Raw genomic sequence first — 230686 nt, forward strand, 5'->3', positions numbered from 1 at the left:
GAAACCCAGGTCGCGCCGCTCGCGGTATTGAGCAGAGCGTTGAGCAGTGGCCAGTCGGACACGGCATCGGAACCGTCCTGCATGGATTCGGTTTCGCGGTTCGGGCTGGCGACCGAACCGGAGTCCAGGTGGTCGCGACCGATCACGATTGGCGCGGACAATTCACCGCTGCGAACCATTTCGTTGAACGCCAGACCAAGCTTGGCGCGCAGGCCCAGGCCAACCCAGCAGATACGTGCCGGCAGACCCTGGAAGCTGATGCGCTCGCGGGCCATGTCCAGCCAGTTGTGCAGGTGCGCGTCGTCCGGGATCAGTTCTTTGACCTTGGCGTCGGTTTTGTAGATGTCTTGCGGATCGCCCGACAGTGCAGCCCAACGGAACGGGCCGATACCGCGGCAGAACAGCGGACGGATGTAAGCGGGTACGAAACCCGGGAAGTCGAACGCGTTTTCTACGCCTTCTTCCTGGGCCATCTGACGGATGTTGTTGCCGTAGTCGAAGGTCGGAATGCCCATTTTCTGGAATTCGAGCATCGCTTTAACGTGCACGGCCATGGATTGCTTGGCAGCTTTGACGACAGCGGCTGGCTCGGTCTTGGCGCGAGCGCGGTACTCTTCCCAGGTCCAGCCGGCCGGCAGGTAACCGTTGAGCGGGTCGTGGGCGCTGGTCTGGTCGGTGACCATGTCCGGGCGCACACCGCGCTTGACCAGTTCTGGCAGGATTTCGGCCGCGTTACCCAACAGGGCGATGGAAATCGCTTTGCCTTCCTTGGTGTATTTGGCGATGCGGGCCAGAGCGTCGTCGAGGTCGGTGGCTTGCTCATCGACATAACGGCTGTTCAAACGGAAATCGATGCTGACCTGCTGGCATTCGATGTTCAGCGAGCAAGCGCCGGCCAGGGTCGCGGCCAGAGGCTGAGCGCCGCCCATGCCGCCCAGGCCTGCGGTCAGAACCCAACGACCTTTCAGGTCATCGTTGTAGTGTTGGCGACCGGCTTCGACGAAGGTTTCGTAGGTGCCTTGAACGATGCCCTGGCTGCCGATGTAGATCCAGCTGCCGGCGGTCATCTGGCCGTACATGGCCAGGCCTTTGGCGTCGAGTTCGTTGAAGTGTTCCCAGCTCGCCCAGTGTGGCACCAGGTTGGAGTTGGCGATCAGTACGCGCGGGGCGTTGGTGTGGGTCTTGAATACGCCGACCGGCTTGCCGGATTGCACCAGCAGGGTCTCGTCGTCATTCAGGTTGGTCAGGCTTTCGACGATCTTGTCGTAGCATTCCCAGTTACGTGCTGCACGGCCGATACCACCGTAAACCACCAGTTCTTTAGGGTTCTCGGCGACTTCCGGGTCGAGGTTATTCATCAGCATGCGCAGCGGCGCTTCAGTCAGCCAGCTTTTGGCGGTCAGCTTGTTACCGCGAGCGGCACGAATTTCAACGTCACGATACTTCGTAGGTTTCTGGGTATTGTCAGTCACGAAAAAGACTCCTCAGCGATCAATCCAAACCAACCCTGGCGGTGGGTAAGCCAGCCTGTGCGCGTCAAAGCGACACAAGCGAATCAGTGGACGTTGCGAGGAGTCTCGATCGACTCATACGCATACGTCTTTACTTGTACATACAAGCATATGCAATCAAGCGGCCAACTTGCTGGATGAGTGTTCAAGAAAAATTTTTAAAGGGCTGGAAAGCGCCTGGATCAAGGGTTCTGGCAAAGATGAAATTTTTCGGGGGGATTTTGCGAGGAGGGTTACAGCTGTTACTTGAGCGGGGTTTTGCGCCACGCTGGGGCGTTCGGTAACAAGTTGGTGCGCATTCGGGAACGTTGAAAAGCAAAAGATCGCAGCCTCGTTTCACTCGACAGCTCCTACAGGGATGGTGTTCATCTTGTAGGAGCTGTCGAGTGAAACGAGGCTGCGATCTTTTAGGTATTTTGAATCAGCGTGCAGTCAGCTCGATCACGCAGCATGGGCCATTGCTGGAGACTTCCAGCAGGCCGGCGTTACCGTCGAGTTGCAGGCAATCATGGCGACCGAGTTGTGCGGCACTGTTACCAACCTTCACTTCAAGCTCGTCGGTGACACTGAACACGAGCACCGTGCCTGCCGAGCTGAAAAACCGTTGCTCGCCGTCCAGCCACTGCAATCGCGCGCTATAACGCTGCGGCGCATAAATCAGGTTGAAATCGCGAATCGGCCCGCCGAGTAATGTGCAGGAAACCTGGCTCTCGCCGCTGAAGGCAAACGGGTCCAGCGGTAACAATGGCCGCGTGTCCTGACCATCAACCCGCAAGGTCATGCCGTCGCCTTGCAGCACAGTGATCACTCGCTCATAGCCCGCGAATGTCGAGAAACCGCCCGACTCGCCGATATCGGCAATCGACAGGCGCCAGCCGAAACCCTCAAGGCCGGCACCTCCATCACGGGTGATTTCTTCAGTGCTGCCGCCGCCGTTTTTCCATGGCATGCGTGGGTAATCTATTGCACGTAGAACCTTGAACTGACTCATTTATGCTCTCTATTTATGAAACCGACCTTCCAGACGATGACGGGAACCGGGGTGGATCAAACGGGCGGCTGTCACCGGCTGACGGCCGGACCAGGTGCGGCGACGAATCAGCAGGCACGGCTCGCCCTTTTCAATCTGCAGCAACTTGCACTCGCTGGCCTCGGCCAGAATCGCCTCGACCACGTGCTCGCCTTCAGTCAGCGGCGCGACCTGGTTCAGATAGGCGTATGGCGTTTGCAGAGTGAAGTCCTGCTTGAGGTAGTCCGGCGCCACCAGTGCGTTGACGAAACGGTCTTCGATTTGCACCGGAATATCGTTTTCGAAATGCACGATCAGCGAGTGAAAGACTTTCTGGCCTTCGCGCATGTCCAGTGCCAGCGCCCGCTCGGAACCTGCAGCCTCTTCTTCGAGGGTGATGACCTTGCAGGTGTGGCGATGGCCACGGGAGGCGATTTCGTCGGCGATGTTGTGGACTTCAAACAGCGCGGACTGACTTTTCGGTTCGGCGACGAACGTGCCGACACCCTGCATGCGCACCAGCAGACCGTCGGCGGTCATCTCGCGCAGGGCGCGGTTGATGGTCATGCGGCTGAAACCCAGCTGGTTGACCAACTCGCTTTCCGACGGAACGCGGTAGTGCGGCGGCCAGTTTCCACTGTCGATTTGCTGGGTGATCATCTGTTTGACGCGGGCGTACAAGGGCGCCGGACTGTCGCCCATGTGTGCGGCCAACGGAGAGACTGCAGGCGGAGTCGGCACGGTTAATCCTTGGTCGTTTGGTTGAAGTTGCTAGCTTGCCGGAGTTTACCGAGCAGGCAAACGTCTGTATATGTATATACAAATAACACACGATGGGGTGCTGAACCATGTCCGCCTTCTTTGCCGAACGCGCGCTGCTGCCTAGTGGATGGGCCAACAATGTACGTCTTGAGGTCAGCGCCGACGGCGTGTTGACCCATATCCAGGCCGATTCCAACGCAGATGGCGCCGAACGGCTGAGCGGTCCGCTGCTGCCGGGTATGCCGAATTTACACTCCCACGCCTTCCAGCGGGCCATGGCCGGGCTGGCGGAAGTGGCGGGTAATCCGAATGACAGTTTCTGGACCTGGCGCGATTTGATGTATCGCCTCGTCGGAAAAATCAGCCCGGATCAACTCGGCGTCATCGCCCGTCAGCTGTACATCGAAATGCTCAAGGCCGGTTACACTTCGGTCGCGGAATTTCACTACGTACACCACGACACCAACGGCCAGCCTTACGCGGACCCGGCCGAACTGGCGCTACGCATCAGCCAGGCCGCCAGTTCCGCCGGTATCGGCTTGACCCTACTTCCGGTGCTCTACAGCCATTCCGGTTTCGGCGGCCAGGTCCCGAACGAAGGCCAGCGCCGCTTTATCAACAGCACCGAAAACTACCTCAAGCTTCAGTCACGCTTGCAGCCGATCCTGGCGCAGCAACCGGCGCAGTCGCTGGGTTTGTGTTTCCACTCGTTGCGCGCGGTAACACCGCAGCAGATCAGCGAAGTGCTGGCGGCCAGCGACCAGCAGTGCCCTGTGCACATTCACATCGCCGAACAGCAGAAAGAAGTCGATGACTGCCTGAGCTGGAGCGGCCGCCGTCCGCTGCAATGGCTGTACGAAAACACCGAAGTCGATCAGCGCTGGTGCCTGGTTCACGCGACCCACGCCAACCCGGAAGAAGTCACGCTGATGGCCAAGAGTCGCGCCATCGCCGGCTTGTGCCTGACCACCGAAGCCAACCTCGGCGACGGTATCTTCCCGGCGGTGGATTTCCTCGCTCAGGGCGGGCGCATGGGCATCGGTTCCGACAGCCATGTGTCATTGAGCGTGGTGGAAGAGTTGCGTTGGCTGGAGTACGGCCAGCGTCTGCGCGACCAACGCCGTAATCGTTTGTATGGCGCGGATCAGCCGATGGTTGGCCGCACGCTGTACGACGCGGCGCTGGATGGCGGCGCTCAGGCGTTGGGTCAACCGATTGGTGCGCTGGAAGTTGGCAAACGTGCGGATTGGCTGGTGCTGGATGGCAACGATCCGTACCTGGCGACAGCCAGTGGCGATGGGATTCTCAATCGTTGGTTGTTTGCCGGCGGTGATCGCCAGGTGCGGGATGTGCTGGTCAATGGCCAGTGGGTTGTGCGCGACGGGCGTCATGCGGGCGAAGAAGAGAGTAACCGCGCTTTCACCCAAGTCCTGCGCGACCTGTTGGGCTAACACCGGAAACAAAAGTGGGAGCGAGCTTGCTCGCGATGGGGCCGTCAGATTCAACATCAATGTTGACTGACAGTCCGCTATCGCGAGCAAGCTCGCTCCCACATTTGGTTACTGGTAACCCGTTAGTTCGAGGTCTTGGCCATCTGCGTATCGGTCGCGCGCCAGATCAGCCGCGTAGTGTCGTAACCCTGCTGACGTGCCTTGCTCAGCAGTTCTTCACGCACTACACCATTGACCGTCGGGGTCCGTGACAGCAGCCACAGATACTTGCGGCTCGGATCGCCAACAATGGCGGTTTTGTAGTCATCGCTGACGTACAACACCCAGTACTCTCCCTTCGCCGCACCCGGTATCAGCCGCGAAAACCAGGTATCGAACTCGACCCACAGCTTGTCGGGCTTGCCCGGCTCCTGTGGCCAGGCCACGCCTTTGGCCTCTTCCCATTGCCAGTCTGCCGTCAGGCAGCGATTCAGCACCAACACTTTGCCGTCAGGCTTGAGCGTGTAATGGGCTTCGGATTGCGCGCAGTTGCGCTGGAAATACATCGGCAGACGGGCCAATTCGTACCAGGTCCCTTGGTACTTCTTGAGATTGACGCTGTTGACAGTTTTCGGTGCCAACGGATCTACGCCGGAAGTGGCGCAGCCGGCCAATACCAGGCCGGCTAAAAGGACTATCAGTAACCGTTTCATTGTTTTTCTCCCGTGGGCGCATAGCCCCGGATTACTTCAGGCCTTGGCCGGAAAACATCAGCACTTTGTCACCGGCGTACTGCACGCTGATAAAGCTGTTCTTGTCGCCCCAGGTACAGCTGGACATGCCGAGCGCGCCCGAGCAATCGGAGGGTTTACCCAGCAAGGTTTCTACCTCGGCTTTGGGCATGCCTGACGACAACTTCGAGTAGTTTTCCTGATTGATCTTGCTGCAAGCGGCCAACAACACGCAGAACGAAAGCAGGGCGATAGAACGCAGCGACATGGTGTAGCTCCTGGGGCGAAGGGGAATGGCATGGCTGCCAAGCTGAAGCTTAGAAGAGAAAACCCCTGTCTGGTTCCGTGGCCGGCCGGCTATTTTTGGGCCGGTCGTCCGCCTTTCGTGAAATATAAGGAACTTTTGTTTGCTGTTGACCATTTCGTCGGTATTCGCAAAAGCCGCCTAATCTTTGGCGCCGCTCAGTCGACATAAAAGCAGCGCAAAGCCCACGACTGTGGCAAATTGACGCCCCTTTGTTGACCAGCCTCTTCGCGGTAGCTCATTTAATGACCAGAAACATGAAGTTCAGCCACAAGATCTTGTTGGCTGCCGCCCTCGTGGTGGCCGTTGCATTCGCTTGTTTCATCCTCTTCAACGACTACCGCCAGCGGCAAACCCTGCGCAGCAGTACCGAATCCTCGATGCAGGAACTCGGCAGCCTGACCACCAGCAACATCCAGACCTGGCTGGAAAGCCGCATCCAGTTGCTACAATCGCTGTCCCAGCAGATCGCGGTGGACGGCAGCGCCCAGGCCAACCTCAAGCGCGCCATCGACCTGCCCGCCTACACCAGTAATTTTCAGCTGAGCTACTTCGGTGGCACCGACGGCGTGATGTTCTCGGTCCCGGCCGGCAATCGAGCGGCGGATTACGACCCCCGCGCCCGCGGCTGGTACAAGGCGGCCAACAGCGCGCAACAGACCATCGTCACCGAACCTTATATCGCCGCGTCGTCGGGCAAATTGGTAATCACCGTCGCCACGCCGGTGAAATATCAGAATCAAATGATCGGCGTCGCCGGGGCAGACATCGACCTGTCCAGCGTCAGCGCGATCATCAACTCGCTGAACTTCGGCGGCCACGGCCATGCGTTCATCGTCAGTGCCGACGGCAAGATCCTGATTCACCCGGACAGCAAACTCGTACTCAAAAGCCTGACCGACGCCTACCCGAACGGCGCGCCGAAAGTCAGCCCGGGCATGAAAGAAGTCGCGATCGACGGCAAGACCCAATTCATCTCCTTTACCCACGTCAACGGTGTGCCTTCGGCAGACTGGTACGTGGCACTGGTGCTGGATCAGGACACCGCGTTCTCGATGCTCAGCGAGTTCCGCACCTCGGCGATCATCGCCATGGTCATTGCCGTGGTGATCATCATCGCGTTGCTGGGCATGCTGATCAGCTTCCTGATGCAGCCGCTGCTGACCATGGGCCGCGCCATGCATGACATCGCCGAAGGCGAAGGTGACCTGACCAAACGCCTGACCATTCACGGCCAGGACGAATTCGGTGCCCTGGGCACCTCGTTCAACCGTTTTGTGGAGCGTATTCATACGTCGATTCGCGAAGTGTCCTCGGCCACCGGCCAGGTCAACGAAGTCGCCTTGCGTGTGGTTGCCGCGTCGAACTCGTCGATGTTCAACTCCGACCAACAAGCCTCGCGCACCAGTAGCGTGGCCGCCGCCATCAACGAGCTGGGCGCCGCCGCTCAGGAAATCGCCCAGAACGCCGCCCTCGCCTCTCAGCATTCGAGCGATGCTCGCGCATTGGCCGAAGACGGTCAGCAAGTCGTCGATAAAACCATCGCGGCGATGCAGCAGCTCTCGGCGAAGATCAGCGATTCGTGCGGCAACATCGAAACGCTCAACAGCAACACCGTAAACATCGGGCAGATTCTGGAAGTGATCACCAGCATCTCCCAGCAGACCAACTTGCTGGCACTCAACGCCGCCATCGAAGCGGCCCGTGCCGGTGAAGCCGGTCGCGGTTTTGCCGTGGTGGCAGACGAAGTGCGTAACCTCGCGCACCGTACTCAGGATTCGGCGCAGCAAGTGCAGAAGATGATCGAGGAACTGCAAGTCGGCGCTCGGGAAGCCGTGAGCACCATGACCGACAGCCAGCGCCAGAGCGAAAGCAGCGTCGGCATCGCCAACCTGGCGGGCGAACGTCTGGGCAGCGTGACCCAGCGTATCGGTGAGATCGACGGGATGAACCAGTCGGTGGCCACTGCGACGGAAGAGCAGACGGCGGTGGTGGAGTCGATCAACGTCGACATTACCGAGATCAACACGCTGAATCAGGAAGGCGTGGAGAACTTGCAGTCGACCTTGCGTGCGTGTTCAGACCTTGAACAGCAGGCGGCGCGGCTTAAACAGTTGGTGGGTAGTTTCAGGATTTAAGCCATTCTTGCGGGCCCCTTCGCGAGCAAGCCCGCACACACATTGGATTTGCGTCGATCACAAATCCCCTGTGGGAGCGGGCTTGCTCGCGAAGACGGCATCTGCAACAACGAAGATTTAGAAACGAGACCCGGGCTTCGAAAGAAACGCCAACTCCTCAGCCGTAGATTCCCTTCCCAACACCGCATTGCGATGCGGAAACCGCCCAAACCGTGCAATCACTCTCTGATGCCGCTCGGCATAATCCAGGTTATCGGCAAACACCGCCCGATCAGCCTCAGGCTGCTGCGCCACCAGCTCGATAAACCGCGAAACCGCTTCGTTCTGCACCGCCAGATTCTCGCAATGTTCAAACACCAGATAGATGAATACCCGTTGTATGGGGCGCAACTGCCGATCAAAATCCGCAGCAATGCCTTGCGCCACCAGTGCCTGAGCCCTGAGATCGCCTGAAAAGGATTTGGGAGTGTCGCGATAGATCATGCGCGGGAGTTGATCGAGCAGCAGCACCAGGGCCAGCCAACCTTCGGGGCGTTGCGCCCACTCGGTCAATCCGCCGGCCAGTGCCTGCTCGACCCAGTCCCCGAAACGCGTGCGCGCTTCGAGGTCCTGGCTGTCGCGCTTGCCGAACCATAACTTGCCCTTGTCAGCCGCTATTTCGTGGGGGGATTCGAGGGTTCCGAACCACCATTCGAGCAACGGCTGCCAGGGCGCGGTCATGGGTTTATTCCTTGTGGTAAGCCGTGACGCGTTCGACTTCTTCTTTCGAACCGAGGAACACCGCGACACGCTGGTGCAAGCCGTCAGGCTTGATGTCGAGGATGCGCTGATGGCCATCGGTGGACGCGCCGCCAGCCTGTTCAACCAGGAACGACATCGGGTTGGCTTCGTACATCAGACGCAGCTTGCCCGGCTTGGACGGCTCGCGACTGTCGCGTGGGTACATGAACAGACCACCTCGGGTCAGGATGCGGTGCACGTCCGCGACCATCGCGGCGACCCAGCGCATGTTGTAGTTCTTTTTCAGCGGGCCTTCTTCGCCAGCCAGCAATTCGCCGACGTAGCGTTGTACCGGCGCTTCCCAGTGACGCTGATTGGACGCGTTGATCGCGAACTCCTGAGTGGAGGTCGGGATCTTGATGTCTTCATGGGTCAGCACGAAGCTGCCCATTTCGCGGTCCAGGGTGAAGCCTTTTACGCCGTCACCCAGGGTCAGGATCAACATGGTCTGTGGACCGTAGATCGCGTAACCGGCAGCCACTTGCTCGGTGCCTGGCTGCAGGAAAGCCTTTTCGTTCAAGGGCTCGTTTTGGCTCAGGTATTCGTTCGGGCAACGCAGCACCGAGAAGATCGTACCGACCGGCGCGTTGATATCGATGTTCGACGAGCCGTCCAGCGGGTCGAATACCAACAGGTACGCGCCTTTCGGGTATTTGCCCGGGATCTGGTAGGCATTGTCCATTTCTTCGGACGCCATGCCGGCCAGGTGACCGCCCCATTCGTTGGCTTCGAGCAGGATCTCATTGGAGATCACGTCGAGTTTTTTCTGCACTTCACCTTGGACGTTTTCAGTGCCCATGCTGCCCAGAACACCACCGAGGGCGCCTTTGGACACGGCGTGGTTGATCTCTTTGCAAGCACGCGCCACCACTTCGATCAGGAAACGCAGATCGGCAGGGGTGTTATTGCTACGGGTCTGCTCAATCAAATAGCGACTCAGGGTAACGCGGGACATGGAAGGCTCCGGTGGAATGGGGGGCTAAAAACCCGCGCAGTTTAACGCGAGTCGGGGCGCATTTCCTCCTATCAGACGTGTTACACCCAATAGAGTTCATGCGCCCGATTGAGCGTAGTTCGAAACGCAGGAGATGTGAGCGGAGGATGAGTGGCAGTTTCGTGACTTTCTTTGCCTGACATTCCGTCTTCGCGAGCAAGTCGGATCGCCGCACCGCCGCTCCCACATTTGATCTTCAGCAAACACAAATTATGTGTACGACAGAAATTCAGTGTGGGAGCGGGCTTGCTCGCGAATGGTGCGTAGCACCAGCCATCCTCAGGATTTGGTAGCAGGCTTGCGCAACAGACTGAACGCCATCGCGCCCAGAAACAAAACACTGAGCAGCAACACCGCCCACAACCCGAACTTCTTCCAGTTTGTGTCCATCGTCGCAGCCGTTGTCACGGTCGACGCTGGCGTGGCCACCGCCGCGCCTTCGACCGTAGCCTTGCCCAATGTCGCCAACTTTGCAGCGCTGTAATCCGGAATCAACGTCGACAGTGGCAGGTTCGCCGCCTTCACCGTGGCACTTCCCAGCGCGAGCGTATAAGGCCCCGCCCCGCGCGCCAGGAACACCAATTGAATGGAGCGCACGGCGAATCGCACAGTCGGTGCCACGGCACCCAGACCACCGCCGCGCTCGTCCACCGTCAGTTTCAACTGCTGCACGGTTTGCCCCGACAGCTGCAATTCGTTCTGCACCACATCCTGGCCACTCTGGGTCAGGCGATAAAGCAAACCGCTGCTCAGCGGCTGCCACGGCAGGCTACTTTCCCGACGACCGGACAAGGTTACGGGTGCCAAACTGTTGGGCTGACTCAACTCGACCTGCAAGCGTTCGACATTCAGCCCCATGGGTAATTGCCAGGTGTATTCACCGGGCTTCACGCTGCTGCCGGCCAGCGGTTGCGACCAGACAAGTGGTAGCGGCAGGCTGCGGGTCTTGGCGCTTTGCAGTTGCGCCGAGGTCAACGTCGGTGCCGATTGCGGCGTGCTCCATAGCAATCGCAGATAACGGGTCGTCTGACCCGGCAGAGCGACTTGATGTTGCTCGACCCGCTCGTCGGCAAACGTCAGGCGTGCCACCTGCCCTTCGCCCCACGACTGCCAATGCTGCAGGTCGTCGCTGGCCTCGATGGTGAAACGCTGGAAACCGTCGCGCTCGCTGGTCCAGTCGAGGATCAACTGCTGCAACGGTGCTTTGATGCTGCTGGCGTCGAGCAACCAACCGCGCAGCATTTCTTCGCCCGCCTCCAGCTGACTGGACGGCTGCACTTCGACCAGCGTGCCATTGGCGCTCGATTGCACCCGTACGCTCGGAGCGTGCTCAGTGGAGTCCGCCGAGTTGTACAGCGGGAACCATTTCACGTCGGTCAGGGTGCGGTTGTCGCTGGTCTGCGCCGGCGCGCGCGCCAAGGCATACGCCTGAGCCTCACCGGCGGCATTGAACACGCGCACATCGCTGAGATCGGTTTGCCGCGCATTCAATTGCACGCTCAACGGCAATTCGAGGCGATACCACGGACCTTCACCACTGACCGACAACGGCACCTGCGTGGCGAAGTCCGCCAGTTTTTCCTGAGCACTGGCCGACAGCGCCACGCCCAACGCAACAACGCCCAACCAGACAAGGTTCAGCTTCTGACTCAAGACGACACTCCTTCGGTTTGCGGGGTCGGTTTTTCAGCCTCCGGCACAGCCTCGACGCGCTTGGGCGGCAACGGGGCGAAATAGCCCACCACCAGCAGCAACACGCCAACGCCGATAAACGAGACGATTCGGGCGAGTCCGCCGCGGTTACTCAATTCGACAAAGAACAGTTTGGCCACCACCACACCGATCAGCCCCGCACCGATCAGCCAGACTTCGCGGCGATGACGCAGATGGCCGCCGATCATCAGACTCAGGGCCATCAAGGTCCAGACGATGGACAGACCGGCCTGCACCAGCATGGACTCGAGCAACGCATCCAGTTCGAACGGCACACCGCCCCAATGATGGGCCGTGCGCATCACCAGCGCAGTAAAGAACACAAACAGCGAGGCGCCAGCGATCAGTTGCGTGGCGTGATCCAGGTAGTCCTTGCGGATCGACAGTTGCGTCACGGCGCTGCGGGACCACACGTAGACGCCGAACAGCGCAAACAGCAGACCCAACTCCAGCGGGTTGATCAGCGGCACGTACGGCAACGGTTCGGCGGTGCCGTCGCTGACGACGTTCGCCAGCCAGAACCAGCCGAGCATTAGCAACGCCAGCGGTGCCGCCGCGTACATGCGGTATTCGCGCGAATAAGCTGACACCGGCCATGGCCAGGCACGGGGTGCCGCCATCAGCACCAGATACAGGCTCGGCAGAATCGCCCAACCCAACCAGCGCCAGGCGTTGTACTGCTCGGACAACAGCAGCAAGCCGTAACGCAGTTCCAGGGCCAACACGCCGATCAACAGCCAGCAGCCGAGCACGTGCGCGGCACTGAGGGCGCGCGCCGGCAACATCGGCGCCAATCGCCGCAGGGAGATGAAATGCACAACAAACACGGCCGCCCATGCCAGCCAACCGACGTTGGCCGCCGGGTGATAACGCGAGTGCCACGCAGCCAGCAACACCAAACCGGCCGCAGGCATCAGCAAGGTGCAGAGCAATCCCAGCGACGACCATTTCAGGCGTAGCGCCAACACTGTCCACAGCGCAACGCTCAGCGCAGCAACGGCCAGCAACAACGTCGCTTGCAGATTCAACGGCGCGAAGCGCAGCACTTCACTGATCCACGCCAGCGCCCACCAACCCCCACCCCACACCAGCAGCACTTCGGATAAACGCTGCAAACTCAGCCCATCGAAGGCCGAAGCATGATTGCCGAGCTGCAAGCGCCAGGCGCCAACCATCGCAGCCAAACCCAACACCAGCGGCGCCCAGAAACCGCTATGAGCCAGAGGCGTCAATCCTTCGCTCGCAAGCGGTCCGAGCAAATCAGGCCCGGCCATCAGGAACGCCGCGCCGCCGATGACCTGCAACAGCAAACCGAAGACAAAACTCACGCGCTGCTTGAGGTACAGACTCAGCCAGATGATGAGCAGACCGCTGGCCGCCCATACCGCACTCGCCGTTTGCCAAGGCAGAACGAACAGCACCGCCAGATTGATCAACACCAGACCGGCCAGCAGCACCACCGACAAGCCGCGCAGCAATCGCACATCGCTTCGGACCATCTCGTCGCGCGCCGCCAGCAACATGCCAGCGATCAGCGCCAGGCCGATCAACGACGCGCTCAGCAGGCCGCTCCAACCCGCGTTGAACACAGCGCCAGACTCACCGCTCGAACCCTGTAGCCGCATCAGGAACAACGCACCGCCGAGCAACTGCACGGCGAACGCAGTGAACAGGAACGTGCGCGATTGCAGACGCAAGCCAACAAACAACGTCGCCAACCCCGCCAGCGCCCAACTGATCGCCGTGCCGTGAGTGAAGAAGAACAACGGCGCCAGCAGATAGAGGAAGGTCAGACCGAGGCAGGCCAATACCGGCAGCCCTTTGCGCTCCCATTCCGACGTCTGCTCGGGCAAAGCTTTACGCAACTGGTAGAAGCTGAACAACAACGCCACGCCGAGCATCAGCGCACCGAGCGGCGCACCGTCGAGCAGGCTGCTTTCACCGATCCGCAGCTCACTGATAAACGCCAGCGCCGAGCCCAGTTGCAGCAGCAAGGCAAAGGCTCGGGCCAGCGGTCGTTGCTGACGCAGGCCGAGCCAGAAGATGCCGGCGCCTTCGACGGCCCAGGCAGCAGCAGTCCAGCGTGCATCGAGCCCCAACGGAATCGCCAGGCTGGCGAAGATCACCCCCAGCGCCAGACAGGTTTCCGCCAGCAGCAACGCTCGTCCGCCCATCAACAACCGCGCCAGGCCCATGTAAATCATGCCCAACGCCAACGCGCTGAAGGCTGCGGCAAACTCGAGATGCTGAACCAGCGCGAACTGCAAGCCGAAGCCCACCAACGGAGGACCGAACAGCATTGTGCCGTCGACGTAATCGCCCTTGCGCGCTGACCAGTGCAGCAGCGCTTCACGACTGCCGTCCTCGGGTGCGTCGCTCATTTCCAGCAACTTGCGCCGGGCGAACAGCAGACCGATGGCCAGGTACATCAGGAAAAACACAATCAGGAACGGCTCGGTGCTCCACAACAACTCCGGCATGTAGGAACGCAGGCCCCAGGCGAAACCGATGCCGAAGGTGCCGACGAAGCCGATCAGGTTGAGCAGCCGCCAGGCCTTGAACCAGGCGATGGCGAGGATTCCGGCGTTGAGCAAGGCGAAATAGCTGAACAGCGCAATATGGTTGCCAGCGCCGGTGGAGGTCAGGATCGGCGCGGCAAAACCGCCCAACGCTGCAGCGGCAGCCAGGCCCAAGGCATCCTGGGTGATGGCGAGAATCGCCGAGAACACCGTCACCGCGACCAGCAGGCCTAACGCCGCCGTAGGATCGAGCAGCGGATGCAGGCGCATTGCGGCAAACACGGTCAGGTACAACACCGCGATCCCGGTGCCCTGCATCATCAACGCGTAATTGCTGTTGCGTGTTCTAAGCCACCAACCCAGCCCCAGAAGCCCCAATGCCGCCGCCGCAACTCCGGCGTAACGCAACTCGATCGGCACCACCATGCCTTCGGTGGCGTAACGCAGCAGGAAGGCCAGACCGAGAAACAACAGCACCACACCGACCCGCAGCACGGTGTTGCCGCCGAACAGCCAGTTGCGGGCGCCACTGATGGCGCGGTCGATGAAGTTCGGGGCGCGTGGGGTAGCGGGTTGTTGCGGCTCGCGGGCGACCGGCTCGGGTTTCCAGGCATCGACGGGCACTGGACGGCTGCTTTCGGCGGCTGCCGCGGTGATCGGCTCCAGTTCGGGAGGGAGTTCCCAGATCAGCTCCGGGGTCTCGGCAGGGATTTCGTCGAGAATGAATTCAGGAGGTGCAGCGGCTTCGCTGACAACTGGCTCGCTGGTTTGCGGCGCCTTGACGCCTGACACCTCCAGCAATGCCAGACGTTGCTCGACCGCCTTCAGCGCCACCTGCGCCTGTTCAAGCAGCCGGCGCTGCTCGACAGCCTGTGAACCCAAGCGACCGATGCGAATGGCCTGGCCAATACCCAACCCGAGCAGCGCGCCCAACAGCGCATCACTGAACGACTCGTCGAGTACCCAACCCAGCACCAAGCCAATCAGCATGAACATCCATTGCATGGTCGATATCCCTAAGCGCAGTGGCCAATCCAAGAAGATTAGCGCAGCCCGTACAGCAAAGATCGCAGCCTTCGCCAGCTCCTACACCGCCCACGTTTACCCAATGTTAGGTGAACGCTGACTGTAGGAGCTGCCGAAGGCTGCGATCTTTCCCGGGGCGCCAGTATATCGATCCGAGCGAAGGCTTACTCCAACGCTTTCCAGATATCCGTGGCGTACTCGCGAATGGTCCGGTCAGAGGAGAACCAGCCCATCCTGGAGGTGCTCAACACCGCCGAACGCCACCATTCCTTCGAATCGTGCCAATGGGCTTCTACCCGCATCTGCGCGTCCCAGTAAGAGTCGAAATCGGCGCAGACCAGGAAGCGATCGTAGTCGATCAGCGAATCGATCAATCCTGTGTAACGAGAAGGATCATCCGGCGAGAACACCCCGCCGCGAATCGCTTGAAGCACGTCATTAAGCCGATGGGATGCGGCAATATCAGGCGTCGCGTTGAACTCATGGTTCTGCTTGCGCGCTTCAACCTGCTGAGCGCTGAGGCCGAAGATGAACATGTGCTCGACTCCGATGCGCTCGCACATTTCCACGTTCGCCCCGTCCAGGGTGCCGATGGTCAGCGCGCCGTTGAGGCCGAACTTCATGTTGCTGGTGCCCGAAGCTTCGAAGCCTGCGGTGGAAATCTGCTCCGACAAATCCGCTGCCGGAATGATGCTCTCCGCCAGACTGACGTTGTAGTTGGGCAGGAACACCACTTTCAGCAAACCGCGCACCGTCGGATCGTTGTTCACCACCCGGGCGATGTCGTTGGTCAGTTTGATGATCAGCTTGGCCTGGTGATAACTGGCCGCCGCCTTGCCGGCGAAGATCTTCACCCGCGGCACCCAATCGATTTCCGGTTCGGCGCGAATCGCCTGATACAGCGCAACGGTGTGCAACAGGTTGAGCAACTGACGTTTGTATTCGTGGATCCGTTTGACCTGCACGTCGAACATCGCGGCCGGGTTGACCGCAACGCCAAGCCGCTCATGAATGATGTACGCCAGGGCTTTCTTGCTGTGCAGCCGCTGCTCGGCGAACGCCTTGCGGAACGCGGCTTTCTCGGCGAACGGTTCCAGGCCGAGCAAACGTTCTTCCGGGTTGTCCAGCAGATCGGGGCCAAGCGCGTCGACCATCATCGAGGTCAGCTCCGGGTTGGCCTGGTAGAGCCAGCGGCGGAAGGTGATGCCGTTGGTCTTGTTGTTGATCCGGTCCGGGTAGAGGTTGTGCAGTTCGGAAAACACCGTTTTGCGCATCAACTGCGTGTGCAGTGCGGACACGCCGTTGACGCTGTGGGAGCCAAGGAACGCGAGGTTGCCCATGCGCACGCGGCGACCGTTGTCTTCCTCGATCAGCGACACCGCGCGCAGGACCTCGAAGTCATGGATACCCTTGGCCCGCAGCGAATCGATGTGCTGGGCGTTGATCAAATAAATGATCTGCATGTGCCGCGGCAGCATCCGCTCCATCAAACCGACCGGCCAGGTTTCCAGCGCTTCCGGCAGCAGCGTGTGGTTGGTGTAGGACAGCGTGTCGACCGTGACTTGCCATGCCGCATCCCACGCGACGTCATAGACATCGACCAGTTGCCGCATCAGTTCGGCCACGGCTATCGAAGGGTGGGTGTCGTTGAGCTGGATCGCTGCATGATCGCCCAGGGTCAGGACTGAGGTGTGCATGTTGCGATGACGACGCAGCAAGTCCTGCAAGGACGCGGCGACGAAGAAATACTCCTGACGCAGGCGCAGTTCCTGGCCCGCTTCGGTGCTGTCCGCCGGGTAGAGCACCCGGGAAATACTTTCGGCCCGGGCGACTTCTGCCACGGCGCCCAAGTGGTCGCCGGCGTTGAAGCGTTCCAGGTGCAAATCTTCCATGGCCCGGGCGCGCCACAGGCGTAGCGTGTTAACGCTCGCCCCGCGCCAGCCGACGACCGGCGTGTCATACGCAATCGCGCGAACGGTTTCTGCTGGCGTCCAGACTTGCTTGGACTTGCCCGCTTCGTCGGTGACGGTTTCGACACTGCCACCGAAACCGATCGGGTAAACGACCTCTGGCCGTTCAAACTCCCAAGGGTTACCGAAATCCAGCCAGTGTTCGGTCTGTTCCTGCTGCCAGCCGTCGACGATGGCCTGGCGGAACAAGCCATGTTCATAACGAATGCCGTAACCGTGGCCGGCAATGCCGAGGGTCGACATGCTTTCCATGAAGCACGCGGCCAGACGACCGAGGCCGCCGTTGCCCAGCGCTGCGTCGGGCTCCAGCAGGCGGATGCGTTCAAGGTCGACGCCGAGCTCAGTCAGGGCCTCGCGGGCAACGTCCAGCAGGCCGAGGTTGCTCAGGCTGTCGTAGAGCAGACGGCCGATCAGAAATTCGAGGGAGAGGTAATAAACCCGCTTTTGACCTTTGCGGTAGATCTGCCGGGTGTGGTCCATCCAGTGCTCGACCATGTGATCGCGCGCCGCCAAGGCAATGGCTTCGAACCAGTCGTGGTCGAAGGCGTGATCCGGGTCTTTGCCCACCGCGTAGGTGAGTTTGGTCAAGACGGCGTCGCGGAATGCGGCCACCTCTGCTTCGCGAACAAGTGGTTCTTGAGTCATCGATAGGACCTCGAGCGAGCGTGGAGTTGTTGAGCCTAGACGGTCTGACAGGCCGTTGGAACTCTGGTTCGGCAGTTTTTCCCGTTAGTGTGAGATAGATCGACATTACCTTGTCGCGCACCGGAAAGAATGCAGGTGCCGTGCCGGGTTACAGGTGTTATTGGGCGGAATACGAAAAAAATCTGGCGAAAGGTTGTTCAAAAATCCACCAGTCCCGGTATGATCGCGCGCCCTGATGCACGCTGGTAACAACCGATGATGAAGTCCAACCTGATCGCCGCCGCGGAGATCGATCGCCTCGATACCTGGGCCAAGTACTCCGCCCCGATGTGTGGTTCGTGCGTTTCCAGCTGCTGCACCCTGCCGGTCGAGGTCAAGATCAAGGATCTGATCCGTATCGGCATCGTCGATGAGTTCGAGCGCGGCGAGCCGCCGAAGAACATCGCCAAGCGTTTGCAGAAGGAAGGGATCGTCGAGCGTTACAACCAGAAGTCCGAGATCTTCACCCTTCAGCGCATGAGCAACAACGATTGCCTGTACCTGGATCGTAAGAGCCGTCTGTGCACTATTTATGAAAAGCGCCCGGATACTTGCCGCAACCACCCGAAAATCGGGCCGCGGCCGGGGTATTGCGCGTATAAGCCGAAAGAAATGGCGCGTGAGACCAGCGAGAGCCGTCGGACCCTCGAAAAGTTCTGATCGTCGCTGAGTTCTTCGGCGGCTGACCGTCCGCCTTCGCGAGCAAGCCCGCTCCCACATTGGTTCTGTGAACGACGCAGATCCAATGTGTGCGGGCTTGCTCGCGAAGGGGCCGGAACAAACACCGCACAACCCCCAGACAAACAAAAACGCCCCCGACCTTGCGGTCGGGGGCGTTTTTTTAGCAGCTAACTAAGTCGAAACTCAGTTACCGGCTTTCTTGGCAGCGCGGGTACGCTCGCTTTCGCCCAGGATCTTCTTACGAAGACGGATGGACTTAGGAGTGACTTCGCACAGTTCGTCTTCTTGCACGAACTCAAGAGCTTGTTCCAGGGTGAAACGGATAGGCGGAACCAGAGCGATGGTTTCGTCTTTACCCGAGGCACGCATGTTGTCGAGCTTCTTGCCTTTGGTTGGGTTGACGCCCAAGTCGTTGTCGCGGCTGTTGATGCCGACGATTTGACCTTCGTACACGTCTTCACCGTGACCCAGGAACAGTTTGCCGCGAGCTTGCAGGGTTTCCAGCGAGTAAGTCAGAGCCTTACCGGTAGCAACCGAAACCAGCACGCCGTTTTGACGGCCGGACATGTCGCCGGACTTCATCACGTCGTAACGGTCGAAGATCGAGGTCAGGATGCCTGCACCGGAGGTCAGGGTCAGGAACTCGTTACGGAAACCGATCAAGCCACGAGCCGGGATGTTGTACTCAAGGCGCACACGGCCCTTGCCATCCGGAACCATGTTGGTCAGGTCGCCTTTACGGATACCGATCTGTTCCATGATCGAACCTTGCGATTCTTCTGGCAGGTCGATGGTCACGTTTTCGTACGGTTCGTGCTTGACGCCGTCAACCATGCGGATGATCACTTCCGGACGACCAACACCCATTTCGAAGCCTTCGCGACGCATGGTTTCGATCAGTACCGAGAGGTGCAACTCACCACGGCCGGAGACTTTGAACTTGTCGGCGGTGTCGCCTTCTTCAACGCGCAGGGCAACGTTGTAGAGCAGTTCTTTGTCCAGACGCTCTTTGATGTTACGGCTGGTGACGAACTTGCCTTCACGACCGCAGAACGGCGAGTCGTTAACCTGGAAGGTCATGGAAACGGTTGGTTCGTCAACGGTCAGCGGCTTCATCGCTTCGACGTTCAGTGGGTCGCACAGAGTGTCGGAGATGAACAGCTGGTCGAAGCCGCTGACGCAGACGATGTCGCCGGCAGCTGCTTCGTCAACGTCGATACGGTGCAGACCGTGGTGACCCATCAGCTTCAGGATACGACCGTTACGGCGCTTGCCGTCGGCGTCGATAGCCACAACTTGAGTGTTCGGCTTGACGCGACCACGGGCGATACGGCCAACGCCGATAACACCCAGGAAGCTGTTGTAGTCCAGTGCCGAGATTTGCATCTGGAACGGACCGTCACGGTCAACTTGTGGAGCCGGTACGTGGTCAATGATCGCCTGGTACAGCGGGGTCATGTCTTCAGCCATGTCGGTGTGTTCCAGACCGGCAATGCCGTTCAGGGCCGAGGCGTAGACGACTTTGAAGTCCAGCTGTTCTTCGGTAGCACCGAGGTTGTCGAACAGGTCGAAGATCTGGTCCAGAACCCAGTCCGGACGCGCGCCTGGACGGTCAACCTTGTTGATGACCACGATTGGACGCAGGCCGGCTTCGAAAGCCTTCTTGGTCACGAAACGGGTTTGCGGCATAGGGCCGTCTTGAGCGTCAACCAGCAGCAGAACGGAGTCAACCATCGACATTACGCGTTCAACTTCGCCGCCGAAGTCGGCGTGGCCCGGGGTGTCCACGATGTTGATGTGGTGGCCGTTCCAGTTGATGGCGGTGTTTTTCGCCAGAATGGTAATACCGCGTTCTTTCTCCTGGTCGTTGGAGTCCATCACGCGCTCGTCGTTGAGCTCGTTGCGCTCCAGGGTGCCGGATTGACGCAAGAGTTTGTCTACCAGGGTGGTCTTACCATGGTCAACGTGAGCAATGATGGCGATGTTGCGTAGATTTTCGATCACTTGTGTATCTCGATCAGAGGATTCGGTGTGCTGACAAGTCTTGGCAGCGATTTACAGTAGAGTCAGGCCTTGCCGTTACAGCTTGACGGCAGAGTCGGGGGGCCGGTGACGCAGGCCACAGGCATACAGCCCCGGGCTCTTAGCTCGGTCGATAAACGCGCACATTGGCATGCCCCTCACTGAGCAAATGGTGGGCATGCAGGCGACTCATCACGCCTTTGTCGCAATACAGCAGGTACTGGCGAGTAGGGTCCAGTTCCTTGAAACGAGCGTTCAATGCATAAAACGGCATCGTTTGTACCTCAATGCCAACGAGGCCCAGCGGGTCGTCTTCAGCGGCATCCGGATGACGGATGTCAATGACGATCTGACCAGCCAGCGCTTCGCTGACTTCTTCGATCTGCAAATCCTGGCCCAATTCGTCGATCACGCGATCGATCGGCACCAGTTTGGCGTTCTCGAGCGCACGCTCAAGTACTGCCATGTCGAACTGTTGTTCTTCGTACTCCACGCGTGGACGCTTGGCGTGGGTCTTGGGGTTCACCGAGATGACCCCGCAGTATTCCGGCATGTGCTTGGCGAAGTCGGCAGTACCGATTTCGTTGGCCAGGTCGATGATGTCCTGCTTGTGACTGGCGATCAGCGGACGCAAGACCAGCTTGTCGGTCACGCAGTCGATCACGGACAGGTTCGGCAGCGTCTGGCTCGACACCTGGGAAATCGCTTCGCCGGTGACCAGCGCATCGATCTCCAGCCGATCGGCAATACGGGAAGCAGCGCGCAACATCATACGCTTCAAAACTACGCCCATATGACTGTTATCGACTTTACCGAGAATTTCTCCCAGTACTTCTTCGAACGGCACACTCACAAATAACACGCGTTGGGAGCTGCCGTACTTCTTCCAGATGAAGTGCGCGACTTCCATAACGCCCAGTTCATGAGCTCGTCCGCCCAGATTGAAGAAGCAGAAATGGCTCATCAGCCCGCGGCGCATGATCTGGTAAGCGGCGACGGTGGAATCGAAGCCGCCGGACATCAGCACAAGCGTCTGTTCCAGGGCACCCAGCGGATAACCGCCGATGCTGTTGTGCTGGCTGTGGATCACGAACAACCGTTTGTCGCGAATTTCGAGGCGAACTTCGATTGCAGGCGTTTTCAGCGAGATTCCGGCGGCGCCGCACTGACGACGCAGTTGGCTGCCGACGTATTTCTCGACGTCCATCGAGCTGAATTCATGCTTGCCGGCACGCTTGCAGCGCACCGAAAAGATCTTCCCGGCCAATGCATCACCGAAGTGCTGCTTGCACTTGGCGACGATGTCGTCGAAGTCACCCAGCGGGTATTCGTCGACTTGCAGGAAATGCGCGATGCCCGGCATGCAGCTCAGGCGCTCGGTCATCTCCTTCAGGGCTTTGGGCTCGCTGACGCGGGTTTCCAGCTCGAGATTGTCCCACACACCGTTCACCACCACAGCCGGGTCCAGGTCGCGGAGCACGGTACGGATGTTTTTGGCCAACTGGCGGATGAAACGCATCCGTACCGGGCGGCTCTTGATGGTGATCTCGGGGAAGACTTTTACGATTAGTTTCATGAAAACAGCGCGCGCTGGGCCAGCCGAAAAAGGGGGGCGCGGATTATAGCGGAAATTGCTCAAGGTTTAACCAGTTAATGTGCAGAAGGTTTTGCGCGCACCAAAACAGGTCATTTGTTGAATTTAACGCTACATTACGGGGCGCTATTTCCAGCTTTGCTCCCCTTTGCACCTTTATAAGCGTGAAATTGGGGCAAAAAACCCATGGTGGGGCACTGGCATGCAATTTGCTCCCTTGTGAGGCAGGTTGCCTTGGCAGAGTATTCGCGCCGGCATCACCCACATTCTAAGGGCATCCACTACTAAGCCCGAAGCCACCCGGAGGACACTATGTCGAAGTCGGTTCAACTCATCAAAGATCATGACGTCAAGTGGATTGATCTGCGCTTCACGGACACCAAAGGCACTCAGCACCACGTGACCATGCCGGCTCGCGACGCGCTGGATGAAGCTTTCTTCGAAGAAGGCAAAATGTTCGACGGTTCCTCCATCGCTGGTTGGAAAGGCATCGAAGCCTCCGACATGATCCTGATGCCGGACGACAGCACTGCCGTTCTCGACCCGTTCACCGAAGAGCCAACCCTGATCCTGGTTTGCGACGTGATCGAGCCTTCGACCATGCAAGGCTACGACCGTGACCCACGTGCGATCGCCAAGCGTGCCGAGGAATACCTGAAGTCGACCGGTATCGGCGACACCGTATTTGTTGGTCCAGAGCCTGAATTCTTCATCTTCGACGAAGTGAAGTTCAAGTCCGACATCTCCGGCTCCATGTTCAAGATCTACTCCGAACAAGGTTCGTGGATGTCCGACCAGGACGTGGAAGGCGGCAACAAAGGCCACCGTCCAGGCGTCAAAGGCGGCTACTTCCCGGTTCCGCCGTTCGACCACGACCACGAAATCCGTACCTCCATGTGCAACGCCATGGAAGAAATGGGCCTGGTCATCGAAGTTCACCACCACGAAGTGGCAACTGCCGGCCAGAACGAAATCGGTGTGAAGTTCAACACCCTGGTGGCCAAGGCTGACGAAGTTCAGACCCTGAAGTACTGCGTACACAACGTTGCTGATGCATACGGCCGCACCGCGACCTTCATGCCTAAGCCACTGTACGGCGACAACGGTTCGGGTATGCACGTTCACCTGTCCATCGCCAAAGATGGCAAGAACACCTTCGCTGGCGAAGGCTATGCCGGCCTGTCCGACACCGCTCTGTACTTCATCGGCGGCATCATCAAGCACGGTAAAGCGCTGAACGGTTTCACCAACCCGTCGACCAACTCCTACAAGCGTCTGGTCCCAGGTTTCGAAGCTCCAGTGATGCTGGCCTACTCGGCTCGCAACCGTTCCGCTTCGATCCGTATTCCTTACGTGTCCAGCCCTCGTGCTCGCCGTATCGAAGCCCGCTTCCCGGATCCGGCAGCCAACCCGTACCTGGCCTTCGCTGCCCTGGTAATGGCCGGCCTGGACGGTATCCAGAACAAGATCCACCCTGGCGATGCTGCTGACAAAAACCTGTACGACCTGCCGCCTGAAGAGGCGAAAGAGATCCCACAAGTTTGCGGCAGCCTGAAAGAAGCCCTGGAAGAGCTGGACAAAGGTCGTGCGTTCCTGACCAAAGGCGGCGTTTTCAGCGACGACTTCATCGACGCTTACATCGCTCTGAAAAGCGAAGAAGAAATCAAAGTACGTACGTTCGTACACCCACTGGAATACGAGCTGTACTACAGCTGCTGATCCAGTAGCGCCTGCGCAAGCGGCGTGACAAAAAAGAGGCCTCCTTCGTTCGGGAGGCCTTTTTTTGTGGGCGCGATTCAACGGGAGCGAGCTTGCTCGCGATGGCGGCGGATCAGCCAACATCAATGTTGAATGAGAAACCGCTATCGCGAGCAAGCTCGCTCCCACAGGTATTTACGGTGCTTGATGGACCTCGTTAAACCATGCCCAAATGTTTACAACTTGGGACAATCGCCGCACCTGACCTATGCTGCACCTCAACGCTTTTGTTTCTGGTCGATTTTATGGGTCGTGGTTTTCTACTGATGTTGCTGCTGATCGCCCTGCCCGCCGCAGCGCAGATCTACAAGTACACCGACGCCGACGGCAACACCGCCTACAGCAATCAACCGCCCGATGGCGTGAAGGCTCAGCCGGTCGAGTTGCCGCCGCTCAACAGTGTCGAGCCCCAAGTCCCTTCTGCGCCAGCGGTCGAAGCCACCAGCCGCGAACAGCCACGCAGCGCTTACGAGGTGCTGGAGCTGACCAACTTACCCACCACCGAAGCACTGCGTGCCAACAACGGCACCTTCACCGTCAACGTGCTGATCAAACCCCGCCTGCAAGGCCCTCATCTGCTCAGGCTGTTGCTGGACGATCAACCTTATGGCCAGCCGAGTAACGTACCGATCCTGCAACTGGTCAATATTCACCGCGGCACACACAGCCTTGCTGTACAGGTGACCGACGGGGAAAACATCGTTCAACAAAGCCCCTCCGTGACGTTCACCGTACAACGGGTGCATAAGCCGTGAGGCTGTGGCTGCTGATCACCTGCTTGATCGCCCTGCCGGTGACGGCCGAGGTGTTCACCTACATCGACGCCCAGGGCAATCGGGTCTACACCGACCAGCCAGGCTCCGGCAACGCCAAGCGCGTGCCACTGGCGACGAGTAACCGCATGTCCGCCAACCCTGGCGGCGCAGCACCGGTGATGGCTGGAAAGAAGGCCGAAACAAAACCACTGTTCCACTACGACATGCTGAGAGTATTGGTACCGGAGCCAGACGCCACGGTGCGCAGCAGTGCTGGCGAGATTGTCGTCAGCGTCACCAGCGAACCCAGCCTGCAACGAGGCCATCGCTACCAACTGCTGCTCGACGGCCAACCCACCGCAGCGCCCGGCCTGAGCCCGGTATTCGCCCTGAGCAACATCGATCGCGGCAGCCATAATCTCTCAGTGGAAATCCTCGACGAGCAGGGCCGCACGGTCGAGCGCACCGCCAACCAGCCGTTCCACATGCTGCGCATCTCCCTCGCACAGAAGCGTCAGGTCAAACCCTGCGCCCTCGACGACTACGGCCAACGGCCGGAATGCCCGCTCAAAGACAAACCCGTAGAAGAAAAAAATCCCTTCCTGCGCTTCTTCTAACGCCGCTCAAGTTTGCGCACTATATTGGTGCAATTGGTTGCACCATACTCACATCCCATCCCATTTTGGTTCGAAAGTACCCGCCAAAGCTGGCAGAACGCCACGCAAACGAGCGTCAAACGCCCGTTTCAGGCCTTAAACGCTTCTTTTCGGAGCCTTGGTTTGGTTTTTGCATTTTCCTCGTAAAGCGCTTTATTCATGCGCGCGCCCTGCTCCAAAAGAGGTCCTGATGACCATTAGCGACGCACTGCATCGATTGCTACTCGACAACCTGACCACCGCCACCATTCTGCTCGACGCCGAACTGCGCCTTGAGTACATGAACCCGGCGGCGGAGATGCTTCTGGCCATCAGCGGCCAGCGTAGCCATGGGCAGTTCATCAGCGAGTTGTTCACCGAATCTCCCGAGGCGCTGAACTCCCTGCGCCAGGCGGTCGAGCAGGCACACCCGTTCACCAAGCGCGAAGCGATGCTCACCGCCCTCACCGGCCAGACGCTGACCGTCGACTACGCGGTAACACCGATCCTCGCCAACGGCGCCACGATGCTGTTGCTGGAAGTCCACCCCCGTGACCGCTTGCTGCGAATCACCAAGGAAGAGGCGCAGTTGTCGAAGCAGGAAACCAGCAAGATGCTGGTGCGCGGCCTCGCTCACGAAATAAAGAATCCTCTCGGCGGGATTCGCGGCGCGGCGCAATTGCTCGCCCGCGAACTGCCGGAAGAAAGCCTGCGCGACTACACCAACGTGATCATTGAAGAGGCCGACCGCCTGCGCAATCTGGTCGATCGCATGCTCGGCTCCAACAAGCTGCCGTCACTGGCGATGTGCAACGTCCATGAAGTTCTGGAACGCGTTTGTCATCTGGTGGAAGCCGAAAGCCAGGGCTGCATCACGTTGGTGCGCGACTACGACCCAAGCATTCCCGACGTGTTGATCGACCGCGAACAGATGATTCAGGCCGTGCTGAACATCGTGCGCAATGCGATGCAGGCCATCAGCAGCCAGAACGAGCTACGCCTTGGCCGCATCAGCCTGCGTACCCGCGCCATGCGCCAGTTCACCATCGGCCACGTGCGTCATCGCCTGGTGACCAAGATTGAAATCATCGACAACGGCCCGGGGATTCCCGCGGAGTTGCAGGAAACCATCTTCTTTCCCATGGTCAGCGGCCGTCCGGACGGTACCGGGCTGGGTCTGGCCATTACCCAGAACATCATCAGCCAGCACCAGGGCCTGATCGAATGTGACAGCCATCCAGGCCACACCACCTTCTCGATCTTTCTGCCACTGGAACAAGGAGCCACATCGACATGAGCCGTAGTGAAACCGTGTGGATCGTCGATGACGACCGTTCTATCCGTTGGGTCCTGGAAAAAGCCTTGCAGCAAGAAGGCATGACCACGCAAAGCTTCGACAGCGCCGATGGCGTGATGAGCCGCCTGGCGCGCCAGCAGCCGGACGTGATCATCTCCGACATCCGTATGCCGGGTGCCAGCGGTCTGGACCTTCTGGCGCGGATTCGCGAACAACACCCACGGCTGCCGGTCATCATCATGACCGCTCACTCCGATCTGGACAGCGCTGTCGCGTCCTATCAGGGCGGCGCGTTTGAATACCTGCCCAAGCCGTTCGACGTCGACGAAGCGGTGTCGCTGGTCAAACGCGCGAACCAGCACGCCCAGGAACAGCAAGGCCTGGAAGTCCCGGTCGCCTTGACCCGCACCCCGGAAATCATCGGTGAAGCACCGGCGATGCAGGAAGTGTTTCGCGCCATCGGGCGCTTGAGCCACTCCAACATCACTGTACTGATCAACGGTGAATCCGGTACCGGTAAAGAACTGGTGGCGCATGCCCTGCACCGTCACAGTCCGCGGGCGGCTTCGCCGTTCATTGCGCTGAACATGGCGGCAATCCCGAAAGACCTGATGGAATCCGAGCTGTTCGGCCATGAGAAAGGCGCGTTCACCGGCGCGGCCAACCTGCGACGCGGGCGTTTTGAACAGGCTGACGGCGGCACGCTGTTCCTCGATGAAATCGGCGACATGCCGGCAGACACCCAGACCCGCTTGCTGCGGGTGTTGGCGGACGGCGAGTTCTATCGCGTCGGCGGTCATGTGCCGGTGAAGGTCGATGTGCGAATCATCGCCGCGACTCACCAGAATCTGGAAACCCTGGTGCACGCCGGGAAATTCCGTGAGGACTTGTTCCACCGCCTCAACGTGATCCGCATCCACATTCCACGGTTGTCGGACCGTCGCGAAGACATCCCGACCCTGGCCAAGCACTTCCTCAGCCGCGCCGCGCAAGAACTGGCGGTGGAGCCAAAGCTGCTGAAAAGCGAAACCGAGGAATACCTGAAGAACCTGCCGTGGGGCGGCAACGTGCGTCAGCTGGAGAACACCTGCCGCTGGATCACGGTGATGGCTTCGGGTCGCGAAGTGCACATCAGCGACCTGCCGCCGGAGCTGCTGAACCTGCCGCAGGATTCGGCGCCAGTGACCAACTGGGAGCAAGCGCTGCGCCAGTGGGCCGATCAGGCGTTGGCCCGTGGCCAGTCGAGCCTGCTGGACAGCGCTGTACCGGCGTTCGAGCGGATCATGATCGAAACTGCCCTCAAGCACACCGCCGGCCGCCGCCGCGATGCCGCCGTTTTGCTGGGCTGGGGGCGTAATACCCTGACTCGCAAGATCAAGGAATTGGGGATGAAGGTTGATGGTGGGGATGATGATGAAGGGGAAGAAGGCTAAGCAGCCTTTAGCTCTTCGCTGACAGTTACATCCAATCGCGAGCAAGCTCGCTCCCACAGTGGATTTCAGTGTTTTCACGATTGAGTGAACCCCCTGAACCCTGTGGGAGCGAGCTTGCTCGCGATGCTTTTGGGGCCATCGTGCACCGACTGAATGCACCGTGAACCGCAATCGCGCACGGCAACAGATCCGAAATCCCGCCGGCTTTCGCAATCGAACCCCTATCGAAAAAACACGAAAGCCCCGGAATACGGGGCTTTCGACGTTTCTGCGCGACATTCTGTTTCAACTTGTTAAAACCTGGCACGCCCCCTGCAATAGTCCATTCAGTGATTCAGTTCACTACCCGGTTTCGGGGACCTTGGTACAGGCAGGCCGGGGATTCCCCTCTTTACATCGGGCTCACACCGCACTTGCGACGAGCCCAAGCAGTTTTGGGGCCCTTGATACAGGCAGGTCAGGGGTTCCTTCTTTACACCGGGCTCACGACGCAATGCGCGAGCCCTCCCGTTTTGGGGACCTTGGTACAGGCAGGCCGGGGATTCCCTCTTTTATTGCTCTCGGAGATGGATCTCCAGCCGCCAGCGGTCATCGACCTCGCTACCGGCCCACTCGCCCTGCAGTGGCCGAGCCGCCACCACCGTCAGCAACAACCCCCCATCACTCAAACGCACGCGCCAGTTCACGCTCTTGTCGTTGATTTTGAGCTGACCTTTCTGCGCCTTGCCTTCAGCCTCGAACAGCAACGCGAGGCTACCGTCGACGAACTCGCCGTGAGCCTTGGGTTCGTTGTTGAACCACACCACCAACCCGTCGTTCGTCACCTCGACCTGCTGCAATTCGCTGGGGTCGGGCGTGGTCAGGCGACCGATCATCAGCCCTACCATCACCCCGACAATCGCCAGCGAAGCCATCACTCGCGGGAATAGCTTCGAACGCGGGTCCGCTTCAGGCGTAGAATGCCGCTCATCTTTACCTTCGGAGCCGTGCATGTTTCACGTCATCCTTTTCCAACCAGAAATTCCGCCGAATACCGGCAACGTTATCAGGCTGTGCGCCAACAGTGGCTGCCACCTGCATTTGATCGAACCGCTGGGCTTCGAGATGGACGACAAGCGCCTGCGCCGGGCCGGCCTCGATTACCACGAGTATGCCACCCTGCAACGCCACGCAGACCTCGCCAGCTGTCTGGAAAGCCTCGGTCATCCTCGGCTGTTCGCCTTCACCACCAAGGGCTCGCGGCCGTTCCACGATGCCAGCTTCGCCGAAGGCGATGCATTCCTGTTCGGCCCGGAAAGCCGTGGTTTGCCGGCGGAAGTACTCGATGCCCTGCCCGGCGAACAGCGCCTGCGCCTGCCGATGCGTGAAGGCTGCCGCAGCCTGAACCTGTCGAACACCGTGGCGGTCGCCGTCTACGAAGGCTGGCGCCAGCTCGGTTTTAAATAACACCGCATAACAAATGTGGGAGCGGGCTTGCTCGCGAAGGCGTCGTGTCAGTCAACATCAATGTTGAATGATCAACCGCTTTCGCGAGCAAGCCCGCTCCCACATTGGACTTGCTTCGACGCTCAGACCGCTTATTGCACGGTTGGGGTTTCGCCCGCAGCCTGCATGCGTTGCAGTTCTTGTGCGTACAGCGCGTCGAAGTTCACCGGGGCCAGCATCAGGGCCGGGAAGGAGCCACGGGTGACCAGGCTGTCCAGGGTCTCGCGAGCGTACGGGAACAGGATGTTCGGGCAGAACGCGCCGAGGGTGTGGCTCATCGAGGCGTCGTCGAGGTTCTTGATCAGGAAGATCCCGGCCTGTTGCACTTCAGCGATGAACGCCACTTCGCCGTTTTCACCGTTTTTCACGGTCACGGACAAGGTCAGCACGACTTCGTGGAAGTCGCCTTCCAGAGCCTTTTGACGGGTGTTCAGATCCAGACCGACGCTCGGTTCCCACTGCTGGCGGAAGATGGCCGGGCTTTTCGGGGCTTCGAAGGACAAGTCACGTACGTAGATGCGCTGCAAGGAAAATTGCGGTGCGGTTTCTTCTTCGCTAGCTGCAGTGTTCTGTTGGTCAGTCATCTCAGATCCTTTCTGATCTTGGGGTCTTATAGGGAAGGCATTCAGGCCTTGAGCATGGCGTCGAGCTTGCCGGCGCGCTCAAGGGCGAACAAATCATCACAACCACCCACGTGGGTGCTGCCGATCCAGATCTGCGGCACGGACGTACGTCCGGCCTTCTGAGCCATGGCGGCACGCACCTGCGGCTTGCCATCGACCTTGATCTCTTCGAAGGCCACGCCTTTGTTCTCGAGCAGGTACTTGGCTCGTGAGCAGTAAGGGCAGTAATCGCTGGAATAGACGACGACGTTGCTCATTTCACTTCACCAGCGGCAGGTTGTCGCCTTTCCAGCTGGAAATACCGCCGGAGAGCTTGGCGGCGGTGAAGCCGGACTTCATCAGTTCGCGGGCATGCGTGCCGGCAGTCTGGCCCATGGCATCGACCAGGATGATGGTCTTGGCCTTGTGCTTTTCCAGCTCGCCGACGCGAGCGGTCAGTTTGTCGTGAGGAATGTTCACCGCGCCAACAATGTGACCGGCGGCGAAGTCCTTGGTCGAACGAATGTCGATCACAACGCCCGCGTCCTTGTTGACCAGCCCGGTCAGTTCACCGGTGCTCAGGCTGCGACCGCCGCCTTGCATCTGATAAGCGATCAGCAACGCCAGCAGTACGACGAAGATACCGACGAGCAGATAGTGGTTAGTGGCAAATTCAATCAGGTGAGCAACCATCGAAGGAGGTTCCAGGGCGTTAAAATGTCGGCCAGTATACACAGCCACTATGGTGGGCCAAACCCCGTCCGGCGGTGACGCCGTCGGAACTTAGCTTTAAACTGCCACTCCCTTTTCCATCGCCCTCTTTTAACTCAGCCACGAGTGGAATCCATGACTACCACGCCTAAACCTTTGGTCCTGATTATTCTCGACGGCTTCGGTCACAGTGAGAGCCCTGAATCCAACGCCATCTTTGCGGCGAAGAAGCCCGTACTGGACCGTCTGTGGGCCACCGTGCCGAACGGCCTGATCTCGGGCAGCGGCATGGACGTCGGCCTGCCGGACGGCCAGATGGGCAACTCCGAAGTCGGCCACATGAACCTCGGCGCCGGCCGCGTGGTGTATCAAGACTTCACACGCGTGACCAAATCGATCCGCGACGGCGAGTTCTTCGAGAACCCGACCATCTGCGCCGCTGTCGATAAAGCCGTCGCTGCCGGCAAAGCCGTGCACTTCATGGGCCTGCTGTCCGATGGCGGCGTTCACAGCCACCAGGATCACCTGGTTGCCATGGCTGAACTGGCTTTCAAGCGCGGCGCCGAAAAAATCTATCTGCACGCCTTCCTTGATGGTCGCGACACACCGCCGAAAAGCGCCCAGTCGTCCATCGAACTGCTGGATGCGGCCTTCCAGGCCCTCGGCAAAGGCCGGATCGCCAGCATTGTTGGCCGTTACTTCGCCATGGACCGCGACAACCGTTGGGACCGCGTGTCCCAGGCTTACAACCTGATTGTCGACGGCAACGGCGAATTCAACGCTGCCACCGCACAGGAAGGCCTGCAAGCCGCGTATGAACGTGGCGAGAGCGACGAATTCGTCAAAGCCACTTCCATCGGCGAGCCGGTTAAAGTCGAAGACGGCGACGCCGTGGTGTTCATGAACTTCCGCGCTGACCGCGCCCGCGAACTGACCCGCGTGTTCGTCGAAGACGATTTCAAGGAATTCGAACGTGCCCGCCAGCCAAAACTGGCCGGCTTCGTCATGCTGACCCAGTACGCCGCCAGCATTCCCGCGCCATCGGCCTTCGCCGCGGGCAGCCTGGACAACGTGCTGGGCGACTACCTGGCAAAAAACGGCAAGACCCAGCTGCGCATCGCCGAAACCGAGAAGTATGCCCACGTGACCTTCTTCTTCTCCGGCGGCCGTGAAGAACCGTTCCCGGGCGAAGAACGCATCCTGATCCCGTCGCCAAAAGTCGCCACCTATGACTTGCAGCCCGAGATGAGCGCCCCGGAAGTCACCGACCGCATCGTCGATGCCATCGAAAACCAGCGTTACGACGTGATCGTGGTCAACTACGCCAACGGCGACATGGTCGGCCACAGCGGCGTGTTCGACGCAGCCGTTAAGGCCGTTGAATGCCTCGACCTGTGTGTTGGCCGCATCGTCGATGCCCTGGAAAAAGTCGCCGGTGAAGCGCTGATTACTGCCGACCACGGCAACGTCGAGCAAATGGCCGACGAATCCACCGGCCAGGCACATACCGCCCACACCACCGAACCGGTGCCGTTCATCTATGTTGGCAAGCGTGACTTCAAGGTTCGCGACGGCGGCGTGCTGGCGGATGTGGCACCGACCATGCTGATGTTGATGGATCTTGAGAAACCAGCTGAGATGACCGGCACGTCGATTCTGGTGTAATCCGGCCTAACAAACGCCGCTAAACCCTGTGGGAGCAGCCGGTCGACGCTCGATTGCTCCGATAGCAATCTGACAGTCAACATCTACGTTGAATGTTATGGCGCCATCGCGAGCAAGCTCGCTCCCACATTGGTTTTGGGGTGTTTTCAGAGGTAACTCTGCTCCGGTTATCACACAGCCCCAATTGGGCGTTTTTTTTGCAGCGCTTGGCGGGCATACTAGGCCGTCCCTTTCCCTGGTGTCGCCCGCCTCTATGCTTCGCGTCCTGATAGCCCTTGCTCTGACATGCCTGCTCCAACCGGCCTTTGCTGACGAGCGCGCGCAAACCCAACAACAGTTGGACGCCACGCGTCAGGACATTGCCGAGCTGAAAAAACTGCTGGGCAAGCTCCAGGAAGAAAAATCCGGTGTGCAAAAAGACCTCAAAGGCACCGAGACCGAGATGGGCAAGCTCGAGAAGCAGGTCGACGCCCTGCAAAAAGAGCTGAAGAAAAGCGAATCCGAGCTGCAGCGACTCGATGCCGAGAAAAAAAAACTCCAGAGCGCGCGGATTGAACAGCAGCGACTGATCGCCATTCAGGCCCGCGCGGCCTATCAGAACGGCCGTCAGGAGTACTTGAAGCTGCTGCTCAACCAGCAGAACCCGGAAAAATTCGCCCGCACCCTCACCTATTACGACTACCTGAGCCAGGCCCGCCTGGAGCAGCTGAAGAATTTCAACGAAACCCTGCGCCAGCTGGCTAATGTCGAAAAAGACATCGCCATGCAACAGGCGCAATTGCTGGTGCAGAAAAGCAGCCTCGACAGCCAGCGCGACGAACTCGACAAAGTCCGCAAGGAGCGCCAGCAAGTCCTGGCCAAACTCAGCGACGACGTGAAGGCCCGCGATCAGAAGCTGGCAGCCCGCGAGCAGGATCAGGCAGACCTGTCTAAAGTCCTTAAAACCATTGAAGAAACCCTGGCCCGTCAGGCCCGTGAGGCAGAAGAAGCGCGGCAAAAAGCGCTGATCGCCCAGCAGGAAGCCGAAAAAAAGCGTTTACGTGAGGCTCAGGCTGCAGCAGATGCAGACGCCACTGACGCCCCACGCAAACTCGTTAAATCGACACCCGGCGCACTGGTTTCAAGTTCAGGCGAGACCTTTGGTGGCCCCTTTGCTTCAAGCCGGGGAAAACTTCCGTGGCCCGTTGATGGTCGACTGCTGGCACGCTTTGGCGAAACCCGTGGCGACGACGCCCGCACCAAGTGGGACGGCGTGATGATCAGCGCCTCCGCCGGCAGCCAGGTGCACGCCGTGCATGGCGGTCGCGTGGTGTTCGCCGACTGGTTGCGAGGCGCCGGGCTGCTGGTGATTCTCGACCACGGCAACGGTTTTTTGAGTCTTTATGGTCACAACCAGACGCTGCTCAAGTCTGCGGGTGACGTGGTAAAAGCCGGTGAGTCCATCTCCACTGTGGGTAGCAGTGGCGGGCAAGACACACCAGCGCTGTATTTCGCTATTCGTCAGCAGGGTCACCCGAGTGATCCAGCGCAATGGTGTCGTGCGCAAGGATAAGTACGCCATCTACTTCAGGAGTTCGTTCGACATGCTGCATTTGTCCCGCCTTACCTCGCTGGCCCTGACGATCGCCCTGGTGATCGGCGCGCCTCTGGCGTTCGCCGCTCAACCGGCCCCGGCGGTCGCGCCTGCGGGCACTGCTGCGACCACCAAGGCGCCATTGCCGCTGGAAGAGTTGCGCACCTTTGCCGAGGTCATGGATCGGATCAAGGCTGCCTATGTCGAACCAGTGGACGACAAGACCCTGCTGGAAAACGCCATCAAAGGCATGCTCAGCAACCTCGACCCGCACTCCGCCTACCTGGGCCCGGAAGACTTCGCTGAGTTGCAGGAAAGCACCAGCGGCGAATTCGGCGGCCTGGGCATCGAAGTTGGCGCCGAAGACGGTTTCATCAAGGTCGTTTCACCGATCGATGACACCCCGGCCTCCAAGGCTGGCATTCAGGCCGGCGACTTCATCGTCAAGATCAACGGCCAGCCGACCCGCGGCCAGAGCATGACCGAAGCCGTGGACAAGATGCGCGGCAAGATCGGCCAGAAAATCACCCTGACCCTGGTGCGCGACGGCGGTACACCGTTTGACGTGACCCTGGCCCGCGCCATCATTCAAGTGAAGAGCGTGAAGAGCCAGCTGCTGGAGTCCGGCTACGGCTACATCCGCATCACCCAGTTTCAGGTCAAGACCGGCGAAGAGGTCTCCAAGGCCCTGGCCAAGCTGCGCAAGGACAACGGCAAGAAGCTCAAAGGCATCATCCTCGACCTGCGTAACAACCCGGGCGGCGTGCTGCAAGCGGCAGTGGAAGTGGTCGACCACTTCATCACCAAGGGCCTGATCGTTTACACCAAGGGCCGTATCGCCAACTCCGAACTGCGTTTCTCCGCCACCGGCAAGGACGAAAGCGAAGCCGTGCCAATGGTCGCGCTGATCAACGGCGGCAGCGCCTCGGCCTCGGAAATTGTCGCCGGCGCCTTGCAGGATCAGAAACGCGCGGTGGTCATGGGCACCACCAGTTTCGGCAAAGGCTCGGTACAAACCGTGCTGCCGCTGAACAACGACCGCGCACTGAAGATCACCACGGCGCTGTATTACACGCCGAACGGCCGCTCGATCCAGGCTCAGGGCATCGTCCCGGACATCGAAGTGCGCAAGGCCAAGATCACCAACGAGCAGGACGGCGAGTACTTCAAGGAAGCCGATCTGCAAGGTCACCTGGGCAATGGCAACGGCGGCGCCGACAAACCGACCAGCTCCAGTGGCAAAGCCAAGGCGATGCCGCAGGATGACGACTACCAGTTGGCCCAGGCCCTGAGCCTGCTCAAAGGGTTGAGCATCACCTCCGGCCGCTGAGATGCGCCTGCGGTTCATCCTCGGCTTGCTGTGCTGTCTGGCGGGTGTTGCTCATGCAGCGCCCGTCGCGACGACGCCTCAAAAGGCCTATCTAAGCCTGATCATCGATGACCTGGGGCAGAACCTGCCCCGGGATCGCCGCGTGTTGGCCCTGCCCGGCCCCGTCACCACGGCGATCATGCCCGATACACCCCACGCCACCGAATTCGCCCGCGAGGCCCATCGCGCCGGCAAGACTGTCATCCTGCACATGCCGATGGACCCGGCCACCGGGCCGTTTGCCTGGCATCCCGAGTTGCCCATCGAAGAACTCGAAAAGCGCCTGAACGCGGCGTTCCAGGCTGTGCCGTATACCGCTGGCATCAACAACCACATGGGCAGCCGCATGACCGTTCAGCAACCGGCCATGGCCTGGCTGATGGCGGACTTGCAGCGCCGACACAAGTTCTTCGTCGACAGCCGCACCAGTGCACAAACCGTGGCGGCCGCCGAGGCGCAGAAGATCGGTTTGGCGAGCGTTTCGCGGGATGTGTTCCTGGATGACGAGCCCACTGAAGCCGCGATCTTTACTCAGCTACAGACGGCTATCAGCCTGGCGCGCAAACAGGGTTCTGCGGTGATGATCGGGCATCCGTATCCGCAGACATTAGCGGTACTTGAACGTGAATTACCCAAGCTCAAAGCTCAGGGTATTGACTGGATCGACATCAAACAGATGATCAGCGTGCGCGGCAATCGTGCAACGGCAGCGCACGGCAAGGATGGCCAGTACCGCCTCCCGACTGCCCGATAATTCCTCGCAGCCCGCCCACCCCATTTCGCGATAACTATTTATACCTGCCGGTACACAGCCGCGTGCCACGATAGCGCTCACCCTGAATTTCATCACCAAGGAATGGACATGAAATACCTTAGCTTCTTTTGCTTCGCAGGCCTGATTGGCCTGCTGGCTATTTCCGCAGTGCAGGCCCGCGATCTGGGCGAAGGCGCCGTCAACGACTCACCGTCAAGGGCACTGCAAAACAGCGAACATCTTTATGAACTCTGGAGCGGCGTGGGACGACTCAATCTCCAATCGGGCTTGACCTGCAGCGCCGTTCTACTGGATACGCGAAACAGGCAAGGCCGAGCCACCGGCCCTGCTTACCTGCTCACCAGCGGTCATTGCGTGTTGTTTCAGTACGGTTCGGCGCGGACCAATCTGCCTTTTAAAGCCAGCGTCACCTTCCACTACTTTCATGACATGCCACAGCGTAAGCGCCGATACGCCATCCGGACTGCCCGATGGAGCAGTCTGGTCGGGACCGATCTTGCAGTACTGGAGGTCGACGCAACATTGGCGTCGCTGATACAGGCCGGGGTCAACCCGCTCAAGCTGGCGTCCCATCAAACCAACGAGAGTCATGATGCGCTTAACATTGGCGCGCCGGGCGGCTTTACCGAACAAGGGCTTCGACTGAGTGCCTGCGCTGAACAAACCGCCGGAACGTTCATCGATCACCCCGGGGTGTTCCCTTTGGCCATGAAAAACAACTGCGACCTTCACGGTGGCAGCTCCGGCAGCCCGATGCTGAACCGCCGCACCAATGAAATCACCGGCATCGTCAGTAAAGTCGTGATCTCGCGCAATACCCCAGCGCCGCCAGATTGTGAGCACTCGACGTCTTGCAAGGCCGCCCGTTTCAACTACAGCTACTCTGCCAACTTTCTACACAACTGCTTTATTGACGGTGTCTTCACCAGCGATGGGGCGAACTGTTCGTTGGAGCCGGTCGAGCTGACTGTCACGGAGCCCTGGAAGCTGAAGTCATACGTTCATAGAACGCAAAACGCGAATGAGCAGATCGTATTGCCTACGTGGGACTTCAGGTTCTCCCTCGAGGCGCCCTTCTATCGCTACAAAACGGTCCATAACGCCAGGGACTGCAAAGTTTCCGACAATTACAGCGCCGCCATCAGCGCTGAAGATGCTTACATCAATACTGAAATCGGGCCACAAAGCGGCGCACATGCACTGTGCATTATCGGCGTCGCCTCAGGGGAACTGCAGCTGACAAGGGCGATGTTGAATAACGTGTTTACAAGTGCCGTGTACTTGAGCGCGACGCCGGCTCCATCTCAGGTTGTATCGAAGTGATGGTTACAGATACTTCGCCATGATGTCGTCCACCACGCCTTCCTTGCGCAGCTGATCCAGCGCTGCCTGAAGCTTGGCGACGACGTCATCCGGCACGTCCTTGTTCAATGCCAGGTACAACTCGGCGCTGTTAAATCGCAGCACGGTCTTGAGCCCGGTCACACCGTCCTGGCGAGCCAGGTAACGTCCGGCCGGATCACCCGTGGCCCACAGATCAATCTGGCCATTGACCAGCTTCTTCGCGTTGTCCTGATCCCGCAGCACGACTATCGGCTTCAATCCCTGCTTGGCCAACGTCTCGGCAATCGCATCGCCTTTATACGCACCAATCTTGTATTTGCGCGCCTGCTCCAACGACTCAAGGCTGATCTTGCTATCGGCCTTGGCCAGCATGATCCAGTCATCCGGCCCGATCGGGCCAACCCACTTGAACAGGTTCTCGCGGTCCGGCAACCGCGCCATCACAAATACGCCGTAACCGGGCTTCTCCAGGGCGAGTTTGTAGATTCGCTCCCAAGGGAAGCGCAGCGTCAGGCTGTAAGTGACTTCGGCACGTTTGAACATCTCGCGGACGATGTCCACGGCGATGCCGTTGATGTTCTCGTCCTGAGCGAAGTTCTTGCCGTTCTTCGCCATGTTGTACGGGGGGAAATTTTCAGTCAGCAACACCAGGCCGGTGTCGGGATTTTCTGCGGCATGTGCCCCATTGACGAGCAATAGAGAAGCACCGGCGAGGGCAAGAAGAAGGCGTCTAAGCATGTCTGGCTACCGAAATCCATGGCGTACCCAAGAGTGCCCTGAGCCCGCCATGATGTCCACTGGCCTGTATCGGTTTGTTTAGCGCATCACGATGCCGCGATGAGCCATGTAGGCCTTGGCTTCCTGCACGGTGTATTCGCCGAAGTGGAAAATACTCGCCGCCAATACGGCGCTGGCGTGGCCTTCGATAATGCCGTCGGCCAAATGCTGCAGGTTGCCGACGCCGCCGGACGCGATTACCGGAATCCCCAGCGCATCGCTGATGGCGCGGGTGACGCCCAGGTCGAAGCCGTTTTTCATGCCGTCCTGGTCCATGCTGGTCAGCAGGATCTCACCGGCACCGAGGCCTTCCATCTTCTTCGCCCATTCAACGGCGTCGAGACCGGTAGGCTTGCGACCGCCGTGGGTGAAGATTTCCCAGCGCGGGGTTTCGCCCGGCAGTGAAACCTTCTTCGCGTCGATGGCAACGACGATGCACTGCGAACCGAAATGCTGAGCCGCTTCACCAACAAACTCAGGGTTGAATACCGCAGCAGTGTTGATCGAAACCTTGTCCGCGCCAGCATTCAGCAGATTGCGAATGTCCTGCACGGTACGCACACCGCCACCCACGGTCAGCGGGATGAACACCTGGCTGGCCATGCGCTCGACGGTATGCAGCGTGGTGTCGCGGCCATCGACGCTGGCGGTGATGTCGAGAAAAGTAATCTCGTCGGCACCCTGCTCGTCGTAGCGACGGGCGATTTCCACCGGGTCACCAGCATCGCGGATGTTCTCGAACTTGACGCCCTTGACCACCCGGCCGTTATCCACGTCCAGGCAAGGGATGATGCGTTTGGCCAGCGCCATGGTCAGTCCTCAGCCTTTGTACGAATCGCAGAAAGCTTGCGCTTCAGCGACGTCGAGGGTGCCTTCGTAGATCGCCCGGCCAGTGATGGCGCCGATGATGCCTGGCGCCCTGGCGTCGAGCAGCGACTTGATGTCACCCAGATTGTGGATACCGCCCGAAGCGATGACCGGAATCTTCGTCGCAGCGGCCAGCGCAGCGGTGAACGGTACGTTGCAGCCCTGCATCATGCCGTCTTTGGCGATGTCGGTATAAACGATCGCGGACACGCCGTCGGCTTCGAATTGCTTGGCCAGGTCGATCACCTGAATGGTGCTGATTTCAGCCCAGCCGTCAGTGGCGACAAAACCGTCTTTGGCATCCAGACCGACGATCACTTTGCCCGGGAACGCGCGGCAAGCTTCAGCAACGAAAGCCGGATCTTTCACGGCTTTGGTGCCGATGATCACGTAGCTCACGCCCGCTTTCACGTAGTGTTCGATGGTTTCCAGAGAGCGGATACCGCCGCCGATCTGGATCGGCAGGTTCGGGTAGCGCTTGGCGATGGCGGTGACCACTTCGCCGTTGACCGGCTGGCCTTCGAAGGCGCCGTTCAGGTCGACCAGATGCAGACGACGGCAACCGCCCTCCACCCACTTGGCAGCCATGCTCACCGGGTCATCGGAGAACACCGTGGAATCTTCCATGCGGCCCTGGCGCAGACGAACACAGGCACCGTCCTTGAGATCGATAGCGGGAATAATCAGCATCTGGCAAACCTTCAAATTCGAGTGTTCAGCTTCGCTCGGAAATCAGTTTTTCTCGAGCGCCCACAAGTCGCTTTCGATGCTTTCGAACCTCTCTTTGAGGTGCGTCTGCACATCGAAAATCGCCCTGTTGTAATAGTGCGGCGCAATTTCACGGGTAAACAGCTCAAGGATTTCAGCCGCTTCGAACGAACCCAGGTCCAGCTCGAAGCGATCTTCCATAAAGCGCTTGATCTTGTGATTGGCCTCGTTCTCCTGTTCAGGAGTGAGGGTCAGGATCGGCGGTTTGGATTTCTTGACGGCCATTTACCAGCGACCATCCCACGCGGCGAAGTTCTGCAGCAATTGCAGGCCATGGGTATGGCTCTTCTCCGGGTGGAACTGCACGGCGAAACGCGAGCCATCGGCCAGCGCCGCGGCGAAATCGACACCGTAGTGACCGCCACCCACCACTTGCCGCGGGTTGCCGGCAGCGATGTAGTAGCTGTGCACGAAGTAGAAACGCGCCAGGTCCGGAATGTTGTGCCACAGCGGATGTGTGACCGTCTGCTTCACTTCGTTCCAGCCCATGTGCGGGACTTTCAGGTGTTCGCCATCTTCGTGCAGGTCTTTGCCAAAGAACTTCACCGCGCCCGGAAACAGGCCGATGCAGTCGACGCCGTCGTTCTCTTCACTGCTGTCGAGCAAGGCTTGCATGCCGACGCAGATGCCGAGGAACGGGCGGTCCTGGCTGACTTCGCGCACCAGCGAATCGAAGCCCAGGCGACGGATCTCCGCCATGCAATCGCGAATCGCGCCGACACCGGGAAATACCACCCGGTCGGCTTCGCGAATCACGTCGGCATCACTGGTGATCAAGACCTTGCCGGCACCGACGTGCTCGAGGGCCTTGGCCACCGAGTGCAGGTTGCCCATGCCGTAATCGATAACCGCGACCGTCTGCATTACAGAACGCCTTTGGTCGACGGCATCTGACCGGCCATGCGGTCATCGAGCTCTACGGCCATGCGCAGTGCGCGGCCGAAAGCCTTGAACACGGTCTCGATCTGGTGGTGGGTGTTGTGCCCACGCAGATTGTCGATGTGCAGGCTGACGTTGGCGTGGTTGACGAAGCCCTGGAAGAATTCCTGGAACAGGTCAACGTCGAAACCGCCGACGGTGGCGCGGGTATAAGGAACATGCATCTGCAGGCCAGGACGGCCGGAGAAGTCGATCACCACGCGCGACAGCGCTTCATCGAGCGGCACGTAGGCATGGCCGTAGCGACGGATGCCTTTTTTGTCGCCGATGGCTTTGGTGAAGGCCTGACCCAGGGTGATACCGACGTCTTCCACCGTGTGGTGGTCGTCGATATGCAGGTCGCCCTTGCTGACAATATCCAGGTCGATCAGCCCGTGACGGGCGATCTGGTCCAGCATGTGCTCAAGAAAAGGAACACCGATATCAAATCGAGCCTTTCCGGTGCCATCCAGGTTGATCGAGGCTTTGATCTGGGTTTCCAGAGTGTCGCGCTCAACTGACGCCTTACGTTCGGCCATCACCAGCTCCGCAAAATCATTGGGCGAAAAAGGCAGCCATTATAGGGGCGCGGGCGCCAAACAGAAACACGGGAGGTGATTTCACTGACGGAGTGAATCCCGTGTTGTCGGGGATAGACATGTCAGTACAAGCCAGCAAACCCAGATTCTGTACCTTGAGGAGATCAAATGTGGGAGCGGGCTTGCTCGCGAAAGCGGTGTGTCAGCCAACATCAATGTCGACTGACACACCGCTTTCGCGAGCAAGCCCGCTCCCACAGGGGTTTTGCGTTAGTGGAACAGTACTGCGGTTTTCTGCAGGGTCACCCAAACACCCCACGCCAACGGAATACCCACCACCAGCCACGCAGCCACTGCCAAAGGCTTGGTGCCCGCATTCGCTTTCCACTCCAATACGGTGCTGCTGTCAGCCCCCTTGTCGTGGCCCAGCGCCTGTTCGGCAGCCAGCTCAGCGTCGGTCATGAAGTACTTGTCAGCCACCGGACGCACCAGCAGGTTGCAGATGAAACCCAGCACCAGCAGGCCCGCAAGGATGTACAGGGTGATGTCGTAAGCCGCGGCGCGTTCAACGCCGATGCTCAACTGATACTCACGCAGGTAGTTCACCAACACCGGACCCAACACACCCGCCGCCGCCCAGGCAGTCAGCAGACGACCGTGGATCGCGCCGACCATTTGCGTACCGAACAGGTCCGCGAGATACGCAGGGACAGTCGCAAAACCACCGCCGTACATCGACAGGATGATGCAGAAGGCCGCTACGAACAGCGCAACGTTGCCCAGGTGACCGAGGTTCGGGATCAACGCGTACAGCGCGAAACCGAGGGCGAAGAACACGAAATAGGTGTTTTTGCGGCCCAGGTAATCCGAGAACGAGGCCCAGAAGAACCGGCCACCGATGTTGAACAGACTCAGCAAACCAGTAAATCCGGCAGCAATCGCAGCGATCGAGGCCAGTTGCCCAGCGTCCAGTTGACCAAACGTCTGGTCAGTGCCCAGCAATTTACCGGCGAATACTTCCTGCAACAGCGGCGAAGCCATGCCGAGGATGCCGATACCCGCCGAAACGTTCAGGCACAGCACCAGCCACACCAGACGGAATTGCGGGGTTTTCCACGCCACGTTCACGTGGACGTGACGGTGGGTGATCATCGCGTTGGAAGCTTTCTTCGCCGGAGCCGTCCAGCCTTCAGGCTTCCAGCCGGTTGGCGGAACGCGGTAGGACAGTGCGCCACCGATCATGAACACGAAGTAGATCGCGGCCATCACCAGGAAGCTCTGCCATACGCCGACGCTGGTTGGCGAAGCGAAGTGACCCATCAGCGCTGCGGCCAGCGGAGCACCGACCATCGCGCCACCGCCGAAACCCATGATCGCCATGCCGGTCGCCATGCCGCGCTTGTCCGGGAACCACTTGATCAGGGTCGAGACCGGCGAGATGTAACCCAGGCCCAGGCCGATACCGCCGATGACCCCGGAGCCGATCCACATCAGCCATATCTGGTGGGTATAGACCCCCAGCGCTGAAATCAGCAGACCGCCACACCAACACAGTGCCGACACAACGCCAGCCTTACGTGGCCCGGCGTGTTCCAGCCAGCCGCCCCAGATGGCGGCCGAGCAACCGAGGAAGATGAAGAACAGGGTGTAGATCCAGCCGAGCATCGAGATCGGCCAGTCACATTGGGACGAGAAGACTTGCGAGATGAAGCTCATGTCCGGCGCGCAGGTCACTGCCTTGGTCACGCCCAGGGCTTTGGACAGTGGCAACCAGAACACCGAAAAGCCGTAGGCCATGCCGATGCACAGGTGGATGGCCAGAGCGGCCGGTGGTACCAGCCAACGGTTGAAACCGGGCTTGGCGATGATGCGTTCCTTGGACAGGAACGCGGGCTGGTCGGCTTTGAGGCCGTCCGCCGTGATGCTCGTGGTCATGGTGTATCCCCCAATTATTAGAATGGTTCGTCAGCGCTCCTCACCCCCAGCCTTTATGCGCACGCATGACTGTTTTTGAGGTGAAGTTCCATTTTGGTGCGATATCACGTCGCAGAAGGACGGACGAACCGGCAAAGGTTACCATCTGTACGTGACAGAAAAATCAAAGTGACATCACCTTTTGTATGTCATCAGTTCTCGTACCTGAAGGAGCCCTCATGCCGATCATTGTCGAGCCGCTAAACGAAGCCACTTATCAGGATCAGCAAGATCTGCAGAAGATCTACCGCGATGCGCCGGACTGGCTGTTTGCCCCGTTTGCCGGAGATTTGCAGTTGATCGAAAGCTGCCTGCTGGACGGTTCGCTGATCGCCGGCCGCTTCAACGATAGGCTTTTGGGCGCGGCACGCCTGCAACGGCACTCGGATGCCTGGCGTCTGTCCCAACTATGTATACGAAAAATCACCCGTCGTCGTGGCGTGGCCGAGCGCCTGGTGAATGAAGCGCAGAAAATGGCGTCGCAATCGGGCGCGACATTGCGCTTGCTGGCGCCTGCCGGGCATCTGGAGGCGCAAGCGCTGGCGGCCAAACTGAAAATACCGCTGGATGTATTGCCGACGTGATCGCTGACCGGTCGTCCGCTACGGAGCGCTATACTCCCCGGCTAAATTTCGAATTCGACTAACTACAAGGACTCGCCCATGAAAGCGTTCGGCAAAATCCTGGGTCTGGTACTTCTCGGGCTGTTGCTGATCATTGTGGCGCTGGGCTTTGCCCTGACCCACCTCTTTGATCCCAACGACTATAAAGACGAGATTCGCCAGATAGCCCGCGACAAGGCCCACATCGAGCTGACGCTCAATGGCGATATCGGTTGGAGCCTGTTCCCGTGGCTGGGCCTGGAATTGCACGAAGCCACCGTCGCGACCCTGGCCAAACCCACCGAGCCGTTCGCTGACTTGCAGATGCTTGGCTTGTCGGTCCGTGTGCTGCCGCTGCTGCGCCGTGAAGTGCAGATGAGCGATGTGCGCGTCGAAGGCCTGAACCTGCGCCTGACCCGCGACAAGGACGGTCACGGCAACTGGCAAGACATCGGCAAGGTACCGGCGCCGGCCACTCCGCCCGCGACCACTGGCGAACCAGCGACCGAGACCACCGCCCAAGCGGAAAAACCGGCGCAGCCGATTCGCCTGGACATCGACAGCCTGACCGTCAACAACGCCCGCGTTGAATACAGCGACGAAAAAACCGGCAAGCAATTCAGCGCCGAAAGCATCCAGCTGAGTACCGGCCCGGTGCATGACTCCACGAACATCCCGGTCAAGCTCACCGCGTTCCTGGGCACCAACCAGCCGGTCTTGCGTGTCCGTACCGAGCTCAACGGCGAGCTGCGTTTCGAGCGCGCACTGCAGCGCTACAAACTCGAAGACATGAAACTCTCTGGCGAAGTGGCTGGCGATCCGCTGCAAGGCAAAACCATGACCTTCGCCGCCCAGGGCCAGTTACTGCTCGATAAAGCCGCGAACGTCGCCGAATGGACTGGCATCAAGATCTCTGCCAACCAACTGCGCGCATTGGGTGAACTAAAGGTCAACGACCTCGACAAAACCCCGCAAATCAGCGGCGGCCTGTCGATCGCCCAGTTCGATCTGGCGAAATTCGTCGACAGCATCGGCCAGAAGCTTCCGGCGATGGCTGACGGTAGCCTGAGCAAAGTCGAGTTAGTCAGCCGTCTGGCTGGCACGCCGACCAGCGTGGTGCTCGACAACATCAACCTGAAAGTCGATGACAGCACCTTCAGTGGCCGCATCGCCGTCGAGGACTTCGCCAAACAATCGCTGCGGGCGACCCTCAAGGCCGACACCTTCAACGTCGACCGTTACCTGCCGCCAAAATCCGCCGAAGCCAGTAGCGCGACGCAGGTGCGTCAGGCCGAAGTGGCCAGCACCGAAGCCGATGCCTTGGCTGGTCCGGGCAGCACGCCGCTACCGCAAGCACCGACCAAAGACGCGTGGAGCAACGAGCGCCTGCTGCCGGTGGAACGCCTGAGCAAACTCGACGTAGACGCTGACCTGACCTTCGGCCAACTGACCCTCGATAAATTGCCGATCCAGAACGCTGCGCTCAAAGCCACAGGCCAAGGCGGTCTGCTAACACTGGAAAGCCTTCGCGGCGACCTGTACGACGGCAACTTCGACGCCAAAGGTACGCTCGACGTGCACCAACAGGTGCCAGCGCTGAACATGCAGACGAGCATCAGCAAAGTACCGGTGGAAAAAATCCTTGAAAGCCAAGGTAAAAATCCACCGGTCAAAGGTCTGGTGACGCTCAACAGCAACCTGACCGGCAACGGCAACAGCCAGAAAGCGCTGATCGAAACCCTCAACGGCAACGCCAGTTTCGTCATCAACAACGGCGTGCTGCTCAATGCCAACCTCGAACAACAGCTGTGCAAAGGCATCGCCACCCTGAACCGTAAATCCCTTAGCGGCGAACCTCGGGGCAAGGACACACCGTTCCAGGAGCTCAAGGGCAACCTGACCTTCCGTAACGGCGTGGCCAGCAACCCGGACCTGAAAGTGCGCATCCCGGGCATGACCGTCAACGGCGACGGCGATGTCGATCTTCGGGTGTTGGGCATGGACTATCGCGTGGGCGTTATCGTCGAAGGCGACAAGAGCGACATGCCGGACCCTGCCTGCCAGGTCGGCGAGAAGTTCGTCGGCATCGAGTGGCCGCTGCGCTGCCGTGGTCCGCTGGAACTGGGCGCCAAGGCTTGCCGCCTCGATAACGAACGCATGGGCGAGGTCGCGAGCAAACTGGCCGGCGAACGGATCAGCGAAAAAATCGACGAGAAGCTTGGCGACAAGGTCAGCCCTGAACTGAAAAAAGCGTTGAAGGGGCTGTTCAAGCGATGAGAGCCGAGCAGTTTTCATCGGCGGTGCTGGACTGGTACGACCGCCACGGCCGCCACGACTTGCCCTGGCAACAAGGCATCACCCCCTATCGGGTGTGGGTCTCGGAAATCATGTTGCAGCAGACCCAGGTCAGCACCGTGCTGAACTACTTCGACCGCTTCATGGCCTCGCTGCCGACGGTCGAAGCCCTGGCCGCCGCGCCGGAAGACGAAGTTCTGCACCTGTGGACCGGCCTCGGTTACTACACCCGTGCGCGCAATTTGCAGAAGACCGCGAAGATTGTCGTCGAGCAGTACGGTGGCGAGTTTCCCCGCGATGTGGAAAAACTCACGGATCTACCGGGCATCGGCCTGTCCACAGCCGGCGCCATCGCCAGCCTGAGCATGGGCTTGCGGGCGCCGATCCTCGACGGCAACGTCAAACGGGTGCTGGCGCGCTTTACCGCGCAAGAAGGTTATCCGGGCGAGCCAAAGGTCGCCAAACAGCTGTGGGCCAACGCTGAGCGCTTTACGCCGCATGATCGGGTCAACGCCTATACCCAGGCGATGATGGATCTGGGCGCCACACTTTGCACCCGCAGCAAGCCGAGCTGCCTGCTCTGCCCGCTCGAAAAGGGCTGCGAAGCGCACATGCTTGGCCTGGAGACGCGCTACCCGATCCCCAAACCGCGTAAAACCGTGCCACAGAAACGCACGCTGATGCCGATGCTCGCCAACGGCGACGGCGCGATTCTGCTTTACCGGCGCCCTTCCACGGGCTTGTGGGGCGGTCTATGGAGCCTGCCGGAACTCGATGACCTCGACGACCTGCAACATCTGGCTTCGCAGCATTCGCTGGAGCTTGGCAGCCAACAGGCGCTGCCGAGCCTGGTACACACCTTCAGTCATTTTCAGTTGTCCATCGAACCCTGGCTGGTTCAGGTCCAGGAGGCCGGCAATCACGTGGCCGAGGCCGACTGGCTCTGGTATAACCTCGCCACCCCGCCGCGCCTGGGCCTTGCCGCCCCGGTCAAAACCTTGCTCGAACGCGCGGCCGCCGTATTGAACGCAGGAGAGTCGTCATGACCCGCACCATCATGTGCCGCAAGTACAAAGAAGAATTGCCCGCCCTGGAGCGCGCTCCATTTCCAGGCGCAAAAGGTCAGGACATTTTTGACCACGTCTCGGCCAAAGCCTGGGCAGACTGGCAAAAGCACCAGACCCTGCTGATCAACGAAAAACGCCTGAACATGATGAACGCCGAAGACCGCAAATATCTTCAGGGCGAGATGGACAAGTTCTTTTCCGGCGAGGAATACGCCAAGGCTGACGGCTACGTTCCGCCGGCTGAATAATCCCGCTTTTTCGAGGGTCGGAACGTAAGCGACGGTAATAATTAAAATTTTTTTGAAAACTTTCTTGACGACCCCCTGAAAAACCAGTTTAATGCGCCCCGTTGCCCAGATAGCTCAGTCGGTAGAGCAGGGGATTGAAAATCCCCGTGTCGGCGGTTCGATTCCGTCTCTGGGCACCAAATACCGAAAACCCTGAATCGCAAGATTCAGGGTTTTTTTATGTCTGGGATTTGATGAGGCACTGTTCCAGCCACTATCGAAGCGCCGGACGAAGCATCAATTCCCCACCCCCTGTCGACGCAAGCACGCGCCTGTAACGCTTGCCGAGGCCGAGTCCCGACAAGCGTCAGGCATTGGTGATCGGCCCTTCTTGATAGTCTCTCGGGCCTGTCGGAACGCTCCATATGCTTTAGCGGAAATGGATGACATACGCTGATCATCGGATTGGGCAGAATCGGAACAGGAGCTGCCGCATAACCGGGAGCAGATACACAACAGGGATGTAGACAATGATTGACGCTATTAAACCGGACGTCGAAACCGCTGAGCTTACTGAACAAGAAATCAGGACTTTCAGCTTTGATACTCGGCAGTCAACATTGCTTCACAAATTCGCCGAAGAACTGGCCGCCATCGGCGGGCCACAGGCATCAGGAGCCAAGTCCAAAGCCTCTCTGGCAACCACCGAATTAAAGTCCTCGTTTTCGAAAGACCAATGCGAACTGCTGGGTGCCTACTCCGACGGTCTTGTTTCCGTGTTGATCTTTGAAGGCCTGCAAAAAATCACCGATGTCAGCCCTCCAAATGAACTGCCAGACCTGACATCCCTGGAAAATCGATACGACGTCCTTTGCCTGGCCGCCCGTAATCAGATCTTGTTGAAACTGGTGGATAACAGTGCCTTTGCCTATGACATGGACAACGAAGGAAAACTGGTTCGATTGGTGGCCAACTTCAAGGGTGGCGGGCTCATCAAAATCAATGCCGAGACGGAAATCAAAGAACTGAGTTCCCATTCCGGCCTCGCACTTGGTCCGCATACCGAGGCGCCTTACTGGTGCGCCGTGAACGCGAAAGACGGGCACTCGCCCTCTCCGTCGTCGCTCATACTTTCCGCCTTGTGGAACCCGAGCCTGGAACCTACTCGGATCATTCCACTACCTCCCATACTCGAAAAAATTGGCGTCACCAACTGCCTCGCACTGACCACGGATAACTTCCAGTTCACTCGTAGTGACTCCTTTGTCAGTGGCAAAGGGGAAGATGGCCGCAACGTTTCGATTCTGGAGTTCGACGACAAGGTCGGGTTCGCAGCCCGCTTTAACTCGTATCGCTTTTCGGTCAATGACAACGTCTCGACCTTTGTCAAAACGGCTTACACCGCCCTTTGCCGGGGTGTGGGCGAGGCAACCCCGGTTGAATACACACTGACCCAGGAGTCGGCCATGGCCATCAATAACATCCGGGCTTTGCACTGTCGCGATGTCATCAAAGACAACAGACGAGTCCTGGTTCGCATTTTCGGACTTTCAAAATTTTCTTCCCCTCTCGTTATTTCAGAGGACCCGTTACTGCTGCAGGGCTGATTTTTCAAGTATTCAGGCCGTTGAACGACCCGTCATTTGATGACTGGCCAATAACGATAAAGAGGGAATGTAATGTCTTGGGATGTCATTGGCATGTTGGCGCTCGTCGCTTTTTGCGCCGGTTTTTTTGATGCGATTGCCGGTGGTGGCGGCTTGATCACCTTGCCTGCTTTGTTTCTGGCAGGCTTAGATCCGGTCAGTGCAATTGCAACGAACAAGTTCCAGGCCGCGTCGGCAACTATTTCGGCCACTGCAACCTTTGCACGCAAAGGAATGATCGAGTGGCGCGAGGGCCGTTTCCTGGTTATCTGCGGATTTATTGGCGGCGCCAGTGGTGCCTTGCTGGTCAGCTCAGTGGATAAGCGCTATCTGGAAGTTTGCGTGCCTATTATGCTGATTCTGGTGGCGATCTATTTTGCGCTCTCTCCAAAGCTGGCCAATGAAGATCGACGCAAGAGAATCGGAATTCTGCTTTTTTCGTTTACCGTGGCGCCGATCCTGGGCTTTTACGACGGTATATTTGGCCCCGGTGTAGGCTCTTTCTTTATTGTCGGGTTTGTACTTCTTTGCGGCTTGGGCATGATGCGGGCCATGAGTTTTACCAAACTTGCCAACGCCTCATGCAACCTGGGTTCTCTGTCGGTCTTCATTACCAAAGGTGTGATTATCTGGCCGATTGCCATAGCCATGGCTTTGGCGGCCTTTATCGGCGCTCAACTGGGCGCACGGGCTGCTGTTCGGGTCGGACCACGGTTGATTAAACCCATGTTGATCGTTGTCTGCTGCGCATTGGCCATCAAGCTGCTAAGCGTAGAAACCAATCCTTTGCGCGTCGCGGTCCTCAATTCATTAGCTTCGTTATGATTACCGGTGCGGCGCCGACCAGTTCTTGCTTTCAACTTTGATCGCAGCCGACCCGCCCTGCGCATTACTTTTTATAGACTTTAGAGGGCTATCAACTTGAAGGTCGCGCGCTGTCAAATCCCCGTGCCGGTGGTTCGATTTCGTCTCTGGAACCAAATACCGAAAACCCTGAATCTCAAGATTCAGGTTTTTTTATGACTGCAATTTGATCAGGCGCTTTTTCTCTGCCTTGCTCGCGACACTTCTCTCTCGCCCATCCTTAGCTATTCGTCACCATTCCAATGGAAGACCAGATTGCGAGCAGTGCCGCTTCCGACATCGGTTGTTTCACGTCGCTCCTCACCATTGCGGGTCGCGACAACGGTGTACTTGCCAGCAGGCAGCTGAACGTAAACCAACGGGCCAGCCTGGCTGAGCGTCAGCACGGTCTGCCCCGGGGTTTTCTGCACAACCACATCAACATCTGGAACGTACTTGTTCTCCGGCCCTATGGAGAATGTCATGTGCAGGTTGTAGCCCGTGGCTTGCTGAATGGCCTTCGACTCATCCTCGCCAATCCCCCCGGACAGGTAACTAATCCCGCCTTGCTGTTGCGGCTGGACTTGCACGCCCGAGCTGTCGACGGGCTCAAGGCTGGCAGCGCTCAACATGACGGGAAACATCAATACGCCGACAGCGGCGATGGGCAACAGGAGTGAATGGAGGTACTTCATGGTGGCGGCTCCCGGGCTCCGCAGAACCCAATCGTTTCCCCTGTTAGATTTCCTGCTGATTGGCCAAGTTTTAGATTAATTAGTACTTGGGTTCACTGCGAATCGGCCTACACGTTGTATTCCTCAAGCGCGGATTGCCGTCGGCGTGATCCCGCAAAACCAGTCGGATTTTCCTTCCGGTTTACCAGCCGCGCCCGGCATCGCTGACCAACCTCCCCCTGCAATCCTCTTCTGCCTGTTCATCCAGCAGCGGAAGACCTCATGAGCGCACTCAAGCCCGATAACACCCAAGACCCACAACTCACCTCACTGCTTGGCAATCTTGGCGAACTGATCCGTCAGGCGCGGCAGAAGGTGCTACGTGCGGTCGATACCGTCCAGGTGCAAACCTGCTGGCAGATCGGGCGGCATATTGTGGAGTTCGAGCAGGAGGGGGCCCGGCGAGCGGGTTATGGCAAGCAGTTGCTGTCGACGCTGGCGAAAAGGCTTACAGCAGAGTTCGGAAAGGGCTTTGACGAACGCAATCTGCGACACATGCGTGATTTTTATCAGACCTTTCCAATTTGGAACGCAGTGCGTTCCGAATTGAGCTGGACCCACTATCGCAGGCTGCTGCGCGTCGATAACGACCACGCTCGCCATTGGTACATGAACGAATCAGCCCTGCAGAACTGGTCAAGTCGCGCCCTCGAGCGCCAGATCAATACCCTCTATTACGAACGCTTGCTGGCGAGCCGCGACCGGGCTGCCGTCAAACAGGAAGCCGCCACCAACATCCAGCAAATGAACGCCAGCCCTCGGGATTTCATCCGGGACCCAGTGCTACTGGAGTTTCTCGGCCTGCCCAATGCAGGCTTGATCCAGGAAAGTGAACTTGAACAAGCATTGATCAATCAACTCCAGGGCTTCCTGCTCGAATTGGGCAAAGGCTTCGCCTTCATCGCTCGCCAGCAACGCATCAGTACCGAAAGCAAAGACTTCTACATCGATCTGGTGTTCTACAACTACCTGCTCAAGTGCTTCGTCATCTTCGACCTCAAGCGCGGCGTACTGACCCACCAGGATGTCGGCCAGATGGACATGTACGTGCGCATTTACGACGACCTCAAGCGCGGACCGGCGGATGGCCCCACCGTCGGCCTCATTCTCTGCGCGCAAAAAGATGAATCGGTGGTGCGCTATTCAGTACTGCAAGGCAACGAACAACTGTTCGCCAGTACATACAGACTGATACTGCCGAGCGAGGAGGAACTTCGCACAGAACTGGATCGGGAGTGGGCGGTGCTTGAGGAGCGGTTACTCAAGCAAAGGCCCGATAAGCACGGGTGGATTGTTCATAAACGGCGTGAAGACTATGGTGACTGGCTAACCGCAAAGGTTCAAAGCCGATGAATTTACAGGACATGCCCTCACTGGCCCCGACGCAACTTGAATTGCCGTTACCCACCGGCACACCTGGTGACTCTTTCAAGGAACCCGCCGCCGACGGTTTCATCCTTGGCGGCTTCACCTGGCGGCATGCGCATCAAGACTCGACCCGTCCTGTGGTGATCATTAACGCCGCCACCTCAGTCCGCTGTCGCCACTACTCGCGCTTCGCCGATTACCTGTTCGCCAACGGCTTCGACGTGATCACTTACGACTACCGTGGCATCGGCGAATCACGGCCGGCGTCGCTGAAAGGGCTTCGGGCTTCATGGTCAGATTGGGGCACGCTGGACTTTGAGGCGATGCTCAAGCGCGCTCAACGTGAATTTCCCGGGCAACCCATCGACGTCGTCGGTCACAGCTTTGGAGGCTGTGCAGCGGGCCTGGGAGCTTCCGGGCATATAATTCGACGTCTGGTGACCGTCGGTGCGCAATTCGCTTACTGGCGCGATTACGCGCCCTCCCATCGCTGGCGGATGTTCGGCAAGTGGCATCTGGTGATGCCGTTGATGACATTGCTTTGCGGCTACTTCCCCGGCAAACGTCTCGGCTGGCTAGAGGACACCCCCGCCGGCGTGGTTCGCGACTGGAGCATGCCCACCGCGCACTACGAGAAACGCCCCAGCGGTCGCGTCCTTCACGCAAAAACCGGGCGACTGCCCTTCTCATCCGTCACCGCACAAAACCTGGCCATCAGCCTCAGCGACGATCCTTACGGCACGATTCCGGCCATCGAACGGCTGCTCGGTTACTTCACCAACAGCACGAACGCCCACTTGCGAATCGCCCCCGAAGACATCGGCGAAAAAGAAGTCGGACATTTCGCCTTTTTTCGTAGCGCATACCAAGCCACACTATGGCCCATTGCACTGTCCTGGCTGCAGACCGGCGAACTGACCCCCAACACACCCGGGCGGCTAGTGCCACGCAACTGACTGATGCGCCCACTCAACGGAATACGGAACGACGCCCATGGCATCCGCCAACAAGCAGAACAAACGCGCCACACGCGCCAAAGCCAAGGCCAAGCAGAACCGCACCCAACGGGCCGCCGCGCCGGTCGAGCTGGACCCGAACGATGATCGTATCGACTTCGAATCGGTGGATTTGACCGAGCTGTTCAAAGAGATGATCGACGCGCAAAAGATCAGCCAACAAGCTATGTGCGCGGCCTTTCTTGAACACCCGCTGCTCGCGTTGGTGCTGGAGCAGGAAGGCGAAGAAACAGCGACAGACTTCATCATCGCTGCGCTGATCGAATACCGCCAATGGTCCACCGAAGCGGACGAAGCCAGTGCCCTGGCCTGGATCGAATCCCCGGCCTTCCAGATTGATTACGTGGCAGCTTCCGAAGCTATCGCGGCCCAAAACCAACAGAAACCGAACTGAGTTCCCATGGCCTCCCTGAACAAGCAACAGAAACGCGCCAAACGCGCCAAGATCAAAGCCAAGCAAATCAATATTCACGGCAGAAAACCCGCCGCACTGGACGATGATCTGGGGGAAATCGGCGAGCCGATCCCGGAATACACCCTGGCGATGTTCAGCAAAATGCGCGACGCAGAAGCCACCAGCCGTAACGATATGCTGCTGTCCCTGCTGTCGAACCTCGCCGACATCATCAGCGACCATCCAGAACTGCTGGACATGGAAAACGCCGACAACGAAGCCATGGCCGCCACTCACCTGGCCGCCGACATGCTGATCGACTACCGCATGTGGGCCGACGGCATGGACCGCGACACCGCCCAGGCCTGGCTGACAGATCCGCAGTTCATCACCGACTTTGGCACGGCGCTCGACAGCTATCGCGAGTCGCTGGATGCGCTGGAAGAAAAGGCTGAGTAAACACCGGTCAAGCCATAACGCAATCTGTAGCAGCTGGCGAAGCCTGCGTTCGGCTGCGAAGCAGTCGTAAAACCTGCGCACGAGGTAATTCTGAAGGACCGCATTGTCTGACTTCACGACTGCTTCGCAGCCGAACGCAGGCTTCGCCAGCTGCTACATGGTGTGCGCTACCAGGAAGAAACAAAAACGGCCGCTTGTCATCACTGACAGCGGCCGTTTTGCGTTATGCGGTACGAATCAGCTCAGCACCACCGCACCCATCTTCTGCAGCTTGCGACGGCGAGCCACAAACAAACCGGCAGCCACCACCAGCAAACTCAGCAGACCGGTCGCGAGGATCTCCACGCGATGCGCTTCCTGGAAAAGCATGATGGTCAGGGCCGCAACGATGAATATGATCACCGCGTAGGTCAGGGCCGGGAACAGCCACATGCTAAAAGCGATTTTCTCGCCACGTGCCATACGCTGCTTGCGCATACGCAGTTGCGAAATCGCGATCACCAAGTACACCAGCAGAGCGATAGCGCCGGAGCTGGCCAGCAGGAACTCGAACACGGCGGCCGGGGCCACGTAGTTGGCGAAAACCGCGATGAACGCAGCACCGGTGGACAACATGACGGCCCAGTACGGCGTGCCGCTCTTGTTGGTGCGCTGGGAAACGGCCGGTGCATCACCGCGCTTGCCCAGGGAGAACATCATGCGCGATGCAGTGTAGAGCGCCGAGTTCAGGCAGCTGGTCACAGCAACCAGCACCACGATGTCGACGATCAGCTTGGCATTCGGGATGCCCATGCGTTCCAGTACAGTCTGGTAGGAACCGACGCTGGCCAGAATCGGGTCGTTCCATGGCACCAGGGCCACAACAATGAAGATCGACACGAGGTAGAACAAGCCAATCCGCCAGATCACCGAGTTGGTGGCCTTGGAGATTTGCTGGCCAGGGTTCTTCGATTCCGCGGCCGCAATGGTCACGATCTCAGTGCCCATGAAGGAAAACATGGTGGTCAGGATCGCGCCCAGCACTGCGCCCATGCCGTTTGGCAGGAAGCCTTGGGTGTCGAACAGATGCGAAACGCCGCTGACCTGGCTGTTCGGCAGGAAGCCGAAGATCGCCAGAATGCCGAGGCCAATGAAACCGATGATCGCCACGACTTTGACCAGGGCGAACCAGAATTCGAATTCACCGTAGTTCTTCACGCTGAACAGGTTTGTCACCGTCAGCAGCAAAGTGATGATCAACGTGAAGGCCCAGATCGCCACATTCGGGAACCAGGCGTGCAGGATGGTCGCGGCGGCGTTGGCTTCCAGCGGAATCACCAACACCCAGAACCACCAGTAGAGCCAGCCGATGGTGAAACCGGCCCAGTGACCGATCGCGCGATCGGCATACGTCGAGAAGGAGCCTGTGTCCGGCGAAGCCACAGCCATTTCGCCGAGCATGCGCATCACCAGCACCACCAGCATACCGGCGGCGGCGTAGGCCAACAGCACGGCCGGGCCTGCGGCTGCGATGGCGTGACCCGAGCCTACGAACAAGCCGGCGCCGATTACCCCGGCAATCGACAGCATGGTCACATGACGCGGTTTGAGCCCCTGTTCGAGGCCATTGGAGCTTGGGGTACTGCTCATTGAAACTACCTTTGTAAGGAAAAGCGAATGCGTGCATCCCGCCTGAATTCTTTCTCGTAAAAAGAAACCAACGGGGCGTTCTGGATTCTGTACGCAATAATTGCGCCAAAATGTTTCAAAGCCGTCTACCACGGCGATCTCATCCAGACCGGACAGTCATCGCAACCCATTGAAATTAATGGCACTTTGCCAGAGCGTTACCCTGCGACTCACTTTGAGAACGAATTCGCACACCGAAAACACACCCGGAAAATGCCCGACGCACAATAAAAGTGCAGATCAGGAACGTTTGGCCGGTTAGCGCTTCCAACCCCCCGCCAAAGCTGGCAACATCGCGCCCTTTTTTGGAACAGCCCCAGCCTTTTTATCGACAGGCAGGGTTCAAACGGCTGTTCGGTTGATAGCAGCGCGACAGTCTGCTGTGCCGATGCGACAACCTGCCACAGGCAACCCGTTTACCGCCCGTAGCGCTGTTGGCTGCCATTCAGACGCTATGCTAGCTTGGCCGCCTCGCCAGGAAGGCCGCCAATAGCAGGAGCGAAATACTTATGAGGAACGCACATGGCTGAGGCCACGCCCGCGCTTGAAATCCGCAACTTGCACAAACGCTACGGACAGCTTGAGGTGCTCAAAGGCATCTCGCTGACCGCCCGCGACGGCGACGTGATCTCGATCCTGGGTTCTTCCGGTTCCGGCAAGTCCACCTTCCTTCGTTGCATCAACCTGTTGGAAAACCCTCATCAGGGCCAGATCCTGGTGGCCGGCGAAGAACTCAAGCTCAAAGCCGCCAAGAACGGCGAACTGGTCGCAGCCGATGGCAAGCAGATCAATCGCCTGCGCAGCGAGATCGGTTTTGTGTTTCAAAACTTTAATCTCTGGCCGCACATGAGCGTGCTCGACAACATCATCGAAGCGCCGCGCCGCGTACTCGGTCAGAGCAAAGCCGAAGCCATCGAAGTCGCCGAAGCCTTGCTGGCCAAGGTCGGCATTGCTGACAAGCGCCACGCCTACCCCGCGCAACTCTCCGGCGGTCAGCAACAACGCGCGGCCATTGCCCGCACGTTGGCGATGCAACCCAAGGTGATCCTGTTCGACGAGCCAACCTCCGCCCTTGACCCGGAAATGGTCCAGGAAGTACTTAATGTCATCCGCGCATTGGCCGAAGAAGGCCGCACCATGCTGCTGGTCACCCACGAAATGGGCTTCGCCCGTCAGGTGTCCAGCGAGGTGGTGTTCCTCCACCAGGGCCTGGTAGAAGAGCAAGGATCGCCACAGCAGGTGTTCGAAAACCCGCTTTCGGCGCGCTGCAAACAATTCATGTCCAGCAACCGCTAACGGAGCTACCCACATGCAGAACTACAAAAAAATCTTCCTGGCGGCTGCCGTCACCCTCGCCTTCAGCGCCGGTGCTGCCGCCGAGACCTTGAAGATGGGCATCGAAGCGGCCTACCCGCCGTTCAACAACAAAGATGCCAGTGGCAATGTCGTCGGCTTCGACAAAGAAATCGGCGACGCCCTGTGCGCCAAGATGAAAGTCGAATGCACCGTGGTCACGTCCGACTGGGACGGCATCATCCCGGCCCTGAACGCCAAGAAATTCGATTTCCTGATCTCCTCGATGTCGATCACCGACGAGCGCAAGCAAGCGGTGGACTTCACCGACCCGTACTACTCCAACAAGCTGCAATTCATCGCCAAGAAAGACGTCGACTTCAAAACCGACAAGGATTCCCTGCAAGGCAAAGTGATCGGTGCACAACGTGCGACCCTCGCTGGTACCTGGCTGGAAGACAACATGGAAGGCGTTGAAGTCAAACTCTACGACACCCAGGAAAACGCCTACCTCGACCTGACTTCCGGTCGTCTGGACGGCATCCTGGCGGACAAGTACGTCAACTACGAGTGGCTGAAAAGCGACGCCGGCCGTTCTTATGAGTTCAAAGGCGACCCGGTGGAAGAAAGCGACAAGATCGGTATCGCTGTACGTAAAGGCGATGAGATTCGTACGAAGCTGAACACCGCACTGAAAGAAATCGTCGCTGATGGCACCTACAAAAAGATCAACGACAAGTACTTCCCGTTCAGCATCTATTGATTCTGACTTGCCTGACTGGCGCCGCTTTTTGACGGCGCCAGTCCCTGGCATTGCCTGCCGCGATTTGAAAAGAAATCCATGACTATAGATCTCTACGGATTCGGCCCGGCGCTCGCCGCTGGCGCGCTGATGACTGTGAAACTGGCACTCTCGGCCTTGTGCCTGGGGCTGGTGCTCGGTTTGCTCGGCGCCTTGGCCAAGACTTCCCCGTACAAGCCGTTGCAATGGCTTGGCGGCACTTATTCGACACTGGTTCGCGGCATCCCTGAATTGCTCTGGGTGCTGTTGATCTACTTCGGCACGGTCAACTTGATGCGTGCCTTGGGCGAGTTCTTCGGCAACCCCGACCTCGAACTCAATGCTTTCGCCGCCGGCGTAATTGCACTGGGACTGTGCTTCGGCGCCTACGCCACGGAAGTGTTCCGTGGTGCAATTTTGGCCATCCCCAAAGGTCACCGCGAAGCGGGTGTGGCGTTGGGTCTGTCGAAATTCCGTATCTTCACCAAACTGATCATGCCGCAGATGTGGCGCATCGCCCTGCCCGGTCTGGGTAACTTGTTCATGATCCTGATGAAAGACACCGCGCTGGTATCGGTCATCGGCCTGGAAGAAATCATGCGTCACGCGCAAATCGGCGTGACCGTGTCCAAGCAGCCGTTCACCTTTTATATGGTGGCCGCATTCATGTACCTGGGCCTGACGATTCTCGCCATGACCGGCATGCACTTCATGGAAAAACGCGCCGCTCGCGGCTTCGCGAGGAGCACCCAATGAACTGGGACGTCATCATCAAGTGGCTGCCGAAACTGGCTCAGGGCGCGACGCTGACCCTGGAACTGGTGGCCATCGCCGTGATCGCCGGTTTGCTGCTGGCAATTCCACTGGGCATCGCACGCTCGTCGCGACTCTGGTACGTGCGGGCATTTCCCTACGGCTACATCTTCTTTTTCCGTGGCACGCCGTTGCTGGTTCAACTGTTCCTGGTCTACTACGGCCTGGCGCAGTTCGATGCGATCCGTAACAGCTCGATGTGGCCGTACCTGCGCAATCCGTTCTGGTGCGCTACCGCAACCATGACCTTACACACCGCGGCCTACATCGCCGAAATCCTGCGCGGCTCGATTCAGGCGATTCCAAAGGGCGAGATTGAAGCTGCCCGGGCGCTGGGCATGTCCCGAGCCAAAGCGATGTTCTACATTATCCTGCCCCGCGCAGCGCGCATCGGGCTGCCGGCCTACAGCAACGAAGTCATCCTGATGCTCAAGGCCAGCGCCCTGGCCAGCACCGTGACCCTGCTGGAACTGACCGGCATGGCCCGCACCATCATTGCCCGGACCTACCTGCCGGTGGAGATCTTCTTCGCGGCGGGCATGTTCTATCTGTTGATGGCTTACGTGCTGGTTCGCGGCTTCAAGCTGCTGGAGCGCTGGCTGCGCGTCGATGCCTGCCAGGGGCGTTGATTTCTGCGTGCTGACGGGTGAGGCCTTACTCACCCGTTTCACGGCGCTGGATGCTTTTCTGATCGAGCATCAGGCGCTGTGGAAGCCTCGGCCGTTTACACATCAGCAGCTTCCCTGGGAAGCGTCCTACCCCGAGTTGGCAACCTGGCTACGAGGGCGATCGCTGGAGGACGCGGAACACGCTCATAACAACCCAGCTCTTTTGGACGCACCGGAGCCGTTTGCCTCATTGGCGGCGATGTCCCTTGAGTTGATCGCTGTGGAGGAGTTGCCAGCGCATACGCTTGAAACGGCGGGTCATCGACTGAATGTCGATGTGCCGGGGCGCAAGTGGCAGCAAATCGAAGCCTTCGCCAGTCGCTTGCAGTTTGCTGATGCACCGAGCCATTGGCTGGACTGGTGCTCGGGCAAAGGCCACTTGGGACGACGGTTGCTGACAGCCGAGCAACAGCTGACCTGCCTGGAATACGACCCGGCGCTGGTCGCCAGCGGTCAGGCACTCAGCCAGCGTCATCAATTGCATGCGTTGCATGTCGAGCAAGATGTACTCGCTGCGGATGCCGCCTCTTTCTTGAAGGCTGACCACACGCCGGTAGCGCTGCATGCCTGCGGTGATCTGCATGTGCGGCTGATGCAGCTCGCCAGCGCCACCGGTTGCAAGCAACTGGCCATTGCCCCTTGCTGCTACAGCCGGATCAGTGTGAGCGAGTACCAGACGCTTTCCTCGTCAGCCAAGCGCTCCGACCTACAGCTGTCCCTCGATGATCTTTCGCTACCGATGAGCGAAACCGTCACCGCTGGTGCTCGCGTCCGACGTCAACGTGACACCTCCATGGCCCGACGCCTGGCCTTCGACCTGCTGCAGCGGCAACTGCGTGGCATAGACGAATACCTGCCCACCCCTTCCCTGCCCAGTGCCTGGCTGGATAAATCCTTCGCTGATTACTGCCATCATTTGGCCGCGCTTAAAGAGTTATCCACAATCGGCCCGCAGGATTGGTCAGCACTTGAAGCCGTCGGTTGGCAGCGATTGGCCGAAGTGCGCAATCTCGAGCTACTGCGCGGACTTTTCCGACGCCCGTTGGAGCTTTGGCTGGTACTCGATCGGGCACTTTTCCTCTCCGAGCAGGGTTATGCCGTTCGCCTCGGCACCTTCTGCGAAACCCCACTTACACCGCGTAATTTCCTGATCCTGGCTGAGCGCCCTTAAAGCGCCTCAGCCTGTGGATAACTCTGGGGATGAAATTATCGTGGATCCAATATATACGGCTGTTTCGGGGCTGAAACACAACTGTTCAATTTTCGTACACCTGTAAAAAAATCGGAAAAACAGGCATTTGCGATCAAATGAGAACGGCTCCACAAATTTGCCTCTAAGCAGGTGCGGTACAGATCCCGTTGTGCATAAGCGTTCATCCAAAACAACATAAACGACCTGCGAAACCTGAACTATCTTTGCCAAACGCCAGAATTGCCTGGCGTTCAAACAGCAAGGAGCTGGGAAAAAACATGAGCACATTGAACAGTGCACAGGAAGCCGTCGATACCGTCGCCAACCAAGCCATTGATGCTGCGCTGCAGCAAACCTTCGCGGTGGGTGGCGCCATCATCAACAACGCAACGGGCGAGGTCATCGCCGCGCTGCACAACAACGTGCTGATGCCTTTCCCCGGCAGTGGCACCACGTACTTTCTACCTCATGATCCGACCGCCCACGGCGAGCGGCAATTGGTGGACTGGTACTACGAAAACGTCGCGCCATTGAACTTGCCACCGCCCAATCAGTTGACCGTCGTCACCACCCTGGACCCATGCGCCATGTGCGCCGGTTCGCTGCTGACTGCAGGATTTAACGTCGCCGTCAGTGCGATCGATGACTATGCAGGCATCAACTACAACAGTCAGTTCACCTTTCCGTCGCTGCCACCGCAGATCCGCCAACAGGCGCAGGACACCTGGGGTTATTACGCGATTGCGGCGCCTGTCAGCCGGGCCTATCAGGGTTCGACCAGCCCGGTGTTCGGCGGCCAGACCATCGACTCGGCGGCTTACTTCCTCACCAGCTCGATCTTCTCCGCCAGCGTCAACACCGTACGCGAGGCCAGCAACAACAGCGGTTTGCCACCGGATCAACTGCAAAACCCGGCAAACCTTCCGGCCAACAGCAAAGTCCGCCAGGCACTGACTGCGCTCAGCCCGTTTGCGCTGACCGTGCAATCGGCCAACCCACGCGACCCCGGCGCAGAACTCGCCCCGCCACTGTTACAAACCGCACAGCACAGCCCGGTGTTCAACTCGGTGGCCCTCATCGATCCATTCGGCAACCTGCTGGTGTGCCTGGGAGGCGTCGAGAACCAGTCGCCGATTCGTACAGCGTTCATGGAAACCACCCGCAACTACGCGGTCATGCGCTGGACCCTGATGAACGACCCCGACCCGACGGTTCGCGCCCAGGCCGAGCAATACCTGACGCATCCGAAGTACGGCACCTTCGTCTTCCTCTACGCACCCGACCCCACCACCCCGCAGGCCGTGATGACCTTCGGCGCGTACGGTTCGACCATGGAAGGCCCCGTGCCCCAGAGCTATCCGTCCAACCTCCAATACGTGCTGCTGCCGGGCAACACCACCGCACAAGCGCTGTCGACACTGGCCCAAAACCTGCCGCCGTTCTACACGCAAAGCGTGCAAGTGGCTCCCGCGCAGGTGCTGAGTCAGGACTTGATTCAAGCGGTTAAAAACGGCGTGTAATGCTTTAAAGCAATCGCCTTGGCCGGCCCCGCAGAAGCGTCCCCGGGGCCGGCCTGACGCCTGCGCAAAAATAGTCTGAATTCAGGGGTTTACAGAACCAACCCAATCGCTATAATCGTCGCCCAACACGCCGGTATAGCTCAGTTGGTAGAGCAACTGACTTGTAATCAGTAGGTCCCGGGTTCGACTCCTGGTGCCGGCACCATCCAAGGTTCCAGAGAAGGCTTTCAAAATCTCTGAAACCCCCGAAAAACCCGCCTTATGGCGGGTTTTTTCGTTTTGGCGTTCCGTCGGATTCCGCCAAAATCTTATGGATACCAGCCGTTTTAAGGATAAAGATAGGGGTAAGGTCATTCGATAAAGGGAGGAGTACCCTTATGTCGCGCACCACTGCCCCACTCTCCGATTCGGCTTGCCGTTCAGCCAAGCCCACCGACCGCGTCTACAAGCTTTTCGACGGCGACGGCCTCTACCTTTTGGTCCAACCCAATGGCCGCAAAGGCTGGCGTTTCAGGTATGTAAAACCTGATGGTCGTGAAGGACTGACCTCGTTCGGCAACTACCCCATGATCGGCCTCGCCGATGCGCGCAAGAAGCGCCTGGAGGTCAAGCGGATGCTGGCGGAAGGGATCGCCCATCGAGTCCAAACACCAGGCCAAGACGCAAGCCACAATCCGAGGCCGAACCTTTGAGAGCGCAGCCTTGGACTGGCACAAAGCGATGTCTGCCAAATGGGCTCCGGGCCATGCCAAGACTGTCCTCAGCCGTCTCAAAACCCATGTTTTTCCACTAATCGGTGATCGCGCTATTGTCGACCTAGACACTCATGACTTGATGCAACCTCTGGAAGCGATCCAGAAACGCGGCACGATTGACGTCGCATTAAGGGTACAAAACTACCTGCAAAGCATCATGCGCGAGGCGAAACGTGCTCGGCAGATCGCGGCAAACCCTGCCTCCGACCTTGAAGGTTTGATCAAAGCGCCGAGGGTAGTTCACCGCCCAGCTTTACCCTTATCGCGCCTGCCTGAATTGCAGGAGCGCATCGACACCTACAAAGGACGAACGCTGACTCGGCTGACAGTCATGCTCTCGCTACATGTGTTTGTCCGCTCCAGCGAACTGCGCTTCGCCCGCTGGAGCGAGTTCGACCTCAAGCGCGGCACCTGGGAGATACCGGACACTCGACCCGCGCTGGACGGAGTACCCTTTTCAACAAGAGGTACTAAGATGGCCGGGGACATCCACCTTGTACCCTTATCGCCGCAAGCCGTAACCCTGCTTGAACAGATCCGCACCCTCACCGGCGAATTCGACCTGGTATTTGCAGGCGATGCCAACCCGTCGAAACCGATGTCTGAAAACACGGTGAACAGCGCGCTTCGAAATATGGGTTACGACACCAAAACCGAAATCTGTGGCCATGGCTTCCGCTCGATGGCCTGCAGCGCACTGATCGAGTCAGGATTGTGGTCGGAGACAGCCATTGAACGGCAGATGAGCCACAAAGAACGCAACAACGTCCGCGCTGCTTACATCCACAAGGCCGAATTCATTGAGGAGCGCAGATTGATCATGAACTGGTGGAGCCGGTACCTTGAGACGAATCGACAGGAGCATGTCACCCCCCACGAATTCGCGAACCAGACCGGACTAAACGTCACTCGCTTAAAAGCAAAACGTGGCGCAACTGAGTAAGCGCTCGGTCTTTTATATCTCAGTGATCCGCTTGTCCACGCGGGTCCATCCAAACAGGGCTGCAAAGCCGCCCTGTTTGGATGGACCTCACTTAAAAAATCTAAAGCCCACGCAACTGTCTGTGGAAAACCACTGATTTCCACCGGTGGATAATTTCATCCACAGCCGCAGAACTCCCGAAAATTCGAGCCTTGACCCGAATTATCCACAGGCGTAGAAAAGATCAGGCAAAGCGCTGTCGTTGACAGCAACCCAGGTAGCCAGAACCTTTAAGGCTACGCCACACCGTGGTGGTTCTCCCAAAGTGCGATTAGCGTCCGGCGGCTCGCACGGTCACAGTGATGTGATGGATGCCTACTTTTATCAGTGTGCCCACTGCGGCAACTCATCCCCTTTCATAGCTGCCCTGCAGCAACCTATTCGCTTGGCCATTTCCTTGCGCCAACCTACGCCCGTCTCTTTCTCCCGGAAAGAGACGGGCGCTCCTACCGCTGCTGCAGCCCAACTCGTACAAGGCGTTGCGGCATTCTCCTTCGTGACAATCGGCGTGACAAACACCAACGTCACCAGCAACAGCGATGCAGAAGACGGTGCCGCAGCCCACGGAATGGGCTGCACCTGACTGACAGTCAGGTATGCCCCGATCATCGCATCACTGCCTTCATCCGACTCAGGATCTCGCGGCGCTAGTCTCGTCAGCCAGTGCAGCCTTCACCCGCCCACTTCCTCGGAAGTGCTCAGGAGGCCAGATCATGAGATGCCCAAGCTCCTGATCGTAAAGAGCCGTCAGTCCCGCGTTAGTGGACAACCCTCACAGGTCGCAGGGGCCTTGATCCCTGATAACACTCAGCATTCTTGGCGGGATGACGTGGGGATGGTTTCAAAGGTTTAGCTTTGAGAGGAGTTTAATCATGACACTGGTAGGTAGACGCAACGGACGCAATTTTGGCTATGGCCGACAACTGAGTTATGCCGGCCCGCAGGCGCTCCGCGACTTGTTTGGCGGTGGGCATTACGGCACGGTCAAAGCGCACAGTGATCGCTGGCTGGCATTTGTGCAGTGGTGTCGGTCGGAGGATGGGCCAGGGTTCAACGATGCGCGGCAGATTGATCGGCAGACCTTGTTGGACTATGTCGAACATCTGCGTCAGCAAGTTGAACAAGGTGAGCTCGCCATAGCCACTGCGCAAAACCGATTGTGCAGCGTGAACCGAACCATGGCCGCGCTTCGCGGTGATCAGTATGTGAAGGTGCCGAGTCCGAGCAAGGCTTTAGGACTGCAGCGCACAACCGTCCGCACAGCAGCCGCGCAAGGCCAGGATCGTGAACAAGTTAAGCGGATCCTCGAGGCGCTTTACGAACACCAACTGCCGCGTGCGGCTGCCATCGTGCAGTTGGCCCGAGCTACCGGCATGCGCTTACGCGAGGCCATCTTAGCCGACCTTCCGCGCCTAAAACGCGAAGCCGAACACTACGGCAAGATCAACATCCAGGATGGCACCAAAGGGGGCCGATCCGGCGCGTCGGCACCTCGCTGGATCACGGTAGATGATCATATTCGCGAAGCGCTGAGATTCGCCAAACAGGTCTCGCCCGACGGCAGCCACAACCTGCTTGCGCCGAACGAAAGCTACCTCGATTTCCAACGGGATATCGTCCGCGCCGCACGGGACCTCCTCCATCAGCAGAACCTCAAAGGCTTTCATGAATTACGGGCGGCCTTTGCATGCGAACGCTATGAGCAAATCACACAGCATCCCGCGCCTATCAACGATGGCCATTGCTACCAACTTGACCGATACCTCGATCAGGAGGCCCGAGTGAAAATCAGCTATGAGTTGGGGCACGGTCGCATAGAAGTAGTATCAGCTTATATTGGTGGTCGAGCATGAGGGAGCCTTTCGATATGGAGCTTTTTTTGGCGGGCATAATGTCAGGGGCGAACGCAACGAAGAAGCGTCATGTTCGTCAAGCAGCGATTATCCAGCAAGAAATAAACAAACACTGGACAGAGTGCAACCCATGGAGATGGAAGAAAAAACACTTAACTTGGTTTATAAACGAAAAACTAAAAAACCATAGCAATTATACCCGCTACCACTATGGGCTAACAATGAAGCTAATTATCAAACGACTTGAAAGAAATTGGCGCATAAAATTAAAAACAATATCTCCGAGCAATACGCAAAAAAATCCAGCCCCCTAGAAGCTGGATCTACTAAAGAAAACCTATCAAACATCCATTAAAAATCGCCTAGATCAACAGCCTCAGGATGGACAGTTCTGTATAGCGCATAACCGTGAATAACTGCCGTAGTTGGAACAAGTCCAACCGCTCGTATAAATGTTGCCATCGCATCTATATGCGATCCGGAAGTCACAACATCGTCAACAATAACAACGTGATTAACATCGTCAATTGAATCCGTACCGTTGAATATTCCGAGAGTATCAAAATGATCGTCCATGTCCCTTCTGCCGCCGGTCAAGTGCGAAGGCGATCTCGGCCAAAAACGTTCGAAAGAGCTACACACCTCGATATTCAACCCGGCTTCGTTTCCGTTAATCCAAAGTTTCCACCAATCACAAATCAAGTCCATAGTGTATGTAAGATTGCATTCCCTTGGTACTGATGAAGGCACCGGCACAAGTAAAATCTTCCCTTGTATATTCCTCGAACGGCACCACTCGACGAAACTTCTTTTATAATGTCCTGCCTTACTCATTAACGGCGCTGTTTGATAAAGACCATTAACACCAAATGACGGAACTCCACGCTTGGCGTTATGGTGGCTGATAGGCAAATCTTTTGCGCGCTTGACGATAGATCGAAGATCTAATGACGCATATCTATCGGTATTATTACGGTACTGTGTTCTGTCTGGAACATATTCCTGGCCGTGTCCAATATTTTCGGGGGGCACGTGGATTCGTTCAACAACATTTATATCTATAGTATGGTAGTCAGAATCAAATGCATAAGTCGCATGGGACATATGGCCATTTAAAAAATTCGTTATATGACTCTGAAGCTCTTCAAACGTCCGGGCAACAACCGTAGGCCTTGACCATCGAGTTACCACATCAATATCATGTCGAGAACCCCATGCAGCCAAGATTGAAGGTACGCCTAAAGCGTGAGCCATATATATGTCTTTAGGACTGTCCCCAACAACTAATAACTCAATATCCGCAAAGGCAAAAAGTGCCGAGATTTGCGTTCTAAGGTCAAGTATATTGGTGATGGGCTTCGATTGTGATCCGAAAATCAACCGATTATCAATATTGTAGCCCGTTTGTCGTAACACATGAGCGCAATATTCAGCAGGAGAATCGGAGACGATTGCCACTGCGAGGTTCGGAGTCTCAGCAAGCGCATTAATATACGCAGGAAGCCGGGTATCATAAACTGGCAAGCTAATTCTGCCACTTGCTATTTCTTCTAAAACCGCCTGCCTCCCAGCACTTGACCGCATATAAGCCTGGCAGTCACTGGTATTTACAAGTGTAAGATCCAAATCAAGAAGTAGTACCCGCATCAAAATTCTCCCTTATAACCTTAATTCTATCCTTATATTTTAAAACCCAACTGTATGTGCTTTCGTGAATGTTATTCTCAAGCACATAAAGTTGCTTATTTTGCTCTAAACAAATTCTAATAGCATATTGGGTGCCGCTTTTATCACCGGCGCGAGCGACAACAACTCCGTCAGTAGATAAAGCGACAGTAGTTCTATTTCGATTCGCAAAATATGATCCAAATGAACCTACGCCTATAGGGTATTCACTAACCAATAGATCGCTTTCTGCAATTTGCGATTGAAGCTCTCGATTTTCTTTCGGGTAAAACATATCGAGTGGCGTACCTAATACCGCGATAGTTCGGCCTCCAAAGCGAATCGCTGCTTTATGTCCCAGAGTATCTGAGCCGGAAGCCAAGCCACTAACTATCGCGTCAATTCCGGAGCTCAATAATCTTTTAATCACACGTGTTCCGTGATCAATATGATTAGAATTTACTAACTCCCTAGTCCCTACAAAAGCTATTGACTTTTCGACATCAAGGAGAGAAATATCGCCCAACGTGTAAACTATAGGTGGAGTACCTGGATGCGCGCCAAGTTTAATTGGATATATAGAATCAAAAATAGTTACAGCTTTAAAAACCCCAGAAAACTTAATAAGCTTCGCATACACTTTCTTTGCTATATCTTCATCTACTGCAACAAGAGCAAATATATCATTATATAAATTTTCAACCGAGCCCGCTTGCTCAAGCATTTTACGAAAATCATCATTTCCCTTCGCACTGCCAATGGTGATTTTTTTTGAAAGTGCGAGCACCGCATGAATCCATGCCGTTCTCAAGTCAGAGGAGTCGAGATTTTCGAGATACACAGTAAAATCCTTAACAAACCAATGATCACCGGACAATCCGGGTTTTGCTCCAATCGAAAGACCAATGGTGCAGCTCCATAGATGATGGCACATTAACACCATTATAGGCACGATAGGAAGTTATACGTTGGTATAACATGGCGTCAGCCGTGCAGCCACTCTGAACCGCGCTCAGCAACTCGTCGCTGAACGGTGAGCGGCTTGTAATCGCGGTCGCCCAACAGGCCATCACTCCGCAGCTCAAAGGTTTTCATAGATCAAAACCTTTCCTTTAAACCGCGGCATAAGCTCGCAAAAAGGGCGATTATGGGTTAGCCCATAGCATTAGGTTCGGTACCCACTACGCTTCAGATACCTAGAAAACAATAGAGGTAATCCACGAAGTGGCGCTCTTTTCACCCACTCCTCAAGGTCAACGACCTCACTAGGAATCATTTTTCGCAACCTGAGCGCAATACTCCTGTTAATACCAAGCGACATGAGCTCAAGAACCTTAGGATCAAAACTGCCAAGTTCAATCATCGCAGGTAAGCTTAAGGAGTATGCGTTTTCCTCTTTTTGCTCTTCCGTAAGCGTGTGACTAACAATATCAGACCACAAAGAAAAATACTTAACCATAATAAATGTAATATTTCTGCTTATATGATCAGTAACAAATCGCGCAGCACTATCCACCTTTGAATCTTCTTGTTCATCTTCTCCGACCGCCTCATTTAAAATTCTTTCGATAAAATACCTATGAGACTTACCGGCCATCCAATAATAAGCATCATAGACTAAACGCCTAATCGATATATATGATCCCCACCGATTCGAATTAATCTCGTGTTCAATATTAAAAACATCATTCAGCTTCTGCGCTATAGATTCAAACTGTGAATAAAATGTTGGCTCGTCAGAACTGTCAACTCCCCCCTTAGATTTACGACTGACGGCAAATTTTTTGGTAATCCAATCTTCCAGTGGCTCAGCAACAATTAGCTTATAAAGCTTATCTTGCAACAATGGATCAATGTATGGATTCCTTTGCAACAGCTCAGAAGGAATTGATAGAGACAAACTAACGGGCGCTAGTTTTTTAGCGATAGCATCTCTGTATTTATCGGGAATCTGTGCACTTTCAAGTATGCGCTGATAATGCGCTGAATCAGCAGCATGGAGTTGGCGTATGTAAGAAACTGTAGGATAAAGCTTTTCTCCATTCTCAACCTCCACAATATGAGAGCGTTCCTTATCAACAAGCTGATAAATTCTTTCAAAGTTATCTTCTAATGCAGACACTACCGAAGGACGTATTGTTTTCTGCTTATTGTCGGTTATACGTCCAGAAGCCCACTCTTCATCGATAATATCTAAACAATAAACCTCACCATAAAGATTAGTACTAGCTCGCCCGGCACGCCCAATGAGGTTCATGAACTCAAATTGAGTAAGTGCCGTAGCTCCCACCTTAGGATTTATAACTATCAATTTATCTGCAGGAAGATTGACTCCCTGAATCAACGTGGAGGTACAAACCAAATTCTTGATGTGATTATTTGTATATAACTCCTCGATTTCCATTCGAGCGATGTCAGGGAGTCCCGCATGGTGAAACCCGACACCAAGACGTAAAGTTTTTATTAGACAATAATCAGGATGAATTTCGTCAGCCAAATACTCGAGCAAGTCTTTTATATCCTGTGATGCTCCCTCGGTAATCGACGCATTAGACATACCAACTATAGGAGCAATTTTATTAGCCCACTTCTCTGCGGAGCTTTTACTAGGTGAAAACACAATACAACTATCATTCTTGTCAATATTATCCATGAACGCGGCAATTGCTTCGCCGTGGTTGTTTTTTGCTTTAGAGTATATAGACTTTTTAAGCTTCAACTCCCCTCCAATCACCTTACCGGTCTGGCTAAACAATCTGTAGCTGGCTATTTTTTCCCTCGGCTTAAATGTAATTGAAGCCTTGATCTGAAATACAGGACTAGAAATTGTTGCTGCCTCAACAAGTTTAATCTTAGCAACCTTTTTTATAGGGTCTGCCACATTATGAATGAAAGGTCCTGCAAACATAAACTGAGTATTGCGCCACTTCGTAACCATTCGGTAAAGCGCATTCTCGAACACGATACCTCGGCTGGCATCTTCTAAATTGTGAATCTCATCAAAAAACACAATTTTTGGAGGCTTAGACATTTCATCTTGAAGGGTCTTAATACAGCGTTCCGGAGTAAGTACAAACACCACTGATTTATCGAATTTTTCCAGTTCTCTATATGTAGTATAGATGTGAGCCGACTCACCCAGCGCGATCTTAAGTTCGGAGCTAGCCTGGTTAATCAACGCTTTAGTAGGAACTATATAAAAAGCAACGGACGGCTTCTGCAGAAGCATCTCCACTATATACTTCTGAATAATAAACGACTTTCCCGCTGAGGTCGGCGCCGATATAGCTGTATTATGTCCAGCTATCAATGTATCCCACAGTTTCCGCTGGAAATCAGTAAATGTTGCAGTGGTGCTATCAAAAAACTCCTGCGTCAAATAACTCCGCTTAGCCGACAGCTCAAAATCAAGCACCGTGCTGAAATTACTTTGATATTGTCCGTTGCTAAATATATTCGGAACATGCTTGCTGGATAATAAATTTCCAGTTCGAGATTGAAGTATGTAGCAAGCTTTACGGTAGACTTCGTTACTTGGGTCATTTAGAAATAGAAGTGCCCCGTAAGAATTAGCTAAATTTTTAAGTGCCTCTGAGCTTCCTGTTGCGACTATTGATGCCAACCACGTCGCTTTTCGTAACTGCTCTACCGATAACGAAAGGTGCTCAGGAATGCTGATACCTTTCTTTTTCAAAAATAGGCTTTCTAAAAGCGCATCATATACTGAACAGAAACCCGGGTGCTTAGAGGCATCCTCCGATAGCTTTGTACTCTGGCTCATATTATTTCTCTTCCTTGAACTCTATATTATGAATTGCCTTGTACAAGGACTTCTTAAAACCTCCAACATCTGACATCGGAATAAGAAAAAAATCTAAATGAACTTTTTTTAGCTTCTTATAGCCGTCCACCTTTCCATTAATAGACTCAGACAGCTTCAACCCATTCTTAGAAATCCATTTCTCCACAAGTTTTTCCGCGTGGCTTTTACTTGTGCATTCATCTTCAATTTTTGATATTCCTGCATCATCGTACACAAGAAGAACCGGGTGAGTTTTGATACAGCTTTGATATTCATCCGTCCCTGGCAAAAATGCATTGTAAATTGTCTCTAACTGATCCAACGAGAAATTTTCAGATATATTTGAACGCGCGATAAACAATTCATGCGACAGGGCGCTAGAGGAGTAATTTTGGTGAAACCTATCTAGGGACTCCAAGGAACTATCTGTGGCCTTACTAAAACTCTGATGAATTTTTGACTCTCCGATGAAGATTGACATTTCATCACCATACTTGCCAAAAAATACACCATCACCGCCTTTTACTTGATCATTGACATTGGTCAGAAGCCTCAATTTATGAGAGACCATCGGAGCTTTAAGAACAGCCTCTACCAACATGTAGAGCATCAATTCCCCGTACTTCCCATCCATCACAGGATTAGTACTACCAAAATGGGCCGCCGCTCGTCTAAATGGTTCAACGCCCTCAAGTTGAAATTTCTGAATTTCCGAACGCCCAAAGATAAAGTGCTTGATAGAGTCAGCCAAATACTCGACAAGAGCTAAAGTTTCTTGTTCAGTACCAGAGAACTTAACTGAAAGGACTCTAACTTTCGTCTTTATTTTCTCTTGAGATGGATGCTGGATAAAAAACTTATCAACCCATTTTAGGTCCGTTGATATGTATTTTTCCCATTTTTCGGACTTCAGATCTTCCATTTTTCCTTCCCTGAACAAACGCGACAAATCAAACCGCAAAGAGTGGTCTAGCTCGTGACGCCATTATGCCACCACTCTTGAGAAGGTAGGCACTGGTAGTTTGGGTAAGGCTGAGAAAGCTCTTTAGGGTAAATGAAGAGGTAGAATTGAAAACAAACTTAAATAACATATTGATTATAAAGAACTTTATTTCAGATTCGACTCCTGGTGCCGCACCATACAAAACAAAGCCCTCGTAGAAATACGAGGGCTTTGTTGTTTCCGGGGTTTGAGTTTCTATGCCCCGACGGTTTCGATCAGTCGAACTCCGTCGACTCCGAAAGGTGCTCCCAAGCGTCGATTTCCGCCTGAAGGTGCGCAATCTTTTCGCGCACCAGCCTCACAGCATCCTTACCCAGTAACAGATGAACCGGCGGCTTTTGCGCAGCCACCAGGGTCAACAATGCCTGCGCCGCTTTGTGCGGATCGCCGGCCTGCTTGCCACTTTTTTCTTCACGCGCCTTGCGGACCGGATCGAACACCGCGTCGTACTCACTCAATGTACGACCCGAACGGATCATCGAGCGGCCTGCCCATTCGGTACGAAACGAGCCCGGCGCCATGGCGGTCACGTGGATGCCCAGACTTTCCACTTCTTTGGCCAGCGCTTCACTCACGCCTTCGAGGGCGAATTTGCTGCCGCTGTAGTAGGCGATGCCCGGCAACGTGATGAAGCCGGCCATGGACGTGATGTTGACGATATGCCCCCTGCGCCGCTCACGCATACCGGGCAAAACCGCCTTGATCATTGCCACCGCGCCAAACACATTAACGTCGAACTGACGCTGCAGTTCAGTCAGCGGCGACTCCTCTAGAATGCCCTCATGACCATAACCGGCGTTGTTCACCAACACGTCGATCTGGCCCACCTCGCGCAGAATATCGGCCACCAGCGGCTCAATCGCCGGAAAATCGGTGACATCGAGTACGAACGCTTTGGCGCGATGAGCATCCAGCGCTTCGAACGCAGCACGCTCGGATTCGCGCCGCACCGTACCCACCACCGTGTGCCCCGCCGCCAGCGCTGCTTGCGAAAAAGCCAGGCCGAAGCCTGAACTGACTCCGGTGATCAGGAAAATCTTATGAACATGGATGGTCATGGTGCGCTCTCCAATGAAAACGCCGTCGACATTGATCGACGGCGTTGGGACAGGTCGGGCCTTAGTGACCGGCGCTCTGACCACCATCGACGTGCAGGATCTCGCCAGTGACGAAGTTGGCACTGTCCAAATAAACAACTGCCTGCGCAATATCACTGATCTCACCCATGTGCCCAACCGGGTGCAGGTTCCCCAGCGCTTCATGAGTTTCCTCGCCGTGCATCGGCGTCTTGATGATACCTGGGGAAACCGCATTCACCCGAATCCCACGCTTGGCGTACTCAATGGCCAGGGATTTGGTTGCCGCATTCAGGCCACCTTTGGTCAACGACGCCAGTACCGATGGCACACCATCGATGGCGTGATCTACCAGGCTGGTGGTGATGTTGACGACGTGGCCGCTGCCTTGTTTTTCCATTTCGGTGATCGCGAGTTGGGTGATGTAGAAGAAGCCGTTCAGGTTCACCGACAGCACGTTGGCGTAGTCTTCCGCGGTGTACGCGGTGAACGGCTTGGCGATGAAGATACCGGCGTTGTTGACCAGGGTGTCGATGCGGCCAAAACGTGCGATGGCTTCACGGATGACTTGCTGGGCGACTTCCGGCTTGCCGATGTCGCCCGCCACGGTGAGGATGTCCGGGTCGGTGGACGGTTTGATCGAACGCGAAGTGGCGACAACCTTGTAATCCAGATCACGGAAGGCCTTGACCATGCCTGCGCCGAGACCTTGGGAAGCACCAGTAATAACGATGACTTTTTTCGAATTGCTCATGATGAACCTCAACTAATAAATGATGGTTTGAAAAAGTAAGTAATCAGGCTTCGGCGGGGGCCTTCGCCATTTGTCTCAACATCTGTTCGTAGTACTCGACCGACTGCGAACCGGACACCAGGTGACGACCGTTGAGCACCATGGCCGGTACCGAATTGATGCCGCGCTGGCGGTAAAAGGCTTCAAGCTCACGCACTTCCTCAGCGAACGCTCCGGACGCCAACACCTCTTGAGCCGCCGCCGCATCCAGTCCCGCTTCAGCAGCCAGACCCACCAGCGTCTCGCGATCGCTCGGGTTCCGGCCGTCGGTGAAATAAGCGCGCAGCAGGATTTTCTTCAGTGCGACCTGCCGCCCTTCCTGCAACGCCCACATCAACAACCAGTGAGCATCAAACGTGTTGTAGAAGTGGCTGCGCTTCTCCAAATCGAACTTGAAACCAATGGCCGCACCACGTTCGATCTGCATCGCTTTGCCGGCGGCGACGTCTTCGGCGGTTCGTCAATATTTGCGCATCAAGTGCTCAACCGCTTTTTCGCCGACTGCCGGCATGTCCGGGTTCAACTCGAAGGGCTTGTAAGTCAGCTCCACCGAGACTTCACCCGCCACGTTCTCGATCGCCTGCTCCAGCGCCGTCGCACCCAACGCGCACCACGGGCACACAACGTCGGAGATGAAATCGATGGAGACGGTCGCGGTCATGACTGCCCCTCCGCCTCAGCCAGTTGCTTGCGGTACTGGGTGGTGGTGATGCCGGCGTAGCCCCAGTTATCGGTGTCGACTTCTTCGATCACGATGTGGGTCAGGTGCGGATCCTTGTTGAGGACGCGTTCCAGGGTTTCAGTGATTTCGGCGATCACCTGAGCTTTCTGCTCAGAGGTAACGCCATCGCGGGTGATGCGAACGCTTACGAAAGGCATGAGGAATCTCCAAGTGACCTTCCCTTCGGAATGAATGGGTCGGCGTTGGAGCTCAATGTATGGAGTTAGCTGGAGGGGATAAAGGTGGGGACGGGAACATCATTAGTTACATGATGTAATTAGCTAGACGCGAAATTTTTGTACCTGACAACGATCTCTTTGGTTCGAACGTGTCGCTATTTTTCAATTTCTGCGACACGTCTTGATGTTATGTCGCTGCCAACGACATGCGGTAAAACTTCCTTTTCGCTCTGGAAATGGCGATTGGAGCGCCCTCAGGCCAGCTCCCAGTCTTTATGCTAAATTATGGCTGGCCAATAATTATGGCGTATCCATAAAAAGAGGTAATTGCATGAGCAGCATTTTTCAGCGTCCTGAATTGGCCGAAGAAATGGCGAACCAGCTTCTCAATCCGGGCGTTCTCGATGAAGGTTTGCGCTCAGGTCTGTTTTTATCCGGCCTGCGAAGGACCGGAAAAACGACATTCCTGAGGAGCGACCTCATCCCTGCGCTGGAAGAAGCGGGTGCTCTGGTCATTTACGTCGACCTATGGAGCGACACACTGGCCAATCCAGCGACACTGGTGCATGACGCCATCCGTAAAACCCTGCAAGAGCTGCAAACGCCGGGTTCCGGTTTGCTCGAAATGCTCAAGCGTGTCAGCGCTGCGGATATAGGCGCTGCAGGATTCAAATTTGGTTTCAAACTCGACAGCATCGGGAACTCAGGTGGGCCAACGCTGGCGCAGGCGCTGACAGAGGTTGTTGATCAAGCGAAAACCGACTTGGTGCTGATCATCGACGAAGTACAGCACGCCATTTCATCCGACGATGGTAATCAGCTGCTTCTGGCACTCAAAGCTGCTCGTGATGCGATCAATCCTCGACCAGATACACCGGGTTACTTTCTGTTTATTGGAACGGGATCGCACAGGGCGCAAGTCAGCGAACTCACGGCAAAGAGGAACCAGGCGTTTTCTGGCGCGACATCGACAGCGTATCCAGTACTGAAAGGGGATTACGTTGAATACTTGCTTAACCGGCTCGCTGCGACGGTGAAGAAAGAAAAGCTACCTTCACTCGAAGTCGCCATCGAAGCATTCAATACCTTGGGGAACCGGCCTGAGGAAATGCTCAAAGCCTTGCGACAGCTCATGCAGCAAGAAGGTGATCCCGATCTTTTCCTGCCTGTTATTGCCAGCACTTTGCGCTCGGCGGCGGCCAGCATCGAACTAGAAAAAGTGGAGCTGTTAGGTAGTTTGGCTCAGGCTATTTTCAACAAAATCGCGTCTACGGAAGGCGATGCTCGGGGTATTTTCTCCATCGATGCTGCAGCTGAGTATTCGAAGATCGTGGGTCGTGAGGTGCGCGTTGAAGAAATTCAGCCAGTGGTAATTGCACTGGTTGCCGAGAACATCATCATGCGGCGCGGGCATGGAATTTATGCGATTACGGACCAGTTTGTTCAAGAGATTTGGTTGGAAGAACGAGCGCTGATTGAAGCTAGCTAGCGATCTCTACGCTGCTGCCGTTGCTTGTCGAACAATCCATTTCACACCGACGCCACCACCTAGCCACGATTGCGCATCCTTCCCCCTCAAGCTACCTTCAGACCGTCGCTGCCAATTCAGCGACCGGGCCTGATAACCCGAGTAAGATACAGGCGCACAAGCGCCCATAATCACGATTGTTGGCGTTTTTTTTGTGCCTGCATTTCCGTGTAATGGCGGCTGTGCGTGGGAGACCTTCGGGTCTGCCGGGTTCCTGTATCTCCGGTTTATCAGCCCGCGCATAGCTGCCACCCATTCGCCTGATAACGAACGTGGTAGCTCTAACTTTGATTCAGGAGTTTTTGCTAATGCCCGCTACCGATCCGGCCAAAATTTGCGTTCCCGCTTCACTGGTTATCTCCCACCACCGCCCAAAAACCGGAGGTGCCCAATGACCAACCCCCAAGACCTGAAAACCATCGGCCTCACCCCTTTCTCCTACCAAGCCAACCAACCACTGTTCCGCATCAACGCCGGTGTCCCGATCATCCAGGCCCTCTCCCACGCCTCCGACCTGCTCCACATCGCCAAACTTCTCGCATCAGACGCCGCGATGATTCGCGACACCGACCGGCATGCCTGGGCGTCGCATTTTTTGCAGGATATGAGCAAGGCGATCATCGATGACGTAGCGAAGGTGCTCGATGCACCGGGTAACAATCGCAACCAGTGACGTCGTCACATAGACCCAAGCCGCACGCGTAAAAAAGCCCCGAACCAGTCGTAATGCTGTTCACTTAAGCATTTGAGTCCTCGCTGGGCTTATCCGAAAAACCGATGCCTGATCTCTGGCATCGGATTTTTTATGTCTGTTCAACAGGACCTGCTCGACCTCGGCAACCCTTTCAACTTCTGCGATCTGAGCACCTTTACCCAAAACATCCCCATTGAGTGGGTCGCGTCTGCGCTGAATCTTTCCAGTCAGGCCACCATTCGCCGACGTCGCTTGCCTGCTGACCAGGTGCTTTGGCTGGTGCTCGGCATGGCGCTGTTTCGGGACGAACCCGTTCACGAGGTGGCCGGACGTTTGAACATTTGCGCCCAAGGCCTGGCCTCCGACCACCTGTTGGCCCGTGGCGGTGTAACCGAAGCCCGTAAGAGGCTCGGCGCCGATCCCGTTGAGTGGTTGTTCCGCAAGACGGGTACCCAATGGGGTGCAGAGCGCTATAGCGGTGACGCCCGGCACGATCTGCAGGTGTTCGCGGTAGACGGTGCGCTCTTGCGCACGGCGGATACGCCCGAGCTTCGGGATCACTTTGGGTCGGGAAATACCGCGACCGACCGCCAGACACCGTTTCCCATGATGTGGCTGGTGGTGTTGATGAATGTGCGTTCGCACTTGATCCTGGATGCTCAATTGAGCCCTTACCGACGCAGTGAAATGCGCTTGGCCGACGAGTTTTTGCAGCAGATCCCCGACCACTCGGTGACGTTATTCAACAAGGGGTTCTGGGGGGCTGAACTGCTGTCGAGCCTGAGCAACGCCGGCACCAACCGTCATTGGTTGATCCCGGCCAAAAAAGGCATGGTCTGTGAGGAAGTGGCCCGTTACAACGAGCATGATCGCCTGTTGCGCATGAAAGTCTCGCCACAGGTCAGGAAACGAAACCCCAGCCTTCCAACCCATTGGGAGGCCCGAGAAGTCAGCTATGAAATTCAAGGCAAGCCAAAGACCGTCATGACGTCATTACCGGCCAACACCTACAACACCAAGGCCGTTTCCAAGCTTTATCAGGAACGCTGGGAGATCGAATTGGGCTTCAGGGACATCAAGAGCTCGATGCAACAGACCGCAGTGACCTTGCGCAGCAAAAAAGTCGACCTGGTCTATCAGGAGGTATGGGGACTTTTGCTGGCTTACAACGTAATTCGTCGGGAAGCCAGTCAGGCGGCGGTGGCGTTTGGTCGAGCGCCATCGGACATCCGTTTCAAACCGGCCTGCCAGTACATCGCCGTCCAACTGATCGTCATGGCAGCGGCTAACCCGGTTTCAGCGACAGGGAGGCGATTGGCAGAGCTAAGGGTAGGTATTGGAGGATTATTTCTGGATCACCGCCCCAGGCCTTCGAGGCCAAGGACGGTGAAGATCTCAAAGACCCGGTTTCCAGTGGACCGTAAGGCTGCTCCGCTTAAGTGAACAGCATTACGAATCAATCGGGGCTTTTCCTTTCTCAGCCTTGCATCAAGCCTCGATAGCGCAACCGATCATCAGAATATGTTGATCGGGTAATCCACGAACACACGCACTTCATTACCGCTGGAGTTGTACTCACTCGATTTCTGCGAGACACGCAGGATGGAGCTGCGCAGTTTCACGCTCAGGTCTTTGGCCGGGCCGCTTTGCACGACGTATTTGAACTGGTTGAAGATTTCGCGCTCGGTACCGCCTTCGCTGGTGGAGGTGGTGATGTTGTCGCCGCGCACGTAGGCGAAGTTGTAGCTCAGGCCTGGAATTCCGAAGGTGCTGAAGTCGAGGCCGTAGCCCAGCTGCCAGCTGCGTTCGTCTTCGGCGTTGAAGTCGGACCAGTAGGAGTTCGCCAGGTAGATGGTGTTGCCACCGTCGCCGACGCGACCTTGATCCTTCTGGTAGCCGCCGTAGGGGTAGCCCAGGTTGCTGTCGCCGGTGCTGCGCTGGTGGGCTAGCGTGAACGAGTGCGCGCCGGTGGCGAATGTGGCGGCCAGGCTCCAGATCTTGTTGTCGTCGCCAGTGGCACCGCTGTCGCGGACGTAGGAATCGTCCAGCTTGGTGCGGTAGCCGTTGAAGTCCAGGGTCAGGGACTGATCCTTGTCGATCGGGAACATGTAGTTGGCGTTTACGTATTGCTTCTTCAACACGTCTTCGACGTCGGAGGCGTACAGCGCAGCCTTGAACTGTTCGGTGAACTGGTAGCTACCGCCCAACACGTTGATCGACTTCAGGCCACCGCTGTCACGGCCTTCAGCACTTTTGCGCGATTCGGCGGTGAAGCGACCGGCGTTCAGCTCCAGGCCTTTGATCTCCTTGGAGGTGATCAGCGTGCCGGTATAGCTTTCTGGCAGCAGGCGGGAGTTGTCGTAGTTCAGCACCGGCAGGACCGGCATCTGGTCGCCGTAAGTCAGAACGGTGCTGGATACGCGGAATTTTACTGCGCCACCGGCTTTGGCCAGGTCGCCGGCCGGGTTACCGCTGTCGCCTTCCTTGAAGAAGTCGATGCCTTGGCCGCCGCTGTGGCTACCACGGTCCAGACGCAAGCCGTACAGACCGAAGGCATCAACGCCTACGCCGACAGTTCCTTGGGTGAAGCCCGAGGTGTAGGTGCCGATGGCAGCCTGACCCCATTCACGCTGGTCGTCGTTGCCGTCTTTTTTGTCGCGATTGATGTAGGCATTGCGCAGCAGCACTTTGAGGCTGCTGTCTTCAACAAAACCCTTGGATTCGGCCTGGTCGTTAGCCATGACCTGTGTAGCACTCAACATCCCCAGAGCGATCAGGCTGATTCGCTTGTTCAACATTTTGTTCTTTTCCTTATGATCGGTTGATACGCGCTGTGTCGAACGGCTGAAACGGCGCTATCGCACTCTTTTTTCACCCCAAACAAAAAGGCCCGCGCACGAAGAGATCGTGGCGGGCCTTTTTGTTATTTTATGAGTCATGGCGGTTAGCTACAGGCGTGGGGCGAATCCTAGCCGCGCCCTTAACGATGTGTCAATTTCATGAATCGTCTGTAAATATGTGAAAACGTCTAAGAAATCACTTGTCGACGTCAATGGGCGCAGCCGTTCAGGTCACAGGTTTGGAGCTCCGATGATGATGCTTGTCCGGGAAGCGACTGACTCAGCCATGCCGCGAAGGCTTGCGGCTTGCCGAGCCACGGGCTGATATCGATCAGGTTGAATTGGCCGTTGTGTTCCAGGGCGAAGGTCGGGAAACCCTGACCGCCCACCTCGGCCAGGAATGCTCGACTGTCCTTGATGTGGCGATCGGTTTCAGCTTCTTTGAAAGCAACCTGGAACGCTTGAGGTTCCAGACCGATGTCTTTCGCAAGTTCTAACAACACAGCTTCATCGGCAATGCGTCGACCTTCCTCGTAGTGAGCACTCTGCAAACGCCCCAGCAACGCCAGTCCGCGGCCGGCGATCTGCTCGGCTGCCAGCACCGCGGCAATCGGCGGTGCGGAATCGAACACCGCTGTCTCATCGCGCAGCAAACCCTCGAAATACGCCTCGCCGAACGGCTGGCCGGTGTACTCGGCAATGCGCCGGTCGTGGGGCATCACGTAGTTGCGCAGTTGTGGCGAGACTGTCTGGCGGTTGGCACCGGTCATCATCCCGCCGCCGTGGGCGATCACTGGCAACACAGCCTGAGCAGCTTGCACCAGCGGTTTTGCGCCGTAGCACCAGCCGCATAACGGGTCGTAAATGTAGTGAAGGATCATGGGAAGACTCCGGCAAAAGCGTAGGAAAACTAGATGCCGGCAGATTAGTCCTCCGCCCGTTTCTGAAAAACGCTGCAATGGCTTTCAGTCTGTTTCAGGAATCGGTCGAATGGCCTCACGGCCCCACTGTAGCCATCTCGACACAATTCGAAATAATCAAACAGCGAAACCATTCAAGAATAATTAACGGAAGTAAATAGCAAGCATTACCATTCGCACCCTCGAATTTCTCCACCCTTTCGGATGCGCTTCAGATGCCTGCCCCCTTTCGCCTCACGCCCGTTACCCTTGGGCTTTCTGCATTTCTCTCTGCCGGTTTTGCCTGCGCCGCCACCACTGTTTTACCCGAGACGTCGATCAGCGCCGAAGTTGAGGCCGATGACCCGCGCGTGAAGGAAACCAGTACCGCGACCCGCACCGCCACGCCGGTGCGCTACGTTCCACAAGCCATCGACTCGATCAAAACCGCGAACGTCGTGGATTACGGCACCAACGATCTGGGCACTGCGCTGAGCGGCATCCCCAACGTCAGCAGCGGCGCCGACACTCGCTTCGACAGCCTGCGCATCCGCGGTTTCGACGCCAGCAACGACTTCTACCTCGACGGCATCCGCGACGACAGCCAATACGTGCGCGATTTGCACAACATCGAACGCATCGAAGTCCTCAAAGGCCCGGCCGCTGTTTTGTATGGCCGTGGCAGTCAGGGCGGGATCGTCAATCGGGTCAGCAAATTGCCTGAATTCGGTCGCCGCTCGACCCTCGAGGCCTAGGGCGGCAGCGATGATTTGCGCAGCCTCTACGCCGACCTCAGCACCGACCCGAGCGAGAACATCAGCCTGCGCCTGAACATGGGCAACATGGATCAAAACAGCTTCCGCGATGGCGTGAGCGGCAATCGCCAACTGTTCGCTCCGTCGATGAGCTGGGAACTGACGCCGGACCTGAACTGGCTGGTGCAGTACGAATACAGCCGCTACAACCGTACGCCGGATCGCGGCATCCCCGGTGTAAACGGACGCCCGGCGGACGTAGGGCGGGATACGACCTACGGCAGCGAGCACGATTTCATCGACGACAAGTCGCAATCCCTGCGCTCGAAACTCAGTTATGAGCTCAGCGACAACTGGCAGCTGCGCCAGACCCTGGGCGTGTTCAAGCTCAACAGCGATTTCGACAACACCTACCTGACGGGTTATACCCCGGCGACCAACAAGGTCACGCGCCAGCACTGGCAACAGGACCTGACCACCCGCAACGTCTACAACAACGTCGAACTGGAAGGCGGTTTCGACACGTTCGGCCTTGAACATCGTTTGCTGACCGGCATCGAAATCGGCAGCCAGCGGCGCGACCCTACGTTGTACAACGCGGCCACCGGGCGCGGGACTCAGCCGGTGCCGGCACTGGACCTGTACAATCCCGACCGCAATTTGCGCCATACCGGGCGGATGCAAGTGTCCAGCAGCACTCACACCGAAGTCGAAAGCCGTGCGGTGTACGTGCAGGATCAACTGCGCCTGAACGATCAATGGCAACTGCTGGCCGGCTTGCGTTACGACACCTTCGACATCGAGTCGACCAACAAGCTGCGGGACATTTCCGAAGATCGCGACAGCCATAGCACCAGCCCGCGTGTAGGACTGGTGTGGACGCCGCTGCAGAATCATTCCTTCTACGCATCCTGGACCAAGACTTTTTCCCCGGTCGGCGGTGGTCTGATCGGTATTACCCCAGGCGCCGCCGGCAACAGCAACGACCTGAGTCCCGAACTGACCAAGCAAAAGGAAATCGGCGTGAAGAGCGACTGGCTCGATGATCGCCTGAGTACCACGTTGGCGATCTATGAACTGGAACTCTACAACCGCCGTACCCGCGATCCCAACGATCCGACCGTCACCTTGATGACCGGCGTGCAACGTTCCCGCGGGGTCGAGTTTACTGGCACCGGCAAAATTGCTGGTAACTGGTACGTGCGCGGTGGCGTGGGTGTGCAGGACGCGACGGTCGTAAAGGACAACAACGGCTTTGAAGGCAAACGCATCAGCAACGTGGCCAAGCATAACGGCAGCCTGTTCCTGACCTGGAAACCGGAAATGGGCTGGTATGCCGAAACAGGTCTAACCCTGGTGGGTCAGCGTTTTGCCGACAACCTCAACACCACCGTCCTACCGGGTTATGGCCGTTGGGATGCATTGGCCGGGTTCCGGCAGAAGGATTGGGATTTGCGCGCGGCGCTGAACAACATCAGCGACAAGACCTATTACTCGTCGGCCACCAGTGCGGCACAGATTCAGCCGGGTGAACCGCGCAGCCTGGTCGTGACCGGGACCTACAGTTTCTAAATTCACTGCGATCCAGTGTGGGAGCGGGCTTGCTCGCGAAGGCGATCGATCATTCAACATTAATGTCGACTGACACACCGCCTTCGCGAGCAAGCCCGCTCCCACATTTGATCTCCAGTGATCATGAAAAAACCTTCGCCCATAAAAAAGCGCCGCCATCCCGGCAGCGCTTTTACCAATCCGTTGTTTTTTCTTCTTATCCTTCCATCACATCCCACAACGCTTCCAGCTCCGCTTCGCTGAATAAACCAGCGGGGTAGCGTTCGATCATCGTCCGGCGCGGATCAGGTTCTCTGATCTGACGCGTTCCATTGGACTTCAACCAGTGCGCCAGGACCTGGAGCGATTCGCTGTTTACTGCCAGGGGATGCAACGCCCGCTCGCTCACCACATTCATTTCGGCGTTCATTTCCGCGCTCTCTCCTGGTTTGTGAGCGGCTAACTTATCCAAGGTTTATGACAGAACATCGCAGTTCTCCCCCTCCCTGTTTTGCACCATGAGAGATACAAGAGCTGTGCCAAGGTTTCGTAACTGTCGACAAGCGGATACAAAAAAGCCCGCAGTCCTGTAGGGCTGCGGGCTTTCTGCCAGACCGTGAGCGAAAACGTTTGCCTGAATTATTTTGCAATCAACTCAAGCTGTTACAACTGCACTCACTCTTTGTGCGGTGCTGGCTGTTGTTGGGTAAGGCAGTGGATGTTACCGCCTCCCAGTAACAGTTCGCGGCCGGGCACCATCACCACTTCGTGCTGCGGGAACAGTGCCTGCAAAATCTCTTTTGCCGGGCCATCCAACGGGTCGTCAAAGCTCGGCGCGATGATGCCGCCGTTAACGATCAGAAAGTTCACGTAGGAACCGGCCAGACGCACAGTCGGATTACGTTCCTGAGTCCCGTCCACCGGATCCACACCAGCGCACTCTTCTTCGGTCGCATACAGCGGCCCCGGAATCGGCATCTTGTGCACCGTGAATGGGCGACCCTTGGCGTCGGTGCTGCTTTCCAGCACTTTCATCGCCGCCTGGCAGCGCGGGTAGTTCGGGTCCTGCGGATCATCGGTCCAGGCCAGCAACACTTCGCCCGGACGCACGTAGCAGCAGAAGTTATCCACATGGCCGTCGGTTTCGTCGTTGAACAAACCGTCCGGCAGCCAGATGATTTTATCCACAGCCAGATTCGCACTGAGCACCGCTTCGATCGCTGCACGGTTCAGGTGCGGATTGCGATTGCGGTTGAGCAGGCATTCTTCGGTGGTGATCAGCGTGCCTTCGCCATCGACGTGGATCGAACCGCCTTCGAGCACAAAGCCCTCGGTACGATAGCGCTGGCTGCGCTCGATCTCGAGGATCTTGCCGCCCACCTGGGAATCGCGATTCCACGGCGCGTACAGCCCCCCGTCGAAACCGCCCCACGAGTTGAAGTCCCAATTCACACCACGGACTTCGCCACTGTTATTGATGACAAATGTCGGGCCAGTGTCGCGAACCCAGGCGTCGTCGCTGGACATTTCCACTACACGAATATTCGGCACGTCCAGACGGGCACGGGCGTTTTCGTATTGGCCGGCGGACACCGCCACGGTCACCGGTTCGAAACGGGCAATGGCTTTGGCTACTGCGACGTGTGCGGCTTGCGCCGGTTTGCCACCCAGGCGCCAGTTGTCCGGGCGCTCGGGCCAGATCATCCAGGTCTGGGTTTGTGGCGCCCATTCGGCGGGCATGTAAAAGCCGTCGGCGCGAGGCGTGCTGTGCAAAGTGGTCATGGCGATCAGGACTCCAGGGAACCGTCGAGGGTTTTCAGTGTGCCATACAGGTTCGGGCGACGATCACGGAACGAGCCCCAGGCGCTGCGGATGTGTTCCAGTTCGTCCAGGTCGAAGCTCTGAACCAGTACACCTTCTTCGGTTTCGTTGAGTTCTTGAACCTTCTCGCCGAACTGGTTGGCGATGAACGACGAGCCGTAGAACGTAATGTCGTAGCCGTCCTGCTCTTCGTTGCCGATGCGGTTGCTGGCGATCAGCGGCATCAGGTTGGCGCCGGCATGGCCTTGTTGCACGCGCTGCCAGTGATCACGGGACGAAATGGTCTTGTCGTGTGGCTCGCTGCCGATTGCGGTCGGGTAAAACAGGATTTCCGCGCCCAGCAACGCCATGCTGCGGGCGCATTCCGGGAACCACTGGTCCCAGCAGATGCCCACGCCGATTTTCGCGTAACGGGTGTTCCAGACTTTGAAACCGGTATCGCCCGGATTGAAGTAGTACTTTTCGTGGTAGCCAGGGCCGTCCGGGATATGGCTTTTACGATAAATCCCGAGGTTGCTGCCGTCGGCATCGATTATCGCGATGCTGTTGAAACGCGCACGGCCCGCCAGTTCGTAGAAGCTGATCGGCAAAACGACTTGCAGTTCTTTGGCGACTTTCTGGAAGTGCTTGATGGCGACGTTGTCTTCAACGGTCGTGGCCAGCTGCAGGTAATCCGGGTTCGGCTTTTGGCAGAAGTACGGAGCCTCGAACAGTTCCTGGATCAGGATGATCTGCGCGCCTTTCGCCGCGGCCTCACGGACCAGCCGCTCAGCGGTCTCGATGTTGGCTTCAAGGTCCCAGGAACAGGCCATCTGGGTGGCGGCGACGGTAACGATACGGCTCATGAATCATCTCCGGGGCAATTGCTTGAGGTCGAAGGTGGCATCGACCGATGACAGAAAGAAGAATGACGACTTTATAGCCGATAAAAATCGGCTTTAAAAGCGATAAGTATGCCTTCTGTCTAAAACAACGCACTAACACTCGATAATAATCGGACTTAGCGCGATCCCCTGTGGGAGCGGGCCTGCTCGCGAAGGCGGTTGATCACTCAACATTGATGTCGACTGATACGACGCTTTCGCGAGCAAGCCCGCTCCCACATTAGTCCGTGTATCGAGAAATACCGTTTACAACCCTTCATCCAAAACCTGCGACAGCATGTCCACGAAGAAATCCACGCTCTGACGCGAGGTCACCATCGGCGGTTTGATCTTGAGGATGTTCAGGTAATCGCCGGTCGGCTGCATGAAGATCCCCAGTTCGCGCAACCGATCACACAGCGCCGTGGTTTCTTCGGTTGCCGGTTCCAGGGTTTCGCGATTGCGGATCAACTCGACGCCCAGATAGAAGCCGGAACCATGCACCGCGCCCACCAACGGATGAATATCGATCAGCGCTTCAAGCCGCTCCTTGAAATACCCGCCCACGACCTGAGCGTTTTCCCAGAGCTTTTCTTCCTCCATCACATCCAGCACTGCCATGCCGATCTGGCAACTGACCGGGCTGCCGCCGGCCGACGAGAAGAAGTAACCCTCGGCCTCCAGCGCTTCGGCGATTTCTCGACGGGTGATCACCGCCCCCAGTGGCTGACCGTTGCCCATGCCTTTGGCCATGGTGATGATGTCCGGCACTACGCCTTGCTCTTCGAAACCCCAGAAAAAATGGCCCATGCGGCCGTAACCGACCTGCACTTCGTCGGCAATACACACACCGCCCTGAGCGCGAACCAGCGCATAAACCTGCTTCAAATACCCCGGCGGCAACGAGATACCGCCAGCATTGCCGTACACCGGTTCGCAGATGAAACCGGCCAGCTGACGCTTCTGCTCGGCAATTTTCGCCAGGTTGTGTTCGACGCTGCGCACGTAGTCCGGCGCACTATCCGGTCCACGGAACTCGCCGCGATAGGTGTTCGGCGCGGTAACCGGATGCACCCAGTCCGGACGGCTGCTCAAAGCCTTCGGGTTGTCGGCAATCGAGGTCGAGACCGCGTCCGCGCCCACTGTCCAGCCGTGATAGGCCTCCAGCACGCTGAGCATGTCGCGACCGCCGCTGTAGGCCCAGGCCAGGCGGATTGCCAGGTCATTGGCCTCGCTGCCGCTGTTGACCAGGAACACCCGATCCATGGAATCCGGCGACAACTTCAGCAGGCGCTCGGAAAACTCGGCAACCGCTGCGTAGTTAAAACGCGAGTTGGTGTTGAGTAGCGACCACTGACGACTGGCGACCGCGGCCATGCGCGGATGACCGTGGCCAAGCACCGCAACGTTGTTGAGCATGTCGAGGTAGGAGCGACCCTGCATGTCGATCAGGTGATTGCGCCAGCCGCGTTCGATGCGCGGCGGGTCGACGTAATAGTGCTTCTGGGTACGGGCGAAGCTGGCGTCACGGCGTGCCAGCAACGTCTGCGAATCGAGTTCCACTTCGGCGTCACAGGCCAGCCCCAGCAGCACCGCCGGTGACGGGCACAACGCTTGCCAGGCCGCGGCACGAGACGGCGTACAAAACAAGGGCGCATTGAACGAGGCGCCTCGGCACAACTGCACCACCAATGGCCCGTTGACCGAACCCAACACCTGACCTTTGACCAGCGCTGCGCCCGTGTGCAGCGACGGCGTCACGCCCCACAACCGCACGCTCAGTTGCGGGCCATCCAATTGCAGCACGCCTGCCACCGGCTGATGCACCACCCCGGCAAACGGTGACTCGACCGCCGTGCCGTGGGGCACTCGCAATTCGACGTGCAATGGGCACGTGTCCGGCTCCGTGGCGCTGTCCGGCCGGGTACGGGACAAGCGATATTGCCCATAACGACTGGCTGCCAAACCGTGAGCCGCGGCGGCTTCGGTCAACAGACGTTGATCGATCCCCTCCTGCTCCCAGTTGCCGGCCTCAAAATGCGGACTGAGCACGCCCAAATCGATCAACGCAAACTCACGCCCCACCAAGCTCGGCAGCAGCGGCGCGAAACCTTCGCTACCGATGCTCGGCAGGTTCTGGCCGACCGAGGTCAGGATCGCCGCTTCCATCAACGCCAACGGCACTGATGTAGCGACGCGGAAAATCTCCCACTCGTGGGTGAGATTGTCGCGGCTGTACGCGTTGCCAGGATCGATGCTGACCTGCTGTTCACCGCTGAGCACCAACACCGCCGCACGGGCGACGATCAGCGGCCAGAGCGCCAGTAACTCTTCATGCGTGAGCGGATTGACAGCGTGATAGGCCTGAACCGCCGGCAAAATGTAGAACGGATCGCCATTGGCGTGGTGCAGCAGCGCCGCGCAGGTCACCGACAGATCAGTGATGCGCCAGGTACGCACCAGGTCGCCGAAATCGATCACGCCCTGCAATTGCCACTGGCGTTGCGAATCTCGCTGCCACACCACGTTGTCGTCGGTGATATCCATGTGAATGGCCTGCACCGGCAGCTTATCCACAAGCGGCTGCAAATGACGCTCGGCCCGTTCAGCCGCTTCGGCGATCAGCCGGCGTTGCTGGTCGTCGTTGATGACCGGCAGCAAATGCGCGATCAGCGCGTTGGCGTGACGGGCGTCCCATTGAAGGGTGCGCTCGAGGCCCGGATGGTCGAAACCGGCCAGCGCCAGGTCCATTTCACCGCAGAGCCGACCGAAACCGGCCACCACTGAACCGGGCAGATGATCCAGGTGTGTGAGCGACTGGCCTTCGATGTAATCGAGCAGGCGCACATGCACCGGTTGGCCCCCGACTTCCAGGGAAAGTAGGTCTGCACCGTTTTTGGCGGGAATCACTCGTGGCACATGCACATCGGGGTGTTCACCCAAATGCTTGAGCCCGGCGTGCTGGGCGTGCAGCTCCTGCGCCGAGTAGTCGCCACGGCAGATTTTCAGGACAAAACGCCCTTGGTCACTGTCGACCCGATAGTTAAGATCCTGCTGGCTGCCGAGGGCCTGCAACCTTCCACTCAGGCCGTAATGTCCCTTCAACAGCTCAAGCGCTTGCTCCGCAGACACTTGCGGGGTGGGCAAACTGGCGCGATGAATCAACGTGGCGAGTGGCATACAACGACCCCTGAAATTTTATTAGGCGCTTATATCGCCACTGCTTTGGACGATACGCAACCCCTTCCTCCTCCCTGTCACCCACCTGATGTTCCACGGCGTCAGTGAACGGATCAGGAAAAAACACGCGCCACTCGCTCCGGCCGCCAGTTTGCGCAAGAATGTCCCGATCAAGCCTATTACTGGAGAAAGACCATGAAAGTAGTCACCACCGACCTTCCCGGTGTTCTGATCATCGAACCCAAGGTATTTGGTGACGAGCGTGGTTTCTTCTATGAAAGCTTCAATGCCAAGGCTTTCAAAGAAGCGACTGGCCTGGAGACGAATTTCGTTCAAGACAACCATTCCCGCTCGCAAAAAGGCGTATTGCGCGGCCTGCATTACCAACTGGAAAACACTCAGGGCAAACTGGTTCGCGTCACAGTGGGTGAAGTACTCGACGTGACTGTGGACATTCGCCGCAGCTCGCCACATTTCGGCAAATGGGTGGCTGTGCGTCTGTCCGCCGAGAATCATCGCCAACTCTGGGTCCCGGAGGGGTTCGCCCACGGTTTTGTGGTGTTGAGCGAGTTCGCCGAATTCCTCTACAAAACCACCGACTACTACACCCCGTCCGCCGAGCGCAGCATTCGCTGGGACGACCCGGACCTGGCCATTGATTGGCAACTGGATGAAGCACCGCAACTGTCCGGTAAAGATCAGGCCGCCGCGTTCTTCAAGGACGCTGACGTCTTTTCCTGAAACACCGTCTGAATCTTCACCGCACATGCGTGCCAGACCCACGGGTGCGCAGACTGCGCCCGCAAGCCTAGGCATAATGCGCCTGTACCCACAGGCGCTCGATGCTCATGACTCCAACCCTCCCCCGCTGGCGCAGCCTGGCCCTGCTCGCACTGTGCCTGGCGCCATTGCTATGGCCGCTGGAGCATCTGGCCGAGCGTTACTACCGCAGCGAACTGGCCGGGCAGAACCGTCAGACGCTCGACCTTTACGTCGCCAACCTGCTGGGTACCCTGCACCGTTATGAAGTGTTGCCGCAAATCCTCGGCGATCTGCCGGCCCTGCGAGCCGTCCTCGGTGCGCCCGACGATGGCGTCACCCAAGGCAACGCCAATCGCTTGTTGAAAAATATCAGTGCCCAGACTGGCGCCGAAGTCATGTACCTGATGGACACCACGGGCAAGACCCTGGCCGCGTCCAATTGGGACAAACACGACAGTTTCGTCGGGCGTAATTTTTCCTTCCGGCCGTATTTCAGCGAAGCCATGGCCGGGCGGCTTGGGCGCTTTTTCGGTTTGGGCACAACCTCGGCCAAGCGTGGCTATTTCTTCGCCGCCGCCGTGCGTAACGGCGAAAAGATCATCGGCGTGCTGGTGGTCAAGGTCGACCTGGACCACACCGAAAGCCTCTGGGGCAAAACCCCGGAACAACTGCTGCTGACCGACCATAACGGCGTGGTCATTCTCACGTCGCGGCCCGAGTGGCGATTTCGCTCGACCCGCCCGTTGGGCGAAGAGGAAAGAAAGGCAATCACCGCGATTCAACCTTATCCGACCCGTGATCCCAAACCATTGCGGCTCAACCCCAACGCCTGGCTGACACAAACCCAGCCAATCGCAGAAACCGGTTGGAACGTCAGCATCCTCGCCCCCCGCACCCTGATCGATCGCCCGGTACGCACGGTCGTCGCCATCGGCGGCGCGACATTGTTGGTCTTGATGTTGCTGCTGGGTCTGATGATGCAGCGACGCCGTCATTACCTCGAACGAATCGCCTTCGAAGCCAAGGCCCGTCGCGAGCTGGAAGGCCGGGTAGCCGAGCGGACCAGCGACCTCGAAGGCCTCAACCGTCGACTGAAACAGGAAGTGCTGGAACGCGAACAAGCCCAGCAAGAGCTGGTTCGCGCTCAGGATGATCTGGTGCAGGCCGGAAAACTGTCGGCCCTTGGCACCATGTCCGCGAGCATCAGCCACGAATTGAATCAACCGCTGGCGGCGATCCGCAGCTACGCAGAAAACGCCGAAGTGCTGCTCGATCATCAGCGCACCGACGATGCGCGCGGCAACCTCAAGTTGATCAGCGAACTGACCGGGCGCATGGCGTCGATCATCGCCCACCTGCGCGCCTTCGCCCGGCGCGATCGCCACGCCCCGGAAAGCGTCGCCCTGCAACCGGCGCTGGACGATGCGCTGGCGCTGCTGGCCAAGCGTCGACGCAGCATGGAAGTCGAGCTGATCCGCGACTTGCCGGCCGCCACCCTGTGGGTCGAGGCCGGGGAAACCCGTCTGCGTCAGGTGCTCGGCAATCTGCTGGCCAACGCCTTGGACGCCCTGACGGAAAAAGGCCCGCCGCGTAAGCTCTGGTTGAGTGCCCAATCCACTGCCGACGGCGTCAATCTGTACATTCGCGACAATGGCCCCGGGTTCTGCCTGGAGGCACTTGGCCGCGCCAGTGAGCCCTTCTACACCACCAAGACCCGCACTCAGGGGCTTGGGTTGGGGCTGGCGATTTGCGAAACCCTGATGCGTGCCTTCGGTGGTGAACTGTCGTTCGCCAACCACAAGGAAGGTGGCGCCCTGATTACCCTGAAGCTGCGTGCAGGCGCACCGGGTGTGAGCCTGCAACCGTCCGAGGACCGAAGTGCATGACCATCGACAACCGCATCCAGGTCGTGCTGATCGACGACGATCCGCACCTGCGTCAAGCCCTGAGCCAGACCCTGGACCTCGCCGGCCTGAAAATTCTGCCACTGGCCGAAGCCAAGGGCCTGGCCGCGCAACTGGAACGCGACTGGCCCGGCGTGGTGGTCAGTGACATCCGCATGCCGGGCATGGACGGTCTCGAATTGCTGACTGAACTGCATGCCCAGGATCCGGAACTGCCAGTGCTGCTGATCACTGGTCACGGCGATGTGCCGCTGGCCGTGCAAGCCATGCGCGCCGGGGCTTATGACTTTCTGGAAAAACCCTTTGCCAGCGACGCCTTGCTCGACAGCGTGCGCCGCGCCCTGGCCCTGCGCCGGCTGGTGCTGGACAACCGCAGCCTGCGTCTGGCCCTGAGCGATCGCAATGAGCTGAGCACCCGACTGGTCGGGCAATCGGCGCCGATGCTGCGCCTGCGCGAGCAGATCGGTGCATTGGCAGCGACCAAGGCCGATGTGCTGATCCTTGGCGAAACCGGCGCCGGCAAAGAAGTCGTGGCCCGAGCGCTGCACGATTTGTCGAACCGTCGTAACGGCCCGTTCGTGGCAATCAATGCCGGCGCCCTGGCCGAGTCGGTAGTAGAAAGCGAGCTGTTCGGTCACGAGCCAGGCGCCTTTACCGGCGCGCAAAAGCGTCGCATCGGCAAGTTCGAGTTCGCCAATGGCGGCACATTATTCCTCGATGAAATCGAAAGCATGAGCCTGGATGTGCAGGTGAAATTGCTGCGTTTGCTGCAAGAGCGGGTGGTCGAGCGCCTGGGCGGCAATCAGCTGATCCCGCTGGACATCCGCATCATCGCCGCGACCAAGGAAGACCTGCGTCAATCCGCCGATCAGGGCCGCTTCCGTGCCGACTTGTATTACCGCCTGAACGTCGCACCGCTGCGTATTCCACCGCTGCGCGAGCGTGGCGAAGATGCGCTGATGCTGTTCCAGCATTTCGCCGATGAAGCCAGCGCTCGCCACGGCCTACCACCCCACGAGTTGCAACCGGGACAACGCGCCCTCCTGCTGCGCCACACCTGGCCGGGTAACGTGCGGGAATTGCAGAACGCCGCCGAACGCTTTGCCCTGGGTCTGGAACTGGCCCTGGACAATAACGCAGCGGATGGCGCTGTCGGCATGACGGTCGACGTGGTCAGCGGCGGTCTCAGCGAACAAGTGGAAAACTTCGAGAAGAGCTTGATCGCCGCCGAACTGGCGCGTTCTCACAGCTCGGTGCGCAGCCTCGCCGAAGCCCTTGGCATCCCACGCAAGACCTTGCACGACAAACTGCGCAAACACGGGCTGAACTTCGCCGACGGTGGCAGCAGCCACACCGACGACCCCGATTGAGCTACCGTCAAATCATCATCTTCAAACAAGAGATCCGTGCATGAGCCGCGACAGCCGTCATCTGGAATCAGTCCTCCATCGCGACATTCCCCTTACCCGGGACATGGGCCTCAAAGTGCTCGACTGGCACGACCAGCAACTGCGCCTGCACTTGCCGCTGGAGGCCAACGTCAATCATAAAAGCACCATGTTCGGCGGCAGCCTGTATTGCGGCGCGGTGCTGGCCGGTTGGGGTTGGTTGCATCTGCGTTTGCGTGAAGAAGGGGTTGAAGGCGGGCACATCGTGATTCAGGAAGGACAGATCAGCTATCCGCTGCCGGTGACCATGGACGCGACAGCGATTTGCCATGCGCCGAGTGCGGCGGTGTGGAAGAAGTTTTTGGCGATGTATGTGCGATATGGGAGGGCGCGGTTGACGTTGCATTCGCGGATCGTCAATGCCGACAGTGATGACGATGCGGTGACGTTTACCGGGCAGTACGTCCTTCACCGCTAAAGCAAAAGATCGCAGCCTCGTTTCACTCGACAGCTCCTACAGGGGGGACGCGTTTCTCTGTAGGAGCTGTCGAGTGAAACGAGGCTGCGATCCTTTGATCTTCAGGCCCGAGCCAACGCCAACAACTTCTCGCGCCAGGCAGCCTTCGCCGGCAGCGCCAGGAAAAATGCATTCAACAACGACTCCCGCGCCGGATAACTAAACGGCGCACCGCTCAAATCCAGCACCTCACCGCCCGCCCCTTCCAGCACGCCTTGTGCCGCCGCCGTGTCCCACTGCGAAGTCGGCGCCAACCGCGGATAACAATCCGCCGCCCCCTCCGCCAACAAACAGAACTTCAGCGAACTGCCGATATTGGCCAATTGCAGCTCACCCAGACTGTCGCTCAACCCGGCCAGCAAGCGCTCCTGCTCAGGACTCGAATGCCGACGACTGGCAACCACGGTAAACGCTTCACCCTCAGCAGGAACCTCGCGAACCTGAATCGGCAAAGGCTCCGCGTCTTTATCGCCACGCCACGCGCCCAGACCCGCACCACCGACGTAGAAGCGTCCGTTGGTCGGCATCGACACCACGCCAAACACCACACGCCCCTGCTCGATCAGCGCGATGTTGACGGTAAATTCTTCGCTACCGGAAATGAACTCCTTGGTTCCGTCCAGCGGGTCCACCAGCCACCAACGCTGCCACCCGGCGCGCACGCTCTGGGGAATGTTGGCATCTTCTTCGGACAGCACCGGGATGTTCGGGTCCAGCGCCGTCAGCCCGGCCAGGATCACATGGTGAGCGGCCATGTCGGCGGCCGTCACCGGAGAATCATCGGATTTTGCAGTCACGGCGACGTTGGCACGCCAAAACGGCAGAATCGCTTCACCGGCTTTCAGCGCCAGTTCAACAACAGGCGCCATCAACGGATGGGGGAAAATCATGGCTGGAACACTCCACGCTGAGTCAGTAGATCACGGGCCAGATACAGTGCTGCCAATGCGCGGCCCTCAGTGAATCGCGGGTTCTGGGCCAGGGCCGACAACTCACGCAGGTTGATTTTGTCCACGCCCATCGGCTCGGGCTCATCGCCTTCAAGGCTTTCTTCGTACAGATCAGTGGCCAACACCACCTGGATCTTCTGGCTCATGTAACCGGGCGACAACGACAACTCAGTCAAATGCTCCAGTTGCCGCGCGCCGTACCCGGCCTCTTCCTTGAGCTCCCGCTCGGCTGCCGCCAGCACGTCCTCGCCCGGCTCGATCAAGCCTTTGGGCAAGGACAGCTCGTATTCATCGGTGCCGCCGCAATACTCTTCAACCAGCACCGCGTGGTCCGCATCCAGCATCGCCACGATCATCACCGCGCCATAACCGGCGCCCTTGCCCACCAGTCGCTCATACGTACGCTCCACGCCATTGGAAAAGCGCAACTTCAGCTCTTCGACGCAGAACAAACGGCTGGTGGCGACGATCTCGCGGGCGAGGATGGTGGGTTTCTGGCGCATAAGAAGCTCCTTGGCGTGAACGCGTTACTATACAGGCTGATTGAAAGCTGCTGCGCTCGGGATTGCTGCGTCAAAAACAGGCTCGGACGGGTCATTTACAACTCGTAAACTCCCCGTCCTCGCCTGTTTTTTCCTTGCACTCCCTTCGCTCGCGACGCTTTCAAACCAGCCTTTACCCGGCCTATCCTGATTGTTTACGTCGGATATCTTTTTTACCGCTGGAGAAGTTTTTTATGTCCCTGCTGCCCTGGCGCGACATCGACACCGTTCTGCTGGATATGGACGGCACGCTGCTGGACCTGCATTACGACAACCATTTCTGGATGGAACACCTGCCCCAGCGTTACGCCGAATTGCACGGGGTGAGTCGGGCCATGGCCGAGATGGAATTGCAGCCGTTGTTCGAACGCAACGCCGGCCAGTTGCAGTGGTATTGCCTGGATTTCTGGAGCGCCGAGCTCAAACTGCCGGTGCGCGAACTGAAACTGGAAACCGCGCACCTGATCGCCTTGCGACCGGACGCGGACACCTTTCTGGCCGCCATCAAACAGGCCGGCAAGCGCGTGGTGCTAATCACCAATGCACACCGCGATTCGCTGTCATTGAAACTGGAAAGAATCGAACTGGCGCCGTACTTCGAGCGGTTGATCAGCTCGCATGATTACGGTTTTGCCAAGGAAAACCCGCAGTTCTGGGATGCCCTGCAGGCGGACATCGGCTTCGACCCGGCGCGCAGTCTGTTTATCGACGACACCTTGCCGATTCTGCGTAGCGCCCGCGACTTTGGGGTTGCGCATCTATTGGCCGTGAGCGAACCGGACAGCCGCAAAGGGCCCAAAGACACCGCAGAGTTTGCGGCGGTGGGGGATTATCGAGAATTGATCGAAGGCCTTTAGAACTGTCTGTAAACGAAAAAAGCCGCCGCGCTGACCGCCAAAGGCCAGCCCGCAGGCTCCCGCCTATGCAAAAAGCTCACTAGCTTAACCCTACTCCCGCGCTCGATACATGTCCTGAACGCTAACTATAAACTGCACATAAAAGCATTTTCGAACGCCTATTAAGGATCAAGAATCGTCACGGTAAATAAGTTACTGCGTCAGGGGCACGTATGCGCTGCCGTAGCTTGGTAGCTTCCACGCAGGGGAGTCGCGCGCGCCTAAAAGGAGCAAATCCTCCAGAGGCAGCACTCGGCGTCAGTCCCAGCGGTCCCAATGGCAGTAACTCAGATACAGGGAAAATAGACAGACTCTGGAGTTATCCGTGAAGCACATCCAACATCCTCGTAAGGCCCCCACCCAGACTCGTTCGAAAATGATGGTCGAGGCCATCCTCGAAACCACTGCCAACGTGGTGGTCAAACATGGCTATGCCGGGACCAATACCAACCTGGTCGCGCAGCTGGCCGGCGTCAGCGTCGGATCGGTCTATCAGTATTTCCCCAACAAAGACTCACTGATAGCCGCCCTGCACTATCGCAAGGTCAAGGCCACTCACGAAGCCATCCAAGGCCTTCTGACCCGCTCAGACATCTCCAGCCTGCAAGGGCATATCGAGCACTTGGTACGAGCCTTCCTGACCCCACATACGAAGGAGCCGGAGCTGCATCGACTGCTGGAGCAAGAGTTCTCGTTCTTGAATGATCAGACGACCGAGGATGCGTATAAAGCGGAAATCCCGCTAATGGTGCAGGACCTGCTGGGGCGCTGGGCCGACCAACTGGTGCAAAACGATATCCAGCTGGCCGCCTGGCTAGTGACCCGGATGATCAGGTCACTGATACATGCCTATGTGATCGAATGCCCCGATTTTTGCCCCAAGGCTATCGAAAAAGCCATCTGCGACTCAGTCATGGGCTATCTGTGCGGGACAGCCAACAACACTTCGCTACTGGTTTCCCGCGCGCGACGGATTGCAAAAAACCGCACCAACGCCCGCATGGCGCACTCATGCGCCCCCGCGGCGTGACGCCTGCAGCGCGCACAATTGCTCATAACGATTGAGCAGTCGCCTGGATTGTAGATAGCTTGGCACCTCAACAATTAGCCCATCCACTTCTGCCCGCACCTTACCGCCACTGGCAGCCTGTTCGAAGGCCTCGATCTGGCGAACTGACAACTCGGCATCGGCACTTGTCGGTGTCAGATAGCGATTGGCAACGGCCACGTGATCCGGATTGACCACACCTTTTGCCTGATAACCGATAGAGCGCGCAACGCGCATGTCCGCTTCGGCGCCCTCGTCATCAGCAAAGGTATAGGGCGAATCAATCGCCAGGACTCCGGCAGCAGCGCATTCAAGGAGAAAACGGGATCGGGGATAGAACAGCTCGGTCCCTTCTCTACTGCGCCCGGCACCGAGGTCAGCGACCATATCTTCAGTCGCTACCAGCATTCCCTTGATTCGCGGGCTCGAATGCGCGATATCGATCGCTCGCACCACACCCAGGGCGGTTTCGATGTTCGGGACAATCAGCGTTGAGCCCTGCTTGATCGAAAGCATCGACTCCAGCCGGGTAATTTGCTGATCCAACTCGATCATCTGTTCAGTGGATTCGACTTTCGACATCATGATGATTGCCGGCCGGCCGACCATAACCGCACTTAGATCATCATGGCCGCACGTTTCGAAGGGATTGATGCGCACCGAAGTGATACGCCCGCACTCGCGCCAATGGTCCATGACTCTCGCCGATAATGCGCGGGCCTCTGCGCGCCTGGCCGGCGGCGTGAAATCTTCCAGCTCCTGTACCAGGACATCGGCACCCGTTTGCAGTGCCGCATGCAGCGCGACCTCTTCTGCGCCTGGTACAAACAAGAACGTACGGCATAGCGCCAACGGGTTTTCGGGGGACATAGCCATAGCATCTTCCTGATGATCTGTTGGGTTGAGAGAGGAAAAAATACGAGGTACTTCTAGAGCATGGTCAGGCCGCCATCCACCGGAATAGTCACACCACTGACAAATGAGGCCTTGCCGGACAACAACCACGCGATAACCTCGGCGGCTTCGTTCGCCGAGCCTTCACGACGCAATGCGGTCATCTCATGCAAACGCTGCAACTGGCCATCCTGACGAGTGGTGTCATCGAGCATCGGGGTACGAATCACGGCGGGGGCGACACAATTGACGTTAATACCTCGAGGGCCCAATTCGCGGGCAAGGCCCTTGGTCATGGTCACCACCGCGCCCTTGCTGGCGGCATAGGCCAGAGTCCCGGCCAAGCCACCACCGCGCAGCCCGGCGACACTGGCCACAGTGCAGATGCGAGCACCCGGGCTCATTCGCGGCACAGCCAATTGCACGACACTGAAGGTGCCGATCAGGTTGATATCCATCAGTGTTCGGAAACGCGCAGCCGTGAGCGAATCAAAAGGTGAGGTATCGACTACCCCGGCACAGGTTGCCAGGGCGTCTATCCGACCCTGCCAATCATCGATCTGCTGGAACACCCGAGCCAGCGCCTGCTCGTTACAGACATCGGCAACAAACCCGCGGTGCTGGCTACCCAGCCCACCGATCGCTTCCTCCAGCCCCTGCGCATTCATGTCCAGGCCTGCGACCAAAAATCCCAACTGGTGCAAGTGTCGTGCAGTGGCTGCGCCAATGCCGCTGGCGGCGCCAGTCACTACGGCCACGGGTTGTGATGAAGACATCTGAGCGGGACTCCTTGAGCATTCCGTTGCGGGTCGGCGTGAGCCTTGATCAGGTACCCACCCACTCGACTGGACGAGCCAGAACGAGCGCTTATGCTAAAAGAACCCGGACAGCCTCACTACTCGCATGCCAAACAGACAGCCCATGGTTAATACAGCAGTCTAAAGCGACTTATTACTCGCATTTATTTTCTACTCGGTCGTTAATGTGTATTGTCCGACAATAGGAATACAACAGCGTTTCTGAAAATGCGAGTACGCCAGCCTTATACGGACTGAAGTTGCTCTTCTGTTTACGCGCCCCTCAGATGAAATAAGACCGAGCACAGCGACTCTGCGCTACCTATCGATAGGTCCGCGCTCGCCAAGTTGGAAGTTTCGTCAGTCTTTTCGAGCGCAACGGAATGCGAGTAGCCACACTAATACCTGTGCCGTAGCATGAGTAACAAGTTGTGACAAGCGCTGAGAGCGCCTAGAACTATTAGTCATCAAAGCGTCATAAAGTTCAATGCTTTGATGAACACACCAACGCTTCTCGCCAGCACAACTCAGATATCTCACTAAGCCAAGAGGGTACTGCAATGGGCAACAATGGATTTGATACCGTCATCGAAGTTAAATATCGCGACACCGACTCGATGGGTCATGTAAGCAGCCCTGTTTACTACGACTACTTGCAGCACGCTTACCTGAGCTACATGCACAACCTGCTGAACCTGCCGAAGGATCAAAAGCTTCCGCACATCATGGTCAAGACCTCCTGCGAATATGTTAAGCCAGCGGTCTATGGCAACATCGTGACTGTCACCAGCCGTGTTATCGAGTTCGGCAACAAGAGCTTCGAGATGGAGCACATCATGCACCTTAGCGATGCAGGGAAAACCACTGTCGCTAAAGGCCTGTCCAAACATGTGATGTTCGACTACGCGGGCAATCGCACCATCACCGTCCCCGACGAATTCAAAAACCAGGTTCTGGCCTTCCAGGAGTAGTGATCGAAACCCGACCACGACTCGAACAATGATCGCTGGCCGATGCCACCAGGCCGGCGTCTAGGGTGTATTGATAGGTAACGCAAATATGCTGCTGTCCTGGACTACCGAACAACGAAGCCTGCTCGAGAAATACCGTGAAATCGGCGGGCAACTGGCAAGTGCAAACAAAGGCACACCGGTTGGGTTTGACCATGCCGGTTGGAGCCGCCTCTGCGAGGAGGGACTATGGAAACTGGTAATTCCATCCAGTCACGGCGGCACGGGAGAAGACTGGTGGGGCTTCACTGCAGCGCTTGAAGGGCTGGCCTCTTCGATCCGCACACCAGAGCTGCTGCTCTCGGTCATCGCTCAGGCCGGTATGGTTCGGGCGTTGATGCTGTATGGCAGCGAAAGCCAGAAGGACCGATACCTTCAGGCGATTCTCAACGGCGCAATCAGCGCCACCGGGATCGCCGAACCTGGCACCGGTACCGACGTCAGAAGCATCGACAGCACGCTCAGCCCTACCGCCGACGGCTACAGCCTGACCGGCAGCAAATACAATATCGCTCACGCACCCATCGCCGACTTCATGCTGATCGTGACCAAACTGGCCGATATGCCAAAGCAGAACATCGCGCTGGTCCTGCTCGACGGCGACATGCAAGGCCTGAGCAGAGGCGAGCCGGATGACAAGCTCGGCAACAAGAATCTACCTACCGGCCCGCTGTACTTCGACAACGTTCAGGTACAGGCTTGCCAAGTACTGGGGAAAGCCGGTCGCGGCCTGCAACAACTGATCGACATTATTTCTTTGGGCCGACTTTATTACGGTCTGGTGGCAGTCAACCTGCCAACGCCTTATGTTGCCGAGGCCGTGCGCTACGCCGCCGAGCGACAAAGCTTCAATAGTTCAATCGACAGCCACCAATATGTTCAAAAGCGCCTGATCAATATGACCATTGGCATGGAGCGCAATCGCTGGATGGTCTATGCCGCGCTGTACCAACTTCTTAATGGTCATCCCCAGGCGTTGATGAGTTGTTCCATCGCTAAACTTACCAGTGCCCAAGACTTGATAGAAACCGCACTAAGTCTGGTAAAACTGTATGGCAGTATCGGCTATCACGAAGGTGGCATCGCTACCTTTGTTAAAGATGCTCTGGGCTTTGCCAGTGTCGGCGGCACAGAAGAAATGCATCAAAAAAATATATTCAATCAAATGCTTCGACTGGCATCCCATACAGAATAACAAAACAGCAATGCAGCCAACTTAATAGCCGGTTGATCCTGCGCACTCTAAACAGTGTGCTGTCGGCTTTAGGTTGAGCTGTGACGCCTTATCGAATGCACAACACTGCGTGCGACGTTGTGTCAGCCTCACTGCGTGGTTAACGGCCGTGTGCCGGTACAACCAATTGCATCAATGATGAGTGGCTTGAGATGAATAGCGAGAACATTCTTTTCTCTGTGGATCAAGGTGTTGCTGTCGTGGTTCTGAATCGTCCGGACCAATTCAACAGCTTTACCGCAGACATGCACGAGCAACTGCGCCAAGCGTTGGCTCTGGTTCGGCAAGATCCAGGTATTCGCGCCCTGTTGCTGACCGGCAAAGGCCGGGCGTTTTGCGCCGGGCAGGATCTGGCGTCGTTGCAGATAAATCCTGACGGAACACCAGCAAACCTGGGCGACCTGCTCGAGCATGACTACAACCCGCTGATCAGAGCCTTGCGTGACCTGCCAATTCCGGTGATCTGCGCCGTCAACGGCGTAGCCGCCGGAGCTGGAGCCAGTATCGCTCTTACCGCCGACCTGGTCATCGCGGCCCGCAGCGCCAGTTTTATTCAGGCCTTCGGCAAGGTTGGCCTGATACCCGATTCAGGCGTCAGCTGGGTACTTCCACGCCTGATCGGCAGCGCTCGAGCCAAAGCGCTGTTTATGTTGGGCGAGCGCATCAGCGCCGAGCAAGCACAACAGTGGGGAATGATCTGGCGTTGCGTAGATGACAGTGAGCTTGCAGACGAAGCGCTGCTGCTGGCTAGGCACCTTGCCACGCAACCGACCTACGCTCTCGGTCTGCTCAAGCGCTGCATGGATTTAAGCCAGCAACACAGCCTGGATCAGCAGCTTGAAACGGAACGCGAGTTGCAGACGCTGGCAGGGCAAAGCGAGGACTTCAGTGAAGGCCTCAACGCTTTTATCGAGAAGCGCAGCACTCACTTCAAGGGTCGTTGAAAATGGACGCAATCGCACGTTTGGACACTGCGGTCAGACCGCTGCTCAATACTCACGATGACGCACTTGAACACGCGTCGATCGACCAACTGCGGCACCACCAGTTGCAACGTTTGCGATGGAGCCTGTCACACGCCTACACCAACGTCCCGTGGCATCGCCAGCAGTTCCATGATTTGGGGGTTCACCCTTACGACCTGAACAACCTGGAAGATCTGGCACGCTTCCCGTTAACCAGCAAAGCCGAGCTGCGCGAGCACTACCCTTTCGGGCTGTTCGCCGTGCCCATGGAGCAAGTGGTTCGTCTGCACGCCTCCAGTGGCACCACCGGCAAACCGACAGTGGTCGGTTACACCCGCAACGACATCGATGTCTGGGCCTCACTGGTGGCCCGCTCGATTCGCGTGGCGGGCGGGCACAGCGGCGACCGTATTCACATTGCCTACGGTTACGGCCTGTTCACCGGTGGCCTGGGCGCACATTACGGTGCGGAGAAACTCGGCTGCACGGTTATCCCGATGTCTGGCGGGCAGACCGCTCGACAAGTCCAACTGATCCAGGATTTCCGTCCCGACATCATCATGGTCACGCCGTCTTACATGCTCAACATCGCCGAAGAAATCGAGCGTCAGGGTATCGCCACCGAAGATCTGTCACTGCGGGTCGGCATCTTTGGTGCAGAGCCGTGGAGCGCGCAGATGCGTAGCGAGCTGGAACAACGGCTCGGCATTCAGGCACTGGATATCTATGGATTGTCCGAGCTGATGGGACCGGGCGTTGCCATGGAATGCCTGGACACCAAAGACGGCCCGACACTTTGGGAAGACCATTTCTACCCTGAAATCATCGACCCCGACACCGGCGCGGTATTGCCCGACGGGCAGTTCGGTGAGCTGGTGCTGACCTCGCTCAGCCGCGAGGCACTGCCGATGATTCGTTATCGCACCCGTGACCTGACCCGACTGTTGCCAGGCACCGGTCGAGCCATGCGTCGCCTGGACAAAATCACCGGTCGTAGCGACGACATGCTGATCATCCGCGGGGTCAACGTGTTCCCGACGCAGATCGAGGAACAACTGCTCAAGCAGGCGCCGCTGAGCCCGATCTATGAGCTGCACATCTATCGCAGCGGCAACCTCGACAGCCTTGAAGTGCATGTCGAACTGCGCCCGGAGCACGCCGCGCTGAGCGAGCCTGAGCGGGATGCGCTGTGTCGCGAATTCGGCCATCAGATCAAGGTCCATGTCGGCATCAGCACGCAGATCAAGTTACAGCCCCACCACACGCTCAAGCGCTCGGAAGGAAAGGCTTGCCACGTCTTCGATCGACGCGGCGAGTACTGATTGCGCACCTCACACGTCTTCGACTCACACGAGGAACCGCTCATGCAATCTTCATCGCAAAAGGATTTCGGCTCGACCCACGAGTCTGACGAAGAAGCCGCCTTTATGGAAAAAATCCAGGCTGAAGTGAAAATAGAGCCCGACAACTGGATGCCCGCCGGCTACCGAAAATCACTGATCCGTCAGATATCCCAACATGCCCACTCGGAAATCGTCGGCATGCTCCCGGAAGGCAATTGGGTCACCCGCGCGCCAACGTTCAAACGCAAGCTGCAACTCATGGCGAAAATCCAGGATGAAGCCGGTCATGGCCTGTACCTGTATTGCGCCGCAGAAACACTCGGCGCCGACCGCGACCAGGAGATCACCCGCTTGCATGCCGGGCAAGCCAAGTACTCGAGCATTTTCAACTACCCAACGCCGAGCTGGGCCGATGTCGGCACCATCGGCTGGCTGGTCGACGGCGCCGCGATCGTCAATCAGGTAGTCCTGCAACGGACCTCCTACGGCCCCTATGCACGGGCCATGGTGCGGATCTGCAAAGAAGAAAGTTTCCATCAGCGCCAAGGCTACGAGCTGCTGTTGGTGATGATGAAACAAGGCACAGAGGCACAGAAGGCAATGGTTCAGGATTCAATCAATCGCTTCTGGTGGCCGGTGCTGATGATGTTCGGGCCAAGTGACGCGCACTCGCCCAACAGCGCGCAATCGATGGCCTGGAAGATCAAACGCAACAGTAACGACGAGCTGCGTCAGCGATTCATTGACCAGACCATCGCGCAACTGGAATTCCTCGGTTGCACAGTCCCGGACCCGGACCTTAAGTGGAACGCCGGACGCGGTCACTACGACTTCGGTGAGATCCAGTGGGATGAGTTCTACCACGTACTCGAAGGTAATGGTCCCTGCAATCAAGAGCGCCTGGATACCCGCCGCCAAGCCTTCGAAGAAGGTAGCTGGGTACGCCAGGCGGCAGCCGCCCACGCTCGCAAACAGCAAGAAAAAAACCGAGAGGCCGTGCATGTCTGAATGGTCGCTGTATGAGGTCTTCGTGCGCAGCAAGCACGGCCTCAACCACAAACATGTTGGCAGCGTGCACGCCACCGATGCGCGCATGGCCATCGAAAACGCTCGCGAGCTCTACACCCGGCGCAATGAGGGAATCAGCCTGTGGGTGGTCGCGGCGGACCAGATCACCGCCTCCAACCCGCAAGACAAGGAGATGCTGTTCGAACCGTCTCAGGACAAGGTTTATCGGCACGCCAGTTTTTATGAGCTGCCCGACGAAGTGGGGCATATGTGAGCCAGATAATGAATCAAACCGACGAGCTAATCGACTATCTGCTGCAAATGGGTGACAGCGCATTGATCACCGGCCAGCGCCTGTGCGAGCTGTGCGGGCATGCCCCGGCCATTGAGGAAGAACTGGCGCTGATGAATGTCGGCCTCGACCTGGTCGGCCAGGCTCGCAACTGGCTGGAGTACGCTGCCGAGCTGCTCAATGACGGGCGCAATGCCGACCGCTTGGCGTTCCTGCGCGGTGAACATCTGTATCGCAATCTGCTGTTGGTCGAACAGCCCAACGGAGACTATGCGCAAACCTGCGTGCGCCAATTTCTGTATGACGCCTGGCACTTTCATCGGCTGCAGGGTTTGCAGAACTCCAGCGACAAGATGGTCGCCGCTATCGCCAACAAAGCCCTGAAAGAAGTTACCTACCACCTGCGCCGCTCCAGCGAGTGGATGCTGCGCTTGGGCGACGGCACCGACTACAGCCATCAACGGATGCAGAGCGCGCTGGATCAGCTGTGGCGCTTCACTCATGAACTGTGCACGGTCAGCGACCGCGAGCAGCGTCAGTATCAAGTCGGTTTGAGCAGCGATCCCCAACTGCAGGTGAACGCCTGGCGCGAGACCGTAGAGGGCATCCTCGCCCGCGCAACCCTGAAGCTGCCGCCGCCTGCGCGCTACTTCTACTTGAGTGGCATCGAGGGACGGCACACGGAAAACCTCGGCCCGCTTTTGGCGACCATGCAGTCTCTACCACGAGCTTACCCAGATGCACGCTGGTGAGCTGATCGCGTCCGACTGGTGTGGTCGTCGGGCGAAGGCCGAGGACCTGCCAAACGCCTGGTCGCTCATGGCACAGGTGATGGACCCGGAAGTGCCGGTGGTCAGCCTGGTCGACCTGGGCATCGTGCGCGACATTCTGTTCCAGGACGGCCGGCTGAAGGTGGTGCTGACACCCACCTATTCCGGCTGTCCAGCGACCGAAATGATCGAGCAACGTGTGCGCCAGGCGCTGGAATGCGCAGGCTATGCCACGCCCTATCTGGAACAGCGACTGGCGCCAGCCTGGAGCTCGCAATGGATCACCAACCAGGGCCGGCAACGCCTGCTGGACTACGGCATCGCCCCGCCACAGGAGAAATCCGGCCCGGTGCCCTGCCCGCAATGTGCGAGTCTCGATACCGAAACCGTCAGCGAGTTTGGCTCGACCGCCTGCAAGGCGTTGTACCGGTGCCGCCGTTGCAAAGAGCCCTTCGACTACTTCAAGTGCATTTGAGTCTGTAGCTGACTCAGGAGAAATCCATGAACACCTTTCACCCACTGGAGGTCCGGGACATTCGGCGCGAAACCCGCGATGCGGTTTCGATTCTCTTCAATGTGCCCGGGGCATTGCGCGACACCTTCCAGTTTCAGCAGGGCCAGTACCTCGTACTGCGCACGCAACTGGATGGCGAAGAAATCCGCCGCTCCTACTCGATTTGCAGCGCTCCACATGAAAACGAGCTGCGGGTGGCGGTCAAGCAAGTCAGCGGCGGGCGCTTCTCCGAGTTCGCCAATCAAACGCTGGTCGTCGGCGATTATCTGGACGTCATGGCGCCAAGCGGCAATTTTTTTGTCGAGCTGGACGCGCAACGTCACGGCCGCTATCTGGGCATCGCCGCCGGCAGTGGCATCACGCCTTTGCTGTCGATCATCAAGACCACGCTCGAGCAGGAACCGCATAGTCAGTTCACCTTGCTCTATGGCAATCGCTCCAGTTCCGGGACGCTGTTTCGCGAACAACTGGGAGACCTGAAAGACCGCTATCTGGAACGCCTGAAGCTGATCTTCGTGATGAGCCGCGAGCGCCAGGATGTCGACCTCTATAACGGTCGCCTGGATGGGCAAAAATGCCGGCAATTCTTCACTCGCTGGATCGATGTCGCAGCGTTGGATCATGCGTTTATCTGCGGCCCGCATGCGATGACCATTGAGGTTCAACAAGCGTTGATCGAGCACCAGCTTGACCCCGCACGAGTGCACTGCGAACTGTTCGCCAGCCCATCAGCCGGCCGCAAACAGGCCGTTCGCGAGGCCGCCCCGACAGACACCGTCAGAACCAGCCTGATCACCGTGATCAGCGATGGCAACAGCCTGGCCTTCGAGCTCCCGCGCAACACCCTGAGCATTCTCGACGCCGGCAACCAGAACGGCGCAGAACTACCCTACGCCTGTAAGGCCGGGGTCTGTTCGACCTGCAAGGCCAGGTTGGTCGAAGGTGAAGTGGAGATGGACAGCAACTTCGCCCTTGAAGATTACGAGATCGAAGCAGGCTTCGTTCTCTCATGCCAATGCTTTCCCCTTTCTGATCGAGTAGTGCTGGATTTCGATCAACTTTGAAACCCCACAACAAGAAAACTGTTCCGCTGCTGCAGCACTTTTAGCACCGCCCTTTTCTGGTACCTGCGTGACTAAGCCGCCTTTGAACTGCCTTTAGCGCAGAGAAGACTCGACTCATCAAGGAACTCTGAGGAAAAACGAATCATGGACATGACTATTGGTGATTTTTTATTGCGACGCTTGCGCGAATTCGGCATTCGTCATCTGTTCGGCGTACCCGGGGATTACAACCTGGCATTCCTCGAACAGGTCGAGTACTCGAACGAAATAGAGTTCATCGGCAATTGCAATGAACTCAACGCTGCCTATGCCGCGGACGGCTATGCCCGGACCCAGGGCTTTGGCAGCGTATTGACCACCTATGGCGTCGGCGATCTGAGTGCGCTAAATGGCATCGCCGGCGCCTACGCCGAACGCGTACCGGTGATTCTGATCTCCGGCATGCCGCCCCTGCATGCGATTCTCGACCGCGCGTTGTTGCACCACACGCTGGTCGACGGCAACTACGACAACGTGATGATCACCCTGCGCGAGTTCACAGTGGCGCAAGCCCGCATCACGGTGGAAAACGCTGCAGCGGAAATCGACCGGGTGTTGCTGACCTGTTATCGAGAGCGACGACCGGTTTATCTACAGCTACCGTCGGACCTCGCCACGCTGCAAATCGAAGTGCCTGAGCATCCATTGCAGTTGACCGAAACCCGCAGTGATCCGAACCAACTAAAGGAAGTGGTTGAGCAGATCGTCCAGCGCCTTTCACACGCCAGCACGCCGACGCTATTGGTGGATGCAGATGTCTCGCGTTTTGGTCTGACCGGCCTGGTGCAGAGCCTGGCTGAAACGCTGAATGTGCCATTTGCAACCATGGCACCAGCCAAGGCCATGCTGCCAGAATCGCATCGTCTGTTTCTCGGGACCTACGTCGGCGCTGGTTCGGCTCCGAGCGTACGTGAAGCGATTGAAAACTCAGACTGCGTGATCAGCATCGGCGCTCGATTTACCGACACGAGCACGGGTCTGTTTTCGCAAAAATTCAGAGCCGGCTCGTTGATTCAGCTGCACCCCTATGCCGTATCCCTCAACCGTGTCCACTACACCGCCGTATCGGTGCGCCAAGTGCTGGCGGGCGTCCTTCAGCTGGCCACGAAGCGCCTCCAGGCCTGGCCGATGCGCGAGTTGCGCGAGCAACGTTCAGTCACGCCGTTCGAGCCACAACCGGATGCCAAGCTGAGCCAACTGCGCTTCTGGCAACGCATCAGTCACTTCATAAAACCGGGCGATCTGATCATCGCTGAAAGTGGCACTTCTTCAGCCGGCCTCAACGGTTTGAGCCTGCCGGAAGATGTCACCTTCATTTCCCAGCCGATCTGGGGCGCTATCGGTTTCACTCTGCCGGCCCTGCTCGGCTCGCTAGTGGCCCAACCGCAACGCCGGCAGATGCTGTTCATCGGCGACGGTTCGATCCAGATGACCGTGCAGGAGCTGTCATCGATTCTGCGTCGCGACCTCAAGCCGATTATTTTCCTGATCAACAACGACGGCTATACCATCGAGCGCCTGATACTCGGCGAGAACTCCAGCTACAACGACGTCAACCGCTGGCGTTACGCCGAGCTGCCGTATGTACTGGACACGCGCAATCGCTCTCGACGGCTGATCGTTCACACCGAAGATCAATTGGAGGCCGCTGTCGAACAGGCAGCGACAGCCAACGAGCTGGTGTTTATCGAAGTGATGATGGAGCGGATGGATGCCCCTGAGTCGCTCAAGCGTTTCGCGAAGATGTTTGCCGACTTCGATTTCGGTCCCATTCCCAAAGCGACCGAAACGTTGTCGATGGCAGTCTGAGCCAAAGGCATCGGCGGTGGTCACCGCCCATGCCTTCTTGCCTCCAGTGACCTTCAACGGTCACCCTCTGCATCAGGCGATGGAACGAACCACGCCACCATCGACACGCATCGCCGCACCGGTGGTTGCACTGGCTTGAAGCGACGCCAGATAGACCACCAGATTCGCCACTTCTTCAGTCGTCGCCAAACGCTTGATCAGCGAGCTTGCGCGATGTTGCGCGATGAAACTCTTCTCCAACTGCTCAGACGGCACGCCTTGTTCTTCGGCCATCTGCGCGAAGAAACCGCCGACACCTTCAGAGCGCGTTGGCCCCGGCAGTACCGCGTTGACCGTCACACCGGTGCCGGCCAGCGTTTCCGCCAGGCCACGAGAGATTGCCAGCAGCGCGGTTTTGGTGGTGCCGTAATGGACCATTTCAGCCGGAATCTGCAACGCCGATTCACTGGACAGGAACAACACCCGACCCCAGCCACGTTCAGCCATGACCGGCGCATAGTGACGTGACAGACGCACTGCGCTCATTACGTTGACGTCGAAAAAACGCTGCCAGTCGGCATCGGTAATATCAAAGAAACCCTTGGGCTCGAAGATCCCCAGGTTGTTCACCAGGATGTCGACATTCGATACTTTGGAGAACAGTTCCTGCGCGCCTTCCACGTTTCCCAGATCGGCTGCAAGACCGATCAGCCGAGCACCCGGCAGTCGGCTCAGAATGTGCTCGATAGCCTTGCGCACCCTCTCCTCGCTACGCCCGTTGATGACCACTTCAGCACCCGCCTCGGCCAGACCGAAAGCAATAGCCAGACCAATACCGGCCGTGGAACCACTGACGATCGCGCGCTTTCCGTGCAACGATATGTTCATGCTTACTTCCTCCGATGGATGATGTAACGACACAAAAGGCGGACTCAAGGTCCGCCGTAATTGATTCGAAAAGCCTGGCGCCTCAATCAGTGGTACCGGCATCAGCCGTTGCCAGCGGGATAAATCGACTGCCAGCCGCCACCTAGTGATTTATATAGCCCAACCATGGCCAACGAGACCGTAGTCGAGCTTTCCACCAGTTGTTCCTGATTCGCCAACAAGGCGCTCTGAACCGTCAGCACGTTGAGGAAATCCACCACCCCTTCGACGTACTGGCTTTGCGCAGTTTCCAGCGCAATCCGATTCTGCCGCACCGCTTCGGCCAGTCGGTCACGTCGCAGTTGGCTGGCGTTGTACAAGGTCAGCACATCATCAATTTCATGCCAGGCCCGCAGCACCACCTGTTGGTAATCGAGCGCCGCTTCCTGTTGTTGCGCCTCGCGCAACTTGACCATCCCACGCAAACGTCCACCCTCGAAAATCGGCAGACTCAACTGTGGGCCGATAGCAAATTGGCGCGAGCCCCAGGACCCGAAATCCGATAGCTGCATAGACTGGAAACCAACGTTGCCGGACAGACGAATGCGCGGATAGAAATCACCTTTGGCCACTCCGATCCCAGCCGTCGCGGCATGCAGACGGGCTTCGGCTTGACGAATATCCGGACGACGCTCGGCCAGCTCCGAAGGCAAGCCAATTGCGAAGTTTTGTGGGGTTTGCGGTACTTGCGCCGGTCGCTCCAGTTCGGCCTGCAAGGCTCTTGGTGGCTCGGCCAACAGCAGGCTCAAAGCATTGATCAACTGTGCCTGACGCTGTTCGAGCGACGGTAAGCGCGCTTCGACTGCGGCGACCTGCGCAGCGGCTTCAGCCACATCCAGATTGGTCGCGATGCCATCAGCCAAACGCGTTTGCGACAGCTTCAGGCTGTGCCGGGAAACAGCTAGGTTCTCGCGAGTGACCGCGAGGGTGCTCTGCACGCCGCGCAGCTGAATGTAATCGCCAGCGGTCTCGGCCAGAATCGACAGCAGGACCATGCGCCGGTCGTTCTCAGCCACCTCGACCGATGCATCGGCCGCTTCCACTTCGCGTTTGACCCGGCCCCACAAGTCTAGCTCCCAGGCAGCGGTGAAATCGCCCTCCCAGAGATTGAAGGCAGACTTGCCGCCCTTGCCCGAAGGGTCACTCAGGCCCTTGCTGCTGTTGCGTGCCCGCTCATAGCCGACACCGGCATCAAGGCTCGGATATTGATCGGCGGCGATGGTCTGGCGCGCCGCTCGACTCTGCTGCAGACGAGCACTGGCGATTTTTACATCGAGGCTGCTGGTGACAGCACGGCGAGCCAGGGCAGACAACTGCGTATCGTGAAAGATGTCCCACCAGCGTTCTTCAACCGGCGAAGCCTCTGGGCGACTGACGGCAGCCTGGCCTTGCAGCAAGGGCCACTTTGCGTTATCTGGCCCCTGAGGCTTCTGAAAGTCCGGACCGACGCTGCAAGCCGAGAGCATCAACACGCTCGACAACAATAATGGTTGAACAGGGAAAGTCCGACTCATCGAAGGGTGACCTCTTTACGTGCGTCGTTGCCCTGCGGGTCCTGCGTCTCGATACTGGCTTCCACCGACATGCCCACACGCAGGCGGTTCGCCAACGGTTGATCGGCATCCAGCGCAATCTTCACCGGTATCCGCTGCACGACTTTGGTGAAGTTGCCCGTCGCATTGTCCGGTTTGACCGAAGCAAAGGTCACCCCGGTCGCCGGCGCAATACTTTCGACCCGACCGGTGAGGCTCTCGCCACTAAAGGTGTCGACGCGGATCTTCACTGGCTGCCCTGGCTGCACATGTGTCAACTGGGTTTCCTGGAAGTTGCCAACCACATAGGCCCGCTCCAGAGGAACAATCGCCATGATCTTCGCGCCTGGATTGACATAGGCCCCGACACGCGCAGCACGTTCACCGACTACACCATCCAGCGGTGCCACAAGACGAGTGTAGGACAGATCAAAACGGGCCCGCTCCAAGGATGCCAACGCATGTTTGTGGCCTCCGTCGGCACTGTCGAGCTGGGCCTTGAGGATATCCACCTGTTTGCGCGAAGCGGCCAAGGCAGCGGTCGAATTGGCCAAGCGGGCGCTGGCTTGATCCACCCGGCTGCGGGCCTGCTGAGCATTTTGCACGGTGCCGGCGCCCTGGCCTGCGAGATGGTTGTAGCGCGTCAGTTCGTGCTCCGCGAAAGCTTGCTCAGCCTTGTCGGCAGCCATCATGGCCTGCGCCTGAGCGATCAATGACGACTGGCGTTCCAGCGTAGCTTTCGCGTTTTGAAACTGCGCCTGCGACACCAGTGACTGTGCCTCGGCCGCCTGGAGCGCAGCCTGGTAGTCACGATCATCGATGACCACCAGCAATTGACCGGCCTTCACCGGCTGGTTGTCCTCGACCAGCACCTGACTGATAAAACCCGAAACCTTCGGCGCCACCAACGTGTAGTCCGCCGTGATAAACGCATCGTTAGTGGTTTGCAGCGAGCCGGAACCAAACAGGCGCGGCGCTGCCAGGTAGATGACCCCGCCAAGAGCAACCAAGGCAACTGTGTACAAGGCAATTTTCTGATTTTTACTCGTAGTCATAACGACTTTCTCTCTGAATGGAACGCTATGCCACCGCACGAGGTGGATAGATCCGGGAAGGCATCAACGGGATCAACAGAATCAAGGCCAGTGCCAGCAACGCCATGCAGTAGTACAAGTCCGAAGACGTCAGTACGACCGCCTGTTCGTGGATGCGATGGGCAAGCCCTGCAGCGTCGCTGTCTGCCAAAGGCGAGTTGCCCAGGCGATCGACCAGCATGGTTGAGTGGAAATGCAGCCGCGCCGTGGTCAACGCCTCCAGCACGCCGGTAGCAAGGACCGCCGAAAAACCTTTGACGGTGTTGAACCAGGCGGAAGCGAACGGGCCGTCTTGCGGCGCCAGGCCGCCGGTAGCGAGCATCAGCAACGGGATCACCGCCATCGGCTGACCAAACACCTGGAACAGCTGCAAGATGTAGAAGTTGTCACGAATCCACTCGGAAGTGATTTGCGTGCCGCCAGCACAGGCCAGCGCCAGCAATCCAAGACCGATTGCCAGAACCCATCGGCAGTCGACCCGACGGATGTTGCACAAGGCCGCCACCAGCGGTAACGCCAGCAACTGCGGCAAGGCCACCATCAGCAATACCGGCGCAGTTTGTACCGGGCGATAACCCTGCACCTGAGCCAGGTAGCTGGAAGGGATGATGATCACCGCCAGCAATACGATCAGCACCCCGCCGAGGGTTAGCAACGAGTGGGACAGGTTCAGGTTGGTCAGCATCTGCAATTTGAAGAACGGCAGCGGGTGCGACCATTCATTAATAAAGAACAACACCAACAGCACCAGACCGCCGCCAAGCAGCCAGCAGATCAGCGTGGACTCGAACCAGTCCAGACGATTGCCCTGGGACAGACCGATCACCAGCGCACAAATCGCCGGCAAACCGAGCAACAGGCCACGCCAGTCAAACTGTTTGAAACGCTCAAAGCGCATCGGGTCCTGCGGCAAGCCATATGCAACCGCGACCATCGCCAACAAGCAGGGCGGGACGATCTGCCAGAACGCCCATTGCCAACCGACGTATTCGGTCCACAACGCGGCCAGCGGAGTCCCCAGGCTCGGGCCGAAGGTGGCAGTCAACGCATAACTTGCCAGCCCGTAAAGCTTGACGCCGGGCGGGAGGAAACGCAGCGCGACGGTCATCAGCATCGGCGGCAGACTGCCCCCGGCCAGCCCCTGCAAAGTTCGTAACACCATCAGGCTTTCGAGGTTCGGAGCGAACGGGCAGAGAATCCCAAGCACGGTAAACGCACCGATGGCGCTGAGAGTGAAGCGACGCAGGGAGAAGGTGACCGAACACCAGGGCGCAAACGCCATGGCCGATACTGAGGTGGCAGCGTAAGTGGCGATCAACCAGGTACCTTCATCCGCACCGATATACAGCGCGCCACGAATGTCAGGCATGGCCACTTTGGTGACCATCTCGTTGAGACCGGCCACTAATACGGCAATCAGCACCCCGATCAGCCCGATCACAATACGCAGGCCAAACACTGGCGCAGCGGCCGGTGCGGGTTTCGTCACCTCCAGCGTCGGGGCCATAACAGCAGGGGCTGCGAGCGAACTCACGGGTTCACCCGTCGGCCAGCGCCCCGAAAGATAGAAAACAACACAAGGCACATTGCGTCATGACTCCAGGTAAAGGGTTACCTGGATAGTTTATGAAGACGCAATAGTTCCGAAAACTGACATATGGGAAGCTTTAAGCTGCACCCAACGCACGTATCAATCCACAGGCTGCGATAAGCCGGGGTCGTGCTCGGCCCGAAGGGGCTTGCGGCGATCCTGGAAGCGCAAGCTGCTTCAAACCCGTGGCGAGGAGTACTTGGCACAGCTCTCTTTCAACGTCTGACGCAGCCAGCGATGGGCCGAGTCGTTATCAAAGCGTGGATGCCAGGCCTGCATGACCACCACCGTCTCCAGCGCCATAGGGATCCGGAACGAACGCAACGGCAAGCCCAGCCGCGAGACGCTCCACAACACATGCTCCGGCAGCGGCAGCAACAGGTCGGAATCGGGCAAGGCGAACATCGCCGAGTGAAAGCTAGGAGTGATCAACGCGACACGCCGCTGCAAGCCCATCCCGGCCAAAGCGGTATCGATCGGCCCGGTTGCACGACCGCGTCGCGACACGCTGACCTGCGCATAGGAGGCGAAACGTTTTGGCGTGATTTCTTCCTGAAAGATTGGGTGATCCACCCGGGCCAGGCCGACAAAGGTCGTGGTGAACAGGCTCTGAACTTTGATTTCCGGCCCAAGATTTCGCGTCGCACTGATATAAAGATCGATCCGCCCTTCGCGCAACGCGTCATCCTCGCCCTCGCCTTCCGGCACGAAGCGCAGCACGGTACGTGGGGCCTTTTTGCGCATGATTTCCAGCAGCTGCGCACCAAAGGCCGCGACAAATACGTCATTCGCCCGCAAGTTGTAGCAGCGTTCCAGCGTCGTCAGATCGACCTCGTCACCCGAAAGGAACACCTGCGCCGCTTGTTCGACCAAGCTGCGCACCTGAGCCCGTAATGCCAGCGCCTTGGGTGTCGGCACCAGGCCACGTCCGGCGCGCACCAGAATCGGGTCACCCACTGCGCTACGTATCCGGGTCAAGGTCCGGCTCATCGCCGCGGGGCTCAAGCTCATGCGCCGGGCGGCACCGACCACACTGCCCTCGTCCAGCAGCGCATCCAGGGCCACCAGCAGATTCATATCTGGAAGATGCACAACAAACACTCCTTGTGAAAATCAATTAATCCTGGCGCAATCCTAGCAGTTTCTGACCAAACCCCAATGCGCGCGAAGCCTGCGCCGTATGCAACTATTAAATGCGCGACGAACCATTTACCTAAACGTACGATTTTCCAAGAATACCTGCTTTCCGTTAACTCCCGGTTGGAACAGCCATGCTTCGCTCCTTACTCGTTGCTATTGATGGTTCGCCCCAGAGCCGATCGGTCCTGGACTTGGCCGCACAGTATTCCAAGCTGGATGCCTCTCGACTCTATGTCCTGCTTTCCGTCGACAGTGCGTACACCCTGCCTTCGGAAAATGGGCACATCAAGCCTGCAGATGAGCAGGAATATCCCGCGGCCAGCAGTGAGCAACATATAGCCAATAACGCCATGCAAGAGGCCCTGGACTATTTACGGTCACTCGGGCTTGACGCAGAAGGCGTGGTCATTGACGGAGAGCCGGCCTCTTCGATCGTTTCGCAAGCCGACCGGCTGAAGGTCGACTTGATCATCGTCGGCCACCGCCATCTTTCGCGGATCAACCGTATCTTCGACCCTTCAGTCAGCGCCCGAGTCATCGAAGTCGCCCGCTGCCCGGTGCTGGTCGATGTCCTGAATTTCGCAGGTGATATATGAAACTGGAATACCTTTTATTGGAAAAGCATGGTCATGTGGCGATGATCACCCTTAACCGCCCCGAGGTGCTGAATGCGCTTTCAGCCGGACTGAATGCCGAATTGGCGCGTCTGCTCGATCATCTGGAAACAGATGACGAAACTCACGTAGTGGTGATTACCGGCAATGAAAAGGCCTTCGCCGCCGGTGCCGATATCAAGCTAATGAAGGATTGGAGCTACATGGATGTGTACAAGGCTGACTTCGTCAGCCTTGACTGGGAACGCCTGAGCACCTTTCGCAAGCCGAGCATCGCTGCGGTTGCTGGCTATGCGCTGGGCGGAGGCTGCGAGCTGGCGATGATGTGCGATTTCATTATCGCAGCGGAAAATGCCCGCTTTGGCCAGCCAGAGATCACCCTCGGTACCATCCCCGGCGCCGGTGGCAGCCAACGACTGGCAAGGTTTGTCGGCAAATCCAAGGCCATGGACATGGTTCTGACCGGGCGCACCATGGATGCCGTCGAAGCCGAACGCTGTGGTCTGGTTAGCCGTTTAGTGCCGACTGCCTCGCTGCTCGACGAGGCACTGAAGATAGCCTCACGCATCGCTGGCTTCTCATCCCCGGTAACACTACTGGCCAAGGAAGCGGTAAACCGCGCCTTCGAAACCAGCCTGGCAGAGGGCGTACGCTTTGAACGCCGGCTGTTCCATTCGACCTTTGCTATCGAAGATCAGAAAGAAGGCATGAACGCGTTCAGTGAAAAACGCCCGCCGCAGTTCAAACATCGCTAAGCAGGCAAGCAGGAATCGGGATTCAGCCAGGCTCGAAAGCCTGGCCGAAAAGCATCACTCAGGAATACGCAATACCTGGCCGGTATAGATCTTGTCCGGGTGCGACAGCAGCGGTTTGTTGGCTTCGAAGATTTTCTGATACTTGTTGGCGTCTTTGTACTCAGCCTTGGCAATCGCGCTGAGGGTGTCGCCTTTTTTCACGGTGACGAAACGCGCCGCCTGAGCGACCGGGCCGGTCACGGTGATCTGGTCGTCAACGCTGCCGATACCGGCAATGTTGCCCACGGCCAGCAGAATTTTCTCTTTTTCTTCCTGGCTGGCGACTTCACCGGTCACCGTGACCGTATCGCCATTCACTGTTGCCTGAACATTCGGGTTGCCCAGGCCGACCTTGGCGATGTGCTCCTTCAACTGCTCGCTCGCATTGGCATTACCCGGCGTTAACAGGTCAATAAGCTTTTCGCCCGCTTCTTTCACAAAGCTAAAAATACTCATGATGCACTCTCCTTGGGTTTATGAGGTCCAGACGCGAAAGACTAGACCAACGGCAAAGAACGAGGTTGCGATCCGACCAATGACTCAAGTGCTCTGCAAGCGCGTTAGAATCTCGAGCCTGACCGCGCTCTGGAGCGAAGATGGACATCAAGCAACTTAAATTCCTCATCGCCCTCGACGAAACCCGGCATTTCGGCCAGGCCGCTGCGCGTTGTCACATCACCCAGCCGACCCTGTCCATGCGCCTGCGCAGCCTCGAAGAAGAACTCGAGTTGCCGCTGGTCAATCGCGGGCAGCGCTTCGAAGGATTCACCGCACCGGGTGAACGGGTACTGGCGTGGGCGCGCACCGTGCTGGCGGCCTACGACGGTTTGCAGGCCGAAGCGGCTGCCTGTCGCGGCAATCTGGTCGGTACGTTGCGTCTGGGCGTGGTGCCGCTGTCGAGCTTCGATCCGCTGCCGCTGATGCAACGCCTGCACGCCGAACACCCGAACCTGCGCTTCGAACTCTCAGCCCTGAGTTCTGAACAAATCCTGGAACAACTGGCGAACAATCGCCTGGACCTCGGCGTTTCGTACCTGGAGCGACTGGACGGCGAACGCTTCAATTCCCTGGCGTTCAGCGAAACCCGCATGGGCCTGCTCTACGATCAGCGCTTCTTCAGTTTCGGCGAGGCGCCGCTGAGTTGGGAATCGCTGATCGAACTCCCGCTGGGCATGCTCACCAGCGGCATGCATTTTCGGCAGTCCATCGACCACAACTTCCACAGTCGCGGCCTCACCCCGCAGCCGTTGCTGCAAACCGATGCCGTCCACCAATTGTTACAAGCGGTGCACGGCGGATTCTGCTGCGCCGTGATGCCGCTGGACGGAGGCCTGGAAAAACTCACCGACCATTTGCGCCTGCAACCCATCGAAAATGCTCAAACCCTCGCCCGGCTGGGGCTGATCATGCGTCGCAGCGCCCCGCGTTCGGCGCTCGCGGAAGCCTGTTTCGCAATTCTTCAGAAATCGCTGCCAAGCTCTTGATCGACGCCATCTATCGGTAGATCAGTATTAGCGATTAGACGCGACAAGTTGACGCGCCTAGGCTTAAAGCAGCCTAAACCGTCGGTGATGCCTAATGAACGCCAAGCACCCTGTCTGCGCGGCGCCAGCCCTCGAAACGCCAGCGCCCGCCGCAAGCCAGACGTACAGTTACTGCGACCTTCAAGACACCGAATCAGCCAGCACCGCGCTGGCCGAAGAAGTCGCGTTGGCGATCGCTTATAACGGCATCAGTCAGGCGGTCATGTTGGTGACGCCGACGGACCTTGAAGACTTCATCGTCGGCTTCAGTCTCGGCAGCGGCATCATCGAAGACGCCTGCGATATCTATGACCTGCAACTCAGCGGCTCGGGTTCAGCGCAATACGCGCAAGTGACCATCGCCAACCGCGCCTTCTGGAACCTCAAGCAACAGCGTCGGCAAATGGCTGGCACCAGCGGTTGCGGACTCTGCGGTGTGGAAGCGGTGGAGCAGGCATTGCCAGACCTCAAGATCCTGCCCGGCGCACCCTTGCCGCCCGCCGAATGGCTCGATGGTTTGCGTCAACGCATCGGTGCGTTTCAGCCTCTTGGCCAGTACTCCGGCGCGGTGCACGCCGCCGTGTTTATGAACAGTCAGGGCCAATTGCTGCTGGGCCGCGAAGACATCGGCCGACACAACGCCCTCGATAAGCTGATAGGCGGACTGATCCGTCAGAAAATCCCGACCACCGGCGGGCTGGTGATTGTCACCAGCCGTTGCAGCCTCGAATTGATCCAGAAAGTATTGCGCGCAGGTATCCAGACCCTGGTCAGCCTGTCGTCGCCCACGGGCCTTGCCGTGCAATGGGCCCGTCGCCACAACCTTAATCTCATCCACCTGCCGCAGAAAAGTGCGCCGCGGGTCTACAGCCCTGCGACGGAGAACCAAGCGTGAGTCAACATCGTCAAGCCGACCAGAAACCCGTCCCTCGCTACAAGCCCTACAAAGGCCCAGCCGGTGGCTGGGGCGCGCTGGCCAGCGTTGCCCGGGCCTGGTTGACCAGCGACAACGCGCTGAAAAACCTGCGCATGATGCTCAAGACCAACAAGAACGGCGGGTTCGACTGCCCCGGTTGCGCCTGGGGCGACTCCAACGAAGCCGGCATGGTGGCGTTCTGCGAGAACGGCGCCAAAGCAGTGAACTGGGAAGCGACCAAACGCCGTGTCGACGGTGCGTTCTTTGCCAAACACAGCGTCAGTTCGTTGCTGGAACAAAGTGACTATTGGCTGGAATATCAGGGGCGTCTGACCGAGCCACTGCGCTACGACGCCGAGACCGATCGCTACAAACCCATCAGCTGGGAAGCGGCCTTCGCGCTGATCGGCAAACACCTGCAAGGGCTGTCGAGCCCGGATCAGGCCGAGTTCTACACCTCGGGCCGCGCCAGCAACGAAGCGGCGTACCTGTATCAATTGTTCGTGCGTGCCTACGGCACCAATAACTTCCCCGATTGCTCGAACATGTGCCACGAGGCCAGCGGTGTGGCCATGTCGCAAAGTGTCGGCGTCGGCAAAGGCACCGTCACCTTCGACGACTTCGAACACGCCGACGCGATTTTTGTCTGGGGTCAGAACCCTGGCACCAACCACCCACGGATGCTCGAACTGTTGCGCGAAGCGGTGAAACGCGGCGCTCAGGTGGTATGCATCAACCCTTTGAAGGAGCGCGGCCTGGAACGCTTCCAGCACCCGCAACACCCGATCGAAATGCTCACCAACGGCGACAAGCCGACCAACACCGCGTACTTCCGTCCGGCATTGGGCGGCGACATGGCGATCATGCGCGGCATGGCCAAGTTCCTGCTGCAGTGGGAGCGTGACGCACAGAAGGCGGGTGAGCCTGCCGTATTCGACCACGACTTCCTCAATGAACACAGTGTCAACGTGCTGGAATACCTGGGCATCGTCGACGACACCTCGTGGGAGCAGATCGTCGAACAATCCGGACTGACGCTGGTTGAAATCGAGCAAGCGGCGCGGATGTACGCCAAAGGCAAGAACGTGATCATGTGCTGGGCGATGGGCATCACACAGCATCGCCATTCGGTGGCGACCATCCAGGAAATCGCCAACCTGATGTTGCTGCGCGGCAACATCGGCCGCCCCGGCGCCGGTCTGTGCCCGGTGCGCGGCCACAGTAACGTGCAGGGCGACCGGACCATGGGCATCAACGAGCGTCCGCCGGGGGCGTTCCTCGACTCCCTGGAGCGTCGCTTCAAGTTCAAGGTGCCGCGTGAAAACGGTCACAACGTGGTCGAGGCGATCCATGCCATGGCTGACGGCCGCGCGAAAGTCTTTATCGGGCTGGGCGGTAACTTCGCCCAAGCCACCCCGGACAGCTCACGGACCTTCCAAGCCCTGAGCAACTGCGACCTGACCGTGCAAATCAGCACCAAGCTCAACCGCAGCCATTTGGCGCACGGTAAAGACGCGTTGATCCTGCCGTGCCTGGGTCGCACCGACATCGACATCCAGACCGAAGGCCCGCAAGCGGTGACCGTCGAAGACTCGTTCAGCATGGTTCACGCCTCCAACGGCCAGTTGCAGCCGCTGTCGAACCAGATGCGCTCCGAGCCGTCGATCATTGCCGGCATCGCCGCCGCGACCCTGGGCAGCAAACCGGTGGACTGGAACTGGCTGGTGGCCGATTACCGGCGCATCCGCGACCTGATCGCCGACACCATTGTTGGTTTCAAGGACTTCAACGAGAAGATCCAGAACCCGGGCGGGTTCTACCTCGGCAACAGCGCCGGTGCTCGCCGCTGGAATACCGCGTCGGGGCGCGCCAATTTCCGTCCGAACATCCTGCCTAAAGATCTGGTGCACGAGCGCACTCGCGCCACCGGCGTATTGCCAGACCTGATCATGCAGTCGATGCGCTCTCACGATCAGTACAACACCACGATTTATGGACTTGATGACCGATATCGCGGCGTGAAAGGTCAGCGTGATGTGTTGTTCGTCAACGAAGCCGACATCATTCGCCTGGGGTTCAAGCCAGGGCAAAAGGCTGACATCGTTTCGATCTGGGATGATGGACGTGAGCGTCGGGTGAAGGGCTTTACGCTGCTGGCGTTTGATATCCCTGCCGGGCAAGCGGCGGCTTACTACCCGGAAGTGAATCCGCTGGTGCCGCTGGAAAGCATCGGGGATGGCAGCCATACGCCGACATCGAAGTTTGTGGCAATCCGGCTGGAAGCGGCGAGTGCGACTGGGTTGATTATGGCGAAGTCGGCGTAACGCGGCAGCAGGTCTGGCCCCTTCGCGAGCAAGCTCGCTCCCACAGTGGATCCTGGTTGAACACAAATACTATGCCCACTGAAGATCTAATGTGGGAGCGAGCTTGCTCGCGATAGCGGTGGAACATTCAACGAATTTCCGAATTGACTGCTTTTCCTTTCGCCCACAAAAAAGGCCGTTTTGCATGAAAACGGCCTATCCGAAGTAGCTAAAGACAGGCGAAAAATACTTAAGTTCCGGCTAAAAAACAGTAACTTATAGAAATGTGCTCAAGTCGTGCTACTCGTCGGATTTCGATTGTCACGACCATGACACAGCCTCAGGATCGCGCCGTCATCCCCTTGAGGTTCCTCTATGAAGTTCTCCTCGATTCTCTTGTTGTCCCTTAGCCTGGCTAGTGGCATCGCTTCTGCTGGCGGCACCGCTGAAGCAGGTGTGGGCGGCGCATTGGGCGGGGTTCTGGGCTCAGTCGTCGGTCAGTCACTAGGCGGCAATACAGGTTCCACCATCGGCGCGGCCCTGGGCGGCGCGGGTGGTAGCGCCGTTGGCGCAGACAGACGCAGCCGTGGCGAAGCCGCCATTGGCGGTGCGTTGGGCGCGGCAGGCGGTAACGTGGTCGGTCGCAGCATGGGCGGCACCTCCGGCAGTCTGATCGGCTCCGCAGCAGGCGGCGGCGCCGGTGGCGCGCTGGGTAACTACATGGGCAACAAGAGCGATGACGACGATGATCGTCGCTCCTATCGTCGTGGTTATGATGATGATCGTCGCTACTACCGTGACGGCCACCCGGGGCGCGGTCATGCCTATGGCCACCGCAAGCATCACCATCGCTATCGCGACTGAGGCTTGAATCGCCTCGCTTGCCGATGCATCAAAAAATCGCAGCCCAAGGGCTGCGATTTTTTTTGTCCGTCAAACCACCAACCGCTCCAGCGCCCCGCGCAACCCGGCAGGAATCGCCACCGGCTGATTAGAAGCCCGATCCACAAACACATGCACAAAGCGCCCTGCTGCGCAGGCTTCGTCTTCCCCGGCCTTGAACACTGCCAGCTCGTATTGCACCGAACTGTTGCCCAACTTGCCCACCCGCAAACCAATCTCGATCCGATCGGGGAAGGCAATGGAAGCAAAGTAATCGCAGGCCGAACTCACGACAAAACCCACCACCTCGCCGTCATGGATATCCAGGCCGCCGACTTCGATCAGGTAGGTGTTCACTGCAGTATCGAAGAAGCTGTAGTAGGTGACGTTGTTGACGTGACCATAGGCGTCGTTGTCGTGCCAGCGGGTGGTGATGGGCTGGAAGTGGGGGTAGTCGGTGCGTTGGGGCATCGGGTTGGACATCAGCGTCGATTCCTGGAGTTGGATTGCCAGTCTAAGGCGAAAACCGCGTCGTACTCATCGCGAGCAAGCTCGCTCCCACAGTGAATCTCAGTCGTACACAAAATCTGTGCTCACTGAAGATCAAACTAATGTGGGAGCGAGCTTGCTCGCGATGAGGCCATCAGAGGCACTACTTCAATCAGCGCTCAGAAAACCCCTTGCCCACCGCCGCCAACTCCCCAATCAACCGTGCCGGATTCCACTGATCACCCTGCTTCGTCTCCAGCGCCAGCAACCGTTGGTGAATATCCGCCAGCCCTTGCTGATCCGCCCAAGCCATCGGCCCACCCTTGTCCGCCGGGAAGCCGTAGCCATTGAGGTACACCAGATCGATGTCGTGCGCCGATCCGGCAATCCCTTCCTGAAGGATCTTCGCACCCTCGTTGACCAGTGCCAGCAAGCAGCGCTCAAGAATCTCCTCGGGGCTTATCTCGCGACGCTGGAACCCCAGCTCTTCGCTGACCTTCAACACCAGCGCATCGACTTCAACATCGTGCTCAGCCTGGCGACTGCCCGGCTCATAGTGGTAATAGCCATTGCCACTTTTCTGGCCGAAACGACCCAATTCGCACAGACGATTGTCCACCTGAACCTCAGGCGCATCCTGCCCTTTGCCGGCCAACTGCCGGGCGCGCCACTCCAGATCAATGCCGACCACGTCGTACATGCGGAACGGCCCCATGGCGAAACCAAAACCTTGCAGTGCCGCATCGACCTGATGTGGATAAGCGCCTTCGAGCAGCATCTTGCGCGCTTCTAGCACATACGGATGCAGCATGCGGTTACCGATGAAACCATGGCAGTTGCCCGACACCACGCTGACTTTGTCCATGCGCTTGCCCAGTGCCAGAGCAGCCTCAAGCACCACCGGTAAAGTCTGCGCACCGCGAACGACTTCCAGCAACTTCATGATGTGCGCCGGGCTGAAGAAGTGCAGGCCCAGGACCTGTTGCGGACGGCGAGTGGCCGCGGCGATGGCATCAATATCCAGCGCCGAGGTATTGCTGGCCAGAATCGCTTCAGGTTTGAGCAGATCGTCCAGCTCACGGAAGATTTTCTGCTTGAGCTCAAGGTTTTCGTACACCGCTTCGATGACCAGATCGACATCGCAGATCGCCGCGTAGTCAGCAGCCGCCGTTACCCGTGCTATGCGAGCGTCCGCTTCGGCCTGATCGATCCGTCCCTGACGCACGTTGTGGGCGTAGGTGTCCGCCACGGTAGCCAGCGCCTGTTCAAGCATCTGTGGATTGTTATCGACCCACTGCACCGGGACGCCGGCGTTGGCCAGACACATGACAATGCCACGGCCCATGGTGCCCGCGCCAATGACGGCGGCGCGCTGAATAGTGAACGGTGTCTGGCTCATAGTTGTTCTCTTGTTGGCGATCCAAAGACAGCCTTCACCATAGTCAGGCGGCGCGCATTTTTGAAATTTATTCCTGTGATGAGCAACATTCAGCGGATGGATCTACGCCGGCAAATGTGCCTCGGCCCACGTCCGGACTTCGGCATACGGATAATCCTCCAGCGCCGCAAACCCGGGAATCGACCGTGCCTTGAGCTTGGTGAACAGCGGCACGCCGATGCCGCATAAAAACCGCGTAACGCGTTCCGCCGATGGAGTGTTGCCGGTGTACTGCTCGTGCCTGTGGATAAAGTCACCGCACAACGCCTCGAAGTTTTTATCCACAAGCGCCGGTAATTCCGGTGGCGTCGGCAATCGCGCCACATCCCCGTGACACACCGAACAATGCCCGCACTGCTGCGGTGCGTTTTCATCGCCGAAGTACTCGGCCAGGCGATAACCCAGGCAATGGTCGGTGGCGAACAGTTCCAGCATGGCGTGAATCCGCGCGACCTCGGTGCGCTCGTGCCGGGTGAAATAGGCGTGTAACTCGGCGCTCAGGGCCTGGCTGTTGAAATCCGTTTGCAACAGGCTGTAGACCTCGGTCATCTGTTTGCTTTCGAGCTCGACCCAGCCCTTTTCCTGGAAATAATCCAGCGCCTTGACCACTCGATTGCGTTCGGCCTGATGCTGTTCATACAGCGCATCGAAATTCACCGTGGCCCAGGTCCGTGCGCGACTGGAGGTCTGGATAATCGCCGCGACGAAGTCCTTGCGCTCACCCTCGAAACGGGCGAGTAAAGCTTCCGGCTCCTGCAAATACTTGAAACGGTATTCGGCGTAATAGGCGTAACGCGGCGCAATGATTCCACGCAGTTCCAACTGCACCAGCAAAGTCTTGAGCGGCAGCTGACGGATGTTGCTCTGATCGGCCAGCGGCCCCAACAGAAACTCCCACTGCCCCTCGGGCGCGGCGGCTTGCAACTCGTCGAGCACATAGCGGATGCCATCCAGCTCAGGCGTATCGCCGTAGACGAAGTTTTCCAGCACGTTGAGGCTGTCGCGGTTGGCCAATACCAGGCAGTCGGACGGCTGCCCGTCACGCCCGGCACGGCCGATTTCCTGGCTGTAGTTTTCGATGGATTTGGGCAGGTCGAAATGCACCACGTTGCGGATGTCGCTCTTGTCGATGCCCATGCCGAACGCGATGGTGGCAACGATGCAATTGGACTGCCCGCCCATGAACCGGCGCTGGATTGCTTCGCGCTGTTCGTGGGGCAGACCAGCGTGATAGGCCTCGGCCTGAATGCCGTTGCGGGTCAGATGTTCGGCAATGTGCTCGGCGGTTTTCTGCAGGGTGACGTAGACAATGCTCGGCTGGTCGGGACGCTGGCTCATCCATTCGACAAGGCGTCGTCGCTTGTCCTGACCGCGCACCGGCTCCACCAACAGATTGAGGTTCGGCCGGTAGAAACCGGTGGTCACCACGTCCTCAGGGGCGATGGCGAATTTTGCCTCCATGTCCGCGATCACTTTGGGGGTCGCAGTGGCGGTCAGCAGCAAGGCCTGAGGGATGTTGAACTGGCGCTGATAGTCGGGGAGCTTGAGGTAGTCGGGGCGAAAGTTGTGGCCCCATTCCGAGATGCAGTGCGCCTCGTCCACCACCAGCAACGAGATCGGCACCTGCTGCAAGAAATTGCGGAAACGCTCGTTCTTCAGGCGCTCCACGGAGATCATCAAAATTTTCAGCTCGCCAGACTTGGCCCGAGCCATCACGTCGCTGGCGTCATCGCGGCTCTGGGCCGAATCGATACTGCCCGCCGCAATGCCATGGCGCTGCAGGAACGCCAACTGATCCTGCATCAACGCCAGCAGTGGCGAGACCACCAGCGTCAGGTGCGGCAGTAGCAAGGCCGGCAATTGATAACAAAGGGACTTACCCGAGCCGGTGGGGAAAATCGCCGCCGCCGAGCGCCCGGCCAACACCGCGCTGACCGCCGCTTCCTGGCCGGGCCGAAACTGTGGATAACCGAAAACCTGTTCCAGGGTGTTGTGCATAAGCTGTCACTCCGTTGACCGCTGCGAAGCCCAAAGCCTAGCCGGCAAACGCAGCGAGTCGAGAAAAGGTCGGGGACCAAAACGATACGGGATGATACAGCGTGTTGTCGGCGATCGTTCCCATGCGCCGCAAAGGAATGCAGCCCGTGACGCTTCGCGTTACTGGACGCGGAGCGTCCCTTGAGGCATTCCCACTCGGGTGCGTGGGAAGATCAGTCAGGAGAGGAGGCTAAGGCGCCAACACCGCCACGCGCAGCTGTTCATTCAATGCCTGCTCGTGAAACACCTGGCTCTTGCTCGCCCAAATGGCATGGGCCGGACTGATTTCGCCGGTGAACGCCGCCGCCAACTGACGCAAATCAGCGCGCAAAGCGGTGTCCATGCTCGCCTGACTGGTCAGCGCATCCGGCCAACCAGTGCGGTCCATATTGGCCAGGACCATCGAGCTACCTGCATCAGCAGCACCCGCCGCGCGACAAAACCCGCCCCACAGCAACAAAATCGAGGCCATACGTAGCCATTGCATACTTAATTCCCTTTAAGCGTTGGACGGACGTTTCGAAACGTCCTACTGATTCTGGCGCGCACCATACAGAGGCTTGATGCGTTACGCCTGACAAACCCGTAGGAAATTTGCCATCTAAGGGTTTAGGCGTAAAAAACCTCGGGAAACGCGTAGGTTTGGTCCGAAAAGGCAGGAAAAACCCCTACAAACCCTGTCCATTGCGGCCGTATTGCCGCGCTGCGTCGCCACCTTCATAGTTTGCGGCGCGGCTGAAAACAGGGTGTCGACCTGCCGGCGAGACTGCCCGACTTCCTACAGGACTGACCTAAATGCAAGACCGCTACCGTCCACTCAAAACCAGCTACAGCGAAACACCCGTCCTCGTCATCGACACCACGGCCAGCACCGGTGCCGTCCTCGACGCAGCGCACCAACGCCTGCGCGCAGCCAGCGATTTGCTCGAAACGCTTTATTGCCTGTGCTTCAAACAGGCCGACGTTAAAGACATCCCTCATATAGTGAATGCGCTTTACTTACTAACGCAGGATGGTTGCGAGCTACTAGAAGTTGCCAAACAAAGAATAGAACACTAAAACTTCAAACACACACTACAACCCCGGCAACAACTAACCACTTCATTATTTAAATAACTCAAACTAGTCTGCACGCTCTTAAACCAAACAAGAGCACAACAATGACTACATTAACTATTTTCTTTTGCGGTACCGGCTCGACTAAATTTGACAACCAAAACCCAACTTACTGGAATGGCGAACTGGTTTCGGCACTGGCCTCCCATCATGCTGGCCGAGAGTTTGCCGAATGGATCGTCATTGACGGCCCTGGCACCAGCAACCTGCAAGCTGATGAGCTGTTCACTAAATCCAAGGACTACGGCCTGAGCGGCACGCTGTTCGGCAAGGGCTGGGAGGAGAACGTAAAGCACGCCATCAACATCATCAAAGGTCAGTGTGACTGGCAGCGTGAAAAACTGACCGAGACCGAATACAACCGCCTGAAGGCTGCTGGCATTCCAATCGAAGACGTGATCGTCGAAGGCTCCTGGCTGTGGCGTAAATATAACTACGGCGACCGCAGTGTGACCCAGCAGAAGTTACAAGAACAAATCATTAAAACGTTTCGCAAGGACGGCATTATTCCTACCAAGGTAAACTTGGTAGGCTGGAGCCGCGGCGGTATTAGTTGTCATATGCTGGCCAATGCCATGTTCAAGGACAGCACACTGAAGAACATCCCGGTAAATATCTTTGCGATTGATCCGGTACCGGGCATCGGCAACTTTCAGGAAGACAAAGTAAAACTGAATGCCAATGTAAAAGAATACGTCGGCTTCTACGCACGGGACGAGCGCTCCAAAGGCTTCAGCTGCGTCATCCCGCAAACGGCCACCGGCACCCGAACCCACATCTACCCGATGCCCGGCCGCCATGGCACGCTGGTTGGCAACGCCGCAGCAGACGGTGTCAGCGGCCCTAAAGCACTGGCCGAACCCGGTCTGATCGTCCGCCACTTTGCCGAAGTGTGCCTGAAGCGCTGGGGCGTGCCGCTGAACAAAACCCTCAACCTGACCCCGGCCGCCCTGCAGAACCACCACAACACCATGGTCAGTACCGCCGCGAAATACAAAGCGATGGAAAAGTGCTCATACACCTACTTCACCGAGCTGGACCAGGGTGAGCGTTACGTTTCGCTGGGTAGTAATGGGGTCAAGTTCTCGGCAGTGAAAGGCACGATCTACGCGCCGGCGACCGGGCTGACTACTGGCCTGCTGGATGTGGCGGCGTATCAGCATATTCGTTGAGGTGGTAGGACGCGGCGTGGCGGAAAAGCACGAGAAAATCCTCGCGAAAACTCCTATAGAAACGGCCTAGCCAAGGTTCATCCCGTTCCTACATGCGGGGACTCTTTGTCGTCTATCGCTGCCCGGCTGCTCACACCTATAGTCGGGCTGTCGCTGCCAAATCAGCGTCTCGGGCTTGGTCACTCGATGGAATACATAAACGCGTCCGTTGTATGCTGCCGGCACCTCAAGTGTCTGCACGCTATATGGTGGCTGTGTTTGGGACGCCTTATGGCGTGCCGGTCTTATGTATTCCTCCGGTTGACCAACCCGAACACAGTCCGCCTCCATCGCTTGGTCACGATGGTGGTGGTTTCATCTGATGCATTTGAGAATACATAAAATGAACAAATTGAACCCGTTCCCCGATCGCTACCGCCCCCTCCAAACAAACCTCACCGATTCCCCACCCCTGATCATCGACACAGAGGCCAACCCCCAGGACATTCTCGAAGCTGCCCTCCAGCGAATCAGAGCCTCCGGCGACCTACTCAAAACCCTACATTGCCAATGCTTCAAAAACGGTGACGTGGAAGACATCCCGCATATCACCCACGCCCTCTACCTGTTGACTCAGGACGGCTGCGACCTGCTGAAAGTCGCGCAACAACGCATGATGGGCTGGAAAGCACCAACCTGACGCCGAGCGAAGATCGTTCCCACGCTCTGCGTGGGAATGCCTCAAGTTAGTCGGTCCTTCCCCCAGGGCCCGACGATCAATAAGCTCCACCCAAGCCCAATCGGACACTCCGCAATGAACTTCGCCCCCGACTTCCCCGACGACCAAACCATGCATCTGCTCATGCAGCTGCTGCACGAAGAGCTCGGTCTGCCAGAACGCAAAACCATCAGCCTCACCACCTCGATTAACTTCGACTTTGGCTGCAACGGCACCGATGCGCGCCACCTGATGGAGACGCTGGAAGAACAGTTCGCCATCGACTTCATCGATTACGACGCCTATCGCTACTTCCAGCCCGAAGGCTTTGACGTATTCCTCAAGCGCCGGGCCAAGGGGCGTGGCGACAAGATCCCTCTGACTATCGGAATGATTTACCAAGCGATCAAGTTGCAACGGTGGGACACACAGGAATTGGAAGGAATCTAGCTGAACGCGTAAGTGCCATTATTCTGGTCGTTTAGCGCCTTTTCGGCTGGAATAATGGCACTTAAGGTGTCCCTGACGGCCTGAATTGCACGCACAAAAAAGCCGCCCTCAAAGGGCGGCTTTTTCATTCGCTAAATCCAAGCCTTACAGCTTCGGCCCAGCAGCCTTGATCGCGTCGCTCACTTCAAACTTCTTGAAGTTCTCAACAAACAACCCAGCCAGTGCTTTAGCGGCTTCATCATAAGCAGCCTTGTCAGCCCAGGTATTACGTGGGTTCAACAGTCCAGTCTCAACGCCCGGCACAGCCAACGGCACGTCGAGGTTGATGGTGTCGAGGTGTTCGGTTTCAGCACCGATCAACGCGCCGCTCTGGATCGCTGCGATCACGCCGCGAGTGGTCGGGATGTTGAAGCGTTTACCGACGCCGTAGCCGCCGCCGGTCCAGCCGGTGTTGACCAGGTAGACCTTGGAGCCGAAGCCGCGGATGCGCTTGATCAGCAGTTCTGCGTATTCGCCAGCCGGACGCGGGAAGAACGGTGCGCCGAAACAGGTGGAGAAGGTCGACTTGATGCCGCTGCCGGAACCCATTTCGGTCGAGCCCACCAGTGCGGTGTAGCCGGACAGGAAGTGGTAGGCCGCTTGTTCTTCGCTGAGGATCGACACTGGCGGCAGTACGCCGGTCAGGTCGCAGGTCAGGAAGATCACAGCGTTTGGCTCGCCACCGAGGTTTTTCTCGGAACGCTTGGCGACGTGCTCCAGCGGGTAGGCGGCGCGGCTGTTCTGGGTCAGGCTGACATCGGTGTAGTCGGCGTGCTTGGCGTCATCGATAACGACGTTTTCCAGGACTGCGCCGTGCTTGATGGCTTTCCAGATGACCGGCTCGTTCTTCTCGGACAGGTCGATGCACTTGGCGTAGCAGCCGCCTTCGATGTTGAAGACAACGCCTTCACCCCAGCCGTGCTCGTCGTCACCGATCAGGTAACGGCTTTCATCGGCGGACAGGGTGGTTTTGCCGGTGCCGGACAGACCGAAGAACAGGGTCACGTCGCCCGCTTCGCCGATGTTGGCGGCGCAGTGCATTGGCAGTACGTCGGCAGCCGGCAGCAGGTAGTTCTGCACCGAGAACATGGCTTTCTTCATTTCACCGGCGTAACGCATGCCGGCGATCAGCACTTTCTTCTGAGCGAAGTTGAGGATCACGCAACCGTCGGAGTTGGTGCCGTCACGCTCTGGCACGCACTCGAAGTTGGCAACGTTGAGCACTTGCCACTCATCACGGCCAGCCGGGTTGTATTTTTCCGGGTTGATGAACAGGCAACGGCCGAACAGGTTCTGCCAGGCAGTTTGGGTGGTCATCTTCACGGCCAGGTAGTGGTCTTCAGACGCACCTACATGCACGTGGGAAACGAAATGCTCTTGTGCGTTGTTGAACGCTTCAACGCGGTCCCACAGGGCATCGAACTTGTCGGCCGGGAACTTGCGGTTGATCGGGCCCCAGGCGATGGAAGCCGAAGTGGACGGCTCGTCAACGATGAAACGATCGACTGGTGAGCGGCCGGTGCGGTGACCGGTGCGAACAGTCAGCGCGCCGGTATCGGCAAGCTCGCCCTCACCGCGACTCAGAGCTTCTTTTACCAGATCATCAACACTCAGATCGGTGTACACGGCGTTATTGGCTTGCGTCATGAGATTCCCCGTCGGCCAGTGGCCGAGTGTGCTCCAAACGTTTTGTAGTAGAAAGTCGTGCACTACTACCGCGACAAAAAGTGGGCCGGATTATGCCAGAAAAGCCCAAAAATAGTAGGGCCCTCCCGTCGTAACGGCGTTATTCCGGCGTTAAGCAGTGAATTTACCTGCGCTGAACCGTTTTAGTGCCGGGTATCTGACGGCGTATCAACACCCGCACCTGCGAATAATTGAGCGATATCGGCGGCGTCGAACAGGTAGCGCTCATTGCAAAACTGGCAATCAATCTCAATGTTGCCGCCATGTTCGATCACGAGCGACTGGGCATCTTCCAGACCCAAACTGACCAGCGCATTGGCAGAACGTTCGCGCGAGCAGCTGCAACGGAAGCGCAGTTTCTGCACATCGAACAGTCGAACCTGCTCTTCGTGGTAGAGGCGATGGAGAATGGTTTCGTTATCCAGGCTCAGCAATTCATCGGCGGTCAGGGTGCTGCCCAGCGCGGTGATGTGCTGCCAGCTGGCGGCGCGTTCTTCTTCATCTTTCAATCGATCAGCAGGCAGCTGCTGCAACAACAGGCCACGGGCGCGACGACCATCGGCGTACAACCAGAAACGCGTACCGACTTGTTGGGACATCACGAAGTAGTTAGTGAAGCACTCCGACAGGGTTTCGCCATCGAGGTCGACGATGCCCTGGTAACGCTGGCCCTGAGTCGGGTCGACGGTCAGCGCCAATACGCCGTTGGGCATCAGGTCGGCGAGGGTCGCATCCGGCGCGATCTGGTCGGCCTCGTATCGGGCCAGGCCACGGATTTCGCGCTCGCTGGAGCACTCGATCATCAGCAGCGGGATCGGACCTTCGGAACGGGCCTGGAGAATCAGCAAGCCATCGAACTTCAAGGTGCCGACCAACAACGACGCCGCCGCCATCAGCTCGCCGAGCAGTTGTGCAACCGGCTCCGGGTACGGGTGTTTAGCGAGGACTTCGGCGTAGCTACGCTCCAACGCAACCAGCTCGCCGCGGGTGTCGCTGTCATCGAAGATGAAGCGTTGGGTGTAGTCGGTATCCGGTAAATCGGTCATAGGTCTGGGTATCTGAAGTAATGACAAAATGATTTCAAACAGCGAGAAATTGCGCCTCTTCGGCACCATTTTGGTGCGCAATGTTCAGCCATGGGAGGCATTTTATGAACAATCCGGGTTTGTTCCAAGCAAGGTGGAACCTTCGCCGGATGGCTTTATGCAATTCCTTACCTCTGGCGCTGCTGGCCTTCTGGTTATGGCCTACGGGTCAGAGGCTGCGTGTGGTTTGCGACGAGTGGCGCTTTCACCCATCCAACGCGCTGCTGGCGATTAACCCGATATGGCTACACGTTTAAGCAATTGCAAGTCTGCGTTCCGTCGATGCGGTGGTGGGTGGTGCGTAGCGCCTGATAGTCAGGCACGCCTGGCGAGTGCTTCGCACTCGATCGCGAGCAAGCTCGCTCCCACAAGGACTGCGCAATACCTGTGGGAGCGGGCTTGCTCCGGGCGGCGATCCGACGAAGGCTGCCTCACAGGCAACACAGAAACAATTGTCTTACTCGTCGTTACTGCTTCCACGGAACTTGAACAAATCCCGTCGCTGCTTCTTGCTCGGTTTGCCATCGGTGCTCACACCCAGCGAACCGGCCTTACGCATGGCCGCAGCCGCCTCGCGCTTGGCGATGCTGGCGTCGGTTTCAGCGTAGAGCGCCTGAGCCTCTGGCGCGCCACGGCGTACGATCGACAGCGCCTGAACCACCACCGTGCGTTCCTCGAACCCTGCGCGAATCTGAAACTCATCGCCGATCCTCGGTTCCTTGCCCGGTTTGCAGCGCTCGCCCCGGCAATGCACCTTGCCGCTTTCAATCGCCGCCTTGGCCAAGGCACGTGTTTTATAAAAACGCGCGGCCCACAACCATTTATCGAGACGGACTTTGTCGTCCTCTTCCTGTTTTTGTGCCACTGGAATTCCTCTCTCGGTGAATACTCGGAACTGTACTACCGTTTCTGTCGGGCGCAAGAACTCGGCCCTCCAGATAGAATGTGGTCTTGGCCGGCTCACCGGCATGGAGTGATCGAGTGACAATATTTCCGTCTTCATTGACCTCGCCCCAGGGCGGTTGCCAGGGTTGCCAGCAAAGCGAGCCGCTGGGCTTCGATTTTGCCTTTGCTTACCAACCGATCGTCGATTTGCGAGATCAGTCGATTTTCGCCCATGAGGCACTCGTGCGCGGCGTAAAGGGTGAGGGTGCGCTGTCGATTCTCGATCAGATCACCGAGGACAACCGCTACCGCTTCGATCAGCTCTGCCGGACCCGAGCCATTGAAGGCGCAGCGAATCTGGGGATGCAGACGCATCTGTCGATCAACTTCATGCCCAACGCCGTGTACCGCCCGGAACTGTGTATTCGCAGCACGCTGGAAGCCGCGAAAAAACACAACTTCCCCATCGACCGGTTGATTTTCGAAACCCTGGAAAGCCAGCACGTAGATAACTATCGCCATTTGACCAATATTCTGCGTGAATACCGCGAATTCGGCTTCAAGACCGCCATCGACGATTTCGGCGCGGGCTACTCGGGGCTCAATCTGCTCGCTGATTTCCAACCGGACCTGATCAAACTCGACATGGCACTGATCCGCGATGTCGACCGTGATCGTGCTCGTCAGGCTATCGTTCGAGGGATTGTCACAATCTGTGCGGAGCTGAACGTTACAGTCATTGCCGAAGGGATCGAAAGCGCCGGAGAACGGGATTTCCTGGCGGACTGTGGAATTTTTCTGATGCAGGGTTACTGGTTCGCCAAGCCCGCATTCAAAGCGTTGGCCCAGGTAACACCTGGGACCTGGACGCGTTAATCGCCGGTTTTTCCTATTGAAGACATTTGACCATTTGACCGTTGTCGGTCTGCGCGAGTGGGTAGCGCTCCCGGATTTGGGAGTCGCGGGCCTGCGCGCAAAAATCGACACCGGCGCCAGCACCTCCAGCCTGCATGCCACCGATATCGAACCGTTCGAGCGCGACGGGGAACAGTGGGTGCGCTTTACTGCTCACTTGGGCACGGTGGTGCAACTGCGTCACCGGCGCTGCGAAGCCCCCCTGGTGACGATGAAGACCATCAAAAGCTCCAACGGCCACGCGCAGATGCGTTACGTGGTCAGCACCACTCTGGCCCTCGGTGATCGGGTCTGGCGGGTCGAGTTCACTCTCGCCTGCCGCAAGTCCATGCGTTATCGCCTGTTACTCGGTTCAAAAGCCTTGATCGACGGCCAGTTGGTGGTCAATCCAGGCATTAAGTACGTACAAGACAAGCCGGTGTTCCCGGTATCTACCTCCTCCACAGGTGTTGCATGAAGATCGCTGTGCTGTCGCGGAACCCGCGTCTGTATTCCACTCGTCGTCTGGTCGAAGCCGGTACCGAACGTGGCCATGAAATGGTGGTGATCGACACCCTGCGCGCCTACATGAACATCGCCAGCCACAAGCCGCAGATCCACTACCGCGGCAAGCCGTTGGAGGGTTTCGATGCGGTGATCCCGCGGATTGGCGCGTCGGTGACGTTTTATGGCTGCGCGGTGTTGCGCCAGTTCGAAATGATGGGCGTGTTCCCGCTCAATGAATCGGTGGCCATCGCCCGCTCGCGGGACAAACTGCGGTCCCTGCAATTGCTGTCACGCAGAGGGATCGGTTTGCCGGTCACTGGTTTTGCGCACTCCCCGGACGACATTCCCGACTTGATCGAGATGGTCAACGGCGCGCCGCTGGTGATCAAGGTGCTGGAAGGCACTCAGGGCATCGGCGTGGTGATGTGTGAAACGGCGACGGCGGCGGAGTCGGTGATCGAGGCGTTCATGGGCCTGAAGCAGAACATCATGGTTCAGGAATACATCAAGGAAGCCGGCGGGGCGGACATTCGCTGCTTCGTGGTGGGCGACAAAGTGATCGCGGCGATGAAGCGTCAGGCCAAGCCTGGGGAGTTTCGCTCCAACCTGCATCGGGGTGGCACTGCCAGCCTGATCAAGATCACGCCGGAAGAACGCATGACAGCATTGCGTGCGGCGAAGGTGATGGGTTTGGCGGTGGCGGGTGTGGACATCCTTCGTTCCAATCACGGCCCGCTGGTGATGGAAGTGAATTCGTCGCCGGGGTTGGAAGGGATTGAAACCACCACCAACAAGAATGTGGCGGGGATCATCATTGAGCATCTGGAGAAGAATGGTGGGCCGAATATGACGCGCACCAAAGGCAAGGGTTAAGGGTACAAAAGCCGGCTTTTGTGGTGACGGGCAGGCCGCCTTCGCGAGCAAGCCCGCACACACATTTGATCTGTGGCGAACACAATATCAGTGTCTGACACGATCTACTGTGGGAGCGGGCTTGCTCGCGAAGAGGCCTTGAGCCCCAACGACAATGCTGATCTCTTAAACCGCATCCCGCGGCAGCATCAACCCAAGCGGCAATCGCACCCGCGCTTCCAGCCCGCCACCAGACCGATTGCGCAGCTCTACATTCCCGCCATGCATCGAAGCAATCCGCTTCACGATCGCCAACCCCAACCCGGTGCCTTTACCACCTCGGGCACGGTCGCCACGGGTGAACGGGTTAAAGATCGCCTCCAGCTCCGACGGATCAATCCCCGCCCCCCGGTCCATGACACTCAGCACCACATACGGCGCGCTGGTATCGCCGGACACATAAGCCGCCACCTCAACCCCGCTGCCCGCGTGATGCAAGGCGTTGCCAATCAGGTTGTTCAGCAGCCGCTTCATTGACACCCGACGCAACGGAAACGGCTGAATCGGCTCCAGGCGCAGGCGCACTTTCTCTTCGTTCTGGTTGTAGGGCGCTGCGACTTCGCGCACCAGATCGCTCAGGTCCACCTCTTCCACCGACTCGTCGCGACCATCGCGAATGAACGCCAGGAACTGATCGAGAATCGCGTCCATGTCTTCGATGTCGCGGACCATGTCGTCGCTCAGGTCGCTGTGGTCACCCATGAGTTCCAGAGATAGCCGTAACCGGGTCAACGGTGTGCGCAGGTCGTGGGATACCCCCGCCAGCATCAATTCGCGCTCACGCCCCGCCTGTTCGACGTCTTCGGCCATCTGGTTGAAGGCGCGATAGACCTCGGTCATTTCACTCGGCGTGTCGCTGATCGGCAGGCGCACACTGCGACCCTGGCCGAGTTGCCTCGCGGCATAGACCAGACGTTTCAATGGTTGATTGAGCTGGCTGACGAAGATCCACGCCGAGGCAGTGGACAGCAGACCGATAGCGAGGAACCAGCCGAGCACGTTCCAGATTTTCTGGCCGCGCAATGGATGCGGGTAAAGCGGCACTTTCAGCCAGCCGTCACCCAGGCTTGGCGCCCGAACCCACAGGGCTGGCGGCGAATGCATTCGCAATCGGACTTCAGTGTCGGCACCCAGCTCCGCTTGCATCTGCCGCTGATAGATCTCGCTGTAAGGCCAGTGTTGCTCACCTTCCGGCACGCCAGCGCCCACTACCCGGATCAGGGTCGCGGCATCGGCAATCTTCGTACGGTTTTCTTCATCGGCCGCCCAATAGGCGCGTAGCGTCAGGGCGACGCCGTGGCTGTATTGGCGGTCCACCAGCACGTCTTCGTTCATCAACAGATAAACCAGGGTCAGCGCCTTGGAAAACAGCACGACGATCAGCACCAGCCAAAGGGTGCGGGAGAAGAAACTCTGGGGGAACCAAACGGGGGTTTTCATGGATAACCGCTACACACTTGCAGGAGCGAGCGATGCTCGCATATTGCGGATCGCGAGTCTGCGAGCAAGGTCATCTGACCCGTTGCCCGCAAGACCCGCTCCTACAAATCACCGATCACTTGGTGGCGGCGCCATCCGGAACGAACACGTAACCCACGCCCCAGACTGTCTGGATGTAACGCGGTTTGGACGGATCGGGCTCGATCATCCGGCGCAGACGAGAAATCTGTACGTCGATGGAGCGCTCCAGCGCGTCCCACTCGCGGCCACGGGCCAGATTCATCAGCTTGTCGCGGGTCAGTGGCTGACGGGCGTTCATGACCAACGCCTTGAGCACCGCAAACTCACCGGTGGTGAGCATGTGCACTTCGTCGCCGCGTTTGAGCTCGCGGGTGGCCAGGGACAGTTCGTAGTCACCGAAGGTCACGCTTTCGTCTTCGCTGCCCGGTGCGCCCGGCACAGGAGTTGATTGACGACGCAGGACCGCTTTGACACGAGCCATGAGCTCGTCCGGGTTGAATGGCTTGGCCAGGTAATCGTCGGCGCCCAGCTCCAGGCCCTTGATGCGGCTCAGCTCATCGCCCTTGGCGGTCAGCATGATGATGGGGATCTGGTTGTTCGAGGTGCGCAGGCGACGGCAAGCGGTCAAGCCGTCTTCGCCGGGCAGCATCAGGTCGAGGACGACCAGGTTGAACACTTCACGCGCCAGCAGGCGATCCATTTGTTCAGTGTTCGGTACGGCGCGGGCGCGGTAGCCCTTGCTGACGAAAAAACGTTCCAGCAGGCTGCTCAGCCCTGGATCGTCGTCAACAATAAGAATTTTTTCGCCTTCAGCAATGTTTGCAGTGCTGCTCATTAGATGCTCCTTTGATCTCGGCGCGCATTATGGCGTAGCTGCCGTTATACGCACCGTGTGCATTGTTAGCAGATTTTTCCTTCATCGCCAGAAATCCGGTCTTTATGCCTACAGCCTGCGATGCCCCCGAATGACAGAACGCTGGTTATAATGCGCGGCCTTTTGTGTCAGGCAACGTCTGATCATTACTGTAGGTGGCCGTTTTTTATTTTCATGGCACGGGCAGTAATTGTTCGATTTCACGGGTCAACGGGATACCTGTTGATCCAGGTAGCGGCGCAGGCCAGGCCGCTCAACCAGACTCGCCGAGCCTTTATCTCTGCGCCTGCGAGCCTGCTTTCACAATTTGTCAGGTGGTTTTATGGACAGCATCAACAGCCGCATCGCCCAGGAACTCGGTGTACGCCCACAACAGGTCGAAGCGGCCGTCGCGCTACTCGATGAAGGCTCCACGGTGCCCTTCATCGCCCGCTACCGGAAAGAAGTGACCGGCAGCCTCGATGACATCCAGTTGCGTCATCTGGAAGAGCGCCTGCGCTACCTGCGAGAACTCGACGAACGGCGTATCAGCATCCTTGCCAGCATCCACGAACAAGGCAAGCTGACCCCGCAACTTGAACGCGACATTAAACTCGCCGACACCAAAACCCGCCTCGAAGACTTGTACCTGCCGTACAAGCAGAAGCGCCGCACCAAGGGCCAGATCGCCCTGGAAGCCGGCCTCGGCGAGCTGGCCGACGGCCTGTTCAACGACCCGACCCTGACGCCAGACGCTGAAGCCGCGCGCTTCATCGATACCGAAAAAGGCGTCGCCGATGTGAAGGCGGCCCTCGAAGGCGCCAAATACATCCTGATGGAACGTTTCGCCGAAGACGCCGGCCTGCTGGACAAGCTGCGCAGCTACCTCAAGCAGGAAGCCACCCTCAGCGCCCGCGTCATCGCCGGCAAAGAAGAGGAAGGCGCCAAGTTCCGCGACTACTTCGAACACGATGAACCGCTGAAAAGCATGCCGTCGCACCGCGCGCTCGCCATTTTCCGTGGCCGCAACGAAGGCATTCTGAGTTCGGCGCTGAAAGTCGGCGACGAACTGCCGGGCACCATGCACCCGTGCGAAGGCATGATCGGTCAGCAATTCGGCATTCAGAACCAGAACCGCGCCGCCGACAAATGGCTGGGCGAAGTGGTGCGCTGGACCTGGAAGGTCAAGCTCTACACCCACCTGGAAACCGACTTGCTGGGCGAACTGCGCGATGGCGCGGAAACCGAAGCGATCAACGTGTTCGCTCACAACCTGCACGACTTGCTGCTGTCGGCGCCGGCTGGCCCGCGTGCCACGCTAGGCCTCGACCCGGGCCTGCGCACTGGTTGCAAGGTGGCCGTGGTCGATTCCACCGGCAAGCTGCTGGATCACGCCACGGTTTACCCGCACGTGCCGCACAACAAGTGGGATCAGACCATCGCCGTGCTGGCTGCCCTGTGCGCCAAGCATGCAGTGGACCTGATCGCCATCGGCAACGGCACCGCCAGCCGTGAAACCGACAAGCTGGCCGCTGAGCTGATCAAAAAATACCCAGCCATGAAGATGACCAAAGTCATGGTCTCCGAGGCCGGCGCATCGGTTTACTCGGCGTCGGAACTGGCTTCCAAGGAATTCCCGGACCTCGACGTGTCGATCCGTGGCGCGGTGTCGATTGCCCGTCGCCTGCAGGATCCACTGGCTGAGCTGGTGAAGATCGACCCGAAATCCATCGGCGTCGGCCAGTACCAGCACGACGTGTCGCAGCTGAAACTGGCGCGCGGCCTGGACGCCGTGGTCGAAGACTGCGTGAACGCCGTGGGCGTCGACGTGAACACCGCCTCCGTGGCGCTGCTGGCCCGCATCTCCGGCCTCAACGCGACCCTGGCGCAAAACATCGTCAGCCACCGCGACGAACACGGCGCGTTCAAAACCCGTGCGGCGTTGAAGAAAGTCGCTCGTCTGGGCGAGAAAACCTTTGAACAGGCCGCTGGCTTCCTGCGCGTCATGAACGGCGACAACCCGCTGGATTCGTCTGCGGTTCACCCGGAAGCCTATCCGCTGGTCCAGCGCATCGCCGCTGAGACCGACCGCGACATTCGCTCACTGATCGGCGACGCCAGCTTCCTCAAGCGTCTTGATCCGAAAAAGTACACCGACGAAACCTTCGGTCTGCCAACAGTCACCGACATTCTGCAAGAACTGGAAAAACCTGGCCGCGATCCACGTCCCGAATTCAAGACCGCCGAGTTCCAGGAAGGCGTCGAAGACCTCAAGGACCTGCAGCTGGGCATGATCCTCGAAGGCGTGGTGACCAACGTGACCAACTTCGGTGCTTTCGTCGACATCGGCGTGCATCAGGACGGTTTGGTGCACATCTCTGCGCTTTCGGAGAAGTTCATCAAGGATCCGCGTGAAGCGGTGAAGGCCGGTGACGTGGTGAAAGTGAAGGTCATGGAAGTCGACATCCCGCGTAAACGCGTTGGCCTGTCGATGCGCATGAGCGACACGCCGGGCGAGAAAATCGACGGTGCCCGTGGTGCACGTCCGGGTTCGGCGCCACGCCAGTCCCAGAACACCGCACCGCGTAAGGAAACCACGGCGGCGGCTCCGGCCAACAACGCCATGGCTTCGCTGTTCGCCAACGCCAAGCAGTTGAAGAAACGCTGATGGACATCCCGGCCGGGCTGACCGAAAGCGCTTTTTTCAAGTTGCTGGGGTGTCGCTTGCACAGTCTGGAGACCGGGGTGGCGCAAGTCGCCCTCGGGCTTGCACCAGAACTGCGCAATCGCGGTGGCAAGCTGCACGGCGGGGCCTTGTTCAGTCTGGTGGACATTGCCATGGGGCTGGCCTGTTCCAGCACCCATGGTTTTGACCAGCAGAGCGCGACCATCGAGTGCAAGATCAATTACATTCGCGCCGTCGCAGACGGTGAAGTGATGTGCACCGCGCGGGTGATCCACCCGGGCCGCCGCACGCTGGTGGTCGAAGCTGACGTGATGCAAGGCGACAAACTCGTCGCAAAAGCACAAGGCACGTTCGCTGTCCTGTAGATGAATGCCATCAATTTGAGTTAATTTCGGCGCTGTGACCGCAGCGTCGGAGTTTCCTGTGGGAGCGGGCTTGCTCGCGAAGGCGGTGTGCCAGACGACTTAAGTGCCGACTGACACGCCCTCTTCGCGAGCAAGCCCGCTCCCACAGGGATTGTGGCGATCCAAAACCAGGCGACAACGCCAGTTTCAACTTCACCCTTGTAGACCGTCTTGCCCACCCCCATATTGGGGCGACTGACGCGTGAAGGAATCCAACTTGAGCGAACTTCTCAACCGCCGCCTGGCTCTGCTCGGCGAGCGCGCTAACCTCTCTCTGCTCGAACAGTGCCTTCACGGCATCGAACGTGAATGCCTGCGCGTGACCGGCGAAGGTCGCCTGGCGCAAACGCCGCACCCGGAAGAATTGGGTTCCGCGCTGACCAACGAACAAATCACCACCGACTATTCCGAGTCGCTGCTGGAGTTCATCACGCCCGCCCTGCCCGACCCGGCGGAGACGCTGGCGAGCCTGGACAAGATCCACCGTTTTGCCTACAGCAAGCTCGGCAACGAGTACCTGTGGAGTCCATCGATGCCGTGCCCGTTGCCGGCCGAGGAAGACATCCCGATTGCCTATTACGGCACCTCCAACATCGGTCAGCTCAAGTACGTCTACCGCAAGGGCCTGGCCCTGCGGTACGGCAAGACCATGCAGTGCATCGCCGGGATCCACTACAACTTTTCCTTGCCGGAAAAGCTCTGGCCGCTGCTCAAGGAAGCTGAAGGCTTTGTCGGCACCGACCGTGACTATCAGTCGTCGGCCTACATCGCGCTGATCCGTAACTTCCGTCGCTACAGCTGGCTGCTGATGTACCTGTTCGGTGCTTCGCCAGCGCTGGACGCCGGTTTCCTGCGTGGCCGCTCGCATCAGTTGGAACAACTGGACCCGGACACCTTGTACTTGCCGTACGCCACCAGCCTGCGCATGAGTGACCTGGGTTACCAGAGCAACGCCCAGGCCGGTTTGACGCCGTGCTACAACGACTTGGCGAGCTACACCGACAGCCTGCGCAAAGCGGTCGCCACACCGTATTCGCCGTACGTCGAAATCGGCACGCATCAGGACGGTGAGTGGGTTCAGCTCAACACCAACATCCTGCAGATCGAAAACGAGTACTACTCCAACATTCGCCCGAAACGCGTGACGTACACCGGCGAACGGCCGATTCAGGCGCTGGTGGCCCGTGGCATTCAGTACGTTGAAGTGCGTTGCCTGGACATCAACCCGTTCCTGCCGATGGGCATCGACCTGCCGGAGTCGCGGTTCCTCGATGCGTTCCTGCTGTATTGCGCGCTGAACGACAGCCCGCTGCTGACCAACACCTCGTGCGGCAACGCGACCTCGAACTTCCTCAGCGTGGTCAAGGAAGGTCGCCGCCCGGGCCTGCAACTGCAACGCGACGGTCATCCGGTGGACCTGAAAGAGTGGGCCGGCGAGTTGCTGGAGAAGATTGCACCACTGGCGGCGATGCTGGATCAGAGTCATGGCGGCGATGCGCATAGCAAGGCGCTGGACGTGCAATTGGAGAAGATCAAGGATCCGTCCCGCACACCGTCGGCCCAAGTATTGGCGGCGATGGCTGAGCATAAGGAAAGCTTTGCTCAGTTCTCCCTGCGTCAGAGCCGCGCGCATGCGGAGTTTTTCCGCAGCGAGCCGCTTTCAAGCGAAGACCAGGCGAAATTTGAAGACCGGGCAGGTTCGTCGCTGGCTGAACAGGTCGAGCTGGAGCAGAACGAGGTGGGCGATTTCGATGTGTTTGTCGGGTCGTATCAGGCGAGTATTTTGGCAATCAGCAACTAAGCGGCGCCTGTCAAAAGATCGCAGCCTTCGGCAGCTCCTACGGGACGGTGCCAGGGTTGCGATTTTTTTTTGCCCGCACCACGCAATTTTGAATTCGCACGCTACCTTTGTAGGAGCTGCCGCAGGCTGCGATCTTTTGATCCTTTAGAATTTTCCGCTCATAAGCTCATTCGAAAAAGTTATTTATTTTCCGATTCTTATATCATTTAGTCTCCTTTTCACGCCGACTCTCGGTCGCCTGACAAGGAGCTTCTCAATGAAACTGACTTTCCCCCTTCGCCTGCTGGCGGCCGCGTCTCTGGCTGCGGTGAGTTTCTTTGCCCAGGCGGCTGACGTCACCGTCGCCTACCAGACCACCGTAGACCCGGCGAAAGTCGCCCAGGCCGACGGCGCGTACGAGAAAGCCACCAACGCCAAGATCGACTGGCGCAAATTCGACAACGGCGCCGACATCATCGCCGCCATCGCTTCCGGCGACGTGCAGATCGGTTACCTCGGTTCCAGCCCCCTGACGGCGGCGATCACCCGTAAAGTCCCGGTAGAAACCTTCCTCATCGCCACGCAGATCGGCGCCGCTGAAGCCCTGGTTGCCCGCGACGGTTCCGGGATCAACACCCCGCAGGATCTGATCGGCAAGAAAATCGCCGTGCCGTTCGTTTCCACCGGCCACTACAGCCTGCTGGCCGCCCTGAAGCACTGGAACATCGACCCGTCGAAAGTCACCGTCCTCAACCTCGCACCACCGGCGATCGTCGCCGCCTGGAAACGCGGTGACATCGACGCCACTTACGTGTGGGACCCAGCCCTCGGCGTGGCCAAGGAAAATGGCAAAGTGCTGATCACCTCCGGTGAACTGGCCAAGTTCGGCGCACCAACCTTTGATGCCTGGATCGTGCGTAAAGACTTCGCCGAGAAGCACCCGGAAATCGTCACCGCGTTCGCCAAAGTGACCCTCGATGCCTACGCCGACTACCGCAAAGACCCGAAAGCCTGGCTCGCCAACCAATCCAATGTCGACAAGCTGGTGAAACTCTCCGGCGCCAAGGCCAGCGACATTCCGTTGCTGCTGCAAGGCAACGTCTTCCCGCTGGCGGCTGATCAGGTGATCACCCTCGGCGCGCCGACCACCAAGGCCATCACCGACACCGCCGCGTTCCTGAAAGAACAAGGCAAGGTTGAAGCCGTGCTACCGGACTACGCCCCCTACGTCAGCGCCAAATACATCACCAACTGATCGGAGTTAACCGCGATGGCTTTGCTTCAGCTGGAGCGCATCAGCGCACAGTACCCAGGCAGCCCCGAACCGGTACTGGCGGATATTTCCCTGAGTCTTGGGCCCCAGCAGTTGCTGGTCGCCCTCGGCCCGTCCGGCAGTGGCAAGACCTCGCTGTTGAACCTGATTGCCGGTTTCGTCGAGCCCAGCGCCGGGCGCATCACCCTCGATGGCGTGCCGGTCAAAGGCCCGAGCGCCGAGCGCGGCGTGGTGTTCCAGGACGATGCCCTGCTGCCCTGGCAGGACGTGCTGGCCAACGTCGGTTTCGGCCTGGAACTGGCTGGCATTGCGCGGGAAAAACGTGAACTGCGCGCTCGGGAAATGCTCGCCTTGGTGGACCTTTCCGGTTTCGAAAACCGTCGAATCTGGCAACTCTCGGGCGGCCAGAAGCAACGTGTCGGTCTGGCCCGTGCCCTTGCTGCTGATCCGCGCGTTTTGCTGATGGACGAACCCTTCGGCGCCCTCGATGCCTTCACCCGCGAACAGATGCAGGAGTTGCTGCTGCAAGTCTGGCAGCGCACCGCAAAACCGGTCTTTCTGATTACTCATGACATCGAAGAAGCGGTGTTTCTCGCCACGGATCTGATTCTGCTGGCGCCGAATCCTGGGCAAATCGTTGAGCGCCTGAGCCTGGATTTCGGTCAGCGTTATGCCGCTGGGGAGTCGGCTCGATCGATCAAGTCAGATCCGCGCTTTATCGAAACCCGCGAACACGTGCTTGCCAAAGTGTTCTCCCAACGCAGCGCCGCCCAGCGGCAGGAGACCGTATGAGCAGCTATGAGATTCCGGCCGTCACGGTCAAACCGCACTCTACGGTGATTCCTGTTCGACGCAGCCTCAGTACTCGCTGGATCAGTCTGCTGACACTCGTCGCGCTCGTGGTCATTTGGTGGGCCGTCACCGCCACAGGAATGATCGAACCACTGTTCCTGCCGCCACCCTCCGCCGTACTGCAAAAAGGCTGGCTGCTGGTGACCACCGGCTACATGGATTCAACGTTGTGGCAGCACCTTGGCGCGAGTCTCAGCCGAATCGGTCTGGGCCTGGGCTTCGCGGTGCTGACCGCCGTGCCCGTTGGAATCGCCATCGGCCACAACCGCATTGCCCGCGGCATTCTCGATCCGCTGATCGAGTTCTACCGCCCTATCCCACCGCTGGCTTATCTGCCGCTGATCGTGATCTGGTGCGGCATCGGTGAGCTGTCGAAAGTCTTGCTGATCTACCTCGCGATCTTCGCCCCGATCGCCATCGCTACGGCGACCGGCGTGCGTACCGTCGACCCGGCCAAATTGCGCGCCGCGCAATCGTTGGGCGCGACTCGGGCACAATTGATTCGCCATGTGATTCTGCCGAGCGCGTTGCCGGACATTTTGACCGGTGTGCGGATTGGCCTGGGTGTGGGTTGGTCGACACTGGTCGCCGCCGAATTGATCGCCGCCACTAGCGGTTTGGGCTTCATGGTGCAGTCGGCCGCGCAGTTCCTGGTCACCGATGTGGTGGTGCTGGGGATTCTGGTGATCGCGCTGATCGCCTTCGCCATGGAGATGGGCTTGCGCGCCCTGCAACGCAAACTGGTGCCGTGGCATGGCCAGGCACACTGAAGCATTTGAATGTAGGAGCAACTGCCTTGATACCCCCTTTTTTTGGATCAACCCTGTAGGAGCTGTCGAGTGAAACGAGGTTGCGATCTTTTGATCTTGCTCTCTAAAAACAACATCAAAAGATCGCAGCCTTCGGCAACTCCTACAGGTGCGGTGTCGTTCACAAAATTCATGTACGGCCTCCAGAATTGAAGAGAACACCATGAGCAACCTGACCATCGTCCCCTTAAGCTACGCCCTCGGCGCACACATCAGCGGCGTCGACATCAGCCAGCCGCTGAACCTGGAACAGCGCGACGCCATCGAGCAGGCGCTGCTCAAACATCAAGTGTTGTTCTTCCGCGATCAGCCGATCACACCGCAGCAACAGGCGCGTTTCGCCGCCAATTTCGGCGACCTGCACATTCACCCGATTTACCCAAATGTGCCGGAACAGCCCGAAGTGCTGATCCTCGATACAGCCGTCACCGACGTGCGTGACAACGCGATCTGGCACACCGACGTGACCTTCCTGCCGACCCCGGCCCTGGGCGCGGTGCTCAGCGCCAAGTTGTTGCCGGAGTTTGGTGGCGACACGTTGTGGGCCAGCGGTATTGCGGCGTATGAAGCGTTGTCCGCGCCGATGAAAACCTTGCTCGAAGGGCTGACGGCTACCCACGATTTCACCCGCTCGTTCCCGCTGGAGCGCTATGGCAACACGCCGCAAGCCTTGGCCCAGTGGGAGGAAGCGCGCAGAAAAAATCCGCCGCTGTCACACCCGGTGATTCGCACTCATCCGGTGAGCGGACGCCGGTCGTTGTTCGTCAATGAAGGCTTCACGTCGAAGATCAATGAGCTGTCGGAGACCGAAAGCGAGGTGATTCTGAAGTTTCTGTTTGCCCACGCGACACGGCCGGAATTTACAATCCGCTGGCGCTGGCAGAAGGACGACGTGGCGTTTTGGGATAACCGCGTCACACAGCATTACGCCGTGGATGATTACCGGCCGGCTCGGCGGGTGATGCAGCGGGCGACGGTGTTGGGGGATGTGCCGTTTTTTCGGTAATCCAGGGAGTTTTTTTACTAACTTTGATGGCCCCTTCGCGAGCAAGCCCGCTCCCACATTAGACCGCGTTCTTACTGAACAACTCGGTCTAATGTGGGAGCGGGCTTGCTCGCGAAAGCGGTCTGTCAGGCGCCAAAGGATCCAGCGCCGAACACTTACTCAGCCGTCGACGGCTTCTCCCAAAGATTGACCCCGCCCTCTTGGGCAAACCGGTCAATTTCCGCCAGCTCTTCGGCACTAAAGCTCAAATTTTTCAACGCCCCGACGTTCTCGATAATCTGCTCGGGCCGGCTCGCACCGATCAGCGCCGACGTCACGCGAGGATCGCGTAGCGTCCACGCCAATGCCAGCTGCGCCAGGCTCTGACCGCGACGCTTGGCGATCTCATTCAGCGCACGCACATGAGCGATGTTGGCTTCGGACAGGTGCGCCGTCTGCAACGAACCACCCCCCGGACGATTGACCCGCGCATCAGCCGGCACACCATTCAGGTACTTGTCGGTCAACAACCCCTGAGCCAGCGGCGTAAACGCAATCACGCCCGTCCCGAGTTCGTCCGTCGTATCCAGCAGGTCTTTTTCCACCCATCGATTGAGCAGGTTGTAAGCCGGTTGGTGAATCAGCAACGGGACTTTCCACTCTTTCAGCAGCGCGGCCATTTCACGGGTTTTAACCCCCGAGTACGAGGAGATACCGATGTACAACGCCTTGCCCTGTTGTACCGCGGTGGCCAGTGCGCTGGCGGTTTCTTCCAGCGGCGTGTCCGGGTCGAAGCGGTGGGAATAGAAGATGTCCACGTAGTCCAGGCCCAGGCGCTGCAGGCTCTGATCAAGGCTGGCCAGCACGTATTTGCGCGAACCGCCGCCCTGACCATAAGGGCCGGCCCACATGTCCCAACCGGCCTTGCTGGAGATAATCAGCTCGTCGCGATACTGCTTGAAGTCTTCACGCAGCAAACGACCGAAATTGATCTCGGCGCTGCCATACGGAGGGCCGTAGTTGTTGGCCAGGTCAAAATGGTTGATGCCAAGATCAAACGCGGTACGCAGCAACGATCGCTGAGTGTCGATCGGCGTGCTGTCGCCGAAGTTGTGCCACAGGCCCAGAGACAGTGCCGGCAGCACCAGCCCGCTGCGACCGACGCGGCGGTAAGGGATGGAGTCGTAGCGGTTTTCGGCAGCGGTGTAGGTCATCGAATCCTCTCTTGTCTGTCTTGAAGTTGGTATCGACTGCTTCGCAAGTTGCCCAGCATACGCCCAGACAAACGCCGATGGACCTTGGACTCGAGAAAATGCTGAAACGTTTCACAACATTTACGCCGACAACTCACGCAGGGCGGCGGCAGCCAAAAAGCCAGACCTTGAGCTGTACCGCTGATCCCGCCTGACTGTTTGATCGATACGTTCAAGCAACTGCTCAGGCAGTGTGGCATTGAAGCGCACCGACTTTCCGAAGTAAGGCGTGATATCAAATTCGACCACCCCCCACACGCCGCCCGCGAAATCAGGGTTATCAAGATGAGCGTCAATCTCACGCACCTGCGGCAGTGGATCGCCATCGGCCACCAAGCCTTCGTAGTGCAACGACAGCGCTTCCTTCACGTTTTCAAATGCCTGCGCCACAGTACCGCCTGCGGAGAAGCAACCCGGCACGTCCGGGATAATTACTCCGTATTCTGAGTCGGCATCCTTGTGCAGAACGACCGGGAATTTCATTTCGGTAAGTCCTTCCTGTGATGTGGCCCGCTTGGGGCTTTCGTATTCGGTGTCGGGTCTCATTTCAGACCCGCCTGTTTCAATATGCTGTTGATCGTTCCTTTCGGAAGATCCGAGTCCGGGTGCTTTATCGTCACCCTGCCTGGCTTGCACGGATGCTTGTACTGATGATGGCTGCCTTTCACGGCCACCAGATACCAACCATCCTCCTCGATCATCCTGATCATTTCCCGACTTCGCATCACCTTCGTCCTTGTGGGCAGCATCTGCTGCGCACACTACGCGACGAAGCTTCATGTCAATACACACCATACACACCCTGATAAATATTAGCCTATCGTGCATCGGCCTGATTTCCCTATAGACCAGCGGCTACTGTGCCCCCGCAAACACGTCCCCCAACCAATCCACAAACACCCGAACCCGTGGCGACATGTGTCGGTTGTGCGGATACAACACCGAAACCGGCATCGGCGGTGGCGGCGTGTCGATCAAGACTTCCTGCACCAAGCCCTGGGAAATCTGCGTTTCCATTCGGTAATACGGACATTGGATCAGCCCCAACCCGGCAATCGCCGACGCCGCATAAATTTCCGCGCCGAATACTGAAAGCGCCCCATCGATGGCGACTTCCTTCAGCTCGCCATCAACCATGAATTCGAAAGGAAATAACTTGGCAGTCGTGCGCGAAACGTAGTTAACGGCACGATGATGTTTCAGGTCGTCGAGGCTTTTCGGTTCGCCGTATTTGCGCAGGTACGCGGGACTGGCGCAGGTGATTTGGCGCAGGTTGGCGACGCGGCGGCCGATCAGCGCAGAGTCGCCCAAGGTGCCGGCCCGCAGCACGCAGTCGACACCTTCGGCGATCAGGTCGACAAAGCGGTCGGCCTCGCTGATGGACAGTTCGATGTCCGGGTAGCGCGCCATGAACTGTGGCAATGCCGGGATGACGAAGTGCTTGGCCAGCGTGCCGTGCAGATCGACGCGTAACCGCCCTTTCGGCGCCACCCCGCGAAACGCCAGTTCAGCTTCTTCCAACTCTGCCAGCAATTGCACACAACGCAGGTAATACGCCTCGCCATCCAGCGTAGGACGCACCTTACGAGTGCTTCGCTCCAGTAAACGCGTACCGAGCCAGGCTTCGAATTGATTCAGCGTGTGGGTCAGCGTCGCCCGCGGCCCTGCGTGAAGCCGCCACCCGTCTGAACGCTGGCGGGCGGATCATCAACGTCTCCAGCAGCACCGTCGGCATGAACCTGCCGGGCTATGCGGTGTACATCGCCAGCAAAGCGGCAGTGGAGTCCTTGACCCAGGTGTTCGCCAAGGAAATGCGCGGTCGCAGTATCACCGTCAATGCCGTGGCCCCCGGTCCGGTGGCTACCGACCTGTTCCTGCACGGCAAGAGCGAAGAGCAGATCCAGACCTTCGCCAAGATGCCTCCGCTGGAACGTTTGGCTCAGCCGGAAGATATCTCCCGTGTTGTGTCCTTCCTGGTGGGCCCGGAATCGGGCTGGGTCAACGGGCAAATCCTGCGGGTCAATGGCGGGTTGGTTTAACTATGCTCAACCTGATACCGAGGTGACCCCAATCGCGAGCAGGCTCGCTCCCACAAAGATCACCGAGAACCCTGTGGGAGCGAGCCTGCTCGCGAAGGCGGCTATACAGGCAGCACACATCTAAAGGACGGATACACCATGCACACCACGATCATCATCACCTTCGGCCTGGTCCTCCTGGCGCTGATGCTGTTCATCGGCGAGAAAATCGGCTTCAGCCGCCAGACCCTGACCTACAGCTTTGTCGTGCTGTGGCTGGCACTGACGTTGATCAACGGCGCGGTCGGCATGGTCAATGCCGGTCAGCCGTTGAGCACCGAACTGGTGGTCGGCAGCGCCGTGTTCGGTGTGCCGGTGGCGGCGCTGGTGCTGTTCATGGTGTTGAGCGCCGAGACCTGAAAAAGGCTCGGCGCCACCGGTTCTCGATCAACGCACCAAATGCAAAAACTGCATGTGCCGTTCGTACTGATCGAGGATGTCGTTGATGATCTGCTCCTTGGTGTAACCCACCAGATCGTAGTCCTGACTGCCCTCTGCAAGATGCACTTCAGCCCGGTAATAACGACGGTTGTTGAGTTCCTTGGAACCCATGCCGCCACGGGCAAACGACGGCGTGAAATAGCCACGCATCTGCACTTGATAGATAAACGGATGCTCCTCGCCGTGACCGATTTCCAGGCTGACGTTGTCGTTGGTCGGGTCCGGCTGAGTGACCACGTTCAAGCCCTTCTCGACGAACACCGCCGAGACTTCTTCAATCGCCGGACGCACCGTCGTATCGAGGAAGCGATAGACCTCATCCCGTGACGGGAAATGCACGGCCTGACTCAGGCGTTGACGCCAGCCGCCACGCCGCGATCCGGATACCGGTGCCAGCGAATGCAGTTGCGCGATCTGCTTCTGCGACTCCAGGTAGAACGCCTTGTGCAGCCCCCACATCATCAGCAGCAAGATCATCGAGAACGGCAACGAGGTCAGCACCACCGCGGACTTCAGCGCATCGATGCTGCCGGAAAACAGCAGCGCGCTGGTCACCAGCGCCGTCATTGCGCCCCAGAACACCCGAAGCCATTTCGGCCCGTCTTCATCGGGATTGCCGCCCTTGGCAGACAGCGTCGACAGCACCACGGTGCCGGAGTCGGCAGACGTCACGAAGAACACGAAACTGATGAACACCGTGACCGCGATGACGGTTTTGCTCCACGGGTAGGTTTCCAGCAGCAAGTAGAGGGTCATCGACGGGTTATCGATGGCCGACATGCCGAGGGCGCTCATGCCGTGATTGAGGACTTGATCGATGGCGCTGTTGCCGAAGATCGACATCCACGCGAGGGTGAAGCCGAGCGGAATCAACAGCACGCCGAAGACGAATTCGCGGATGGTCCGGCCACGGGAAATCCGTGCGATGAACAGGCCCACGAACGGCGACCATGCGATCCACCAAGCCCAGTAGAACACCGTCCAACCGCCCAGCCAGTCGCTCGGTTTGTCGTAGGCGTACAGGTCGAAACTCTTCATCGGCAAGGCGCCGAGGTAGTCACCGATGTTCTGGATCAGAGTGTTGAGCAGGTGCTGGGTCGGGCCGGCGAACAATACGAACAGCAGCAGCGCGCAGGCCAGCAGCATATTGATGTCGGACATCACCCGCACGCCTTTATCGACACCGGACACCGCAACGATGATCGCCGCGCCCATCATCAGCGTGATCAGGCCGACCTGAATCCACTGGGTGTGAGCGATGCCGAACAGGTAGTCCAGACCCGAGTTGAGGTGCAACACACCAAAGCCCATGTCAGCACCGAGGCCGAACACTGTGGCGATGATGCCGAAGCCGTCCACCGCGTAACCGATGGGGCCGTTGATGCGCTTGCCGATCAGCGGATAGAGCGCCGAACGCAGGGCCAGCGGCAGGTTGTGACGGTAGGCAAAATAAGCCAGCGCCATGCCGACGAAAGCGAACACACCCCAGCCGTGCAGGCCCCAGTGCAGAAACAGAATCTGCATTGCCTGACGCGCCGCATCCGCCGTGCCCGCTTCGCCTTGCGGGGGTTGCGCCAAGTGGGTCAGCGGTTCGGATACGCAAAAGAAAAACAGCGTGATGCTGATGCCGGCAGCGAACAGCATGCCGGCCCAGGACAGATAACTGAATTCGGGTTCGTCGTGGTCGGCACCGAGCTTGATCTTGCCGTAGCCGGACAAGGCGGTGACCACCACGAAGACCAGATACAGGGTCATCGCGAGCATGTAGTACCAGCCGACCGTATTGGCCGCCCAGTTTTGCGCTTCCAGAAGCCAGGCGCCGGCCTGTTCAGGCATGGCGATGACGATGATGCCGAACAGCAAAATGAACGTCGCCGAAAAGTAAAACACCGGCGGATTCATGCGGACCTGACCGCTAGCGGGGGTGGGCGATGCACTCATGAAAGATGCACCTCAAGGGGGTGAAACAGGGCAATCAGTAACGGACTCGGCATAGGCAAGCCTCCTGTTGTGAGCGGGCAGCAAACCGGCGGTTTAACTTGAATGAGCGTTCAAGTTAAACATGAATAGGGTGCTAAGGACTAATCGCAAGGCTCGGCGGTACTGTTCGTACGCTAGCTCAAGGAAGGGTATGACGTGGGGTTTGGAGGATTTTGTAGGAGCTGTCGAGTGAAACGAGGCTGCGATCTTTTGATCTTGATCTTAAAAAAGCAAAGTCAAAAGATCGCAGCCTCGTTTCACTCGACAGCTCCTACACAGCTCCTACAGCCAACGAAGACTGTTTATCAGTCACCAAAAAGCCGGGGGCTTACTTCTGCGTCCCGTCATCATGCTGCAGATTCGCCTGAGTCAGGTTGCTCCCCGCCGGCACGCTGCGGGTCAGCCAGACATTGCCGCCAATGGTCGAGCCCTTGCCGATGGTGATCCGCCCCAGAATCGTCGCACCGGCATAGATCACCACGTCATCCTCGACAATCGGATGTCGCGGTTGCCCCTTCTGCAACTGACCGTCTTCATCCGCCGGGAAGCGCTTGGCGCCCAACGTCACGGCCTGATAAATCCGCACACGCTCGCCGATGATGGCGGTCTCGCCGATCACCACACCCGTCCCGTGATCGATGAAGAAGCTGCGACCAATCTGCGCGCCAGGGTGAATGTCGATGCCGGTGGCCGAGTGCGCGATTTCCGCGCTGATCCGTGCCAGCAGCGGCAATCCGGCGCGGTATAAGTGATGGGCCAGGCGATGGTGAATCACCGCCAGAATCCCCGGATAGCACAGCAACACTTCATCGACACTGCGAGCCGCCGGATCGCCGTGATAGGCCGCCAGCACGTCGGTGTCGAGCAGACTGCGCAGCCCCGGCAATGCGAGGGCGAAGTCCTGAATGATCTGAATGGTCTTGGCCTCGACTTCAGTGTCGGCCTGGGCACTGTGGCGAGCGGCGTAGCGCAGTTCGAGTCGCGCCTGAGCCAGCAACGCGTTCAACGCAACGTCCAGCGTGTGGCCGACGTAGAAGTCTTCACTCTCCTCGCGCAAATCCACCGGCCCCAGGCGCATCGGGAACAACGCGCCACAGAGGGCTTCGAGAATCTCTGCCATGGCCGCTCGGGAAGGCAACTCGCGACCGCCCTGCTCGGTGCTGGCGCGGCCATTTTGTAAGCGCCACTGGTCACGCGCCGTACGCAGTTGGCTGACGATGGTCTGCAGTTGCCAATGACTGGAACGCTCGCTCACGGTAAAAACTCCTCACGGGCGGCCGGACTGTCTGGCCGCGTTAACCGCGATTACTTTACGGCATGGTCTGGAAGCCGAATTAAGAACCGATTGTGCTGTGCTCAGCACTTTTTGGCATAAGGCGATTGGCAGTTGCCCCGCAAAATAGGCGTGCCTATAGTCCTGTCATCTCCCTCCGCCAGTACGGACCCCATGATCAAACAACAGCTTGCCCGCTTTAACCGCCTCGACCTGCTCGGTCATCCTACCGCCCTGGAAAAACTCGAACGCCTGTCGGCCTGGTTGGGCCGCGATGTATACGTCAAGCGTGATGACCTGACGCCGCTGGCGATGGGCGGCAACAAGCTGCGCAAGCTCGAATACCTGGCGGCCGATGCACTGGCACAAGGCGCCGACACCTTGATTACCGCTGGTGCGCTTCAGTCCAACCACGTGCGCCAGACTGCCGCCATTGCGGCCAAGCTTGGCCTGGGCTGCGTAGCCCTGCTGGAAAATCCCTTGGGTACCGACGACGCTAACTATGTCGGTAACGGCAATCGACTGTTGCTGGACCTGTTCGATGCCAAGGTCGAGCTGGTGGAAAACCTCGACAACGCCGACGAGCAATTGCAGGCTCTGGCCGACCGTCTACGCAACAACGGCAAGAAGCCGTATCTGGTGCCGATTGGTGGCTCCAACGCATTGGGCGCTTTGGGTTATGTGCGCGCCGGGCTGGAATTGGCCGAGCAGATCAAGGACACCGGGCTGACATTCGCGGCCTTGGTTCTGGCTTCGGGCAGCGCCGGGACCCATAGCGGTCTGGCGTTGGGGTTGAGTGAAGCACTGCCGGATTTGCCAGTGATTGGTGTCACGGTTTCTCGCAGCGATGAAGATCAGCGACCGAAAGTCCAGGGGCTCGCCGAGCGCACTGCCGAGCTGTTGGGTGTGAGCCTGCCAGAGAATTTCAAGGTCGAGTTGTGGGACGAGTATTTCGGCCCGCGCTACGGCGAACCGAATGCCGGGACGTTGGCAGCCGTGAAGCTGGTGGCGAGTCAGGAAGGGCTGTTGCTGGACCCGGTCTACACTGGCAAGGCCATGGCCGGGTTGCTCGATGGCATCGGCCGCCAGCGCTTCAATGACGGCCCGATCATCTTCCTGCACACCGGCGGGGCGCCGGCGTTGTTTGCCTATACAAGTTTTTTGTAAGGATCGAAGATTAAAAGATCGCAGCCTGCGGCAGCTCCTACATTGATCGGCGTTAATCCGGAATTTGCGCCGGGCATGATCCATGTAGGAGCTGCCGCAGGCTGCGATCTTTTCGAAGGCTACTTATATTCTAAAAAAGAATAACAAACTTGATATTTATTATTTTCCAATCTAAAAGCACCGTCATATAGTCGCGCCGCAGGCGAATTTGCAGCGAGACGCATACGCTGCTTTAGGGCAGGATATCGCAGTCGTCCAAATCCCGATTTTGCCAACATTCCTAAAAGCGTCTTCATAAGAAAACACAGGGGCTTGTCATGAATTTTTCCGCACTACGACGAAATCTGCTGGTAGGTTCGCTGGGCCTGGCGCTGAGCGCCGGTCTGCTGGGGCAAGCGGTTGCCGGTGAGCAGCTGCAAAAAATCAAAGACGCTGGCGTGATCAACGTTGGCCTGGAAGGCACTTACCCACCGTTCAGTTTCGTCGACGCCGACGGCAAGCTGGCCGGCTTCGAAGTCGAGTTCTCCGAAGCCCTGGCCAAAGAGCTGGGCGTGAAGGTCAAACTGCAACCAACCAAATGGGACGGCATCCTCGCAGCCCTGGAATCCAAACGTCTGGACGCCGTGATCAACCAGGTGACCATCTCCGAAGAGCGCAAGAAGAAGTATGACTTCTCCGAGCCGTACACCGTTTCCGGGATTCAGGCGCTGGTGCTGACCAAGAAGGCTGCGGAGCTGAACATCAAGTCTGCCGCCGATCTGGCCGGCAAAAAAGTCGGTGTAGGCCTGGGCACCAACTACGAGCAGTGGCTCAAGGACAATCAGCCAAAAGCCATCATCAAGACCTATGACGATGATCCGACCAAGTTCCAGGATCTGCGCGTCGGCCGCATCGACGCCATTCTGATCGACCGCCTCGCCGCGCTGGAATACGCCAAGAAGGCCAAGGACACCACCGCCGCCGGCGAAGCGTTCTCCCGCCAGGAAGCCGGCATCGCCCTGCGCAAAGGCGAGCCTGAGCTGCTGGCCGCGGTGAACAAGGCCATCGACAAGCTGCGTGCCGACGGTACGCTGAAAAAGCTTTCGGAAAAATACTTCAGCGCTGACGTCACTAAATAATGGAAGAAGCTTTCCAACTCGCGCTGGATTCCGCGCCCTTTCTGCTGAAGGGCGCGTACTACACAGTCATCTTGAGCCTGGGCGGGATGTTCTTCGGCCTGGTGATGGGGTTTGGTCTGGCGTTGATGCGCCTGTCGCGCTTCAAACTGGTGAGCTGGATCGCCCGCATCTACGTGTCGTTTTTTCGCGGCACGCCGTTGTTGGTGCAACTGTTCGTGATCTATTACGGCTTGCCGCAATTGGGCATCGAACTTGATCCGCTACCGGCAGCTCTGATCGGCTTCTCACTGAACATGGCGGCCTATGCCTGCGAAATCCTGCGTGCCGCGATCAGTTCCATCGAGCGCGGTCAGTGGGAAGCCGCCGCGAGTATCGGCATGACCCGTGCGCAGACCCTGCGCCGGGCCATCCTGCCGCAAGCGATGCGCACGGCTCTGCCACCGCTGGGCAACAGCTTCATTTCGCTTGTGAAGGACACCGCGCTGGCAGCCACTATTCAGGTGCCGGAACTGTTCCGTCAGGCGCAGCTGATTACCGCCCGAACCTTTGAAATTTTCACCATGTACCTTGCCGCCGCGCTGATCTACTGGGTTCTGGCCACGGTGCTTTCGCACCTGCAGAACCAGTTGGAAGCACGGGTCAATCGGCACGACCTGGAGTCCTGACCCAATGATTGTCGTGGAAAAACTGACAAAGCAGTTCAAGGGTCAAGTGGTGCTCAACGGCATCGATCTGCAAGTGAAGGAAGGCGAGGTGGTGGCAATCATCGGGCCTAGCGGCTCGGGTAAAACCACGTTCCTGCGTTGCCTGAATTTCCTGGAAGAACCCACCAGCGGCCGGATCAAGGTCGGTGACATCGAGATCGATGGCAGCCGTCCGCTGAACCAGCAGCAAGGCCTGGTGCGACGTTTGCGCCAGCACGTGGGTTTCGTGTTCCAGAACTTCAACCTGTTCCCTCATCGCACCGCCCTGGAAAACGTTATCGAAGGCCCGATCATCGTAAAGAAGATCCCGCACGCCGAAGCCGTTGCCCTGGGTAAAAAGCTGATGGCCAGGGTCGGCCTGGCGGGCAAGGAAGACGCTTACCCGCGACGCCTGTCCGGTGGTCAGCAACAGCGTGTGGCGATTGCCCGCGCGCTGGCGATGGAGCCGGAAGTGATTCTGTTCGACGAACCCACCTCAGCCCTCGACCCGGAGCTGGTGGGTGAAGTGCTGGCGACCATCCGCAGCCTCGCCGAAGAGCGACGCACCATGGTCATCGTCACCCACGAAATGGGCTTTGCCCGGGACGTGGCGAACCGCGTGGTGTTTTTCGACAAAGGTGTGATCGTCGAACAAGGCGAAGCCAAGGCGCTGTTTGCCAATCCGAAAGAAGAGCGGACGAAGCAGTTTCTCAGCAAGTTCCTGAATAACGCTCACCACTGAAACATCGCTTCACTACTTGTCAACTTCCATGGACGGAAGTGACAATCACCCCTACTAACAAAACCTCTCGATATATTCTCTTCTCTTATTCATCCATCCGAACAATAGATAATTTTTTATTGCTGCGTGCGGTACATATATATGTCCTGCAACAGAATAACCTCGCCTAAAATTCGCCAAACCCAGCGCCCTCACCAAGCCGGTCTTCGCCGTCAGCAACGCACTAGAAGCCCGTAAAATAACGTCAAGTTCGACAGAGCGGTGCAGCTTATTAACTTCAACGCGTAGGATTTTTCTGAATAACACTAGATCCAATACTTAACTAGCCAGCTCTATTGACACCTATTCAAGCGCACTCTTATCTAGTCTCCAACAGGCGTTTAACCTCGCACTCATTCACTATTTAATTTCACACACAGTGAACAGTTTTGTTGCTCGGTAATTCACGCCTTTCGAACTTTCAGAAACGGACTTTCGCTGCAAGGCTTCAAGGAGAAACCCCATGACAAGCACTTCGAACAAACCCGAACTTGCCGCCCCGACCCTGGCGCAATCTCACAAGACCTGCATCAACATCACCTCGGCGGCGCACTTGCTGATCGATGTGGCGCCCTACTCCGGCATGGACGAAGGCGACCTGATCGAATTGTTCTGGGACAACTGCTACGTGGCCTCCAGAGTGCTGACGGCCGACGATGTCGGTCAACCGGTCCAACTGCGTGTACCCGAGAGCTTCATCGCCAATGGCACCTCACGCATCCGCTACCGGATCATGCAGATCGGGCAAGGACCAACCCTTTCAGCCACCAGACGAGTGCAAATCAAACTCGACTGCCCCGGCGGCCAACCGTCGGCGCTGTGCGGCGATGAAAACCAGAGTCTGGAGCCCGTGAATATCCCCGAGACCATTCGCCGTCAGGGGGTCAATCCGAACCAGATCAAGCGCGGCGTTCCGCTGACCATCGAGCCTTACCTGAACATGGCCGCCGACGACGAAATCACCCTGCGCTGGGGCGATGCGCGCATGGATCTGCCACGACTCAAGGCCAGCGATGTCGGCCAGCCGATCCAGGTCTGGGTGCCGCCGGCGATCATTCTCGAAGCCGGCGAAGACCTGCGGCTGGAAGTGACTTACTGCATCCTCGACCGGGTGGGTAACAACTCCCGCTGGGCACCACCGCGCCGGCTGAAGATTGGTTGCGCCAATCCCTATTTGAAGGCCCGGCCGAAGGAAATGCTCATGGCCGCCGAACCCCGCAAACGCTGAGATCCCTTGTAGCAGCTGGCGAAGCCTGCGTTCGGCTGCGCAGCAGTCGTGAAATCAGACACTGCGGTCATTCAGTTAAACCGCGAACTCAGGTTTTGACGACTGCTACGCAGCCGAACGCAGCCGAACGCAGGCTTCGCCAGCTGCTACATGAATCTGTGGCACCGCCTTCTATGCATATTCCTAAAAGTTAGTTTATTAATTTTTTATACACGCTTAGGGTATATGCACCGGACCACCGGACATTCTTGTTTTCGTTCGTCGCAACCCTCGCGACGTTTCCATGAGATGTGAGGTAGGTATGGTCCGGAACACAATCACCCCAGTGCAGATCGCCAGGGCATTGCGTGCAGCCAAGGAGCGGCACTGATGTCCAGTCTGGCAGATGCAATCGTTCAGAGTGATCTGGACATCGCCCCCCTGTTGTTGCCCGCGCAGGTCTTGCGCAACGACGCACAAGCCATCAAGGCCGCCCATGAGCTGGCGCAAGTCGCCCGCCTGCAAGCGGCCAAACGCGACCAGCAGCGCAAGCTGCCGTGGTCGGAAATCGAACAATTCACCCGCAGTGGTTTGGGCAGCATTGCTATCCCGCGTGAGTACGGTGGCCCGCAGGTTTCGTTCGTCACTTTGGCCGAAGTCTTCGCGATCATTTCCGCGGCCGACCCGGCACTGGGACAGATCCCGCAGAACCAGTTCGGCATTCTCAACCTGGTGCTCGGCAGCGCCACTGAATCGCAAAAAAAGCAGCTGTTCAAAAGCGTGCTCGACGGCTGGCGGATCGGTAACGCGGGCCCTGAGCGCGGCACCAAAAACACCCTTGAACTCAAGGCGCGAATCACCGCCAGCGGCGACGGCTTCGTCCTCAACGGGCAGAAGTTCTATTCCACCGGCGCCCTGTTCGCCCACTGGGTCGCCGTCAAGGCGCTGAACGACGACGGCAAACAAGTGCTGGCCTTCGTCCGCCGCGGTACACCGGGCCTGCGCATCGTTGATGACTGGTCGGGGTTCGGTCAACGCACCACCGCCAGCGGCACCCTTTTGCTCAACAACGTGCAAGTCGACGCCGAGCTGGTGGTGGATAACTGGAAGATCAACGACAGCCCGAACATTCAGGGTGCCGTGTCGCAGCTGATTCAAGCAGCCATTGACGCCGGCATCGCCCGGGGCGCCATCGACGACGCCATCGATTTCGTGAAAACCCGTGCACGGCCGTGGATCGACGCCAAGGTCGAACGGGCCAGCGACGACCTGTATGTGATCGCCGACATCGGCAAGCTGAAGATCGAACTGCACGCCGCCGAAGCGCTGTTGCGCAAGGCCGGGCAAGTGCTCGATCAGGTCAACGCCGCGCCGCTTACCGCCGAGTCCGCCGCCCGTGCGTCGATTGCCGTGGCCGAAGCCAAAGTGCTGACCACCGAGATCTCGCTGCTGGCCAGCGAAAAGCTTTTCGAACTGGCCGGCAGCCGCGCCACCCTCGCCGAATTCAACCTTGATCGCCATTGGCGCAACGCCCGCGTGCACACGCTGCACGATCCGGTGCGCTGGAAATACCACGCCGTCGGGACTTATCACCTGAACGGCACGCTGCCCGCTCGCCACTCCTGGATTTAACGACCAGATCTCTGGAGAAACACATGACTCTTTCTCACCACGTCGCGGTCATAACCAGCGATGAGCAAGCCCTGATCGTCGCCAGTGACTTGGCCGAAGATTTCAAACGCGACAGCGCCCTGCGCGACCGCGAACGCCGTTTGCCACACCCGGAACTGGAAGTGTTTTCCCGCTCGGGTCTTTGGGGCATCAGCGTGCCAAAAGAATACGGCGGCGCCGGGGTTTCCAACGTCACCCTGGCCAAGGTGATCGCGCTGATCGCCCAGGCTGATGGCTCGCTCGGCCAGATCCCGCAGAACCATTTCTACGCGCTCGAAGTGCTGCGTGTGAACGGCAGCGAAGAGCAGAAAAAACGCCTGTACGCGGAAGTGCTGGCCGGCCAACGCTTCGGCAATGCCCTCGCGGAACTCGGCACCAAAACTGCCCATGACCGCGTCACCAGCCTGACCCGCAACGGTGACGGTTACCGCATCAACGGCCGCAAGTTTTACGCCACGGGCGCGATTTATGCCCAACGCATTCCGACGTCGGTCGTGGACGAAAACGGTGTTCAGCAACTCGCTTTCGTCCCTCGTAACGCCAAGGGTCTGACAGTGATCGACGACTGGAGCGGCTTCGGCCAGCGCACCACCGGCAGCGGTTCGGTGGTGTTTGAAGATGTCTACGTCGCCGCCGAAGACGTGATCCCGTTTCAGAGCGCGTTCGAGCGCCCGACCACCGTCGGCCCGTTGGCGCAGATTCTTCACGCCGCCATCGACACCGGTATCGCCCGCGCCGCCTATGAAGATGCCCTGCATTTCGTGCGCACCAAGACCCGGCCGTGGATCGATTCCGGCAACGACAAAGCCACCGAGGACCCGCTGACCATCAAGAGCTTCGGCCACTTGAGCATTCGTCTGCACGCCACCGAAGCCTTGCTGGAACGCTCGGGCGAACTCCTCGACAAGGCGCAGGTCGACACCAACGCCGAGACCGTCGCCGCCGCGTCGATTGCCGTCGCCGAAGCCCGCGCCATCAGCACCGAGATTTCTCTCGCCGCTGGCAGCACGCTGTTTGAACTGGCCGGCAGCCAGGCAACCCTGATCGAACATGGTCTGGATCGCCACTGGCGCAACGCTCGGGTACACACGCTGCACGACCCTGTGCGCTGGAAGTATCACGCGGTCGGCAATTACTACCTCAACGATGAAAACCCGCCACTGCGGGGGACCATCTGATGGCCGATGCCAAAAAGAAGATCCTGCTCAACGCGTTCAACATGAACTGCATCGGGCACATCAACCATGGCCTGTGGACGCATCCACGGGACACTTCAACCCAATACAAGACGATCGAATACTGGACCGAACTGGCACAACTTTTAGAGCGAGGCCTGTTCGACGGTTTGTTCATCGCCGACATCGTCGGCGTGTACGACGTCTACCAAAACTCGGTGGACGTGCCGCTCAAAGAGTCGATCCAACTTCCGGTCAACGACCCGCTGCTGCTGGTCTCGGCCATGGCCGCAGTCACAAAAAACCTTGGCTTCGGCCTCACCGCCAACCTGACGTACGAGCCGCCCTATCTGTTCGCCCGACGCATGTCCACGCTCGATCACCTGAGCCGTGGCCGGGTCGGCTGGAATATCGTCACCGGCTACCTCGACAGCGCCGCCAAGGCCATGGGTTTGAGTGAACAGGTGGAACACGACTGTCGTTACGACCAGGCCGATGAATACCTGCAAGTGCTCTACAAACTCTGGGAAGGCAGCTGGGAAAACGGCGCGGTGCTTAACGATCCGCAGCAGCGGATCTACGCGCAGCCCGAGAAAGTGCACAAGGTCGAGCACAAGGGCGAGTTCTATCAGGTCGAGGGTTATCACCTCTGCGAACCGTCGCCGCAGCGCACACCGGTGCTGTTCCAGGCCGGCAGTTCGGATCGCGGTTTGCTGTTCGCCGGGCGACATGCCGAGTGCGTGTTCATCAGCGGCCAGAACAAACCGTCGACCAAGGTTCAAGTGGACAAGGTGCGCGCCAGTGCCGTCGAGGCCGGGCGCAACCCCGAGGACATCAAGGTGTTCATGGGGCTGAACGTGATTGTCGGCGAAACCGAAGAGCTGGCCTGGGCCAAGCACGCCGAGTACTTGAGCTACGCCAGTGCCGAGGCCGGCGTGGCGCATTTCTCGGCCTCCACCGGGATCGATTTCTCCGAATACGAAATCGACGAACCGATCCAGTACGTGAAGAGCAACGCGATCCAGTCCGCCACCAAGAACTTGCAAAACAACGACTGGACCCGCCGCAAATTACTCGAGCAACACGCGCTTGGTGGTCGCTACATCACCGTGGTGGGTTCGCCTGAGCAAGTGGCTGATGAGCTGGAATCGTGGATCACGGAAACCGGTCTGGATGGCTTCAACCTGACTCGGATTGTCACGCCGGAAAGCTATTTGGATTTCATCGATTTGGTAATTCCGGAGTTGCAACGCCGAGGGTCGTACAAGACCGCTTACGACCCTGGCAGCCTGCGGGAAAAACTGTTTCACGGGGAGGCGCATTTGCCTGAGCAACATACCGGGTCCGCGTTCCGCCGCTAAAAGCATCGCGAGCAAGCTCGCTCCCACATTGGATCTCGGGTGTTCACACAATCCCTGTGGGAGCGAGCTTGTTCCGGGCGGCGTTCCGACGATGAGGCCCGACCAAGCACCACACAACTATGCACTGACTGGAAAACCCATCATGAAAAAGACCTACCTCTCTCACCCAGTCAAAGCACTGGCCCTGGCCCTCGGCCTTTTCAGCTCCATCACCTTCGCCGCCGACGCGCCGCTGAAGGTCGGCACCACCGCCGCTTTCGCCATTCCCCTGGAAGCTGCCGTCGAAGAAGCCAAGAAACAGGGCCTGCAAGTCGACCTGGTGGAGTTCAGCGACTGGATCGCCCCCAACGTCAGCCTCGCTGCCGGTGACATTGACGTGAACTACTTCCAGCACGTCCCGTTCCTGGAAAACGCCAAGGCCGCCGCCGGTTTTGACCTGGTGCCGTTCGCGCCGGGGATCATCAACAACGTCGGCCTCTACTCGAAGAAATACAAAAGCTTCGACGAGTTCCCAGAAGGCGCCAGCGTGGCGATCGCCAATGACCCGATCAACAGCGGTCGTGGTTTGCAACTGTTGGCCAAGGCCGGACTGATCACGCTCAAACCGGGTGTCGGCTACAAAGCCACCGAAGAAGACATCATCGCCAACCCGAAGAAGATCAAAATCCTTCAGGTCGAAGCCGTGCAACTGGTGCGCGCCTATGACGACGCCGATCTGGTCCAGGGTTACCCAGCCTACATTCGCCTGTCGAAGACCTTCGATGCCGGCTCCGCCCTGCTGTTCGACGGTCTCGATCACAAGGAATACGTGATCCAGTTCGTGATCCAGCCGAAAAGCAAAACCGACCCGCGCCTGATCAAATTCGTCGACATCTACCAGCATTCACCGGCCGTTCGTGCAGCGCTGGATAAAGCCCATGGCAAGCTCTATCAAGCTGGCTGGGAAAGCTGAATATGACGGCAGCCACCCAACTGCGACTGGAAACTCCAGAGCCCCACAAAGTCGAACAGACCGAACTGCATCCAGCGCTCAACCGCGCTCACGTGCGCTTCATCGGCCTGGGCAAAACCTACAACGGCCAGCTAGGTCCGGTGGCGGCCCTGCACGGCATCGACCTGGCGATCCAGCGCGGCGAGGTGTTCGGCATCATCGGCCGTAGCGGCGCCGGCAAGTCGTCGCTGATTCGCACGATCAACCGTCTGGAACAACCGAGCACGGGGCGCGTGCTGATCGATCAGGTCGACATCGGCGAGTTCGATGAAGACCGCTTGGTGGCGCTGCGTCGGCGCATCGGCATGATCTTCCAGCACTTCAACCTGATGTCGGCCAAGACGGTTTGGCAGAACGTCGAATTGCCGTTGAAAGTCGCCGGTGTGCCGAAGGAAAAACGCGAGCAGAAAGTCCGCGAATTGCTGGAACTGGTGGGCCTGCAAGAGAAACACAAGGCCTATCCGGCGCAGCTGTCCGGCGGGCAGAAACAGCGCGTCGGCATCGCCCGCGCCTTGGTGCATGACCCGGCGATTCTGCTGTGCGACGAAGCCACCTCGGCGCTGGACCCGGAAACCACGCAATCAATCCTCGGCCTGCTGCGCGAGATCAATCAGCGCCTGGGCCTGACCATCGTGCTGATCACCCACGAGATGGCGGTGATCCGCGATATCTGCGACCGAGTCGTGGTGCTGGAGCACGGGCGAATCGTCGAACAAGGGCCGGTCTGGGAAGTCTTTGGCAACCCGCAGCACGAGGTCAGCAAAACCTTGCTGGCGCCGTTGCAACATGGTTTGCCGGAAGAATTGCAAAGCCGCTTGCAGGCACATCCACAGTCCTCGGACGCCGCTGTTGTGCTGCGTTTGCAGTTCACCGGCAGTGCGAGCGACGAGCCAGACTTGGCCGCGTTGTTCAGTGCCCTCGGCGGTCGCGTGCGCTTGCTGCAAGGTGGCGTGGAACGGATTCAGGGCCATGCCCTCGGGCAATTGCTGCTGGCGGTGACCGGTTCCTCCCTCGGCGCAGAGGACTTGCGTCAACGCGCCGGCCACTGGGCGCAACAGGTGGAGGTGCTGGGTTATGTGGTTTGATCGCTTGCTGCAAGGCTTCATCGACACCTTCCTGATGGTCGGCGTGTCGTCATTGATCGCGCTGCTGGCGGGCATTCCGCTGGCGGTGATTCTGGTCACCAGCTCCAAGGGCGGGATCTATGAAGCGCCGGCGCTGAACCGTGCGTTGGGCGCGTTCGTGAACCTGTTCCGCTCGATTCCGTTTCTGATTTTGATGGTGGCGCTGATTCCGTTTACGCGGTTGATCGTCGGCACCACGTACGGCGTTTGGGCCGCTGTGGTACCGCTGACCATTGCCGCCACGCCGTTCTTTGCGCGCATTGCCGAAGTCAGTTTGCGTGAGGTTGATCACGGGTTGATCGAAGCGGCGCAGGCGATGGGTTGCCGGCGCTGGCATATCGTTTGGCATGTGTTGTTGCCCGAGTCGCTGCCGGGGATTGTCGGCGGTTTCACGATTACGTTGGTGACGATGATCAACTCGTCGGCCATGGCGGGGGCGATTGGTGCCGGCGGGTTGGGCGACATCGCTTATCGGTACGGGTATCAGCGATTTGATAGCCAGATCATGTTGACGGTGATTGTATTGCTGGTGGTGTTGGTGGCGGCGATTCAATTGGGCGGGGATCGGTTGGCGCGGGGTCTCAATAAGCGTTGAGCCTGGCTGAAGTCATTGGTTGTCAGTGATACCGCTTTCGCGAGCAAGCCCGCTCCCACATTCGACCGCGTTGCCCGGGTGGACGCGATCAAATGTGGGAGCGGGCTTGCTCGCGAATGGCTGCGCAGCAGCCTTCTGCCTCATGGCGTATATTCGGCGAACTCACATTGCCTGCGCAGCCGACCATGAAACAGACTCCCACCGACCTCGAGCAGATCACCTCCACCACCCTGGGCCATTACAACTCGGTGGCTGAAAGTTTTCGCGAAGGGACTCGCGATCATGATGTCAGCCAGAACATTGATGCGCTGCTGCGGCATATTCAGGGGGAGGCACCGTTCGACATTCTCGACTTTGGCTGTGGGCCGGGTCGTGATTTGCAAACCTTCACGCGCATGGGCCACACCGCTGTCGGGCTTGATGGCTCGGAGAAGTTTGCGCAGATGGCGCGCGAAGACAGTGGTTGTGAGGTCTGGCAGCAGGATTTTCTGAAGCTGGATTTGCCGGCTGAGCGCTTTGACGGGATCTTCGCCAATGCGGTGCTGTTTCATATTCCGCGTCAGGAATTGCCTCGGGTGTTGAAGGAGTTGCGCGGGGCTTTGAAGCCGGGCGGGGTGTTATTCAGTTCCAATCCGCGTGGCGAGAATCAGGAAGGGTGGAATGGGCCGCGTTATGGGGCGTATCACGATCTTGAGACGTGGCAGCAATTGCTGACGGCGGCGGGGTTTGTAGAGTTGGAGCATTACTACCGGCCGGCGGGGTTGCCGCGCGAGCAGCAGGCTTGGTTGGCGAGTGTTTGGCGCAAGGTGTAAAGCCTTAAGACTTGCGGTATCTGTACTGGTGCCTTCGCGAGCAAGCCCGCTCCCACAGTTGACCGAGTTGTCCAGACTGACGCGACCGAATGTGGGAGCGGGCTTGCTCGCGAATAGAGCGCGAAGCGCTCGCCGTTACTGCACTTCTTTCTTCGGTTCGCGAATCTTGTACCAGGCCACATAAAGCGCCGGCAAAAACAGCAACGTCAGCAACGTCGCAATAATAATCCCGCCAATCATCGCGTAAGCCATCGGCCCCCAGAACACCTCTCGGGCGATCGGGATCATCCCCAGGCTCGCCGCCGCTGCCGTCAGCAGAATCGGCCGGCGACGATGCTCTGTGGCTTGCACCACCGCATCCCACGGTGCATGACCGTCCTTCTCCAGGGCGTCAATCTGCGTCACCAGAATCACCGAGTTGCGGATGATGATGCCGATCAGCGCCAGAATCCCCAGAATCGCAACAAAGCCCATCGGCGTGCCCGTCGGGATCAGCGCTATCACCACGCCGATCAAGCCGAGCGGCGCGACGCTGGCCACCAGGAACAGCTTCTGCACGCTGTGCAACTGGATCATCAGAAAGGTCGCCATCAAAAACAGCATCAACGGCACAACCTTGGCAATTGGCCCCTGGGCCTTGCCGCTTTCCTCGACGGTGCCGCCAGTGGCGACCTTGTAGCCCACCGGCAAACTGGCGGCGAATTTGTCGATGTCGGGTTGGAGTTGTTTCACCAGGTCGGTCGGCTGAATTTCGTCGCGCACCGCAGCCTTGATGGTGATGGTCGGTTTGCGGTCGCGGCGCCAGACCAGCGGTTGCTCAAGTTCATAGCGCACGGAGGCGAACGCCAGCAGCGGAATCGACGTGCCGCCCGGCGTGACGATCTGCAAGTTCTGCAGGGTTTCCGGGGTGCCGCGTTCGGCGTCTTCGGCACGACCCACCACGTTGATCAGGTAGATATCGTCATCGACCTGTGTCACCGGCGCACCGACCACAATGCTGTTCATCAGGTTGGCCACGTCTTCCGACGACAGCCCCAATTGCCGTGCCTTGTCCTGCGCGATGTCGATGCGCAGGACTTTGCCCGGTTCGTTCCAGTCGTAAATGATCTCGCCGATGTGCGAGTTTTTATCCAGTTCGGTGGCCAGGGCGATGGCGTGTTTGCGCACCTGATCGATGTCCTTGCCGCTGACCCGGTACTGAATCGGCCGCCCTACCGGCGGGCCCATTTCCAACGCCTGGACGTAGCTGCCGATACCGACAAAATCCTTACGCAGTCGCTCGCGCAAGCGTTGGCTAAGCGCGTTACGCGATTCCAGCCCTTTGCTGACGATCACCAGTTGCGCGTAATACGGGTTCTGCAATTGCTGGTCGAGGGGCAGGTAGAAACGGATCGCCCCTTCGCCGATGTAGGTGCTCCAGCGCACGATGTCCGGATCGCCCTTGAAGGTCGCTTCGAGCTTGTCCACAGCCTTGCGGGTTTCGGCGATCGAAGCGTTTTGTGGCAGGTTCAGGTCGACGAGGATTTCCGGGCGGTCCGAAGACGGGAAGAACTGGTTCTGCACGAACTGCATGGAAAACACCGACGCCACAAACAGTGCGATGGTGATGCCGATCGCCCACCAGCGATTGCGCATGGACCAGAACATGCCGTAATTGAACGCCCGACCGATGCGTCCCGGTTCTGCGTCGTGAGGTTTCACGTTGGCGCTGAGGATGTGCACGCCGATCACCGGGGCGAACAGCACCGCGACAATCCACGACACGATCATGGCCACCGCGATCACCGCGAACAGCGTGAAGGTGTACTCGCCGGCCGAGCTGGCGTTCAGGCCGATGGGCACGAAACCGGCCACCGTCACCAGCGTACCAGTGAGCATCGGGAACGCCGTCGAGGTGTAGGCGAACGTGGCCGCTTGCTCCTTGGTCTCGCCCATTTCCAGGCGCGTGACCATCATTTCGACGGTGATCATCGCGTCATCCACCAGCAGCCCGAGCGCAATGATCAGCGCACCGAGGGAAATCCGCTGCATGGTGATGCCGCTGTATTCCATGAAGACGAAGACCATCGCCAGCACCAGCGGAATCGAGCACGCCACCACCAGACCGGCACGTACGCCGAGGCTGATGAAGCTGACGATCAGCACGATCACCACCGCTTCGAACAGTGCGCTGGTAAAGCCGCCGACGGCTTTTTCCACCACTTCGGCCTGGTCGGAAACGTTGTGCACGCCGACGCCCACCGGCAGGTCGGCAGTCAGGTCGGTCATGCGCTGGTGCAACGCCTTGCCGAACACCTGAATGTTGCCGCCCTTCTTCATCGCAATGGCGAGGCCGATGGCAGGGTGGCCGTTAAAGCGGAACTCCGGTGTCGCCGGGTCGACATAGCCACGGCTGATGTCGGCAATATCGGCCAGGCGGTAGAAGCGGTCGTTGAGGCGCAGATTGACGTTTTCCAGGTCCTTCTCAGAGGCAAACTGCCCCGACGTACGCACGGAAATCCGCTCGGGACCGGCCTCGATCACACCGGCCGGCGTCACCGCGTTCTGCGATTGCAGGCTCTGCACTACCTGGCGCTGATCGATGCCCAGCGCCGCCAGTTTGCGAGTGGAGAAGTTCAGGTAGAGGACTTCATCCTGCTCGCCGACCATCTCGACCTTGCCCAGCCCCGGTACTTCGCGGATCTCGGCGCGGACCTGCTCGACGTAATCGCGCAATTGGCGCATCGACAAACCGTCGGCGGTAAAGGCGTACACCGAGCCGAACACGTCACCGAATTCATCGTTGAACCCCGGCCCTTGCAGGCCTTGGGGGAAGTCGCCGCGAATGTCGTTGATCTTCTTGCGCACCTGATACCAGATTTCCGGAATGTCCTTGGCGCTGGTGGTATCACGCAAGTTTACGAAAACCGTCGACTCGCCGGGGCGCGTATAGCTTTTCACGTAGTCGAGCGAGTCGAGCTCTTCGAGTTTTTTCTCGATCCGGTCAGTGACCTGCTTGAGGGTTTCTTCCTGGGTCGCGCCCGGCCAGCGGGTCTGGATCACCATGGTTTTGATGGTGAACGACGGGTCTTCCTCGCGGCCCAGGTTCAGGTACGAGAACACGCCCATCAGCAGCGCGATGAACATCAAATACCAGACAAACGACTGATGCTTGAGGGCCCATTCGGATAAGTTGAAACTCCCTTTCATTGCGGGCTGTCCTCATCGATTTTTACTTTTTGCCCCGGTTTCAGGCTATTCACGCCGGCACTGACCACCCGCTCGCCAGACTTCACGCCGCTCGCCAGGACCATCGTTGAGTCAGTGCGGCTGACCAGGCTGACGTCTCGCGGGGAAACGGTTTGAGTCTGCGGGTCGATGACCCAGATCCGCGATTTGCCATCGACCTCCTGTAGCGCGGTCAGGGGCAGTTCGATACGCGGTTTGATCGCGGAGCTGAGGGTCACGCTGATCGCCGTACCCAGGCGAAAACCCGGTGGCGTGTCGGTCAGTGTCAGGCGGGCGCGACGGGTACGGGTCGCACTTTGCGCCTGGGGTTCGATTTCGCGAACGATGGCAGTGGTGGTGATGCTCGGCTCCAGCTGGACGGCAACCTGGAACACCACGTCCGCCGGCAACTGGTCGACCAGGGTGTCCGGCAGGTCGATCACCGCCTCCTTGATGTCCGGCTGCGCCAGGGTCACCACTTGCTGGCCGGCGCTGACAACTTGCCCGGCTTCGGCGTTCCACGCTGTGACGATGGCTTTGTGGTCGGCACGCAGTTCGACGTAGTTGAGCTGGTCCTTGGCCTGATCGACCGCAGCCTTCGCTTGATCAAGGGAGGCCTGGGTGGTTTTGAGGTCGGTCTGTGCGACGTCGAGTTGTGCCTGGGCACCCACACCACGATCGAACAACTCTTGCTGACGCCGGGCGTTGGCCTGGGCGTTGATGAGTTGCGCCTGGACGCTGGCCAGATTGCCCTGAGCGGAACGCAACTGGTTCTGCTGATCGGTGGGGTCGAGCGTGGCGAGCAATGCACCTTTATCCACTTCGGCACCGACATCGACATTACGGCTGGCGATGCGTCCTGGCACCCGGAAGCCGACATTGCTTTCATAACGGGCCTGGATGCTGCCGGCGAAACGGCCCAGATTTTCTTCGTCCAGGGACTGGACCTTGATGGACAGCACCGGACGCACAGGCTCCGGCGGCGGTTCCTTTTTCGAGCAGGCCACCAGCATCACACCGGCGCATACCAGTAACAGACGCTTCATGGCTGGGCTCCCGCCGCTAAATCCTTATAGGTGTTTTCGGCGATCTCCACCTTCACGCCGGGGTGCAGCAACTGGCCGCCGGCGATGACGACTTTTTCGCCACCCTTCAGGCCGGCGCTGATGATCACTTTGCCAGTCAGGTAGCGGCCGACAGTGACCGTGTGCAGCTGCGCCTTGCCCTCGCCGTCCACCAGCCACACCGCCGGGTCGCTGAGATTTTTCGTCAGAGCCGACCAAGGCAGTTCGACCGCCGATTTGCCTGGTGTCTTGGCCGTGGCACTCACCACCGAACCGAGCTGCATGCCTTCCGGTAGTCCGTTGAGAGTGACTTTGACCTGCACCGTGCCGGTCTGCGCGGAGACGGCCGGGGTGATTTCCCGAACGGTGCCAGTGGTTTTGATCGCGGGGTTGTCGAGCAGGCTGACGACCACCGTTTTCCCCTCTGGCGGCTCTGTCAGCAGCGATTCGTAGACGTTGAACACCGCGTCACGTTCACCATCACGCGCCAGGCTGAAAATCGGCACGGTGGCCTGCACCACCTGGCCGACCTCGGCCTGGCGCGCGGTAATCACCCCCGGCGCGTCAGCGACCAACGCGGTGTAGCTCAGTTGTTCACGGGCGTTGGCCAGTTGCGCCTGGGCAGCCGTCAGGGCGCTTTGGCTGCTGCGCAAGGCGGCTTGGGCGGAATCGAACTCGCTCTGGCTGGTGTAGCCCTTGGGCAGGAGTTTTTGCTGGCGAACGAAAGCGGCAGCGGTCTGTTTGACTCGGGCCTGCTCGGCGACGACCTGTGCCTGAGCTGAGTCGACGTTGGTTTGCAGGTCCTTGGGATCGAGTTTAGCCAGGACCTGTTTGGCCGAAACCCGATCACCGACATCGACTGTACGCTGGATGATCTTGCCGGCAACGCGGAACGACAGGTCGGTCTGGACCCGCGCCTGGACATCACCGGTCAGGGTCACCGTCGCCGCGTAATCCGCAGGTTTTACCTCTTGCACGAATACCCGCGGACGGTCCTTTTCGACCGGTTTTTTATCGCCACAGGCGCTCAGCAGGACAAGGAGGCTCAGGCCAACCACTGTTTTCAATCCGGGACCCACCATGCAGACTCCTTTGCGTTGTACGAACGTGCCAATGGCGATACGACTGTGAGCTTAGAACAGGGTTCCACCTTCGCCCGCGCAGATAACCATTTCCCTGTAGGAGCTGCCGAAGGCTGCGATCTTTTGATCTTCCGGCGACATCGCGACCGCTAAAGTCAAAAGATCGCAGCCTGCGGCAGCTCCAACGTAAATTCGCCCACGCGGTTATCCTGATGCCGTTTCGGGGCCACAGAGAAAGTCCTAATGCTCAAAACCCTCGCGGTGGCCAATTACCGCTCGATCAATAAATTGGTGATTCCGCTGGGCAGGTTGAACCTGATCACCGGCCCCAACGGCAGCGGCAAATCCAACCTCTATCGCGCGTTGCGCCTGCTGGCGGAGACCGCACAGGGCGGCGTGGTCAATGCCTTGGCCTGCGAGGGTGGGCTGGATTCGACCTTCTGGGCCGGGCCGGAAAACATTACCCGACGGATGCGTAATGGCGAAGTCCCGATCGAGGCGACCGTTCGGCACGGTGCCAAACGCCTGCGCCTGGGGTTTGCCGGGGAAGATTTCAGCTACTCGATCGCGCTGGGTCTGCCGGAGCCGAGCCTTTCCGAGTTTTCTCTGGACCCGGAAATCAAGAAGGAATGCATCTGGTCCGGCCCGTTTTACCGCCCGGCCAGCCTGCTGGTGGACCGCGACGGCCCGATGATCCGCACCCGGGTCGGTCGCGCTTGGGACGTGCTGGCCCAACACACGCCGAATTTCGACAGCCTGTTCGATCAGGTCGGCAGCTTTCGCACCTCGCCGGAAGTCTTGCAGCTGCGTGAATTCATCCGCCGCTGGCGGTTCTATGATCACTTTCGCAGCGACGCCGACGCGCCGGTGCGCCAACCGCAATTGGGCACCCGCACGCCGGTGCTGCATCACGACGGTCGGGATCTGGCGGCCGCGTTGCAGACAATCCGCGAAATCGGCGACCCCGAGGCCTTGCAGGCCGCCATCAGCGACGCCTTCCCTGGCGCGCGATTGAACATCGCGCCGCTTCAGGGTGGTCGGTTTGCGATCGAGTTTTACCAGGAAGGATTGTTGCGGCCCTTGTCGGCGGCCGAGTTGTCGGACGGGACGTTGCGCTATTTGCTGCTGGTCGCAGCGCTGCTGACGCCTCGGCCGCCGACGCTGATGGTGTTGAACGAGCCGGAAACCAGTTTGCACCCGGACCTGTTGCCGGCGTTGGCGCGGTTGATTATCCGGGCGTCGGAGCAGTGTCAGGTGTGGGTGGTTTCTCATGCACGGCGGTTGATTTCGGCGTTGCAGGAGGACCCGGAGTGTAATTGCATTGTGCTGGAGAAGAACCTGGGCCAGACCGGGATTGTCGGGCAGCGGATACTGGATGAACCGGCGTGGTATTGGCCGGACTAATCCGCGCCTGTTAAACCGAATCGCGAGCAAGCTCGCTCCCACACTGGATCGGTGACCGGCACAGATATTGTGTTTATCGAAGATCCACTGTGGGAGCGAGCTTGCTCCGGGCGGCGTTCCGACGATGGTGATCGGAAAGTCACCGCATAGCTCAGTGAATCACCCCTGCCACTTCCCACCCTCGACAATCACACTCTCAGCCTTGGTGTCATCGCTCAGTTCTTTACGCACATATTGGTCATACAGCTTGAGCAAAAACTTCTCTTCACCCAGCTTCGCCAACTCGGCATTCACCCAATCGCGCAGCTCGATATTGCCCTTCTTCACCGCCGGCGAAATCGGTGCTTCAGCGCCCAACGTCTGGGTCAGCACGCGATAGCCAGGGTTCTGCTTCGCCCAACTGAACAGCACCAGATTGTCCTGCGCATACGCATCGCCGCGCCCATTGGCCAACGCTTGCAGAGATTCAGAGTTTTTCTCGAACTTCAGCAGTTTCCAGTCCGGATGGTTCTTGGTCAGCCAGATATCGGCTGTAGTGCCGGTGGTGACGATGGTCGTGCGAGTTGCCAGGTCATCAAGGTTTTTCACCGAACTGGCCTGTGGCACCAAGGCCTGCACCGCGACTTTCAGATTCGGATTGGTGAATTCCACCGCTTCCTTACGCTCGGGGGTAACGGTCATGTTGGCCAGAATCAAATCGACCTTGTCGCTTTGCAGGAACGGAATCCGGCTCGCCGGTTCTACCGCGACGAACTCGACCTTGTTCTCATCGCCTAGCAGGTCTTTGGCGAATTGACGGCCGATGTCAGTATCGAAACCGACGTAACGCCCGGCTTCATTGACGAAACCAAACGGCGGTTTATCGGTGAAGACACCGACGATCAACTTGTCCCGGGCTTTGATTTTTTCCAGATAACTGGCACTGGTGGCCGCCGGTTTGGCGGGTTCTTCGGTTTTGTTGCAACCGGCCAGCAACGCGAGGCCGAGCAGCGGGAGTAGCAGCAGAGAAGACTTGGCAGTTTTCATAGCAGTTCCAGTTCCTTTGTTTGAGTCGTTTTGGGTAGTGCGGCGACGTAGGAGAACTTCTCCAGGAACTGCTGCGCTCGTGCGGTTTGCGGGTTCGTAAAGAAAATCTCGGGAGGGTTTTGTTCGAGGATTCGCCCGGTATCCATGAACACAATGCGGTCAGCCACGGCGCGGGCAAAAGCCATTTCGTGGGTGACGATCAACAGGGTCATGCCCTCGCGGGCCAGGCCCTGGATAACTTCCAGCACTTCCTTGACCATTTCCGGGTCGAGGGCGGCGGTGACTTCATCGAACAACATGACTTTCGGGTTCATGCACAGCGAACGGACGATGGCGATGCGTTGCTGCTGGCCACCGGAGAGCTGACGCGGGAAGGCATCGCGCTTGTCCGAAAGGCCCACACGCTCAAGCAACGCTTCGGCCTGGGCACGGGCCTCGCGGCGGTCGCGCTTCTGCACTTTGACCGGGCCGAGCAGCAGGTTGTCGAGCACGCTCATGTGCGGAAACAGGTGGTAACTCTGGAACACCATGCCGATCTGCTGCCGCACGTCGCGCCAGTCGGTGCCTTTGTCCAGCAACTCACGTCCGGCAAACTTCAAGCTGCCGCTGTGGGCGACTTCAAGACCGTTGAGGCAACGCAGCAAGGTGCTTTTACCGCAACCGCTGGGGCCGAGGATGACGATCACTTCGCCTGACTTCACTTGCAGGTCGATCTCTTTGAGCACCTGCTGCTCGCCGAAAAACTTGTTGAAACCCTTGAACTCGATCAATGCGCTCATGCTTGCGTCCAGCGCCGCTCCAGCACGCGCGAGGCGGCCGACAGCGGGTAGCAGATGAAAAAGAAAAACAGGAACAGTGCGCCGTAGATCAGCACTGATTCGTAGGTGCGTTCGATGATCTGCTGACCGACCTTGATCACGTCGACCACGCCAATCAGCACCGCCAGGGAGCTGGTCTTGATGATGCGCGCGTAGACGTTGATGGTCGGTGGCGTCATGCGTTTCAGCGCTTGGGGCAGCAGCACGTATCCGTAGAGTTGCGGGCCGTCCAGGCCAATCGACAACCCCGCTTCACGCTGCCCGCGCGGCAGCGAATGCAGCGCGCCGCGAACCACTTCCCCGACTTCGCTGGCGCCCCACAACGACAACACCAGCACTGCGCACCAGAAACTCGGAATGCTCAGACCGAAGAAAATCGGCAGACCAAAGAACAGCAAATACAGCCAGACCAGCACCGGAATTGCGCGGAACAATTCCAGATAAACGCGCAGGATTGCGTTCAGCCATTTCGAGTTCAGCGTGCGCAGCACGCCATAGAGCACGCCGCCAACGGTGCTGATGACGATGCTCAGGAAAGAGATCGACAAGGTTTGCGCAGCGCCCTTGCCCAGTTGCGGCAACGACACCCAGAGCAACTCAAGACCCGAACTGGCCATGCTGGAGCCTCCTTTCCAGACGGCTGAGCAGCAGCGACAGCGGCAAGAACAGCAACACGCAAATCAGCGTCAGCACGGCGAGCATTTCGTAGGTTTTGTAGTAGAGCGCGATGTAGCTTTTGGTGGTGTAGAGAATCTCCGGCACCGCCACCGCCGAGACCACGGTGGTTTCCTTAAGCAGGAAAATGAAATTGGCGAACAGCGACGGCAAGCTGAGAATGCCTGCTTGCGGCAGGATCACGTAGCGCAGCAATTGTCCGTGGGACAGGCCGACGGAGCGGCCGGACTCGAGCTGCGCCGCAGGCACCGCGTCGACGCCGGCACGCAGCACTTCGGTGAGGTAGGCGCCGCCGAGGAAGGTCATGGTGATGATCGCCGCCGCAAAGCCCGAGACCTTGATGCCCAGCGCCGGCAAGGCGAAGTAGACGAAGAACAGTTGAATGAGCAGTGGCGTGTTGCGCGCCAGTTCCACATACAGCCCGACCAGGCGCTGCAAGTAAGGCGTGCGGAACACCAGAATCGTCGCGTTGATCAGCGCCACCAGCAACGACGTGCCAATGGCGATAAAGCCGACCTGCAGCGTCACGCCCACGGCTTTAAGAAACGCCGGCAAGGTGCTGAGGATAAATGCGTAATCGAAGTTCATTGAACATCCTGGACGCCGCAGGGTAAGCGACGGTGGTGCAGTCCATGGGCGGTGGATAACTACCCGGCAGGCACCGACTTTAAAGGTATAAAAAGAAGAATTTAAATACCGTTAAAGCATATTAATATCACGCAAAAAACTATCCTCCGCATTTGCTGCGGCAGCGGAAGACGACTATTTTTCTTTGCGCTGTAGGAAGGATCTTTTTTTCAGAATCCCCCTCCAAGGATGCACAGCTTTTGGCCAGACTCCCCGGCCGAACCATCACAAGGAAGAGAAAATGGCTGACGTAAAAGTGCCACAGCGGCTGGATCCGCAGGACATCGTGAAGTTGTTGATGGCGTTGCGCAGGGCTTTGAAGGCCAGGGTGGCCTAAACCTTAAAGCAAAAGATCGCAGCCTCGTTTCACTCGACAGCTCCTACAGGGAATGCGCATTTCAATGTAGGAGCTGTCGAGTGAAACGAGGCTGCGATCTTTTGATTTTGGCGCAATAAAAAACGCCGAAGCTATACCAGCCGTCGGCGTTTGAAACCTTGAAGGGTTTGATGCTGCGTCGAATCAGAACGCCGGCAGTACCGCGCCGCTGTACTTCTTGGCGATGAATGCTTTCACTTCAGGACTGGTCAAGGCCTTGGCCAGTTTCTGGATGGCAACGCTGTCCTTATTGTCCGGACGAGCTACCAGGAAGTTCACGTAAGGTGAATCTGCACCTTCGATCACCAGCGCGTCTTTAGCCGGGTTCAGACCGGCTTCCAGCGCGTAGTTGGTGTTGATCATGTCCAGGTCGACTTGGTCCAGAACACGCGGCAGCATGGCCGATTCCAGTTCCTTGAACTTGAAGTTGTGCGGATTCTTGGCGATGTCTTTCGGGGTGGCCAGAGCGTTTTTCGGGTCTTTCAACTCGATCAGGCCAGCCTTCTGCAGCAGGATCAGGGCACGGCCGCTGTTGCTGCCTTCGTTCGGGATAGCGATGGTTGCGCCGTCTTTCAGCTCAGCCAGGGTTTTGACTTTCTTCGAGTAGCCGCCGAACGGTTCGACGTGCACGCCGANCACGGTCACCAGGTTGGTGCCTTTGCCTTCATTGAAGCTCTTCAGGTACGGCAGGGTCTGGAAGTAGTTGGCATCCAGACGCTTCTGGTCGACTTGTACGTTCGGCTGAACGTAGTCGGTGAAGACTTTGATTTCCAGATCCACGCCTTCTTTGGCGAGGGTGGGTTTGATCAGTTCCAGAATCTCGGCGTGTGGAACCGGGGTCGCCGCAACCACCAGTTTCTCGCCAGCCTGGGCCAGGCCCGCGGTCAGGGCAGCCGCCAATGCGGTGAACAACAGAACCTTTTTCATGCAGTGTCCTTATCGAAAATCGCGGTCGTGATCGACGACGGCTTGTTTATTACGAGTGGTTTTTGTAAGTGCTAATGAAGTGCTATCGCTGGCGTGACGCGGACAATACCGGGATTTTTTATTCCCGAACAATATCTTTTATTCACTTTCATATTCCATTTTGTTCATACGGCGTAGGAGCTGCCGAAGGCTGCGATCTTTTGATCTTGATCTTCGGCAATCTAGAGCATTGCCAAGATCAAAAGATCGCAGGCTGCGCCAGCTCCTACACAAACGCGGTGTTTTTGAGGAGTTGTTTCAAGGCTTCTTTCTCTGCGGTGGAACCGCTGCCGAGAATCTGCTTCAGTTGCCGCTCGATCTGCACCAATGACGGCGGTGCCTCGGGCAGATTCAAATGCTCGGGCAAAATCTCATCGCCGGTGCTGACCAACAACGCAAAGTGAATGACGTTTTCCAGCTCCCGGGTGTTGCCCGGCCAACTGTGTTGCTCTAACAAATGCTGCGCGGCTTCGCTGATCAGCGGCACCGGCAGGTCCAGGCGTTGGCTATAGATACCGAGGAAATATTCGGACAGCGACAGAATATCGCCCACCCGTTCACGCAAGGCCGGCAGTTCGAGCTGGCCTTCGCTGAGGTAGTGGTAGAGCCGCTCATGGAATTTTCCGGCGGCCACCGCTTGGGCCAGATCGATGCTGGTAGCCGCCACCAGGCGCACGTCCACCGGGCTTGGTTGGTGAGCGCCCACACGAGTGACTTCGTGGTTTTCCAGCGCCGCGAGCAATTTGATCTGGATCGGTAGCGGCAAGTCGCCGATCTCATCCAGGTAGAGCGTCCCGCCGTTGGCAGAACCGAACCAACCCGCGCGACTGCTGGCCGAACCGCTGTAACTGCCAGCGGCATAACCGAACAATTCAGCATCAGCGTAGGTCGGACTGATCGCGCCGCAATTGACCGAGACGAACAACCCGCCACGATCACTCGCACGATGGATGTGCCGTGCGAGCAATTCCTTGCCGCTGCCGGTTTCGCCGCGGATCAACACCGAGATCGAGCGCGGTGCCAATAGCTCCAGCTCCTGGCGTAACTGACGGGAACGCGGATCGACAAACACCAGCGCCTTGGCGCGAATGCTCAGGGGACTTTTTTCTGCGTCGGGGAAGGTCAGCAGCGGCTGACCGAAGGCTTCAAAACTCATGGCAGACTCCCGCCCTAAACCGCCGGGAGACGGGGGGCGTTGTTTTAAAAAACAAAAGCAAAAAAAGAAAAGGTTCAAGCGCGGCGCAGGGCGTGGTGTTCCATTCGGTTTTGCAGGCGATAGAGATAGGCAAAACCCTGCTCCCAGCGTTGGTGACCGGACTTCACGTTGATGTGTCCGGCACCCGACAAAATCCCCGCCTCGGCGCCCCAGTGACGTGCCAGTTCCAACGCACGCGGTGTGCTCACGGCGCTGTCGTTGTCGGAGCTGACCACCTGACTCGGGAACGGCAGCAGGTGGGTTGGAATCGGTGCGAAGTTGCGCAGGGCCGGTGCACAGGCCGCACGCTCGACGTCCGCCGGGGCGACCAGCAAGGCGCCGCGGACCTGGCGCAAAAACTGCCCGGGCGCCGTGGCAGCCCAATGCGCGACAGTGATGCAACCCAGGCTATGGGCGATCAGGATCACCGGCGTGCTGTCGGCGGCAATCGCCTCAGCCAGTGCCGCGACCCAATCTTCACGACGCGGCGTCAGCCAGTCGGCCTGCTCCACCCGCGCGCTGTTCGGCAGGCTGTTCTGCCAATGGCTTTGCCAATGATCTTCTGGCGATCCTTGCCAGCCCGGCACAATCAGGTAGCGAATTGATTCGTTGCGCATGGGGGAGCTCTCCTGCTGCGTGTCTGTTCCTGAGCAAGTATAGGGAGGAGAGTTATATTCGTTAAGGAATAAGAAGCTATTTATTAAGACCTATAAGGAATATGCGGCAGTTTTGAATGGACAAAAAAAGGGACCGCACCCTGCCAAGGAGACGGCCCCGGAAACTCAAAATTTGATAATGCGATGATTGGCTGAAATGCATATCCAATAAAGGAATATTTAATTATTTTATTAGATCCAAAATGCATATATCAATCAGCGATACTGTCGCCACCAAGCAACCCTGCTTGCGTCATAACGTATCGCCCTATTGGGTCAGATTGATGACGAGTTTCAGGACACATCGATCAAGCCTGAGCGGCACGCACCTCCTGCGCCTCTGTTGCTTCCTTGCGCACAAATCGATTCGCCCGCCCAAACGTCCCGAAATCATTGAATCGCACACCCATCTCGCGCATCGCTTTATGCGCCACCGACACGGTCATCTGACGGATGTAAAACGGTTCCTTCACTACAAAATGATGAATCCCGTGAGTGCTGCCGAAGTTGAAGCAGAACGCCTGCAACGGCCACATCCACCAAGGGTTCAGCACCTGGGTCTGCTGGATCACGTTGCCCGGCTCCACGTCACCGTAGTAGTGCATGTTCGAGCTGACGAAATGCAGGCAAAAGGTACGCAACACGTTCGGGCCGATGATCACCACGGCAGCGATGTCGATCACCTGCATCACCGACAAAGTAGTGGCCGACCATTCAATCGACGTTCCCATTAGAGAGGCGATGCCATTGGCCGCATGGAAGCCCAGGAACATGTACCAAGCCCCCCAATGCACCAGCGCCAGTGGCGCGTAGACCCTCAGGGTGCGCTTGATGATGCTGATCTTGTGAGCCCAGGTCTTGGCCCGCAGCATACGAATGAACGCCGACATCACGTTGTCGCCGACCATCAACAGCCGCGCAAAACCCCAGGGTTCGCCGTTGGTGATGGCGCGCTCTTCCATGTCGGATTCCGTGCCGGAGACTTTGTGATGATTGAGGTGCAGATGCCGGCGAATCCACGGATTGATCGTGCTCGGCCGCGCCAGCCACACCAATCCCATCATCAGGTTGTGCGGCATGCGTTGTTTGCGGAAGTACATGCTATGAATCAGGTCGTGTTCCAGCTCGTGGGTCAGCGAGGCAAAAAATGCGTTGAGCAACAGGCATGCCCACCACGCCATGTGCCCGGTCATGTAGAGCGTTGCCGAGCCAATCATGCCGACCAGCGCGAAGGCCAGAATGCCCGCGCCCAAGGCGTCCTGATGGTTGAGAATCGGGTAGCGCTGACGCAGTTCGACCCCCTTGGCCAGCACCACTTCACGAATATGCGCTGATCGTTGTGCTGCATTCAGTCGCTGGGGACTTGCAGAAGTACCGTGCATGCTTCCATCCTCTGGTTATTGATGTTCGCATCCTGCCTTGTGAACCCTCGCAACGCGGTAGCCGTGAACGCCAACCTGTTGACCGGAAGCGCCAATCAGCATGACTGAACCGACCTCCCTCGCCAGCTGGACCCGCGCCCTGCGCAAGCAACTCGATGCGCTGGGCCTCGACAGCACCGCCCTGTGCCAACAGGCGGGGCTCGACCCGCGACTGATGGACGACCCGAACGCCCGTTACCCGTTGTCCGGCACCACGCGCCTGTGGGAAATCGCAGTGCAAGTCAGCGGCGACCCGGCGATTGGTTTGCGGGTATCGCGCTTCGTCAGCCCCACCACGTTTCACGCACTCGGTTATGCGCTGGTCGCCAGCGGCAGTCTGCGAGAAGTGTTCGAGCGCATCGTGCGTTATCACCAAGTGGTCAGCGATGCCCTGGATCTGGAACTGACTCGCGCCGAGGACCGCTACCGCTTCCGCCTGAAAATCCCGCCAGGCAATCCGGCCCCGGCCTTCGAAGCCATCGACGCCTTCACGGCAATTTACGTACGCACCTGCCGCAATCGCCTGGGCCGCGATTACGCCCCGCTGGCGGTGTACCTGCGCCGCCCGGAACCGGCGGACCCGCATCAATGGCACAAAGTCTTCCGCTCACCGGTGTACTTCGCCGCCGATGAAGACCGACTGGAATTCGCCGTCGCGGACTTCGACAGCCACCTGGACGACGCCAACCCGGAACTGGCCGAGCACAACGAAGCCGTGCTCAAACGCACCCTCGCACAACTCAAACCCCTGACTTGGGAACGCAAGGTTCGCGACGCCATTGAGGAGCAATTGCCGGAAGGCGAGCCCAGCGCCGAACACATCGCCCAGGCTCTGCACCTGAGTTTGCGCAGCCTGCAACGGCATCTGGCGGACGAGGGTTACCGCTTTGATACATTGCTCAACGAAAGCCGCGAGAACCTGGCGCTGCTGCATTTACGTGATCCGCAATGCTCGTTGAGCGAGATCAGCTATCTGCTGGGATTTGCGGACACGAGCAGCTTCAGCCGCGCATTCAAGCGCTGGACCGGGATGACACCGGGGCAGTTTAGGGATGGGTTGCGGTAACTGATCCGAGAAGTGTGTTGCCTCGTCCGGCCTCATCGCGAGCAAGCTCGCTCCCACAGTTGACCGCATTCCAATGTGGGAGCGAGCTTGCTCGCGATGAGGCCAGACCAGACACTACAGAAACGCCTCAGCGCCCCCGATCCCGCCGCAACAATTTACGCACCCGCTTCACCAGTTCACTCACGGCAAACGGCTTGAGCAGGTAATCATCCTCATGCAACTCCAGATCGCGCAGGCGATCCTCGATGCCGTCCTTGGTGGTCAGGAACAGCACCGGCGTTTCGCCGAGCTTGCGGATCTGCTGCAGCAACTGCCAGCCATTGAGCCCCGGCAGCATCACGTCGAGGATGATCAGCTCGTATTCGCCAGACTCGATGAAACGACGGCCGTCCATACCGTTGACCGCCACATCGACTGAGTAACTTGCCTCGTTCAGACCTTTAGCCAGGAGTTTGGCGGTCTCAGGTTCGTCTTCCACTAACAGCACACGCATGGCACACCTCGATTGTCGTCATCACAGGCTAGGCGCCTTCGCGTCCAAAGCCCACCACTAACGCCGGGTTTTAGATAATCGCCAACATCCGCAATCGTTGCGCATCCAGAATCTCGATCTCGCCGTACTTGAGATTCACAATCCCCTGCCCCTGCAAGTCCTTGAGAATCTGGTTGGTGGTCTGGCGCGACAGCGAAAGCATCGACGCCAATTGTTCCTGGGGCAGTTGCAACACCCGTCTCGGCGGGTCGATTTCGCCGTAACCCTCGGCGATCATCAGCAAGCGATGAGCCAGTCGAGCGGCGGTTGGCATGAGGCTCAGTTGTTCGAGATTGATGAAGGTCAGGCGCAGTTTCTGGCTCATCAGCAATGCCAGTTGCCGCCAGTACGCCGGTTGCTCATCAAGCAATGTCAGCAGCACAGTTTGCGGGATGTGCAACAGGGTGCAATGGCCCAGACCGAACGCATCGTGAGTGCGCGGCTGACCATCGAACAGACAGATTTCGCCGAACCAGTGGGGCGACTCCACCAGGCTCAACAGCGCCTCCTTGCCCTGCTCGCTCACCGCGCCGATCCGCACCGAACCTTCGAGCACCGCGTACAGCCCGCACGGTGGATCGCCGCGCTTGAACAGCCGCTGGCCCGGCGACAACCGCCGCACCTTGGCGGCGGCCAGCAGACTATCCTGTAAAGGAACAGGTAGATGGCTGAACCACTGCCCTTTATCCAGCCGCGAACGCCAAACCTGCATGTCCATGAAAACTCCTGGAGATTGTCGCCTGCCTGACAGAGCGAAATGTGGACCCGGGGCATGATCCATCACCCAACAGGAGGAACAACAATGAAAAGCCTCGTCGACCATCTCAGTCAATACGCCGCCTACCACCGTGACCCGCGCAATATTGCCACCCACTTTATCGGTATTCCGCTGATCGTTGTCGCCGTTGCGGTGCTGCTGTCACGGCCCGAGTGGTCGCTGGCCGGAGTTTGGGTGTCACCGGCAGTGCTTTTGGCGCTGGCTTCGGCGTGGTTTTATCTGCGATTGGAGTTACGGCTGGGCGCGCTGATGACGGTGTTGCTGGGCCTTTGTGTTTGGCTGGGTCATGTGCTCGCGCAGCAAAGCACGTTCGTCTGGCTTGCGAGCGGCATCGGGATGTTTGTGGTGGGTTGGGTGATTCAATTTGCCGGTCATCACTACGAAGGACGCAAACCGGCGTTTGTCGATGATGTGACGGGGTTGATTGTCGGGCCGTTGTTTGTGGTGGTTGAGCTGGCGTTTTTGGTTGGGTTGCGGCATGACCTCAAAGAGCAGATCGAGGCGCGGGTGGGTGGTGTGCGGGTCAATCCGAATCGCGCCGCTGCGTAGATCGCTTTCGCGAGCAAGCCCGCTCCCACATTGGATTTGTGTCCACCATAGATCCAGTGTGGGAGCGGGCTTGCTCGCGAAGCTTTTGCTTTAGATGTTGGCGACTTTCTGCCAGACCTTCGGCTTGAAGAACAGCGTCTCGCCCTTCGCCAACCCGGTCAGGCTGTCGTGATCTTTCACCACTTCAGCTTCGATCAATTCGCTCTGGCCTTCGACCTTCAGCGTCACCCGTGTCGTCGCGCCCAACGGACGAATATCCCGCACCTCGGCCGCGTGGTGATCCTCCAGCTCATGACGCGACAGCGACACTTCGTGCGGACGGAACAGCACATGGTTGTCTTCACCCAGATGCAGCCGGTTCGAATCGCCCAGGAAGTGATAAACGAAATCGCTGGCCGGGTTTTCGTAGACGTCGCCCGGTGAGCCGATCTGCTCGATCACGCCCTTGTTCATCACCACGATGCGGTCGGCGACTTCCATCGCTTCTTCCTGGTCGTGAGTCACGAACACCGAGGTCAGGTTGATGTCCTCGTGCAGCCGCGCCAACCAGCGACGCAGTTCTTTACGGACCTTGGCGTCGAGGGCGCCGAAGGGTTCGTCGAGCAGCAGGACTTTTGGTTCAACCGCCAAGGCACGAGCCAAGGCGATACGCTGACGCTGACCGCCGGAGAGTTGTTCCGGGTAGCGATCCGACAACCAATCCAGTTGCACCATGTTCAGCAGCTCGTGGACTTTCACCGCGATCTGGCTTTCGCTCGGGCGCTGGTTTTTCGGCTTCATGCGCAGACCGAACGCGACGTTGTCGAACACGGTCATGTGGCGGAACAGCGCGTAGTGCTGGAACACGAAACCGACGTTGCGATCACGCACATCGTGACCGGAGACGTCTTCACCGTGGAACACGATGCTGCCCTTATCCGGGGTTTCCAGACCGGCGATGATCCGCAACAGTGTGGTCTTGCCGCAACCGGACGGGCCAAGCAGCGCCACGAGTTCGCCGCTTTGAATGTCCAGGCTGATGTTGTCCAGCGCCTTGAACGCGTGAAAATTCTTGCTGACGTTACGCACTTCGATCGACATGACTTATTCCTCCGCGGCGCTGGCGCGCAGGCGGTTAATACGGTTTTCGCTCCACTGCTTGAGCAGCAGGATGAAGAGCGCCAGGATCAGCAACAGGCTCGCCACGGCGAATGCGGCCACGTGGTTGTATTCGTTGTAGAGGATCTCGACGTGCAGCGGCAGGGTGTTGGTCACCCCGCGAATGTGCCCGGAAACCACCGAGACCGCACCGAACTCACCCATGGCCCGCGCCGTACACAGCACCACGCCGTAGATCAGGCCCCATTTGATGTTGGGAACGGTGACGTGCCAGAACATCTGCCAGCCATTGGCCCCGAGCAGACGCGCGGCCTCTTCTTCCTGCGTGCCTTGTTCCTGCATCAGCGGGATCAGCTCACGCGCCACGAACGGCACGGTGACGAAGATCGTCGCCAACACGATGCCCGGCAAGGCGAAGACGATCTGGATGTCGTGGTCCTGCAGCCACGGCCCGAACAGGCCCTGAGCACCGAACATCAGCACGTAGACCAGACCGGCGATCACCGGCGATACCGAGAACGGCAAGTCGATCAGGGTCACCAGCATGCTCTTGCCGCGGAACGAGTATTTACTCACGCACCACGCGGCGCTGACACCGAACACCAGGTTCAGCGGCACTGAAATCAGCACGGCAATCACCGTGAGTTTCAGGGCCGACAGAGCGTCGGGTTCGAAGATCGCGGTGAAGAACGCACCGAGGCCATTTTTCAGCCCCTGGGACACCACGATGAACAGTGGCAGAAACAGAAACAGCGCAAAAATCAGCCAGCCAAGGCTGATCAGAATTCGCCGCGAAGTGGCACTGCCACGGCGGGCAGCGTTGGCCGAGGAAGCGGCGCTAATAGACGATTGGGACATTTTCGCGCCTCCTTATGGGGTTTCGATGCGCCGCTGCAGCAAGTTGATCAGCAGCAACAGGACGAAAGAAACCACCAGCATCAGTACACCAATGGACGTGGCGCCGGTGTAATCGTACTGGTCAAGTTTGACCATGATCAGCAGCGGCAGGATCTCGGTTTTCATCGGCATGTTGCCGGCGATGAAAATCACCGAACCGTACTCGCCGACCCCGCGGGCAAAGGCCAACGCGAAACCGGTCAGCCAGGCTGGCAGCAGCGCGGGCACCAGAATATGGCGGAAAACCTGTAACGGTTTTGCACCCAGGCACGCCGCCGCTTCTTCCACTTCACGCGGGATATCAGCCAATACTGGCTGTACGGTACGTACTACGAATGGAAGTGTCACAAAAGTGAGGGCAAGGGTGATGCCGAGAGGGGTATATGCGATCTTGAAACCCAGGTCCGCTGCGAACTGACCCACCAAACCGGTGGGGGTGTACAACGCAGTCAGTGCGATACCGGCCACGGCAGTGGGCAACGCGAAGGGCAAGTCGATCATCGCGTCGATGACTTTGCGTCCCGGGAAGGTATAGCGCACCAGCACCCAGGCCAGCAGCGTGCCGATGATACCGTTGATAATCGCGGCATAGAGCGCGGTGCCGAAGCTGAGCTTCAACGCCGCCAGCACCCGTGGCGCCGAGATAATCGCCCAGAACTGGTCCCAGGTGAGTTGAGCGGCATGCACGAACATCGCCGCCAGTGGAATGAGCACAATCAGGCTGAGGTACACCAAGGTGTAGCCCAGCGTCAGCCCGAAGCCGGGTATGACGGGGGAGATACGACGCGACATAAAAGTCCTTGGTTGAGAACGCGCTAAGCCCCGACGGTGAAATCGGGGCCCGTTGGTGCGTAACCTGTGGGAGCGGGCTTGCTCGCGAAAGCGGTGTGTCAGACAACATCGATACTGACTGTGCCGCCGTCTTCGCGAGCAAGCCCGCTCCCACATGAATTGCGTTTAACTGATCGTTTTCAGGTTATTGCGCCTGATAAATCTGGTCGAACACGCCACCATCGTTGAAGAATTTCGGTTGAGCGGTTTTCCAGCCGCCGAAATCCTTGTCGATGGTCACCAGATCCAGTGTCGGGAACTGTTTGGCGTACTTGGCGGCAACATCCTTGTCACGTGGACGATAGAAGTTTTTTGCCGCGATTTCCTGGCCGGCCGGGCTGTACAGGTGCTTGAGGTACGCTTCGGCGATCTCGGTGTTGCCCTTTTTCTCGGCGTTCTTGTCGACCACGGCTACCGGAGGTTCGGCGAGGATCGACAGCGAAGGCACGACAATGTCGAACTTGTCAGCGCCGCCGTCTTCTTTCAGGGCCAGGAAGGCTTCGTTTTCCCAGGCCAGCAACACGTCGCCCTGACCGTTGTTGACGAAGGTAATGGTCGAACCGCGAGCACCGGTGTCCAGCACAGGAACGTGCTTGAACAGGGTTTGCACGTATTCCTTGGCTTTCGCTTCGTTACCGCCATTGGCTTTCAGGCCATAGGCCCACGCCGCGAGGAAGTTCCAGCGTGCTCCGCCGGAGGTTTTCGGGTTCGGGGTGATAACTTCCACGCCGTTTTTGGTCAGGTCGCCCCAGTCCTTGATGCCTTTAGGGTTGCCCTTGCGCACAAGGAACACGATGGTCGAGGTGTAAGGCGTGCTCGCTTCCGGCAGACGCTTCTGCCAATCCGCTGGCAGGGTCTTGCCGAGTTTGGCGATTTCATCGATGTCACCGGCCAGGGCCAAGGTCACCACGTCGGCACGCAGACCGTCGATCACTGCCCGGCCCTGCTTGCCCGAACCACCGTGGGACTGCTGGATTTTCACGCTGTCGCCGGCGTGGTCTTTCTGCCAGAACTTGACGAATTCGGCGTTGTAGTCCTGATACAGCTCGCGAGTCGGGTCGTACGACACGTTAAGCAGCTCGTAATCCTTGGCAACCGCGGAACCAGCAAAAAGGGCACTGGCCAGGGCGGCCAAAGCGAAATGACGAATCGACGACATGGTGAAAGCTCCTGGAATTCTGTTTGTAATGGCTTTTTATGGTCTGGAATCGGGGTTGCCTGTCAAAGATCGCAGCCTTCGGCAGCTCCTACACAAAGCCCCCCGTAGGAGCTGCCGCAGGCTGCGATCTTTTGATCTTTGTTTCAGCTCGGTTTGTTGCTCGGGTTCTGCAACCGGAATTTCTCTTTGCGTTCGATCTGGACCACCTGGGCGTTATGCACGGTGATTTCCACTGCGCCAAAACGCAGATCGCGCAAGGCGCTCTGGATCTCACGCAAAATGGTTGCTTCGTCCTGGCCGTCAACGCTACGCAGGGATGCGCTCATGGTGCTGCTCCTTCAACTAGAGGTTGCCTGGCAGTGGCGAGACTGCTTGCGGCGTGGGACCAATAGTAGATAAGCGCGGATATTCTTAAAAAGACTATTTAAGAATTTTAATATAACCAAAAGACCAATCGAAGACCGATCAGTGCTGAAGAATCAGTGGAGCACGCTTCCAATCCAGCTGCCCGGCCGGCACCGGCCGCCCAAACCAGTAGCCCTGCCCCAGATCGCAATCGTGTTCGAGCAGGAAGCCCGCCTGCTCGACCTGCTCGATCCCCTCGGCATGAACCTGCATTCCCATGCTCTGGGCCAGCGCGATGATCACCCGCACAATCGCCGCGTCATCCTCATCCCACGGCAACCCGGCAACGAAGCCCTGGTCGATCTTGAGTTTCTGTACCGGCATTCGCTTGAGGCGCAGTAACGACGAATAGCCTGTACCGAAGTCATCGATGGCCAGCCGAACTCCTAATTCACGCAACCTGTGCATCTGCTCCAGTGCGTCTTCCGGGTCATCCATCACAGCGCTCTCGGTAACTTCCAGCTCCAGACAGGCAGGATCCAGCCCGGTTTCGTTCAGCACCTTCGCCACCTGCCCAAACAACTCACGGCGGGCGAACAATCGAGAAGAAACATTCACCGCGACAAACGACAACACCACCCCGGCCTGCTGCCACCGGCACATCTGCTCACACCCTTGGCGCATCACCCAGGCATCAATTTCGGCGATCAGACCGGTGCGCTCGGCAATGGGAATGAATTCTGCCGGCGACACCAACCCTCGCTGTGGATGCTCCCAGCGCACCAATGCCTCAACGCCGATCAGGCGGCTGGTCTTGAGGTCGTGAACCGGCTGGTAATAAACCCGCAACTCCTGCTGCTCCAGCGCACGGCGCAATTCGAATGCAGTCTCGACCCGTTGCTGGGCATGGGCGGTCAATTCTTCGGTATAGAGGGCGTAGCCGTTGCGGCCGGCACCCTTGGCCTTGAACAGCGCCGAGTCGGAGTTGCGCAACAGCTGCTCGGCACTCAAGGCGTCGCCGGGGAACAGGCTGATGCCGACGCTGATATTGACGAACAACTGATGCCCGTCGATCTGGAACGGCTCTTTGAGGCCATCGATGATCCGCTGAGCCAGCGCCGCCGCGTGCACCATTTGCGGACAGCTTTCAGCCAGCACGGCGAACTCGTCGCCGCCAAGGCGTGCCAGCGTGATTCCCGGACCGACCATCGCTTTCAAACGCTCGGCCACGCCCTTGAGCAACTGGTCCCCAATGCTATGCCCGAGGCTGTCGTTAATCATCTTGAAGTGATCAAGATCGATCATCAGTAACGCGCAGCCGCGCTTGTGGATCTGCGCCGAAGCCAGGGCCTGCTCGGTGCGGTCGGTGAACAGCAAACGGTTGGGCAGATCGGTCAGCGGATCGTAGTGAGCCAGGTGCGTCAGCTCATGTTCAGAGTTCTTGATTGCGCTAATGTCGGAAAACACTGCCACGTAATGGCTGCGCCGCCCTCTCTCGTCGTCAATGACGCGGATTGTCTGCCATTGCGGGTAGATCTCGCCGCTTTTGCGGCGGTTCCAGATTTCCCCGCTCCACTCGCCGGTGCTGGTGAGTGTCGCGAACATCGCCTGGTAGAAAGCCGGCGGGTGATGACCGGACTTGAACAGGCTGGGGCGCTGGCCGAGCACCTCCTCGCTCCGATAGCCGGTAATTGCCATGAAGGCCCGGTTTACATGGACGATCAACCCTTTGTTGTCGGTGACCAGCACCCCTTCACGTGTGCAATCGAACACCGCGGCCGCTTGACGCAAACGCTCGTGGTCTTCAGTGCGTTCACGCAATTTTGCGCCGATCCCCAGGCAACGGAACAATCGCGCCCGAGCGAGAAAAATCAAACCGGCGCTGAATACCACCCAGGCGTAACCGTTGATCAGTTGCCATCGCATTAGCTCAGCGGAGCTATCGAAGAAACTGTTCAATAAATAACCGCTAAACAGCAGCCAACCTACAGAAACCAGAAGGTAAAGCAGCGCTGCACGCAAAGCATCGCGATAGGTGGCAGACATTCGGCTGTCCATGTCCCTTCAAAAAGGATGGAATTATAGTTTAAAGAAACATCCAGCCACTCTTATCTGAAAGGGCGACTGGTTTTATCTGTGGGCTAAGTGATAATGCAACGGCTGTTTTTTTATTTATCGAGGGCCCAATAGCCTATGTGGTACGAAGGTTTTCTCGGCTTGTCGCCCTGGTCACTGGTGGCAGTCACCCTGCTGATGACCCACGTGACGATCATCGGCGTCACGGTCTATCTGCATCGTTATTCAGCCCATCGCTCGCTTGAGCTCAATGCCGGCCTGAAACATTTCTTCCGCTTCTGGCTGTGGCTGACCACGGCACAGAACACCCGTGAGTGGACCGCTATCCACCGCAAGCACCACGCCAAATGCGAAACCGTCGATGACCCGCACAGCCCGGTCATCAAGGGCCTGTCCACCGTTCTGCGCAAAGGCGCCGAGCTGTACCGTGCCGAGGCGGAAAACCCCGAGACCCTGCGCATCTATGGCAAGAACTGCCCCGAAGACTGGATCGAACGCAACCTGTACAGCCGTTTCCCCCTGCTGGGCGTGGCGATCATGGGCGTTATCGACCTGTTGCTGTTCGGCACCATCGGCATCACCATCTGGGCGATCCAGATGATGTGGATCCCGGTCTGGGCCGCCGGTGTGGTCAATGGCCTGGGCCATGCCATCGGCTACCGCAACTTCGAATGCCGCGATGCGGCGACCAATCTGGTGCCGTGGGGCATCCTGATCGGCGGCGAAGAACTGCATAACAACCATCACACCTACCCTAATTCGGCAAAACTGTCGGTGAAGAAGTGGGAATTCGATCTCGGCTGGGCCTGGATCCAGGTCTTCAGCTTCCTGCGTCTGGCCAAGGTTCAGCGGGTCGCGCCCATCGCCCATCGGGTCGAAGGCAAAGGCAACCTGGACATGGACACCGCCATGGCGATCCTCAACAACCGCTTCCAGATCATGGCCCAGTACCGCAAATTGGTGATCGCACCGCTGGTCAAACAAGAGCTGGAAAAGGTCGATCACTCGGTCCGTCACCAGTTCCACCGCGCCAAGCGCCTGCTCTCGCGGGAAACCAGCCTGCTGGATGACAAACACCACATTCGCATCCAGACCATGCTCGAGCACAGTCAGGCGCTGAAGGTAATTTACGAGAAACGCCTGGCCTTGCAGCAGATCTGGGTCAAGACCAGCTCAAATGGTCACGACATGCTGGCCGCCATCAAGGATTGGGTACACGAAGCCGAAGCCAGCGGGATTCAATCCCTGCGCGACTTTGCCGATCAGTTGAAAACCTACTCCCTGCGCCCCGCCGCTGTCTGACGCCGTTGATCGGTGCGCCTCGTTCGTGGGCGCACCCTTCGGAACTTAGCTCCAAATCCCCTATCTCAAAGACACTTCGCCATCCAGGCGGGCCATGGTATTGGTCGCTTTCGAACCTCGAGCGGCACACGCCCTTTGAGAGTGTCGATGGTCAATAAAAGCCTGCAAGACTCATCCCTCCAGCAGTGGCCCGAGGCCGCGCAAACCTTGCTGGCGCTGATGCATGCACAAGGCGAAGTGGCGCGCCTGAGCGAACGCGAACAACTGTTCAGCGCTCTGCTGGTGAGCGTCAACGCGGTGCTTTGGGCCTTCGACTGGGAATCCCGTCGGGTGCTCTATGTCAGCCCCGCGTATGAACGGATTTTCGGCCGCTCCGCAGGCTTGTTGCTGTCCGACTATAACCAATGGCGCGACAGCATTTACCCCGACGATCTGGACTATGCCGAACGCAGCCTGGCCGAAGTACTGGTCAAAGGCGCCGATGAAGACCGCGAATACCGAATCATTGCCGCCGACGGCCAGGTCCGCTGGCTCAGTGACAAGTGCTTCATCAACCGTCAGGCCGAGCCGGGTCAACCGGTGATCATCGTCGGCATTGCCGAAGACATTACTGACAAGAAGCAGATGGAAACCGAGCTGCAACGCCTGGCCACCACCGACGTACTGACCCAGAGCAGTAACCGCCGACACTTCTTCGACTGCGCCCACCGTGAATTCGAACAGGCACGGAACCAAGGCACGCCGCTGGCATTCCTGCTGCTGGACATCGATGACTTCAAAGTGATCAACGATACCTACGGCCACCAGGAAGGCGACAACGTGCTGCAACGAATCGCCGAGAGCAGTCGCGCGGCTTTGCGTCGCGGTGATTTGTTCGGGCGAGTTGGCGGTGAGGAATTTGCAGCGGTGTTTCCCGGCTGTGCGCCAGACATGGCCATGCAAGTGGCCGAACGCCTGCAACAGGAGATTCAGCGCTTAAGTTTCAGCCATGGCGACCAGACGTTCGGCATCACCGTCAGCCAGGGTCTGACCAGCCTCACCGCCGAGGACGAAAGCGTCGACAGCCTGTTTGCCCGCGCGGATGCGGCAATGTACAAAGCCAAACACCAGGGCAAGAACCGCATCATCTCGGCCTGACAGGCTCAACACAAACCCCCTGTGGGAGCGGGCTTGCTCGCGAAGGCGCCGTATCATGCAACATTGATATCGACTGACACGAGGCCTTCGCGAGCAAGCCCGCTCCCACAGGGGGTTTGGGCAATGGCTACTTTTTGCGCAACCGCATCAATTCCGGCAACCCGATCTTGAGCAACCGCGCCGTCCGGCTCTTCGCCAGTTCCTCAATGCCCTCATGCTCGGTCAGTCGCGCCAGTTGTGCAGCCATGTTCATCACCAGCGCTTCGCGGGAGTAAACCCCGCCACCGAACTGGTAGACCGCTGCAATCAGCTCTCGCAGCTCCAGCGGCAGGCGCCAGCGAGTGCGAAGCGCCGAACCATAAGCCGCGCCGAATTCGGCCAGCGCCTCGCCGACCTCCTCCCATTCATCCAGCTCACCACCGGCCTGCTTCCATTCCTGCAAACACCGCAACAACGCAAGGTCGCCGAGGCGATGCAGCATGCCGGCGCAATAACAACGCTCCTGATCCAGATCCAGCAAGCGCGCCAGGGTCCGGCCATACTCGGCAGTGCGCAGCGACAGCTCCCAATAGCGCTCGGCATAGTCGGCCAGAAACGGATCACTGAGGCGGGCACTGCGTTTGAGCGCCAGCCCCAGAATCAGGTTCATGCTTTGCCCGGTGCCGAGGTGGTGCAGCGCCTGGGACAGGGTTTGTACGGCGGCGCCATGGTGCTGGGCCGCGCTGTTGGCGGCGGCGATCAGCACAGCGGTGACTTGCGGATCGGTGCGGATCTCGTCATGCAGCACGGTCAAATCGAGGCCGTTGGGATTGAGGCTGCGTTTGACCGCCAACTGCACGTCAGTCATCAGCGGCGCACCGTCCGCAGACTCACGACGACGCTCCAGGTACGCCGACAAGGTGATGCCCGGCGCCAATGAAGGCACCTCGCAAGACACTTCCTCACCGGCATTGAGCAGCAGATCCTGCAGACGCAGGGTCAGGCTTTCCATGTTCAGGGGTTTGGTCAGGTACGCAGCAGGCGCCAGGGGCAAGACTTCGCGCACACTGGCGCTGTCATTGCGGCAGCTCATCAGAATGAACGGCAGGGGGGGATTACGTTTGCGCTGGCGGACATTGCGCAAGACATTCAAACCATCGACGCCGGGCAACTCCCAGTCGACGATCACCAGGTCGTAAGGATTTTCCGCCAACAGGTGCAGCGCTTCCTGACCATCGGCACACAGATCCAGCCGCGCGTCGCAGCGCACATTCAACAAAACCTGCTTGAGCAGGTCGCGGGCCCAGGGATCGGCCTCGGCAATCAGCACACGCGGTGCAGCGGGTAACACCACAGCAGTCATTTACACACTCCAAAGTAGTGCTTGCACCTTAGTCAATGCTGGCCATTCGATACAGCGCATTTGCCATCGATGGGTTCCAGGGACACAAAAAAACCCGCCGAAGCGGGTTTTTTTGTCGATCAGTTCACAAATCGATCAGAGCTTGGAAATCACAGCTCGGAGAAGCACTCTTCGATGATTGCCAGACCTTTGTCCAGTTGCTCGTCCGGCGAAGTCAGTGGTACCAGGACGCGCAGAACGTTGCCGTATGTGCCGCAGGACAGCAGGATCAGTCCCTTGTCGCGAGCCTTGGCCACAACGGCGGCTACCGCTGGAGCGTTCGGCTTGTGGCTGTCGCCATCAACGAACAGCTCGACCGCGATCATCGCGCCCAGGGCACGGACTTCGCCGATCACCGGGTATTTGGCCTGGATGGCTTTCAGGCCAGTGACCAGACGCTCGCCGACAGCTTTGCAACGGTCCAGCAGGTGCTCTTCTTCGAACACTTCCATTACGGCCAGGGCCGCGGCGCAAGCGATCGGGCTACCGGCGTAGGTGCCACCCAGGCCGCCTGGAGCAATGGCGTCCATGTATTCGGCCTTGCCGCACACACCGGCCAGCGGGAAGCCGCCAGCGATGGATTTGGCGAAGGTGGTCAGGTCGGCAGCAACGCCCATCTGTTCCATGGCGAAGAAAGTACCGGTACGACCAGCGCCGGTCTGTACTTCGTCAGCGATCAGCAGGATGCCGTGCTGGTCGCACAGCGCGCGCAGACGCTTCATGAACTCTTTAGGCGCGACGTAGAAACCGCCTTCGCCCTGAACCGGCTCGATGATGATTGCAGCGATGTCACGCGGCTCGGCGTCGTTCTTGAAGATGCGTTCGATGCTGGCGATCGAATCGTCGATGCTCACACCGTGCAGTTCGTTCGGGTACAGCGCGCGGAAGATGCCGCCTGGCATCAGGCCCATGCCGGCCGAGTAAGGCACGACTTTACCGGTCAGGCCCAGGGTCATCATGGTGCGACCGTGGTACGCGCCGGTGAAGGCAATCACGCCGGCACGGCCAGTGGCGGCACGGGCGATTTTCACGGCGTTTTCCACGGCTTCGGAGCCGGTGGTCACCAGCAGGGTTTTCTTGGCGAAATCACCCGGCACCTTGGCGTTGATTTTTTCGCACACTTCTACGTACGGTTCGTAAGCCAGTACCTGGAAGCACGTGTGGGTCAGCTTGTTCAACTGCTCGGTCACGGCGGCGATGATTTTCGGGTGCACGTGGCCGGTGTTCAGTACAGCGATACCGCCGGCGAAGTCGATGAACTCGCGACCTTCAACGTCGGTCACGGTGGCGTTCTTCGCGGACTCGGCGAAGATCGGGTGAATCTGGCCAACACCGCGTGGTACAGCGGCTTCGCGGCGTTTCATCAGGGATGCGTTAGTCTTGCTCATAAAGTCCTCATTCACCGCTCATCGGGCGGCGTGGTTCAAGGAAAATGCGGCGGGGAGGCAACTACGGCAGCATGCGATGATCGACTGCCACAGCTTTCCGGACCACAGAGAAAATTCCGTTTGAAGCACGCAAAGGGACAGCGCTCTCGTGCCCTTTGCGTTTGAAGCAATGCCCAGCCGGGCTTAGATGCCCAGGCAGAGGTATTTGATTTCCAGGTAATCTTCGATGCCGTACTTGGAGCCTTCACGGCCCAGGCCCGACGCCTTGATGCCGCCGAACGGCGCGACTTCGTTGGAGATCAACCCGGTGTTGACGCCGACCATGCCGTATTCCAGGGCTTCAGCCACACGGAACACACGACCCAGGTCGCGAGCATAGAAGTACGAAGCCAGACCGAACTCGGTGTCGTTGGACATCGCGATCACTTCAGCTTCGTCTTTGAAGCGGAACAGCGGCGCCAATGGACCGAAGGTTTCTTCCTTGGCCACGGCAGCGTTTTTCGGCACGTTGGTCAGGATGGTCGGCTCGAAGAAGTTGCCTTCCATGACCTTGCCACCTGCCAGGATGGTTGCGCCTTTGCTGATCGCGTCAGCAATGTGCTCTTGAACCTTGGCCACGGCTTTTTCGTCGATCAGCGGGCCAGTGGTGGTGCCTTCTTCCAGACCGTTGCCGATCTTGAGTTTGGCCACAGCCACTTTCAGCTTCTCGGCGAACGCGTCGTAGACCGAATCCTGAATGTACAGACGGTTGGCGCAGACGCAGGTCTGGCCGTTGTTGCGGTACTTGGAAATGATCGCGCCTTCGACGGCCTTATCCAGGTCCGCGTCGTCGAACACGATGAACGGCGCGTTGCCGCCCAATTCCAGGGACACTTTCTTGATGTCCTTGGCGCATTCAGCCATCAGCTGACGACCGATCTCGGTCGAGCCGGTGAAGGACAATTTACGCACGATCGGGTTGCTGGTCAGCTCGCTGCCGATGTCGCCGGCGCTGCCGGACACAACACTGAACACACCGGCAGGAATGCCGGCACGTTGGGCCAGTTCAGCCAAAGCGAATGCGGAAAACGGAGTTTGCGAAGCAGGCTTGAGCACCATGGTGCAACCGGCGGCCAGGGCCGGGCCGGCTTTACGGGTGATCATCGCGGCCGGGAAGTTCCACGGGGTGATTGCAGCGGTCACGCCGATTGGCTGCTTGATCACGATCAAGCGCTTGTCTGGCTGGTGACCCGGAATCACGTCACCGTAGACGCGCTTGGCTTCTTCGGCGAACCACTCGATAAAGGAAGCGGCGTAAACGATTTCGCCCTTGGCTTCGGCCAATGGCTTGCCTTGTTCCAGGGTCATCAGGCGAGCCAGGTCGTCCTGGTTCTCGATGATCAGTTCGAACCAGCGACGCAGCTTGTTCGCACGGTCCTTGGCGGTCAGTGCACGCCAGGCCGGCAGCGCTTTGTCAGCGGCTTCGATTGCACGGCGGGTTTCGGCAGCACCCATTTTCGGCACGGTGCCCAGAATTTCGCCCGTTGCCGGGTTGTTGACCTTGATCGTCTGACCATTGTCCGCATCAACCCAAGCGCCATCGATAAAGGCTTGCTGGCGGAACAACTGGGTGTCTTTAAGCTGCATGTCGGCTTTCCTTAACAGCACCGCGGCAAGCGCGGAGCGAATTATGATTGTTGAAAGGCGCCTTATAGGCTGCCGTCAGGGAAATCATTCACCGGGCTGAAGCACATAAATAGCGCACTGATTGAAACTCGTGCGGTTCAGCACCCAGACAAGAGCGTTTGAAATCTCGAACGAATCCTAGGATCAATGCCGGGAAAGGACAATAGGGCGTTCGAAAAAAAGAACGAAAACGGCGCATTTGCCTAATTTTTCTGATCAACGTAGCAACCGCAGGTTACGCTTTGGAAAAACGCAGGTGATTCAGCAGCATGGACGCCCGCAGCGCATATGAGTATCATGGCGCCCGCATTGCACCAGTAGCTCAGCTGGATAGAGTACTGCCCTCCGAAGGCAGTGGTCGTGGGTTCGAATCCCGCCTGGTGCACCATACGTAGAAACGAGAAAGCCTCAGATCTTAGGGTCTGGGGCTTTTTTGTGTCCGTCGTCAAAGCCTCAGGATGGGCGCTGGATGCAGCTGTTCGGTTTAACCGAACAACTGAGTCTGAAAAAAACCGCCGAAGCGGTTTTTTCATTCAGTCGTCCAATCAAACTCGTCGTATTCATCATCCTCGTCGTCCTCAACCTCTTCTTCATCAAGAACGTCTTCCTCAAGCGCTTCTTCTGCCTGCTTCGCCAGCAGAAACTCCTTACGACTCTCAGTAACAGCCCGTCGTAATTCCTGACCCTTCACCGGGCAGTTGAGCATTTGGGCGATGCGGTCGATTTTTTTTGCCATGGCTTCCTCCAACGCATCGGCTATAGGCCGATAGTGCGCGCTTTCGGGTGTCGATGCCAAATGACTGACCGCTCCGCCTCTCAGTTTTTCTGCAAATCCTTGAGTCTGGTCGTGAGATTTTCCTTGGGAAAGCGTTTGTGCAATGTCGCCATCAGGTCAGCGGCCGCTTGAGCCTGACCAGCCTTTTGCAGGCGGATCACTTCCCTTAATTGATCGTCGATAAACTTTGCCGGAGCTATCGACGGGCGTTTGCTGACCTTCGCTTCGTCAGCCATTTCAGCGCTGATCGATTCGCTCTGCGCTGGGGCAGCAAGATCGGCCATTGGGGCCGCAAGCTCTGGCGCGGACATCGCGCCGGCCGGGGCCGTCAGCGAGCGAGCAACCGAAGGGGGTGCCTCTGCGACTTCTTTTTTTGCGGCCGGTGCAGACGCTTTGGATGCAGGCGCGAAGTCGTAACTCGGCGGTTGCTCCTCCGTGCGTTGCACCAGTGCAAGCATCAGGGCCACACCGACGAGGCTGGCAAATGCAACTTGCCAACGGGGTTTCTGGCAGGCCTGGACCCAGCGTTTCCACAGACCTGGCTTCTGCACAGGGACTTCACGGTGTGCGGCAGTCAGGAGGAACGCGTCGAGATGGGCCGGCGGTTCGCCGGTCGCGTGTTCACGATAGTGTTTCAACACTTCGTCTTCTGGCGTAGGACGGGCGTCAGTCATGTCAGTACCTCCTCGGCCAGCAGCCGACGCAGTTTTTGCTGGGCGTAGCGCAAGCGGCTTTTGACGGTTTCCAGCGGTGTTTCGGTGAGGGTGGCGATCTGCGGCAGGTCGAGATCGCCATGGGCGCGCAGCAGGAACACTTCGCGCTGGTCAGCGGGCAGGTTTTGCAGGGCCGCTTCGAGGCGCTGGCTGTCGCGGCTCAGGCTCAGCAGTTGTTCGGGATCAGCAGCGTCATCGCTCAGCGCGTGGATCTGTTCGTCGTAGCTGTCGTGCAAGGGGTTGTGGATTCCGTGTTTGCGCCAGTGATCGATCAGGCGGTTGCGGGCAATCTGGTAGAGCCAGGTGCGAAAATTCGCTCGGCCTTGTGGCTGACTGGTGCTGCGGATCAGGCTCAGCCAAGTGTCCTGGTAAACCTCTTCGGCCAGCTCGGACTTGCCGCTCAGGCCGAGCAGGAATCGGTAGAGCCCTTGGCGGTGACGGGCGTACAAAATCTCGAACGCCGGCCCGTCGCCTGCGCGATAACGGGCGAGCAGCGATTCGTCGCTCGATTGAGGAGCTGACATTTCAGTTGTAGCCTCCTTTAAGCGGCTCACTATTGGATGCGGTCGTGGTTCGCAGACTTTGAGCCAACTCCACCAATTGCACGAACTCTGCCCGCAGACCAAATCGATCCTCGCCCCGCGCACCGCGAGCCAAAGCCTCGGTGTCCTTCAAGCTGAAATCACCGGTATAACGCCCATCCTTGAGCTGCTGGGAAAACGCCGCGACTGCCGCCGCAAATCGCAGGTCTTCACTGGCTTTGCCGACCTGACCGCTGACGATCGGCCGCTCGATCAAGCGACTATTCCCACCCTCAGGCCGCTGATACCGCACTCGCAACATCGCCAATTCCCCAGTCTTTTCGGAAACAGCGGCCCCAGGAGTGCCATACCGCAGCGGCTCCAGCCAACCCTTTTCACCCTTGGGCACAATTTCGTACAACGCCGTCACCGTATGTCCTGCGCCGATTTCACCGGCATCGACCTTGTCGTTGCTGAAATCCTCACGCTTCAACGTACGATTTTCATACCCCAACAGCCGATATTCACTGACCTGTGCCGGGTTGAACTCCACTTGCAGCTTCACGTTCTTCGCCACGACCGCGAGGGTCGAGCCGAGTTGATCCACCAGCACCTTGCGCGCCTCGCGCAGGTTGTCGATGTAGGCATAGTTGCCGTCGCCAGCATCGGCCAACTGTTCCATCAGGTGTTCATTGTAGTTATCCACACCAAAACCCAATGTGGTCAGGGAAACGCCGGTCTTGCGTTTATCCACAGCCATTTGCTTGAGGCTGTCGAAGTCGCTGATGCCGACGTTGAAGTCACCGTCAGTGGCCAACAGGATGCGGTTGATGCCTTTGGGAATGAACGCTTGCTGCGCCATCTGATAGGCCAGTTCGATGCCTGACGCCCCAGCGGTGGAGCCGCCGGCGGTTAATTGATCGATGGCTGTATGAATCTTCGCTTTGTCGCGTCCGGAGGTCGGCTCCAGTACCACACGCGAATCACCGGCATAGACGACCAATGAAACCCGGTCCTGCTCGCGCAATTGATCGACCAGCAATTTCAGGGTGCTTTTGACCAACGGCAACCCCTCGCGTCGGTCCATCGAGCCGGACACGTCCACCAGAAACACCAGGTTCGCCGGGGCCAGTTCCGCGACCGCGCGGTCCGAGGCCTTGATGCCGATGCGCAGCAATCGGGTATGCGGGTTCCACGGCGACGGCGCCAGCTCGGTGGTCACGCCGAAGGGCGAGCCATCGGTGGGCAATGCGTAGTCGTAGGGGAAGTAGTTGACCATCTCCTCCAGTCGCACCGCACCTTCCGGTGGCAGGCGCCCTTGATTGAGCAAGCGGCGGACGTTGGCGTAAGCGCCGGTATCGACGTCGGCGCTGAAGGTCGAGACGGGCGCTTCGGCCACGCTGTGAATCGGGTTATCCGCCAGCGCTTGATACTGCTCCCGCTGCTCATCCCGATATCCCTGCGCAGATGCCTCACCCGCCGGCATCGGCGCATAGCTCGCCGTCGGTGCCGGGCGAACGCTGCGCTTGGCCATCGAGGAGTCCGCCATGACAGCCTCGCTGCGCACCAATGCTTCAGCCGACAGCGCACCTTGAGCCGGTGGCGGAACCGAGGCGGAATCAGGCTTGGATGAAACGCCGCAACCGGCAATCGCCAGCAGCAACCCGGCGGCGAAACCCTGGGCGGCCGGGCGGAGGAAATGCAGAGGGAGGGACATGGGGGCTGACCTCAGGAGGAAGTTGATCCATTCATCCTCTGAGACGAGCCCCTCTTCAGGTTCGGGTTAAACCGGCCGAAATTAATTTCAGCGGTGATAACGCCGCACCACACTGCTGTTTTTCAGCACATGGCCTTTGATTTTTTCCAGTAGCTGCGCGCGCGTCAGGCCGGCGGGCAAAGCTTCCGGCGCCAGGTCCAGGGCGTAGAGCTGGATGATGTAGTGGTGCGCGCTGTCGCCGACCGGCGGGCAAGGGCCAACATAACCGGTGGTGCCTTTGCTGTTGGTGCCGCCGACGCCTTCTAGGGCGGATTTTGCGCCGACGCCGGCGGCAATCTGATGAGTCGTGGCTTTGATGCCGTAATGCACCCAGTGATCAACGCCTTGGCCTTTTTGGCCGTCAGGATCGTGCATGACAATGGCGTAACTGAGGGTGCCCGCCGGGCCGGCGTTCCAATTCAATGCCGGTGACTGGTTGTGCCCACCACAATTGGGCGCATCGCTGGCGGCAGCCGAGGTGAACAGTCGATCGTCGGTGACACCTGGGATGTTCAGGGTGAAACGCTCCTGGGCCTGCGCCGGAAATTGCACGCAAAGGGCGACTGCAACGGCCGCCAGCCAAGGGTTCAGAGAGGTCAATCGGGTCATACCGGAGCACCTTGTGCGGGTGGGGCCGTCGTCGGCGTGCAAACTATAGCCGGACGGTTCATTCGGTGGCAGTGGGAATTGGCTGAACCTCCAGATAAGCGCCAAACTCTTAAGTGAAACGCTTGCCTGGAGAGTGATCATGGCACTGCACCGCGTCGCCCGTTTCGCCGATGTGTCCGAAAACCGGGGCCTTGAGGTCCAGATAGAGGGCACGAAAATTGTCCTGTTGCGGGTGGGCGATCATCTACGCGCCTTTCAGGGCGAATGCCCCCATGCCGGGGCGCCGCTGGCCGACGGTGCTCTGTGCCACGGACGTTTGATCTGCCCGTGGCACAAGGCTGCGTACCGGATCGAGGACGGTGCGCTGTGCGAACCGCCGTCCCTGGACAGCCTCAAGCGCTATCCGCTGGAAGTGCGCGATGACGAGGTCTGGGTCGACGATCAGCCGATGTCCGACGCTCACACCCCACCGGCGGACGACGCGCGAACCTTTGTGATCATCGGTGCCGGTGCGGCAGGCACGGCGTGCGCGGCGGCGTTGCGCGAAAAGGGCTTCGGTGGCCGGGTGCTGTTGATCGACCGTGAAACCGACGCCGGTTACGACCGCACGGTATTAAGCAAATTCGTGATTGCCGGGGAGATGCCGCCGGAAGAAGTCCCGCCGCTGCGTGATGAACACTTTTACCAAGAGCAGCGCATTGAGCGAATAAACGCTGAAGTGACGAGCCTGGACGCCGCGAACAAGACCTTGCGCCTGGCTGATGGTCAATCGCTGAGCTACGACGCTGCCCTGCTCGCCACCGGGGGCACACCCAATCCGCTTACGCTGCCTGGCGCCGATCTGCCGCAGGTGTTCGTGTTGCGTTCGAAGGATCAGGCGCAGCGGATTCTGGGCTCGGCAAAACCAGGCCAACGAGCGGTGATCATCGGTGACAGTTTTATTGCCATGGAATCCGCGTCCTCCCTGCGCCAATACGGTCTGGACGTCACCGTTCTGGCCCGCCACGCAGTGCCTTTTGCCAAACAGTTTGGCGATGCCGTCGGCAAATCGATTCGTGCCCTGCACGAGGCCAACGGCGTGGTGTTTCATACAGATGGCCAAGCCACGCACGTCGAAGGAACGACCAAGGTTGAAGCGGTACGCCTGGACAACGGTCAACGTTTACCGGCGGATCTGGTGTTGGTCGGCATTGGCGTCAGCCCGGCAACCGGCGCCTTTATCGGCCTTCCCCTGGAAAAAGACCAGTCGCTGAAGGTCGACGGCGGGATGGGCGTGACCGATGGGCTTTGGGCCGCCGGCGATATCGCGACCTTCCCGCTCAACGGTCAGCCCCAGCGAATCGAACATTGGCGCCTGGCACAGCAACAGGCACGGATCGCAGCGATGAACATGCTCGGCGGCGACGAGCATTACCTCGACGTCCCCTATTTCTGGACCTGGCACTTCGGTAAAAACTACGACTACCTCGGCCACGCCGAGACCTGGGATGAGGTCGAGTTCAAAGGCGACCCTGACCATCCCCCTTTTATCGGCCTGTTCGGCAAGGACGGGTTGGTAGTCGCCGCGGTGGCTTGCGATGAAGAACGTGCGATGGCGATGCTCGCCGAACGGATGAAACAGCCGTTGACGGTGGATGAGGCGTGGCGGTTGATTCGGGACCTGAATTAACGGCTGTTCCCCCGTTTCAAACGCCAGACAGCAAAACGCCCGGCGTCTGCGTTGCACAGAGGCCGGGCGTCGGTCTGTAAGCCCTGGTTTTACTGGACGGTGACATTCCCGCCGAATTTGCTCATGACAAACCCGACAAACTCTTCGACGGTCATCTTCTGGCCGTTGAATTCCACCTGATTACTGGCGTAATGCAGTTTGGAAACGATGTTGTTGCCATCCAGTTTTGCCAACTGCGTACCGACTGCCATGCTGCCAAACATGTCGGCGGTAGCAGTGGCCTGATCGGCGATGAGTTTAGCGTCGGTCTGACCGTTGATTTGCGACTGCACGCTCAGCAGGTCAACGAGCATGGGCTTGGACACTTTCACGTTGACGTCCAGCAGCGCGATCAGTTGTTGGGTCAGTAGGTCGGGCGGCAGGTCCATGGATTGTGGTTTGGTCAGGTCGAGCACCAGGTGGGCGCGGCTTTCGCCATTGGGGGTGTTGAACGACAGATTTTCCAGGGCGACCTGCGGGCCAGCGGCCAGCAGTTTCTCCAGGCCGGTTTTGACCTGCGCCTCTTCGGCCGGGGTCAGGATCAGCTCTGGCGCCGGTTCACCCGCAGCGACGGCCTCAGCGGCGGCCCTCTCGTACGGTTGCAGTTTGGTCTGGTAAATCTGCATCAACGACATTGTTGCCGGGATGTCGAGGTTCTTCAGGCTCATGACCATCTGAGCAGAGCCGACGGCCTTGCCGTTCAAGGACACCTCACCCACCTTGTAATCGGCACGCCCCGAAGCGCTGGTGCCCGATTCCTCGGTCTGGTTCTTCATTTCGAATTTCTTGAAACCCAAGACCGACTGCTTGGCGCCGAAGGTGGTCTTGCTGTCGGTCAGCTCGACGGTGTTGTCGCCGGTGTAGTAGCCGTAGGTACTTTTTGTCAGGTTGCTGGCCAGGGTCAGGCCGTTCAGTTCGACCTTCACCGGCGTCTGATCTTCAGCCACTGTGCTCAGTGTCAGGCTGTCCATGTAACCGTCGGCCTTGACCTTCTGCGCTTGAGCGCTGGCGGCGACATCGAGGTTCAGCCCGGAGAATTTCAGGTTGGACTTGTCGTCGAGCGCCACGTCCAGCGGCAGCAATTGCAGAGTACCGTTGGTGGCATTGTCGTAACCGATGTTGACCACGCCCGTGAGTGGGGATTTGTCCTTGGCAGCGGCGAACCACTTCTCGGTGTTAGGCGTTCTTTCCAGTTCGTAGTGACTGGTGGCCAGGACCGGCAGCCACTTCAGCGACACCAGGCGCGAAAACGGCAGCGGACCGTGTTCGATGTGATCGACGAACAGCAGCTCCACCGGTGCTTCACCGAACATCTCGCCTTCACCCTTGAGGCGGTAGTGCGCAGTGCTGCTGAACACATGGCGTTCCAGCGACACCAGCTCCAGCGACGCCTTGCCGTTGGAACCGACCAGCGCGGCTTGCAGCTCTTTGTTGGCGTCGGCGATCGAGGTGTTCAGCACACCTTCGAGTTTGGTGCCGGTGTACCAGGCACCGCCAGCGCTGATTGCGCCGATGGCAACGACGATTCCAAGAAGCACGCCTGCTGATTTATTCATGAATGACCCGATCAATGTCCGTTGTTTGAAGGTGTGGTCGTCTTCCCTGAACCCATGACGGGTTGCGGTCACGACTGCGCTAAAAGTGCGATGGAGATTAGCATCAGGCGCACGGGGCGACCCAATGATTAAAGGTTAAAGAGTGTCTATGGAGTGTCACTGCTTGTGGACAACTGGCAGGGGGCGAGAGTTTCAGTGCTCATTAGATCGCCTTCGCGAGCAAGTCGAATCGTCGCACCGCCGCTCCCACATTGAATCTCAGGTGTTCATAAATTCTGTGTCCACCACCGATCTAATGTGGGAGCGGCGGTGCGACGATTCGACTTGCTCGCGAAGGCGTCAGGTCAGGCAACATCCCATTCAGGAATACTGAACCTCGATCTCATCCAATTGATGATCAAAGCTCTTGAGCCGTGCAGTCCATGTATAGACCAGCACTTCGAAGTCGCGATTGATCACCGCCGTGCCGCTTGGGGATTCCGAGCGCGGGTCGCAGAAGTCCAGTTGATAACGTTCGCGGGCCATGGCGGTGACGACATCGGAGAGTTCACGGGCGTTGCTGAGCCAGTGCCAGCCTTCCGCGGACACTTGCTTGTCCAGCGCCTGGCATTGTTTTTTCAGGGTTTCGAGGCTTTTTTCCAGCGGTGTGCCGGTGAGTTCGCCCATGACTTCCTGGAACGTACGCCCCGGTTGCCAGTAACTGCCCCAGAAATACCGGTCGAACACCGTTTCGACACGGCGCAGCGCGACCTTGGTGTCCCAGATCAGCACCAGGGTCTTGCCTTGTTCGAGCTGTCTTTTTTTGATGCGCTGACCCTGGACCGAAGCCCAGGCCACCACCACGATTGCCATCACGGCAATCAGTGCCGTGGCGCTGTCGAGGAACACCAGTGCCTTGTCGATCTGGTGGGCCAGCATGATGCCGTAGAAATAAGTGGCCGATAGCAACACCAATGCCGCAATAGCGCACCAGAAGCCGGGAGCATAAGGGTTTTTCATTATTGGAATCCCCATGACCAACGCGAGCCTTGATTGATGAGTTCGACGCGCGACCTCATCAAATCAAAGCATAGCAACGGCCTCAGGGTTTGCCGGAGTTCATGCCTTGCGTTCGTCCGCTTTCCCAACCGCCACCCAATGCCAGGAACAAATCGATCTGGCTCATGGCAACCTGCGTGCTGGCGGAAGCCAGTTGCGCCCGCACGTCGGTGTAGGTGCGGGTCGCTTGCAAGTCCGCCAGGAACGATGCGCGGCCAGCCTGGAAGAAGCGGTGGGTCTGATCTGCCGCCAGTTGCGCCGATTGCTCGGCGTCAGCCAGCGCGTCGCGACGTTGCAGCAACGCGGAGTACTGCGCCAGGCCGGTTTGGGTTTCGCGGATGGCGTTGAGCACCACGCCATCGAAATGTGCCAGCGCGCCTTGGGTGGCGGCTTCGGCCTCGCGGATTCGTGCCCGGGAGCCGTTGGACGGCACGGTCCAGGTCAGCAACGGCCCGAAACCCCAGCGATTGGTCGCCGGTTTGCCGAGATTTTCCAGGATGCCGACGGTACCGACGGTCGCGCCGATGCTGATGTCCGGGTACAACTCGCCGGTGGCGATGCCGATGCCGGCGGTCGCGGCAGCCAGTCGTCGCTCGGCCTGCCGCACATCGGGACGGCGCTTGAGCAACGTCGCGCCGTCACCCACCGGCAACAATTGCGCAATTTTTGGCAGTTCGGCGCAGCGGTCGGTACCGGCCGGCAGTTGATCCACAGGTTTGGCCAACAGCATCGACAACCGGAACAACCCGGCCTGACGCGCCGCCTCATAACGCGGCATGTCGGCGCGCAGGGATTTGAATTGGGTTTGCGAGCGGGTGACCTGGGTTTCATCACCGCGCCCGGCGTCGCGCAAGCGCTGGATCAGCGTGGTGCTCTGGGCTTGCAGGTCGAGGGAATGCTGGGCGATTTCCTGCTCTTCATTGGCCGCGCAGACTTGGGTGTAGGCCCGAACCACATCAGCCACCAAGGTAATCCGCGCTGTATCGGCCGCGGCTTGAGTCGCATCGGCATTGGCCTTGGCCGATTCGATGCCGCGCTGCAACGTGCCAAACAGGTCGAACTGATACGAGGTGGTGATGCCAATGTCGCCGACGTTGGCCACCGGCACTTTCTCCGGTAGCAAGAACGCTTCGCCGGACTCCTGCAATCGCTGGGCGCCCATCTTCACCCCGCCGCTCCAGCCACCTGCGGCTTGAGCTTCATCGACCTGCGCGCGCGCCCGGGAAAGGTTCGCCGCCGCCACGCGCAAATCGGTATTGGAGGCCATAGCCTGCTCGACCAATTGATCGAGGCGCGGATCTTGATACAAGCGCCACCAATCGCTGGGCACCGGTGCCGAAACGACATTTTTGCCGTTCACCGCCAAGTTGCCCTGCAAGTCTTCACGGTGTACGGCGGCCTCGTCCGGCAAGTGATAATCCGGCCCGACCACCTGGCAGGCCGACAGCAACAGGCCTAACCCGGCGATAGCCAAACCCGAGGCCCTGCTCATTTCGCGGGCTCCTGCTGGTGGTCATCCATAATAGAAACCGTCGCCGTGCGACCGGCGATCATGCGGAAATCCGCCGGCACGTCGTCGAAGGCGATCCGCACCGGAATCCGCTGCGCCAGCCGCACCCAACTGAACGCCGGGTTGACGTTGGGCAGCAAGTTGCTGCCGCTGCTGCGGTCGCGGTCTTCGATGCCGGCGACGATGCTTTCCACGTGTCCGCGCAGGCGAGCACGGTCGCCGATCACCCGAATATCGACGCTCTGGCCGACATGAATGCCGTCCAGTTTGGTTTCTTCAAAATAACCGTCGATGTGGAATGAATTGCTGTCCACCACCGACAACACCGGACGCCCGGCGGTGACGAATTCCTGGTTGCGCGGTGCACGGTCGTTGACGTAGCCGTCCACCGGGCTGCGAATGGTCGAGCGGTCGAGGTTGAGCTGGGCGCTGTCCACCGCCACTTGGGCTTCCATCAACGCCACTTCGGCGCGGGCCACCCGGGACTGGCTCTCTTCCAGTTGCTCACCCGGCACCAAATTGCCGAGGCCGCGGTTACGCTTGGCTTCGCGTTGCGCCTGCGCCAGGGTTTCCTGACGGTCGGCGACCGCCGCCTTGGCCTGACGCAGGGCCAGTTTGAAACGGTCCTGATCAATGCTGAACAGCACTTGGCCACGTTTGACTAATTGGTTGTCACGCACGTCGACTCGCTGGATCAGCCCGGACACGTCCGGCGCGATCTGCACGATGTCGGCACGGATGTGGCCGTCCCGGGTCCAGGGCGCGAACATGTAATACATCACCATGCGCCAGACCACGACAACGGCGAAGGTCACGATCAGCAGGGTCAGCACTACGCGACCGATGGTCAAAAAAGGTTTTTTCATGTCATCAGGTATCGACTGAGTGAGTCCACGGCGCCGAGCAGCACAGCGTAGAGAGCCACGTTAAACAATGCCCGGTGCCAGACCAGACGGTAAAAGTGCAGACGCGTCAGCAACCCGTGCACCAGCAGGAACAACACGTACGTAATGCCCATCAGCACCAGCAGCGTGGGCAGAAACACCCCGCTGATATCCAGATCACCGATCATAAAGGCGCTCCATCGATGCCATGGGGCAGCGGTTCTTCGAGCTCGCCGGCGCCGACGAATTCCACCCCTGGCAGCAGCGACAGGCGCAGGCCGCTCAAGGCGTGCAGCAAATGCAGACGCGCACCTTCATCGCACTCCGTGTTGAGTGCACGGCGGGTGCGATCCAGGGTCATCAGCAACGGACTCGGCGCCGGCAACCGTTCGCCAGCCTTGAGGCAGGCTTTGAAATACTCACCGACCTCGGCCACCACCTGGCGCAGCAGCGCTTGCGGTACGCCGAGGACTCGCGGTGTATAGGCGAGCAAATCCAGCAGGTTCAGCGCCACGCGCACTTCCCGCAGGGCGATGCCCGTGTCCTGGCCGGTCATGGCCAGGCGCGGCAAATGCTGCATCAGGCGATCGAGCATCTGCACACCCAAGTGCCGGTGCTCAGACAACGTCGCCGGCTCGGTCAGGCTGACAATGTCGCGCCAGCTGAAACGGGTCAGGCGCTTGGCCGCCAGTTCGGCGCCGAACGGCCGGGCGATCAGGGTCCAGACGAAGGCGAACAGCAAGCCCACGGGGCCGGCCAGGTTGGAGTTGGCGAAGCTGAGGAAATCCGCGTCGTAGGCGCCCTGAATACTGATAAAGGACGAGGTGTTGACGAGGGTCAGCAGCATGCCCAGATAGAACTGCGGTTTGACCGTCAGGGTGCCTATGCAAATGAACGGCACGGCAAACGCCAGTACCAGCATCGGGAAGTCATGCAGGTTGGGCAGGACCAGAAACAGATAAAGACTGGCGAACAACACCGACATCGCCGTCCAGAAAAAGAATCGGAAGATCTGCGGTGCCGGGTCGTCCATCGAAGCGAAAAAGCTGCACGCCACCGCCGCCAGAATCACCGCGGCGCCGCCGTCGGTCCAGCCGAGCAGAATCCACAGCACTGAAGCGACGATGATGGCGGTGACGGTGGACGCCGCCGAATAGAGCATCAGCCCACGGTCGAGAAATGGCGACAGCCGACCAAGCCGCCAGTGCCGATAAACCGCGCGCCAACTGTCCTGGCTTTCGCACTGGATGGCGTACTGCAGGCTGCGACAGTCTTGCCACACATCGATCCACTCGCCGAGGCGATACAGGGCGTTTGAGAACAGCAGCTGCTTGCGATCATCCAACGCTTCGGCGGACGGTTGCAGGGCTTCGAGTTGGTCTTTCAGCGTCTGCCAGCGGGCGAGGTCGGCATCGTTGTGGCCGAGCCATTCAGTGGTCGCTGCCAGCAGCGGCGCGAACTTATCCACAAGCTCGGGCGTGCGCCGCTCAAGGGCATAAAGCGCGTCGTCGAGGGCGTCAATCACTGGCAGCAGGTGAATCATGCGACCGCGCAGTTCCTTGGTGTTGCGCACCGTTTGCGGCCGCGCGCCTTCGTGGGGGAGCTGTCCGATCATCAATTCCAGACTGTTGAACGTCGCCACCATCGCCGAGCGCAGGGCGCTAACTTCGTCCGGTTGCACGTTGCGGCTGAGGAAACGCAGGCTGTAAGTCGAGGCATCGGCGAACCATTTGTTCACCGAATCGTTGAACACCGGCGCCAGCCGCCGAGGCCAAAACATGGCGCCGACCACCGCCGCCACCGCGATACCGAGGAAGATTTCTTCCGTCCGCGCTTCGGCCACGTCCCACACCCCCAACGGGTTATTCACCACCGGCAGAGCGATCAGCGGCAAGGTGTACCCGGCGAGCATCAGCGCGTAATTATTGGCGGTGCGCAGGTGCAGGGAGAGGAACAGCAGAGTCCCGGTCCACAGCGCGATGACCACCACCAGCACATAAGGGCTCTGGACAAACATCGGCACGAAAAAAACCGCGGCGGCGGCACCGAGAAGGGTGCCGACAGCGCGGTACAACGCCTTGGAACTGGTAGGGCCAAGAAACGGACTGGAAACGATGTAGACCGTGGCCATCGCCCAATAAGGCCGGGGCATTTGCATGAGCATGGCGATGTACAACGCGATCATCGATGCCGCGAACGTTCGCACACCGTAGAACCAGTCCCGCGCCGGGGGCATGCCGGTAAAAAATCCGTTCAAGGGTTGAGCACCGGCAGATGATTGGCCGATTCAAAAGCCCTCAGCACCCGCAACGCCGCTTCCAGATCACGCTGATCGATCCCTTCGAGCACTTCATGGCGCAAACGCACCAGCTCGATTTCGACGGCTTGCACCAACTCACGACCCGTCTCGGTCAGGCTCAGGCATTTGGCGCGCCGGTCATGGGCGTCTTCGGTACGGCAGACGTAGCCGGCATGACACAACTGATCCAGCAGGCGCACCAGGGACGGGCTCTCCATCCCGGCCGCCTGCGCCACCGTCACCTGCCGCACACCCTCGCCCAAACGCCCGATCATCAACAACGGAACGGCGCAGGCTTCGGAGATTCCATAGTTGACCAGCGTGGTCTGGCAGATCCTGCGCCAATGCCTGGCGGCCACCACCATGGAGCTGCTGATGTTCATCTGGAGAGCGTCGAGGTTCTTCGGCACGAGGGGAAACACACACTGTTAGTTTGCTAACTATCAATATGGCATTTGATGGGAAAGCTGGTCAAGTTTTGAAACAATTCAATTATCCAACGAATGCTTGCCCCTTAGACATCACTCAACAATCTTCCTGCTTCTCCCTCAATAAAATCTAAAACCTCTTCCGGCACGCTGTACTGAAATTGCTTGCGTCGGTGCTTCGAGACCTTGCCGTCGTTGTCCAGACACATCATCACCAGCTTCGACAAATCGCTGCCGCGAACATCGAAACGCTCATTCACCGCTTTGATCACACGGTCGTAACGGTCCAGAAACTCAGTTTCCTCACGCAATTCGATTTCCAGCGCGCGTCGCGCCATCTGCAATGTGAATTCGACGCAACGGGTGGCGTCCCAGAAGCGATAAATGGACGGGTGGCCGATGAACTCGAAAACCATCTGGTCAGCGTCCAGCCAAGTGACATTCCAAAAATCACGAGCAGGTTTTGAGAAGTCCTTCAGCGCTTCCAGGTAGTTCGCCTCTTCGTGTTTCATGGCCACGGAGACGGGCAGCAGCAAACCATTTTCCAAGGCACCGGAATGGCAAAGGGTCTGATGAATCAAGAAACGTGAAAGTCGACCATTGCCATCCATGAACGGATGAACGAAGACGAATCCAAAAGCAGTCACAGCAGCAGCCACCAGTGGGTCGACTTGCCTTGAAGACTGATTGGCGAAGTTCATCAACTCTTCCATCAGTTCACGACACAGGTCCGGTGCGGGCGGGACATAGCTGACACCAGCGGCGCCACGCAAACCGTTATGCAGATGATTCTGTTCGTGGCGAAACAGGACAGCTTTGTCGAAAGGGTTGGAAACCGTGCTGTTCTGCAGTTCGACCAGATAGTCTTCACTCAACTCGCGCCCTTCATGGGCCTGGCGCAGCAATTGAACAAAGCGGCGAGACTTTTCTTCGCTGGGTTCTTCTTTTTCGATGGCGAAGGAATCGCGGGTTTCGTGCAGGTAAGCCCAGTTGATGGCGCGGTCCATCATTTCGGGCGGCAATGTCGCCATAAAGGCTTTAGCTCGGCCGAGAATGTCGAGACTGAGCAAGGCTTCGAGTTCAGGAGTTCGCTTTACGGTGGCGCAGTAGCGCATAGAACCCAAGCCGTTAAAATCGACGCGCCAACGGCTATTGCGCAGGGCTGGCCCAGTTACATAGCGCTTGGGATCAAATAGTGGAACAACACTGCCCCGAACCGGCATCGAATACTCAAGTTGTTGCCCGGTGAAGCTCTCCCACAAGAAGCAGGCTTTGCGGATGAACACGCCATTCGGGGATTTGGCCAACTCATCCAGCAGTTGCTCAGCAGAAACAGCTTCAAGCGCCTGAGCAAGGATGCAGAGGTTGACGCCTTCGTGCTTGAGGGCAAAGAGAATATGCTCAAGCATCGAGCCTTGAGCAGGTGCGACTGACTGGGGAACGGCCAAGCAATCACCGATCAATGTGATTCGAGTGACTGGCTTGATCATCGCCGCGCGTTTGGGTGCGAAAGCCTTAAGGCTCAGCGCATCACGGAGATAGGCGTATCCAACAACAGGCATGGCGAGCGTCCACAGAAAAAATTTACTTGGGCGATTAAAGCCCAGATTTTTTTACCGCTCACCAGTTTTTTTTACATTTCGCCATTTTCTTTCAGATTTTTTTACACCCCCCGCCCCTTCCGCAACAGCACATCCAACTGATCCACCACCTCCGCCCAATCGGCGTCATCCAGAATGTCGTCGCGCAAAAACTGCGCTTGGCTCTCGCTCCAGAAGAACGCATCCGCCAGGTGCAATTCGGGTTTAAGCGGTGAATGGGTGGCGATGAATTTATCGATGCTTTCGGCGTCATCGGGCAGGCCGAGTTGTTTGAACAGGTTGGGGAGGCTGTGGGTTGGGGATTCCATGTCGGGCTCCTTCGTCATCGCGTATGGGATCGGTGACCGCGGCGCGGCCATTCGCGAGCAAGCCCGCTCCCACAGTTGACCGCGTTTCCATGTGGGAGCGGCGGTGCGGCGATCCGACTTGCTCGCGAAGGCGTCATCACTGACGCCGCAAAAACTACTGACTCAACTCACACACTTCAGCATGCGGCACCATTTTCAGGTATTCCGGCACGCTCATGTGCACCAGGTTGTTGTGGTTACCAGCCTCCAGGTAGATGTCTTTTTGCCGGGTCAGCAGTGGGTCGATGACCATGTCCATGCCATAGGATTCGCCCAACGCAGGCACCGCGCCGCGTTCGCAATCCTGGAACAGATGCGCCAGGGTGCTTTCCCGGGTGATCTGCCATTCGCCGCTGCCGCGTACTTTGCTCAGGTCCAGGTGACGGCTCGCCGGCAGCACAGCCATCAGGAAATGACCGTGGTGGTCGTCGAGGATCACCGATTTGGCCACCCGTTCGGCAGGAATGCCCGCGACCCGAGCTGTTTCAAGGCTGCTGGCCGAGTGCGGATGGGTGACGACGTCAAATTCGCAGTGAGCCTTATTGAGGCTGTCCTGCACAGTTCTTGCCATACGCATGATGCACCTCGGAGTCCGCAATAACGTTTCGCGGACGATGGTTAAACTTTTTCTCTCCACTAAAAGTCTAGGCCCGCTGGCGCCATCGCGCGGGAAATCTGCCCGCCGGAACAACGTCAACAACTGATCAAAATTCGTACAATCAAGAGCTCAGCTAGACTGTATAAAGAACCATCTATGACTCTCCCGGAGGGTCACGTGAACACTCGTTGTTGTGCAGTTGCGCTGCTGTTGGCCTTGAGCGGATCGGTATTCGCGGCGGACACCGTCGTCCTGCTGGTGCCAAACCCCATCGGGATCTGGCTGATCACGTTCGGCATCGCGTTTCTGATCGCCGAGGCGGCCTTGCCCAATTACGGCGTGATCGGTCTGGGCGGCATTGTGATGTTCGTGATCGGTGCGGTGATTCTGAGCAACACCGAGGTGCCGGTTCCGTTGATGATCGGCCTGGGACTGATCAGTGCCCTGTTGCTGATTTTCCTGCTGATCCACGCACTGAAAACCCGACCGCGCGAAAACGTCAGTGGCGATGCAGGACTGGTGGGTAGCGTGGCTCCGGTGATGTCGCTGGCCGGCAATGCCTACAACGGTTGGGTGCACCTGCAAGGAGAAAAGTGGCAAGTGCTCAGCGCCACGCCGCTGCAACCCGGGCAAAGGGTCCGGGTGGTGGCACGCAAGGGATTATTGCTGGAAGTGGCCGCGGCTGACGCGGCGCCGGGTGGAGAATAACCATGGGCCTGCAACTGGGTTTTGCCGCGCTGCTGTTACTGGTGATTGCACTGGCGGGGTCGACCTTCCGCATCCTGCGCGAATACGAGCGCGGAGTGGTCTTCCAGCTCGGGCGCTTCTGGCAGGTCAAAGGCCCCGGCCTGATCCTGCTGATTCCAGTGGTGCAGCAAATGGTTCGCGTCGACTTGCGTACCGTGGTCCTCGACGTGCCGCCACAAGACGTGATCACCCGCGACAACGTTTCGGTCAAGGTCAACGCGGTGCTGTATTTCCGCGTCCTCGATCCGCAGAAAGCGATTATTCAGGTTGAAGACTTTCTCATGGCCACCAGCCAACTGGCTCAAACCACGTTGCGCGCGGTGCTCGGTAAACATGAGCTCGATGAACTGCTGGCCGAGCGTGAGCGGTTGAACATCGACATCCAGCAAGTGCTCGACGCCCAGACCGACGCCTGGGGCATCAAGGTCGCCAACGTCGAGATCAAGCACGTAGACCTTAACGAATCGATGATCCGCGCCATCGCCAAACAGGCCGAAGCCGAACGGGAACGCCGGGCCAAGGTGATCCACGCCGAAGGCGAATTGCAGGCCTCGGAAAAACTCATGCAGGCCGCCGAAATGCTCGGGCGCCAGCCTGGGGCCATGCAGCTGCGGTATATGCAGACGTTGAGTTCGATTGCCGGGGACAAGAGCTCGACCATTGTCTTTCCGCTGCCGATCGAGTTGCTCAAGGGGATGGCGGATTTGTCGTCCAAACCTTGATGGCCCCAAAAGATCGCAGCCTTCGGCAGCTCCTACAGGTGTACGCCGCGCCCATGTAGGAGCTGCCGAAGGCTGCGATCTTTTGACCTTCCCCATAGACACCAACGTCTGGTAACCGCGTCGGAGATTTCCTTCAAGTTGTAGTGGTGTTGGTGAACTTGTTCCGGCCCAAGCCCAGGTCTAGTCTGGCTTTGTCACTGAATAAACGGTGACACGGACGTGCAAGTCCGACGAAACTGTTTAGGGCGCAATTGCCATGGCTCATGCTTTATGGCGGCTGCGCGCAGGAGATCCTCGGATCTGCTGGGTGTCCTAAACAGTCCCGGTCTTGCACACCTGCGCACGGCCGCCACCCAATTCGCGTGCAAACGAACGGTGACGGCTCCAAATTACTGTTTAGGGAATTTTATATGTTCAAGGTATCTCCAAATCCGCCAGACAACTCTGGCACCCCGTCCGAAGAATCCTTCGAAGACGAAAAACTCAAAGAAGCCGCCGACCGCGCCTTCGCCCACTACTTCCCCCCGACCACCGAAAAACCGCCCAGGCACCGCAAAGGTAACCTCTTCACCGTCGCCCCCGATGTCAACACCGAATCCCTTCTGGCCAACGCTTCCGAAGACCTGCTGTCCATCAGCGCCATCGCTGCCAATCTGGCAGACGATGTGGACGGGACGCGGCGCTCGGTAGCCTTGGCGCTCAGCCGCATGGCCGATGGCGTGCAGTTGCTCGTAGAGCGAGCGCTGGATCATTGGGAGGAGTCGGAGATCATGCAGGCTCGGGTCAAGGTTTAGCCGAATAGATTTGTGGTGAATTGACCGCCGCCATCGTCGGAACGCCGCCCGGAGCAAGCTCGCTCCCACAGTTGATCGTCGGTGAACACAACCTATGTGTACGACTGAGATCCAATGTGTGTGGAGCTTGCTCGCGATGGCGTCAGTGCCGTCGATACACGACTTCTGGAAAACGCGTTTTTTGTTACAGACTCACTTCAACACGAACAAGCGTGCGTTGGCGCCTCCCGCCTGCGTTACGCCAACGCTCTGCCAGCCTGCGGGCAACGGCGCGAATTCGTTCGGCAAATCGACGGTGCCGATCAACCACACCCGGCCGGTGCCTTTGGGCAAATTACTGAGGCTATCGAGGTAAATATCCTGAGTCACCAGCGTGCCGAAACCATAGGCATTCGGCCGGCTCGAAGCGCCATTGGCCAACGGCGGGGTGTACAGCAGCGGTTTGGCGTCAGTGCGGTTGTAATAGACATAACTGAGGTACCAGAGCATGTCGCTGGTGACGATCCGGTCACCGGCAACGAAGTGCTGGTTCACGTAGTCCACCATGACGCTGATTTGATCGTTGGTATCGACCGTGGCGTTGTTGTTCAGGCCTACCAGTTCGACGCTGACAAACAACACCAGCACCGTCAGGGCCACCACCCGAAAGACCGCGTACACGCGGTCAATGGCCAGTGCGGCAATCATCGGCAGGCCGAGGGCATACGCGGTGAGGTAACGCTCGATGAACACCGGCGAGATGAACGACACCGAAAACACCAGCAACAACGGCAAAACGGTGTAGATCACCAGTAACGCGCTGCCACGAATGACACTGCGATCCCGCGCCAGCGCCACACACACCAAGGCCAGCACCGCCAAGGGCAACGTCATGAAAAGCGGTGTGGCCAGGGTCTCGCCATCGTCCTGGGTCAGGAACGACCAGATCATCGAAGGTAACGAGGCGAAGGTGACCGGTGTCTCCCACCCTACATCGCCATTGGCTTTGAGTTGGTCCATGTGCTGCATCAGATCTATCAGGCTGGGCACCCACGGCAAGTACACCAACACAATCGCCACGTTCGCCCACCACCAGCCGGGCTGCTGGATATGCCGCAAGCGATAGCCAGGCTGTACGCGGAGCAGCCCCAGATACAGCCAGTGACACAGCACGCACAGGGCCGTGAAGTAATGGGTGTAGAACGCCGCGCTCATCAGCAGTGCGTAAATCACCAGATAGCGCCTACGCCCGGGGTGTTTGATCCAGTAAACCAGGGCAATCGTGGCACCGATCAGCCACAGCCCCAGCAACGAATACATGCGCACTTCCTGGCTGTAACGCACGGCGGTAGGCAGCAGCGCCAACAGGACGCCGGCCAACAACGCGGCGCGGCGAGTGGCGAGCAAGTCCACCAGCCAGACGCCAAGCGCCACGGTGGCAATCCCCGGTAGCGCGCTCAGGCTTCGAATCGAAAAAATGCCATTGCCGAACAGCTCGATCCAGCCATGCAGCAGCATGAAATACAGCGGCGGATGCACATCATGGGCAGCATGCACCCAGATCCCGGCCAGCGAATACTGGCTCAGCAGCAGACTGGAACCTTCATCGCCCCAGACCGCCGCCGCGGTCAGGTCATAAAAACGCACCAGCGCGGCCAATGCCAGGATCGGCAGCAGCCAATGCTCGCGCACCCATCGAAGCAAGCGTTGAACACTCGCCCAGGTGCCGGGTGCCGCGTGGGGGCCTTGGGTGCCGTCAAGCGGCGTTTCTCTGCGCGCCTCCATTGCCTCCCCTCGAGTCTGCCGGTGAAAAAACCTTGAAGCTTGCCATCACTGTAGGACAGCCACAGCGCCGTCGTCGATGCTGGCTTTGCGACCAACGACATTCGGCGGCCATGCGGATCCGGGTCTACGCTCTTGCATGGCGTGACTTGACCACGGAGATGCCCATGGAAACGATGAACCCCTTCCTGGTGCTCAACTTCAGCATCGCCCTGAATGGGCTGCTCCCTTCGCGCAACTGAGCAGCCGCCGGGGGGTTCAAATCCCCCGGCCACTTTCAATTTTGGAGTGACGCCATGCTGCAACAGGTTCAAAGCCAACACTTTCAGGCGCTGCTGAGCAAGACAGGGACCCTGCGACTGCCGGATGGAAGTGAATTGCCGATCCACATCGACAGCCTTGAAGAAACGCCCCGCTCGCGGATGCCCAAGAGCGAGCGCATGCCGTTCAGCGTCGAGTTCAACAGCCTGAACCCCACAGAGTTTGTCGATGGGTTGTGCGCATTGGCGTTGCCGGAGTTGGGTCAGGTGCAAGCCATCTTTGTCTCCCGAGTGCCGGCCATGGGACGTGACCCCGGCGTGGGGTACTTTTACATCGCGTTCAATTGAACACGAAATTCCAATGTGGGAGCGAGCCTGCTCGCGAAGGGGCCAGATCAAACACCGCAAATCTTACCGCTGCATCCCCCAACGCTTTACCGTGACCCGCTCCAACGTGCTGAACACCAGGTTTTCCACCAGCAAGCCGATCAGGATCACCACCGCCAATCCGGCAAACACCTTGTCGGTGTACAGCTCATTGCGGTTCTGGAAGATGTACCAGCCCAAGCCACCCTTGCCACTGGTGGCACCGAACACCAATTCAGCGGCGATCAATGTGCGCCAGGCAAAAGCCCAGCCGATTTTCAGCCCCGCAAGAATCGATGGCAGTGCTGCCGGAATCAGAATGAACAGCACGAAGCGCATGCCTTTGAGGCCGTAATTGCGCCCGGCCATGCGCAGGGTTTCCGAGACACCGAGGAACCCGGCATAAGTGTTCAACGCCAAGGCCCAGAGCACCGAATGCACCAATACGAAAATCAGGCTGTTCTGCCCCAGGCCGAACCACAGCAGCGCCAACGGCAACAGCGCAATCGCCGGCAGCGGGTTGAACATCGAGGTCAACGTACTCAATAGATCGCGACCGAACTGCGTCGACACCGCCAAAGTGGTCAGGGCAAACGCCAGCACAATGCCGATCAAGTACCCCTTGAGCAGCACCACCAGCGAAATCCACACCTTGCCCAGCAACTCGCCACTGAGCAAGCCGTCATACAGCGCGCTCCCGGTTTGCAGAAAGCTCGGCAGCAGCAGGTCGTTGTTCTGAACGCGGGCAACCACCTCCCACAGGACCGCGAGCAAAATCAGGATCAGGCTTTTGCGTAACCAGCCTTGTTGCCACAGGCGCTGACCGAGCGGTAATTCACGCTCCAGCGGCACGCTCGTCAGCGGCTGTAACACCGTTTCAAACTCTTCACGCGGGGATGATAAAAGGCTCATCGGGCACTCCTCTCAATGGCTCAATAAGCAATGCGGATGTCGGAGAAATCCAGCTCACGCTCGGCTTCCGGGGACTGACCTTCATCGAACAACAACCGATGAATGCGCCGCGCCGACTCCTGAAAGGCCACGCCACCGAGGCTGTGCAAGTCGTATTGATGGCTGTGGACCTCGGCTCGCACCCGCCCCGGATGCGGCGATAGCAGCAGGATTCGATTGCCCACCACCAGCGCTTCTTCGATGGAGTGCGTGACGAACAGCAGCGTGAAGCGCACTTCTTCCCAGAGCAGCAGCAATTCTTCCTGCATCTTGCGGCGGGTCAGCGCGTCCAGGGCGGCGAAGGGTTCGTCCATCAAGAGGATTTTCGGCTGCATGGCCAGCGCACGAGCAATCGCCACACGCGCTTTCATGCCGCCGGACAAGGTATGCGGGTAGGCGTCGGCAAACGCCGCCAGACCGACCTTGTCCAGGTAGTGCAACGCTCGTTCCTCGGCCTCTTTGCGCTTGAGCGTCCTGGAAGCCAGCAGCGGAAACATCACGTTCTATTTGACGGTTTTCCACGGCGGCAGTTGATCGAATTCCTGGAACACCACGATCCGGTCCGGCCCCGGGGCATGAACGGTTTGCCCCTGAAGACGAATCTCGCCTTCACAGGGCTGAATGAACCCGGCGACCGCCTTGAGCAACGTTGATTTGCCGCAACCGGACGGACCGAGCAGCACAAAGCGGTCTGCCGGATCGATTTCAAAACTGACCTGATGGGTCGCACGAACCACACGCTGAGGCGTGCGGTATTCGAGGCTGACGTTGTCGACCGACAGCAGCGCTTGGGCTGCCGCGATCGGTTTGCTGACCGTGTGGCCTTGCAAAGGGGCGTTCATCTCGGTCAGCTCCCTTGCAGCGGTTTGGCGTCCTGGAAGAAGTAGTCCTTCCACGAGTCCGGTTTGTTTTTGATCGCGCCGACACGGTAGAGGAATTCGGCCAGCGGGTAAGTGTTTTTCGGCGTGACGCTGAATTCGAACTGTGGGTCATCGATGATTTTCAGCAGCGCGGCACGGTCGATTTTGGCCTTGGTGACGCGGATGTAAGTATCCGCCGCCGCGCCTTTATCGTTCTGGGCAAACTCGGCCGCTTCAGTCAGCGCCTGGACGAACGCTTTATAGGTTTTCGGGTTCTCGTCGCGGAATTTCTCGGTGGCGAACAGCACCGTCGGCGAGTTCGGGCCGAGCACGTCATTGGAATTGAGCACAACGTGGACGTTAGGGTTAGCCAGCTCTTGATCCTGGAACGGCGGGTTGGAAAAGTGCCCGGTCAACTCGGTGCCGCCGGCAATCAGCGCCGCCGTGGCGTCGGGGTGCGGAACGGCGATGGTGTACTTGTCGAGGCGATTGAATTCCTTGTCACCCCACTGCTTGGCGGCCGCGTATTGCAGGATGCGCGACTGCACCGACACGCCGACCGCCGGCACCGCGATGCGGTCCTTCTCGGTGAAGTCAGCGATGGTTTTGACCTTGGGATTGTTGCTCACCAGGTAGTAAGGGAAGTTGCCAAGGGAAGCCACGGCTTTGACGTTCTGCTTGCCGTGGGTGCGGTCCCAGATGGTCAGCAGCGGACCGACGCCCGCACCGGCAATATCAATGGAACCGGAGAGCAATGCATCGTTGACCGCCGCACCACCGGAGAGCTGGGTCCAGTCGACCTTGATGTCGATGCCTTCCTGCTTGCCGTACTTCTCGATCAGGTTCTGATCGCGCACCACATTGAGCAACAGATAAACAATGCCGAACTGCTCGGCGATGCGGATTTCACCTTCGGCGTGGGCCACGGTCGGCGCCACCAGGCTGCCGGCGATCAAGCTGAAACCCAGGCCGATGGCCGCGGCCAACGGTGCAAATGGAAGACGTTTGGACATGAGAGTTTCTCCGAAAAATCAGAAAGGCGCGTCGCCCTGGATGGTGGTGCGATACAACTTGCGGCGCAGGTAGCTCGGGCATCCGGCGGCGAGATGAATCAGCGAACGGTTGTCCCAGAACACCAGGTCGTGGGCCTGCCATTGATGGCGGTAGATGTTTTGCGGCAGCACGCTGTGGGCGTAGAGCTCGTCGAGCAGTTGCTTGCTTTCGTCTTCCGGCAAACCAACGATGCGCGTGGTGAAACCCTCACTGACGAACAACGCCTTACGGCCGTTTTCCGGGTGTGTGCGGACGATCGGATGAACCACTTCGGCGACCTGAGCGAGTTGCTCTGGCGTCAGCGTCGGGCGCCAGTTGCCTTCGAATTTGGTCTCGCTGTAGCGCGCGGTGTAAGAGTGCGCGGCCGAGCGACCTTCGACGGCTTTGCGCAGCGCTTCGGGCAGGTTGTCCCAGGCTTTATGCATGTCGGCGAAGAGCGTGTCGCCGCCCTCGGATGGCAGCTCCTGGGCGTGCAGCATCGAGCCCAGGCTTGGCAGCTCTTTATAGGAAAGGTCGGAATGCCAGAACTTGCCGGCATCGCCGAGGCCGATGGATTGGCCATTTTCGATGATGTTGGAAACGATGAGGATTTCCGGATGCCCGGCGAGCAGGAATTGCTTGAGCACATGAATCTGCAACACGCCGAAACGGCGGCTGAAAGCGATCTGCTGCTCGGGGGTAATGCGTTGATCGCGGAACACCACGACGTGATGATCCAGGTGCGCACGGTGAATGCGGGCAAAGTCCTGATCATTGATCGGGCGGGACAGGTCGAGGCCGATGATTTCGACACCGACAGCGCCACTGAACGGGCGGATGTCGAAGGTTTGCGGCGCGATGTTCGCGGCGCTTGGGGAAGCCGTTGCTGCAGACATAAATCACTCCCACGCACGGCACGCTCAAAGGCGCGCGCGTCGATCAAGAAACTCACGGAGGTCCCGTGTTAGTTCGTGTCGTGCGGCGCGCCGATTGGTCGGCAGGTACGCAGGGGATGACTTTATAGGTATAAGAACGTGAATTTAAATACCGTTAGCGAATAACGATATGGCTTTTGAGGTGTGTTGCCTTTTGGGCCTCTTCGCGAGCAAGTCCGCTCCCACATTGGATGTGTGTTGATCACAGAACCAATGTGGGAGCGGGCTTGCTCGCGAAGGGGCCATTAGCCCCAGCCGAGAACTATCGCTCGTGCAACGCCTCGGCGCGCGCCCGAATAATCGGCTTGAGCAGGTAGCTGAGAATGGTCTTCTTGCCGGTGATGATGTCCACCGAAGCCACCATCCCCGGGATGATCAGCAACGGCTTTTCATCCGTCCCCAGGTGGCTGCGATCAGTGCGCAGCTTGATGATGTAGTAAGTGGTTTTCTTATCTTCGTCGGTGATGGTGTCAGCCCCGATCTGCTCAAGCTTGGCCTTCAGCCCACCATAAATGGTGTAGTCATACGCCGTGAACTTCACCGTCGCTTCCTGCCCCGGATGCAGGAACGCAATGTCCTGCGGGCGAATCTTCGCTTCCACCAGCAAGGTATCGTCCAGCGGCACGATTTCCACCAGGTCGCTGCCCGGCTGGATCACGCCGCCAATGGTGTTCACCAGCAACTTGTTGACGATGCCGCGCACCGGCGATGTCACCAGCGTCCGGCTGACCCGGTCTTCCAGCGCCTTGCCGGTGGCCTGGGCCTTGTTCAGGTCAGTGCGTGCTTCATTGAGTTGAGTCAGTGCTTCGCTGCGGAATTTGCCGCGAGTCTCGTCGATCTTGCGCTGCACTTCCTTGATCGCCGATTGGGCGCGAGGAATGGCAAGAGTGGTAGCGTCCAGTTGCCCGCGGGTTTCAACCTCGGCGCGCTTGAGTCGCAGCACTTCAACCGGCGATACCGCGCCCTGGGCCACCAACGGCTCGGACATGTCGATTTCCTGACGCTGCAACGCGAGACCGCTACGGTACTGCGACTGCTTGGAAGTGAACTCGCGCAGCTCTTGCTGACGCTGGATCAACTGCTCCTCCAAACCGCCAATTTCATCGTGCAGCTGCTGACGGCGGCTGATGTACAGCGACTCCTCGCTGGCCGCCTGACCGGGAACAGCCTTCAGCACGTCAGCCGGGAAGTTCAGCGGACGGTCGTCGACTTCTGCGCTCAAGCGTTCGACTCGCAGCAGCATCGACAGCCGATCGGCTTCGGTTTCGCCGACGTTGGAGGCGAATCGCGTGTCGTCCAGGCGAATCAGCGGTGCGCCAGCTTCGACGATCTGCCCTTCGGTCACGTACAACTCGGAGACGATGCCGCCCTCCAGGTTCTGGATTTTCTGGATCTTGGACGACGGAATGGCTTTGCCGTCGCCCTTTGTGACTTCGTCGATCACGGCGAAGTTGGCCCAGAGCATCAGGAACACGAAGAAGCCGATGATCGCCCAGATGGTCAGTCGCACCACGCGTGGGGCGTCCTCGATCAGCGCTTTGTTGACCTCGGGAAGTGGCTGGCCATGCAGCGAATCGGAGCCTTTGAAGTAACGGCCGATCGAATTCTTGAAACCCGACTTAAGCAACACTGATCTGCCCCTTCTTCAACGCTTCCATCACGGCGGCTTTCGGGCCGTCGGCAAGAACCTGCCCGCGGTCGATGACGATCAGACGATCCACCAGCGACAACAGCGAAGCCCGGTGCGTCACCAGCACCACGGTTTTGTTTTCAACCACCGCCGCGAGGCGTTGCTTTAGGCGTTCTTCACCGGTGTTGTCCATGGCACTGGTCGGTTCGTCGAGCAGCAGGATCGGCGGGTTGAGCAGTAACGCACGGGCCAGGGCAACGTTCTGGCGCTGACCGCCAGACAGGTTCTGCCCACGCTCGCCGACTTGCAGCTCATAACCTTGTGGGTGCAGACGGGCGAATTCGTGGACGCCGGCCAACTCGGCCGCTTGCAGCACCATTTCGTCTTCGACATAGCGTGCGCCCGACACGAGGTTGTCGCGCAGGGTGCCGGCCAGCAGCTGAATGTCCTGAGCCACGTAGCCAATGTTGTGGCGCAATTCGCTGACGTCGATCTGACGGATATCGACGCCATCCACCAACAGGGCGCCATCGTCCGGCTGGTAGAGGCCTACGAGCAGTTTGGCCAGGGAGCTTTTCCCCGAGCCGCTGCGACCGATGATGCCGATCTTCTCGCCAGGCTTGATGATCAGGTTGATATTCTTCAATGCCGCGTTCTGTTGGTTCGGGTAGGTGAAGTTCATCTGCCGGCATTCGATGGCGCCTTGCAGCACCTTGCGGCTCAGTGGGCGTTCCTCGAAGTTGCGCTCTTGCGGCAGCTCCATCATCTGATCGACCGAGGTCATGGTCACCCGCGCTTGCTGGTAACGGGTCAGCAGGCCAGACAGCGAGGCCAGCGGGCTGAGAGCGCGGCCGCTGAGCATGTAGCAGGCGATCAAACCGCCCATGCTCAGGTGACCGTCGATGATCTGGTACACGCCGAAGACGATCATGATCACCCCGGCCAGTTGCTGGATCAGCAAGGTGATGTTCATCGCCAGACCGGAGAGCATTTTCACCCGCAGCTCGAGGCGGCTGAGGGTGCCGATGGTCTGCTCCCACTGATATTGGCGCTCGCTTTCGGCGTTGTTGACCTTCACTGCATCGAGGCCGGCGAGGGTTTCGATCAGGCTCGACTGCCGCTCCGCGCCCAGGGCCATGGTTCGCTCCATGGTCGCCACCAGCGGCTTCTGCAAGGCATAGCCGATGAGCAGGGCAATCGGGAACGCCAGCACTGGAATCCACACCAGATGCCCGCCGAGAATCGCGATGACCATGAAGATCAACAGCGTAAACGGCAGGTCGATCAGGCTGGTGAGGGTCAGCGAAGCAAGAAAGTCCCGCAGGCTCTGAAACTCATGGATGTTCTGGGCAAAACTGCCGACCCGTGCAGGGCGGTACTTCATGGCCATGCCGACGATGCGCTCGAACAACGTGGCCGAGATGATCAGGTCGGTTTTCTTCCCGGCCAGGTCCAGGCAGAGGCTGCGCAGGCTCTTGAGGATCAGGTCGAACAGGTACGCCCCGGTGATGCCGATGGCCAACACCCACAGGGTCGATTCGGCCTGGTTCGGCACGACGCGGTCGTAGACGTTCATCACGAACAGCGGCGCGGCCATGGCAATGATGTTGATCAGGAAGCTGGCGGCGATGGCGTCGGCGTACAGCCAGCGCGAACGCTTGAGGGTGTCGCGGAACCACGAGCGCGCGCGCGGGATCAGCGTGCCGTGATTGACGTCGAATTTGTGCTGGGGTTGAGCGAAGAACACTTTGCCGATGTAGTCATCGGCCAGCAGTTCGCGGCTGACGACACTTTCGCCGCCATCGCTTTCGCTGAGCAGCAGGCGCGCCTGGTCGTCACCTAGCCAACCCAGCAGGACGGCACTGCGACCATCCTTGAGCAGCAACAGCGCCGGCATGGCAATCGCCGGGATCTGCTCCAGTTTGCGTACCAGCACCCGCCCTTGCAGACCGGCGCGAGCTGCCGCGCGGGGTAGCAGTTCAACACTCAGACGCTGCTTGGGCAACGGCAGGCCGGTGGTCAACATCGCGGCGCTGGCCGGTTTCTGATGCAGGGTGCAGAGAGCCAGCAAGCCGTCCAGTAACGGATCGTCGTGCAGCGCGCGTGGATCATGGATGAGTTGAACTCGACTGACTTCTGATTCCACGCTCGGCACTCTTGGCTAACAATTGAACAATGAAGGTTCTGCTCAATTCATACCGGGCAGTTGAACCTTCGGCTTCACGTCGTTCTGCACAACGGATGCCAACGGTGCGACCACTCCCTGGCTCTTGAGCAACTCGCCCATGGTCGCCTTGATTCGGTACTGAGTAAATAACTGAATGTTTTTGATCTCCGCCAGGCGACGAGAAGCCGAGAACAGCTCGTTTTCGCTGTCGAGCAGGTCGAGCAACGTGCGCTCGCCCAGACCGAACTGCTTCTGATAGGCGGTGCGCACGCTGGTGCTGTGATCGACATACTGCTGGGCGATCGGCACTTGGGCATTGGCGTTGTTCAAGGCATTCCAGGCCAGACCCAGCTCTTCGTTCAATACGCGCAAGGCGTTGTTGCGAATATCCAGTGCCTGGGTGGACAGGTAGGACTTGGATTCCAGATCAGCCTTGTTGCTGCCGCCGGCATACAAATTGAAGCGCATGCGCAACATGGCCTGCCATTCATTGCTGTGACCGTTCTGGCCGTCGAGATCGTTGTCGGCAGTGCGACCCAATTCGGCATCGAAGCGCGGGTAGAAGCTCGACTTGGCGGCTTCGTACTGTTTCTCGGCAGCGGCGATGTCAGATTCGGCGGAACGCAAGATCGGGCTGTTTTCCAGCATCTGCGTCCGGGCTTCATTCAGGTTGGCCGGCAACAGCGCCATGAAATCGGCAGGACGCTCCAACTGATCGGGCATCTGGCCGACGGCGCTGAGGAAGTTGGTCTCGGCGTCAGCCAGGTTGGTCTGCTCGGTGATCAGGTTGTTGCGGGCCTGAGCCATACGCGCTTCGGCCTGATCGAGGTCGGCGCCGCTGCCCACGCCGCGCTGGGTGCGCAGTTTGATCTGGTCGAAAATCCGTTCGTGGCTCTTCAGGTTCTCGGTTGCCAGGCGTACGAATTCGCGGCGGGTCAACACGTCGAGATACACCTGAGCGACGGTGAGCGCGGTGCGTTCGGACGTGCCCAGCAAGGAGTAGGCGCGGGAATTAACAGTGGCTTGTTGACGCCCCACTTCACTCGACGTCGCAAAACCGTCAAAAACCATTTGCGACAACCGCACGCTCGATTCGCTGCGATTCAGGGTTTCCCAGTGATTGTTGTTGCCAGCGGCACGCGTGGTGACGTTGTCGGTGCCTTCGCGACCATAACCGCCCAGCAGATCGACCCGTGGGAGGTATCCCCCTTTCGCTGCCTTTAACTGATAATCCGCGGCCAATCGACTGTTAACGCCTGCCTGGATTTCCGGATGGACATCCAGTGCCTGTTGCATGGCCTCCGGAAGGGTCTGCGCCTGAACAAAACTGGCGGCTACGGCGAAAGGTAAAGCCTTGAGCAGGTGCAAACGCATTATTGGAGTTTCCCGGAATTGCTTGTCTTGAATCACTGCAGAACGTGCCGCTGCATCGGATGATGACAACCGGAATTACCGCTTGTCGGAAAGTTGAATTTTGGAACTGCGTCACACTCTGCGCGGCAGGTCGGCACCGAAATATCAATGTGACATTACGGGAGCGATTGTTTAGGATGACATGCGCAAGGTCAATAGTTTGGCATAAAGTTTATAGCGAAAAAATATAGCCAATTTGTTGACGAATAACCGCGTCAAAGTTGTGCCTCTAATACCTTGAAAGTACATCCAGACTGAGCGCGATCAACCGCTCTCAGGTCCATGGAAGTCTACTGAATGTGACACCCGGAGAGTCTTCAATGAGCAGTGTTGTGGCCATCGTCAAAAGCATTGTCGGTCAGGTTTTCGCTGTGTCCCCAGAGGGCGTGCGCCGCGTACTCGTTGAAGGCGATCGGTTGTTTGTCGGCGATCAGGTAGACACCGGTGCGGCTGGCGCCATTACGCTCGAACTGGCTGACGGCCGGACCCTGGACCTGGGCCGCGACACTCAATGGAGCGGCAGCGACCCGGATTCCAGCACTGACCTGGCACAAGCCACTGCACAAGCCGCGCCATCGGTTGAAGAGCTGCAGCAAGCCATCGTTGCCGGTGCCGACCCGACCACCAATCTTGAAGCCACCGCGGCCGGTCCGACAGCTGCCGGCACAGGCGGCGCGGCGGGTGGCGGCCACAGCTTCGTGTTGCTGGATGCAACCGCTGGCCGGGTCGACCCGACCATTGGTTTCCCGACTGCGGGCATCGGCACTGCCGCGTTGGCTGCACAGAACACCATCGGCGGCCAGACTGCCGATACCAGCGCCAACGTGCAGCGCGAGTCGACCCTGACCTTGAGCGCCACGCCGACCATCACCGAGGCCGGTGGCGTGCTGGTTTACACCGCCACGTTGACCCAGGCTCCGCTGACCGACCTGACCATTACCCTGTCCAATGGCTCGGTAATTGTGATCCAGGCCGGCCAGTTGACCGGTACCGTCAACGTCCCGCTCGCGCCGAACGACACTGTCTATAGCGACCCGACCCAAATCAACGTGTCCGTCACCGGCACCACGGGCGGCAGCGGCATCATCGTCACCCCGCCGACAACCCCGGCCGTGACCCAGGTCACTGACACCGTCGATACCACCACGGTCACCTTGACCGCTGGCGCCAACGTTACCGAAGGCGGCCAGATCACTTACACCGCGACATTGACCAACCCGGCGCAGACGCCGGTCACCATCACGTTGTCCAACGGCTCGATCATCACCATCGACGCTGGCAAAACCACCGGCTCCGTGAACGTCGACACCCCGGCCAATGACGTTTATCAGAACGGCAGCACCGTTAGCACCACGATCACTGGCGCCACCGGCGGCAACTTCGAGAACCTGGTGCCAAACCCGGCTCCGGCCGTGACCACCATTACCGACTCGCCGGACACCACCACCGTCACACTGACGGCGGGATCTACAGTCACCGAAGGCGGCCAGATCACCTACACCGCGACCCTGACCAATCCTGCTCAAACGCCGGTCACTGTCACCCTGTCCAACGGCTCGACCATCACCATCGAAGCCGGCAAAACCACCGGCTCCGTGAACGTCGACACCCCGGCCAATGACGTTTATCAGAACGGCAGCACCGTCAGCACCACCATCACCGGGACCACCGGTGGCAATTTCGAGCAGCTGACCCCGAGCACCGAGCCGGCGCTGACCACCATTACCGACTCGAAAGACAACACCGGCCTGAGCCTCACCGCCACCGGCACCGTCGTCGAAGGCGGTCAGATCACCTACACCGCCACCCTGACCAACCCGGCCGGCACGCCGATGACCGTGACTTTGAGCAATGGCTCGGTCATCACCATCGAAGCGGGCAAGACCACCGGCAGCGTGACCGTCGATACCGCAGCCAATGACGTCTACAACAATGGCAGCATCGTCAGCACCACCATCACGGGAACCACCGGCGGCAATTTCGAGCAGTTGACCCCGAGCACCGAGCCGGCGCTGACCACCATTACCGACTCGAAAGACAATACCGGCCTGAGCCTCACCGCCACCGGCACCGTCGTCGAAGGCGGTCAGATCACCTACACCGCCACCCTGACCAACCCGGCCGGCACGCCGATGACCGTGACTTTGAGCAATGGCTCGGTCATCACCATCGAAGCGGGCAAGACCACCGGCAGCGTGACCGTCGATACCGCAGCCAATGACGTCTACAACAATGGCAGCACCGTCAGCACCACCATCACGGGAACCACCGGCGGCAATTTCGAGCAGCTGACCCCGAGCACCGAGCCGGCGCTGACCACTATCACTGACTCCAAGGATGACACCGGCCTGAGCCTGTCGGCGTCCACCGTAGTGGCCGAGGGCGGTTCGATCGTTTACACCGCGAACCTGACCCACGCGGCCGGCACTCCGGTCACTGTGACCCTGAGCAACGGCGCAGTGATCACCATCGCCGCCAACGCTACCAGCGGTTCCGTCACCGTCGACGCGCCGAAAGACGATGCCTACATCGACGCCGGCAAAGTCAGCGCCACGATTACCACCGCTACCGGCGGCAACTTCGAGAACCTGGTGACCAGCCCGGCGGCGGCAGTCACTGAGGTGACTGACACAATCAACATTTCGACGGTCAGCCTGACCGCCAACGGCTCTGTGGCCGAAGGCGGCACCGTGGTTTACACCGCGTCCGTGTCTGCTGAAGTCACTGGTTCGCCGGTCGTCGTGACCCTTTCCAACGGCCAGACCATCACCATTCCGGTCGGCTCGAGCAGCGCCAGCGTGAACTTTGTTGCGCCGAACGATGCTTTGGCCGGCGGCGGTTCGCTGAGCGTCAAAATCGACGACGCCAAGGGCGGCAACTTCGAAAAGCTGGAAGTCGACGGCAAGCCTGCGGACACCTCGATTACCGATACGGCTGACACCACCACACTGAGCCTTACGGCTACCGATTCGATTGCTGAAGGCGGCTCCATCGTTTACACCGCAACACTGACCAACGCTGCCGGCACGCCAGTGACTGTGACCCTGAGCAACGGCGCAGTGATCACCATCGCCGCCAACGCTACCAGCGGTTCCGTCACCGTCGACGCGCCGAAAGACGATGCCTACATTGACGCCGGCAAGGTCAGCGCCACGATCAGCACGGCCACCGGCGGCAACTTCGAGAACCTGGTCAAAAGCCCGGCTGCGGCCGTCACCACCGTCACCGATACCCTCGACACCTCGACCGTCACCCTGACCGCCACCAGCAGAGTGGCCGAGGGCGGCACCGTGGTTTACACCGCCTCGGTCGGCGCACCGGTCACCGGTTCGCCGGTGGTGGTGACCTTGTCCAACGGTCAGACCATCACCATTGGCATTGGCCAAAGCAGCGGCACAGTCAATGCCGTGGTCTCGAACGATGTGCTCAGCGGCCACGCGCCGGTGACCAACTCGATCACCAAAGTCAGCGGCGGCAACTACGAAAACCTGGTCGCCGATAAAACCCCGGTCAGCACCAGTGTGACCGACACCGTCGACTCCACCACCCTGTCGCTGAGCGCCACTGGCAATGTCAAAGAAGGCGGCCAGATCACCTACACCGCCACCCTGACCCACGCGGCCGGCAGCCCGGTTACCGTGACGTTGAGCAACGGAGCGACCATCACCATCGATGCCGGTAAAACCACTGGCACTGTGAAAGTCGATGCGCCGAAAGACGACGTCTACAAGGACGCCGGCAAACTGGAAGTCACCATCAAGGACGCCGCTGGCGGCAACTTTGAAAACCTGGTCACCAGCCCGACCCCGGCCGTGACCAACGTGGCGGACACCACCAACACCACACACCTGACCCTCAGCGCTGAAAAGTCGGTGCTCGAAGGCTCGCACATCACCTACACCGCGACCCTCACCAACGCCGCGCAAACGCCGGTAACCGTCAAGCTGAGCAACGGCGAGACCATCACCATCGACGCCGGCAAAACCACCGGTTCGGTCACCATCGCGGCGCCAAGCGACGACGTCTACAAGGATGCCGGCAAGCTCGCTGTGACAATGACGGAT

202 protein-coding genes, 3 tRNA genes and 10 pseudogenes (2 of these 215 running past the window's edge) are annotated in these 230686 nt (G+C 58.6%); 105 read left to right on the forward strand and 110 right to left on the reverse strand.

Translation table 11 applies throughout. From position 1 onward, the window contains the following. The 3 genes from hutU to hutC all read right to left on the reverse strand — a co-directional run. A protein-coding gene (gene hutU, locus CUN63_RS10555; RefSeq protein ID WP_129439227.1) for a urocanate hydratase crosses the window boundary here: on the reverse strand, positions 1-1472 show its 5' portion. Its footprint begins 217 nt before the window's first position; only the first 1472 of its 1689 coding nucleotides appear in the window; the start codon lies at positions 1470-1472; its stop codon lies off the left edge, out of view. A 460-nt stretch (positions 1473-1932) separates the two neighbouring features. Further along, on the reverse strand, positions 1933-2502 hold the full coding sequence (locus CUN63_RS10560) for a HutD family protein (protein ID WP_129439229.1): 570 nt from the start codon (positions 2500-2502) through the stop codon (positions 1933-1935). 9 nt (positions 2503-2511) lie between these two features. Next, positions 2512-3222: a histidine utilization repressor gene (hutC, locus tag CUN63_RS10565; protein WP_177326944.1), complete on the reverse strand. Its 711-nt coding sequence runs from the start codon at positions 3220-3222 to the stop codon at positions 2512-2514. A 146-nt stretch (positions 3223-3368) separates the two neighbouring features. Between hutC and CUN63_RS10570 the strand changes: the two genes are divergently transcribed. Beyond that, positions 3369-4733 (forward strand): formimidoylglutamate deiminase, encoded by a 1365-nt coding sequence (locus CUN63_RS10570; RefSeq protein WP_129439231.1) that lies wholly within the window; start codon positions 3369-3371, stop codon positions 4731-4733. A 122-nt stretch (positions 4734-4855) separates the two neighbouring features. Here CUN63_RS10570 and CUN63_RS10575 read toward each other — a convergent pair whose 3' ends face one another. Beyond that, a complete protein-coding gene (locus tag CUN63_RS10575; protein ID WP_129439233.1) occupies positions 4856-5425 on the reverse strand; it encodes a lipocalin family protein in 570 nt (189 codons plus the stop codon). A gap of 31 nt (positions 5426-5456) precedes the next feature. Then, the gene (locus CUN63_RS10580) at positions 5457-5711 is read right to left on the reverse strand and encodes a hypothetical protein (RefSeq protein ID WP_008149462.1); all 255 of its coding nucleotides are present in this window, start codon (positions 5709-5711) and stop codon (positions 5457-5459) included. Positions 5712-5741: 30 nt separating this feature from the next. Between CUN63_RS10580 and CUN63_RS31680 the strand changes: the two genes are divergently transcribed. From CUN63_RS31680 to CUN63_RS32725, 3 genes and pseudogenes are all read left to right on the forward strand, one after another. Continuing rightward, positions 5742-5918, forward strand: a complete 177-nt coding sequence (locus tag CUN63_RS31680; RefSeq protein ID WP_165353246.1) for a hypothetical protein — start codon at positions 5742-5744, stop codon at positions 5916-5918. An 86-nt stretch (positions 5919-6004) separates the two neighbouring features. Further along, a pseudogene (locus tag CUN63_RS32720) lies at positions 6005-7027 on the forward strand (cache domain-containing protein); the annotation flags it as partial. Between the two features lie 93 nt (positions 7028-7120). After that, the gene (locus tag CUN63_RS32725; RefSeq protein WP_371925557.1) at positions 7121-7885 is read left to right on the forward strand and encodes a methyl-accepting chemotaxis protein; all 765 of its coding nucleotides are present in this window, start codon (positions 7121-7123) and stop codon (positions 7883-7885) included. A 117-nt stretch (positions 7886-8002) separates the two neighbouring features. Here CUN63_RS32725 and CUN63_RS10590 read toward each other — a convergent pair whose 3' ends face one another. The 5 genes from CUN63_RS10590 to CUN63_RS10610 form a co-directional block, all read right to left on the reverse strand. Continuing rightward, positions 8003-8605: a DUF924 family protein gene (locus tag CUN63_RS10590; RefSeq protein WP_129439237.1), complete on the reverse strand. Its 603-nt coding sequence runs from the start codon at positions 8603-8605 to the stop codon at positions 8003-8005. A gap of 4 nt (positions 8606-8609) precedes the next feature. Then, a complete protein-coding gene (locus tag CUN63_RS10595; protein WP_129439239.1) occupies positions 8610-9620 on the reverse strand; it encodes a class 1 fructose-bisphosphatase in 1011 nt (336 codons plus the stop codon). A 318-nt stretch (positions 9621-9938) separates the two neighbouring features. Continuing rightward, the gene (locus CUN63_RS10600; RefSeq protein WP_129439241.1) at positions 9939-11312 is read right to left on the reverse strand and encodes a DUF3999 domain-containing protein; all 1374 of its coding nucleotides are present in this window, start codon (positions 11310-11312) and stop codon (positions 9939-9941) included. Continuing rightward, on the reverse strand, positions 11309-14896 hold the full coding sequence (locus tag CUN63_RS10605) for a DUF2339 domain-containing protein (RefSeq protein ID WP_129439243.1): 3588 nt from the start codon (positions 14894-14896) through the stop codon (positions 11309-11311). The genes CUN63_RS10600 and CUN63_RS10605 overlap by 4 nt, the downstream gene beginning before the upstream one ends. Before the next feature lie 185 nt (positions 14897-15081). Continuing rightward, complete coding sequence (locus CUN63_RS10610; RefSeq protein WP_129439245.1) at positions 15082-17532, reverse strand: glycogen/starch/alpha-glucan phosphorylase; 2451 nt, start codon at positions 17530-17532, stop codon at positions 15082-15084. 255 nt (positions 17533-17787) lie between these two features. On the opposite strand from CUN63_RS10610, the gene CUN63_RS10615 reads away from it, so the two are divergent. Further along, positions 17788-18231, forward strand: a complete 444-nt coding sequence (locus CUN63_RS10615; protein ID WP_129439247.1) for a YkgJ family cysteine cluster protein — start codon at positions 17788-17790, stop codon at positions 18229-18231. A 204-nt stretch (positions 18232-18435) separates the two neighbouring features. Here CUN63_RS10615 and typA read toward each other — a convergent pair whose 3' ends face one another. Both typA and thiI read right to left on the reverse strand, forming a co-directional pair. Then, positions 18436-20256 (reverse strand): translational GTPase TypA, encoded by a 1821-nt coding sequence (gene typA / locus CUN63_RS10620; protein WP_129439249.1) that lies wholly within the window; start codon positions 20254-20256, stop codon positions 18436-18438. A gap of 139 nt (positions 20257-20395) precedes the next feature. Next, on the reverse strand, positions 20396-21850 hold the full coding sequence (thiI, locus tag CUN63_RS10625) for a tRNA uracil 4-sulfurtransferase ThiI (protein WP_129439251.1): 1455 nt from the start codon (positions 21848-21850) through the stop codon (positions 20396-20398). Positions 21851-22180: 330 nt separating this feature from the next. On the opposite strand from thiI, the gene glnA reads away from it, so the two are divergent. The 5 genes from glnA to ntrC all read left to right on the forward strand — a co-directional run bounded on the left by glnA (position 22181) and on the right by ntrC (position 27746). Continuing rightward, complete coding sequence (gene glnA, locus CUN63_RS10635) at positions 22181-23587, forward strand: glutamate--ammonia ligase (protein WP_046045568.1); 1407 nt, start codon at positions 22181-22183, stop codon at positions 23585-23587. Positions 23588-23871: 284 nt separating this feature from the next. Next, positions 23872-24381 carry a DUF4124 domain-containing protein gene (locus CUN63_RS10640; protein ID WP_129439255.1) on the forward strand — a complete coding sequence of 170 codons (510 nt, stop codon included), beginning with the start codon at positions 23872-23874 and terminating at the stop codon, positions 24379-24381. Continuing rightward, on the forward strand, positions 24378-24998 hold the full coding sequence (locus CUN63_RS10645) for a DUF4124 domain-containing protein (RefSeq protein ID WP_129439258.1): 621 nt from the start codon (positions 24378-24380) through the stop codon (positions 24996-24998). Before CUN63_RS10640 ends, CUN63_RS10645 begins: the two co-directional genes overlap by 4 nt. Before the next feature lie 229 nt (positions 24999-25227). Then, positions 25228-26313: a nitrogen regulation protein NR(II) gene (glnL, locus tag CUN63_RS10650; RefSeq protein WP_129439260.1), complete on the forward strand. Its 1086-nt coding sequence runs from the start codon at positions 25228-25230 to the stop codon at positions 26311-26313. Further along, positions 26310-27746 (forward strand): nitrogen regulation protein NR(I), encoded by a 1437-nt coding sequence (gene ntrC / locus CUN63_RS10655; RefSeq protein WP_046052178.1) that lies wholly within the window; start codon positions 26310-26312, stop codon positions 27744-27746. The genes glnL and ntrC overlap by 4 nt, the downstream gene beginning before the upstream one ends. A gap of 551 nt (positions 27747-28297) precedes the next feature. Here ntrC and CUN63_RS10660 read toward each other — a convergent pair. After that, positions 28298-28738 carry a hypothetical protein gene (locus CUN63_RS10660; protein WP_046052179.1) on the reverse strand — a complete coding sequence of 147 codons (441 nt, stop codon included), beginning with the start codon at positions 28736-28738 and terminating at the stop codon, positions 28298-28300. Between CUN63_RS10660 and CUN63_RS10665 the strand changes: the two genes are divergently transcribed. Then, positions 28737-29192, forward strand: coding sequence for a tRNA (cytidine(34)-2'-O)-methyltransferase (locus CUN63_RS10665; protein WP_007949025.1), 456 nt, complete (start codon positions 28737-28739; stop codon positions 29190-29192). The two genes, CUN63_RS10660 and CUN63_RS10665, sit on opposite strands and share 2 nt — an antisense overlap. Before the next feature lie 131 nt (positions 29193-29323). Here CUN63_RS10665 and secB read toward each other — a convergent pair whose 3' ends face one another. From secB to CUN63_RS10685, 3 genes are read right to left on the reverse strand one after another with little or no spacing between them, the layout of a single operon-like run. Next, entirely contained in the window at positions 29324-29815 is a 492-nt protein-coding gene (gene secB / locus CUN63_RS10675; protein WP_027922165.1) for a protein-export chaperone SecB, read from the reverse strand. 41 nt (positions 29816-29856) lie between these two features. Beyond that, positions 29857-30111, reverse strand: a complete 255-nt coding sequence (gene grxC, locus CUN63_RS10680) for a glutaredoxin 3 (protein WP_008149430.1) — start codon at positions 30109-30111, stop codon at positions 29857-29859. 1 nt (position 30112) lies between these two features. Then, positions 30113-30526 (reverse strand): rhodanese-like domain-containing protein, encoded by a 414-nt coding sequence (locus CUN63_RS10685; RefSeq protein ID WP_008149429.1) that lies wholly within the window; start codon positions 30524-30526, stop codon positions 30113-30115. A gap of 153 nt (positions 30527-30679) precedes the next feature. On the opposite strand from CUN63_RS10685, the gene gpmI reads away from it, so the two are divergent. The 5 genes from gpmI (at position 30680) to CUN63_RS10710 (ending at position 37249) form a co-directional block, all read left to right on the forward strand. Further along, a complete protein-coding gene (gene gpmI, locus CUN63_RS10690; protein WP_129439262.1) occupies positions 30680-32209 on the forward strand; it encodes a 2,3-bisphosphoglycerate-independent phosphoglycerate mutase in 1530 nt (509 codons plus the stop codon). A gap of 253 nt (positions 32210-32462) precedes the next feature. Further along, positions 32463-33761 carry a murein hydrolase activator EnvC gene (locus CUN63_RS10695; RefSeq protein ID WP_129439264.1) on the forward strand — a complete coding sequence of 433 codons (1299 nt, stop codon included), beginning with the start codon at positions 32463-32465 and terminating at the stop codon, positions 33759-33761. 31 nt (positions 33762-33792) lie between these two features. Beyond that, entirely contained in the window at positions 33793-35112 is a 1320-nt protein-coding gene (locus CUN63_RS10700; protein ID WP_129445084.1) for a S41 family peptidase, read from the forward strand. A 1-nt stretch (position 35113) separates the two neighbouring features. Next, on the forward strand, positions 35114-35905 hold the full coding sequence (locus tag CUN63_RS10705) for a divergent polysaccharide deacetylase family protein (protein WP_129439266.1): 792 nt from the start codon (positions 35114-35116) through the stop codon (positions 35903-35905). A gap of 108 nt (positions 35906-36013) precedes the next feature. Next, on the forward strand, positions 36014-37249 hold the full coding sequence (locus CUN63_RS10710; protein WP_129439268.1) for a serine protease: 1236 nt from the start codon (positions 36014-36016) through the stop codon (positions 37247-37249). A gap of 3 nt (positions 37250-37252) precedes the next feature. Here the strand turns inward: CUN63_RS10710 and CUN63_RS10715 are convergent, their stop codons facing one another. The 7 genes from CUN63_RS10715 to CUN63_RS10745 all read right to left on the reverse strand — a co-directional run bounded on the left by CUN63_RS10715 (position 37253) and on the right by CUN63_RS10745 (position 43074). Further along, positions 37253-38008 carry an ABC transporter substrate-binding protein gene (locus CUN63_RS10715; RefSeq protein WP_129439270.1) on the reverse strand — a complete coding sequence of 252 codons (756 nt, stop codon included), beginning with the start codon at positions 38006-38008 and terminating at the stop codon, positions 37253-37255. Positions 38009-38086: 78 nt separating this feature from the next. Then, positions 38087-38857 (reverse strand): imidazole glycerol phosphate synthase subunit HisF, encoded by a 771-nt coding sequence (hisF, locus tag CUN63_RS10720; RefSeq protein ID WP_121731627.1) that lies wholly within the window; start codon positions 38855-38857, stop codon positions 38087-38089. Positions 38858-38866: 9 nt separating this feature from the next. Beyond that, the gene (gene hisA, locus CUN63_RS10725; protein WP_129439272.1) at positions 38867-39604 is read right to left on the reverse strand and encodes a 1-(5-phosphoribosyl)-5-[(5-phosphoribosylamino)methylideneamino]imidazole-4-carboxamide isomerase; all 738 of its coding nucleotides are present in this window, start codon (positions 39602-39604) and stop codon (positions 38867-38869) included. A 42-nt stretch (positions 39605-39646) separates the two neighbouring features. Beyond that, the gene (locus CUN63_RS10730) at positions 39647-39907 is read right to left on the reverse strand and encodes a DUF2164 domain-containing protein (RefSeq protein WP_054616495.1); all 261 of its coding nucleotides are present in this window, start codon (positions 39905-39907) and stop codon (positions 39647-39649) included. Further along, a complete protein-coding gene (gene hisH, locus CUN63_RS10735; protein WP_076028989.1) occupies positions 39908-40546 on the reverse strand; it encodes an imidazole glycerol phosphate synthase subunit HisH in 639 nt (212 codons plus the stop codon). Beyond that, a complete protein-coding gene (hisB, locus tag CUN63_RS10740) occupies positions 40546-41139 on the reverse strand; it encodes an imidazoleglycerol-phosphate dehydratase HisB (RefSeq protein ID WP_129439274.1) in 594 nt (197 codons plus the stop codon). Before hisB ends, hisH begins: the two co-directional genes overlap by 1 nt. Before the next feature lie 270 nt (positions 41140-41409). After that, positions 41410-43074, reverse strand: coding sequence for an OFA family MFS transporter (locus CUN63_RS10745; RefSeq protein WP_129439276.1), 1665 nt, complete (start codon positions 43072-43074; stop codon positions 41410-41412). A 218-nt stretch (positions 43075-43292) separates the two neighbouring features. Here CUN63_RS10745 and CUN63_RS10750 point away from each other — a divergent pair, with 218 nt between their 5' ends. From CUN63_RS10750 to CUN63_RS10780, 7 genes are all read left to right on the forward strand, one after another. Continuing rightward, positions 43293-43697 carry an acetyl-CoA sensor PanZ family protein gene (locus CUN63_RS10750; RefSeq protein WP_129439278.1) on the forward strand — a complete coding sequence of 135 codons (405 nt, stop codon included), beginning with the start codon at positions 43293-43295 and terminating at the stop codon, positions 43695-43697. Between the two features lie 78 nt (positions 43698-43775). Continuing rightward, positions 43776-45992 carry an AsmA family protein gene (locus CUN63_RS10755; protein ID WP_129439280.1) on the forward strand — a complete coding sequence of 739 codons (2217 nt, stop codon included), beginning with the start codon at positions 43776-43778 and terminating at the stop codon, positions 45990-45992. Next, the gene (gene mutY, locus CUN63_RS10760; RefSeq protein WP_129439282.1) at positions 45989-47056 is read left to right on the forward strand and encodes an A/G-specific adenine glycosylase; all 1068 of its coding nucleotides are present in this window, start codon (positions 45989-45991) and stop codon (positions 47054-47056) included. The genes CUN63_RS10755 and mutY overlap by 4 nt, the downstream gene beginning before the upstream one ends. Further along, the gene (locus tag CUN63_RS10765) at positions 47053-47325 is read left to right on the forward strand and encodes an oxidative damage protection protein (RefSeq protein WP_008149405.1); all 273 of its coding nucleotides are present in this window, start codon (positions 47053-47055) and stop codon (positions 47323-47325) included. Before mutY ends, CUN63_RS10765 begins: the two co-directional genes overlap by 4 nt. Positions 47326-47428: 103 nt before the next feature. Beyond that, positions 47429-47504: transfer RNA gene (locus CUN63_RS10770), tRNA-Phe, on the forward strand. 330 nt (positions 47505-47834) lie between these two features. Further along, entirely contained in the window at positions 47835-48911 is a 1077-nt protein-coding gene (locus CUN63_RS10775) for a hypothetical protein (RefSeq protein ID WP_129439284.1), read from the forward strand. Between the two features lie 72 nt (positions 48912-48983). Continuing rightward, positions 48984-49775 (forward strand): TSUP family transporter, encoded by a 792-nt coding sequence (locus CUN63_RS10780; protein WP_129439286.1) that lies wholly within the window; start codon positions 48984-48986, stop codon positions 49773-49775. A 263-nt stretch (positions 49776-50038) separates the two neighbouring features. On the opposite strand, the gene CUN63_RS10785 is transcribed toward CUN63_RS10780, so the two are convergent. Then, positions 50039-50488, reverse strand: a complete 450-nt coding sequence (locus CUN63_RS10785; protein WP_129439288.1) for a carboxypeptidase regulatory-like domain-containing protein — start codon at positions 50486-50488, stop codon at positions 50039-50041. 261 nt (positions 50489-50749) lie between these two features. On the opposite strand from CUN63_RS10785, the pseudogene CUN63_RS10790 reads away from it, so the two are divergent. The 4 genes and pseudogenes from CUN63_RS10790 to CUN63_RS10805 all read left to right on the forward strand — a co-directional run. Continuing rightward, a pseudogene (locus CUN63_RS10790) lies at positions 50750-51796 on the forward strand (YhcG family protein); the annotation flags it as partial. 80 nt (positions 51797-51876) lie between these two features. Further along, the gene (locus tag CUN63_RS10795; RefSeq protein WP_129439290.1) at positions 51877-52851 is read left to right on the forward strand and encodes an alpha/beta fold hydrolase; all 975 of its coding nucleotides are present in this window, start codon (positions 51877-51879) and stop codon (positions 52849-52851) included. Positions 52852-52888: 37 nt separating this feature from the next. After that, positions 52889-53305: a hypothetical protein gene (locus CUN63_RS10800; RefSeq protein WP_046045549.1), complete on the forward strand. Its 417-nt coding sequence runs from the start codon at positions 52889-52891 to the stop codon at positions 53303-53305. A gap of 6 nt (positions 53306-53311) precedes the next feature. Further along, entirely contained in the window at positions 53312-53764 is a 453-nt protein-coding gene (locus tag CUN63_RS10805) for a hypothetical protein (protein WP_129439292.1), read from the forward strand. A gap of 237 nt (positions 53765-54001) precedes the next feature. Here CUN63_RS10805 and gabP read toward each other — a convergent pair whose 3' ends face one another. Next, positions 54002-55393: a GABA permease gene (gene gabP, locus CUN63_RS10810; protein WP_129439294.1), complete on the reverse strand. Its 1392-nt coding sequence runs from the start codon at positions 55391-55393 to the stop codon at positions 54002-54004. Positions 55394-55954: 561 nt separating this feature from the next. Between gabP and CUN63_RS10815 the strand changes: the two genes are divergently transcribed. The 10 genes and pseudogenes from CUN63_RS10815 to CUN63_RS10865 all read left to right on the forward strand — a co-directional run bounded on the left by CUN63_RS10815 (position 55955) and on the right by CUN63_RS10865 (position 65603). Further along, positions 55955-56728 (forward strand): ABC transporter ATP-binding protein, encoded by a 774-nt coding sequence (locus CUN63_RS10815; RefSeq protein ID WP_007897462.1) that lies wholly within the window; start codon positions 55955-55957, stop codon positions 56726-56728. A gap of 13 nt (positions 56729-56741) precedes the next feature. Further along, positions 56742-57488, forward strand: a complete 747-nt coding sequence (locus tag CUN63_RS10820) for an ABC transporter substrate-binding protein (protein WP_056745507.1) — start codon at positions 56742-56744, stop codon at positions 57486-57488. Positions 57489-57566: 78 nt separating this feature from the next. After that, positions 57567-58262 carry an ABC transporter permease gene (locus tag CUN63_RS10825; protein ID WP_129439296.1) on the forward strand — a complete coding sequence of 232 codons (696 nt, stop codon included), beginning with the start codon at positions 57567-57569 and terminating at the stop codon, positions 58260-58262. Then, positions 58259-58948: an ABC transporter permease gene (locus CUN63_RS10830; protein ID WP_129439298.1), complete on the forward strand. Its 690-nt coding sequence runs from the start codon at positions 58259-58261 to the stop codon at positions 58946-58948. Before CUN63_RS10825 ends, CUN63_RS10830 begins: the two co-directional genes overlap by 4 nt. Continuing rightward, positions 58929-60158: a methyltransferase gene (locus tag CUN63_RS10835; RefSeq protein ID WP_129439300.1), complete on the forward strand. Its 1230-nt coding sequence runs from the start codon at positions 58929-58931 to the stop codon at positions 60156-60158. Before CUN63_RS10830 ends, CUN63_RS10835 begins: the two co-directional genes overlap by 20 nt. A 299-nt stretch (positions 60159-60457) precedes the next feature. After that, positions 60458-61699 carry a nucleoside deaminase gene (locus tag CUN63_RS10840; protein ID WP_129439302.1) on the forward strand — a complete coding sequence of 414 codons (1242 nt, stop codon included), beginning with the start codon at positions 60458-60460 and terminating at the stop codon, positions 61697-61699. A 129-nt stretch (positions 61700-61828) separates the two neighbouring features. Next, a tRNA-Thr gene (locus tag CUN63_RS10845) sits at positions 61829-61904 on the forward strand. Positions 61905-62076: 172 nt separating this feature from the next. Beyond that, positions 62077-63397: pseudogene (locus CUN63_RS10850) on the forward strand (tyrosine-type recombinase/integrase). A gap of 911 nt (positions 63398-64308) precedes the next feature. Continuing rightward, a complete protein-coding gene (locus tag CUN63_RS10860) occupies positions 64309-65289 on the forward strand; it encodes an integrase domain-containing protein (RefSeq protein ID WP_129439306.1) in 981 nt (326 codons plus the stop codon). 14 nt (positions 65290-65303) lie between these two features. Next, the gene (locus CUN63_RS10865; protein WP_256657691.1) at positions 65304-65603 is read left to right on the forward strand and encodes a hypothetical protein; all 300 of its coding nucleotides are present in this window, start codon (positions 65304-65306) and stop codon (positions 65601-65603) included. A gap of 37 nt (positions 65604-65640) precedes the next feature. Here CUN63_RS10865 and CUN63_RS10870 read toward each other — a convergent pair whose 3' ends face one another. The 8 genes and pseudogenes from CUN63_RS10870 to CUN63_RS10905 form a co-directional block, all read right to left on the reverse strand. After that, positions 65641-66936 carry an HAD family hydrolase gene (locus CUN63_RS10870; protein ID WP_129439310.1) on the reverse strand — a complete coding sequence of 432 codons (1296 nt, stop codon included), beginning with the start codon at positions 66934-66936 and terminating at the stop codon, positions 65641-65643. Continuing rightward, a complete protein-coding gene (locus CUN63_RS10875) occupies positions 66917-67795 on the reverse strand; it encodes a DNA-processing protein DprA (protein ID WP_256657692.1) in 879 nt (292 codons plus the stop codon). Before CUN63_RS10875 ends, CUN63_RS10870 begins: the two co-directional genes overlap by 20 nt. Before the next feature lie 324 nt (positions 67796-68119). Then, on the reverse strand, positions 68120-70735 hold the full coding sequence (locus tag CUN63_RS10880) for a DEAD/DEAH box helicase (RefSeq protein ID WP_129439312.1): 2616 nt from the start codon (positions 70733-70735) through the stop codon (positions 68120-68122). Between the two features lies 1 nt (position 70736). Then, positions 70737-71678, reverse strand: a complete 942-nt coding sequence (locus CUN63_RS10885) for a DUF1837 domain-containing protein (protein WP_129439314.1) — start codon at positions 71676-71678, stop codon at positions 70737-70739. A gap of 296 nt (positions 71679-71974) precedes the next feature. Then, entirely contained in the window at positions 71975-72817 is an 843-nt protein-coding gene (locus CUN63_RS10890) for an oxidoreductase (protein ID WP_129439316.1), read from the reverse strand. A gap of 61 nt (positions 72818-72878) precedes the next feature. Then, complete coding sequence (locus CUN63_RS10895; RefSeq protein ID WP_129439318.1) at positions 72879-73589, reverse strand: SDR family NAD(P)-dependent oxidoreductase; 711 nt, start codon at positions 73587-73589, stop codon at positions 72879-72881. Positions 73590-73632: 43 nt separating this feature from the next. Then, a pseudogene (locus CUN63_RS10900) lies at positions 73633-74289 on the reverse strand (DsbA family oxidoreductase). Then, the gene (locus CUN63_RS10905; RefSeq protein WP_046045533.1) at positions 74286-74507 is read right to left on the reverse strand and encodes a 4-oxalocrotonate tautomerase family protein; all 222 of its coding nucleotides are present in this window, start codon (positions 74505-74507) and stop codon (positions 74286-74288) included. The pseudogene CUN63_RS10900 and the gene CUN63_RS10905 overlap by 4 nt, the downstream one beginning before the upstream one ends. Before the next feature lie 352 nt (positions 74508-74859). On the opposite strand from CUN63_RS10905, the gene CUN63_RS10910 reads away from it, so the two are divergent. The 3 genes from CUN63_RS10910 (at position 74860) to CUN63_RS10920 (ending at position 78193) form a co-directional block, all read left to right on the forward strand. Further along, positions 74860-76017, forward strand: a complete 1158-nt coding sequence (locus CUN63_RS10910) for an AAA family ATPase (RefSeq protein WP_129439320.1) — start codon at positions 74860-74862, stop codon at positions 76015-76017. A gap of 430 nt (positions 76018-76447) precedes the next feature. Continuing rightward, on the forward strand, positions 76448-76729 hold the full coding sequence (locus CUN63_RS10915) for a DUF3077 domain-containing protein (RefSeq protein WP_129439322.1): 282 nt from the start codon (positions 76448-76450) through the stop codon (positions 76727-76729). A 132-nt stretch (positions 76730-76861) separates the two neighbouring features. After that, the gene (locus CUN63_RS10920) at positions 76862-78193 is read left to right on the forward strand and encodes an IS4 family transposase (protein WP_129439324.1); all 1332 of its coding nucleotides are present in this window, start codon (positions 76862-76864) and stop codon (positions 78191-78193) included. Positions 78194-78264: 71 nt separating this feature from the next. Here the strand turns inward: CUN63_RS10920 and CUN63_RS10925 are convergent, their stop codons facing one another. Next, positions 78265-79548, reverse strand: a complete 1284-nt coding sequence (locus CUN63_RS10925; RefSeq protein ID WP_129439326.1) for an OprD family porin — start codon at positions 79546-79548, stop codon at positions 78265-78267. A 251-nt stretch (positions 79549-79799) separates the two neighbouring features. Then, complete coding sequence (locus CUN63_RS10930) at positions 79800-80471, reverse strand: DsbA family protein (protein ID WP_129439328.1); 672 nt, start codon at positions 80469-80471, stop codon at positions 79800-79802. A gap of 254 nt (positions 80472-80725) precedes the next feature. Here CUN63_RS10930 and CUN63_RS10935 point away from each other — a divergent pair. Next, positions 80726-82816, forward strand: a pseudogene (locus CUN63_RS10935) (TonB-dependent receptor). Between the two features lie 196 nt (positions 82817-83012). Here CUN63_RS10935 and CUN63_RS10945 read toward each other — a convergent pair. The 4 genes from CUN63_RS10945 to CUN63_RS10965 all read right to left on the reverse strand — a co-directional run bounded on the left by CUN63_RS10945 (position 83013) and on the right by CUN63_RS10965 (position 88659). Further along, positions 83013-83225, reverse strand: a complete 213-nt coding sequence (locus CUN63_RS10945; protein WP_046052216.1) for a hypothetical protein — start codon at positions 83223-83225, stop codon at positions 83013-83015. A 245-nt stretch (positions 83226-83470) separates the two neighbouring features. Beyond that, a complete protein-coding gene (gene aguA / locus CUN63_RS10950; protein ID WP_129439332.1) occupies positions 83471-84577 on the reverse strand; it encodes an agmatine deiminase in 1107 nt (368 codons plus the stop codon). A 5-nt stretch (positions 84578-84582) separates the two neighbouring features. After that, positions 84583-85461: an N-carbamoylputrescine amidase gene (gene aguB / locus CUN63_RS10955; protein ID WP_046045523.1), complete on the reverse strand. Its 879-nt coding sequence runs from the start codon at positions 85459-85461 to the stop codon at positions 84583-84585. Between the two features lie 285 nt (positions 85462-85746). Next, the gene (locus tag CUN63_RS10965; RefSeq protein WP_129439334.1) at positions 85747-88659 is read right to left on the reverse strand and encodes an aminotransferase; all 2913 of its coding nucleotides are present in this window, start codon (positions 88657-88659) and stop codon (positions 85747-85749) included. A 195-nt stretch (positions 88660-88854) separates the two neighbouring features. On the opposite strand from CUN63_RS10965, the gene rfbC reads away from it, so the two are divergent. The 4 genes from rfbC (at position 88855) to CUN63_RS10985 (ending at position 93191) form a co-directional block, all read left to right on the forward strand. Then, positions 88855-89400, forward strand: a complete 546-nt coding sequence (gene rfbC, locus CUN63_RS10970) for a dTDP-4-dehydrorhamnose 3,5-epimerase (RefSeq protein ID WP_129439336.1) — start codon at positions 88855-88857, stop codon at positions 89398-89400. A gap of 107 nt (positions 89401-89507) precedes the next feature. Beyond that, a complete protein-coding gene (locus CUN63_RS10975; RefSeq protein WP_129439338.1) occupies positions 89508-91307 on the forward strand; it encodes an ATP-binding protein in 1800 nt (599 codons plus the stop codon). After that, complete coding sequence (locus tag CUN63_RS10980) at positions 91304-92695, forward strand: sigma-54 dependent transcriptional regulator (RefSeq protein WP_129439340.1); 1392 nt, start codon at positions 91304-91306, stop codon at positions 92693-92695. Before CUN63_RS10975 ends, CUN63_RS10980 begins: the two co-directional genes overlap by 4 nt. A 40-nt stretch (positions 92696-92735) precedes the next feature. Then, complete coding sequence (locus tag CUN63_RS10985; RefSeq protein ID WP_129439342.1) at positions 92736-93191, forward strand: YiiD C-terminal domain-containing protein; 456 nt, start codon at positions 92736-92738, stop codon at positions 93189-93191. Positions 93192-93292: 101 nt separating this feature from the next. Here the strand turns inward: CUN63_RS10985 and cysQ are convergent, their stop codons facing one another. Both cysQ and nudE read right to left on the reverse strand, forming a co-directional pair. After that, positions 93293-94120: a 3'(2'),5'-bisphosphate nucleotidase CysQ gene (cysQ, locus tag CUN63_RS10990; RefSeq protein WP_129439344.1), complete on the reverse strand. Its 828-nt coding sequence runs from the start codon at positions 94118-94120 to the stop codon at positions 93293-93295. Continuing rightward, positions 94117-94683, reverse strand: a complete 567-nt coding sequence (gene nudE / locus CUN63_RS10995; RefSeq protein WP_033058385.1) for an ADP compounds hydrolase NudE — start codon at positions 94681-94683, stop codon at positions 94117-94119. The genes cysQ and nudE overlap by 4 nt, the downstream gene beginning before the upstream one ends. A 233-nt stretch (positions 94684-94916) precedes the next feature. On the opposite strand from nudE, the gene yrfG reads away from it, so the two are divergent. After that, on the forward strand, positions 94917-95579 hold the full coding sequence (gene yrfG / locus CUN63_RS11000; protein ID WP_129439346.1) for a GMP/IMP nucleotidase: 663 nt from the start codon (positions 94917-94919) through the stop codon (positions 95577-95579). 415 nt (positions 95580-95994) lie between these two features. After that, positions 95995-96648: a TetR/AcrR family transcriptional regulator gene (locus tag CUN63_RS11005; protein ID WP_165353247.1), complete on the forward strand. Its 654-nt coding sequence runs from the start codon at positions 95995-95997 to the stop codon at positions 96646-96648. Here CUN63_RS11005 and CUN63_RS11010 read toward each other — a convergent pair. Both CUN63_RS11010 and CUN63_RS11015 read right to left on the reverse strand, forming a co-directional pair. Then, positions 96628-97542 carry a CoA ester lyase gene (locus CUN63_RS11010; protein ID WP_129439350.1) on the reverse strand — a complete coding sequence of 305 codons (915 nt, stop codon included), beginning with the start codon at positions 97540-97542 and terminating at the stop codon, positions 96628-96630. The genes CUN63_RS11005 and CUN63_RS11010 overlap by 21 nt on opposite strands. A 53-nt stretch (positions 97543-97595) precedes the next feature. After that, the gene (locus tag CUN63_RS11015) at positions 97596-98336 is read right to left on the reverse strand and encodes an SDR family NAD(P)-dependent oxidoreductase (RefSeq protein ID WP_129439352.1); all 741 of its coding nucleotides are present in this window, start codon (positions 98334-98336) and stop codon (positions 97596-97598) included. A 581-nt stretch (positions 98337-98917) separates the two neighbouring features. On the opposite strand from CUN63_RS11015, the gene CUN63_RS11020 reads away from it, so the two are divergent. The 10 genes from CUN63_RS11020 to CUN63_RS11065 all read left to right on the forward strand — a co-directional run bounded on the left by CUN63_RS11020 (position 98918) and on the right by CUN63_RS11065 (position 108405). Next, entirely contained in the window at positions 98918-99328 is a 411-nt protein-coding gene (locus CUN63_RS11020) for a thioesterase family protein (protein ID WP_129439354.1), read from the forward strand. Positions 99329-99416: 88 nt separating this feature from the next. Next, positions 99417-100562 (forward strand): acyl-CoA dehydrogenase family protein, encoded by a 1146-nt coding sequence (locus tag CUN63_RS11025; RefSeq protein ID WP_129439356.1) that lies wholly within the window; start codon positions 99417-99419, stop codon positions 100560-100562. A gap of 191 nt (positions 100563-100753) precedes the next feature. Beyond that, positions 100754-101545, forward strand: coding sequence for a 2-(1,2-epoxy-1,2-dihydrophenyl)acetyl-CoA isomerase PaaG (paaG, locus tag CUN63_RS11030; RefSeq protein WP_129439358.1), 792 nt, complete (start codon positions 100754-100756; stop codon positions 101543-101545). Between the two features lie 2 nt (positions 101546-101547). Beyond that, positions 101548-102888 carry a phenylacetate--CoA ligase PaaK gene (paaK, locus tag CUN63_RS11035; protein ID WP_129439360.1) on the forward strand — a complete coding sequence of 447 codons (1341 nt, stop codon included), beginning with the start codon at positions 101548-101550 and terminating at the stop codon, positions 102886-102888. Between the two features lie 42 nt (positions 102889-102930). After that, positions 102931-103917: a 1,2-phenylacetyl-CoA epoxidase subunit PaaA gene (paaA, locus tag CUN63_RS11040; RefSeq protein WP_129439362.1), complete on the forward strand. Its 987-nt coding sequence runs from the start codon at positions 102931-102933 to the stop codon at positions 103915-103917. Further along, complete coding sequence (gene paaB / locus CUN63_RS11045; RefSeq protein WP_129439364.1) at positions 103910-104191, forward strand: 1,2-phenylacetyl-CoA epoxidase subunit PaaB; 282 nt, start codon at positions 103910-103912, stop codon at positions 104189-104191. Before paaA ends, paaB begins: the two co-directional genes overlap by 8 nt. 8 nt (positions 104192-104199) lie before the next feature. After that, positions 104200-104961, forward strand: coding sequence for a 1,2-phenylacetyl-CoA epoxidase subunit PaaC (paaC, locus tag CUN63_RS11050; protein WP_129439366.1), 762 nt, complete (start codon positions 104200-104202; stop codon positions 104959-104961). Next, positions 104948-105454 carry a 1,2-phenylacetyl-CoA epoxidase subunit PaaD gene (paaD, locus tag CUN63_RS11055; protein WP_129439368.1) on the forward strand — a complete coding sequence of 169 codons (507 nt, stop codon included), beginning with the start codon at positions 104948-104950 and terminating at the stop codon, positions 105452-105454. Before paaC ends, paaD begins: the two co-directional genes overlap by 14 nt. A gap of 26 nt (positions 105455-105480) precedes the next feature. Then, a complete protein-coding gene (gene paaE, locus CUN63_RS11060) occupies positions 105481-106557 on the forward strand; it encodes a 1,2-phenylacetyl-CoA epoxidase subunit PaaE (protein WP_129439370.1) in 1077 nt (358 codons plus the stop codon). Positions 106558-106701: 144 nt separating this feature from the next. Then, positions 106702-108405, forward strand: coding sequence for an alpha-keto acid decarboxylase family protein (locus tag CUN63_RS11065; protein WP_129439372.1), 1704 nt, complete (start codon positions 106702-106704; stop codon positions 108403-108405). Between the two features lie 72 nt (positions 108406-108477). Here the strand turns inward: CUN63_RS11065 and CUN63_RS11070 are convergent, their stop codons facing one another. From CUN63_RS11070 to CUN63_RS11090, 5 genes are all read right to left on the reverse strand, one after another. Continuing rightward, positions 108478-109272: an SDR family NAD(P)-dependent oxidoreductase gene (locus tag CUN63_RS11070; RefSeq protein WP_129439373.1), complete on the reverse strand. Its 795-nt coding sequence runs from the start codon at positions 109270-109272 to the stop codon at positions 108478-108480. Between the two features lie 101 nt (positions 109273-109373). Then, positions 109374-110825, reverse strand: coding sequence for an efflux transporter outer membrane subunit (locus CUN63_RS11075; protein WP_129439375.1), 1452 nt, complete (start codon positions 110823-110825; stop codon positions 109374-109376). Beyond that, positions 110822-111898: an HlyD family secretion protein gene (locus CUN63_RS11080; protein WP_129439377.1), complete on the reverse strand. Its 1077-nt coding sequence runs from the start codon at positions 111896-111898 to the stop codon at positions 110822-110824. The genes CUN63_RS11075 and CUN63_RS11080 overlap by 4 nt, the downstream gene beginning before the upstream one ends. Positions 111899-111923: 25 nt before the next feature. Then, the gene (locus CUN63_RS11085; RefSeq protein ID WP_129439379.1) at positions 111924-113471 is read right to left on the reverse strand and encodes an MFS transporter; all 1548 of its coding nucleotides are present in this window, start codon (positions 113469-113471) and stop codon (positions 111924-111926) included. A 234-nt stretch (positions 113472-113705) separates the two neighbouring features. Further along, a complete protein-coding gene (locus CUN63_RS11090; RefSeq protein ID WP_129439381.1) occupies positions 113706-114620 on the reverse strand; it encodes a LysR family transcriptional regulator in 915 nt (304 codons plus the stop codon). Positions 114621-114799: 179 nt separating this feature from the next. Here CUN63_RS11090 and CUN63_RS11095 point away from each other — a divergent pair, with 179 nt between their 5' ends. Both CUN63_RS11095 and CUN63_RS11100 read left to right on the forward strand, forming a co-directional pair. Further along, positions 114800-115264: a universal stress protein gene (locus CUN63_RS11095; protein WP_129439383.1), complete on the forward strand. Its 465-nt coding sequence runs from the start codon at positions 114800-114802 to the stop codon at positions 115262-115264. After that, on the forward strand, positions 115261-116037 hold the full coding sequence (locus tag CUN63_RS11100; RefSeq protein WP_129439385.1) for an enoyl-CoA hydratase: 777 nt from the start codon (positions 115261-115263) through the stop codon (positions 116035-116037). Before CUN63_RS11095 ends, CUN63_RS11100 begins: the two co-directional genes overlap by 4 nt. A 54-nt stretch (positions 116038-116091) precedes the next feature. Here CUN63_RS11100 and lysM read toward each other — a convergent pair whose 3' ends face one another. Then, positions 116092-116532 (reverse strand): peptidoglycan-binding protein LysM, encoded by a 441-nt coding sequence (lysM, locus tag CUN63_RS11105; protein ID WP_129439386.1) that lies wholly within the window; start codon positions 116530-116532, stop codon positions 116092-116094. Positions 116533-116672: 140 nt separating this feature from the next. Between lysM and CUN63_RS11110 the strand changes: the two genes are divergently transcribed. The 4 genes from CUN63_RS11110 to CUN63_RS11125 all read left to right on the forward strand — a co-directional run bounded on the left by CUN63_RS11110 (position 116673) and on the right by CUN63_RS11125 (position 121682). Next, a complete protein-coding gene (locus CUN63_RS11110) occupies positions 116673-117560 on the forward strand; it encodes a LysR family transcriptional regulator (protein ID WP_129439388.1) in 888 nt (295 codons plus the stop codon). Positions 117561-117654: 94 nt separating this feature from the next. Further along, positions 117655-118494 carry a formate dehydrogenase accessory sulfurtransferase FdhD gene (gene fdhD, locus CUN63_RS11115; RefSeq protein WP_129439390.1) on the forward strand — a complete coding sequence of 280 codons (840 nt, stop codon included), beginning with the start codon at positions 117655-117657 and terminating at the stop codon, positions 118492-118494. Further along, complete coding sequence (locus CUN63_RS11120; protein ID WP_129439392.1) at positions 118491-120839, forward strand: FdhF/YdeP family oxidoreductase; 2349 nt, start codon at positions 118491-118493, stop codon at positions 120837-120839. Before fdhD ends, CUN63_RS11120 begins: the two co-directional genes overlap by 4 nt. Before the next feature lie 354 nt (positions 120840-121193). Further along, a complete protein-coding gene (locus tag CUN63_RS11125) occupies positions 121194-121682 on the forward strand; it encodes a glycine zipper domain-containing protein (RefSeq protein WP_129439394.1) in 489 nt (162 codons plus the stop codon). A 69-nt stretch (positions 121683-121751) separates the two neighbouring features. On the opposite strand, the gene CUN63_RS11130 is transcribed toward CUN63_RS11125, so the two are convergent. From CUN63_RS11130 to CUN63_RS11145, 4 genes are all read right to left on the reverse strand, one after another. Further along, the gene (locus CUN63_RS11130) at positions 121752-122183 is read right to left on the reverse strand and encodes a thioesterase family protein (RefSeq protein WP_129439396.1); all 432 of its coding nucleotides are present in this window, start codon (positions 122181-122183) and stop codon (positions 121752-121754) included. Positions 122184-122361: 178 nt separating this feature from the next. Further along, positions 122362-123588, reverse strand: coding sequence for a 3-hydroxyacyl-CoA dehydrogenase (locus CUN63_RS11135; protein WP_129439398.1), 1227 nt, complete (start codon positions 123586-123588; stop codon positions 122362-122364). Between the two features lie 102 nt (positions 123589-123690). Next, positions 123691-125625 (reverse strand): ATP-dependent DNA helicase RecQ, encoded by a 1935-nt coding sequence (locus CUN63_RS11140; protein WP_129439400.1) that lies wholly within the window; start codon positions 125623-125625, stop codon positions 123691-123693. 229 nt (positions 125626-125854) lie between these two features. Beyond that, positions 125855-126151: a hypothetical protein gene (locus tag CUN63_RS11145; RefSeq protein WP_129439402.1), complete on the reverse strand. Its 297-nt coding sequence runs from the start codon at positions 126149-126151 to the stop codon at positions 125855-125857. Positions 126152-126459: 308 nt separating this feature from the next. Between CUN63_RS11145 and CUN63_RS11150 the strand changes: the two genes are divergently transcribed. From CUN63_RS11150 to CUN63_RS11165, 4 genes are all read left to right on the forward strand, one after another. After that, positions 126460-126723 (forward strand): hypothetical protein, encoded by a 264-nt coding sequence (locus tag CUN63_RS11150; RefSeq protein WP_129439404.1) that lies wholly within the window; start codon positions 126460-126462, stop codon positions 126721-126723. Between the two features lie 101 nt (positions 126724-126824). Then, positions 126825-127952 (forward strand): hypothetical protein, encoded by a 1128-nt coding sequence (locus tag CUN63_RS11155; RefSeq protein WP_129439406.1) that lies wholly within the window; start codon positions 126825-126827, stop codon positions 127950-127952. A gap of 382 nt (positions 127953-128334) precedes the next feature. Next, on the forward strand, positions 128335-128631 hold the full coding sequence (locus CUN63_RS11160) for a hypothetical protein (protein WP_123367054.1): 297 nt from the start codon (positions 128335-128337) through the stop codon (positions 128629-128631). Between the two features lie 114 nt (positions 128632-128745). After that, positions 128746-129099, forward strand: coding sequence for a DUF1493 family protein (locus CUN63_RS11165; protein ID WP_129439408.1), 354 nt, complete (start codon positions 128746-128748; stop codon positions 129097-129099). On the opposite strand, the gene CUN63_RS32120 is transcribed toward CUN63_RS11165, so the two are convergent. The 3 genes from CUN63_RS32120 to hslO form a co-directional block, all read right to left on the reverse strand. Next, a complete protein-coding gene (locus tag CUN63_RS32120) occupies positions 129096-129227 on the reverse strand; it encodes a hypothetical protein (protein WP_256657693.1) in 132 nt (43 codons plus the stop codon). The two genes, CUN63_RS11165 and CUN63_RS32120, sit on opposite strands and share 4 nt — an antisense overlap. A gap of 16 nt (positions 129228-129243) precedes the next feature. Further along, positions 129244-130785: a phosphoenolpyruvate carboxykinase gene (locus CUN63_RS11170; protein ID WP_129439410.1), complete on the reverse strand. Its 1542-nt coding sequence runs from the start codon at positions 130783-130785 to the stop codon at positions 129244-129246. A 182-nt stretch (positions 130786-130967) separates the two neighbouring features. Continuing rightward, a complete protein-coding gene (hslO, locus tag CUN63_RS11175) occupies positions 130968-131870 on the reverse strand; it encodes an Hsp33 family molecular chaperone HslO (RefSeq protein WP_008149293.1) in 903 nt (300 codons plus the stop codon). A gap of 104 nt (positions 131871-131974) precedes the next feature. Here hslO and CUN63_RS32125 point away from each other — a divergent pair. Then, positions 131975-132163 (forward strand): annotated as a pseudogene (locus tag CUN63_RS32125) (phosphoesterase); the annotation flags it as partial. A 203-nt stretch (positions 132164-132366) separates the two neighbouring features. Here the strand turns inward: CUN63_RS32125 and CUN63_RS11185 are convergent. After that, positions 132367-132774, reverse strand: coding sequence for an RNA-binding S4 domain-containing protein (locus tag CUN63_RS11185; protein WP_129439414.1), 408 nt, complete (start codon positions 132772-132774; stop codon positions 132367-132369). 116 nt (positions 132775-132890) lie between these two features. Here CUN63_RS11185 and CUN63_RS11190 point away from each other — a divergent pair, with 116 nt between their 5' ends. From CUN63_RS11190 to rimK, 3 genes are read left to right on the forward strand one after another with little or no spacing between them, the layout of a single operon-like run. After that, entirely contained in the window at positions 132891-133670 is a 780-nt protein-coding gene (locus tag CUN63_RS11190) for an EAL domain-containing protein (protein ID WP_129439416.1), read from the forward strand. Positions 133671-133704: 34 nt separating this feature from the next. After that, positions 133705-134166 carry an ATP-dependent zinc protease gene (locus CUN63_RS11195; RefSeq protein ID WP_176471525.1) on the forward strand — a complete coding sequence of 154 codons (462 nt, stop codon included), beginning with the start codon at positions 133705-133707 and terminating at the stop codon, positions 134164-134166. Beyond that, a complete protein-coding gene (rimK, locus tag CUN63_RS11200; protein ID WP_129439418.1) occupies positions 134163-135068 on the forward strand; it encodes a 30S ribosomal protein S6--L-glutamate ligase in 906 nt (301 codons plus the stop codon). The genes CUN63_RS11195 and rimK overlap by 4 nt, the downstream gene beginning before the upstream one ends. A gap of 165 nt (positions 135069-135233) precedes the next feature. Here rimK and CUN63_RS11205 read toward each other — a convergent pair whose 3' ends face one another. Both CUN63_RS11205 and ompR read right to left on the reverse strand, forming a co-directional pair. Beyond that, a complete protein-coding gene (locus CUN63_RS11205) occupies positions 135234-136547 on the reverse strand; it encodes an ATP-binding protein (protein WP_129439420.1) in 1314 nt (437 codons plus the stop codon). A 115-nt stretch (positions 136548-136662) separates the two neighbouring features. Beyond that, on the reverse strand, positions 136663-137403 hold the full coding sequence (ompR, locus tag CUN63_RS11210) for a two-component system response regulator OmpR (protein WP_129439422.1): 741 nt from the start codon (positions 137401-137403) through the stop codon (positions 136663-136665). A gap of 361 nt (positions 137404-137764) precedes the next feature. Between ompR and CUN63_RS11215 the strand changes: the two genes are divergently transcribed. The 7 genes from CUN63_RS11215 (at position 137765) to tauD (ending at position 146231) form a co-directional block, all read left to right on the forward strand. Continuing rightward, entirely contained in the window at positions 137765-140089 is a 2325-nt protein-coding gene (locus CUN63_RS11215) for a Tex family protein (RefSeq protein ID WP_129439424.1), read from the forward strand. Continuing rightward, the gene (locus CUN63_RS11220; protein WP_008149280.1) at positions 140089-140472 is read left to right on the forward strand and encodes a PaaI family thioesterase; all 384 of its coding nucleotides are present in this window, start codon (positions 140089-140091) and stop codon (positions 140470-140472) included. The genes CUN63_RS11215 and CUN63_RS11220 overlap by 1 nt, the downstream gene beginning before the upstream one ends. 256 nt (positions 140473-140728) lie before the next feature. Beyond that, entirely contained in the window at positions 140729-142312 is a 1584-nt protein-coding gene (gene gshA / locus CUN63_RS11230) for a glutamate--cysteine ligase (RefSeq protein WP_129439428.1), read from the forward strand. A gap of 256 nt (positions 142313-142568) precedes the next feature. Further along, positions 142569-143546 carry a taurine ABC transporter substrate-binding protein gene (tauA, locus tag CUN63_RS11235; protein WP_129439430.1) on the forward strand — a complete coding sequence of 326 codons (978 nt, stop codon included), beginning with the start codon at positions 142569-142571 and terminating at the stop codon, positions 143544-143546. A gap of 15 nt (positions 143547-143561) precedes the next feature. Further along, on the forward strand, positions 143562-144356 hold the full coding sequence (gene tauB, locus CUN63_RS11240) for a taurine ABC transporter ATP-binding subunit (protein WP_123367069.1): 795 nt from the start codon (positions 143562-143564) through the stop codon (positions 144354-144356). Further along, positions 144353-145186: a taurine ABC transporter permease TauC gene (gene tauC / locus CUN63_RS11245; RefSeq protein ID WP_033058455.1), complete on the forward strand. Its 834-nt coding sequence runs from the start codon at positions 144353-144355 to the stop codon at positions 145184-145186. The genes tauB and tauC overlap by 4 nt, the downstream gene beginning before the upstream one ends. Before the next feature lie 202 nt (positions 145187-145388). Beyond that, on the forward strand, positions 145389-146231 hold the full coding sequence (gene tauD, locus CUN63_RS11250; RefSeq protein WP_129439432.1) for a taurine dioxygenase: 843 nt from the start codon (positions 145389-145391) through the stop codon (positions 146229-146231). A 155-nt stretch (positions 146232-146386) separates the two neighbouring features. Here tauD and mgrA read toward each other — a convergent pair whose 3' ends face one another. From mgrA to CUN63_RS11270, 4 genes and pseudogenes are all read right to left on the reverse strand, one after another. Beyond that, the gene (gene mgrA, locus CUN63_RS11255) at positions 146387-147424 is read right to left on the reverse strand and encodes an L-glyceraldehyde 3-phosphate reductase (RefSeq protein ID WP_129439433.1); all 1038 of its coding nucleotides are present in this window, start codon (positions 147422-147424) and stop codon (positions 146387-146389) included. A gap of 120 nt (positions 147425-147544) precedes the next feature. Next, positions 147545-148009 carry a type II toxin-antitoxin system HicB family antitoxin gene (locus CUN63_RS11260; protein ID WP_178082662.1) on the reverse strand — a complete coding sequence of 155 codons (465 nt, stop codon included), beginning with the start codon at positions 148007-148009 and terminating at the stop codon, positions 147545-147547. After that, entirely contained in the window at positions 148006-148188 is a 183-nt protein-coding gene (locus tag CUN63_RS11265; RefSeq protein WP_046045491.1) for a type II toxin-antitoxin system HicA family toxin, read from the reverse strand. The genes CUN63_RS11260 and CUN63_RS11265 overlap by 4 nt, the downstream gene beginning before the upstream one ends. A gap of 130 nt (positions 148189-148318) precedes the next feature. Then, positions 148319-149125, reverse strand: a pseudogene (locus CUN63_RS11270) (LysR substrate-binding domain-containing protein); the annotation flags it as partial. Positions 149126-149127: 2 nt separating this feature from the next. On the opposite strand from CUN63_RS11270, the pseudogene CUN63_RS11275 reads away from it, so the two are divergent. After that, positions 149128-149502, forward strand: a pseudogene (locus CUN63_RS11275) (SDR family oxidoreductase); the annotation flags it as partial. Positions 149503-149640: 138 nt separating this feature from the next. Further along, positions 149641-149901, forward strand: a complete 261-nt coding sequence (locus CUN63_RS11280; RefSeq protein WP_129439437.1) for a hypothetical protein — start codon at positions 149641-149643, stop codon at positions 149899-149901. Positions 149902-149928: 27 nt separating this feature from the next. Here CUN63_RS11280 and betT read toward each other — a convergent pair whose 3' ends face one another. Next, the gene (betT, locus tag CUN63_RS11285) at positions 149929-151884 is read right to left on the reverse strand and encodes a choline transporter BetT (protein ID WP_165353314.1); all 1956 of its coding nucleotides are present in this window, start codon (positions 151882-151884) and stop codon (positions 149929-149931) included. Between the two features lie 406 nt (positions 151885-152290). Next, complete coding sequence (epsC, locus tag CUN63_RS11290; RefSeq protein WP_033058482.1) at positions 152291-153217, reverse strand: serine O-acetyltransferase EpsC; 927 nt, start codon at positions 153215-153217, stop codon at positions 152291-152293. 192 nt (positions 153218-153409) lie between these two features. Here epsC and CUN63_RS11295 point away from each other — a divergent pair, with 192 nt between their 5' ends. The 12 genes from CUN63_RS11295 (at position 153410) to CUN63_RS11350 (ending at position 165920) form a co-directional block, all read left to right on the forward strand. After that, positions 153410-154402: a D-cysteine desulfhydrase gene (locus tag CUN63_RS11295; protein WP_129439441.1), complete on the forward strand. Its 993-nt coding sequence runs from the start codon at positions 153410-153412 to the stop codon at positions 154400-154402. Between the two features lie 317 nt (positions 154403-154719). Further along, positions 154720-155520, forward strand: coding sequence for a cystine ABC transporter substrate-binding protein (tcyJ, locus tag CUN63_RS11300; RefSeq protein WP_129439443.1), 801 nt, complete (start codon positions 154720-154722; stop codon positions 155518-155520). Beyond that, positions 155520-156185 (forward strand): cystine ABC transporter permease, encoded by a 666-nt coding sequence (gene tcyL / locus CUN63_RS11305; protein ID WP_008148276.1) that lies wholly within the window; start codon positions 155520-155522, stop codon positions 156183-156185. Before tcyJ ends, tcyL begins: the two co-directional genes overlap by 1 nt. A gap of 4 nt (positions 156186-156189) precedes the next feature. Beyond that, positions 156190-156945: an L-cystine ABC transporter ATP-binding protein TcyN gene (gene tcyN, locus CUN63_RS11310; protein ID WP_095127632.1), complete on the forward strand. Its 756-nt coding sequence runs from the start codon at positions 156190-156192 to the stop codon at positions 156943-156945. A gap of 502 nt (positions 156946-157447) precedes the next feature. Next, a complete protein-coding gene (locus CUN63_RS11315; RefSeq protein WP_129439445.1) occupies positions 157448-158212 on the forward strand; it encodes a hypothetical protein in 765 nt (254 codons plus the stop codon). Positions 158213-158581: 369 nt separating this feature from the next. Continuing rightward, a complete protein-coding gene (locus CUN63_RS11320; protein ID WP_129439447.1) occupies positions 158582-159823 on the forward strand; it encodes an SfnB family sulfur acquisition oxidoreductase in 1242 nt (413 codons plus the stop codon). Between the two features lie 23 nt (positions 159824-159846). Beyond that, on the forward strand, positions 159847-161040 hold the full coding sequence (locus CUN63_RS11325; protein WP_129439449.1) for an SfnB family sulfur acquisition oxidoreductase: 1194 nt from the start codon (positions 159847-159849) through the stop codon (positions 161038-161040). Continuing rightward, complete coding sequence (locus CUN63_RS11330; RefSeq protein WP_129439451.1) at positions 161040-162398, forward strand: LLM class flavin-dependent oxidoreductase; 1359 nt, start codon at positions 161040-161042, stop codon at positions 162396-162398. The genes CUN63_RS11325 and CUN63_RS11330 overlap by 1 nt, the downstream gene beginning before the upstream one ends. A gap of 142 nt (positions 162399-162540) precedes the next feature. Continuing rightward, positions 162541-163350 (forward strand): MetQ/NlpA family ABC transporter substrate-binding protein, encoded by an 810-nt coding sequence (locus tag CUN63_RS11335; protein ID WP_129439453.1) that lies wholly within the window; start codon positions 162541-162543, stop codon positions 163348-163350. Positions 163351-163352: 2 nt separating this feature from the next. Continuing rightward, complete coding sequence (locus tag CUN63_RS11340; RefSeq protein ID WP_129439455.1) at positions 163353-164474, forward strand: methionine ABC transporter ATP-binding protein; 1122 nt, start codon at positions 163353-163355, stop codon at positions 164472-164474. After that, the gene (locus tag CUN63_RS11345) at positions 164464-165108 is read left to right on the forward strand and encodes a methionine ABC transporter permease (RefSeq protein WP_129439456.1); all 645 of its coding nucleotides are present in this window, start codon (positions 164464-164466) and stop codon (positions 165106-165108) included. The genes CUN63_RS11340 and CUN63_RS11345 overlap by 11 nt, the downstream gene beginning before the upstream one ends. A 185-nt stretch (positions 165109-165293) precedes the next feature. Further along, complete coding sequence (locus CUN63_RS11350) at positions 165294-165920, forward strand: bifunctional 2-polyprenyl-6-hydroxyphenol methylase/3-demethylubiquinol 3-O-methyltransferase UbiG (RefSeq protein WP_129439458.1); 627 nt, start codon at positions 165294-165296, stop codon at positions 165918-165920. A 135-nt stretch (positions 165921-166055) separates the two neighbouring features. Here CUN63_RS11350 and CUN63_RS11355 read toward each other — a convergent pair whose 3' ends face one another. The 3 genes from CUN63_RS11355 to CUN63_RS11365 are packed head-to-tail and all read right to left on the reverse strand — an operon-like array spanning position 166056 to position 171273. Next, on the reverse strand, positions 166056-169109 hold the full coding sequence (locus CUN63_RS11355; RefSeq protein WP_129439460.1) for an efflux RND transporter permease subunit: 3054 nt from the start codon (positions 169107-169109) through the stop codon (positions 166056-166058). Then, a complete protein-coding gene (locus CUN63_RS11360) occupies positions 169106-170173 on the reverse strand; it encodes an efflux RND transporter periplasmic adaptor subunit (protein ID WP_129439462.1) in 1068 nt (355 codons plus the stop codon). The genes CUN63_RS11355 and CUN63_RS11360 overlap by 4 nt, the downstream gene beginning before the upstream one ends. Next, positions 170170-171273: an efflux RND transporter periplasmic adaptor subunit gene (locus CUN63_RS11365; RefSeq protein ID WP_129439464.1), complete on the reverse strand. Its 1104-nt coding sequence runs from the start codon at positions 171271-171273 to the stop codon at positions 170170-170172. Before CUN63_RS11365 ends, CUN63_RS11360 begins: the two co-directional genes overlap by 4 nt. A 243-nt stretch (positions 171274-171516) precedes the next feature. Here CUN63_RS11365 and CUN63_RS11370 point away from each other — a divergent pair, with 243 nt between their 5' ends. After that, a complete protein-coding gene (locus CUN63_RS11370; RefSeq protein ID WP_129439471.1) occupies positions 171517-172677 on the forward strand; it encodes an AAA family ATPase in 1161 nt (386 codons plus the stop codon). Positions 172678-172836: 159 nt separating this feature from the next. On the opposite strand, the gene CUN63_RS11375 is transcribed toward CUN63_RS11370, so the two are convergent. The 8 genes from CUN63_RS11375 to CUN63_RS11410 all read right to left on the reverse strand — a co-directional run bounded on the left by CUN63_RS11375 (position 172837) and on the right by CUN63_RS11410 (position 180398). Then, a complete protein-coding gene (locus CUN63_RS11375) occupies positions 172837-173703 on the reverse strand; it encodes a transporter substrate-binding domain-containing protein (RefSeq protein ID WP_129439473.1) in 867 nt (288 codons plus the stop codon). Then, positions 173700-174482 carry an amino acid ABC transporter ATP-binding protein gene (locus CUN63_RS11380; RefSeq protein ID WP_129439475.1) on the reverse strand — a complete coding sequence of 261 codons (783 nt, stop codon included), beginning with the start codon at positions 174480-174482 and terminating at the stop codon, positions 173700-173702. Before CUN63_RS11380 ends, CUN63_RS11375 begins: the two co-directional genes overlap by 4 nt. Then, the gene (locus CUN63_RS11385; protein ID WP_129439477.1) at positions 174479-175138 is read right to left on the reverse strand and encodes an amino acid ABC transporter permease; all 660 of its coding nucleotides are present in this window, start codon (positions 175136-175138) and stop codon (positions 174479-174481) included. Before CUN63_RS11385 ends, CUN63_RS11380 begins: the two co-directional genes overlap by 4 nt. Continuing rightward, on the reverse strand, positions 175119-175784 hold the full coding sequence (locus CUN63_RS11390) for an amino acid ABC transporter permease (protein WP_129439479.1): 666 nt from the start codon (positions 175782-175784) through the stop codon (positions 175119-175121). Before CUN63_RS11390 ends, CUN63_RS11385 begins: the two co-directional genes overlap by 20 nt. A gap of 559 nt (positions 175785-176343) precedes the next feature. Next, a complete protein-coding gene (locus tag CUN63_RS11395) occupies positions 176344-177126 on the reverse strand; it encodes a MetQ/NlpA family ABC transporter substrate-binding protein (RefSeq protein WP_129439480.1) in 783 nt (260 codons plus the stop codon). A gap of 265 nt (positions 177127-177391) precedes the next feature. After that, on the reverse strand, positions 177392-178321 hold the full coding sequence (locus CUN63_RS11400) for a sigma 54-interacting transcriptional regulator (protein WP_129439481.1): 930 nt from the start codon (positions 178319-178321) through the stop codon (positions 177392-177394). 74 nt (positions 178322-178395) lie between these two features. Then, the gene (locus CUN63_RS11405) at positions 178396-178977 is read right to left on the reverse strand and encodes an alpha/beta hydrolase (protein WP_129439482.1); all 582 of its coding nucleotides are present in this window, start codon (positions 178975-178977) and stop codon (positions 178396-178398) included. Between the two features lie 347 nt (positions 178978-179324). After that, positions 179325-180398 (reverse strand): fatty acid desaturase, encoded by a 1074-nt coding sequence (locus CUN63_RS11410; protein ID WP_129439483.1) that lies wholly within the window; start codon positions 180396-180398, stop codon positions 179325-179327. A gap of 100 nt (positions 180399-180498) precedes the next feature. Between CUN63_RS11410 and CUN63_RS11415 the strand changes: the two genes are divergently transcribed. Beyond that, complete coding sequence (locus CUN63_RS11415) at positions 180499-181503, forward strand: AraC family transcriptional regulator (protein ID WP_129439484.1); 1005 nt, start codon at positions 180499-180501, stop codon at positions 181501-181503. A 127-nt stretch (positions 181504-181630) separates the two neighbouring features. On the opposite strand, the gene CUN63_RS11420 is transcribed toward CUN63_RS11415, so the two are convergent. Together CUN63_RS11420 and CUN63_RS11425 are read right to left on the reverse strand one after the other, a co-directional pair. Then, positions 181631-181996: a response regulator gene (locus CUN63_RS11420; protein WP_129439485.1), complete on the reverse strand. Its 366-nt coding sequence runs from the start codon at positions 181994-181996 to the stop codon at positions 181631-181633. Between the two features lie 70 nt (positions 181997-182066). Further along, positions 182067-182753 (reverse strand): Crp/Fnr family transcriptional regulator, encoded by a 687-nt coding sequence (locus CUN63_RS11425; RefSeq protein ID WP_129439487.1) that lies wholly within the window; start codon positions 182751-182753, stop codon positions 182067-182069. An 84-nt stretch (positions 182754-182837) separates the two neighbouring features. Between CUN63_RS11425 and CUN63_RS11430 the strand changes: the two genes are divergently transcribed. Then, complete coding sequence (locus CUN63_RS11430; protein WP_129439489.1) at positions 182838-183362, forward strand: DUF962 domain-containing protein; 525 nt, start codon at positions 182838-182840, stop codon at positions 183360-183362. 90 nt (positions 183363-183452) lie between these two features. Here the strand turns inward: CUN63_RS11430 and CUN63_RS11435 are convergent, their stop codons facing one another. The 6 genes from CUN63_RS11435 to dibA form a co-directional block, all read right to left on the reverse strand. Beyond that, positions 183453-184442 (reverse strand): sulfate/molybdate ABC transporter ATP-binding protein, encoded by a 990-nt coding sequence (locus CUN63_RS11435; RefSeq protein ID WP_129439491.1) that lies wholly within the window; start codon positions 184440-184442, stop codon positions 183453-183455. A gap of 3 nt (positions 184443-184445) precedes the next feature. Beyond that, positions 184446-185318 carry a sulfate ABC transporter permease subunit CysW gene (cysW, locus tag CUN63_RS11440; protein ID WP_129439493.1) on the reverse strand — a complete coding sequence of 291 codons (873 nt, stop codon included), beginning with the start codon at positions 185316-185318 and terminating at the stop codon, positions 184446-184448. 12 nt (positions 185319-185330) lie between these two features. Further along, positions 185331-186149 (reverse strand): sulfate ABC transporter permease subunit CysT, encoded by an 819-nt coding sequence (cysT, locus tag CUN63_RS11445; protein WP_033058556.1) that lies wholly within the window; start codon positions 186147-186149, stop codon positions 185331-185333. Positions 186150-186333: 184 nt separating this feature from the next. Beyond that, positions 186334-187347, reverse strand: a complete 1014-nt coding sequence (locus CUN63_RS11455) for a sulfate ABC transporter substrate-binding protein (protein WP_129439495.1) — start codon at positions 187345-187347, stop codon at positions 186334-186336. A 143-nt stretch (positions 187348-187490) separates the two neighbouring features. Then, positions 187491-187673: a sulfur starvation response protein OscA gene (oscA, locus tag CUN63_RS11460; protein WP_007945260.1), complete on the reverse strand. Its 183-nt coding sequence runs from the start codon at positions 187671-187673 to the stop codon at positions 187491-187493. 139 nt (positions 187674-187812) lie between these two features. Next, positions 187813-189738 (reverse strand): phosphodiesterase DibA, encoded by a 1926-nt coding sequence (dibA, locus tag CUN63_RS11465; RefSeq protein WP_129439497.1) that lies wholly within the window; start codon positions 189736-189738, stop codon positions 187813-187815. Between the two features lie 147 nt (positions 189739-189885). On the opposite strand from dibA, the gene desA reads away from it, so the two are divergent. Both desA and CUN63_RS11475 read left to right on the forward strand, forming a co-directional pair. Next, entirely contained in the window at positions 189886-191070 is a 1185-nt protein-coding gene (gene desA, locus CUN63_RS11470) for a delta-9 fatty acid desaturase DesA (protein WP_056745676.1), read from the forward strand. A gap of 147 nt (positions 191071-191217) precedes the next feature. Beyond that, complete coding sequence (locus CUN63_RS11475) at positions 191218-192207, forward strand: sensor domain-containing diguanylate cyclase (protein WP_129439499.1); 990 nt, start codon at positions 191218-191220, stop codon at positions 192205-192207. 127 nt (positions 192208-192334) lie between these two features. On the opposite strand, the gene CUN63_RS11485 is transcribed toward CUN63_RS11475, so the two are convergent. From CUN63_RS11485 to gabD, 3 genes are all read right to left on the reverse strand, one after another. Continuing rightward, a complete protein-coding gene (locus tag CUN63_RS11485; protein WP_129439501.1) occupies positions 192335-193549 on the reverse strand; it encodes a response regulator in 1215 nt (404 codons plus the stop codon). Between the two features lie 149 nt (positions 193550-193698). Beyond that, complete coding sequence (gabT, locus tag CUN63_RS11490) at positions 193699-194976, reverse strand: 4-aminobutyrate--2-oxoglutarate transaminase (protein WP_090177104.1); 1278 nt, start codon at positions 194974-194976, stop codon at positions 193699-193701. A gap of 183 nt (positions 194977-195159) precedes the next feature. Beyond that, positions 195160-196602: an NADP-dependent succinate-semialdehyde dehydrogenase gene (gene gabD / locus CUN63_RS11495; protein ID WP_129439503.1), complete on the reverse strand. Its 1443-nt coding sequence runs from the start codon at positions 196600-196602 to the stop codon at positions 195160-195162. A gap of 350 nt (positions 196603-196952) precedes the next feature. On the opposite strand from gabD, the gene CUN63_RS11500 reads away from it, so the two are divergent. Beyond that, positions 196953-197029 (forward strand) — tRNA-Arg (locus tag CUN63_RS11500). Between the two features lie 141 nt (positions 197030-197170). Here the strand turns inward: CUN63_RS11500 and CUN63_RS11505 are convergent. From CUN63_RS11505 to CUN63_RS11525, 5 genes are all read right to left on the reverse strand, one after another. Then, positions 197171-197437, reverse strand: coding sequence for a hypothetical protein (locus tag CUN63_RS11505; RefSeq protein WP_256657694.1), 267 nt, complete (start codon positions 197435-197437; stop codon positions 197171-197173). Between the two features lie 20 nt (positions 197438-197457). Further along, complete coding sequence (locus tag CUN63_RS11510; protein WP_129439507.1) at positions 197458-198090, reverse strand: hypothetical protein; 633 nt, start codon at positions 198088-198090, stop codon at positions 197458-197460. After that, positions 198087-198653, reverse strand: coding sequence for an RNA polymerase sigma factor (locus CUN63_RS11515; protein ID WP_129439509.1), 567 nt, complete (start codon positions 198651-198653; stop codon positions 198087-198089). Before CUN63_RS11515 ends, CUN63_RS11510 begins: the two co-directional genes overlap by 4 nt. A 1-nt stretch (position 198654) precedes the next feature. Further along, the gene (locus tag CUN63_RS11520; protein WP_129439511.1) at positions 198655-200367 is read right to left on the reverse strand and encodes a VWA domain-containing protein; all 1713 of its coding nucleotides are present in this window, start codon (positions 200365-200367) and stop codon (positions 198655-198657) included. Between the two features lie 87 nt (positions 200368-200454). Further along, complete coding sequence (locus CUN63_RS11525; RefSeq protein WP_129439513.1) at positions 200455-201015, reverse strand: YbhB/YbcL family Raf kinase inhibitor-like protein; 561 nt, start codon at positions 201013-201015, stop codon at positions 200455-200457. Between the two features lie 139 nt (positions 201016-201154). Here CUN63_RS11525 and CUN63_RS11530 point away from each other — a divergent pair, with 139 nt between their 5' ends. Next, positions 201155-202684, forward strand: coding sequence for an FAD-dependent oxidoreductase (locus CUN63_RS11530; RefSeq protein ID WP_129439515.1), 1530 nt, complete (start codon positions 201155-201157; stop codon positions 202682-202684). A gap of 89 nt (positions 202685-202773) precedes the next feature. Here the strand turns inward: CUN63_RS11530 and CUN63_RS11535 are convergent, their stop codons facing one another. The 10 genes from CUN63_RS11535 to CUN63_RS11580 form a co-directional block, all read right to left on the reverse strand. After that, positions 202774-204279: a YdgA family protein gene (locus CUN63_RS11535; RefSeq protein ID WP_129439517.1), complete on the reverse strand. Its 1506-nt coding sequence runs from the start codon at positions 204277-204279 to the stop codon at positions 202774-202776. A 360-nt stretch (positions 204280-204639) separates the two neighbouring features. Then, on the reverse strand, positions 204640-205278 hold the full coding sequence (locus tag CUN63_RS11540) for an NADH:ubiquinone oxidoreductase subunit N (RefSeq protein WP_129439519.1): 639 nt from the start codon (positions 205276-205278) through the stop codon (positions 204640-204642). An 82-nt stretch (positions 205279-205360) separates the two neighbouring features. After that, the gene (locus tag CUN63_RS11545) at positions 205361-206809 is read right to left on the reverse strand and encodes an efflux transporter outer membrane subunit (RefSeq protein ID WP_129439521.1); all 1449 of its coding nucleotides are present in this window, start codon (positions 206807-206809) and stop codon (positions 205361-205363) included. Next, the gene (locus CUN63_RS11550) at positions 206806-207693 is read right to left on the reverse strand and encodes an HlyD family secretion protein (protein WP_129439523.1); all 888 of its coding nucleotides are present in this window, start codon (positions 207691-207693) and stop codon (positions 206806-206808) included. Before CUN63_RS11550 ends, CUN63_RS11545 begins: the two co-directional genes overlap by 4 nt. Further along, the gene (locus CUN63_RS11555; RefSeq protein WP_033058629.1) at positions 207690-207899 is read right to left on the reverse strand and encodes a DUF1656 domain-containing protein; all 210 of its coding nucleotides are present in this window, start codon (positions 207897-207899) and stop codon (positions 207690-207692) included. The genes CUN63_RS11550 and CUN63_RS11555 overlap by 4 nt, the downstream gene beginning before the upstream one ends. Further along, complete coding sequence (locus CUN63_RS11560; protein ID WP_129439525.1) at positions 207896-209968, reverse strand: FUSC family protein; 2073 nt, start codon at positions 209966-209968, stop codon at positions 207896-207898. The genes CUN63_RS11555 and CUN63_RS11560 overlap by 4 nt, the downstream gene beginning before the upstream one ends. Then, a complete protein-coding gene (locus CUN63_RS11565) occupies positions 209965-210393 on the reverse strand; it encodes a MarR family winged helix-turn-helix transcriptional regulator (RefSeq protein WP_129439527.1) in 429 nt (142 codons plus the stop codon). Before CUN63_RS11565 ends, CUN63_RS11560 begins: the two co-directional genes overlap by 4 nt. 131 nt (positions 210394-210524) lie before the next feature. Beyond that, positions 210525-212000 carry a Fic family protein gene (locus CUN63_RS11570; protein WP_129439530.1) on the reverse strand — a complete coding sequence of 492 codons (1476 nt, stop codon included), beginning with the start codon at positions 211998-212000 and terminating at the stop codon, positions 210525-210527. A 101-nt stretch (positions 212001-212101) separates the two neighbouring features. Then, positions 212102-212347, reverse strand: coding sequence for a DUF2789 domain-containing protein (locus CUN63_RS11575; RefSeq protein ID WP_095127695.1), 246 nt, complete (start codon positions 212345-212347; stop codon positions 212102-212104). 154 nt (positions 212348-212501) lie between these two features. Beyond that, a complete protein-coding gene (locus tag CUN63_RS11580; RefSeq protein WP_123369093.1) occupies positions 212502-212963 on the reverse strand; it encodes an aminoacyl-tRNA deacylase in 462 nt (153 codons plus the stop codon). A 198-nt stretch (positions 212964-213161) separates the two neighbouring features. Here CUN63_RS11580 and CUN63_RS11585 point away from each other — a divergent pair, with 198 nt between their 5' ends. The 3 genes from CUN63_RS11585 to CUN63_RS11595 all read left to right on the forward strand — a co-directional run bounded on the left by CUN63_RS11585 (position 213162) and on the right by CUN63_RS11595 (position 215247). Beyond that, positions 213162-213692 carry an NfeD family protein gene (locus tag CUN63_RS11585; RefSeq protein WP_129439533.1) on the forward strand — a complete coding sequence of 177 codons (531 nt, stop codon included), beginning with the start codon at positions 213162-213164 and terminating at the stop codon, positions 213690-213692. Positions 213693-213694: 2 nt separating this feature from the next. Beyond that, positions 213695-214453, forward strand: a complete 759-nt coding sequence (locus tag CUN63_RS11590; protein ID WP_129439535.1) for a slipin family protein — start codon at positions 213695-213697, stop codon at positions 214451-214453. Positions 214454-214863: 410 nt separating this feature from the next. Further along, positions 214864-215247 (forward strand): DUF6124 family protein, encoded by a 384-nt coding sequence (locus tag CUN63_RS11595; RefSeq protein ID WP_129439537.1) that lies wholly within the window; start codon positions 214864-214866, stop codon positions 215245-215247. Between the two features lie 192 nt (positions 215248-215439). Here CUN63_RS11595 and CUN63_RS11600 read toward each other — a convergent pair whose 3' ends face one another. After that, positions 215440-217011 (reverse strand): glycosyltransferase family 39 protein, encoded by a 1572-nt coding sequence (locus CUN63_RS11600; protein ID WP_129439539.1) that lies wholly within the window; start codon positions 217009-217011, stop codon positions 215440-215442. 158 nt (positions 217012-217169) lie between these two features. On the opposite strand from CUN63_RS11600, the pseudogene CUN63_RS32730 reads away from it, so the two are divergent. Beyond that, a pseudogene (locus CUN63_RS32730) lies at positions 217170-217250 on the forward strand (phage tail protein); the annotation flags it as partial. A 54-nt stretch (positions 217251-217304) separates the two neighbouring features. Beyond that, entirely contained in the window at positions 217305-217616 is a 312-nt protein-coding gene (locus CUN63_RS11610) for a hypothetical protein (RefSeq protein ID WP_129439541.1), read from the forward strand. A 63-nt stretch (positions 217617-217679) separates the two neighbouring features. Here the strand turns inward: CUN63_RS11610 and CUN63_RS11615 are convergent, their stop codons facing one another. The 7 genes and pseudogenes from CUN63_RS11615 to CUN63_RS11645 all read right to left on the reverse strand — a co-directional run bounded on the left by CUN63_RS11615 (position 217680) and on the right by CUN63_RS11645 (position 226583). Further along, a complete protein-coding gene (locus CUN63_RS11615) occupies positions 217680-218546 on the reverse strand; it encodes an ABC transporter permease (protein ID WP_033058673.1) in 867 nt (288 codons plus the stop codon). 20 nt (positions 218547-218566) lie between these two features. Beyond that, positions 218567-219427: pseudogene (locus tag CUN63_RS11620) on the reverse strand (ABC transporter ATP-binding protein). A gap of 5 nt (positions 219428-219432) precedes the next feature. Next, positions 219433-220458, reverse strand: coding sequence for an ABC transporter substrate-binding protein (locus CUN63_RS11625; protein ID WP_129439543.1), 1026 nt, complete (start codon positions 220456-220458; stop codon positions 219433-219435). 18 nt (positions 220459-220476) lie between these two features. After that, the gene (locus CUN63_RS11630; RefSeq protein WP_129439545.1) at positions 220477-221373 is read right to left on the reverse strand and encodes a TauD/TfdA family dioxygenase; all 897 of its coding nucleotides are present in this window, start codon (positions 221371-221373) and stop codon (positions 220477-220479) included. A 301-nt stretch (positions 221374-221674) separates the two neighbouring features. Next, the gene (locus tag CUN63_RS11635; protein ID WP_129439547.1) at positions 221675-223042 is read right to left on the reverse strand and encodes an HlyD family type I secretion periplasmic adaptor subunit; all 1368 of its coding nucleotides are present in this window, start codon (positions 223040-223042) and stop codon (positions 221675-221677) included. After that, positions 223032-225188, reverse strand: coding sequence for a type I secretion system permease/ATPase (locus CUN63_RS11640; protein WP_129439549.1), 2157 nt, complete (start codon positions 225186-225188; stop codon positions 223032-223034). The genes CUN63_RS11635 and CUN63_RS11640 overlap by 11 nt, the downstream gene beginning before the upstream one ends. Before the next feature lie 42 nt (positions 225189-225230). After that, positions 225231-226583, reverse strand: a complete 1353-nt coding sequence (locus tag CUN63_RS11645) for a TolC family outer membrane protein (RefSeq protein WP_129439551.1) — start codon at positions 226581-226583, stop codon at positions 225231-225233. A gap of 359 nt (positions 226584-226942) precedes the next feature. Here CUN63_RS11645 and CUN63_RS32130 point away from each other — a divergent pair. Continuing rightward, the coding region annotated (locus tag CUN63_RS32130; RefSeq protein ID WP_256657695.1) for a retention module-containing protein crosses the window boundary (this coding region is incomplete at its 3' end): on the forward strand, positions 226943-230686 show 3744 of its 10106 nt. The annotated region continues 6362 nt past the right edge of the window.

The organism is Pseudomonas sp. ACM7 (assembly GCF_004136015.1).
In the GTDB taxonomy this organism is placed as follows: domain Bacteria; phylum Pseudomonadota; class Gammaproteobacteria; order Pseudomonadales; family Pseudomonadaceae; genus Aquipseudomonas; species Aquipseudomonas frigoris.

Bases quoted from the DNA above. Each gene is read 5' to 3' on its own strand.
- CUN63_RS10560 (WP_129439229.1), bottom strand. From the start codon at position 2,502: ATGAGTCAGTTCAAGGTTCTACGTGCAATAGATTACCCACGCATGCCA.
- hutC (WP_177326944.1), bottom strand. From the start codon at position 3,222: ATGGGCGACAGTCCGGCGCCCTTGTACGCCCGCGTCAAACAGATGATC.
- CUN63_RS10570 (WP_129439231.1), top strand. From the start codon at position 3,369: ATGTCCGCCTTCTTTGCCGAACGCGCGCTGCTGCCTAGTGGATGGGCC.
- CUN63_RS10575 (WP_129439233.1), bottom strand. From the start codon at position 5,425: ATGAAACGGTTACTGATAGTCCTTTTAGCCGGCCTGGTATTGGCCGGC.
- CUN63_RS10580 (WP_008149462.1), bottom strand. From the start codon at position 5,711: ATGTCGCTGCGTTCTATCGCCCTGCTTTCGTTCTGCGTGTTGTTGGCC.
- CUN63_RS31680 (WP_165353246.1), top strand. From the start codon at position 5,742: ATGGCTGCCAAGCTGAAGCTTAGAAGAGAAAACCCCTGTCTGGTTCCG.
- CUN63_RS32725 (WP_371925557.1), top strand. From the start codon at position 7,121: ATGTTCAACTCCGACCAACAAGCCTCGCGCACCAGTAGCGTGGCCGCC.
- CUN63_RS10590 (WP_129439237.1), bottom strand. From the start codon at position 8,605: ATGACCGCGCCCTGGCAGCCGTTGCTCGAATGGTGGTTCGGAACCCTC.
- CUN63_RS10595 (WP_129439239.1), bottom strand. From the start codon at position 9,620: ATGTCCCGCGTTACCCTGAGTCGCTATTTGATTGAGCAGACCCGTAGC.
- CUN63_RS10605 (WP_129439243.1), bottom strand. From the start codon at position 14,896: ATGCAATGGATGTTCATGCTGATTGGCTTGGTGCTGGGTTGGGTACTC.
- CUN63_RS10610 (WP_129439245.1), bottom strand. From the start codon at position 17,532: ATGACTCAAGAACCACTTGTTCGCGAAGCAGAGGTGGCCGCATTCCGC.
- CUN63_RS10615 (WP_129439247.1), top strand. From the start codon at position 17,788: ATGATGAAGTCCAACCTGATCGCCGCCGCGGAGATCGATCGCCTCGAT.
- thiI (WP_129439251.1), bottom strand. From the start codon at position 21,850: ATGAAACTAATCGTAAAAGTCTTCCCCGAGATCACCATCAAGAGCCGC.
- glnA (WP_046045568.1), top strand. From the start codon at position 22,181: ATGTCGAAGTCGGTTCAACTCATCAAAGATCATGACGTCAAGTGGATT.
- CUN63_RS10640 (WP_129439255.1), top strand. From the start codon at position 23,872: ATGGGTCGTGGTTTTCTACTGATGTTGCTGCTGATCGCCCTGCCCGCC.
- glnL (WP_129439260.1), top strand. From the start codon at position 25,228: ATGACCATTAGCGACGCACTGCATCGATTGCTACTCGACAACCTGACC.
- ntrC (WP_046052178.1), top strand. From the start codon at position 26,310: ATGAGCCGTAGTGAAACCGTGTGGATCGTCGATGACGACCGTTCTATC.
- CUN63_RS10665 (WP_007949025.1), top strand. From the start codon at position 28,737: ATGTTTCACGTCATCCTTTTCCAACCAGAAATTCCGCCGAATACCGGC.
- CUN63_RS10660 (WP_046052179.1), bottom strand. From the start codon at position 28,738: ATGCACGGCTCCGAAGGTAAAGATGAGCGGCATTCTACGCCTGAAGCG.
- secB (WP_027922165.1), bottom strand. From the start codon at position 29,815: ATGACTGACCAACAGAACACTGCAGCTAGCGAAGAAGAAACCGCACCG.
- grxC (WP_008149430.1), bottom strand. From the start codon at position 30,111: ATGAGCAACGTCGTCGTCTATTCCAGCGATTACTGCCCTTACTGCTCA.
- CUN63_RS10685 (WP_008149429.1), bottom strand. From the start codon at position 30,526: ATGGTTGCTCACCTGATTGAATTTGCCACTAACCACTATCTGCTCGTC.
- gpmI (WP_129439262.1), top strand. From the start codon at position 30,680: ATGACTACCACGCCTAAACCTTTGGTCCTGATTATTCTCGACGGCTTC.
- CUN63_RS10695 (WP_129439264.1), top strand. From the start codon at position 32,463: ATGCTTCGCGTCCTGATAGCCCTTGCTCTGACATGCCTGCTCCAACCG.
- CUN63_RS10700 (WP_129445084.1), top strand. From the start codon at position 33,793: ATGCTGCATTTGTCCCGCCTTACCTCGCTGGCCCTGACGATCGCCCTG.
- CUN63_RS10705 (WP_129439266.1), top strand. From the start codon at position 35,114: ATGCGCCTGCGGTTCATCCTCGGCTTGCTGTGCTGTCTGGCGGGTGTT.
- CUN63_RS10710 (WP_129439268.1), top strand. From the start codon at position 36,014: ATGAAATACCTTAGCTTCTTTTGCTTCGCAGGCCTGATTGGCCTGCTG.
- CUN63_RS10715 (WP_129439270.1), bottom strand. From the start codon at position 38,008: ATGCTTAGACGCCTTCTTCTTGCCCTCGCCGGTGCTTCTCTATTGCTC.
- hisF (WP_121731627.1), bottom strand. From the start codon at position 38,857: ATGGCGCTGGCCAAACGCATCATCCCTTGCCTGGACGTGGATAACGGC.
- hisA (WP_129439272.1), bottom strand. From the start codon at position 39,604: ATGCTGATTATTCCCGCTATCGATCTCAAGGACGGTGCCTGTGTTCGT.
- CUN63_RS10730 (WP_054616495.1), bottom strand. From the start codon at position 39,907: ATGGCCGTCAAGAAATCCAAACCGCCGATCCTGACCCTCACTCCTGAA.
- hisH (WP_076028989.1), bottom strand. From the start codon at position 40,546: ATGCAGACGGTCGCGGTTATCGATTACGGCATGGGCAACCTGCACTCG.
- hisB (WP_129439274.1), bottom strand. From the start codon at position 41,139: ATGGCCGAACGTAAGGCGTCAGTTGAGCGCGACACTCTGGAAACCCAG.
- CUN63_RS10745 (WP_129439276.1), bottom strand. From the start codon at position 43,074: ATGACCACGAGCATCACGGCGGACGGCCTCAAAGCCGACCAGCCCGCG.
- CUN63_RS10750 (WP_129439278.1), top strand. From the start codon at position 43,293: ATGCCGATCATTGTCGAGCCGCTAAACGAAGCCACTTATCAGGATCAG.
- CUN63_RS10755 (WP_129439280.1), top strand. From the start codon at position 43,776: ATGAAAGCGTTCGGCAAAATCCTGGGTCTGGTACTTCTCGGGCTGTTG.
- mutY (WP_129439282.1), top strand. From the start codon at position 45,989: ATGAGAGCCGAGCAGTTTTCATCGGCGGTGCTGGACTGGTACGACCGC.
- CUN63_RS10765 (WP_008149405.1), top strand. From the start codon at position 47,053: ATGACCCGCACCATCATGTGCCGCAAGTACAAAGAAGAATTGCCCGCC.
- CUN63_RS10775 (WP_129439284.1), top strand. From the start codon at position 47,835: ATGATTGACGCTATTAAACCGGACGTCGAAACCGCTGAGCTTACTGAA.
- CUN63_RS10780 (WP_129439286.1), top strand. From the start codon at position 48,984: ATGTCTTGGGATGTCATTGGCATGTTGGCGCTCGTCGCTTTTTGCGCC.
- CUN63_RS10785 (WP_129439288.1), bottom strand. From the start codon at position 50,488: ATGAAGTACCTCCATTCACTCCTGTTGCCCATCGCCGCTGTCGGCGTA.
- CUN63_RS10795 (WP_129439290.1), top strand. From the start codon at position 51,877: ATGAATTTACAGGACATGCCCTCACTGGCCCCGACGCAACTTGAATTG.
- CUN63_RS10800 (WP_046045549.1), top strand. From the start codon at position 52,889: ATGGCATCCGCCAACAAGCAGAACAAACGCGCCACACGCGCCAAAGCC.
- CUN63_RS10805 (WP_129439292.1), top strand. From the start codon at position 53,312: ATGGCCTCCCTGAACAAGCAACAGAAACGCGCCAAACGCGCCAAGATC.
- gabP (WP_129439294.1), bottom strand. From the start codon at position 55,393: ATGAGCAGTACCCCAAGCTCCAATGGCCTCGAACAGGGGCTCAAACCG.
- CUN63_RS10815 (WP_007897462.1), top strand. From the start codon at position 55,955: ATGGCTGAGGCCACGCCCGCGCTTGAAATCCGCAACTTGCACAAACGC.
- CUN63_RS10820 (WP_056745507.1), top strand. From the start codon at position 56,742: ATGCAGAACTACAAAAAAATCTTCCTGGCGGCTGCCGTCACCCTCGCC.
- CUN63_RS10825 (WP_129439296.1), top strand. From the start codon at position 57,567: ATGACTATAGATCTCTACGGATTCGGCCCGGCGCTCGCCGCTGGCGCG.
- CUN63_RS10830 (WP_129439298.1), top strand. From the start codon at position 58,259: ATGAACTGGGACGTCATCATCAAGTGGCTGCCGAAACTGGCTCAGGGC.
- CUN63_RS10835 (WP_129439300.1), top strand. From the start codon at position 58,929: ATGCCTGCCAGGGGCGTTGATTTCTGCGTGCTGACGGGTGAGGCCTTA.
- CUN63_RS10840 (WP_129439302.1), top strand. From the start codon at position 60,458: ATGAGCACATTGAACAGTGCACAGGAAGCCGTCGATACCGTCGCCAAC.
- CUN63_RS10860 (WP_129439306.1), top strand. From the start codon at position 64,309: ATGACACTGGTAGGTAGACGCAACGGACGCAATTTTGGCTATGGCCGA.
- CUN63_RS10865 (WP_256657691.1), top strand. From the start codon at position 65,304: ATGGAGCTTTTTTTGGCGGGCATAATGTCAGGGGCGAACGCAACGAAG.
- CUN63_RS10870 (WP_129439310.1), bottom strand. From the start codon at position 66,936: ATGCGGGTACTACTTCTTGATTTGGATCTTACACTTGTAAATACCAGT.
- CUN63_RS10880 (WP_129439312.1), bottom strand. From the start codon at position 70,735: ATGAGCCAGAGTACAAAGCTATCGGAGGATGCCTCTAAGCACCCGGGT.
- CUN63_RS10885 (WP_129439314.1), bottom strand. From the start codon at position 71,678: ATGGAAGATCTGAAGTCCGAAAAATGGGAAAAATACATATCAACGGAC.
- CUN63_RS10890 (WP_129439316.1), bottom strand. From the start codon at position 72,817: ATGACCATCCATGTTCATAAGATTTTCCTGATCACCGGAGTCAGTTCA.
- CUN63_RS10895 (WP_129439318.1), bottom strand. From the start codon at position 73,589: ATGAGCAATTCGAAAAAAGTCATCGTTATTACTGGTGCTTCCCAAGGT.
- CUN63_RS10905 (WP_046045533.1), bottom strand. From the start codon at position 74,507: ATGCCTTTCGTAAGCGTTCGCATCACCCGCGATGGCGTTACCTCTGAG.
- CUN63_RS10910 (WP_129439320.1), top strand. From the start codon at position 74,860: ATGAGCAGCATTTTTCAGCGTCCTGAATTGGCCGAAGAAATGGCGAAC.
- CUN63_RS10915 (WP_129439322.1), top strand. From the start codon at position 76,448: ATGACCAACCCCCAAGACCTGAAAACCATCGGCCTCACCCCTTTCTCC.
- CUN63_RS10920 (WP_129439324.1), top strand. From the start codon at position 76,862: ATGTCTGTTCAACAGGACCTGCTCGACCTCGGCAACCCTTTCAACTTC.
- CUN63_RS10925 (WP_129439326.1), bottom strand. From the start codon at position 79,548: ATGTTGAACAAGCGAATCAGCCTGATCGCTCTGGGGATGTTGAGTGCT.
- CUN63_RS10930 (WP_129439328.1), bottom strand. From the start codon at position 80,471: ATGATCCTTCACTACATTTACGACCCGTTATGCGGCTGGTGCTACGGC.
- CUN63_RS10945 (WP_046052216.1), bottom strand. From the start codon at position 83,225: ATGAACGCCGAAATGAATGTGGTGAGCGAGCGGGCGTTGCATCCCCTG.
- aguA (WP_129439332.1), bottom strand. From the start codon at position 84,577: ATGACCACTTTGCACAGCACGCCTCGCGCCGACGGCTTTTACATGCCC.
- aguB (WP_046045523.1), bottom strand. From the start codon at position 85,461: ATGAGCCGTATCGTTACCGTCGCCGCCACCCAGATGGCCTGTTCCTGG.
- CUN63_RS10965 (WP_129439334.1), bottom strand. From the start codon at position 88,659: ATGCCACTCGCCACGTTGATTCATCGCGCCAGTTTGCCCACCCCGCAA.
- rfbC (WP_129439336.1), top strand. From the start codon at position 88,855: ATGAAAGTAGTCACCACCGACCTTCCCGGTGTTCTGATCATCGAACCC.
- CUN63_RS10975 (WP_129439338.1), top strand. From the start codon at position 89,508: ATGACTCCAACCCTCCCCCGCTGGCGCAGCCTGGCCCTGCTCGCACTG.
- CUN63_RS10980 (WP_129439340.1), top strand. From the start codon at position 91,304: ATGACCATCGACAACCGCATCCAGGTCGTGCTGATCGACGACGATCCG.
- CUN63_RS10985 (WP_129439342.1), top strand. From the start codon at position 92,736: ATGAGCCGCGACAGCCGTCATCTGGAATCAGTCCTCCATCGCGACATT.
- cysQ (WP_129439344.1), bottom strand. From the start codon at position 94,120: ATGATTTTCCCCCATCCGTTGATGGCGCCTGTTGTTGAACTGGCGCTG.
- nudE (WP_033058385.1), bottom strand. From the start codon at position 94,683: ATGCGCCAGAAACCCACCATCCTCGCCCGCGAGATCGTCGCCACCAGC.
- yrfG (WP_129439346.1), top strand. From the start codon at position 94,917: ATGTCCCTGCTGCCCTGGCGCGACATCGACACCGTTCTGCTGGATATG.
- CUN63_RS11005 (WP_165353247.1), top strand. From the start codon at position 95,995: ATGATGGTCGAGGCCATCCTCGAAACCACTGCCAACGTGGTGGTCAAA.
- CUN63_RS11010 (WP_129439350.1), bottom strand. From the start codon at position 97,542: ATGGCTATGTCCCCCGAAAACCCGTTGGCGCTATGCCGTACGTTCTTG.
- CUN63_RS11015 (WP_129439352.1), bottom strand. From the start codon at position 98,336: ATGTCTTCATCACAACCCGTGGCCGTAGTGACTGGCGCCGCCAGCGGC.
- CUN63_RS11020 (WP_129439354.1), top strand. From the start codon at position 98,918: ATGGGCAACAATGGATTTGATACCGTCATCGAAGTTAAATATCGCGAC.
- CUN63_RS11025 (WP_129439356.1), top strand. From the start codon at position 99,417: ATGCTGCTGTCCTGGACTACCGAACAACGAAGCCTGCTCGAGAAATAC.
- paaG (WP_129439358.1), top strand. From the start codon at position 100,754: ATGAATAGCGAGAACATTCTTTTCTCTGTGGATCAAGGTGTTGCTGTC.
- paaK (WP_129439360.1), top strand. From the start codon at position 101,548: ATGGACGCAATCGCACGTTTGGACACTGCGGTCAGACCGCTGCTCAAT.
- paaA (WP_129439362.1), top strand. From the start codon at position 102,931: ATGCAATCTTCATCGCAAAAGGATTTCGGCTCGACCCACGAGTCTGAC.
- paaB (WP_129439364.1), top strand. From the start codon at position 103,910: ATGTCTGAATGGTCGCTGTATGAGGTCTTCGTGCGCAGCAAGCACGGC.
- paaC (WP_129439366.1), top strand. From the start codon at position 104,200: ATGAATCAAACCGACGAGCTAATCGACTATCTGCTGCAAATGGGTGAC.
- paaD (WP_129439368.1), top strand. From the start codon at position 104,948: ATGCACGCTGGTGAGCTGATCGCGTCCGACTGGTGTGGTCGTCGGGCG.
- paaE (WP_129439370.1), top strand. From the start codon at position 105,481: ATGAACACCTTTCACCCACTGGAGGTCCGGGACATTCGGCGCGAAACC.
- CUN63_RS11065 (WP_129439372.1), top strand. From the start codon at position 106,702: ATGGACATGACTATTGGTGATTTTTTATTGCGACGCTTGCGCGAATTC.
- CUN63_RS11070 (WP_129439373.1), bottom strand. From the start codon at position 109,272: ATGAACATATCGTTGCACGGAAAGCGCGCGATCGTCAGTGGTTCCACG.
- CUN63_RS11075 (WP_129439375.1), bottom strand. From the start codon at position 110,825: ATGAGTCGGACTTTCCCTGTTCAACCATTATTGTTGTCGAGCGTGTTG.
- CUN63_RS11080 (WP_129439377.1), bottom strand. From the start codon at position 111,898: ATGACTACGAGTAAAAATCAGAAAATTGCCTTGTACACAGTTGCCTTG.
- CUN63_RS11095 (WP_129439383.1), top strand. From the start codon at position 114,800: ATGCTTCGCTCCTTACTCGTTGCTATTGATGGTTCGCCCCAGAGCCGA.
- CUN63_RS11100 (WP_129439385.1), top strand. From the start codon at position 115,261: ATGAAACTGGAATACCTTTTATTGGAAAAGCATGGTCATGTGGCGATG.
- lysM (WP_129439386.1), bottom strand. From the start codon at position 116,532: ATGAGTATTTTTAGCTTTGTGAAAGAAGCGGGCGAAAAGCTTATTGAC.
- CUN63_RS11110 (WP_129439388.1), top strand. From the start codon at position 116,673: ATGGACATCAAGCAACTTAAATTCCTCATCGCCCTCGACGAAACCCGG.
- fdhD (WP_129439390.1), top strand. From the start codon at position 117,655: ATGAACGCCAAGCACCCTGTCTGCGCGGCGCCAGCCCTCGAAACGCCA.
- CUN63_RS11125 (WP_129439394.1), top strand. From the start codon at position 121,194: ATGAAGTTCTCCTCGATTCTCTTGTTGTCCCTTAGCCTGGCTAGTGGC.
- CUN63_RS11130 (WP_129439396.1), bottom strand. From the start codon at position 122,183: ATGTCCAACCCGATGCCCCAACGCACCGACTACCCCCACTTCCAGCCC.
- CUN63_RS11135 (WP_129439398.1), bottom strand. From the start codon at position 123,588: ATGAGCCAGACACCGTTCACTATTCAGCGCGCCGCCGTCATTGGCGCG.
- CUN63_RS11140 (WP_129439400.1), bottom strand. From the start codon at position 125,625: ATGCACAACACCCTGGAACAGGTTTTCGGTTATCCACAGTTTCGGCCC.
- CUN63_RS11145 (WP_129439402.1), bottom strand. From the start codon at position 126,151: ATGCAATGGCTACGTATGGCCTCGATTTTGTTGCTGTGGGGCGGGTTT.
- CUN63_RS11150 (WP_129439404.1), top strand. From the start codon at position 126,460: ATGCAAGACCGCTACCGTCCACTCAAAACCAGCTACAGCGAAACACCC.
- CUN63_RS11155 (WP_129439406.1), top strand. From the start codon at position 126,825: ATGACTACATTAACTATTTTCTTTTGCGGTACCGGCTCGACTAAATTT.
- CUN63_RS11160 (WP_123367054.1), top strand. From the start codon at position 128,335: ATGAACAAATTGAACCCGTTCCCCGATCGCTACCGCCCCCTCCAAACA.
- CUN63_RS11165 (WP_129439408.1), top strand. From the start codon at position 128,746: ATGAACTTCGCCCCCGACTTCCCCGACGACCAAACCATGCATCTGCTC.
- CUN63_RS32120 (WP_256657693.1), bottom strand. From the start codon at position 129,227: ATGAAAAAGCCGCCCTTTGAGGGCGGCTTTTTTGTGCGTGCAATTCAG.
- CUN63_RS11170 (WP_129439410.1), bottom strand. From the start codon at position 130,785: ATGACGCAAGCCAATAACGCCGTGTACACCGATCTGAGTGTTGATGAT.
- hslO (WP_008149293.1), bottom strand. From the start codon at position 131,870: ATGACCGATTTACCGGATACCGACTACACCCAACGCTTCATCTTCGAT.
- rimK (WP_129439418.1), top strand. From the start codon at position 134,163: ATGAAGATCGCTGTGCTGTCGCGGAACCCGCGTCTGTATTCCACTCGT.
- CUN63_RS11205 (WP_129439420.1), bottom strand. From the start codon at position 136,547: ATGAAAACCCCCGTTTGGTTCCCCCAGAGTTTCTTCTCCCGCACCCTT.
- ompR (WP_129439422.1), bottom strand. From the start codon at position 137,403: ATGAGCAGCACTGCAAACATTGCTGAAGGCGAAAAAATTCTTATTGTT.
- CUN63_RS11215 (WP_129439424.1), top strand. From the start codon at position 137,765: ATGGACAGCATCAACAGCCGCATCGCCCAGGAACTCGGTGTACGCCCA.
- CUN63_RS11220 (WP_008149280.1), top strand. From the start codon at position 140,089: ATGGACATCCCGGCCGGGCTGACCGAAAGCGCTTTTTTCAAGTTGCTG.
- tauA (WP_129439430.1), top strand. From the start codon at position 142,569: ATGAAACTGACTTTCCCCCTTCGCCTGCTGGCGGCCGCGTCTCTGGCT.
- tauB (WP_123367069.1), top strand. From the start codon at position 143,562: ATGGCTTTGCTTCAGCTGGAGCGCATCAGCGCACAGTACCCAGGCAGC.
- tauC (WP_033058455.1), top strand. From the start codon at position 144,353: ATGAGCAGCTATGAGATTCCGGCCGTCACGGTCAAACCGCACTCTACG.
- tauD (WP_129439432.1), top strand. From the start codon at position 145,389: ATGAGCAACCTGACCATCGTCCCCTTAAGCTACGCCCTCGGCGCACAC.
- mgrA (WP_129439433.1), bottom strand. From the start codon at position 147,424: ATGACCTACACCGCTGCCGAAAACCGCTACGACTCCATCCCTTACCGC.
- CUN63_RS11260 (WP_178082662.1), bottom strand. From the start codon at position 148,009: ATGAGACCCGACACCGAATACGAAAGCCCCAAGCGGGCCACATCACAG.
- CUN63_RS11265 (WP_046045491.1), bottom strand. From the start codon at position 148,188: ATGCGAAGTCGGGAAATGATCAGGATGATCGAGGAGGATGGTTGGTAT.
- CUN63_RS11280 (WP_129439437.1), top strand. From the start codon at position 149,641: ATGCACACCACGATCATCATCACCTTCGGCCTGGTCCTCCTGGCGCTG.
- betT (WP_165353314.1), bottom strand. From the start codon at position 151,884: ATGAATCCGCCGGTGTTTTACTTTTCGGCGACGTTCATTTTGCTGTTC.
- CUN63_RS11295 (WP_129439441.1), top strand. From the start codon at position 153,410: ATGATCAAACAACAGCTTGCCCGCTTTAACCGCCTCGACCTGCTCGGT.
- tcyJ (WP_129439443.1), top strand. From the start codon at position 154,720: ATGAATTTTTCCGCACTACGACGAAATCTGCTGGTAGGTTCGCTGGGC.
- tcyL (WP_008148276.1), top strand. From the start codon at position 155,520: ATGGAAGAAGCTTTCCAACTCGCGCTGGATTCCGCGCCCTTTCTGCTG.
- tcyN (WP_095127632.1), top strand. From the start codon at position 156,190: ATGATTGTCGTGGAAAAACTGACAAAGCAGTTCAAGGGTCAAGTGGTG.
- CUN63_RS11315 (WP_129439445.1), top strand. From the start codon at position 157,448: ATGACAAGCACTTCGAACAAACCCGAACTTGCCGCCCCGACCCTGGCG.
- CUN63_RS11320 (WP_129439447.1), top strand. From the start codon at position 158,582: ATGTCCAGTCTGGCAGATGCAATCGTTCAGAGTGATCTGGACATCGCC.
- CUN63_RS11325 (WP_129439449.1), top strand. From the start codon at position 159,847: ATGACTCTTTCTCACCACGTCGCGGTCATAACCAGCGATGAGCAAGCC.
- CUN63_RS11330 (WP_129439451.1), top strand. From the start codon at position 161,040: ATGGCCGATGCCAAAAAGAAGATCCTGCTCAACGCGTTCAACATGAAC.
- CUN63_RS11335 (WP_129439453.1), top strand. From the start codon at position 162,541: ATGAAAAAGACCTACCTCTCTCACCCAGTCAAAGCACTGGCCCTGGCC.
- CUN63_RS11340 (WP_129439455.1), top strand. From the start codon at position 163,353: ATGACGGCAGCCACCCAACTGCGACTGGAAACTCCAGAGCCCCACAAA.
- CUN63_RS11345 (WP_129439456.1), top strand. From the start codon at position 164,464: ATGTGGTTTGATCGCTTGCTGCAAGGCTTCATCGACACCTTCCTGATG.
- CUN63_RS11350 (WP_129439458.1), top strand. From the start codon at position 165,294: ATGAAACAGACTCCCACCGACCTCGAGCAGATCACCTCCACCACCCTG.
- CUN63_RS11355 (WP_129439460.1), bottom strand. From the start codon at position 169,109: ATGAAAGGGAGTTTCAACTTATCCGAATGGGCCCTCAAGCATCAGTCG.
- CUN63_RS11360 (WP_129439462.1), bottom strand. From the start codon at position 170,173: ATGAAGCGTCTGTTACTGGTATGCGCCGGTGTGATGCTGGTGGCCTGC.
- CUN63_RS11365 (WP_129439464.1), bottom strand. From the start codon at position 171,273: ATGGTGGGTCCCGGATTGAAAACAGTGGTTGGCCTGAGCCTCCTTGTC.
- CUN63_RS11370 (WP_129439471.1), top strand. From the start codon at position 171,517: ATGCTCAAAACCCTCGCGGTGGCCAATTACCGCTCGATCAATAAATTG.
- CUN63_RS11375 (WP_129439473.1), bottom strand. From the start codon at position 173,703: ATGAAAACTGCCAAGTCTTCTCTGCTGCTACTCCCGCTGCTCGGCCTC.
- CUN63_RS11380 (WP_129439475.1), bottom strand. From the start codon at position 174,482: ATGAGCGCATTGATCGAGTTCAAGGGTTTCAACAAGTTTTTCGGCGAG.
- CUN63_RS11385 (WP_129439477.1), bottom strand. From the start codon at position 175,138: ATGGCCAGTTCGGGTCTTGAGTTGCTCTGGGTGTCGTTGCCGCAACTG.
- CUN63_RS11390 (WP_129439479.1), bottom strand. From the start codon at position 175,784: ATGAACTTCGATTACGCATTTATCCTCAGCACCTTGCCGGCGTTTCTT.
- CUN63_RS11400 (WP_129439481.1), bottom strand. From the start codon at position 178,321: ATGAGTTTTGAAGCCTTCGGTCAGCCGCTGCTGACCTTCCCCGACGCA.
- CUN63_RS11405 (WP_129439482.1), bottom strand. From the start codon at position 178,977: ATGCGCAACGAATCAATTCGCTACCTGATTGTGCCGGGCTGGCAAGGA.
- CUN63_RS11410 (WP_129439483.1), bottom strand. From the start codon at position 180,398: ATGCACGGTACTTCTGCAAGTCCCCAGCGACTGAATGCAGCACAACGA.
- CUN63_RS11415 (WP_129439484.1), top strand. From the start codon at position 180,499: ATGACTGAACCGACCTCCCTCGCCAGCTGGACCCGCGCCCTGCGCAAG.
- CUN63_RS11420 (WP_129439485.1), bottom strand. From the start codon at position 181,996: ATGCGTGTGCTGTTAGTGGAAGACGAACCTGAGACCGCCAAACTCCTG.
- CUN63_RS11425 (WP_129439487.1), bottom strand. From the start codon at position 182,753: ATGGACATGCAGGTTTGGCGTTCGCGGCTGGATAAAGGGCAGTGGTTC.
- CUN63_RS11430 (WP_129439489.1), top strand. From the start codon at position 182,838: ATGAAAAGCCTCGTCGACCATCTCAGTCAATACGCCGCCTACCACCGT.
- CUN63_RS11435 (WP_129439491.1), bottom strand. From the start codon at position 184,442: ATGTCGATCGAAGTGCGTAACGTCAGCAAGAATTTTCACGCGTTCAAG.
- cysW (WP_129439493.1), bottom strand. From the start codon at position 185,318: ATGTCCCAATCGTCTATTAGCGCCGCTTCCTCGGCCAACGCTGCCCGC.
- cysT (WP_033058556.1), bottom strand. From the start codon at position 186,149: ATGTCGCGTCGTATCTCCCCCGTCATACCCGGCTTCGGGCTGACGCTG.
- CUN63_RS11455 (WP_129439495.1), bottom strand. From the start codon at position 187,347: ATGTCGTCGATTCGTCATTTCGCTTTGGCCGCCCTGGCCAGTGCCCTT.
- oscA (WP_007945260.1), bottom strand. From the start codon at position 187,673: ATGAGCGCATCCCTGCGTAGCGTTGACGGCCAGGACGAAGCAACCATT.
- dibA (WP_129439497.1), bottom strand. From the start codon at position 189,738: ATGTCTGCCACCTATCGCGATGCTTTGCGTGCAGCGCTGCTTTACCTT.
- desA (WP_056745676.1), top strand. From the start codon at position 189,886: ATGTGGTACGAAGGTTTTCTCGGCTTGTCGCCCTGGTCACTGGTGGCA.
- CUN63_RS11475 (WP_129439499.1), top strand. From the start codon at position 191,218: ATGGTCAATAAAAGCCTGCAAGACTCATCCCTCCAGCAGTGGCCCGAG.
- CUN63_RS11485 (WP_129439501.1), bottom strand. From the start codon at position 193,549: ATGACTGCTGTGGTGTTACCCGCTGCACCGCGTGTGCTGATTGCCGAG.
- gabT (WP_090177104.1), bottom strand. From the start codon at position 194,976: ATGAGCAAGACTAACGCATCCCTGATGAAACGCCGCGAAGCCGCTGTA.
- gabD (WP_129439503.1), bottom strand. From the start codon at position 196,602: ATGCAGCTTAAAGACACCCAGTTGTTCCGCCAGCAAGCCTTTATCGAT.
- CUN63_RS11510 (WP_129439507.1), bottom strand. From the start codon at position 198,090: ATGACTGACGCCCGTCCTACGCCAGAAGACGAAGTGTTGAAACACTAT.
- CUN63_RS11515 (WP_129439509.1), bottom strand. From the start codon at position 198,653: ATGTCAGCTCCTCAATCGAGCGACGAATCGCTGCTCGCCCGTTATCGC.
- CUN63_RS11520 (WP_129439511.1), bottom strand. From the start codon at position 200,367: ATGTCCCTCCCTCTGCATTTCCTCCGCCCGGCCGCCCAGGGTTTCGCC.
- CUN63_RS11525 (WP_129439513.1), bottom strand. From the start codon at position 201,015: ATGACCCGATTGACCTCTCTGAACCCTTGGCTGGCGGCCGTTGCAGTC.
- CUN63_RS11530 (WP_129439515.1), top strand. From the start codon at position 201,155: ATGGCACTGCACCGCGTCGCCCGTTTCGCCGATGTGTCCGAAAACCGG.
- CUN63_RS11535 (WP_129439517.1), bottom strand. From the start codon at position 204,279: ATGAATAAATCAGCAGGCGTGCTTCTTGGAATCGTCGTTGCCATCGGC.
- CUN63_RS11540 (WP_129439519.1), bottom strand. From the start codon at position 205,278: ATGAAAAACCCTTATGCTCCCGGCTTCTGGTGCGCTATTGCGGCATTG.
- CUN63_RS11545 (WP_129439521.1), bottom strand. From the start codon at position 206,809: ATGAGCAGGGCCTCGGGTTTGGCTATCGCCGGGTTAGGCCTGTTGCTG.
- CUN63_RS11550 (WP_129439523.1), bottom strand. From the start codon at position 207,693: ATGAAAAAACCTTTTTTGACCATCGGTCGCGTAGTGCTGACCCTGCTG.
- CUN63_RS11555 (WP_033058629.1), bottom strand. From the start codon at position 207,899: ATGATCGGTGATCTGGATATCAGCGGGGTGTTTCTGCCCACGCTGCTG.
- CUN63_RS11565 (WP_129439527.1), bottom strand. From the start codon at position 210,393: ATGAACATCAGCAGCTCCATGGTGGTGGCCGCCAGGCATTGGCGCAGG.
- CUN63_RS11570 (WP_129439530.1), bottom strand. From the start codon at position 212,000: ATGCCTGTTGTTGGATACGCCTATCTCCGTGATGCGCTGAGCCTTAAG.
- CUN63_RS11575 (WP_095127695.1), bottom strand. From the start codon at position 212,347: ATGGAATCCCCAACCCACAGCCTCCCCAACCTGTTCAAACAACTCGGC.
- CUN63_RS11580 (WP_123369093.1), bottom strand. From the start codon at position 212,963: ATGCGTATGGCAAGAACTGTGCAGGACAGCCTCAATAAGGCTCACTGC.
- CUN63_RS11590 (WP_129439535.1), top strand. From the start codon at position 213,695: ATGGGCCTGCAACTGGGTTTTGCCGCGCTGCTGTTACTGGTGATTGCA.
- CUN63_RS11595 (WP_129439537.1), top strand. From the start codon at position 214,864: ATGTTCAAGGTATCTCCAAATCCGCCAGACAACTCTGGCACCCCGTCC.
- CUN63_RS11600 (WP_129439539.1), bottom strand. From the start codon at position 217,011: ATGGAGGCGCGCAGAGAAACGCCGCTTGACGGCACCCAAGGCCCCCAC.
- CUN63_RS11610 (WP_129439541.1), top strand. From the start codon at position 217,305: ATGCTGCAACAGGTTCAAAGCCAACACTTTCAGGCGCTGCTGAGCAAG.
- CUN63_RS11615 (WP_033058673.1), bottom strand. From the start codon at position 218,546: ATGAGCCTTTTATCATCCCCGCGTGAAGAGTTTGAAACGGTGTTACAG.
- CUN63_RS11625 (WP_129439543.1), bottom strand. From the start codon at position 220,458: ATGTCCAAACGTCTTCCATTTGCACCGTTGGCCGCGGCCATCGGCCTG.
- CUN63_RS11630 (WP_129439545.1), bottom strand. From the start codon at position 221,373: ATGTCTGCAGCAACGGCTTCCCCAAGCGCCGCGAACATCGCGCCGCAA.
- CUN63_RS11645 (WP_129439551.1), bottom strand. From the start codon at position 226,583: ATGCGTTTGCACCTGCTCAAGGCTTTACCTTTCGCCGTAGCCGCCAGT.